Origin of the sequence: Peptoniphilus equinus (assembly GCF_027921445.1) — a bacterium.
GTDB lineage: Bacteria > Bacillota > Clostridia > Tissierellales > Peptoniphilaceae > Peptoniphilus > Peptoniphilus equinus.
In genome coordinates this window covers 1,326,446-1,557,131 of the sequence record NZ_CP115667.1, presented here as the reverse complement: position 1 = coordinate 1,557,131, position 230,686 = coordinate 1,326,446, and the positions used below count along the sequence as shown (strand labels likewise).

General features: G+C 48.6%; 212 protein-coding genes, 3 tRNA genes, 1 other RNA gene, 2 riboswitches and 1 other annotated feature (2 of these 219 cut by a window edge). Of the genes, 188 read left to right on the top strand and 28 right to left on the bottom strand.

Annotation, left to right across the window (positions count from 1 at the left end; genetic code table 11):
- Nucleotides 1-753, top strand: partial view of a magnesium transporter CorA family protein gene (locus O6R05_RS07585; RefSeq protein ID WP_271191385.1) — the 3' portion only. 204 nt of this gene lie to the left of the window's left edge; 753 of the gene's 957 nt are visible here — the last part of the coding sequence; the start codon falls outside the window, past its left edge; its stop codon occupies nt 751-753.
- 87 nt (nt 754-840) lie between these two features.
- Nucleotides 841-1,473 (top strand): cytidylate kinase-like family protein, encoded by a 633-nt coding sequence (locus tag O6R05_RS07580; RefSeq protein WP_271191384.1) that lies wholly within the window; start codon nt 841-843, stop codon nt 1,471-1,473.
- On the opposite strand, the gene O6R05_RS07575 is transcribed toward O6R05_RS07580, so the two are convergent.
- Entirely contained in the window at nt 1,441-1,887 is a 447-nt protein-coding gene (locus tag O6R05_RS07575; protein ID WP_271191383.1) for a YaiI/YqxD family protein, read from the bottom strand. The genes O6R05_RS07580 and O6R05_RS07575 overlap by 33 nt on opposite strands.
- Before the next feature lie 56 nt (nt 1,888-1,943).
- On the opposite strand from O6R05_RS07575, the gene O6R05_RS07570 reads away from it, so the two are divergent.
- The 12 genes from O6R05_RS07570 to lepB all read left to right on the top strand — a co-directional run bounded on the left by O6R05_RS07570 (nt 1,944) and on the right by lepB (nt 12,835).
- A complete protein-coding gene (locus tag O6R05_RS07570) occupies nt 1,944-2,186 on the top strand; it encodes a pro-sigmaK processing inhibitor BofA family protein (protein WP_271191382.1) in 243 nt (80 codons plus the stop codon).
- A 9-nt stretch (nt 2,187-2,195) separates the two neighbouring features.
- On the top strand, nt 2,196-3,377 hold the full coding sequence (locus O6R05_RS07565) for an LCP family protein (protein WP_271191381.1): 1,182 nt from the start codon (nt 2,196-2,198) through the stop codon (nt 3,375-3,377).
- 278 nt (nt 3,378-3,655) lie between these two features.
- Nucleotides 3,656-3,970 (top strand): V-type ATPase subunit subunit G family protein, encoded by a 315-nt coding sequence (locus O6R05_RS07560; RefSeq protein ID WP_271191380.1) that lies wholly within the window; start codon nt 3,656-3,658, stop codon nt 3,968-3,970.
- Entirely contained in the window at nt 3,957-5,909 is a 1,953-nt protein-coding gene (locus tag O6R05_RS07555; protein WP_271191379.1) for a V-type ATP synthase subunit I, read from the top strand. Before O6R05_RS07560 ends, O6R05_RS07555 begins: the two co-directional genes overlap by 14 nt.
- A gap of 1 nt (nt 5,910) precedes the next feature.
- The gene (locus O6R05_RS07550) at nt 5,911-6,378 is read left to right on the top strand and encodes a V-type ATP synthase subunit K (RefSeq protein ID WP_271192310.1); all 468 of its coding nucleotides are present in this window, start codon (nt 5,911-5,913) and stop codon (nt 6,376-6,378) included.
- A 10-nt stretch (nt 6,379-6,388) separates the two neighbouring features.
- Nucleotides 6,389-6,940 carry a V-type ATP synthase subunit E gene (locus O6R05_RS07545; RefSeq protein ID WP_271191378.1) on the top strand — a complete coding sequence of 184 codons (552 nt, stop codon included), beginning with the start codon at nt 6,389-6,391 and terminating at the stop codon, nt 6,938-6,940.
- Between the two features lie 12 nt (nt 6,941-6,952).
- Nucleotides 6,953-7,930, top strand: coding sequence for a V-type ATP synthase subunit C (locus tag O6R05_RS07540; RefSeq protein ID WP_271191377.1), 978 nt, complete (start codon nt 6,953-6,955; stop codon nt 7,928-7,930).
- Nucleotides 7,923-8,231, top strand: coding sequence for a V-type ATP synthase subunit F (locus O6R05_RS07535; protein WP_271191376.1), 309 nt, complete (start codon nt 7,923-7,925; stop codon nt 8,229-8,231). The genes O6R05_RS07540 and O6R05_RS07535 overlap by 8 nt, the downstream gene beginning before the upstream one ends.
- Before the next feature lie 10 nt (nt 8,232-8,241).
- The gene (locus O6R05_RS07530) at nt 8,242-10,053 is read left to right on the top strand and encodes a V-type ATP synthase subunit A (RefSeq protein WP_271191375.1); all 1,812 of its coding nucleotides are present in this window, start codon (nt 8,242-8,244) and stop codon (nt 10,051-10,053) included.
- Complete coding sequence (locus O6R05_RS07525) at nt 10,046-11,575, top strand: V-type ATP synthase subunit B (protein WP_271191374.1); 1,530 nt, start codon at nt 10,046-10,048, stop codon at nt 11,573-11,575. Before O6R05_RS07530 ends, O6R05_RS07525 begins: the two co-directional genes overlap by 8 nt.
- Nucleotides 11,576-12,283 carry a V-type ATP synthase subunit D gene (locus O6R05_RS07520; RefSeq protein WP_271191373.1) on the top strand — a complete coding sequence of 236 codons (708 nt, stop codon included), beginning with the start codon at nt 11,576-11,578 and terminating at the stop codon, nt 12,281-12,283.
- A 96-nt stretch (nt 12,284-12,379) separates the two neighbouring features.
- Nucleotides 12,380-12,835 carry a signal peptidase I gene (gene lepB, locus O6R05_RS07515; protein ID WP_271191372.1) on the top strand — a complete coding sequence of 152 codons (456 nt, stop codon included), beginning with the start codon at nt 12,380-12,382 and terminating at the stop codon, nt 12,833-12,835.
- Nucleotides 12,836-13,308: 473 nt separating this feature from the next.
- Here lepB and O6R05_RS07510 read toward each other — a convergent pair whose 3' ends face one another.
- The 5 genes from O6R05_RS07510 to O6R05_RS07490 all read right to left on the bottom strand — a co-directional run bounded on the left by O6R05_RS07510 (nt 13,309) and on the right by O6R05_RS07490 (nt 18,689).
- Nucleotides 13,309-13,932 (bottom strand): alpha/beta fold hydrolase, encoded by a 624-nt coding sequence (locus O6R05_RS07510; protein ID WP_271191371.1) that lies wholly within the window; start codon nt 13,930-13,932, stop codon nt 13,309-13,311.
- A complete protein-coding gene (locus O6R05_RS07505; protein WP_271191370.1) occupies nt 13,929-14,498 on the bottom strand; it encodes a hypothetical protein in 570 nt (189 codons plus the stop codon). Before O6R05_RS07505 ends, O6R05_RS07510 begins: the two co-directional genes overlap by 4 nt.
- A gap of 75 nt (nt 14,499-14,573) precedes the next feature.
- Nucleotides 14,574-15,218, bottom strand: coding sequence for a TetR/AcrR family transcriptional regulator (locus tag O6R05_RS07500; RefSeq protein ID WP_271191369.1), 645 nt, complete (start codon nt 15,216-15,218; stop codon nt 14,574-14,576).
- A 448-nt stretch (nt 15,219-15,666) separates the two neighbouring features.
- Entirely contained in the window at nt 15,667-17,781 is a 2,115-nt protein-coding gene (ppk1, locus tag O6R05_RS07495) for a polyphosphate kinase 1 (protein WP_271191368.1), read from the bottom strand.
- A complete protein-coding gene (locus O6R05_RS07490) occupies nt 17,781-18,689 on the bottom strand; it encodes a Ppx/GppA phosphatase family protein (RefSeq protein WP_271191367.1) in 909 nt (302 codons plus the stop codon). Before O6R05_RS07490 ends, ppk1 begins: the two co-directional genes overlap by 1 nt.
- Before the next feature lie 158 nt (nt 18,690-18,847).
- Between O6R05_RS07490 and hutG the strand changes: the two genes are divergently transcribed.
- Both hutG and hisS read left to right on the top strand, forming a co-directional pair.
- Complete coding sequence (gene hutG, locus O6R05_RS07485; protein WP_271191366.1) at nt 18,848-19,849, top strand: formimidoylglutamase; 1,002 nt, start codon at nt 18,848-18,850, stop codon at nt 19,847-19,849.
- A 10-nt stretch (nt 19,850-19,859) separates the two neighbouring features.
- Nucleotides 19,860-21,167, top strand: a complete 1,308-nt coding sequence (gene hisS, locus O6R05_RS07480) for a histidine--tRNA ligase (RefSeq protein ID WP_271191365.1) — start codon at nt 19,860-19,862, stop codon at nt 21,165-21,167.
- 21 nt (nt 21,168-21,188) lie between these two features.
- Here the strand turns inward: hisS and O6R05_RS07475 are convergent, their stop codons facing one another.
- Complete coding sequence (locus tag O6R05_RS07475) at nt 21,189-21,656, bottom strand: MaoC/PaaZ C-terminal domain-containing protein (RefSeq protein ID WP_271191364.1); 468 nt, start codon at nt 21,654-21,656, stop codon at nt 21,189-21,191.
- A gap of 147 nt (nt 21,657-21,803) precedes the next feature.
- On the opposite strand from O6R05_RS07475, the gene thiD reads away from it, so the two are divergent.
- Both thiD and O6R05_RS07465 read left to right on the top strand, forming a co-directional pair.
- Nucleotides 21,804-22,592, top strand: a complete 789-nt coding sequence (gene thiD, locus O6R05_RS07470) for a bifunctional hydroxymethylpyrimidine kinase/phosphomethylpyrimidine kinase (protein ID WP_271191363.1) — start codon at nt 21,804-21,806, stop codon at nt 22,590-22,592.
- Nucleotide 22,593: 1 nt separating this feature from the next.
- On the top strand, nt 22,594-23,988 hold the full coding sequence (locus O6R05_RS07465; RefSeq protein ID WP_271191362.1) for an LTA synthase family protein: 1,395 nt from the start codon (nt 22,594-22,596) through the stop codon (nt 23,986-23,988).
- Between the two features lie 26 nt (nt 23,989-24,014).
- On the opposite strand, the gene O6R05_RS07460 is transcribed toward O6R05_RS07465, so the two are convergent.
- Nucleotides 24,015-25,256 carry an L-cysteine desulfidase family protein gene (locus O6R05_RS07460; RefSeq protein ID WP_271191361.1) on the bottom strand — a complete coding sequence of 414 codons (1,242 nt, stop codon included), beginning with the start codon at nt 25,254-25,256 and terminating at the stop codon, nt 24,015-24,017.
- 128 nt (nt 25,257-25,384) lie between these two features.
- Between O6R05_RS07460 and O6R05_RS07455 the strand changes: the two genes are divergently transcribed.
- A complete protein-coding gene (locus O6R05_RS07455) occupies nt 25,385-26,497 on the top strand; it encodes a cation diffusion facilitator family transporter (RefSeq protein WP_271191360.1) in 1,113 nt (370 codons plus the stop codon).
- 36 nt (nt 26,498-26,533) lie between these two features.
- Here the strand turns inward: O6R05_RS07455 and O6R05_RS07450 are convergent, their stop codons facing one another.
- Nucleotides 26,534-27,499, bottom strand: coding sequence for a biotin--[acetyl-CoA-carboxylase] ligase (locus tag O6R05_RS07450; RefSeq protein ID WP_271191359.1), 966 nt, complete (start codon nt 27,497-27,499; stop codon nt 26,534-26,536).
- 124 nt (nt 27,500-27,623) lie between these two features.
- Between O6R05_RS07450 and O6R05_RS07445 the strand changes: the two genes are divergently transcribed.
- The 16 genes from O6R05_RS07445 (at nt 27,624) to O6R05_RS07370 (ending at nt 41,804) form a co-directional block, all read left to right on the top strand.
- Nucleotides 27,624-27,711, top strand: a tRNA-Ser gene (locus tag O6R05_RS07445).
- A 188-nt stretch (nt 27,712-27,899) separates the two neighbouring features.
- Nucleotides 27,900-28,265 (top strand): fluoride efflux transporter CrcB, encoded by a 366-nt coding sequence (gene crcB, locus O6R05_RS07440; protein ID WP_271191358.1) that lies wholly within the window; start codon nt 27,900-27,902, stop codon nt 28,263-28,265.
- A 652-nt stretch (nt 28,266-28,917) separates the two neighbouring features.
- Nucleotides 28,918-29,180, top strand: an RNA gene (gene ffs / locus O6R05_RS07435) — signal recognition particle sRNA large type.
- 394 nt (nt 29,181-29,574) lie between these two features.
- On the top strand, nt 29,575-29,805 hold the full coding sequence (locus O6R05_RS07430; RefSeq protein WP_271191357.1) for a FeoA family protein: 231 nt from the start codon (nt 29,575-29,577) through the stop codon (nt 29,803-29,805).
- Between the two features lies 1 nt (nt 29,806).
- Nucleotides 29,807-30,037 (top strand): FeoA family protein, encoded by a 231-nt coding sequence (locus O6R05_RS07425; RefSeq protein ID WP_271191356.1) that lies wholly within the window; start codon nt 29,807-29,809, stop codon nt 30,035-30,037.
- A gap of 8 nt (nt 30,038-30,045) precedes the next feature.
- Nucleotides 30,046-32,184, top strand: a complete 2,139-nt coding sequence (gene feoB / locus O6R05_RS07420) for a ferrous iron transport protein B (protein ID WP_271191355.1) — start codon at nt 30,046-30,048, stop codon at nt 32,182-32,184.
- Nucleotides 32,185-32,187: 3 nt separating this feature from the next.
- A complete protein-coding gene (locus O6R05_RS07415) occupies nt 32,188-32,319 on the top strand; it encodes a FeoB-associated Cys-rich membrane protein (protein WP_271191354.1) in 132 nt (43 codons plus the stop codon).
- 114 nt (nt 32,320-32,433) lie between these two features.
- Nucleotides 32,434-33,912 (top strand): glutamate--tRNA ligase, encoded by a 1,479-nt coding sequence (gene gltX / locus O6R05_RS07410; RefSeq protein ID WP_271191353.1) that lies wholly within the window; start codon nt 32,434-32,436, stop codon nt 33,910-33,912.
- A 260-nt stretch (nt 33,913-34,172) separates the two neighbouring features.
- Complete coding sequence (locus tag O6R05_RS07405; protein ID WP_271191352.1) at nt 34,173-35,048, top strand: S-layer homology domain-containing protein; 876 nt, start codon at nt 34,173-34,175, stop codon at nt 35,046-35,048.
- Between the two features lie 178 nt (nt 35,049-35,226).
- On the top strand, nt 35,227-36,246 hold the full coding sequence (gene gap / locus O6R05_RS07400) for a type I glyceraldehyde-3-phosphate dehydrogenase (protein ID WP_271191351.1): 1,020 nt from the start codon (nt 35,227-35,229) through the stop codon (nt 36,244-36,246).
- 52 nt (nt 36,247-36,298) lie between these two features.
- Nucleotides 36,299-37,486 carry a phosphoglycerate kinase gene (locus O6R05_RS07395; RefSeq protein WP_271191350.1) on the top strand — a complete coding sequence of 396 codons (1,188 nt, stop codon included), beginning with the start codon at nt 36,299-36,301 and terminating at the stop codon, nt 37,484-37,486.
- Entirely contained in the window at nt 37,486-38,223 is a 738-nt protein-coding gene (tpiA, locus tag O6R05_RS07390) for a triose-phosphate isomerase (protein ID WP_313791017.1), read from the top strand. The genes O6R05_RS07395 and tpiA overlap by 1 nt, the downstream gene beginning before the upstream one ends.
- Entirely contained in the window at nt 38,220-39,710 is a 1,491-nt protein-coding gene (gene gpmI / locus O6R05_RS07385) for a 2,3-bisphosphoglycerate-independent phosphoglycerate mutase (protein ID WP_271191349.1), read from the top strand. Before tpiA ends, gpmI begins: the two co-directional genes overlap by 4 nt.
- The gene (gene eno, locus O6R05_RS07380; RefSeq protein ID WP_271191348.1) at nt 39,711-40,997 is read left to right on the top strand and encodes a phosphopyruvate hydratase; all 1,287 of its coding nucleotides are present in this window, start codon (nt 39,711-39,713) and stop codon (nt 40,995-40,997) included.
- Nucleotides 40,998-41,003: 6 nt separating this feature from the next.
- Nucleotides 41,004-41,387, top strand: a complete 384-nt coding sequence (locus tag O6R05_RS07375) for a SixA phosphatase family protein (protein WP_271191347.1) — start codon at nt 41,004-41,006, stop codon at nt 41,385-41,387.
- Nucleotides 41,388-41,804, top strand: a complete 417-nt coding sequence (locus tag O6R05_RS07370; RefSeq protein WP_271191346.1) for a PaaI family thioesterase — start codon at nt 41,388-41,390, stop codon at nt 41,802-41,804.
- 91 nt (nt 41,805-41,895) lie between these two features.
- On the opposite strand, the gene O6R05_RS07365 is transcribed toward O6R05_RS07370, so the two are convergent.
- Nucleotides 41,896-43,185, bottom strand: a complete 1,290-nt coding sequence (locus tag O6R05_RS07365) for a DUF6688 domain-containing protein (protein WP_271191345.1) — start codon at nt 43,183-43,185, stop codon at nt 41,896-41,898.
- 225 nt (nt 43,186-43,410) lie between these two features.
- On the opposite strand from O6R05_RS07365, the gene O6R05_RS07360 reads away from it, so the two are divergent.
- The 7 genes from O6R05_RS07360 (at nt 43,411) to O6R05_RS07330 (ending at nt 52,779) form a co-directional block, all read left to right on the top strand.
- A complete protein-coding gene (locus O6R05_RS07360) occupies nt 43,411-44,547 on the top strand; it encodes a sodium ion-translocating decarboxylase subunit beta (protein WP_271191344.1) in 1,137 nt (378 codons plus the stop codon).
- A 218-nt stretch (nt 44,548-44,765) separates the two neighbouring features.
- A complete protein-coding gene (murJ, locus tag O6R05_RS07355; protein WP_271191343.1) occupies nt 44,766-46,277 on the top strand; it encodes a murein biosynthesis integral membrane protein MurJ in 1,512 nt (503 codons plus the stop codon).
- Between the two features lie 181 nt (nt 46,278-46,458).
- Entirely contained in the window at nt 46,459-47,538 is a 1,080-nt protein-coding gene (locus O6R05_RS07350; RefSeq protein ID WP_271191342.1) for an ABC transporter ATP-binding protein, read from the top strand.
- Complete coding sequence (locus O6R05_RS07345) at nt 47,528-48,409, top strand: carbohydrate ABC transporter permease (RefSeq protein ID WP_271191341.1); 882 nt, start codon at nt 47,528-47,530, stop codon at nt 48,407-48,409. Before O6R05_RS07350 ends, O6R05_RS07345 begins: the two co-directional genes overlap by 11 nt.
- Complete coding sequence (locus tag O6R05_RS07340) at nt 48,409-49,290, top strand: carbohydrate ABC transporter permease (RefSeq protein WP_271191340.1); 882 nt, start codon at nt 48,409-48,411, stop codon at nt 49,288-49,290. Before O6R05_RS07345 ends, O6R05_RS07340 begins: the two co-directional genes overlap by 1 nt.
- Nucleotides 49,291-49,299: 9 nt before the next feature.
- Complete coding sequence (locus O6R05_RS07335) at nt 49,300-50,634, top strand: ABC transporter substrate-binding protein (protein WP_271191339.1); 1,335 nt, start codon at nt 49,300-49,302, stop codon at nt 50,632-50,634.
- 45 nt (nt 50,635-50,679) lie between these two features.
- Complete coding sequence (locus O6R05_RS07330) at nt 50,680-52,779, top strand: CehA/McbA family metallohydrolase (RefSeq protein ID WP_271191338.1); 2,100 nt, start codon at nt 50,680-50,682, stop codon at nt 52,777-52,779.
- Between the two features lie 81 nt (nt 52,780-52,860).
- Here O6R05_RS07330 and O6R05_RS07325 read toward each other — a convergent pair whose 3' ends face one another.
- Nucleotides 52,861-53,901, bottom strand: coding sequence for a hypothetical protein (locus tag O6R05_RS07325; RefSeq protein ID WP_271191337.1), 1,041 nt, complete (start codon nt 53,899-53,901; stop codon nt 52,861-52,863).
- A gap of 176 nt (nt 53,902-54,077) precedes the next feature.
- On the opposite strand from O6R05_RS07325, the gene glsA reads away from it, so the two are divergent.
- The 25 genes from glsA (at nt 54,078) to O6R05_RS07200 (ending at nt 87,162) form a co-directional block, all read left to right on the top strand.
- Nucleotides 54,078-55,013, top strand: coding sequence for a glutaminase A (gene glsA / locus O6R05_RS07320; RefSeq protein ID WP_271191336.1), 936 nt, complete (start codon nt 54,078-54,080; stop codon nt 55,011-55,013).
- A gap of 12 nt (nt 55,014-55,025) precedes the next feature.
- The gene (locus O6R05_RS07315; protein ID WP_271191335.1) at nt 55,026-56,435 is read left to right on the top strand and encodes an alanine/glycine:cation symporter family protein; all 1,410 of its coding nucleotides are present in this window, start codon (nt 55,026-55,028) and stop codon (nt 56,433-56,435) included.
- Nucleotides 56,436-56,589: 154 nt separating this feature from the next.
- Nucleotides 56,590-58,302: a gamma-glutamyltransferase gene (gene ggt / locus O6R05_RS07310; RefSeq protein WP_271191334.1), complete on the top strand. Its 1,713-nt coding sequence runs from the start codon at nt 56,590-56,592 to the stop codon at nt 58,300-58,302.
- Nucleotides 58,303-58,516: 214 nt separating this feature from the next.
- A complete protein-coding gene (gene rpoB, locus O6R05_RS07305; RefSeq protein ID WP_271191333.1) occupies nt 58,517-62,272 on the top strand; it encodes a DNA-directed RNA polymerase subunit beta in 3,756 nt (1,251 codons plus the stop codon).
- Nucleotides 62,273-62,296: 24 nt separating this feature from the next.
- Nucleotides 62,297-65,902 (top strand): DNA-directed RNA polymerase subunit beta', encoded by a 3,606-nt coding sequence (gene rpoC / locus O6R05_RS07300; RefSeq protein ID WP_271191332.1) that lies wholly within the window; start codon nt 62,297-62,299, stop codon nt 65,900-65,902.
- 115 nt (nt 65,903-66,017) lie between these two features.
- Nucleotides 66,018-66,317, top strand: a complete 300-nt coding sequence (locus tag O6R05_RS07295; protein WP_271191331.1) for an MTH1187 family thiamine-binding protein — start codon at nt 66,018-66,020, stop codon at nt 66,315-66,317.
- 164 nt (nt 66,318-66,481) lie between these two features.
- Complete coding sequence (gene rpsL, locus O6R05_RS07290) at nt 66,482-66,895, top strand: 30S ribosomal protein S12 (RefSeq protein WP_271191330.1); 414 nt, start codon at nt 66,482-66,484, stop codon at nt 66,893-66,895.
- Between the two features lie 90 nt (nt 66,896-66,985).
- A complete protein-coding gene (gene rpsG / locus O6R05_RS07285) occupies nt 66,986-67,456 on the top strand; it encodes a 30S ribosomal protein S7 (RefSeq protein ID WP_271191329.1) in 471 nt (156 codons plus the stop codon).
- Between the two features lie 16 nt (nt 67,457-67,472).
- The gene (gene fusA, locus O6R05_RS07280) at nt 67,473-69,542 is read left to right on the top strand and encodes an elongation factor G (RefSeq protein ID WP_271191328.1); all 2,070 of its coding nucleotides are present in this window, start codon (nt 67,473-67,475) and stop codon (nt 69,540-69,542) included.
- A gap of 36 nt (nt 69,543-69,578) precedes the next feature.
- Nucleotides 69,579-70,772 (top strand): elongation factor Tu, encoded by a 1,194-nt coding sequence (gene tuf / locus O6R05_RS07275; RefSeq protein ID WP_271191327.1) that lies wholly within the window; start codon nt 69,579-69,581, stop codon nt 70,770-70,772.
- Nucleotides 70,773-70,923: 151 nt separating this feature from the next.
- Nucleotides 70,924-72,399 carry an aldehyde dehydrogenase family protein gene (locus O6R05_RS07270; protein ID WP_271191326.1) on the top strand — a complete coding sequence of 492 codons (1,476 nt, stop codon included), beginning with the start codon at nt 70,924-70,926 and terminating at the stop codon, nt 72,397-72,399.
- Between the two features lie 87 nt (nt 72,400-72,486).
- Nucleotides 72,487-72,915, top strand: a complete 429-nt coding sequence (locus tag O6R05_RS07265) for a PPC domain-containing DNA-binding protein (RefSeq protein ID WP_271191325.1) — start codon at nt 72,487-72,489, stop codon at nt 72,913-72,915.
- A 465-nt stretch (nt 72,916-73,380) separates the two neighbouring features.
- On the top strand, nt 73,381-73,653 hold the full coding sequence (locus tag O6R05_RS07260; protein WP_271191324.1) for an autorepressor SdpR family transcription factor: 273 nt from the start codon (nt 73,381-73,383) through the stop codon (nt 73,651-73,653).
- Nucleotides 73,646-74,287, top strand: coding sequence for an SdpI family protein (locus tag O6R05_RS07255; protein WP_271191323.1), 642 nt, complete (start codon nt 73,646-73,648; stop codon nt 74,285-74,287). The genes O6R05_RS07260 and O6R05_RS07255 overlap by 8 nt, the downstream gene beginning before the upstream one ends.
- Before the next feature lie 211 nt (nt 74,288-74,498).
- Nucleotides 74,499-75,422, top strand: a complete 924-nt coding sequence (pyrB, locus tag O6R05_RS07250; RefSeq protein ID WP_271191322.1) for an aspartate carbamoyltransferase — start codon at nt 74,499-74,501, stop codon at nt 75,420-75,422.
- Nucleotides 75,415-75,840: an aspartate carbamoyltransferase regulatory subunit gene (locus O6R05_RS07245; RefSeq protein ID WP_271191321.1), complete on the top strand. Its 426-nt coding sequence runs from the start codon at nt 75,415-75,417 to the stop codon at nt 75,838-75,840. Before pyrB ends, O6R05_RS07245 begins: the two co-directional genes overlap by 8 nt.
- Entirely contained in the window at nt 75,840-76,544 is a 705-nt protein-coding gene (locus O6R05_RS07240; protein WP_271191320.1) for a dihydroorotate dehydrogenase electron transfer subunit, read from the top strand. Before O6R05_RS07245 ends, O6R05_RS07240 begins: the two co-directional genes overlap by 1 nt.
- A complete protein-coding gene (locus O6R05_RS07235; RefSeq protein WP_271191319.1) occupies nt 76,534-77,433 on the top strand; it encodes a dihydroorotate dehydrogenase in 900 nt (299 codons plus the stop codon). Before O6R05_RS07240 ends, O6R05_RS07235 begins: the two co-directional genes overlap by 11 nt.
- Before the next feature lie 142 nt (nt 77,434-77,575).
- The gene (whiA, locus tag O6R05_RS07230) at nt 77,576-78,547 is read left to right on the top strand and encodes a DNA-binding protein WhiA (protein ID WP_271191318.1); all 972 of its coding nucleotides are present in this window, start codon (nt 77,576-77,578) and stop codon (nt 78,545-78,547) included.
- Nucleotides 78,516-78,782, top strand: a complete 267-nt coding sequence (locus O6R05_RS07225) for an HPr family phosphocarrier protein (RefSeq protein ID WP_271191317.1) — start codon at nt 78,516-78,518, stop codon at nt 78,780-78,782. The genes whiA and O6R05_RS07225 overlap by 32 nt, the downstream gene beginning before the upstream one ends.
- A gap of 56 nt (nt 78,783-78,838) precedes the next feature.
- Nucleotides 78,839-82,276, top strand: a complete 3,438-nt coding sequence (locus tag O6R05_RS07220; RefSeq protein ID WP_271192308.1) for a DNA polymerase III subunit alpha — start codon at nt 78,839-78,841, stop codon at nt 82,274-82,276.
- 8 nt (nt 82,277-82,284) lie between these two features.
- Nucleotides 82,285-83,244 (top strand): 6-phosphofructokinase, encoded by a 960-nt coding sequence (gene pfkA / locus O6R05_RS07215; RefSeq protein ID WP_271191316.1) that lies wholly within the window; start codon nt 82,285-82,287, stop codon nt 83,242-83,244.
- Between the two features lie 12 nt (nt 83,245-83,256).
- On the top strand, nt 83,257-85,005 hold the full coding sequence (gene pyk / locus O6R05_RS07210; RefSeq protein ID WP_271191315.1) for a pyruvate kinase: 1,749 nt from the start codon (nt 83,257-83,259) through the stop codon (nt 85,003-85,005).
- Nucleotides 85,006-85,124: 119 nt separating this feature from the next.
- Nucleotides 85,125-86,228, top strand: coding sequence for a hypothetical protein (locus O6R05_RS07205; RefSeq protein WP_271191314.1), 1,104 nt, complete (start codon nt 85,125-85,127; stop codon nt 86,226-86,228).
- A gap of 163 nt (nt 86,229-86,391) precedes the next feature.
- On the top strand, nt 86,392-87,162 hold the full coding sequence (locus O6R05_RS07200) for a DUF6612 family protein (RefSeq protein WP_271191313.1): 771 nt from the start codon (nt 86,392-86,394) through the stop codon (nt 87,160-87,162).
- A 254-nt stretch (nt 87,163-87,416) separates the two neighbouring features.
- Here O6R05_RS07200 and thiW read toward each other — a convergent pair whose 3' ends face one another.
- Together thiW and thiM are read right to left on the bottom strand one after the other, a co-directional pair.
- Nucleotides 87,417-87,923: an energy coupling factor transporter S component ThiW gene (gene thiW, locus O6R05_RS07195; RefSeq protein ID WP_271191312.1), complete on the bottom strand. Its 507-nt coding sequence runs from the start codon at nt 87,921-87,923 to the stop codon at nt 87,417-87,419.
- The gene (thiM, locus tag O6R05_RS07190) at nt 87,916-89,307 is read right to left on the bottom strand and encodes a hydroxyethylthiazole kinase (RefSeq protein WP_271191311.1); all 1,392 of its coding nucleotides are present in this window, start codon (nt 89,305-89,307) and stop codon (nt 87,916-87,918) included. The genes thiW and thiM overlap by 8 nt, the downstream gene beginning before the upstream one ends.
- 46 nt (nt 89,308-89,353) lie before the next feature.
- A riboswitch (TPP riboswitch) is annotated at nt 89,354-89,451 on the bottom strand.
- A 62-nt stretch (nt 89,452-89,513) separates the two neighbouring features.
- Here thiM and O6R05_RS07185 point away from each other — a divergent pair.
- The 7 genes from O6R05_RS07185 (at nt 89,514) to O6R05_RS07155 (ending at nt 93,708) form a co-directional block, all read left to right on the top strand.
- Nucleotides 89,514-90,527 carry a hypothetical protein gene (locus tag O6R05_RS07185; protein WP_271191310.1) on the top strand — a complete coding sequence of 338 codons (1,014 nt, stop codon included), beginning with the start codon at nt 89,514-89,516 and terminating at the stop codon, nt 90,525-90,527.
- Nucleotides 90,528-90,652: 125 nt separating this feature from the next.
- Nucleotides 90,653-90,802: a 50S ribosomal protein L33 gene (rpmG, locus tag O6R05_RS07180; RefSeq protein WP_271191309.1), complete on the top strand. Its 150-nt coding sequence runs from the start codon at nt 90,653-90,655 to the stop codon at nt 90,800-90,802.
- Nucleotides 90,803-90,819: 17 nt separating this feature from the next.
- On the top strand, nt 90,820-91,056 hold the full coding sequence (secE, locus tag O6R05_RS07175; RefSeq protein ID WP_271191308.1) for a preprotein translocase subunit SecE: 237 nt from the start codon (nt 90,820-90,822) through the stop codon (nt 91,054-91,056).
- A gap of 40 nt (nt 91,057-91,096) precedes the next feature.
- Nucleotides 91,097-91,657 (top strand): transcription termination/antitermination protein NusG, encoded by a 561-nt coding sequence (nusG, locus tag O6R05_RS07170; protein WP_271192307.1) that lies wholly within the window; start codon nt 91,097-91,099, stop codon nt 91,655-91,657.
- 47 nt (nt 91,658-91,704) lie between these two features.
- Entirely contained in the window at nt 91,705-92,130 is a 426-nt protein-coding gene (rplK, locus tag O6R05_RS07165; RefSeq protein ID WP_271191307.1) for a 50S ribosomal protein L11, read from the top strand.
- A gap of 37 nt (nt 92,131-92,167) precedes the next feature.
- Complete coding sequence (rplA, locus tag O6R05_RS07160; protein ID WP_271191306.1) at nt 92,168-92,866, top strand: 50S ribosomal protein L1; 699 nt, start codon at nt 92,168-92,170, stop codon at nt 92,864-92,866.
- Between the two features lie 185 nt (nt 92,867-93,051).
- Complete coding sequence (locus O6R05_RS07155; RefSeq protein ID WP_271191305.1) at nt 93,052-93,708, top strand: hypothetical protein; 657 nt, start codon at nt 93,052-93,054, stop codon at nt 93,706-93,708.
- Between the two features lie 189 nt (nt 93,709-93,897).
- Here the strand turns inward: O6R05_RS07155 and O6R05_RS07150 are convergent, their stop codons facing one another.
- Nucleotides 93,898-94,407: a hypothetical protein gene (locus tag O6R05_RS07150; protein WP_271191304.1), complete on the bottom strand. Its 510-nt coding sequence runs from the start codon at nt 94,405-94,407 to the stop codon at nt 93,898-93,900.
- 401 nt (nt 94,408-94,808) lie between these two features.
- Nucleotides 94,809-94,924 (top strand) — a sequence feature (ribosomal protein L10 leader region).
- Between the two features lie 7 nt (nt 94,925-94,931).
- Between O6R05_RS07150 and rplJ the strand changes: the two genes are divergently transcribed.
- From rplJ to O6R05_RS07020, 26 genes are all read left to right on the top strand, one after another.
- On the top strand, nt 94,932-95,474 hold the full coding sequence (gene rplJ / locus O6R05_RS07145; RefSeq protein WP_271191303.1) for a 50S ribosomal protein L10: 543 nt from the start codon (nt 94,932-94,934) through the stop codon (nt 95,472-95,474).
- Nucleotides 95,475-95,506: 32 nt separating this feature from the next.
- On the top strand, nt 95,507-95,890 hold the full coding sequence (gene rplL, locus O6R05_RS07140; protein ID WP_271191302.1) for a 50S ribosomal protein L7/L12: 384 nt from the start codon (nt 95,507-95,509) through the stop codon (nt 95,888-95,890).
- Nucleotides 95,891-96,059: 169 nt separating this feature from the next.
- Complete coding sequence (locus tag O6R05_RS07135; protein WP_271191301.1) at nt 96,060-96,371, top strand: hypothetical protein; 312 nt, start codon at nt 96,060-96,062, stop codon at nt 96,369-96,371.
- Nucleotides 96,368-97,378, top strand: a complete 1,011-nt coding sequence (locus O6R05_RS07130) for a V-type ATPase subunit (RefSeq protein WP_271191300.1) — start codon at nt 96,368-96,370, stop codon at nt 97,376-97,378. The genes O6R05_RS07135 and O6R05_RS07130 overlap by 4 nt, the downstream gene beginning before the upstream one ends.
- Nucleotides 97,369-99,309 (top strand): V-type ATP synthase subunit I, encoded by a 1,941-nt coding sequence (locus O6R05_RS07125; protein ID WP_271191299.1) that lies wholly within the window; start codon nt 97,369-97,371, stop codon nt 99,307-99,309. The genes O6R05_RS07130 and O6R05_RS07125 overlap by 10 nt, the downstream gene beginning before the upstream one ends.
- Before the next feature lie 9 nt (nt 99,310-99,318).
- Nucleotides 99,319-99,738: an ATP synthase subunit C gene (locus O6R05_RS07120; RefSeq protein ID WP_271191298.1), complete on the top strand. Its 420-nt coding sequence runs from the start codon at nt 99,319-99,321 to the stop codon at nt 99,736-99,738.
- Entirely contained in the window at nt 99,738-100,049 is a 312-nt protein-coding gene (locus O6R05_RS07115; protein WP_271191297.1) for a V-type ATP synthase subunit F, read from the top strand. The genes O6R05_RS07120 and O6R05_RS07115 overlap by 1 nt, the downstream gene beginning before the upstream one ends.
- 4 nt (nt 100,050-100,053) lie before the next feature.
- Nucleotides 100,054-100,680, top strand: a complete 627-nt coding sequence (locus O6R05_RS07110) for a hypothetical protein (RefSeq protein WP_271191296.1) — start codon at nt 100,054-100,056, stop codon at nt 100,678-100,680.
- Nucleotides 100,673-102,448 (top strand): V-type ATP synthase subunit A, encoded by a 1,776-nt coding sequence (locus O6R05_RS07105; protein ID WP_271191295.1) that lies wholly within the window; start codon nt 100,673-100,675, stop codon nt 102,446-102,448. The genes O6R05_RS07110 and O6R05_RS07105 overlap by 8 nt, the downstream gene beginning before the upstream one ends.
- Nucleotides 102,445-103,809, top strand: a complete 1,365-nt coding sequence (locus tag O6R05_RS07100) for a V-type ATP synthase subunit B (protein ID WP_271191294.1) — start codon at nt 102,445-102,447, stop codon at nt 103,807-103,809. The genes O6R05_RS07105 and O6R05_RS07100 overlap by 4 nt, the downstream gene beginning before the upstream one ends.
- Nucleotides 103,809-104,426, top strand: a complete 618-nt coding sequence (locus tag O6R05_RS07095) for a V-type ATP synthase subunit D (protein ID WP_271191293.1) — start codon at nt 103,809-103,811, stop codon at nt 104,424-104,426. The genes O6R05_RS07100 and O6R05_RS07095 overlap by 1 nt, the downstream gene beginning before the upstream one ends.
- An 89-nt stretch (nt 104,427-104,515) precedes the next feature.
- Nucleotides 104,516-105,868 carry an aminotransferase class I/II-fold pyridoxal phosphate-dependent enzyme gene (locus O6R05_RS07090; RefSeq protein ID WP_271191292.1) on the top strand — a complete coding sequence of 451 codons (1,353 nt, stop codon included), beginning with the start codon at nt 104,516-104,518 and terminating at the stop codon, nt 105,866-105,868.
- Nucleotides 105,853-106,458: a dTMP kinase gene (gene tmk, locus O6R05_RS07085; protein WP_271191291.1), complete on the top strand. Its 606-nt coding sequence runs from the start codon at nt 105,853-105,855 to the stop codon at nt 106,456-106,458. The genes O6R05_RS07090 and tmk overlap by 16 nt, the downstream gene beginning before the upstream one ends.
- Nucleotides 106,455-106,781, top strand: coding sequence for a cyclic-di-AMP receptor (locus tag O6R05_RS07080; protein WP_271191290.1), 327 nt, complete (start codon nt 106,455-106,457; stop codon nt 106,779-106,781). Before tmk ends, O6R05_RS07080 begins: the two co-directional genes overlap by 4 nt.
- A 9-nt stretch (nt 106,782-106,790) precedes the next feature.
- Entirely contained in the window at nt 106,791-107,075 is a 285-nt protein-coding gene (locus tag O6R05_RS07075) for a cyclic-di-AMP receptor (RefSeq protein WP_271191289.1), read from the top strand.
- Nucleotides 107,075-107,959 carry a DNA polymerase III subunit gene (locus O6R05_RS07070; protein WP_271191288.1) on the top strand — a complete coding sequence of 295 codons (885 nt, stop codon included), beginning with the start codon at nt 107,075-107,077 and terminating at the stop codon, nt 107,957-107,959. The genes O6R05_RS07075 and O6R05_RS07070 overlap by 1 nt, the downstream gene beginning before the upstream one ends.
- Complete coding sequence (locus tag O6R05_RS07065) at nt 107,949-108,851, top strand: PSP1 domain-containing protein (RefSeq protein WP_271191287.1); 903 nt, start codon at nt 107,949-107,951, stop codon at nt 108,849-108,851. The genes O6R05_RS07070 and O6R05_RS07065 overlap by 11 nt, the downstream gene beginning before the upstream one ends.
- Nucleotides 108,848-110,854 (top strand): alpha/beta hydrolase family protein, encoded by a 2,007-nt coding sequence (locus tag O6R05_RS07060; RefSeq protein ID WP_271191286.1) that lies wholly within the window; start codon nt 108,848-108,850, stop codon nt 110,852-110,854. Before O6R05_RS07065 ends, O6R05_RS07060 begins: the two co-directional genes overlap by 4 nt.
- 56 nt (nt 110,855-110,910) lie before the next feature.
- On the top strand, nt 110,911-111,183 hold the full coding sequence (locus O6R05_RS07055; protein ID WP_271191285.1) for a hypothetical protein: 273 nt from the start codon (nt 110,911-110,913) through the stop codon (nt 111,181-111,183).
- A 22-nt stretch (nt 111,184-111,205) separates the two neighbouring features.
- The gene (locus O6R05_RS07050; protein WP_271191284.1) at nt 111,206-111,685 is read left to right on the top strand and encodes a ferritin; all 480 of its coding nucleotides are present in this window, start codon (nt 111,206-111,208) and stop codon (nt 111,683-111,685) included.
- A 276-nt stretch (nt 111,686-111,961) separates the two neighbouring features.
- Nucleotides 111,962-112,177, top strand: coding sequence for a DUF1659 domain-containing protein (locus O6R05_RS07045; protein WP_271191283.1), 216 nt, complete (start codon nt 111,962-111,964; stop codon nt 112,175-112,177).
- A gap of 64 nt (nt 112,178-112,241) precedes the next feature.
- Nucleotides 112,242-112,478 (top strand): DUF2922 domain-containing protein, encoded by a 237-nt coding sequence (locus O6R05_RS07040; protein ID WP_271191282.1) that lies wholly within the window; start codon nt 112,242-112,244, stop codon nt 112,476-112,478.
- A gap of 48 nt (nt 112,479-112,526) precedes the next feature.
- On the top strand, nt 112,527-112,670 hold the full coding sequence (locus O6R05_RS07035) for a YvrJ family protein (protein ID WP_271191281.1): 144 nt from the start codon (nt 112,527-112,529) through the stop codon (nt 112,668-112,670).
- Nucleotides 112,671-112,994: 324 nt separating this feature from the next.
- Nucleotides 112,995-115,514, top strand: coding sequence for an S-layer homology domain-containing protein (locus tag O6R05_RS07030; RefSeq protein ID WP_271191280.1), 2,520 nt, complete (start codon nt 112,995-112,997; stop codon nt 115,512-115,514).
- Nucleotides 115,515-115,857: 343 nt separating this feature from the next.
- On the top strand, nt 115,858-119,466 hold the full coding sequence (locus O6R05_RS07025) for an InlB B-repeat-containing protein (RefSeq protein WP_271191279.1): 3,609 nt from the start codon (nt 115,858-115,860) through the stop codon (nt 119,464-119,466).
- A 152-nt stretch (nt 119,467-119,618) separates the two neighbouring features.
- Nucleotides 119,619-120,167, top strand: coding sequence for a sigma-70 family RNA polymerase sigma factor (locus O6R05_RS07020; protein WP_271191278.1), 549 nt, complete (start codon nt 119,619-119,621; stop codon nt 120,165-120,167).
- Nucleotides 120,168-120,279: 112 nt separating this feature from the next.
- On the opposite strand, the gene murJ (O6R05_RS07015) is transcribed toward O6R05_RS07020, so the two are convergent.
- Entirely contained in the window at nt 120,280-121,863 is a 1,584-nt protein-coding gene (gene murJ / locus O6R05_RS07015; protein ID WP_271191277.1) for a murein biosynthesis integral membrane protein MurJ, read from the bottom strand.
- Nucleotides 121,864-122,031: 168 nt separating this feature from the next.
- On the opposite strand from murJ (O6R05_RS07015), the gene O6R05_RS07010 reads away from it, so the two are divergent.
- From O6R05_RS07010 to O6R05_RS06985, 7 genes are all read left to right on the top strand, one after another.
- Nucleotides 122,032-123,780 (top strand): ABC transporter ATP-binding protein, encoded by a 1,749-nt coding sequence (locus O6R05_RS07010; RefSeq protein WP_271191276.1) that lies wholly within the window; start codon nt 122,032-122,034, stop codon nt 123,778-123,780.
- Nucleotides 123,781-124,299: 519 nt separating this feature from the next.
- Nucleotides 124,300-124,470 (top strand): DUF6061 family protein, encoded by a 171-nt coding sequence (locus O6R05_RS07005; RefSeq protein ID WP_271191275.1) that lies wholly within the window; start codon nt 124,300-124,302, stop codon nt 124,468-124,470.
- The gene (locus O6R05_RS08320; protein WP_449301152.1) at nt 124,446-124,526 is read left to right on the top strand and encodes a DUF6061 family protein; all 81 of its coding nucleotides are present in this window, start codon (nt 124,446-124,448) and stop codon (nt 124,524-124,526) included. Before O6R05_RS07005 ends, O6R05_RS08320 begins: the two co-directional genes overlap by 25 nt.
- A gap of 152 nt (nt 124,527-124,678) precedes the next feature.
- Complete coding sequence (locus tag O6R05_RS07000; protein ID WP_271191274.1) at nt 124,679-125,059, top strand: nuclear transport factor 2 family protein; 381 nt, start codon at nt 124,679-124,681, stop codon at nt 125,057-125,059.
- An 11-nt stretch (nt 125,060-125,070) separates the two neighbouring features.
- Nucleotides 125,071-125,418: a plasmid mobilization protein gene (locus O6R05_RS06995; RefSeq protein WP_271191273.1), complete on the top strand. Its 348-nt coding sequence runs from the start codon at nt 125,071-125,073 to the stop codon at nt 125,416-125,418.
- A 457-nt stretch (nt 125,419-125,875) separates the two neighbouring features.
- The gene (locus O6R05_RS06990; protein WP_271191272.1) at nt 125,876-126,262 is read left to right on the top strand and encodes an NUDIX domain-containing protein; all 387 of its coding nucleotides are present in this window, start codon (nt 125,876-125,878) and stop codon (nt 126,260-126,262) included.
- Between the two features lie 13 nt (nt 126,263-126,275).
- The gene (locus tag O6R05_RS06985; RefSeq protein ID WP_271191271.1) at nt 126,276-126,575 is read left to right on the top strand and encodes a DUF4368 domain-containing protein; all 300 of its coding nucleotides are present in this window, start codon (nt 126,276-126,278) and stop codon (nt 126,573-126,575) included.
- A 205-nt stretch (nt 126,576-126,780) separates the two neighbouring features.
- Here O6R05_RS06985 and O6R05_RS06980 read toward each other — a convergent pair whose 3' ends face one another.
- Both O6R05_RS06980 and O6R05_RS06975 read right to left on the bottom strand, forming a co-directional pair.
- On the bottom strand, nt 126,781-128,256 hold the full coding sequence (locus tag O6R05_RS06980) for a carbon starvation CstA family protein (protein WP_271191270.1): 1,476 nt from the start codon (nt 128,254-128,256) through the stop codon (nt 126,781-126,783).
- A gap of 436 nt (nt 128,257-128,692) precedes the next feature.
- A tRNA-Leu gene (locus O6R05_RS06975) sits at nt 128,693-128,776 on the bottom strand.
- Between the two features lie 127 nt (nt 128,777-128,903).
- On the opposite strand from O6R05_RS06975, the gene O6R05_RS06970 reads away from it, so the two are divergent.
- The 28 genes from O6R05_RS06970 to dprA all read left to right on the top strand — a co-directional run bounded on the left by O6R05_RS06970 (nt 128,904) and on the right by dprA (nt 159,270).
- Nucleotides 128,904-129,305 carry a zinc ribbon domain-containing protein gene (locus O6R05_RS06970; protein WP_271191269.1) on the top strand — a complete coding sequence of 134 codons (402 nt, stop codon included), beginning with the start codon at nt 128,904-128,906 and terminating at the stop codon, nt 129,303-129,305.
- Between the two features lie 83 nt (nt 129,306-129,388).
- Nucleotides 129,389-130,345, top strand: coding sequence for a biotin synthase BioB (bioB, locus tag O6R05_RS06965; RefSeq protein WP_271191268.1), 957 nt, complete (start codon nt 129,389-129,391; stop codon nt 130,343-130,345).
- Between the two features lie 50 nt (nt 130,346-130,395).
- The gene (locus O6R05_RS06960; RefSeq protein ID WP_271191267.1) at nt 130,396-130,905 is read left to right on the top strand and encodes an adenine phosphoribosyltransferase; all 510 of its coding nucleotides are present in this window, start codon (nt 130,396-130,398) and stop codon (nt 130,903-130,905) included.
- An 88-nt stretch (nt 130,906-130,993) separates the two neighbouring features.
- Nucleotides 130,994-132,139: a cysteine desulfurase family protein gene (locus tag O6R05_RS06955; protein ID WP_271191266.1), complete on the top strand. Its 1,146-nt coding sequence runs from the start codon at nt 130,994-130,996 to the stop codon at nt 132,137-132,139.
- Between the two features lie 35 nt (nt 132,140-132,174).
- Nucleotides 132,175-133,314 carry a tRNA uracil 4-sulfurtransferase ThiI gene (gene thiI, locus O6R05_RS06950; RefSeq protein WP_313791016.1) on the top strand — a complete coding sequence of 380 codons (1,140 nt, stop codon included), beginning with the start codon at nt 132,175-132,177 and terminating at the stop codon, nt 133,312-133,314.
- Nucleotides 133,311-133,865 (top strand): LemA family protein, encoded by a 555-nt coding sequence (locus O6R05_RS06945; protein ID WP_271191264.1) that lies wholly within the window; start codon nt 133,311-133,313, stop codon nt 133,863-133,865. The genes thiI and O6R05_RS06945 overlap by 4 nt, the downstream gene beginning before the upstream one ends.
- 11 nt (nt 133,866-133,876) lie before the next feature.
- Nucleotides 133,877-134,710 (top strand): TPM domain-containing protein, encoded by an 834-nt coding sequence (locus O6R05_RS06940; RefSeq protein ID WP_271191263.1) that lies wholly within the window; start codon nt 133,877-133,879, stop codon nt 134,708-134,710.
- 193 nt (nt 134,711-134,903) lie between these two features.
- A complete protein-coding gene (locus O6R05_RS06935) occupies nt 134,904-135,956 on the top strand; it encodes a hypothetical protein (protein ID WP_271191262.1) in 1,053 nt (350 codons plus the stop codon).
- A gap of 8 nt (nt 135,957-135,964) precedes the next feature.
- Nucleotides 135,965-136,909, top strand: a complete 945-nt coding sequence (locus tag O6R05_RS06930; RefSeq protein ID WP_271191261.1) for a hypothetical protein — start codon at nt 135,965-135,967, stop codon at nt 136,907-136,909.
- Nucleotides 136,910-137,070: 161 nt separating this feature from the next.
- Nucleotides 137,071-137,601 carry a helix-turn-helix domain-containing protein gene (locus O6R05_RS06925; RefSeq protein ID WP_271191260.1) on the top strand — a complete coding sequence of 177 codons (531 nt, stop codon included), beginning with the start codon at nt 137,071-137,073 and terminating at the stop codon, nt 137,599-137,601.
- Nucleotides 137,602-137,609: 8 nt separating this feature from the next.
- Nucleotides 137,610-138,641, top strand: a complete 1,032-nt coding sequence (locus O6R05_RS06920) for an ABC transporter ATP-binding protein (protein WP_271191259.1) — start codon at nt 137,610-137,612, stop codon at nt 138,639-138,641.
- Nucleotides 138,638-139,459, top strand: a complete 822-nt coding sequence (locus tag O6R05_RS06915) for an ABC transporter permease (RefSeq protein ID WP_271191258.1) — start codon at nt 138,638-138,640, stop codon at nt 139,457-139,459. The genes O6R05_RS06920 and O6R05_RS06915 overlap by 4 nt, the downstream gene beginning before the upstream one ends.
- Nucleotides 139,456-140,229 carry an ABC transporter permease gene (locus O6R05_RS06910; protein ID WP_271191257.1) on the top strand — a complete coding sequence of 258 codons (774 nt, stop codon included), beginning with the start codon at nt 139,456-139,458 and terminating at the stop codon, nt 140,227-140,229. The genes O6R05_RS06915 and O6R05_RS06910 overlap by 4 nt, the downstream gene beginning before the upstream one ends.
- A 1-nt stretch (nt 140,230) precedes the next feature.
- Nucleotides 140,231-141,274: an ABC transporter substrate-binding protein gene (locus tag O6R05_RS06905; RefSeq protein WP_271191256.1), complete on the top strand. Its 1,044-nt coding sequence runs from the start codon at nt 140,231-140,233 to the stop codon at nt 141,272-141,274.
- A 228-nt stretch (nt 141,275-141,502) separates the two neighbouring features.
- Complete coding sequence (gene purC, locus O6R05_RS06900) at nt 141,503-142,201, top strand: phosphoribosylaminoimidazolesuccinocarboxamide synthase (RefSeq protein WP_271191255.1); 699 nt, start codon at nt 141,503-141,505, stop codon at nt 142,199-142,201.
- Entirely contained in the window at nt 142,201-143,550 is a 1,350-nt protein-coding gene (gene purF, locus O6R05_RS06895) for an amidophosphoribosyltransferase (RefSeq protein ID WP_271191254.1), read from the top strand. Before purC ends, purF begins: the two co-directional genes overlap by 1 nt.
- A 9-nt stretch (nt 143,551-143,559) precedes the next feature.
- Nucleotides 143,560-147,213, top strand: a complete 3,654-nt coding sequence (locus O6R05_RS06890; protein ID WP_271191253.1) for a phosphoribosylformylglycinamidine synthase — start codon at nt 143,560-143,562, stop codon at nt 147,211-147,213.
- A gap of 2 nt (nt 147,214-147,215) precedes the next feature.
- The gene (gene purB, locus O6R05_RS06885; protein ID WP_271191252.1) at nt 147,216-148,640 is read left to right on the top strand and encodes an adenylosuccinate lyase; all 1,425 of its coding nucleotides are present in this window, start codon (nt 147,216-147,218) and stop codon (nt 148,638-148,640) included.
- Nucleotides 148,641-148,780: 140 nt separating this feature from the next.
- Nucleotides 148,781-149,782, top strand: a complete 1,002-nt coding sequence (locus O6R05_RS06880; protein WP_271191251.1) for a hypothetical protein — start codon at nt 148,781-148,783, stop codon at nt 149,780-149,782.
- Between the two features lie 138 nt (nt 149,783-149,920).
- Nucleotides 149,921-151,009, top strand: coding sequence for a BMP family lipoprotein (locus O6R05_RS06875; RefSeq protein ID WP_271191250.1), 1,089 nt, complete (start codon nt 149,921-149,923; stop codon nt 151,007-151,009).
- Between the two features lie 267 nt (nt 151,010-151,276).
- Nucleotides 151,277-152,797 carry an ABC transporter ATP-binding protein gene (locus O6R05_RS06870; RefSeq protein ID WP_271191249.1) on the top strand — a complete coding sequence of 507 codons (1,521 nt, stop codon included), beginning with the start codon at nt 151,277-151,279 and terminating at the stop codon, nt 152,795-152,797.
- Nucleotides 152,794-153,909, top strand: coding sequence for an ABC transporter permease (locus O6R05_RS06865; RefSeq protein WP_271191248.1), 1,116 nt, complete (start codon nt 152,794-152,796; stop codon nt 153,907-153,909). The genes O6R05_RS06870 and O6R05_RS06865 overlap by 4 nt, the downstream gene beginning before the upstream one ends.
- Nucleotides 153,906-154,856 (top strand): ABC transporter permease, encoded by a 951-nt coding sequence (locus O6R05_RS06860; RefSeq protein ID WP_271191247.1) that lies wholly within the window; start codon nt 153,906-153,908, stop codon nt 154,854-154,856. Before O6R05_RS06865 ends, O6R05_RS06860 begins: the two co-directional genes overlap by 4 nt.
- Nucleotides 154,857-154,903: 47 nt before the next feature.
- The gene (ylqF, locus tag O6R05_RS06855; protein WP_271191246.1) at nt 154,904-155,752 is read left to right on the top strand and encodes a ribosome biogenesis GTPase YlqF; all 849 of its coding nucleotides are present in this window, start codon (nt 154,904-154,906) and stop codon (nt 155,750-155,752) included.
- Entirely contained in the window at nt 155,739-156,353 is a 615-nt protein-coding gene (locus tag O6R05_RS06850; protein WP_271191245.1) for a ribonuclease HII, read from the top strand. Before ylqF ends, O6R05_RS06850 begins: the two co-directional genes overlap by 14 nt.
- Complete coding sequence (locus tag O6R05_RS06845; RefSeq protein WP_271191244.1) at nt 156,350-156,697, top strand: YraN family protein; 348 nt, start codon at nt 156,350-156,352, stop codon at nt 156,695-156,697. Before O6R05_RS06850 ends, O6R05_RS06845 begins: the two co-directional genes overlap by 4 nt.
- Before the next feature lie 9 nt (nt 156,698-156,706).
- Complete coding sequence (locus O6R05_RS06840; RefSeq protein WP_271191243.1) at nt 156,707-158,218, top strand: YifB family Mg chelatase-like AAA ATPase; 1,512 nt, start codon at nt 156,707-156,709, stop codon at nt 158,216-158,218.
- Between the two features lie 2 nt (nt 158,219-158,220).
- A complete protein-coding gene (gene dprA / locus O6R05_RS06835) occupies nt 158,221-159,270 on the top strand; it encodes a DNA-processing protein DprA (RefSeq protein ID WP_271191242.1) in 1,050 nt (349 codons plus the stop codon).
- A gap of 36 nt (nt 159,271-159,306) precedes the next feature.
- Here the strand turns inward: dprA and O6R05_RS06830 are convergent, their stop codons facing one another.
- Nucleotides 159,307-160,608: a sodium-dependent transporter gene (locus tag O6R05_RS06830; protein ID WP_271191241.1), complete on the bottom strand. Its 1,302-nt coding sequence runs from the start codon at nt 160,606-160,608 to the stop codon at nt 159,307-159,309.
- Nucleotides 160,609-160,760: 152 nt separating this feature from the next.
- Here O6R05_RS06830 and O6R05_RS06825 point away from each other — a divergent pair.
- The 7 genes from O6R05_RS06825 (at nt 160,761) to O6R05_RS06795 (ending at nt 167,620) form a co-directional block, all read left to right on the top strand.
- Nucleotides 160,761-160,836, top strand: a tRNA-Thr gene (locus O6R05_RS06825).
- Nucleotides 160,837-161,116: 280 nt separating this feature from the next.
- Nucleotides 161,117-161,773: an HAD hydrolase-like protein gene (locus O6R05_RS06820; protein ID WP_271191240.1), complete on the top strand. Its 657-nt coding sequence runs from the start codon at nt 161,117-161,119 to the stop codon at nt 161,771-161,773.
- A gap of 10 nt (nt 161,774-161,783) precedes the next feature.
- A complete protein-coding gene (locus tag O6R05_RS06815) occupies nt 161,784-162,440 on the top strand; it encodes a trimeric intracellular cation channel family protein (RefSeq protein WP_271191239.1) in 657 nt (218 codons plus the stop codon).
- 9 nt (nt 162,441-162,449) lie between these two features.
- Nucleotides 162,450-163,316 carry a DegV family protein gene (locus O6R05_RS06810; RefSeq protein WP_271191238.1) on the top strand — a complete coding sequence of 289 codons (867 nt, stop codon included), beginning with the start codon at nt 162,450-162,452 and terminating at the stop codon, nt 163,314-163,316.
- Entirely contained in the window at nt 163,309-164,073 is a 765-nt protein-coding gene (locus O6R05_RS06805) for a formate/nitrite transporter family protein (protein WP_271191237.1), read from the top strand. Before O6R05_RS06810 ends, O6R05_RS06805 begins: the two co-directional genes overlap by 8 nt.
- Nucleotides 164,074-164,244: 171 nt before the next feature.
- On the top strand, nt 164,245-165,510 hold the full coding sequence (locus tag O6R05_RS06800; protein WP_271191236.1) for a Glu/Leu/Phe/Val family dehydrogenase: 1,266 nt from the start codon (nt 164,245-164,247) through the stop codon (nt 165,508-165,510).
- Between the two features lie 223 nt (nt 165,511-165,733).
- On the top strand, nt 165,734-167,620 hold the full coding sequence (locus O6R05_RS06795) for a stalk domain-containing protein (RefSeq protein WP_271191235.1): 1,887 nt from the start codon (nt 165,734-165,736) through the stop codon (nt 167,618-167,620).
- 578 nt (nt 167,621-168,198) lie between these two features.
- Here O6R05_RS06795 and O6R05_RS06790 read toward each other — a convergent pair.
- The 3 genes from O6R05_RS06790 to O6R05_RS06780 form a co-directional block, all read right to left on the bottom strand.
- On the bottom strand, nt 168,199-168,675 hold the full coding sequence (locus O6R05_RS06790) for a COG2426 family protein (protein WP_271191234.1): 477 nt from the start codon (nt 168,673-168,675) through the stop codon (nt 168,199-168,201).
- 253 nt (nt 168,676-168,928) lie between these two features.
- A complete protein-coding gene (locus O6R05_RS06785; protein WP_271191233.1) occupies nt 168,929-170,248 on the bottom strand; it encodes a glutathionylspermidine synthase in 1,320 nt (439 codons plus the stop codon).
- The gene (locus O6R05_RS06780; protein ID WP_271191232.1) at nt 170,241-171,554 is read right to left on the bottom strand and encodes a glutamate-cysteine ligase family protein; all 1,314 of its coding nucleotides are present in this window, start codon (nt 171,552-171,554) and stop codon (nt 170,241-170,243) included. The genes O6R05_RS06785 and O6R05_RS06780 overlap by 8 nt, the downstream gene beginning before the upstream one ends.
- 132 nt (nt 171,555-171,686) lie before the next feature.
- On the opposite strand from O6R05_RS06780, the gene O6R05_RS06775 reads away from it, so the two are divergent.
- From O6R05_RS06775 to O6R05_RS06765, 3 genes are read left to right on the top strand one after another with little or no spacing between them, the layout of a single operon-like run.
- Complete coding sequence (locus tag O6R05_RS06775; protein WP_271191231.1) at nt 171,687-172,862, top strand: poly(R)-hydroxyalkanoic acid synthase subunit PhaE; 1,176 nt, start codon at nt 171,687-171,689, stop codon at nt 172,860-172,862.
- Nucleotides 172,852-173,919, top strand: coding sequence for a class III poly(R)-hydroxyalkanoic acid synthase subunit PhaC (gene phaC, locus O6R05_RS06770; protein WP_271191230.1), 1,068 nt, complete (start codon nt 172,852-172,854; stop codon nt 173,917-173,919). Before O6R05_RS06775 ends, phaC begins: the two co-directional genes overlap by 11 nt.
- Before the next feature lie 54 nt (nt 173,920-173,973).
- Entirely contained in the window at nt 173,974-174,528 is a 555-nt protein-coding gene (locus tag O6R05_RS06765) for a DUF4825 domain-containing protein (protein WP_271191229.1), read from the top strand.
- A 64-nt stretch (nt 174,529-174,592) separates the two neighbouring features.
- Here the strand turns inward: O6R05_RS06765 and O6R05_RS06760 are convergent, their stop codons facing one another.
- The gene (locus tag O6R05_RS06760; RefSeq protein ID WP_271191228.1) at nt 174,593-175,150 is read right to left on the bottom strand and encodes a manganese efflux pump MntP; all 558 of its coding nucleotides are present in this window, start codon (nt 175,148-175,150) and stop codon (nt 174,593-174,595) included.
- Between the two features lie 73 nt (nt 175,151-175,223).
- On the opposite strand from O6R05_RS06760, the gene O6R05_RS06755 reads away from it, so the two are divergent.
- Nucleotides 175,224-175,733 carry a HutD family protein gene (locus tag O6R05_RS06755; protein ID WP_271191227.1) on the top strand — a complete coding sequence of 170 codons (510 nt, stop codon included), beginning with the start codon at nt 175,224-175,226 and terminating at the stop codon, nt 175,731-175,733.
- Between the two features lie 227 nt (nt 175,734-175,960).
- Nucleotides 175,961-180,214, top strand: coding sequence for an acyl-CoA dehydratase activase-related protein (locus tag O6R05_RS06750; RefSeq protein WP_271191226.1), 4,254 nt, complete (start codon nt 175,961-175,963; stop codon nt 180,212-180,214).
- A 54-nt stretch (nt 180,215-180,268) separates the two neighbouring features.
- On the opposite strand, the gene O6R05_RS06745 is transcribed toward O6R05_RS06750, so the two are convergent.
- Together O6R05_RS06745 and O6R05_RS06740 are read right to left on the bottom strand one after the other, a co-directional pair.
- Entirely contained in the window at nt 180,269-180,538 is a 270-nt protein-coding gene (locus O6R05_RS06745) for a GNAT family N-acetyltransferase (protein ID WP_271191225.1), read from the bottom strand.
- Nucleotides 180,539-180,569: 31 nt separating this feature from the next.
- Nucleotides 180,570-181,514: a LysR family transcriptional regulator gene (locus O6R05_RS06740; protein WP_271191224.1), complete on the bottom strand. Its 945-nt coding sequence runs from the start codon at nt 181,512-181,514 to the stop codon at nt 180,570-180,572.
- 417 nt (nt 181,515-181,931) lie between these two features.
- Here O6R05_RS06740 and O6R05_RS06735 point away from each other — a divergent pair, with 417 nt between their 5' ends.
- The 7 genes from O6R05_RS06735 to O6R05_RS06705 are packed head-to-tail and all read left to right on the top strand — an operon-like array spanning nt 181,932 to nt 188,369.
- Nucleotides 181,932-182,885, top strand: a complete 954-nt coding sequence (locus O6R05_RS06735; RefSeq protein ID WP_271191223.1) for a substrate-binding domain-containing protein — start codon at nt 181,932-181,934, stop codon at nt 182,883-182,885.
- On the top strand, nt 182,875-183,771 hold the full coding sequence (gene pstC, locus O6R05_RS06730; protein WP_271191222.1) for a phosphate ABC transporter permease subunit PstC: 897 nt from the start codon (nt 182,875-182,877) through the stop codon (nt 183,769-183,771). The genes O6R05_RS06735 and pstC overlap by 11 nt, the downstream gene beginning before the upstream one ends.
- Nucleotides 183,768-184,658 (top strand): phosphate ABC transporter permease PstA, encoded by an 891-nt coding sequence (gene pstA, locus O6R05_RS06725; RefSeq protein ID WP_271191221.1) that lies wholly within the window; start codon nt 183,768-183,770, stop codon nt 184,656-184,658. The genes pstC and pstA overlap by 4 nt, the downstream gene beginning before the upstream one ends.
- On the top strand, nt 184,655-185,410 hold the full coding sequence (gene pstB / locus O6R05_RS06720; RefSeq protein ID WP_271191220.1) for a phosphate ABC transporter ATP-binding protein PstB: 756 nt from the start codon (nt 184,655-184,657) through the stop codon (nt 185,408-185,410). The genes pstA and pstB overlap by 4 nt, the downstream gene beginning before the upstream one ends.
- Before the next feature lies 1 nt (nt 185,411).
- Nucleotides 185,412-186,056: a phosphate signaling complex protein PhoU gene (phoU, locus tag O6R05_RS06715; RefSeq protein ID WP_271191219.1), complete on the top strand. Its 645-nt coding sequence runs from the start codon at nt 185,412-185,414 to the stop codon at nt 186,054-186,056.
- Nucleotide 186,057: 1 nt separating this feature from the next.
- Nucleotides 186,058-186,741, top strand: coding sequence for a response regulator transcription factor (locus tag O6R05_RS06710; protein WP_271191218.1), 684 nt, complete (start codon nt 186,058-186,060; stop codon nt 186,739-186,741).
- Nucleotides 186,738-188,369, top strand: coding sequence for a sensor histidine kinase (locus O6R05_RS06705; protein WP_271191217.1), 1,632 nt, complete (start codon nt 186,738-186,740; stop codon nt 188,367-188,369). The genes O6R05_RS06710 and O6R05_RS06705 overlap by 4 nt, the downstream gene beginning before the upstream one ends.
- Nucleotides 188,370-188,411: 42 nt before the next feature.
- On the opposite strand, the gene O6R05_RS06700 is transcribed toward O6R05_RS06705, so the two are convergent.
- On the bottom strand, nt 188,412-188,843 hold the full coding sequence (locus tag O6R05_RS06700) for a Fur family transcriptional regulator (RefSeq protein WP_271191216.1): 432 nt from the start codon (nt 188,841-188,843) through the stop codon (nt 188,412-188,414).
- Nucleotides 188,844-188,943: 100 nt separating this feature from the next.
- On the opposite strand from O6R05_RS06700, the gene O6R05_RS06695 reads away from it, so the two are divergent.
- From O6R05_RS06695 to O6R05_RS06625, 15 genes are all read left to right on the top strand, one after another.
- Nucleotides 188,944-190,068: a metal ABC transporter solute-binding protein, Zn/Mn family gene (locus O6R05_RS06695; RefSeq protein ID WP_271191215.1), complete on the top strand. Its 1,125-nt coding sequence runs from the start codon at nt 188,944-188,946 to the stop codon at nt 190,066-190,068.
- Nucleotides 190,065-190,700 carry a metal ABC transporter ATP-binding protein gene (locus O6R05_RS06690; protein WP_271191214.1) on the top strand — a complete coding sequence of 212 codons (636 nt, stop codon included), beginning with the start codon at nt 190,065-190,067 and terminating at the stop codon, nt 190,698-190,700. The genes O6R05_RS06695 and O6R05_RS06690 overlap by 4 nt, the downstream gene beginning before the upstream one ends.
- On the top strand, nt 190,687-191,478 hold the full coding sequence (locus tag O6R05_RS06685; RefSeq protein ID WP_271191213.1) for a metal ABC transporter permease: 792 nt from the start codon (nt 190,687-190,689) through the stop codon (nt 191,476-191,478). Before O6R05_RS06690 ends, O6R05_RS06685 begins: the two co-directional genes overlap by 14 nt.
- Before the next feature lie 81 nt (nt 191,479-191,559).
- The gene (gene ybaK, locus O6R05_RS06680; protein ID WP_271191212.1) at nt 191,560-192,039 is read left to right on the top strand and encodes a Cys-tRNA(Pro) deacylase; all 480 of its coding nucleotides are present in this window, start codon (nt 191,560-191,562) and stop codon (nt 192,037-192,039) included.
- A gap of 23 nt (nt 192,040-192,062) precedes the next feature.
- Nucleotides 192,063-193,742: a phospho-sugar mutase gene (locus O6R05_RS06675; protein WP_271191211.1), complete on the top strand. Its 1,680-nt coding sequence runs from the start codon at nt 192,063-192,065 to the stop codon at nt 193,740-193,742.
- 18 nt (nt 193,743-193,760) lie between these two features.
- Entirely contained in the window at nt 193,761-194,666 is a 906-nt protein-coding gene (locus O6R05_RS06670) for a PfkB family carbohydrate kinase (protein WP_271191210.1), read from the top strand.
- Nucleotides 194,663-195,214 carry an isochorismatase family protein gene (locus tag O6R05_RS06665; RefSeq protein WP_271191209.1) on the top strand — a complete coding sequence of 184 codons (552 nt, stop codon included), beginning with the start codon at nt 194,663-194,665 and terminating at the stop codon, nt 195,212-195,214. The genes O6R05_RS06670 and O6R05_RS06665 overlap by 4 nt, the downstream gene beginning before the upstream one ends.
- 193 nt (nt 195,215-195,407) lie before the next feature.
- Entirely contained in the window at nt 195,408-196,391 is a 984-nt protein-coding gene (locus O6R05_RS06660; protein ID WP_271191208.1) for a metallophosphoesterase family protein, read from the top strand.
- Nucleotides 196,381-198,582: an ATP-binding protein gene (locus tag O6R05_RS06655; RefSeq protein ID WP_271191207.1), complete on the top strand. Its 2,202-nt coding sequence runs from the start codon at nt 196,381-196,383 to the stop codon at nt 198,580-198,582. The genes O6R05_RS06660 and O6R05_RS06655 overlap by 11 nt, the downstream gene beginning before the upstream one ends.
- Nucleotides 198,579-199,274, top strand: coding sequence for a metallophosphoesterase (locus O6R05_RS06650; RefSeq protein WP_271191206.1), 696 nt, complete (start codon nt 198,579-198,581; stop codon nt 199,272-199,274). The genes O6R05_RS06655 and O6R05_RS06650 overlap by 4 nt, the downstream gene beginning before the upstream one ends.
- Nucleotides 199,253-199,786: a class IV adenylate cyclase gene (locus O6R05_RS06645; protein ID WP_271191205.1), complete on the top strand. Its 534-nt coding sequence runs from the start codon at nt 199,253-199,255 to the stop codon at nt 199,784-199,786. The genes O6R05_RS06650 and O6R05_RS06645 overlap by 22 nt, the downstream gene beginning before the upstream one ends.
- Nucleotides 199,787-199,833: 47 nt before the next feature.
- Nucleotides 199,834-202,176, top strand: a complete 2,343-nt coding sequence (ppsA, locus tag O6R05_RS06640) for a phosphoenolpyruvate synthase (protein WP_271191204.1) — start codon at nt 199,834-199,836, stop codon at nt 202,174-202,176.
- 80 nt (nt 202,177-202,256) lie between these two features.
- A complete protein-coding gene (gene gloA / locus O6R05_RS06635) occupies nt 202,257-202,631 on the top strand; it encodes a lactoylglutathione lyase (protein ID WP_271191203.1) in 375 nt (124 codons plus the stop codon).
- A 313-nt stretch (nt 202,632-202,944) separates the two neighbouring features.
- Entirely contained in the window at nt 202,945-203,184 is a 240-nt protein-coding gene (locus tag O6R05_RS06630) for a hypothetical protein (RefSeq protein WP_271191202.1), read from the top strand.
- The gene (locus tag O6R05_RS06625; RefSeq protein WP_271191201.1) at nt 203,181-203,480 is read left to right on the top strand and encodes a hypothetical protein; all 300 of its coding nucleotides are present in this window, start codon (nt 203,181-203,183) and stop codon (nt 203,478-203,480) included. The genes O6R05_RS06630 and O6R05_RS06625 overlap by 4 nt, the downstream gene beginning before the upstream one ends.
- Before the next feature lie 33 nt (nt 203,481-203,513).
- Here O6R05_RS06625 and O6R05_RS06620 read toward each other — a convergent pair whose 3' ends face one another.
- On the bottom strand, nt 203,514-206,510 hold the full coding sequence (locus O6R05_RS06620; RefSeq protein WP_271191200.1) for a BTAD domain-containing putative transcriptional regulator: 2,997 nt from the start codon (nt 206,508-206,510) through the stop codon (nt 203,514-203,516).
- Between the two features lie 494 nt (nt 206,511-207,004).
- Between O6R05_RS06620 and hutH the strand changes: the two genes are divergently transcribed.
- The 3 genes from hutH to O6R05_RS06605 all read left to right on the top strand — a co-directional run bounded on the left by hutH (nt 207,005) and on the right by O6R05_RS06605 (nt 212,426).
- Nucleotides 207,005-208,543 (top strand): histidine ammonia-lyase, encoded by a 1,539-nt coding sequence (gene hutH / locus O6R05_RS06615; RefSeq protein ID WP_271191199.1) that lies wholly within the window; start codon nt 207,005-207,007, stop codon nt 208,541-208,543.
- A 152-nt stretch (nt 208,544-208,695) separates the two neighbouring features.
- Entirely contained in the window at nt 208,696-209,814 is a 1,119-nt protein-coding gene (locus O6R05_RS06610) for a YibE/F family protein (protein ID WP_271191198.1), read from the top strand.
- A gap of 110 nt (nt 209,815-209,924) precedes the next feature.
- Nucleotides 209,925-212,426 carry an S-layer homology domain-containing protein gene (locus O6R05_RS06605; protein ID WP_271191197.1) on the top strand — a complete coding sequence of 834 codons (2,502 nt, stop codon included), beginning with the start codon at nt 209,925-209,927 and terminating at the stop codon, nt 212,424-212,426.
- 61 nt (nt 212,427-212,487) lie between these two features.
- Here O6R05_RS06605 and citC read toward each other — a convergent pair whose 3' ends face one another.
- Together citC and O6R05_RS06595 are read right to left on the bottom strand one after the other, a co-directional pair.
- On the bottom strand, nt 212,488-213,510 hold the full coding sequence (citC, locus tag O6R05_RS06600) for a [citrate (pro-3S)-lyase] ligase (RefSeq protein ID WP_271191196.1): 1,023 nt from the start codon (nt 213,508-213,510) through the stop codon (nt 212,488-212,490).
- Nucleotides 213,507-214,241 (bottom strand): triphosphoribosyl-dephospho-CoA synthase, encoded by a 735-nt coding sequence (locus O6R05_RS06595; RefSeq protein ID WP_271191195.1) that lies wholly within the window; start codon nt 214,239-214,241, stop codon nt 213,507-213,509. Before O6R05_RS06595 ends, citC begins: the two co-directional genes overlap by 4 nt.
- Nucleotides 214,242-214,381: 140 nt before the next feature.
- Here O6R05_RS06595 and citX point away from each other — a divergent pair, with 140 nt between their 5' ends.
- The 16 genes from citX to O6R05_RS06515 all read left to right on the top strand — a co-directional run.
- A complete protein-coding gene (citX, locus tag O6R05_RS06590) occupies nt 214,382-214,906 on the top strand; it encodes a citrate lyase holo-[acyl-carrier protein] synthase (protein WP_271191194.1) in 525 nt (174 codons plus the stop codon).
- 68 nt (nt 214,907-214,974) lie between these two features.
- The gene (gene citD / locus O6R05_RS06585; protein ID WP_271191193.1) at nt 214,975-215,265 is read left to right on the top strand and encodes a citrate lyase acyl carrier protein; all 291 of its coding nucleotides are present in this window, start codon (nt 214,975-214,977) and stop codon (nt 215,263-215,265) included.
- Entirely contained in the window at nt 215,265-216,158 is an 894-nt protein-coding gene (locus tag O6R05_RS06580) for an aldolase/citrate lyase family protein (RefSeq protein ID WP_271191192.1), read from the top strand. Before citD ends, O6R05_RS06580 begins: the two co-directional genes overlap by 1 nt.
- Nucleotides 216,155-217,702, top strand: a complete 1,548-nt coding sequence (gene citF / locus O6R05_RS06575) for a citrate lyase subunit alpha (protein ID WP_271191191.1) — start codon at nt 216,155-216,157, stop codon at nt 217,700-217,702. Before O6R05_RS06580 ends, citF begins: the two co-directional genes overlap by 4 nt.
- Before the next feature lie 16 nt (nt 217,703-217,718).
- Nucleotides 217,719-219,071, top strand: a complete 1,353-nt coding sequence (locus tag O6R05_RS06570) for a CitMHS family transporter (RefSeq protein WP_271191190.1) — start codon at nt 217,719-217,721, stop codon at nt 219,069-219,071.
- A gap of 84 nt (nt 219,072-219,155) precedes the next feature.
- Nucleotides 219,156-219,839, top strand: a complete 684-nt coding sequence (locus O6R05_RS06565; RefSeq protein WP_271191189.1) for a GntR family transcriptional regulator — start codon at nt 219,156-219,158, stop codon at nt 219,837-219,839.
- A gap of 100 nt (nt 219,840-219,939) precedes the next feature.
- Nucleotides 219,940-221,439, top strand: coding sequence for a glycoside hydrolase family 26 protein (locus O6R05_RS06560; protein WP_271191188.1), 1,500 nt, complete (start codon nt 219,940-219,942; stop codon nt 221,437-221,439).
- Nucleotides 221,440-221,745: 306 nt separating this feature from the next.
- A complete protein-coding gene (locus O6R05_RS06555; RefSeq protein ID WP_271191187.1) occupies nt 221,746-222,000 on the top strand; it encodes a chorismate mutase in 255 nt (84 codons plus the stop codon).
- A 76-nt stretch (nt 222,001-222,076) separates the two neighbouring features.
- A complete protein-coding gene (locus tag O6R05_RS06550; protein ID WP_271191186.1) occupies nt 222,077-223,450 on the top strand; it encodes a L,D-transpeptidase family protein in 1,374 nt (457 codons plus the stop codon).
- 8 nt (nt 223,451-223,458) lie between these two features.
- Nucleotides 223,459-224,142: a TraX family protein gene (locus tag O6R05_RS06545; protein ID WP_271191185.1), complete on the top strand. Its 684-nt coding sequence runs from the start codon at nt 223,459-223,461 to the stop codon at nt 224,140-224,142.
- 59 nt (nt 224,143-224,201) lie between these two features.
- Nucleotides 224,202-224,318: riboswitch (FMN riboswitch) on the top strand.
- A gap of 62 nt (nt 224,319-224,380) precedes the next feature.
- Nucleotides 224,381-224,983 carry an ECF transporter S component gene (locus tag O6R05_RS06540; RefSeq protein WP_271191184.1) on the top strand — a complete coding sequence of 201 codons (603 nt, stop codon included), beginning with the start codon at nt 224,381-224,383 and terminating at the stop codon, nt 224,981-224,983.
- A gap of 227 nt (nt 224,984-225,210) precedes the next feature.
- Nucleotides 225,211-226,353: an acyl-CoA dehydrogenase gene (locus tag O6R05_RS06535; RefSeq protein WP_271191183.1), complete on the top strand. Its 1,143-nt coding sequence runs from the start codon at nt 225,211-225,213 to the stop codon at nt 226,351-226,353.
- An 11-nt stretch (nt 226,354-226,364) separates the two neighbouring features.
- Nucleotides 226,365-227,159, top strand: coding sequence for an electron transfer flavoprotein subunit beta/FixA family protein (locus tag O6R05_RS06530; RefSeq protein ID WP_271191182.1), 795 nt, complete (start codon nt 226,365-226,367; stop codon nt 227,157-227,159).
- A gap of 12 nt (nt 227,160-227,171) precedes the next feature.
- Nucleotides 227,172-228,179 (top strand): electron transfer flavoprotein subunit alpha/FixB family protein, encoded by a 1,008-nt coding sequence (locus O6R05_RS06525; RefSeq protein ID WP_271191181.1) that lies wholly within the window; start codon nt 227,172-227,174, stop codon nt 228,177-228,179.
- Nucleotides 228,180-228,454: 275 nt separating this feature from the next.
- The gene (locus tag O6R05_RS06520) at nt 228,455-229,660 is read left to right on the top strand and encodes a hypothetical protein (protein ID WP_271191180.1); all 1,206 of its coding nucleotides are present in this window, start codon (nt 228,455-228,457) and stop codon (nt 229,658-229,660) included.
- A gap of 63 nt (nt 229,661-229,723) precedes the next feature.
- Nucleotides 229,724-230,686: the 5' portion of a M20 metallopeptidase family protein gene (locus O6R05_RS06515; RefSeq protein WP_271191179.1), read on the top strand. Its footprint extends 219 nt past the window's final position; only the first 963 of its 1,182 coding nucleotides appear in the window; it begins with the start codon at nt 229,724-229,726; the stop codon falls past the right edge of the window.

Genomic DNA, 230,686 nt, shown 5'->3' with positions numbered 1-230,686 from the left:
CGCACGGAACAGATTGATGACAGTCCGGCCCTCTTTTTGTTCAGCTATCCGATAAAACATGATCGGGGCAAGTTTGCCACGCGTCCGCTGTCGGTGATTGTACTGCCTGGAGAAGTTATTACCGTCTCGTCCGATGCGCCTGCCTTTATGGATCGTGTGGAGGCGACGTATCGCGGCATTGGTGGTGATGAAGAGCTTCAAAACTTTGTGGCCAATGTGGCTTGGGCCATTTGTTCGCACTTTGTAGAGGATGTCAGGGAACTGAATCGTATGATTGATGGGATTGAGAAAGAGGTTCGCATCGCCGATAAGCCTAAGATTTTCATGCAAATGATTGATATTCAGAAGTCACTGATTCGTTTTGACATGGCGACTCAGGAAAATGATCCGGTGATTGAGGCATTGTTTCAATCTGAGAGCTTTACCACATCGACAAGAGCGCTGGATTTGCTGAGGGATTTACAAATTGAAAACTATCAGGCTCGGTGCATGATTGAAGAAGCGTCCACCATTATGGAAAGCTTGTCGGATCTGTATTCCAACCTTATTGCATTTAATCTCAATGTGGCGATGAAAGTGTTGACGTCTATTACCATCGTCCTTACCGTACCGACCATTATCGGCGGTCTGTGGGGGATGAATGTGGATTTGCCTATCGATCACACGCCCTATGCCTTTTGGATCTTGATTCTCTTGTGTGCGGCAGTGTCCTATGGACTGATCAAATATTTTAACAGGAAGGGATATTTATAGCCTCTTAGAGGAATCTTAGGAAAGTTTAAAGAGTTTTTAACAACGTCACAGGGATTTTCTGGGATAATAAGGACGGGAAGTGATGTTATGTTAAATTTAAATAAATGGTTAGGCGCTCACCGTCCTGTGATCTTCACCATCGATCGGGAACATGGCACGGATGCGATGAAAGTCGCAAAACGTATTGCCGACAAACTCGATATCCCCGTCTATGATGAGCAGATTATCGATCTGAAGCTATTAGAGAGCAGCGTGGATCCGAATTGTATAAAAAAAGATGACACCTTTTTACAAGGTACCATCTATGATCTCTATCGTGAAAACTACTCCTATTCTCAGGAGGATTTTGTGGCGACGGATGCCCGGTTTCTTGCCAACGCCAAAATTCTCCGAGATCTGGCCAAAGATGGCGCGGCAGTTATTCTCGGCAAGTGTGCCAATTATGTGCTGAAGGGCTACGACACTTTTAATGTGTTTTTAAGCTGTGATGAGACGTTGCGCATTGAGCGGCTTATGGCTCGGGATCACATCTCGCAACAGAAGGCCCGAGGGGAACTGCTCAAGATCGATACGCGAAGAAAAAATCATTATCAAAAGTACACCGGCGGTCAGTGGGGCGGTCCGACGGATTATGATCTTATTATCAATACGGCATACTTTGACAGTGACGATGTGGCAAATGTCATTTTAAAGTGTTCTGCCTTGAAGCATCGACAGTAGCTCGTCCAGAGCTTGTTCAAATTTGTACGCATCATCTGCGCTGCGCGCCGGGTTATGAGCATAGATACCTTGGCGGCGGCGCTTTTTATTAGCGTGACGCACGGCAAGGCCGCTCATAATGTTGGCATCTGTGATGGCATCGCCTCTGAAATTTAAAACGTACGCACCTCGTGCGAGGAGTAGTGCCGAGAGGCCCAAGTCTGCCGTCAAAGCCACGTCACCGGGACGGATGCGGTTGGCAATTTCAAGATCCGCCGCCTCTTTTGACGGATCTACGTGAATGATGGTGGCATAGTCGCTGTGAAGTTCAGTGAGGTAACTGGCCACCATGTAAAGTTTGATGCCATGGGCTTGTGCCAAGCGGGTGACGGTCTCTTTTACCGGCGCGGCGTCACTGTCCAGATAGATATCCATAAAACCTCCTCATGTCTCTAAACTCATGATATAATAAAGCTTTAGAAAGGAAAAGAATGGAACTGTTTTTTATCGGAGCGGCGATCGCTGTTGTGGCGAGTTTGGTCTTAGGCTCCATGGTACTTATGTTTAAAGTCCTGATGAATATTATTGGCGGCGCGGTGCTGCTCTTTGTAGTGAATTTGGTATTGGAGCCCATGGGTCTCGGGATTGCCATCGGCCCTTTAACTGCGCTGTTAACCGGCATTTTCGGTATCCCGTATGTGGTTGTACTCACATTAATCAAATTGTTTCTGTAGAGGTGTGTTGTGAAGAAGTTTTTTATAGTAATCAGTATAGTGCTTATTGTGGCGGTGGGAGGCTTCGTGTCATTTCTCTACAGTGTCTGCCCGAAGTTTGACAATAAGGGCGTGGAACGTTTGGAAGAGAAAGATCCTTTAGCAGGAGGGACCGATGTCTTTCAGGGGGATCAGATCCTCCGTGTGTTGGTTCTGGGAGTGGATAAGACGGCTACCCTGGATAAAACCGAAGAAGAGAACGGTATGCGTTCGGACACGATCATGCTCTTTTCTTTAGATCCCAAGACTCACAGAGCTCAGTTGCTCTCCGTGCCGCGGGACTCCTACATACGCATTCACGGCTATGGCAAAAATAAGATTAATGCGGCCTTTAGTGAGATTGTCTATCCCGGCGGCGGGGTCAATTTGGTGGCGCAGACGTTGGAAGACTTGCTGAATGTGAAAATTGACAACTACGCCATTATGGATTACAAGGCGGTATCGAGCATTGTGGATGCCGTGGGCGGCGTGGATGTGGAATGGAAGTACGACGATTATACGTATACCGATGACTGGGTGGTGCCGCCATTAAAAATTGAAATGAAACGCGGGATCAATCATCTGGACGGAGAAAAAGCCGTGAACTACTTGAGGGCGCGCAAAGCCTATCCGGGGATGCAGGATATTATGCGTATTGGCGCGCAACAGGATTTTCTTATGCTCCTCTTTGACAAGGTGAAAAATCCTGCCATTTTGCTTAAAATCCCTGAACTTATCGATATTGTCGATCGCTATGTGGAAACGGATCTCACTTACGGACAGATGCTCACCCTGGCGAAGTTTGGACTGGGTTTGACACGGGAGACTATTGATACGGCCACGCTAGAGGGCACCGGCCAATCAGGTGTGCTTATCGGTCGGGATAAAGTCGATGTCTATGTGGTGGATCCTGCTGTGGCCCAAAGTGTCATCCTGCGTGATGATACGCAGGCAACCGACAGCGATAATGGTACGCAAGACGGTGTCGGCACTGATGGGACGTCCGAAAACTCTACCGCTGACGATATCGGCAACGGCAATGGCACCGCTGCGACGCACACCAACGACGCAGACCATGCATCTACGGTGAGTGGCAATTCAACTAACGATACGAAAAATGCGTCGGGTTCAAAACAGCGAGGCACCGGTAAAGTGATCATTCAATCCAATTAAGCAGGTAAGCAGGCAAAAGCCTGCTTTTTTTATGTCGAGAAACGATGAAAGCGACATCTTTAATCCGCTGCCGTGATTTCTCATTTTAGGAAAGTTGTAGTAAAATAGTAATAAGAATATGTGATTACCGTCATCAAAGAGGGTAACCTTATATTGTGATCTTTTAGTATTAAATCGTTTACCACAAAGGAGGTTTTCGGTATAATAGAGAGGTACAGCTATGATGAGTATATATAAAAAACTATACTGATAGCGATAACCGTTGAGGGAGGTGGAGTATGAGCGCACTGGATCAAATTGTTACCACAGAAAAAAAAGCGGATGCAGAACTTCTGCGTGCCAAAGATGAAGCGACGCGTATTATTGAAGCGGCAAAAGAAACGGCCCGTCAATTAAAAGAGGAACGTCTCAACAGTTTACATGCCCGGTTGGAGCAGATGAATGCAGATATGACAACAAGGGCGCACACGGAAGAAACACAGATTTTAGATAGAGCACAGTCGAAAGTTGCAGCCGAAAGCACTATAGGGACGAATGACCTGGATGCTTTGGCAGAATTTGTAGTAGAAGAGGTAATACATGGCAATCGTTAAGATGACCAAGTTCAATCTTTACACGTTTAAAGAGGATCTTCCGGCGGTCTTACGGCGCCTGCAATCATTTAAAGATGTGCATTTAGACGAGGCAACCACAGACGCGCAGGACTACATACAAGGTGCAGCCATGCCGCCGGAAGTGCAGAAGCTGGATGAACGCATTCAAAGCGTTCATTGGGTTATCAATCGTTTGGAAAGTTATCAGGACAAACCCGGCACATTGGAAGATTTAAAGACACGAAGGGAGGTCTTGAGCTTAAGCGAGCTCAATGCTAAGGCCAAGACGGTGGACTTCGACCCTGTTTATGCGGCGCTGAAGCGGCTGGATACTGCGGCTGCGTCTTATGAGAATCGCATCGAAAAACTCCGAGCTGAGAACAATGAATGGCTGCCTTATAAAACCTTGAGTGTGGCGCCTGAGGAGCTGAAGGCCTTGAAGCGCACGGCAGTATATCTCGGCGCAGTCTCGGCGCGTGGTATCGACGGGTTTAAAGCTAGCCTTCGACAGCTGGATTATCCTTATGAGACGGAGTTTATTTCTGAACACGGCGGCTATGAGTATATGCTGGCCATGACGGACAAAGACAGAGCTGAGACTTTTGCGGACACCTTACGAAGTAACGGCTTTCAATTCCAAAGTCTGGAATTAAGCGAGACGGTAAAGGCGAAACTTGAATCCAATGAAGCACAGATAGCACAGCTCAACGACGCTAAACGCGGTTTGGATCGAGAGTATCAACAACTGGCACCCCATCTCGACGGGCTGAAATACTATTATGAGGCGCTTCGCAATGAACGACTTCGTCTCGCTTCGGCTGAGAAGGGCTTGGAAACCAAGCGGATGAGTGTGTTGCAAGGGTACGTCGAAACTGCGAACGTAGCGGCGCTGGACAAAGCTTTGGCAAATCTCGGACCCCATTACATTGAATGGGAGGAGGCCAAGGCTGAGGACAATGTACCGATTAAATTGAAGAACACAAAAATCATTCGACCTTTCGAGTCCATTACGGAGATGTACGCCATTCCAAAATATGGTGAAATTGATCCGACGCCGTTTTTGGCACCGTTTTACTTTGTGTTTTCCGGTATTATGATCGGGGACATGGGGTACGGCATCCTGACGGTGCTCTTGTGTCTTATCCTTTTGAAAGGCTTTAAACCGGATATCAAAAAGGCAAAATTGATCACCTTTGTACTCTACATGGGAATTTCCTCCATTTTCTGGGGGTTTATATTCGGATCATTCTTCGGCGATTTGATTCCGATGAAAGCTTATATCAGTCCGTCGGAGGACTATATGACGATGATTGCCATGTGTATGCTCTTTGGGGTCATTCACATCTTCTTTGCCATGAGCATTAAGGCGTACATGGCCTTTAGAGACGGCAAACCTCTGGATGCGCTTTTTGATGTAGGTCTGTGGTATATGGCACTGATAGGGGCCATACTTACGGCAGGATCAGGGGCGCTTGGTCTTGAACCGATTGTAGGTCAAGTGGCTAAAGTCGTGATGATCATCGGCATGGTAGGCATTTTACTTACCGGCGGGCGTACAGAAAAATCCGTTGCCGGCAAAATCGGCTGGGGGATCTATTCCCTCTACGGAATCTCGTCCTATCTTGGTGACTTTGTCAGTTACTTCCGGCTTATGGCGCTGGCACTTTCCGGGTCATTTATCGCCATCGCCGTCAATATTATTGTAAGAATGCTTTTTAGTAGCGGGATTCTCGGCATCATCGCCGGTATTTTGATCTTCGTTGCATTTCAGCTTTTCAATATTTTCTTATCATTTCTGTCCAGCTACGTGCATACAGCTCGACTGACCTTTGTGGAAATGTTCAATAAATTTTATGAAGGTGGCGGCACGGCATTTAAGGAAATGATGGAACAATCAGATTACTTTATCTATAAGGAGGATACGTATGAACGAGTTTAACATGGCACAATTTTGGATTGAAAACGGAGGTATGATTTTAGGCGGCCTTGGGGTTGCACTTGCGGTAGCCCTCTCAGGTATCGGCTCTGCCAAGGGGGTCGGCATCGCAGGGGAAGCCGCATCCGGCGTCATTATTGAAGAACCTGAAAAATTCGGGAAAGCCCTCGTGCTCCAACTGTTGCCGGGGACGCAAGGTCTTTACGGCTTTATTATCGGGATGCTGACGATGCTTCGTCTCAGCCCTGAAATCACTTTGGCGCAAGGTTTCGGCTACTTAATGGCAGCTGTGCCTATCGGACTGGTAGGTCTTTTTTCCGCCATTGCACAAGGTAAAGTTGTCGTTAGCGGGATCAACATCCTCGCCAAGAAAGAAGAAGATATGACCAAGGCCATTGTCCTTGCGGTCATGGTTGAAATGTATGCCATTTTAGCTCTTGCTATCTCATTCCTTCTTATGAACCGTGTCTAAGGAGGTCCAAGTGTCAAATATAGAAACTTTACTAGCAGAAATTGAAGCCAAAGCGAAACAGGAAGAGTTGAGTATAATTGACGCTGCCAAGAAGGAAGCTGAAGCTATTGTACAACGGGCCGAACTTGACGTGGCACGGGAAGAGGAGCTGCTGCAACGACGGGGTGAAAGCGAACGACAAAGTCTGTATGAGCGGACTATTTCCAGTGCACAGCTCAAAGGTCGGGACAGTGTGTTAAAGGCTAGGGAGGCCACTATCGATGAAGTCTTTCGTCTCGCGCTGGAGAAGCTGAATGCCCTCTCCGATGAGGCATACCTTGAGGTGATTGAAAGTACCGTGGCCAAACTCGAGCTTAAGGATCCTTTGCTCTACGTCAGAGCCGATAAAAGGGATTTTGTCAGCGCCCACATGACGATGAAGCTTGCCGAGGAGACGGTAAAGTCCGGGTTTAGCATTGCCGACGGTGCTGTGGTGTACAATAACGATTTTGGCACACTTCTGGAAAGTTTGCGTCCGGACATTGAGCCCAAGCTCTATAAAAAACTTCGTGGCGGTGAGTGAATAGGAGGGTAAATGAAACGAGAAGCTTTTGTGCAGGCGTCGGTTCAGACGCGCATATATGAAAAGAATTTACTCTCTGATGTAGATTTTAAAAACTTTATTGAAGCTAAGACGGTCGAAGGACTTATCAATTCCCTGGGAGATACGGTCTACAAGGAAGAGGCGATGAAGCTTAGGAGCGTGGACGATTACGACAAAGCTTTGGAGAATGTCCTCATCGGTTTCTACAATACCATGTATGACATTGCCCACGACGATGATGTCATCGATTTGTTGGCTTTAAAATACGTTTACCACAACCTCAAAGTAGCTGCGAAGGAGCAACTGCTTCACGAGGATTTATCTCACTTATACTATCCTATCAAAGGTGATGTGCAGGCTATTAAGGCGTCACTCAACGAGTTTTCGGACAATGCCTATGCCACTGTATTGCAAGGGGCGCTGGAAACTTTTGAGCTCACCAAAGACCCTCAGGATGTGGATATCTATCTGGATAACGCCTACTTCGATGCCATAAAAGCGTTGGCGAAAGAGAGTCAGGTGGAGCTCTTTGAGACGTATGTCCGGGATTTAGTGGATTTCACCAACATTGCTACGACGCTCAGACTGCGACGTCGCGGTGACGCACAGGACCTTTTAGCCAAAGCGCTGATTGACGGCGGCATGTTGGATCTCGGCACGTTAAATCACTTTTATGAGTCAGAAGACACGGCGCTGTTAACTCGGGTGAACTTTCGCAAGTACTTAGATGAGGGGCTGAAGGCCTATAAAGAGACCGGATCCATGGCAGAGTTTGAAAAAGCCAAGGACAACTACTTTATGGCACTGATCAAAAATTATAAACATACGACCTATGGCCCTGAGATACTCTTCAACTATCTCTATGCGAGAGAAACGGAAATAAAAAATATTCGACTGATCTTTATCGGCCTGTTAAACGGTACGGATGAAGACGTCTTACGACAAAGGTTACGTGATACTTATGTATAAAATTGCAGTCGTTGGCGACAAAAATTCCGTCCTTGCCTTTAAAGCTCTGGGCGTTGAAGTCAAGGCGTGTTATACCAAAGACGATGCAAGGCTTATCGTGGATGAACTGGCCCGGGAAAAATATGGCCTCATCTTTATCACGGAAGACCTTGCACAAGAGATCGAAACAACTATTAACAGATATAACAATGTTACCATTCCAGCCATTGTACCCATTCCATCGAATAAGGGATCCCTTGGCATCGGCATGAAGAAAATCGACAGCAATGTAGAAAAAGCCGTTGGCAGTAACATTTTGTAAGGAGGAAATTTTGAATACAGGACACGTTATAAAAGTTTCCGGACCCCTCGTTGTCGCCGGTGGTATGACCGATGCGTCAGTGTATGATGTGGTGGAAGTGTCAAAGGATAAGCTCATTGGCGAAATCATCGAAATGCGCGGCGATGAGGCTTCAATTCAAGTCTATGAAGAGACTACTGGGATTGCTCCGGGGGATGATGTTTATACGACAGGCTCACCACTTTCGGTAGAACTGGGACCCGGACTCATTGAGCAGATGTTTGACGGAATTCAGCGTCCGCTGGAAAAGCTCCAGGAAGTGGCAGGCGATTTTCTTGTCAAAGGCGCGGAAGTACACAATTTGAACAGAGAGAAGCTCTGGGACTTTGTCCCTGTTGTCAACGTGGGGGACGACCTCCAAGGTGGCGACGTGGTGGGGACGGTTCAGGAGACGGAAGTCATTGAACACAAGATTATGGTGCCGCCGGATGTGAAAGGTAAAGTTAAATCAGTGCAATCCGGATCGTTTCATGTCGATGATGTGGTTTACGTCCTCGAGACTGAAATGGGAGATAAAGAGTTCACGATGATTCAAAAGTGGCCGGTGCGTCGTGCGCGTCCTATTGGCGAAAAGATTGACCCGAATACGCCGCTCATTACTGGTCAGCGGGTTATCGATACGTTTTTTCCGATCACCAAAGGCGGTACGGCGGCGATTCCGGGTCCGTTCGGATCCGGAAAAACTGTCGTACAACACCAGCTGGCTAAGTGGGCCGATGCTCAGGTGGTCGTTTATGTCGGCTGCGGTGAACGGGGCAATGAAATGACCGACGTACTGATGGAGTTTCCGGAACTTATCGATGAGCGCACCGGCGAGTCCATTATGAAGCGTACAGTGCTTATTGCCAATACATCGAATATGCCGGTGGCGGCGCGTGAAGCATCCATTTATACCGGGATCACCATTTGTGAATACTATCGGGATATGGGATATTCTGTAGCCATGATGGCGGATTCCACGTCCCGTTGGGCGGAGGCGCTCCGTGAAATGTCGGGACGTCTGGAAGAGATGCCCGGTGATGAAGGCTACCCCGCATATCTTGCCAGCCGTGTGGCGGAGTTTTATGAACGTGCCGGCCGTGTGAGATGCCTCGGGGCAGACGCAAGGGAAGGGGCACTGTCCGTCATCGGTGCAGTATCGCCTCCGGGCGGAGATATTTCTGAGCCGGTCACCCAGTCCACCCTGCGAATTGTCAAAATTTTCTGGAAGTTGGATTATAACTTATCCTATGCCCGTCACTTCCCAGCCATTAACTGGATCGAGTCATATTCCCTTTATCAAGCTAAGATGGATAAGTTCTTTGATCAGAGCGTGGATCCGGAGTTCTCTCTGCGACGAAAAGCGGCGATGGCGCTGCTCCAGGAAGAATCCTCGCTTCAAGAAATTGTCCGTCTGGTCGGACGGGACAGTTTGTCTGAAAAAGATCAGTTGAAGCTTGAGGTGGCTAAGTCCCTTAGAGAAGATTATCTCCAACAAAATGCCTTCCATGAGGTGGATACGTTCTGCTCCCTTGAGAAACAAAATCTGATGATGAAGACGATTATGGGTTTCTATGATGAAGGCCTTCGAGGTCTGGAACACGGCGCTTACCTTTCTGAGATTGAGAAGCTGCCGGTACGTGAAGCTATTACGCGGATGAAGTATGTGCCGGAAGAAGAACTGTCCAAGTTGGAGCAAATCTTAGACGATGTGCATAGTGCCATTGACGGCATCATTCCACATGCACGCAAATCCGAGGCACCGCAAACAACCACCGAAGATAAGGAGGCAACCCATGCTTAAAGAATATCGTTCCGTCACCGAAGTTGTCGGCCCCCTTATGGTTGTGGAAGGGGTTGAAGGTGTCGAATATGAAGAATTAGTTGATATTGAGCTCCAAACCGGCGAGCGTCGCCGCGGCCGTGTCATTGAAATCAACAAAGACAAAGCTATGGTGCAAATTTTTGAAGGATCTTCCGGCATCAATCTGGCCGGGACCAAAGTGCGCTTTTTAGGGCACCCGTTGGAGCTGGGCGTGAGTCCGGATATGATCGGGCGTGTATTCGACGGCCTCGGGGTACCTATTGACGGCGGTCCGAAGATTATCGCCGATGAGAAAATTGATATCAACGGGACTGCAATTAACCCGGTATCTCGAGACTATCCGTCCGAGTTTATCCAAACGGGGATTTCCACCATTGACGGTCTGAACACTCTTGTTCGTGGGCAAAAACTTCCTATCTTTTCAGGAGCCGGCTTACCACACAACAATGTAGCGGCTCAAATTGCCCGACAAGCCAAAGTATTGGGCACCGATGATAAATTTGCCGTCGTCTTTACCGCGATGGGCATCACTTTTGAAGAAGCTCAGTTCTTTATCGACTCTTTTAAAGAAACTGGTGCGATCGACCGTGCCGTATTGTTTATGAACTTGGCGGACGACCCCGCCATTGAACGACTTGCCACGCCGAAAATGGCCCTTACCTGTGCGGAATACTTAGCATTTGAACAGGATATGCACGTGCTGGTTATCATGACTGATATGACCAACTATGCCGAAGCCCTTCGCGAGGTGTCGGCAGCACGTAAGGAAGTACCGGGGCGTCGTGGTTATCCGGGCTACCTCTACACCGACCTTGCCGGTATCTATGAGCGGGCAGGGCGGATTAAAGGGCGCAAAGGGTCCATCACTCAAATTCCGATTCTCACCATGCCGGAAGATGACATTACGCACCCAATTCCGGATCTTACCGGCTACATTACGGAAGGACAGATTATTCTTTCCAAAGAGCTGTATAAACAGGGCATTCAGCCGCCGATCAATGTTATCCCGTCCCTTTCCCGTCTCAAGGATAAGGGGATTGGTGCAGATAAAACTCGTGAAGACCATGCTGATACCATGAACCAGATCTATGCGGCCTACACTTCCGGCAAGGAAGCGAAGGAACTCTCGGTCATTTTAGGGGAGTCAGCCCTATCGGAAGCGGACAAGGCGTTTGCCAAGTTTGCTGATGCCTTTGAGCGGGATTATGTGGATCAGGGTTATGAGACCAATCGGGATATTGAAGAGACGCTGGACACCGGATGGAAGCTTCTTAGCATCATCCCTAAGACAGAGCTCAAGCGTATTGATGACAAGCTCATTGCTAAGTATCTTTCTGAGGAGACTGTGACCGAGACAAAGAAAGCGCCTCACGAAGTACTGTCCAAAAAAGTGGATAAGACCATCGATCAAATAGACAAGGAGCGGCAGGATAGTTCGTTGGCTGCGGCCAAGGCAGTTCTTGAGACGATGCATACCGACACCCAGAAAGGTCGCGATTAGATGACAAGACTTAATGTCAGTCCAACGCGAATGAACTTGAGTACGCTGAAGACGCGTCTGAGCACATCTTCTCGTGGTCATAAGCTACTGAAAGATAAGCAGGACGAACTTATGCGTCGCTTTATAGAATTGGTTCGGGAGAATAAGACCCTGCGCAGGGAAGTGGAAGCCGAGCTCATTGAAGCTTCAAAAAAGTTTATGTTGGCATCGTCTTCTACAGATCCGAAAATGTTGGAGGCGGCTGTGTCGTTTCCCACCCAGGTCACGGAGCTTGAGATAGAAATTGAAAATGTCATGAGCGTTTTTGTGCCCAATATGCAATTTCACACCAAAGCGTTGACTGAGTCCGGATCGATTTATCCCTACGGCTTTGCTCAAACCACCTCGGATTTGGACGAGGCCATAGAAGGGTTGAAATCTGTTATGGCACGACTGCTTGAGCTGGCTCAGATGGAAAAATCTACCCAGCTCATGGCGGATGAAATTGAAAAGACGCGCCGCCGTGTCAATGCACTGGAGTACAAGACCATTCCGGACTTGGAAGAAACCATTCACTACATTCGCGCAAAATTGGATGAAAACGAACGGGCGAGCATTACTCGTCTGATGAAGGTCAAAGATATTATTTCCAAAGAGGAAGATAAACCGCCGGTCACACAGCCGCCATCGTCACCGGGGCACAACAAAGCGGTCAATCTCAAATTTTAAAGCTTGGGCAACCCAAGCTTTTTTATTGCTCTCGGAGCGTGTCAGTGCTCTCTTTGCGTGCTACAATGAATGTACTATACAGTGAAGGAGCAAGTTATGAATGGATTCGGTTGGGTGGTGGCGGCTTTTGTCCTCGCCGGACTTATTTGGGCCAAAGGACATCTCTTTCGAGTCGTTGGCAACAGCATGAGCCCCACGTTAAATCATGGCGACCTGTTAAAAGTGAGGACGGCGGTGCCGAGTCAGCTGTCGCGAGGGACGTTGGTAATCTTTGTCCTCCTGGGGCAGACACAGTCGTATTTAAAACGTATTGTGGCCGTTGCAGGTGATGAGGTCCTTGTTGTGGGGGATCATGTCTTTGTCACTGAAGGACCTCACAACAGACCGATCACACCGGTGGACGGTGGTTGTGTCTTTCGTCTTAAGTCGGGAGAACTGTATGTCCTCGGCGACAACAGAGATGCGTCGAAAGATTCTCGTCACTTCGGACCGATCCGTGTCGGAGATGTGACGCATATGGTTGACCGACGTCTTGTCGGGCCAAAGACATAAAAAAAGAATGACTACAAAGCAGCCACCAACAATAAGGACGATTTGAAAACAAACTAACGTAAGAGCCGGAAGATCGGTTTCAACGACAAGCGAGAAGGAGCCATGCAGCATAAAATAGCTTGGGCGTTGGAAGTAAGAATTATAAGAGATAATGATATGACTTGTGAGTTCATACTCATAAGCGAAAAATCCCGTATAGGTACCATGGCTTTTTGGCCATAGGCTATGAGAGAACTATAAACATAGAGCTCCAAACCAAATAACAGAGCCGGTAAGTGCATTTTTATCTGCGCGTTTATCGGCTCTGCGTCTTTGCGTCCAACTGTTGCGTACCGGATATTTCTCAGGGTCTTTACGCTACGTAGTATTTTCGGTTTGCAATTTGGACAGTAGAATGGAAGGTTTTGAGTTCGGTATCTTCATGTACTAGTATGTCCTCCTTACCGCTTACAAGGAAGACATGGCCAATATTGCTACGCATAGAACCAGGCATCTTTTATCAAGTATGCCAATGCTATAGGAGCCTCTATATTTACTTCATGTCCTGCACCTTCAACAAAACATAATGTCGCATTTGGCATAGTATTTGCTAAATTTCTTGCGGCGTTTTGGTTTGCTCTATCCTTTTGACCGCAGACAATGAAAGCCGGACAAGTTATCTTTTTTAGCAAAGCTGTAAAGTCTATCTCCTTCATGGAAGTTGTCAAGGCAATGGTATCTCTTTTAGAAAAGGCAGTTGATCTAAATGCCCTTTGAGGCAACGCATGAAACATAATATTTTGAAGCCTTAACAACAATCTTGGCATTTTATATTGCGGTGCGATCAATATGACAGATGCTACCTTTTGAGGATTGTATAGTGTGTACTGTAATGCAAGGATAGCGCCAAGTGAAATGCCACACAAGTGTAAAGGCATTTTCATATAGGTACATTCGCTTTCAAATGTGTTATAGAGATTTTGGTATGTCATCTGCTTGCCTTTTACCATATCAGATAGAGAAGGGCGGTAGATTGGGATATCAGTGGGGAGATGGGTTATCACCTTGTCCCAACTTGATGAAGTCTGCCCAAGTCCATGTATAAACACATAGGTCATAAGCCTGTTTGCGCCTTTCTGACAGTATCCCGGTGCAGTTTAATCGCGTCTATCATCAAGCAAGTGCCGCTTAATACCAATGTGGTTATGATGTGAAAAAGGTCCGAAACGATATCCATGGGAAAACTTTTAATAAAATATGCCGTAATATGCGTAATTCCACATACTAAAGGGATTGCGATAAGCAGAGAAAGGGCCAAAGCTAGGAATATTCTCTTTTGATATTTTACAAGCACTCCGTATATTCCCCATGCTGCCGCAATTGACAAACCGGCAATACAGCTTCCCATAGATAAAATAAGCGGTAATTTTAAAAGCGCACTTAATCCTGCTAGAAAAGGAATTAAGATTATACTACTAACAATCAATGATTTTTTTATTGCTTTGCTTTTTGCTATGAAACAAGGTGCCATGACCAGCCACCCGGCAATCAAAGAAAGTATAACAATCAAAGACCATGTTAAAGTTTTTGTCATCGCATAGTCACAGATCACGCATACTATAATCGCTATTAAACACAGTGAAGTTAGAGTATATAGCCCCCATTTTTTAACTTTCAGCATCATATCCTCCTTTAATACCTACTGAACGAATGTATTTTGGTAAACTAAAACGCCTAGTAAAAGACGATTTAGTTTACCTTATAGAGTTGAAATTTGATTGAGTCTTACCTTGACCATGTCGACCAACTCATCATCAATAATAGGAACGCCCATTTTTTCAAGCATTTCCTTGAAAAATAAAAACTTATGGACAATGTCTTCTTCCGTCGCAGGAAAGATGTTCGGATAGAGCCATACATCGCCAAGCAAAGGTATTAACTCTGCAATTTCTTTTGGATAGTTGGTTTGAATAGAGCCCTCGGCAATCCCTTCTTCAATCAAATCCAGCCATAAGGGCGTGAGATGTTGGTGGTTGGATTTGATCATCTCTGCAAAAATACGTGGATTTTTTAATAAGGGAAGCATTTCGAGATTAAGCTGATCGTTTTGTGTGGTTTGTTGGTTTAGTTTAACCGCTTCTCTCATTTTCTGTAATGCGTTCAAATCTTGTCTCTGCTTTACAATAGCAAAAGGATTATTTTCAGCAAAGAGTTTATCACTTAAGGCACAGATGATGTCCTCTTTGGATTTGAAATGATGATATATTGCCCCTTTTGTTAATCCACCCAGTTCATCGACAATGTCTTGAATGGTTGTGTTGTCATATCCCTTTTCTAAAAAAAGTCGTTGTGCCACTTCTAATATTTTTTCAACGGTGATCTCTGGATATTTATTTCGTGCCACAATGTGCCTCCTTATTCGGATACATTCTTTTGGTAGGTATCATTGTAACGATGTCGTTGCCTCTTGTCAAGATACATCCTGCCGGTGTTAATTTGGGGGATGCTTTCCTTTGCTTCGCAGTAAAAGTTATTTTAATAATCGTTCTCGTTGTTTTAGACGTAACGAAAGTGCAGCGTTGTATACATCGAAGGCAAAGCTCAACGGAAGTCGTCTTTCAGGCAGGATATAGGATGAAGCACACTAGATTTAGGAATGTCCCCAATAAACTAAAAAGTCAAGTAAGTATTCATTTGCTGTGCTTGTTCATTAAAACTAAGGAAAGGATGGAAAAGACATGGAAAGGCAACGCAACGAGAAGGCCGTTTGACGGCATAGAAAAAGCAGGAGCGCATAGTAGTTTGCCATGCGTCCTGCAAGATAACAATGCTTACTTATAGATGTGTCCAAGCTAAGCGTTCTTTGTTTTAAAAAGATTTTTTAAAAAGGCGAAGGGGCCGCCGGACGTTTTAGCCGCTACTTTGGCGTAGGACACCGGAGCTTCCTGCATGAAGTAAGCCTGGGCATTAAAGGCAGGTTGGCCGTCGTTAACAAATTTATAGTTGCCTTGAGCGTCGATGGTGCGAGCTTTGACGTTATCTTTAAATTGAGCCGCCATATAGTTACGAAGACGCACTTGGATATCAGGTGAAAGGACCGGAGTCAAAAGCTCCACACGGTGTTCGGTGTTGCGTGTCATGAGATCTGCCGAACCCAAATAGATGTCGGGATAGCCTTCTCCAAACATATAGACTCGCGGATGTTCCAAGTAGCGGCCGACAATGGATCGAATTTCCACATTTTCCGTCTTGCCGGCGATGTGGGGCACAAGACAGCAGATCCCGCGCACAATCATGCGGACCTGCACACCGGCTTGAGACGCTTCCTGAATCTTGTCGATGAAGTCTCGGTCGGTGAAGGCATTCATCTTGAGGAAGATTCTGCCGGCATCGCCCTTTTTAATTTCTCTGTCCATGAGTGCCAAGAGGGTTGGCTTTAGAGTGGTTGGTGATTGTATAAGGTGGGTGTAGTTGCCGCTGAGATTGCCGGTGGCGAGGTTTTGAAAGAAGGCCATGGCGTCTTTTCCGATATGTTGATCGGCGGTGATCAGACAGAAGTCGGTGTAGAGGTTGGCAGTGATTTCGTTGTAGTTGCCGGTGCCGATTTGGGTGATATGTGTCCAGCCGGAGTGATCGGACATGGTAATCAGACAAATTTTCGAATGGACTTTGTAACCGGCCATACCGTAGATGATTTTACAGCCGGCGTCGTAGAGCTTTTTGGCATTGTCCATGTTGTGCTGTTCATCAAAGCGCGCTCTGAGTTCCATGAGCACCACCACTTCTTTACCGTTTTCTGCGGCGCGGCACAGAAGATCCACCAGACGTGAATTTTTGGCGAGGCGATAGATGGTGATTTTGATGCTCGCCACCCGACTGTCGTAGGCCGCTTCCCAAAGGAGATGGAAGAAGGGCTCGATAGAATCATAGGGATAGCTTAAGAGGATATCCTGTTTTTGGACTTTTTCTATGACGCTGTCTGTCAGATTCATCGTGGATGCACTGTTGGGGGCGTAGAAGCTGTAGGTGTGCGCTTTTAAAAAGCCGTCGTCGAGGAAGTGTTTGAGCTCGGAGACATATTCCATGGACAGTGGTGCATCAGAGACGAAGATTTGTTGCGGCGTGATGGCAAGGCGCTGACACAACAGATCACTCAGCGGTTTGTCAATTGGCTGGTTGCACTCCACGCGGACGGCTTGCAGACGCGTGCGCTTTTTTAAGATTTTTTTCATGTGGGCACGGTAGTCCACATCGTCATAGGCAATTTCGTCGTCGGCGGAGAGGTCGGCGTTGCGTGTGACCCGAATGATGGTCTTGTTTTTCACCTTGAATTTCGGGAAGCATTCGTCGGAAAACTCATGGATAACTTTGGTCGCCCGAATGAAAGGATAGCCGGTGTCGGTGGGGAGCTTGACAATCTTCGGAAGGATGGCGGGCAGATGCATGATGCCGTACTTCGTCTTCCCGTCCCGTTCCAACTCCAGGAGAAGGTATTCGTTTAAGTTTTCCAGGAAGGGAAAAGGGTGTTCGAAGTCGATGACCTGTGGGGAGAGGATGGGTTTGATGAAGTCTTTAAAGTATTTATAGGTGGCTTTGTGTTGCGATTTGGTGAGCTCGGCAATGTCTAGGTTAAAAATACCGTGGGTGCGAAACTCGTTTTCTACAATGCCGTAAACCCGGTCTTTTTCCCTGTAGAGGTCGGTGAGACGTTCAAAGACGCTGTCCAACTGCTCTTTGCTGGTGAGACCGCTTTTGTTGTCGACTTCACCCAGATTCAAGAGGGCAAGGTCGGTCAGGCCGCCCACGCGAACCATGTTGAATTCGTCCAAATTGGAACAAAAGATTTTTAAAAAGGTAAGCTTTTCCAACAGCGGCACAGTATCATCCAGCGCCTCATGTAAACACCGCTCGTCAAATTTTAGCCAGGAGAGCTCGCGGTTTTGGGTAAAGCTTAAGTCAACGGTCATTACTTGCCTCCTTTTTGAAGATAGAGATAACCTTCACGTACTCCATTCTTACTGATTTCAATGGTGTCCATGCCGAGGTAGTTCATGCATTCGCTGAGCAGCACCATGCCGGGGACCTGAGTGTGAATCCGTTCCGGGGTGACCTTTAATGTGCAGCGAATGAGGTCTTTGTCCTGGTTGACCAGGCCTGTGATGAGTTCCTCTACCGTGGCGCGATCCGTACAGCGATCGGTGTGTGCGGTATATTCTTCGCCGATGTTGCCTGTGGCGCGAATGGTGCCGCCAATACCGTAGAGTTTGGCATCGGTGATTTTGGCGATGCGACGGTCCTCGATTAAAAGCGCACCGCGAATGTAGGCTCGGATTTGCTGAACTTCCTCCTTTGTCGGGACAATACCTGTGACAAAGGTCTTATAGGAGGACAGGGATCCGATCGGCAGTGAAATGGAGCTGGAATAGGCGCCGTCTTTAAAGCTGATAATTTCTGTAGAGCCGCCACCAATGTCTAAAATATAGCCGCGGTCCAGTTCGGTGGAAAGTTTGACGCCGTAGAATCCAGCCTCTCCTTCCGCTTCGCCGGAGAGAAGATCAATGGTCACGCCGGTTTCCGCTTTGATCGTCTTTAGGATTTGTGCGGCATTGTTCACGTTGCGCACTGAGGCGGTGGCGAATATGTACATTTCATCCACACCGAACTCCTCGGCGATGTCCTGAAATTTGTTGATGTTCTTTTTGATCTTTTTGATGCCCTGAGGGTCCAGGTTACCCTCATCATCCACATAGGAGCTCAGACCTGCAAAGGTCTTTTTGCTGGAGATGACTTTATAGGATTTGGAATTGTCTCTATAGATATTGAATCGAATGGTGTTGGACCCGATGTCCACGACGCCGTATTTTTTGTTGTCCATGTTGTCCTCCTCAGATGTATATAGGTATTATATCGAATACCCAAAATTGTTTGGTAAAATCTATGTAAATTAGCGCGTTAGTAGAAAACCAATTACATCATGCTCAAAGCTGACAATTTTTTAGTTAAGTGATAAAATCAAAGCACTAGAGGTGAAAAATGATTAAAAATTACAGTTTAGAATTACCGACATCATGGACAGGACGGGTGGATTCTGAAAGTGATTATGATGCGTTTCGCTGGCATCAGTGGGTGGAGCGCATAGATTTGGACGATGCGTCGCTGAAGCCTTTTGAGGGCAAGTTGGCCTTTGGCATTTTAGGTTTTGAATGCGACTGGGGCATTGCTCAAAACAAAGGCCGCGTCGGCGCCGCCAACGGTCCGAAGAGCATTCGCCGTGCGCTGTCGTCACTTCCGTGCGACTTTCCTAAAGACGTAAAAATTTTTGACTGCGGCAACATTTATCCAGAAGGCTTGACGCTGAGTGAGGCGCAACATTCCCTCGCCCAAGCGGTGGAAAAGATTATCGATTTAAATATGTTTCCCATACTCCTCGGAGGCGGCCATGAAATCGCCTTTGGACACTTCAGTGGCATCTTTGAAAAATATGTCAATGACGGGAAGCTCGGGATTATTAACTTCGATGCCCATTTTGACAACAGACCCTATAAAGATAACGGGCCGTCGTCGGGGACGATGTTTCGTCAGGCTCGAGACAAAATGGTAGAGGCGGGCAAGGCCTTTCACTATCTGCCTATCGGGATTCAACGCCACTCCAACACGGTGAGTCTGTTTAAGTTTATGGAGGAGAACGATCAGGACTATATTTTGGCCAAGGATATCGTCAATGGACAGCTCTATAAAAACTTTGAGATCATTGATAAGTTCCTTTTGGAGATGGATCATGTGTATGTGACCATCTGTTCCGATGTATTTTCCTCCTCCTATGCACCGGGAGTCAGTGCGCCGCAGCCTCTGGGTCTGGATCCGGAAGTGGTGTTGGTCTTCTTAAAGCACATCGTGCTCTCAGGGAAAGTTGTGAGTTTTGATGTGGCGGAGGTATCACCGCGCTACGATCAGGATAGTGCGACATCCAGCCTTGCGGCTGTGCTTATTTATGCGACAGTACATGCTGTCATCAGTCAGTATTTCGATATGTAAGGAGGTCGACATGACTATTGTAAAACCATCAACACTGCCCGGCTTCTTGGAGCTTTTGCCGGGTGATCAAATTCTCTTTAATGAGATGATTGACACCATTCGCAAGAACTATGAGGCTCACGGCTTCCTCCCTATCGATACGCCGGTCATCGAAAAGAGTGAAGTCCTCTTAGCTAAAGGCGGCGGTGAGACGGAAAAACAAATCTATCGTTTTCAAAAAGGGGACACGGATATGTCCCTTCGCTTTGACCTCACGGTGCCCCTGGCACGTTATACCGCGGAGCATTTTAATGAGTTGGCTTTTCCGTTTAAACGCTATCAAATCGGCAAAGTCTATCGGGGTGAAAAGGCTCAAAAGGGACGTTTCAGAGAGTTCTATCAATGCGATATCGACACCATCGGCAATGGAAGCCTGAGCATTTTAAACGATGCGGAGATCCCTGTGATCATCTATCACACCTTTAAAGACTTGGGCTTTGACAAATTTATCGTAAAGATCAACAATCGAAAAATTCTCAACGGTTTCTATCGTTCTTTGGAGATTACCGATACGGTATCCGTCCTTCGCACCGTGGATAAGTTGGATAAAATCGGTCGGGACAATGTGATTAAAGAGCTTATCGAGATCGGTGTCGCTGAGGACAAAGCCGAAAAAATCATGGCATTTACCGCCATCGGGGGAACTAACGAGGAGATTTTGGCGGCCCTTAAGGCGTTTGGCATCACGGATTCGACCTTTGAGGAAGGTTTGGATGAGCTGAAAACTGTGGTCGATGCCATTGCGGCGTATGGAGTTCCAGACACCCACTACACGATTGATCTTAAAATCGCACGGGGTTTGGATTACTACACCGGCACGGTTTATGAGACGGAACTGGTAGGCTATGAGTCCATCGGCTCGGTATGTTCCGGCGGACGCTATGAAGATTTGGCGAGCTTTTACACGGACAAAAAGCTTCCCGGCGTCGGCATTTCCATCGGTTTGTCGCGCCTCTATTATCAGCTCTCTCAAGCGAAACTTATCGAAGCGAAAAAGAAGAGCTTGGTGGATGTGTTAGTCATTCCTATGGACGGGTTGGAGCTGGAAGGTATTAAGATTATTCAGCAGCTTACTCAAGCGGGTGTTGCGGCTACTCTCTATGCGGAGCAGGCTAAGATGAACAAGAAATTTAAATTTGCGGACAAGCTGGAAGTGCCGTATACACTTGTGGTCGGTGAGACGGAAGTGGCACAAGGCATCTTCGGCTTGAAGCATATGCAAGACGGCACGCAAGAAGACATGACCATTGAGGCGATTATTGCGAAGCTTAAGAAATAACGGATAACAAAAAGGCGCACGTCACGGTGCGTCTTTTTTAATGGGATTTTGATCGTAGTGTCGTTTTTTAATCAGAGCTGTGGTCTTGCAGGAAAGAACCGGCGTGTTGTCCTGGTTGTTAGCTCGCAAGGTAAATTCTACACTGCCCACAAGTTTCGTAGCGGAAGGGGAGACGGCGGTGATTTCAACTTCCGGGAAGAGCCGGTCGTCGGCGTAAACCGGGGCGAGCCATCGGAGTTCGTCAAGACCGATGCCGCAGATCATACCCGCTTCGTCGAGGCCGGTGTTGATCCACTGGAGCCAACAGAGATTCAGGGTCATGAACCCGGAGGCAAACAGTCGGCCAAATTGCGTCGCTTCCGCCGCGGTAGGGCTTAGGTGAAAAGGACGGGGATCGAAAGCCTTGGCATAGTCGATGATCATGTCTTTTGTGATGTAGACGCTTTTTAAAGGGTAGATGCGCCCTATGATGTAGTCTTCTAAATACATAGTGTCCTCCTGATAAGACTATACCCACTTGCGCGCCGTTCTGCGGTATAATAGAGCACAGAAAAACGAGGTGCAACTTTTCGGGCATTGACAGCAAGATATCTCGGAAGGTAGCTTGTAAAAGGGATCAAAGAAAGAAGTGACATTATGCGAAAGCGAGTACTTACTATAGCCGGCAGCGATTCCAGCGGCGGGGCCGGTATTCAGGCAGATTTAAAGACCATGTTGACCAACGGTGTATATGGCATGAGCGCCATCACGGCACTGACGGCCCAAAACACTACGGGCGTCACCGATGTGCTCAACAGCACGCCGACATTTCTCGAGGCACAGCTTCGTGCCGTGTATGACGACATTGTTCCCGATGCAGTTAAGATCGGCATGGTGTCTCAGCCGGAGTTGGTTCGAACCATTGCCGAGGTATTGACGGCATACGGCGCTGACAATGTGGTGGTGGATCCTGTGATGGTGGCAACCAGCGGCGCTGCACTTATTGAGGACGAGACCCTAAGCGTTCTCACCGAGTTACTCTTTCCTCTGGCGACCGTCATCACGCCGAACCTGAAAGAAGGCGAACTGCTCGCGGACATGGCGATCACCTCCAAAGGGGCAATGGTTGATGGAGCAAAAAAGATTTTTGACAGGTATCATGTAGCGGTGCTTTTAAAGGGCGGCCATTTAAGTGAGGACAGCGACGATCTGCTCTATGACGGTCAGATACACTGGTTTTACGGCAAGCGTCTGGACAACCCCAACACTCATGGCACCGGCTGCACATTGTCTTCGGCCATCGCCTGCAATCTCGCTAAAGGGGACGACTTGAAGACGGCAATTTTTAAGGCAAAACTCTACCTCACCCAGCTCCTCGCACGGGACTTTGATCTGGGCCGTGGCAGCGGACCTCTGGATCACGGCTACTTTATCAGCGAGGTGTAAGATGCTCTTTATCTTCGGAGTGTGTGTGGCGGTGTGGACCATGGCTATTGCGGCGCCCCATCGCCTGGGACTCTTGTTTAAAAATTGGAAGGCCTTGGTCATCAACAGTATTCTCGCCTGGATTTTGGTGCAGACGGGAGGCGGTGTTGCGAAGGGCGTCGCCATTGCCTTCGGGGTTTTTGCGCTGGCTCACCGCTACAAGGTGATGTATCGGGAGGAGCCCCTTCGTGTTGAGGATGCAGGCATTTTAAAAGAAGCGGCGGATATGGGAGAAAAGTACGCCTTGGAGCTCAAGACGGCGAGCACGGGACTCTTTGTCTTGGGGACGCTGGTGATACTTGCCCTGCCTTTGCCACGCTATGCGCTAAGCGTGTGGACGCTGGTGAGTGGTATTGTCGGCGTGGTGCTGTGTCTTCCTTTGGTCTATGATCGGGTGGGAATGCAGGGTTATAACTTAAGAGACCTGGAGCGATTCGAGTCCCGAGGGTTTCTCTATTCGCTGATCCACTCTGCGGGACGGCTGTGGATGAGATCTGAACCTGACCCTGACGGGGAGCTTATGGACGTGAACTATCTGGTCATTATGTTGGAGTCCTTTAAAGATTTTACGGGACTTGTGCCTCTTCATCGCGATCCCTATGTCTATTTTCATCAGCTCGCAGGTGAAGGCAGTACCGGCGCACTGAAGACTCAGGTCTATGGCGGCGGCACGTTTCTCACGGAGACTCAGGTGCTTACTGGCAAGCCTCACCCCGATAGCACCTCCGGCTATTTGAAGCGCCTGAAGCGACGAGGCTATCGTCTGATTGCACAGCATCCCTACAAAGGGCGCTTTTATCATCGGGATCGGGTGTATCGCAGCTTCGGATTTGAGTCGTTTAAGCACTATGACAACACGTATCACGACGAGCGGGAAGCTATTTTAGATGACGCGACTTTTTTTCAGTGCGTGGTGGACGACTTTAAAGCGTCGGTGGCACAAGAGAAGACGTTCAGTTTTTCTGTCACCTATCAAAACCATGGACCTTATCCTGCCGGCGCGGCGGATGTGGTGTATGTGCCGGGTCACAGCGAGGCCATCAACGGCTTCAATCATTACTTAGAAGGCATTGAGCGGACATCGGATAGCCTTCACATTGTAGTCGAGGGACTTCGGTCCATGAACGCGCCTTGCGTGCTGGTGCTCTTCGGCGACCATTCGCCGTCCATGGGCAAGGATCGTAGCTTGTATCGTGAGCTGGGACGCACCATGGATCCGACTGACCCTTGTGATGTCACGGCACTGCACACCACGCCGTATGTGATTTGGAATAACTTCGGACACGATTTCGGACCAGAGGCGGAGCTGTCGCCATGGCAACTCTTATCTCGTCTTACTCAAAAACCCCTCTCGTAAGAGAAGGGTTTTTCTTATTATGGGATTTAGTTTTCCAGCATTTCTTCCAAAATGACTTCGTCGGTGACCTTCATACCGTCTTTGGCGATGGTCGCTACGGTTTGAATGGTGGTGTCGATATCATCTTTAACGATGCCGTCGCCGGGGAGGTAGGAGTTGTGGCTGAGGGCCTGATCGTGAGCTAAAAATGCGTTGCGCAGACTGGAGGCGATTTTTCCAGCACAGGAGGCCTTGGCGCCGTCACAGATAACTCCGGAGTTGACTGCGAGGGCATTGGTTAACGTATCAGCGAGAATCGTTTTGTCGTCCCCACGCATAAAACCGATGGCACAGACGCTTGCCGCCGATGCGGATACCACGCCGCAGTAGGCGGAGAGTTTACCGATCAGGTCTTTCATATAGAGGGCAATGAGGTTGGAGAAGATAAGTCCGCGGTACAAAGTGTCCTCGTCAATATCGTGATCCTTGGCATAAAGGAGGACCGGTAAGGTGACGGTAATGCCTTGGTTGCCGCTGCCGGAGTTGATGACGACAGGTTTTTCACAGCCGCTCATTCGGGCGTCGGACCCGGCGGCAGCATAGGCGACGTAACGATCGACGCTACCAGTAGGGCTGTGGTCTAAAATGGTGCTTCCGATGTTGGAACCCCAGTGGTTGTTGAGTCCTTCTTCGGCGATATCCAAATTGTAGTCCATCTGGCGGGTTAAAATATCTTTAATGTCGGAGTAGTCACAGGTCTTTGCAAAGTCATAGATGGCATCGAAGGAAAGATCCACGGTGTCATCATGAGATACTGCGGCGCCTTTATCCAAGAGGACGTCGTCATTTTTTTTCATGTAGATAATGCCCGTGTGGTCGTTTTCGATAATGACCTCTGCACTGTCGTCGCCTGCAAAGACATTCATGTCGATGTAAAGGTTCTCGACACCTTTTTTGTGGGTGACGGTGAGTATACCGTCTTCAATTTTTTTATCGCATTCGGCGAGGTCCGCCTTGTCCACATCCATCAGCACTTCCAAATCCCGTGACGGATCGCCGAGAAATGCACCGGCCACAATGGAGATGGGAATGCCTTTGCGCCCGTCGGTCCCTGGGACGAAGACACTGTTGGCGTTTTTAATCATATTGCCCGATAGTTTTGCCTCAATGCGCTCCGGATCCCGTCCCAGAAGTTCCTTTGCTTTTGCAGCGGCAAAGGCCAAAGCGATGGGCTCCGTACAGCCGAAGGCAGGTTGAAGTTCCTGTCTTAAAAATGCTTTATAATCCATAGTTCATCCTCCTAAAAAATCCATACGTGCTTATTATAACACGGAAGACAACGGGGGAAAAGGTTTGTAAAAAAAGGCGGTGGCAAGGTTGAACAAACTTGATATAATACCACAATAAGGAGGTTGTTATGGAATCACAACAAGTGCGATCCCGTGAGCGGGAGATGAACCGCGCATCCTATATCGGCATAGGAGCAAACATCGGTCTTGTGGCGCTGAAGGTCTTTATTTATTCTCTCACCGGTGCAGTGTCGGTGCTTGCTGACGGGATGAACAATCTCACCGACTCCGTCTCGGCGGTCGTGACCTTGGTGGGTTCCAAGGTGTCCCATCGGCCGGCGGATGCGGCGCACCCTTTTGGGCATGGTCGGTTGGAATATATTGCAGGCTTAGCTGTAGCGGTACTGATTCTTATGACAGGCCTGGAGTTTATTCGAAGTTCCGTCGAGAAGATACTTCATCCGTCGCAGCTTGCAACCGGCAGTTTGACATTGGGTCTGATGGTGCTGTCCTGTGTGGTGAAGCTCATCATGAGCGGCTACTTCAAAAAAGTCGGCACTGCTATCGAGTCACTGCCGATTCTTGCACAGTCGAAAGACTGTCTTAGCGATGTCTTTGTCACCGGCGGCGTATTGTTGTCCCTGTTGATCTTTCACTTCACCGGCATGGCGCTGGACGGCTGGGCGGGACTGGTTGTGAGTGGTGTCATTCTCTATCAGGGCTATGAGCTCATTCGGGATACGTTAAGCCGCATTATCGGCACGGCGAATCCTGAAGAGATCAAACAGATCGTGGATTTTGTTAAAAACTATCCCGGGGTACTGGATGTACACGATGTGATGGTGGTGGATTTCGGTCCGGAGAAGCGCTATACGTGGATGGATATCGAAGCATCCTCTGCACTCACCTTTAAAGAGGCTCACGACTTAGCGGACGGCATTGAGCGCGGCATCAAGCACAAGCTGGGTTATCACGCCGGCATTCATCTGGATCCGGTGGGGTCTTTTTCCGAAGAAAAGGATCGGGTTGCCCGGACATTTAAAGCGCTCATTGCAACAGAACCGGCACTCATCTCCTTTCATGACCTCATGCTCTATGAAGACGGGATGAGCGTCGATGTCATCCTCGACGCAAAGGCGACCTACAGCAGCGACGACAGAAGAGCATTTGAAGCCAAGGTGCGGGCGGCTTTGAGCTATGACAATCCCATTCACATTCACTATGATCGACATTTTGAATAAATAAAAAAGCCTCCTTAAAGGGGGCTTTAGTTATAGTTAAAATTGACCTTTGACGGAGACTTCACCCGAGGAGAGGGTCATTGTTGTACCCTCTGCATCTACAATGAGATTGCCGGCGGCATTGATATCTTTGGCGACGGCTTCGTATTTTTTGCCGTTCAGCTCAAAACTCACATCTCGGCCGAGGAGCATGGAGTGAGCTTTGTAACGCTCGAGAACCTCTGCGTCGGTCATGTGATAGAGGGCGTGATAAAAGGCATTGACCACGGCCGCTACCAACTCGCTTCGCAGGAGATTGTCAGGCTTCAGAGAGCCTGCGGCCGGGAGCGATCCGTCGAACTCGGTGGTGATATTGATCCCGATACCGGTGATGATGGAGCGGACTTTTCGGGATTCAAAATCCGTGTCGGCTTCAGTTAAGATGCCGCAGATTTTTTTGTGACCGAGGAAGATGTCGTTGACCCATTTGATATCCGTGGTGGTGCCGGTGGTCTTTTCGATGGCGTCCACCACGGCCACAGCGGCCTTTATGGTGACCAGGTCAAACGAACTGTAAGAGAATGTATCTCGAGGAAAGAACACAATGGAGAAATAGACGCCGGTGGACTTAGGGGAGGCGAAGGTTTTGCCTTGGCGACCGCGTCCTTTTGTTTGTTCGTTGGCGACGAGCAGTGTGAAGTTGGACAGGTCTTCTGTGGCGAGCAGTCGTTTCGCCTCGGTGTTGGTAGAATCAATGGTGTCATAAATGCGAATGTCGACAGCTTGCAGATCGGAATCCAGGTTTTTGGCAATGGCCCACTTATCCAATACGTCGGATGCGGCGTCCAGTTTGTAGCCTGAGTTGGTTTTGGAGAGAATTGTGTGGCCTTCTTCTTTTAAGGTTTTCACCGCTTTCCACACTGCCGTACGGGACACGCCCAGACGCTCTGCCATCTCCTCCCCGGAGATCGGGGTCGCACGATTGGATTCTAAAATTTTAAGTACCTTATCTTTCGTTGACATGATTTCACTCCTCACGATTATTATAATCGACATTAAAACTGAGGTAAACCGCGGATTGGAAGGGTTGGAATTTTATCGTTGACAGCATTGTATATTTCTTGTAAAATAAAACCCTAAGACTTAAGGAGAGATGGCCGAGTGGTCGAAGGCGCACGCCTGGAAAGTGTGTATACGGCAACGTATCGAGGGTTCGAATCCCTCTCTCTCCGCCATATTAAATAAGCAGCTTTGATATAAAGCTGCTTATTTTTTTGTACAAAGAATAGATTATTCTTACCAATTATGATATCATCGCCTTTATTAAATTTAGAACATGTCGAGGGGGTGAGGTCTCCCATGACCATATGCCAGAATTGCACTAAGCTGATGACTTCTGCATCATACTCTTGAGGAGGTAATTATGAGAGCGTGTCTTTTTGTTGGCTTAGGAGGGGCCGTCGGATCCATTTTCCGGTATTTTATCAGCTTGTTCCTTGTTAATAACGCAAACGGTTTTCCATTTAAAACATTGCTGATAAACATTCTTGGGTCCTTTGTCATTGGATTGGTCGCAGCGATTGCCGGAAAGCATACAGAAATTTCACCTGATATGATCCTGTTTTTGAAAACCGGCATATGCGGTGGGTTTACCACTTTCTCGACATTCGCATTGGAATCTTCAACGCTGATTCAAAGCGGCAAAATAGCATCGGCTGTTATCTACATTATGGCAAGTATTGTGATATCCATAGCTGCGGTTATTCTGGCTCAGCTTATTGTTCGATAAAGCATCGTGCACTTACCTATCCCGACAAGCAGCAGTCTGTCGGGATAATGATTTTTTGGGGCAATTTGACAGAGAGGGTACGAAAAATTAACGATTCCACAACTTATGTCGAAATCATTTTTCCTTTTCATATGTTTCATCAACAGGGCACGAGTAGCTCCATGAGAAACAAAGACGATCAAGGCAGTGGATTTTGCCCGTTGCTTTTTTTATCCGTTTTTCTTTAAGGCTATCTTATGCGGCTACGGCACTACTGAAGTCGGAATGATTTTAGCGGTACGTCAGTTTTGCTTACTGGCGTCCTTCAAATTCCGTGCATAGATAGGTGCTTTAAGAAAAGATTTAAGAAAAAAGTTATTGAGTTTGTACAAATGTCGGTAGGAGTAGCGGCAGCAGTGTTCATTCGGCAGTGTTCTTTTTTACCACGGAAGAAAAGCCGTGTCGGGGCGCCTTGTGTAGGATCATTGCTACGTCACTGTTAGGATAAGTGAAAGAACGGCTGGGGATATGGTCAGATGTCTTTTTCATCAACGAGGAGCTAGCATCAAAGGGTGTCAGGTAATCCAAGACTGCACCTTATTTTGAAAAGTTTGGCGAAGAAATAAGGCAGAATGTTTGACAAGGCGTCGCTTACACGGTAAAATAGCTTTTACCATGATAGACGGGGAATTAGCGATGCCTTGTAACCTGCGATCGCTATAGCAGGGTTGATGCCCACCCGAGGGATGTGGCTATGTGGTCTGCCTCAAAAAAGTGGCGTTGAGGATAGGGTCCTATGCAACGTAACCTTGTGAACCGTGTCAGATCTTGACGGAAGCAGCACTAAGCAAGTCCTTGCGTGTGTTGTAGGGAAGCCTTATCTGAGTTAACTCTTTGGGTAACGCATGGAGTCATTTTTCGAAGGTGGGTTCATGGTACATAGTATGTTTGACGACGTGAGTCGTCTTTTTTATTGTCCTTTTTTAACGTGCGTCGTATGAAGCGAGCTTTCGGGGAAGTCTTTTGTAAAAGTATTGAAAATTTTTATCAATGACTTGCTTTTTTAAAGTGCGCATGCTATAGTTACTTTGTAATCAATAATGATTATCAATTAATAACTACAGTTGCCGTCATACACCATGTCTTTTGTTCTTTGTTCTTTTGTTTATGATGATGGCACTACATACACCTTGGTAGGATCGACGACGGTCGGCCGACTGAGATTAAGAATGAGCAGTTTTGCAATATGCCTGCGGACACCCGTCTCAATTGAGTGCGGGTGTCTTCAACGCATTAATGTCACCTTTAGCGCGCGAAAGAGAGTGATAGCATGTTAAGTTTACTCATGGCTCCCATGAATCGGGAGCTCAAGATTGTGAAGATCAAAACGAAAAAATTGCCGGGAGATTTTCAGACGAAGCATTTAAATAACTTGGGCTTTATTGAAGGTTCAACGTTAAAAGTCGTCAGTGAAAATGCGGGCAATTTGATTGTAAATATCAAGGGGTCACGTGTTGCCATCGGCAAAGACGTGGCTGCAGCATTTATGGTAGGAGAATAGCATGACTTTACGAGAAGCTATAGTAGGCAAATACTACAGCGTCAGAAGAATTAACGGTCAAGGGCCGTTGAAACGCAGAATTATGGATATGGGAATCACCAAAGGTTCCGAGATTTACATACGAAAGGTCGCACCGCTCGGCGATCCGGTTCAAATTAATATCAGAAACTATGAGTTGAGCATTCGTCGCGACGATGCTGAGCTTATTGAAATTGAAGAGATTGTCAAATAGGAGGACCGATGAGCTATACTATTGCCTTAGCAGGTAACCCGAACAGCGGGAAAACCACACTGTTTAATGCTCTCACCGGATCTCATCAATATGTGGGTAATTGGCCCGGTGTGACTGTCGAAAAAAAGACCGGCGAATATAAAAAAGACACCAGTATCTTTTTCACTGACTTGCCGGGGATCTATTCTCTGTCACCCTATACCTTGGAAGAAGTGGTGTCGAGAGATTATCTGTTAAATGAGAAGCCTGATGCGATTATCAATGTGGTGGATGCATCCAACATTGAGCGGAATTTATATCTCACCACACAGTTGTTGGAGCTGGGTATTCCAACAGTCCTTGCACTGAATATGATGGATGTGGTGCGAAAAAATAAAGACCGCATTGATGTAGCGAAACTGGAGCGGGATTTAGGCTGCAAAATTGTCGAGATATCCGCCCTTAAGAATGAAAACATCGATACTTTGGTGAATGAGGCTGTACGTTTGTCTCAAAAGCCCGCACAACTGTCCTTTTCAGAAGGCGTGGAGAACTTCCTATCCGAGATTGAGACGATGGTGCCTGGTCTAAAGTCGAATCCGGCAAACCGATTTTTAGTGGTGAAACTTTTTGAGCTGGATAGTAAGATTATGGATCACTATCAGCTGGACAAAGGGGAACGGGAGAAACTTCAAGCCATTGCGGATCGTGCCGACGCCATGTATGACGATGATACGGAAGGTATTATTACTGATGAGCGCTATACCAACATCACGGCTATCGTAGGTGGCGCGGTTAAGAAAGGTCAAACTGGACTCAGCACGTCGGATAAAATTGATAAGATCGTGACGAACCGTTTTTTGGCGCTGCCTATTTTTATCGCCATTATGACCTGCATTTACTACATTGCCATCGGGGTTGTCGGCGGCCCGGTCACAGATTGGGTGAACGACTCCCTATTTGGCGGTGTCATCTCTGAATCGGCAACGGCATTTCTTGAAGGAATGGCTGTGGCGCCGTGGCTGGTATCTCTCATTGTGGACGGTATCATCGGCGGGGTCGGCGGGGTCCTAGGTTTTCTGCCTATTATTGCCACCCTCTTTTTACTCATTTCCATTCTGGAAGATGTGGGATATATGGCGCGGATTGCGTTTATTCTGGATAAAATTTTCCGTCGTTTCGGTCTGTCCGGGAAGAGTTTTATTCCTATTCTTATCGGTACAGGGTGTTCTGTACCCGGGATTATCGGGACGCGTACGATTGAAAATGACAACGACCGTCGTATGACCATTGCTGTTGCGGCATTTATGCCATGTGGGGCAAAGACGGAAATCATCGCCATGTTTGCAGCTGTTCTCGGCGGCGCCTTTTGGTACGGGCCGCTGTGGTACTTCGGCGGCATTGTTGCGGTCATTATCACCGGCATTATGCTGAAAAAGACGAAGCGATTCCACGGCGATCCGGCACCTTTTGTCATGGAGCTGCCGCAGTACCACTTCCCGTCCATTGTGAACTGTTTAAAGGCGACGTGGACACGTTGTAAAGCTTTTATCGTCAAAGCTGGGACGGTGATTCTTCTGTGTACCGTAGCCATTTGGGTCCTTCAAAATATTTCTGTGCACGGTGAGTTTGTCAGCTGGGAATCGGATTCTGTCGATTCACTGCTCTCCTTTATCGGCAAGAAGATCGCGTGGATCTTTGCGCCCCTTGGCTTTGGCGAATGGAAAGCGGCTGTGGCCACGGTCCTTGGCCTGGTAGCTAAAGAGGTCGTAGTGGGAACCTATGGCGTGGTAGCCGGTCTCGGTGAAGTGGGGGCGGACGACCCGGGTCTTGTACCGCTCATCCAACAAAACTTCAACACGGTGTCCATTTTAGCTTTTATGTTCTTCAACCAGCTCACCATTCCCTGCTTTGCAGCGATGGGAGCCATTCGCTCCGAAATGAACGACAATAAGTGGTTCCTCTTTACTGTCGGTTATCAAATTGCGTTTTCTTACACGATAGCGCTGATGATTTATCAGTTCGGACGCGTTTTGGTCTTGAACCAGCCGGCTACGGTGTGGACGGGGATTGCCTTTGTCATTCTCATCGGCTATATCTACTTTTTGTTCAGACCGAACAAGTACAAAGATTTACGCACGGTTCAAGTGCGTTCAGTAAAGGAGTAAATTATGGGAACGCTTATTGTCGGCGCTGTTGTGGTCATTGCCCTCGGCCTTGCGCTTCGACATCTCATGAAACACAAATCCACCTGCAACTGCGGTGAATGCAGCGGCCATTGTCACATGCATGAACAGCATTAAACTCAAACCTCGAGAGTCTCAGAGCCTCGAGGTTTTTTGCAGTTAGGGGAGAAATGAGTCAGGTTTACAAGTTATGGCTTTTTTAATATAATCAAAGAACTAAGGGGGATTTTTATGGATAAAGTTAGAGTACGTTTTGCGCCAAGTCCAACAGGCTGGCTGCACATTGGCGGCTTGAGAACAGCCCTATACAATTACCTATACGCTAAAAAAAATGGCGGCGCGTTTATTTTGCGCATTGAGGACACGGACCAGACACGGTTTGTGGACGGGGCTATTGAAAATCTGATTGACGCCTTGGAGTGGGCCGGGATCGGTCACGATGAGGGTGTTATTCTGGAAGATGGCAAGGTGTCGGAACGCGGTGAGTGCGGTCCGTACATTCAGTCGAAGCGTCTGGACATCTATAAAAAATATGTGGATGAACTTATCGAAAAAGGCCATGCCTACTACTGCTTCTGTTCCAAAGAGCGCTTAGATCAAGTGCGTGAAGAACAACGCATCAAGGGCAAAGTGCCGAAGTATGACGGGTTCTGTCGGGATATACCTCTTGAAGAAGCAAAAGCTCGTGTCGCCGCAGGCGAAGAGTATGTTGTGCGCTTGAAGCTCCCTAGAAATACCGACATTTCTTTCGATGATGCCGTGCGAGGCCGGGTGACGATTAACTCGGATGAAATTGATGATCAGGTGTTGATGAAGTCCGACGGTTTCCCAACGTATCACATGGCGGTGGTAGTGGACGATCACCTTATGGGCATTACACACGTCGTCCGTGGCGAAGAGTGGCTGCCGTCGACGCCGAAGCATGTGTACCTGTATGAATCGCTCGGTTGGGAAGCACCGAAGTTTGTTCATCTCCCAACGGTGCTTAATAAAGACCATAAAAAATTATCCAAACGTCAAGGCGACGTGGCGGTGGGCGATTTCAGAAAGAAAGGCTACCTGCCTGAGGGCCTCATCAATTATCTCGCTCTGGTTGGATGGAGCCCTGAAGATGGTGAAGAAATCCTGAGTCTTGAAGACATGGCTGACAAATTCTCCTTTGAGCGTGTCGGTAAGAGCGGCGGGGTTTTTGATGTGGAAAAACTGAACTGGGTCAATGCTCAGTGGATCAAGACCTACAGCACTGAAGCCATTGCCGAGATGTGCGTACCGTATATGGAAGAGGCCGGTCTTATGACTGAAGCTCAAATGCGGGACAACTGGGACTGGTACGTACTTCTCATTGACACAGTCAAAGACTCCCTCAGTTACCTCAGCGAAGTGACAAGTAAAGTGGACTTCCTTTTTGGTGACTTGGACATTACCGAAGACGATGCCAAGGCTGAGCTTGCCGGTGAACAGGTACCTGAGCTTATCGAAGCTTTTGAAGCGCAGCTGCACAGTGTCGATGCTGTGGATCGGGATTTTGCCAACAGTGTGATGAAAACCGTTCAAAAAGCCACAGGCATTAAAGGCAAACAACTTTTCATGCCGGTACGAGCGGCCATCTCAGGCAACGTCCACGGCCCGGAACTGAAAAATATTATCTATCTCTTGGGAAAAGATCAGCTTTTGAAGCGCTTGGATGAAGCGAAAGCTTTTCGCAAGTGAGCTAATCCATAGAAGAATAAGAGGTCCGAGAGGCCTCTTTTTTATATGCAAAGCGACAGCGAGACGACATGGGAAGATATATAAATAACTGTTCATATAATCCGGTTTTTGAATAAAGCACTCCATGTCCTTGTTTTGTAACTCTTGTTGATAAAGTGGCAAAAAAACTTGGGAGAAATCCTACCTTTCTTTACTGGTTTGTTATCGAATTCTTCGAGGGAGGATAGTATACTGGTCACATCACCATAAAGGAGGTCATTATGAAAAAACACTCAATAACTATGACAGGTTTGCTGTCTCTTGTGCTTATTCCGGCACTGGCAGTACCAACTTTTGCGGCGCAGATGAAGGCGCCTGAGATGAACAATACAGTTGTGGATACGGCGGCGGATCCGGCGGCAACAGCCTCGGATAAAAAGGCTATGGATAAGGTTACTGCCAACGAGGATAAAGGGGCACTTACAGCTGAAGCACCCTTTGTGCTTGACGGCATGGCATATCTTAAAGACAAAGATTTGCTAAAAGGAGTGACTACAGAAGCGAATCAACCGATGACGCGTCTGGATGTGGTCAAGATTATTGCCAACTATGAAAAGGCAGCTTATGATAAAGACAACAAGTTCAGCGATGTGAACGAAGATGCTATGGTGGCGGTTAACTGGGCTGCGATGAACAATATCGTCAAAGGTTATGAAGACGGCACATTTAAAGGCAGTGACACACTCACCCGTGAGCAATTCGCCGTACTGATGCACCGGTATCTCTTCGGCTACAAGGCATTTAAGCCGGCATCCCTCGGGGGACTGAAGGACAAAGAGGTCAAAGATATAAAGGCTGTGTCCCCATGGGCGCAAGAAAGTGCTACCTTGATGTTGGAAGCTGGATTTATGCACGTGGACGATCAAGGTATGTTTATGCCTCAGGCAGCCCTTACCTTGTCTGAAGCAGCCGATGTCCTTGCTGAGAGCTTTCACCTTTTTGATCCAGTAGATGCCAAAGCGCCTCAAAAGGCAGTTGCGCCAAAAGTGGAAGCAAAGAGCGACGTGAAAGAGACGGATAAAGGGGACGTAAAAAAGGACATGCCAGTTGACGCTCCGGCAGATAAGAAAGTTGAAACTCCTACAGAAGCCAAGTGAGCTGAACGGATTTAAGATAAAAGAGCCGAAAGGCTCTTTTTTGATTGGATGTGCAAACTCTCAAGAAAAGAGAGGGCAGGCGGAAGTGTACTTTTTTATTGACGTAAAGTATGGTAAACTACTAGGTGAAATCAACTATAAGAAAAGTATTGAACTTAAAAAATCATTGGAGGTAAACATGGCAAACGTAGCAATTATGGGATTTGGACGTATTGGACGTGACGTACTCAGAGGATGGGCGCTTCGTGATGACAAGAGCTTCACCATCACTCACATCGCAGACCTTAAAGCGACTGAGCACATTGTAGATCACGCGCACCTTTTCCAATACGACTCAATCTATCGCAAGTTTCCCGGCGAGGTAACTGTCGAAGCAGACGGCTTCACCGTGAACGGTCATAAAATCACCGTCCTTGACGGCAAGATGCCAAATGAGATGAATTGGGGCGAGTTGGGTGTTGACATTGTCATTGAATCCACCGGAGCTTTCACCGCTTACGATAAGGCCAAAGGTCATATTGAAGCCGGCGCAAAAAAAGTTATTATTTCCGCACCGGCTAAAGGGGACGAAGTTAAAACCATCGTAATGGGTGTGAATGACAGCGAATACGACGCGGCACAACACGATGTCATCTCCAATGCATCCTGTACCACCAACTGCCTTGCGCCGGTAACCAAAGTTATTTTGGAAAACTTCGGTATCGAACGAGGTATTATGACCACGGTCCATGCGTATACCAACGACCAGAAGATTCATGACGCGCTCCACAAGGATATGCGCCGCGCACGCGCCGGAGCTGAAAATATTATTCCGACCACAACCGGTGCAGCTCAAGCTGTAGGTAAAGTTATTCCTGAAGTCAACGGCATCTTAACAGGTATGGCTATGCGTGTGCCCGTTCCGACAGGTTCCGTCGTGGATGTTACTTTTGAAGTATCGCAAGATGTCACGGTTGAAGCGATCAACGCGGCAATGAAAAAAGCATCTGAAAATGAACTTAAAGGTATTCTGGCTTATTCCGAAGATGATATTGTCTCCTCTGACATTATCGGAGATACCCACTCTTCCATCTTTGATGCGCAGCTGACCATCGTCAAAGATCGTTTGGTGAAACTCATCTCTTGGTACGACAATGAGTGGGGTTACTCACAACGTGTAGTTGACCTTACTGACAAAGTGAGCAGTTCATTAAAGTAAAAGAGAACTTATGGCGGGAGCTTTTGCTTTCGCCTCTTTTTTTGGAGGGAAAATGAAACGAACGATTAACGATCTCGATCTCAAAGGTAAACGGGCGCTGATTCGTGTAGACTATAACGTCCCGATGAACGACGGCCATATTGAAAGCGATGCTCGGATTGTGGCGAGTCTGCCTACGATTCAAAAGGCTTTGGACGGCGGCGCCGCTGTGGTACTTATGTCCCACTTGGGAAGACCCAAAGGCAAAGCCAACCCGCAGTTCAGTTTAGAGCCGGTTGCCGAGCACTTGGCCACCCTTTTGAATAGACCCGTGCAGTTTATTGCGAGTGATACCGTGGTCTCAGACGATGTGGTTGCAGCTGTAGCAACTATGAAGCCGGGGGATGTGGCACTGTTGGAGAACACTCGGTTTAATCCCGGGGAAGAAGCGTGTGATGAAGCTTTTTCTAAAGACCTTGCCCAATTGGGTGACGTGTTTATTAACGACGCCTTCGGTACCTCGCACCGCGCCCATGCTTCCAATGTGGGTGTGTCACGTTATCTCCCTTCAGCCCTCGGGCTTTTGGTAGACAAAGAAGTCGCGTATATCGGCGACGCCACGGAACATCCGAAACGGCCGTTTGTTGCCATCCTCGGCGGCGCGAAAGTCTCGGATAAAATCGGCGTCATCGACCATCTTCTGGATAAAGTGGACAGTATTGTCATCGTGGGAGCTATGGCGAACACCTTTATTAAGGCAGAAGGCTATGAAGTGGGTAAAAGTCTGGTAGAAGATGATAAATTAGACCTTGCCCGGAGCTTGATGACAAAGGCGAAGGACAAAGGGGTCGGTATGCTTTTGCCGGAAGACTTTGTGGTGGCTGCTGATATGAAAGCCGACGCACCGACAGAGACGGTGGATCGCGACAGTATTCCACAGGATAAGGCGGCTTTTGATATTGGAGAAAAGTCTATTGAGGCCATTAAAGCGCTTCTTACTACGGCGAAAACCGTAGTGTGGAACGGACCTGCCGGCGTATTTGAAATGGACAACTTTTCTAAGGGAACCATGGCTATTGCCCATGCCCTTGCAGAATTGGAAGATGCCATTACTATTGTAGGAGGCGGCGACTCCCTTGCAGCTATTGAAAAGAGCGGCTTGGAGTCACACATCACCCACGTTTCCACCGGAGGCGGCACAAGCTTGGAAATGTTGGAAGGAAAAAGCTTACCGGGCATAGATGCTATCGAGGAGGCATAATGAAACTACTCATTGCAGGAAACTGGAAAATGAATCTCTCTGTGACGGACACAGAGGCAATGTTAAGCGAACTGAAAAACAAAACACGCTCTGACGATGTGGACAGCCTGATTATTCCGCCGTTCACCTCACTGGATGCCGCGAGAAAACTGCTGGACGGGACAGGTATTGCCCTGGGCGCGCAAAATTTAAGCCATGAAGACGACGGCGCCTTCACCGGGGAAATCTCCGCCGATATGCTGCTTGATCTCGGTGTTAGCCATGTCCTTGTGGGTCATTCGGAGCGTCGTGAATACCAAAAGGAAACGGACGCGCTTTTGAATCTGAAAGTCAAAAAAGCTGTTGCCAAAGGCTTGATTCCTATCCTTTGTGTGGGAGAGAAGAAGGCCGATAGAGACAGCGGTGAACACGAGAGCGTGGTGGGCAATCAACTTAAGAAGGGTCTTGAGGGGGTGCACACTACGGACATTATCGTGGCCTATGAACCGACGTGGGCCATCGGAACCGGTGATGTGTGCAAGCCTGATGATGCGCAAGCGATGGCGGCGTTTATTAAAGGCGAACTCAAGGATCTGTTAGGCACGGATGCCGTGCGTGTGCTCTATGGCGGCTCGGTGAAACCGTCCAACGTGAAAGAACTCATGGCCCAACCTTCTATTGATGGTGCCCTTGTTGGAGGTGCCAGCTTAAAAGCTGATGACTTTGCAGCACTGATCAATTTAGGAGAAGTACAATGAAACCGGTCATGCTTATTGTCCTGGACGGATTCGGTATGGCCAAGGCGGGAGAGGGCAATGCCGTATCTCTTGCCAATATGCCGGTCTTAGACAGTTTGGGAGCGCCGAAAGCTCAGCTTCTTGCCTCAGGCGAGGCGGTGGGATTGCCGGCGGGTCAAATGGGCAACAGTGAAGTCGGCCATTTGAACATTGGGGCCGGCCGCGTGATGTTCCAGGATCTGTCGCGAATCAATCAGGAGATTCAAAGCGGTGCTTTCTTTGAAAATCCCATGCTGAATAGCGCTGTGGCGCACGCTATAGATAATGACAAAGCACTTCATCTTGTGGGATTGGTTTCGCACGGCGGTGTCCACTCCCATATGGATCACCTGAAAGCCATGTTGCAATTGGCCCATGATAAAGGGGTATCGAAGGTCTACGTCCATGCGATTTTAGACGGCAGAGACGTAGCCATTGACAGCGGGATCAAAGATCTGGCAGAACTGGAAAACTATATGCATGAGTTGGGCACCGGCGTCATTGCCACCGTAGGCGGTCGGTATTATGCCATGGATCGGGATAAGCGCTGGGAACGTACACTGCGTTATTACAAACTGCTCACCCGTGGCGAGGGTTTGAGCTATCCATCGGTTCGTGATTTGGTTCAGCAAAGCTACGATAAAGACATTTATGACGAGTTTGTCCTTCCTGCCAAGGTGGAAGATGTCGCCATTGAAGACGGAGACAGCGTGGTATTCTTCAACTTCCGTCCGGATCGGATGCGTCAAATTGTGCGTCTGCTTACCGAGCCGGAAGTGGATGTGGAGCGAGGCGTCTTTCCGCTGATCTACGCGTACACGATGACCGGCTATGACGATACCTTCACACAAACCAATATTATTTATGATAAATTTCAACCGACTAATACTATTGGAGAAGTGTTGGCGGCTCACGGCAAACATCAACTGCGCATTGCCGAGACCGAAAAGTATGCTCATGTGACCTTTTTCTTAAACGGCGGACGAGAAGAACCGTATCCCGGTGAGGACCGTATTCTCGTGCCGTCGCCGAAGGTGGCCACATACGATTTGAAGCCGGAAATGAGCGCTGAAGAACTGACGGAGAAGCTTGTGCCCGTCCTGGGGGACTATGACTTCATCATGCTCAACTTTGCCAATCCGGATATGGTAGGGCACACCGGTGTAATTCCGGCGGCAGTCAAAGCACTGGAGACCGTGGACACCTGCCTTGGAGAAATTCTTAAAGAACTGAAAATGCTTGGCGGCGTCGCCTTGATCACGGCAGATCACGGCAACTGTGAGCGGATGATGGACGAGAACGGCGAACCCGTCACCAGCCACACCACCAATCCTGTGCCATTGTATATGGTCGGGGATTCACGGGGGTTAAAAGATGGTGCGCTCTGCGATTTAGCACCTACCGTATTGGATTTAATGGACGTTGAACAGCCGTATGAAATGACAGGCCAAAGCCTATTGGAGGATTAAATGAGTTTTATTGCTAATGTATATGCTCGTGAAGTATTGGACTCTCGAGGTAATCCCACTGTAGAAGTGGAAATTCAAACTGAAGCCGGAGGTTTCGGAAGGGCCATCGTGCCGAGCGGTGCATCCACCGGTGCCTATGAAGCGGTGGAACTTCGCGATGGGGGTAGCCGCTATCAGGGAAAAGGCGTCGAAAAAGCCGTGGATAATGTCAACGACTTAAACGATGATTTGATGTACTTTGACGCCTTAGATCAGCTGGCCTTGGACGAGTTTCTCATCCGCAAAGACGGTACGGATAACAAGAAAAAACTGGGTGCCAATGCGATTCTCGGCATTTCTCTTGCGGCTGCTCGAGCCGCCGCTGACGAGCTGGGATTACCTCTCTATCAATACCTGGGCGGGGTAAATGCCAAAACGCTCCCGGTACCGATGATGAATATCTTAAACGGCGGCGAGCACGCCGATAACAATGTGGACATTCAGGAATTTATGATTATGCCTGTAGGCGCCGCATCGTTTAAAGACGCGCTTGAAATGGGGGCGAACGTCTATCACACTTTGAAATCTGTTCTAAAAGAGCGGGGATTGTCCACCGGCGTCGGTGACGAAGGTGGTTTTGCGCCGAACCTAACTTCGAATGCTGAAGCTTTGGATGTCATTGTGACGGCTATTGAAAAGGCAGGCTATAAACCGGGTTCCGACATCGTCCTTGCCCTGGATGTGGCAGCATCTGAGCTCTATGAGAACGGCGTCTATAACCTCAAAGGCGAAGGTAAGACGATGACCAGTGATGAGATGATTGCTTACTACGAAGTCCTTACCAACACCTATCCTATTCTGTCCATTGAAGACGGTTTGGATGAAGATGATTGGGAAGGCTGGAAAAAACTTACCGAAACGTTGGGCGACAGGGTTCAATTAGTGGGAGACGACCTCTTTGTCACCAATACGAAACGACTGCGCCGTGGGATTGACGAGGGCGTAGGCAATGCCATTCTCATCAAATTCAATCAAATTGGATCGCTGTCTGAAACATTGGATGCCATTGAACTGGCAAAACGTCACAATATGACAGCGCTCATTTCTCACCGCTCCGGTGAAACGGAAGATGCCACCATCGGCGACCTTGCTGTGGCTACCAATGCGGGCTTTATCAAAACCGGAGCGCCGGCTCGCTCGGAACGTGTGGCAAAGTACAACCAACTGCTTAGAATTGAAGATCAGTTGGGCAGCACTGCCCGCTATGCCGGTTGGGCCGGGTTCTACAACTTGAAGTTGAATCGATAGTTACCGATGAAAATTATACTCATACGACACGGCATCGCCGACGTTTTTGCTGACACGGACATGGAGCGGCACCTCACCACTGAAGGGCGCATTCGCCTGAATGCCGCATTCACGGATTTTGTGGCGACGACGGAGCTTAAAGACTTTACCCTCTATGCGTCGCCGGCGGCTCGCACGATGGAAACGGCTGAACTGCTCTCGGAAAAAACCGGCCTTGCCGTTCATGTGGTGGAGAGTCTCTATGATACGTCGTATACGGATTTTATTGCGAGTTTGACAAAAAACAGCATCATTGTAGGGCATGAGCCTTACCTCTCCGATGCACTCTATAAGCTCGGAGGAATCCGCACCACAGTATCACGAGGGACGATTCACGTCATGGAGGTATAGATGGATTTTAAAAGAATGATCGATGAACGGAACCGTAGCGGGTTTATTGACCTTTGCGACATTCGTGTGACGGAGGCAAGGGAAGGCTATGCCAAGACGCAGGTGACCATCGCGCCCATGCATATCAATCCTTTCGGCATCGGCCACGGCGGACTCACCTTCACCCTTGCCGATATCACCGCAGGGACTGCGGCGAATTCTTATGGCAACAAGGCGGCCACCTTGGACAGTACCATCAATTTCTTTAAACCGGCGAAGCTTGGGGATGTGCTCACCGGCGAAGCGACGATGCTAAATAGCGGCCGCACGGTTAAAGTGGTGGATGTCACCATTACCAATCAGGACGGCGTCCTCGTTGCCAAAGGTACCTTCACCTATTATGATTTGGGATTGCCGCTGTTTGATGACGAGAAATAAAAAAGAGCTTGCCGTGAGGTGAGCTCTTTTTTGCGTGGTGTGAATATAAGATCTTATCTTTTCTCGGGAGGCAGTGTGTCGGTGCATTAGACTATCGTACAAGACGAGAGAACGTCTGAGCCCGCGCGCCGGTGTATTGAAGGGCAATGCGGTCTTCGGGATGACGATCCACCAGATAGAGGACGATGACAAAGCACCACTCCAACGGCTTCATCAAAAGCCAAATGAGATCTGCCATCCATGGGGAGCGGATCCATCGTGCCAGGGGAAAGCCATAGGTGTCATAGACGTTTCGAATGAGATGATGGAGCTTTGGTGTCTTCTCTTCAAGAATCTGTTCAAAGGCATTGGCGATGAGCAGTTGTCGGTTCACTGTGACGGGATGGCCGTGGCGCACACCGCGGCGAAGCGGTTTTACTACGTTGCGATGGCCGCCGGCCGCCACGGTACAGAGGTAGTGCTCGTCGTAATAGATGTTTTGAGGGGACACTTTTTGTGACAGGTTCCACTCGCTTGTCTCGGTGAAGGCTTTAATGAGGATATCCGGGGCCTGGCCAAAGAGTATTAAAACGCCAACAAAGACGGCGAGGAGGGGGAGAGTAAAGAGGAGCGCCCACACCGGCCATGTCTTGGCGTTATTCAGCGTGCAGTTGAGTGTGTTTAAAAGCGGCAGACGGTCAATTTTACTTCTGCGATGAGGATCGGGATGATAAGTTTTGACACGGAGCAGGATCGTTCGAGTACCCATGGCAAGGATCACCGCACCGGGCAGGACCAACATGATATTGAGGGGATTGCTGAGTTCGGTGATGTGAACCGTCCAGATTGCCGTCCAACCCATGCCGATATAGATGCAAGCGATAGACAGGACGGCGACAAGAGGCGGCAGGTGGTTGACGTCCTTGAAATACAAGAGAGCAAAGCCTCCCAAACACAGCAGTATAAGCAGATACGTGGGAAACTGTGCGGCGGTGAAGAGAGGGGTATGTATGGCGTTGTTGGTCAGGACTTCCTGCCAATCGGCTTGGAAGTTGACGTCGCGAACGATGAAGAAAAGTCCTTCATAGCACAAAGCGAGACCGAGCGTCCAGACGTCGAAATATTTTTTGTGAGAAGCCGGTGCTTCAGGGGACTTGTCCTTGGCGACTGTGAGCAGAAGGTAGAACTGATACACCGTCAGGACGACAGGATAGATGACAAAAGCGGCCCAAAAGGGGGTCAAAATGATGACAGAGCCCACATCATCCCAAAGATCGGGAGGTTTGCCGATGCGTTTTAACAGCGTGTAGCCGCTTAGCATCAGGAAGGCGATACCTAGAGAGAGAAGTATTTGAAAGAGGTAGGGATGTGCGGTGTGAAATTTTTCTTTTGCTTTAGTCAAAGTATCACGTCCTTTACCGGGAATATTTTAACATCGGGTATTTTGTTCATTATACTATATCCTTTGGCGGCAAAGAGCGGGTAAGACGAAAGATGGATGAATCTTAACTCAAACTAAAACATTTTTTATACAACTGAAGCGGTGTAAATTTTACCCAAACGCCACAAACTGTGATACTATATCCCAAGAAATTATAAACTTAGACGAAAGGAAGAAAACGCACATATGGATTTTTTGACACAAGGTATTTCTCTGATCACATGGCGTGAGCTGGTTATGTACGGGGTCGGGGTGCTTTTAATTTACCTCGCTATAGAAAAGGAATTTGAACCGGCACTGCTTTTACCTATGGGATTTGGGGCGATTTTGGTAAACTTGCCGCTCTCTGGAGCTATCAACCAAACCATGGCAGGGATCGGTGAAGTTACAGGGATTGTAGAGTGGATGTTTGACTTGGGCATTGAAGCCGCTGAAGCGCTGCCGCTGCTTCTCTTTATCGGTATCGGTGCCATGATCGACTTCGGACCGCTCCTTTCCATGCCGAAGATGTTTCTCTTCGGAGCTGCGGCACAGTTCGGTATTTTCTTTGCCCTCTCTTTGGCGACACTCTTAGGCTTTGATCTTAGAGATGCGGCATCCATCGGCATTATCGGTGCGGCAGACGGTCCGACTTCCATTTTGGTCTCTCAAGTTTTAGGATCGAAGTACGTCGGTGCCATTGCTGTGGCGGCGTACTCCTATATGGCCCTCGTGCCTATTGTGCAGCCTATGGCGATCAAGCTGGTCACCACAAAGAAAGAGCGAAGCATTCGGATGCACTACAATCCGACAGGTGTCTCCAAGAAAGCACGGATTGCCTTTCCGATTGTGGTCACTGTCATTGCAGGGTTGGTGGCGCCGATGTCCGTCTCCCTGGTCGGCTTTTTGATGTTCGGCAACCTCATTCGTGAATGCGGCGTCTTGGACAACTTGACCAAGACCGCAAGCAATGAACTGGCTAATCTGATTACCCTTCTCTTAGGGATCACCATTTCCTTCAGTATGCGGGCGGATGAGTTTGTCAGCGTCAACACATTGCTCATCATGGCTATCGGTCTGATTGCATTTGTCTTTGACACCATTGGCGGGGTGGTCTTTGCCAAGATTTTGAATCTCTTTTCTAAGAACAAGATCAATCCGATGATCGGTGCGGCAGGTATTTCCGCATTCCCTATGTCCGCCCGTGTGGTTCAAAAGATGGGACTTAAAGAAGATCCGAAAAACCATCTGCTCATGTTTGCCGTTGGGGCCAACGTCTCCGGTCAAATTGGTTCAGTGGTTGCCGGCGGCGTCATCTTAAGTCTTGTGCAACAGTTCTTATAAGGAGGGGCTATGAATCCGAATTTTATTATCTCACTTGAAATTATGGGCCAAGGTATGCTTGCCATCTTCGTGGTCCTGGGTCTGCTTTCCATTATCGTCACCGTGTTTGGAAAAATGTTTAAATAATGTCATCGAACGCTCACTGAGGTGGGCGTTTTTTCATGGGCGAAATAGTAAAACGTGTTTAAGTTAGCGGAGCTTTTTGATACAATCAACATATGAAAACATCTTATATTTTAATGGTGGTAACCATTCTCTCGAAGCTCTTCGGGCTCTTAAGGGAAAAAGCTTTGGCCTATTTCTTCGGGACCGGCGCTGTGGCCTCAGCCTTTCTCGTGGCCTTTCAAGTGCCTATGACCTTCACCAACATCATCTCAGGGGCGACAGCCAATGGTTACATTCCCGTTTACAACGACATTGAACAGCGGTCTTCCACGGCATCTGCCAACGACTTTACCGCCAACCTGTCCAATTTAATATGCCTCATTGCCTTTGTCATCTCCGTCCTCGGCATTGTCTTTGCGACGCCGATTGTCAAGCTGATGGCTTTCGGCTTTGACAAGGCGACCCTTGAACTTGCTGTCTTTATGACTCGGGTGGCATTTTTGAGCGTGGCGGCGACGACGGTGTTCTCCGTGTTTAAAGCGTACCTACAGATTAAAGAGCACTTTGTCATCTCCATTGCCCATGCGATTGTGATGAACCTTATTATCATTGCAGCGATGGCATTGTCGAAAGCCATGGGCACAACCACGTTGGCCGTCGGTATTTTAGCGGCCTTCATCTTTCAGTATGTCATTTTTCTGCCCTATATACATAAGACGGGGTATCGCCATCGCTTTACCCTCTCGGCTTCAGATCCTCATGTGAAACAGATGCTTAAAATCATCGTGCCGGTATTAATTTCCACATCGGTGATTGAGCTGAATTTCATCATCTCCAAATCTTTGGCGAGTGTGCTCTTTGAAGGGGCGATGGCATCGTTGAACTACGCCTACAAACTTCAAGGTTTTGTCACCGGGATTGTCGTCACCTCCATTGTCACAGCCACCTATCCCGCCATGGCAAAGCTCGGCGCGGCGGGGGATCGACGCGGCCTTAAGGCGGCGTTGAGTTCCGCCCTCGGGACGATGGCACTTTTAGTTATACCGGCAAGCGTCGGACTGTTTATCTTTTCCGATGCCATTGTGAATCTGCTCTTTGTCGGCGGTGCATTTACCACTGACGACGCCGCAGTGACCTCTCTGGTACTGAAGTTCTATGCCATCGGCATTATCGGCATCGGCATTCGGGAGATTCTCTCTCGTGCCTACTATGCCATTATGGATACGCGTGTCCCTATGGTGAACTCGGCAGTGATTGTGGGGGTTAATGTGGTGCTCAGTCTTCTTCTTATGCGTTTTGCCGGCATTCGCGGCATCGCATTTGCCACGTCACTCTCGTTTATCTTCGGCGCGCTCATCATGTGGGTGAGCCTGGTAAAACGCATCGGCGGGTTTTTAACGCCGGCGCTGTTTAAGGACGGCTTAAAAATTATCGTCAGCACGGTACTCATGGCTGTGCTCTCGCGTTTGGTCTATACAGGCCTTTCAGGCGTGATCGACTACCGTGTGGCGCTCTTGTTGAGTATCGGCGTGGCCGGCGTGGTCTATGCCTTGAGCTGTCTTGTCCTTAGAGTCAGTGAGCTTCACGGCGTGATGATGAAGGTGCGCCAAAAACTGAAAAGATAATTCTTGAAATCGGATGCTTCGAAAGAAGCATCTTTTTTTATGCCGCAAAACAATGAGAAAACACTGTATAGCGCGCTATAAAAAATGTGTGGGAATTTTACCGCAATTTTATTCGAATTAAATCAAGATTTTTAAGAACGCCGCTATACTGAGTCGAGTAATAACAACGCGTGAGGTATATATGTCAACCATTGAATTTCAACATATTAAAAAGAAGTATGAGGGCAATGACACGTACTCGGTCTCCGATTTCAATCTGACCATCAACGATGGCGAATTTATTGTCTTTGTAGGACCGTCCGGCTGCGGCAAGTCTACCACCCTTCGCATGGTGGCGGGGCTCGAGGACATCTCCAAGGGGCAACTGATCATTGATGATGTGGTGATGAATGACGTCCATCCGAAAGATCGGGGCATTGCCATGGTCTTTCAAAACTATGCTCTCTTTCCCTTTTTAAATGTCTACGACAACATTGGATTCGGCTTAAAGATTCGCCATATGGATAAAGGCGAGCGGGATCGCCGTATCAAAGAGGCGGCGGAGCTCTTAGGTTTAAGTCCGTACCTGGACAAGAAACCGGGCGAGCTCTCAGGCGGTCAGTCACAGCGGGTAGCCCTCGGGCGAGCCATTGTCAATCAGGCCGGGATTTTTCTTATGGATGAACCGCTCTCGAACTTGGATGCCAAGCTTCGTGGCGCCATGAGAGAAGAGCTTGTGCGCTTGCACAATCAGGTGGGGGCGACCACCATCTATGTCACTCACGATCAAATTGAAGCCATGACTATGGCGGATCGCATTGTGATTTTGCGGGACGGTCATATTCAACAAATCGGCACACCGGAGGATGTCTATCAAAATCCGGCGAACCTCTTTGTGGCAAGCTTTATCGGCACACCGCCGATGAATTTATTGCCTGGCTCAGTCCGAGACGGCAAGCTGTATGTCACAGATGACGTGATGGTGAGTGACGCGCCGGGGCTTGAGGGCTACAACGGTCAAGCCGTCATGGTAGGATTTCGTCCGGAAGCGGCAAAACTTACGGGTGAGGGCATTGAGTTTGTCGTGGAGATGGTCGAGCTTCTTGGCGCGGAGTATAACATTCACGGTACCCTTGGCGGAGCTCATGTGATTGTACGCGCCGATGCGGGAACCTGTCGGTATCGGGCGGGAGATCATCTCAAGCTGGATTTGAAGGCAAAGGATCTGTTCTTCTTTGACCCGGACACGGGGCTGAGGTTGGAGGTGAACCGTGGGGTCTAATTTACGCAGTAGGCTGAGCTTGCCGCAATGGGCACTTTATATTGTCGTGCCGATGTTGCCGCTTATTATCTTTTGGTTTATTCCTTTGGTGGTGTCGGTCCTGATCAGCTTCACTAATTGGGATTATATTTCGCCTACCTATGACATTGTGGGTCTGAAAAACTACGGCGACATTCTCACCTCCGACACCTTTTTAAAATCTCTCGGGATCACAGTTCAGTTCGGATTGGGGACGGTACTGCCCACTCTTGTGATCGGATTTTTCCTGGCATATCTTTTAAATGACAAACTGGAGGGGAAGGCATGGTATCAGACGTTTATCTTCTCTCCGTGGATTACGCCGATGGTGGCCATGTCCATTGTGTGGTCGTGGATGTATCGTCCGGAAGGGTTTATCAACGTACTTCTTGGCGCAGTGGGCATTGATGTGGTGCCGTGGCTTACAGATTCGCGATGGGCATTACTTGCGGTGATGATTGTTACGGTTTGGAAGAATGCAGGTTATGCGATGATTTTTTATGCCGACGCTCTCTCGAAAATTCCCAAGTCACTCTATGAAGTCGGATTTTTGGAAGGCGCGAGTACGTGGCAAAAGATTCGATGCATTCTGCTGCCGATGGTAAAATCCACTACATTTTTTCTCATTATCGTCAATTTGATCAGCTCACTCCAGGCCTACGATCAGATTTCCGTCTTGACGCAAGGGGGACCGTCAGGCTCGACGCGAACCCTGCTCTATCTCTACTACCAAATGGCTTTTGAAGAGTTTAACATGGGAAGAGCCACGGCTCTCGCCGTGATTATGGTATTTATCACGGGACTCTTTGCCTTTGTGCTCTTTGCGATGAAGCGAAAAGGCGGTGTCAGATAATGGATACTACGCAATTACAAAATCACGCCGCAACAAAGCGGCTCAAGCAGAAGGATTCGGCAGTGGGCAAGTGGGCGCGACGAGTCGTGCTGGTTCTTGTGAGTATTCTCACCGTCTATCCTTTGGTGTGGATGCTGTCCAATTCGTTTAAGACGGCGAGCACCATCATTCACAGTCCGCTGAATCTCGTGCCGGAGATTTATAATTTCTCTAACTTTGGCAAGGCTCTGTCCATGGCACCTTTTGATCTGTACCTCTTCAACTCGGTGTTCACCGCCGTGGTGATTGTGGCGATACAGCTGGTATTCTCGGCGCTGTTGGCCTATGGACTCACTTTTTATACGTTTCCCAGCAAGAAGCTCCTCTTCGGGGCGATTATTGTCACCTATATGCTGCCGCCGGCGGCGACCTATGTGCCGGCTTATGTCATCTTGGCCAAGATGCAGCTTCTGGACACTTTGTCCGGGATTATCATTTCCAATTTGGCCAGCGTCTTCACTATTTTTCTTATGGTGCAGACTTTCTCAGGTATACCGAAAGAGCTTTTGGAGGCGGCAAAGCTGGAAGGTGCCACAGACACTCAAGTGCTCTTTAAAGTGGTCATACCTTTTGCCAAGTCCACCATGCTCACTGCAGGTCTTATTAACTTTGTGGGGATGTACAACAACTATATGTGGCCTTCCCTCATCACTACCAGTCAAAGCAAGATGCTCTTAAGCGTGGGGTTAAACACCTTCTTCACGTCTCGAGGCAACTTTGCCGAGAATTTACCGGGGCTTATGGCGGCCAATTCCATGGCGGTCATTCCTTTACTCGTATTGTTCGTCGTATTGCAAAAATGGTTTATTAAAGGGATTTCCAACAGTGGAATCAAAGGATAGGAGATTACAATGAAAAAATTTATGCACACACTGGCTTTCATGAGTCTTGTTGTGGTGATGATCTTTACCACCGCCTGCTCTGAGAGCGCCAAACAGGCTCTGAACACCGACACGGCCAATGCAGGCGAGGCTTCTGCCGAGCTTAAGGACGGCGAGACTGTTGAGATTGAATTCTGGTACGGCTTAGGCTCCGTGGCCTGTGAGACGATGGAAAGTCTGATTAAAGAGTTTAACGAATCTCAGGACAAAGTCCATGTCACCGGCGTCCAACAGGCGGACTATGATGAAACGCTTCAAAAGGTACAGGCTGCCATTGCAGCAAAACAACCACCGGCAGTCTTTATCGGCAGTGACATTCAAAAGCTTGCTGAAAAGCACATTGCAGCCAACATGAAAGACTACATTGACGATGCACGCACACCGGTAAGTGACTATATGGATGTGCTGATTGAATCGGCTCTTGTGGACGACGGCGTCTATGCTTTCCCGGCTTACGGCACCACACAAGTCATCTACTATCGCAAAGATCTTCTCGAACAAGCCGGTATTGATCCGAAAGAGATGTACAGCTCTTGGGAGAATGTCTTTAAGTATTCTAAAGAACTTCAAGATAAGGGAATCACACAACTGGGACACTTGCCGATGTGGGGCGCTGATAACCTGATGGATGTCGCCTTTTCCAACGGTGGTACGGTGATTTCCGAGGACGGCAAGACGGTCACCATCAACAGTAAAGAATGGGTTGACGCATGGAACTTCATTCGTGAGCAAATTCAAAACGGTACTGCCAAGATCAACTCAGGCGGACAAGGTTGGGAGTATTGGTATCGCACCATTGACAACGTGATGAACGGCGAGGCGATTTCCTACACCGGTTCATCAGGGGACAAAGGGGATCTGGATTTCTCCATCATTGATTCAGCGATGCAACCGGGTTTAAACGGCAATCCTGCTAAGCCGATAGCAGGTGCCCATTATATGGTCGTACCTGAGATTGCTGATGACGCACAAAAAGCTGCGGCTTATGAATGGATCGCATTCTTCACCTCACCGGAAGTCTCTGCCCGCTGGTCGGAAACTGTAGGTTACATTCCGTCCCGCAAGAGTGCTACCGAGATGGAAAGCTACAAGAAGTTCGTTGAAGAAAATCCTTATGCCGGTGTGCCGACCGAACAGGTAATGTCCGGTGCGACGAACTTCATTGATCCGACCGGTGGCAAGATCACCGATGCACTGAAAATTGCCGCAGACAAAGTGGAGCTGGAAAATGTCGATGCACAAGTTGCTTTAGACGAAGCGCAAAAAACAGCTCAAGCTGCATGGGACGAGTATCTCAGCAAGTAAATGCATAAAGGCTCTTCGTGAGCCTTTTTTTCATAGGAGAAAAAGATGACCTTATATCATACTATCCCTCTGCACATTCCCCAAAGCGTCTTCGGCGTGATCATTACGCTACAGACGCCGCAGCCGGCCCCCTTTAACTTAATTATGCAGGAACGCACCTTTCGCCAAGTAGGCAGTCACTTTGCCGTGGGGTGTGAGGTACGTCTATTTGTAGCTCGGGATGTGCGCTACAGTATGGCGAACTTCGGCGTCTTGACAAAATACGAAGATTACACCTTATATAATTTTAAAATCGCAGACTATGGACACGACGATATGCTGGTGCAGGTGAAGGTACAAAGCTTAGATCGAAAAGCCTATACTGAAGCCTTTATGGAAGCTGACCTCCGGCGGGATACAGTGGATTTCTTAGGAGCGTCGCCTTATATCGAGCTGCAAGCTTATGACGAGGGCGTCTCGGAGGGAATTGCACGGTGGTATCGAGGGGATTTTCACTCCCACACCACCGTCTCTGACGGCCACGCTACCAAGGCAGAGAATGATACCATGGCAAAGGACGCCGGTTTGGATTTCTTTCATGCCACGGATCACACCGTGTTTCCCACCGGTTGGGCGGCGACCGAAGGTGTGAGCGTCTTACCTGCCACGGAAATCACCACGCCCTATGGCCACTTCAACTACCACTTCAGTACGCGTTCGCCCTTTGACGGTCTGCCGCCGGTGACCCCGATGTCCGAGACGACGCTGCTGGCATTTTTTCACGCCTTAAGCGCATCAAATCGCCGAGGGCTTCTTGCTATCAACCACTCGCTGATGCCGCCGTGGGATATGACGCTTCAGGATTTTCCTATGACCTTGTGTCACACAATGGAAGTTATCACCGATCCGGGCTACCGGACGGCGACTTTGGCCTCGGCTAAAGCATTGAAGGTCTGGAGTCGATTGTGGAATTGGGGCAACGATATCGTCGGGATCGGTGCGTCGGACAATCACTTTAAAAAGGGGGAAGCCTACGACGGCGCCTTGACACCGTCGTGTATCGGGATCCCCTCGACTTATGTGCTGAGCCGAGGAAATGGTCTTGCAGCTTTACGGCAGGGTTTTGTAGAGAAGGCTGTCAGCTTTTGCGAAAGAGGGCTGCCGTCCATGGTCTTTACCGACAGCGCCATTAACGGTGAGCACGCGGGACAAAATGCCGTAGGTCGTGCAGTGGATTTGAAAGAAGGCGAGCTCTGTTTTGAATGGATCGGCGGTGCAGGGTACCATCAATGGGTGGTGGACGGCCGGGTAGTACAATCCGTTCCGGGGACGCTCAGCACGTTCACGTTCAATCAGAACGACGGTGCCTGGGTGCGAGTGGATGTGCGGGATCACACCGGCAGATATATCGGTTCGACCAATCCGCTTCGATTTAAAAGTGTGACGCCGCGAAGGACAACTTGGGGCGAAGCGACACAGCAGAGAAAGCTCCGTGGTGTCCTCTTTGATAAAGACGGCACGCTGATTCAGTTTTCTGATCTTTGGGCGGACGCCACAACGACCTTTATCGCAACGTTGTGTGACGATCCCGATGCGCGGCAAAGAGCTTTGTCAGCGGTGGGTATTGACGACGATGGTGTGCGTCCGGGGTCGCCTCTTGCCGCCGGGACCTTGGACGAGATTGCGGCAGTTCTTTGTGCTGTCACGGGCAAGGACGTGGACGGGCATGCGATGGAAACGGTCTACGGCGACTATATGACTCAACACCCGGAAGTGATCCGGCCGGCCGGGGACATTGCGGCATTATTCACCGCCTTAAAGGCACAGGGACTTGCTATCGGTGTGGTGAGTTCAGACAATCACACGCTCATCGAATACACTTTAGATCGCTTAGGCGTGCGGGACATGGTGGATGGCATCTACAGCGGTGACCGCTATCCGGCCAAGCCGGATCCGACGGTAGTCTATAAAGCTGCGGAAGACTTCGGCCTTGACACAGAAGAGCTTGCCGTGGTGGGGGACAGTCCTTGCGATATGTTTTTAGGTTATTATGCCGGCTGTGCCATTGGCGTAAAGAGTGATGTGTCCGATGAGTTTCTGATGCGAAACAACTGTGATAGGTATGTGGAGACTGTCGATGAGGTGGCACGGTATTTTAGCGCGTAGCAAATAAGATCCTTGGAGTCCTTTTTTATTTGGTCTTTAGTCTAAACATGAAAAAAATGACGCTGTGACAGCGTCATTTTTTTAGGCGTATAATTCTTCGTTAATCAGTCGTACCAAAGTCTGAGGGTCGACGGCTTTGGAATAGACAATAGGAATCTGTGCGGATTTTGAAATGTTTCGAATGTTAAACATACCTTCGTGGCCGACGCTGTCGATAAAGATGACAATGACATGGGCTGTGGACAGCTCGGCTTTCATATCATCCAGGGAGCCGCTGCCGTCCGCTTCCAAAAGGGTGGCTCCCACACTCTTTAAATAGGTGGTGAGCTCGTCATGATTGTCGCGGCAGCCGACCAGACCGACGCGAATGTTGTCCAGGCGTGTTACGGGGAAGGTCCTTTCCTGCAACACGTCTTCGGATGCGGTGCGGTCCTCACCGGTATGTTTTAAAAAGTGTACCGGTTCACTGTCCACCGGGTGAATCCAGATGATTTTACCGTTTAAGATGTCGTCGTTCCAGTAGGCATAGTCCACGATGTCGCCGGCTTGCAAAGCAAAATTACCTATTTTAAAATTGTCCAGTAAAATTTTGTGAGCACCGTCACTGTCTGTGGCTTCGATGTAGAACTGATCCTCGGTCATATCCATGTGGACGACGGCGTAGGAGAGAAGATGTTTGTTGCTCGGTGCGGCGACTTTTTCGACCAGCTCGTAGTCATAGACAGGTTTGTGGTCGTAGGTTCTGCGAAGGATGGAGGCTCGCACCCAGTCCCCTTCGTCAACACCCAGTTTTCTCAGCAGCTTTTCAGGCATAAAGATTTTAAAGGAACCGATGGTGGCGCCGGAGAGGTTCAAATGGGTTTGACCGAGAAAGAGGTTGTTGTCCGGATCGTAAATTTCCTGAAGGCGACCGGGGCTTTGAGGTGAAGATGCCGTTTCAGACGACGAGTCGTCCCAGCTGTCGGCATTCTCATCCGGGTTCGGAAGGCTTTTTAAGTGTTTTAAAAATTCAAAGTAGTGGTAGAACATGGCCTCAGTGACTTCGACATTGTCAAAGGAGAGTGCCTGTAGGTGTGCCGTGAGTTCGGCGATGGATTCGTTAAGCAGTTTTGTTTTGTTCATCGATTATCCTTTCATTACTATTAAGTCATTGATTATGTTATAAATCTATAGAGTATTATATCTTATTTCAGCAGTGTTGACAGCCGTTTCATGGGATTTTCTCTCGGGGCAGAAAGAACGCTTCGTGCAATTATACATAGGCAGAGAACTATAACTATGATACAATAAGCTCGGAGGTGAAACGTTTGCTCACATTTAGCCAAGAGCTTCTGGATCGTGCTGTGGAATTGGGAAGGAAGTACACCCGTTATGGCGAAGTCGCCGACTACATACCGGAGCTCAAAAAACAAAATTTTCAAAATGTGGCACTGGCTGTCATTCAAAACGGCGAGGCGCTCTATGCCGGAGAAGTAGACACGCCTTTTTCCATTCAGTCCATCGTCAAGGTGATTTTATATGCGCTTGCTCTTGAAAATTACACGGTGGACGAACTCAAACGCAACGTCGGGCTCAAGCCGTCGGCGAAACCGTTTAACAGTGTCATTGAGCTGGAGCTTTCCAAAAAAAATGTGCCGGTCAATCCTTTCATCAATGCCGGCGCGATTGTCACGGTGGCCTTGCTTCATGAAATCTACCAAGAGAAGACCATGGGTGTGATTCTGAACTATGTGTCCAAATTTCTTGGGAGGGACGTGACGTACTCGCAGGATATCTTTATGTCGGAGCGCGTGAGCTCCTTTGCCAATCGGACGTTGACCTATCTCATGCTGACCAAGGGCATTCTGCCGAAGGATTTGGAAGTCGAAGAGGTGCTGGATGTCTATTTTAAATCCTGCAGCATTATGGTGACGTGTAAAGACTTGGCACATATGAGTTATGTCCTGTCCAACAAAGGCGTGAACCCCGACGGAACACGGGTCATTGACGAGGACATTGCTCGAGTTTTACGGACGTTGATGGCCACCTGCGGCACGTATGATTATGCAGGGGACTTTGCTGTGCGAGTGGGGATTCCTGCGAAGAGCGGCGTGGGCGGCGGCATTGTCACGGCATCGTTAGACGGGTACGGTCTTGCGGTCTACAGTCCGGGGCTCGACAGTCACGGCAACAGTTACTCCGGAGTGCGGATGTTGGAATTCCTCTCCCGAGAGCTGGGTTTAAATATCTATTAACAGGAGGCAATTATGCAGTTTATTTCGGATCTCATCCTAGCGATTAACGATGTGCTCTACTATCCTATTCTCATCATTATGCTCTTGGCCTGCGGACTTTATTTTACCTTCCGCACCAAGTTCATGCAGTTTTCTTTTTTTAAAGAATCGATCAATGTGGTTGCTGAAAAACCGAATCAAGGCGGCGTCTCATCCTTTCAAGCTCTCATGGTCTCTACGGCGTCTCGCGTCGGGACAGGTAACATTGTAGGTATCTCCAATGCCATTTGCCTTGGCGGATACGGCGCAGTCTTTTGGATGTGGCTGATTGCACTGATCGGCGGCGCATCGGCATTTATTGAATCCACTCTGGCGCAAATTTACAAACGTCGCGGTGACGACGGTACCAGCTATGGCGGACCTTCCTACTACATAGAAACCGCACTCGGCTCTCGCACCCTCGGCATCATTTTTGCCGTGGCGCTGATTCTGACCTATGCTGTCGGATTTAATATGCTGGCATCGTTCAACTTACAGGACTCTTTTAAAGTCTACGGCTTTTATCAACCCGGCGTCACACCGTGGATCATCGGTGCTGTCCTTGCCTTGATTGCAGGGTACTGTATCATCGGTGGCGGGAAGCGGATTATTCAGTTTACTTCCGCCCTCGTTCCGATTATGGGTGTGCTCTTCGTCGTTGTCGCTCTCATCATGATTGTGGTAAATATCAAAAACATGCCGCAAGTGTTCAGCAATATCTTTTCCGATGCTTTTAACTTCCGTGCTATTTTCGGCGGCGTGGCCGGCTCCAGTATGGTTCAAGGTATCAAACGCGGTCTTTATTCTAATGAAGCCGGTATGGGATCCGCACCGAATGCTGCAGCGTCCGCAGACGTGTCTCACCCTGTCAAACAAGGTCTTGTACAAATGCTCTCCGTATTCATCGATACACTGGTCATCTGTTCCGCCACAGCCTTTATGGCTATGGCATCCGGCGTTGTACCGACAGAGGAACTGGCCGGAGCGCCTTATGTGCAGGAAGCGTTGAGTACTGTCTTCGGTGCTTACGGTAACTACTTCATCACCATTTCCCTTTCTCTCTTTGCATTTACTACACTGCTGGGCAACCTCTACTATGTAGACTCCTGCATTGCCTATCTGAACAAGAAGGTGCCTTCTAAAGGCTTCCAATTGACCTACCGCATTGTCGCCGCTGTGATTATCTTTGTCGGTGCAGGTATGGAAATGGATTTTGTGTGGAACTTAGCGGACCTGCTTATGGGATTGATGTGTATCATCAATATTCCTGCCATTTTGATTCTGGGTTCGCAGGCGTTAAAAGCCTTTGAAGATTATCGCTCCCAAAAACGTCAAAACAAGAATCCGGTCTTTTTGGGCCGCAATATCGGACTGGACGAGTCCAAATTGCAATACTGGAAATAATCGTAAGAAAGCTCGCTTAGGCGGGCTTTTTTGCGGAATAAATAAAACGTTTTTTCAGGAATGGGACTCTCAAGGTATCCGTCAGTGCATTGCCGCTATTTCTATTGACGACACCTTTATACCGCGATACAATAACAAAAAAAGGAGGTCTATTATGAAAAAAGGCAGCAAACGATTACTCAGCAGTTTCCTGGTGCTTTTGTTAATGCTTCAAGTATTGGTTCCGACCAAATTATGGGCAGCTATACCGGCGCCTGTGAAAGATACAGGGACCGGACTTGTCATGAGCACCAATCCGTTGGCGAACCAAGTCGGTAAAGACGTTTTAGATCAAGGCGGCAACGCTATAGATGCAGCCGTTGCGGTAGGTTATATGCTTTCTGTTGTGCACCCTTCAGCAGGTAATATCGGCGGAGGCGGATTTGCCTTGATTCATACGGCCGACGGCAAAACCAAAGCTTTGGACTTCAGAGAAATGGCGCCGAAGAAAGCGACTAAAGATATGTATCTGGACAAAGACGGCAATGTCGTTGAAGGCAAAAGTGTCACCGGCTATCAGGCTGCCGGCGTTCCCGGTACCGTTAAAGGTATGAGTGATATGCTCAATGAATATGGCACGATGCAGTTGAGCGATTTATTGCAGCCTGCCATTAAGACGGCACGAGAAGGTTTTGCCCTCACTGAACGCCAAGCTGAAACTTTTGTAGAAGAAAAAGAACGCATGCAACAATTCGAAACGACGAGTCGCTATTTCTTCAAAGCAAACGGTGAGGCATATAAAGAGAATGAAGTATTAAAACAGGAAGATCTGGCCAAAACCCTTGAGCGTATTGCGAAGTACGGGCCGTCAGATTTTTATCGCGGCGAGACGGCAAAACTGATCGTCAAAGACATGGAAAAACATGGCGGGCTGATCACAGCTGAAGATCTGGCCGATTATAAGACGGTCTGGAGAGAACCGGTCAAAGGTACGTACCGTGGCTATGATATCATCTCAATGAGTCCGCCGTCCTCCGGAGGCACGCACATCATTGAAATTTTAAACATCATGGAAAATGCCGATGTGAAAAATATGGGTGCACTTTCTTCCGAGACCATTCATCTCATGGCGGAAGCGGAACGTCAAGCGTATGCAGATCGTGCCGAGTACATGGGCGATCCTGCCTTTGTCAAAGTACCGGTCAATGAATTGATCGATAAAGCGTATGCGAAAAAAATCTATCAACGCATCGTGGACAACAAGGACAAAGCGATCCCAAGCTCTGAAGTCAAAGCGGGATTGGAACTTCCTTACGAATCCGATCAAACGACACACTACTCCGTCATTGACTCCAAAGGCAATGCCGTATCGGTGACTTACACGATCAACTGGACCTTCGGTTCAGGTGCTGCGGTCGACGGCGCGGGGTTCCTGTTAAATGATGAGATGGACGACTTCTCCGTAAAACCCGGCGTAGCCAATATTTACGGGGCAGTGGGCGGCGACGCCAATGCCATCGAAGGCGGCAAGCGTCCGCTCTCGTCCATGTCGCCGACGATAATCTTAAAAGACGGTGAACTGTACATGGTAGTGGGAAGTCCCGGCGGAACACGTATTATCACCACGGTACTCCAAGTCATATCCAATGTCATTGACCACGAGATGACTTTATCGGAAGCCGTTGCAGCACCGAGATTCCATATGCAGTGGCAACCGGATGTGATTCGTGTCGAAAAAGACACCTTGGTCAAAGATGTTGAGAAAAATTTGGAAGCCATGGGTTATAAGATTTCCAAAGAACCGGTAATGGGCGATGTCAACGCTATTCTCCGTGACCTGGATACAGGTGCGTTCTATGGGGCTAAAGATCCGAGAACGGAATTCTAACCTATACTACCTATACTATAGAAAGAAGCGGCCTTTAGGGTCGCTCTTTTTATAGAGGCATTGAAGGGTTATCCCTACAAGCCGGCACAAAGTTTATGCTGTAAGCTTGCAATTGTTGACGGGAAATGATAATATAATTAATTGCAAAAATATAAAGAATGGATAAGTGTTCTCTAAATTAGGACGCCGAATAAATCTAAGAGGTGATTAGTCATTGGCACATCCTGTTAAGTATGGGAAAAGAGAAAGAATGAGTTTTTCTCGAATTGCCGAGGTACAAAGCTTGCCAAATCTTCTCGAAGTGCAGACGAGCTCATTTGATTGGTTAATCAAAGAGGGCTTACGAGAAGTGTTTGATGAAGTATCTCCAATCGAGGACTACTCAGGGAACTTAATTTTGGAATTCGTGGACTACTACGTTTCCGACGACAAGAAATACTCCATTGATGAATCTAAAGAGCGAGACACCAACTATGCCGCACCGCTCAAGGTGAAGGTTCGACTCATCAACACCGAAACCGGTGAAGTGAAAGAACAGGAAGTGTTTATGGGCGATCTTCCGCTCATGACACCGACAGGCACATTTATCATCAACGGTTCCGAGCGGGTTGTCGTCTCTCAGCTCGTGCGCAGTCCCGGCAGCTATTATAAGGAAGAAACGGACAAGACCGGCAAAAAACTTTACTCCGCAACGGTGATTCCAAACCGTGGGGCATGGCTGGAGTATGAAACCGACGCACAAGGTGTTATCAACGTACGCATTGATCGGACGCGGAAAATTCCGGTGACGATTTTACTTCGGGCTATCGGCGTGGAATCCAACTTGGAAATCACCGACGTGTTAGGCGAAAGTGAGGCCCTGATCAAAACTTTTGAAAAGGATCCGACTTCCAGTAAAACGGAAGCCCTCATTGAAATCTACAAAAAGCTCCGTCCGGGCGAGCCGCCTACCATTGAATCGGCTCAGTCGCTGTTTGAAAATATGTTTTTCGACAACCGACGTTACGATTTAGCTCACGTTGGACGCTATAAGTTCAATAAAAAACTGGGCATCTCCAAGCGTATCGTGGGGCACTATGCCAGCGATGATGTCATTCATCCGGAAACTGGCGAGCTCATTGCAAGTAAGGGCGATCGTTTCACGAAAACCATGGCAGGAGCGGTGGAACGGGCAGGGATTAACAAGCTCATCATCACTGTTAAGAGCATTCGCGAAGATGAACCGGATCGAGATGTCATTGTCATCGGCAACAACTTTGCCTATGCCGATGATTTTGAACTCGATTTTGATCTGCGTGAGCTTGGCTTTAGAGAAAAGATTTACTATCCGCTGTTTAAAGAAATCGTCGATGCCTTTGAGGGCGACGAAGACGCTTTAAAAGCGGAACTCAAGAAAAATTACCGACGACTCAGTCCGAAACATATAACTATTGATGACATTGTAGCTTCAGTGAACTATGAATTCGGTCTGATGAAAGGCGTTGGCGTGGTGGATGATATTGACCACCTTGGCAACCGCCGCATTCGCAGTGTCGGAGAACTGTTACAAAATCAATTCCGCATCGGGGTCTCCCGCATGGAACGTGTGATTCGGGAACGGATGACTGTCCAAGATGTAGATGCCACGACACCGCAGTCGCTGATCAACATTCGTCCTGTGACTGCAGCCATTAAGGAATTTTTCGGTTCTTCACAACTTTCTCAATTTATGGACCAAAACAACCCTCTATCAGAATTAACCCACAAAAGAAGGCTTTCTGCACTAGGACCTGGTGGGTTGAGTAGAGATAGAGCCGGTTTCGAAGTGCGTGACGTCCATAATTCCCATTACGGCAGAATGTGTCCGATTGAGACACCGGAAGGTCCGAACATTGGACTGATCACCTCGCTAACGACCTATGCTCGTATTAACGAGTACGGTTTTTTGGAAACGCCATACCGCAAAGTGGTGGATGGTGTCGTTACCGACACCATTGAATACATCACTGCTGATGTGGAGTACGAACAAATCATTGCGCAATCTAATGAAATTCTTGATGAAAACGGTGCGTTTGTCAACGAACGTGTGGTGGCCCGTGGTTATGAAGGGGTCGTGGATATCTTCGATTCCAAGGCAGTCACTTACATGGACGTCTCACCGCAACAAATCGTTGCTGTAGGGACATCGATGATTCCGTTTTTGGAAAATGACGATGCCAACCGTGCTCTCATGGGGGCGAACATGCAGCGTCAAGCTGTGCCGCTATTGACTACGGAAGCACCAATTATTGGTACGGGCATTGAGTACCGCGCTGCGAAAGACTCCGGCGTTGCTATTGTGTGCGGCGTGGACGGCACCATTGCCAAAGTCGATGCAAGACACATTACTGTCAAGGCGGACAGCGACGGGTCAAAGACGACTTATCATCTCCATAAATTTGTCGGTGCGAACCAAGGTACCACGATCAACCAGCGTCCTATTGTGAAGGTAGGTCAAAAAGTCCAAGCCGGTGAAATTATAGCCGACGGACCGTCTACTGATATGGGAGAAATGGCCCTTGGCAAAAATATTCTCATTGCCTTCATGAACTGGGAAGGCTACAACTATGAAGACGCCATGCTGGTCAATAAAGATCTGATTATTGACGATACGTTAACGTCTCTGCACATTGAAGAGTATGAATCTGAAGCGCGTGATACTAAGCTCGGGCCTGAAGAAATCACCCGAGATATTCCAAATGTTGGCGATGATATGCTCAAGGATTTGGACGAACGCGGTGTCATTCGAATCGGTGCCGAAGTTAAGCCGGGCACGATTCTCGTAGGGAAAGTCACACCGAAAGGTGAGACGGAACTGTCTGCGGAAGAACGCCTCTTGCGTGCCATCTTCGGTGAAAAGGCTCGGGAAGTACGTGACACCTCGCTGCGTTTGCCTCACGGTGAACAAGGCATCGTCGTTGATGTTAAGACGTTTACACGAGCCGGCGGTGATGAACTGCAACCGGGTGTCAATGAAATGGTGCGTGTCTTTATCGCTACCAAACGCAAGATTCAAGTTGGGGACAAAATGTGCGGTCGCCATGGTAATAAGGGGGTCATCTCCCGAGTTATGCCGGCAGAAGATATGCCATATATGCCGGACGGCACGCCAATCCAAATTGTTTTGAATCCTCTCGGGGTTCCGTCACGTATGAACTTGGGACAGGTTCTGGAAGTTCACCTTGGACTTGCTGCCAAGAAACTGGGATGGCACGTAGCCACACCGGTCTTTGACGGTGCCAATGAAGCGGATATTCAGGAAGCGCTTGAGATGGCCGGCTACCCGACTGACGGTAAGATTCAGCTTCGTGACGGTCGAACCGGTGAAGAATTTGACCATCCCGTCACAGTGGGCTATATGTATATGCTCAAACTTCACCATTTGGTTGATGAAAAGATTCACGCGCGTTCTACCGGACCGTACTCTTTGGTCACGCAACAACCGCTCGGCGGAAAAGCTCAGTTTGGTGGACAACGCTTTGGAGAGATGGAAGTGTGGGCTCTTGAAGCTTACGGGGCGTCCTATACGCTTCAGGAAATGCTCACCGTTAAGAGTGATGACATTGTCGGTCGTGTCAAGACCTATGAAGCCATTGTCAAAGGTGAAAACATTCCGGAACCGGGTGTGCCGGAATCCTTTAAGGTGCTGATTAAGGAACTTCAAGCGCTCGCCCTTGAGATCACCGTGCTGGATGAAAACGGCAGTGAAGTGGATCTGAAAGTAGACGATGAAGACTTGGATAAAATCGACAATGTGTCCAAAGACAAGGAAGACATGAAAGACCTCATTGAAAGTGCACCGGGCACTCAAAGCGGGATCAAGAAAATTTCGGGAGCGTCCATTGAAGAGGGCGATTTTGAAGATGATAGCGACTTTGACGAGGATGAGGACGACATGGACGGGCACCATGAAGTAGATTTAGACGACCCTGATTTCGATACGGAAGATTAGGATCTCTACAGAAAGGAGACTTTCTTGAGCGAACACGAATTATTTCACTCAATTAAAATAGGTTTAGCTTCTCCGGAAAAGATCAGATCCTGGTCTTATGGGGAGGTCAAAAAACCGGAAACCATTAACTATAGAACACTGAAGCCGGAAAAAGAAGGGCTGTTCTGTGAGAAAATCTTCGGACCTACCAAGGACTGGGAGTGTAGTTGCGGTAAGTACAAACGGGTGCGCTATAAGGGCGTAGTCTGTGAAAAGTGCGGTGTGGAAGTCACCAAGGCCAAGGTCAGAAGAGAGCGCATGGGTCACATCGAGCTGGCGGCGCCGGTCTCTCACATCTGGTATTTCAAAGGCATTCCGTCTCGAATGGGTCTTGTTTTAGATATGAGCCCGAGAGAACTGGAAAAAGTTCTCTACTTTGCCGCCTACATTGTCATCAAAGTGGACGATAAAGACTGCGGTCTCTATGAAAAGCAACTGCTTACTGAAATTGAATACCGGGAGTACAAAGCTCAGTACGGTGACGGCTTTACGGCAAAGATGGGCGCCGAAGCCATTCGTGAGCTCCTTGAGGCCATTGATCTGAAGCGAGAGAGCGAACTGCTCAGTGCAGAACTCGAAACGGCCAAGGGACAAAAGAAGGTTCGCGTATCCCGTCGTCTGGAAGTCATCGAAGCCTTCCTGCAATCGGAAAACCGTCCGGAATGGATGATTCTTGAAGCCATTCCTGTTATTCCGCCGGACATTCGTCCTATGGTGCAGCTGGACGGCGGACGGTTTGCTACTTCGGACTTAAATGACCTCTATCGACGTATTATCAACAGAAATAACCGTCTGAAAAAGCTTCTGGACATCAATGCGCCGGACATCATCGTGCGCAATGAAAAGCGGATGCTCCAAGAGGCGGTGGATGCACTTATTGACAACGGACGTCGTGGGCGTCCTGTCACAGGACCGGGGAATCGTGCCCTAAAATCTCTCTCTGAAATGCTTAAGGGTAAGCAAGGACGTTTCCGTCAAAACCTTCTTGGCAAGCGTGTCGATTACTCCGGGCGTTCCGTTATCGTTGTCGGACCGGATCTGAAATTCTATCAGTGCGGGTTGCCGAAGATGATGGCGTTGGAACTTTTCAAACCGTTTGTCATGAGAGAGTTGGTCGCAGGGGGCTATGCTCATAATATTAAGAGCGCTAAGCGCATGGTGGAACGCACTACCTCCGAAGTGTGGGATGTCTTGGAAGAAGTTATCAAAGACCATCCTGTTCTCTTGAACCGTGCACCGACCCTGCACCGTTTGGGGATTCAAGCTTTCGAACCTGTCCTTGTAGAGGGTAAGGCGATTAAACTTCATCCACTCTCTTGTACGGCGTATAACGCAGACTTTGACGGGGACCAAATGGCGGTTCACTTACCGCTTTCCACAGAAGCACAAACAGAAGCGCGTCTGCTCATGCTCTCGACCAACAACATCTTAGGTCTTAAAGATGGTAAGCCGATTGCCACGCCGACTCAGGATATGATTCTCGGTTCCTACTATTTGACATTGAATCAGGAAAATCCGCAAAAAGGCGACGGCATGATTTTCCAAGATGAAGATGAAATGATGCAGGCCTACTACACTGGCTTCCTTCACTTGCAAGCTCATGTCGGAGTGCGTCGTTACGCCGGTGAGAATGACCGTTGGGGTAAGATTGTACATTCTACGGTGGGACGGTTCATCATGAATAGCTTCATCCCGCAAGACCTCGGTTTTGTCAATCGGGATATTGATAAATACTCTCTTGAAGTGGATCGGGTTATCGACAAGAAAACCTTGGGCAAGATTATTGAAAAAACATATAAAAAGCACGGTAACATTCGTACTGCCCAGCTTCTGGACGATATCAAAGCCAACGGCTATCACTACTCCACCATTGGTGCGATTTCCATCTCCATGGGTGACGTTGAAGTGCCAGAAGTGAAACCGGAAATTTTGGATCGTGCACAGGCTCAAGTGAACAAATACGAAAAAGCTTTCCGTCGCGGTCTCATTTCGGATGAAGAACGCTATGAAAAAGTTATTGAAATCTGGAACAATGCCACGGACGAACTGACCGATGAAGTTATGGCCGGCTTTGACCGACTCAACAACATCTACATCATGGCCGACTCCGGAGCTCGTGGTTCCAAAAACCAAATTCGTCAGCTGGCCGGGATGCGTGGTCTGATGGCTTCGCCATCAGGGCGGACCATCGAAGTTCCTATCACATCGAACTTCCGTGAAGGTCTGAGCGTACTGGAATTTTATATGTCGGCTCACGGTTCTCGTAAGGGACTTGCAGATACTGCACTGCGTACAGCCGACTCCGGATATCTAACTCGACGTTTGGTGGATGTGGCGCAACAAGTTATCATCAAAGAAGAAGACTGCGGGACGGATGAATATCTGGTAGCCCGTGCCTTTAAAGATGGCAAGGAACTTATTGAAAGCTTAAAAGACCGTATCGAAGGACGTTATGCTTTTGAGGATATTGTACATCCGCAAACCGGCGAGGTTATCGTCAAAGGTAATACTCAAATTTCCGATGATGAAGCCGAAGTCATTGAAGCGGCGGGTATTGAAGAAGTTAAAGTTCGTACCGTGCTCGGCTGTAAAGCCAAGACCGGCGTCTGTGCACACTGCTACGGCAGAAATCTGGCTACCGGCAATAATGTCGATATCGGCGAAGCGGTGGGTGTCATCGCCGCTCAGTCCATCGGTGAACCGGGGACACAGCTTACCATGCGTACTTTCCACACCGGCGGGGTTGCCTCGGCGGCGGACATTACCCAAGGTTTGCCGCGGGTTGAAGAACTCTTCGAAGCGCGTAAACCAAAGGGACTTGCTGTCATTGCGGAAATTGCAGGGACTGTTGAAATTAAAGAAAACAACAGAAAACGCGAAGTTGTTGTCACTGGTGATAACGGAGAAAAGGAAACGTACACCATTGTCTATGGCGCGCGTCTGAAGGTTAAGAATGGTGACCGGGTAGAAAAAGGCCAAGAGCTCACCCAAGGGTCCGTCTATCCCCAAGACCTTCTTCGTGTCATGGGACCGAAGGGCGTTGAAGAATACATCGTCAAGGAAGTTCAACGAGTTTATCGTCTCCAAGGTGTAGACATTAATGATAAACACATTGAAATTATTGTGCGTCAGATGCTGTCCAAAGTTAAAATTGAAGATGCCGGCGACAGTGATTTCTTGCCGGGATCTCTGGTGGATATCGTCGAATTTAAGACGAGAAACAAGGAACTTGAAGAAGAAGGCGCAGTACCGGCAACGGGTAATGTCAACTTGCTCGGGATTACCAAGGCGTCGCTTGCTACGGATTCCTTCTTGTCTGCCGCGTCTTTCCAAGAAACAACCCGTGTACTCACCGACGCCGCAATCAAAGGCAAAGAGGACAAGCTTCACGGCTTGAAAGAAAATATTATTATCGGTCAGTTGATTCCAGCCGGTACCGGTGTGCGACAAAATAAACGCGTGCAGTTGGCTGTGAGCGACAAGCTTAAAGAAAACAAGAAGCTTCTGGAAAATTCAGAGTTTATCTCTGAGAAGGATATTGAGAATGCCACATATTCCGAACCGGAAGATGTAGAACTGATCACAGAATAACTATTGCCGCCTTAAGTGTATCTTGAGGCGGTTTTTTGTTACATCTGACGACTTTTGACGTACAATATAGATACGATGTAAAACAAAAGCTGTATGATTTATGAGGAGGAATATTATGGCAGTTTTAGAAGTCACACTCGTACCTATCGGAACACAGACCACATCTTGCAGCAGCTTTGTAGCGAAGGCGTTTGATGTGGTGAAAGACCGTGAGGATATCAAGGTTCAGCTCAATCCCATGGGCACGGTTTTAGAAGGCGATATCGATGTGCTTTTTGATGCGGTGCGGTGTATGCAGGAAGCGGTTTTTAAAGAAGGTGCCGGACGTGTCTACTCGATTATCAAAGTGGACGACAGACGGGACAAAGTGGCAAGCCTTGAGCAAAAAATACAGTCTGTGCAAGCCAAACTTTAATGGTCACGGCAGAAAGCGTTCAAGATAAGAGGAATTTTCTGTAGATAGTTGACCTTTGGGCATAGTGATGGTATACTGTCTAAGTATTTTAATAACTATTTAAGACTACCTCGGTGGGTAGTCTTATTGTGTGTTAAAATTCAAATATTTCATGGAGGTGAAACATGCCAACTATTAACCAACTTATTCGCAAAGGTAGAAAGCAAATGGAAACTAAGTCGAAGTCACCGGCTCTTGATGTGAACTACGATTCTCTCAGAAAAGTGGAATCTGTGGTAAACTCCCCACAAAAACGTGGTGTCTGTGTCGCAGTTAGAACTGTAACACCTAAGAAGCCAAACTCTGCACTTCGTAAGGTAGCCCGTGTACGTTTAACCAACGGCTACGAAGTTATGGCTTACATTCCGGGAATCGGGCACAACCTGCAAGAACACAGTGTCGTCCTGATCCGCGGAGGAAGAGTTAAAGACCTTCCGGGTGTAAGATATCACATCGTTCGCGGTACTTTGGATACAGCAGGGGTTGATGCACGTCGTCAAGCTCGCTCCAAATATGGTACTAAGCGACCTAAGAACTAAGTTTTAGATTTTTATTGCTTTATATAGATTTTTTGGCTTACGTTAATTCGAGTACCAATGAATCGACTCAAATAGTTAAGGAGGGAAGTTATGCCAAGAAAAGGACACATCCAAAAGAGACAAGTTATGGCTGATCCTATGTATGATGATGTCATTATCACCAAGCTGATCAACAATGTCATGCTTGACGGCAAAAAGGGAACAGCACAGCGTATTGTATACAATGCGTTAGAAAACATTAAAGAATCAACAGGCGAAGATGCTCTTGAAGTATTCTACAAGGCCTTGAACAACGTCATGCCTGTACTTGAAGTTAAGGCTCGCCGCGTCGGTGGTGCGACGTATCAAGTGCCTATGGAAGTTAGACCGGAACGCCGTCAAACCCTAGGTCTTCGTTGGTTGGTTAAATTTGCCCGCGCTCGTGGTGAAAAGACCATGGCGGAACGTCTGGCAAAAGAAATTCTCGACGCTTCAAACAGCCTCGGTGCAAGTGTGAAGAGAAAAGAAGAAATGCATAGAACTGCAGAAGCCAACAAGGCATTTGCACACTATAGATGGTAAGTGAGAGGGAGGAAAAATGGCTCGCGATATACCTTTAAAAGAAGTCCGAAACATAGGTATCATGGCGCATATTGACGCCGGAAAGACGACCACAACAGAACGTATCCTTTACTACACCGGAAAAATCCATAAAATTGGCGAAACCCATGAGGGTGGCGCACAAATGGACTGGATGGAACAAGAACAGGAACGTGGTATTACCATTACATCGGCAGCTACCACAGCTCACTGGAAGGGACACCGACTGAACATTATCGATACTCCGGGACACGTTGACTTTACTGTAGAAGTTGAACGTTCCCTTCGTGTACTTGACGGTGCCGTAGCACTGTTTGATGCGAAGAGCGGTGTAGAACCTCAATCTGAAACTGTATGGCGTCAAGCGGATAAATATGGCGTACCTAGAATTGCTCATATTAACAAAATGGACGTCACTGGCGCTGATTTCTATCGTTCAGTAGACACCATTGATAAAAAACTTAAGGGCAACCCAGTGCCGATTCAAATCCCTATGGGTGCTGAAGATCAATTTATCGGCATGATCGATCTTGTAGAAATGCAAGCCGAAATCTACAAGAATGAAGACGGTACTGAAATCGAGATCACAGATATCCCTGCTGAATACGTCGATAAAGCCAACGAATATCGGGAAAATCTGATCGATAAAGTGGCGGACTTTGATGAAGAACTGATGATGGCTTACCTTGAGGGTGAAGACATTTCCAAGGAACAAATTAAATCAGCGATTCGAAAAGGTACCCTTGCCGTAAAGATCACTCCGGTTACTTGTGGTTCATCCTACAAGAACAAGGGCGTGCAGTTGCTTCTGGACGCTATCGTTGACTACTTGCCTTCACCACTGGACATTCCATCAATCAAAGGTGTGGATGATGACGGTAATGAAATGGAACGCCATGCAGCTGATGAAGAACCGCTTTCTGCTCTGGCATTTAAGATTGTATCTGACCCGTTTGTCGGTAAACTTGCTTACTTCAGAGTTTACTCCGGGGTATTGAAGTCCGGATCTTATGTCTACAACTCTACCAAAGGTAAGAGAGAACGTATTGGCCGTATTCTTTTGATGCACGCCAACAAACGTGAAGAAGTGGATGAAGTTTATGCAGGGGAAATCGCAGCGGCAGTCGGTCTGAAAGATACAACCACTGGTGATACCCTTTGTGATGAAAAGAATCACGTCATTCTTGAACAAATGGAATTCCCGGATCCGGTCATTTCCGTTGCTATCGAACCGAAGTCCAAAGCTTCTCAAGAAAAGATGGGGATCGCCCTTCAAAAACTCGCAGAAGAAGACCCTACCTTCAGAACGTATACCGATGAAGAAACCGGTCAAACTATTATTGCCGGTATGGGTGAGCTTCACTTGGACATCATTGTTGACCGTCTCCTTCGTGAATTTAAAGTAGAAGCCAACATTGGTAATCCGCAAGTATCTTATCGCGAATCCATTCAATCCGCATCCGAAGGCGAAGGTAAGTATGTACGTCAATCCGGTGGTCGTGGACAATACGGTCACTGTAAGATTCGCATCGAACCGCTTGAACCGGGTGACGGCTTTGTCTTTGAAAATAACATTGTCGGTGGGGCCATTCCTAAGGAATTTATCGGACCTACCCAACAAGGCATTGAAGAAGCTATGCAGTCCGGTGTACTCGGCGGCTACGAAGTTCTCGACGTGAAGGTTGAACTTTATGACGGATCTTTCCACGATGTCGACTCTTCAGAAATGGCATTTAAGATTGCAGGATCCATGGCACTTCGGGATGCACTCTCCAAAGCGAACCCTGTCCTTCTCGAACCAACCATGAAAGTTGAAATCACTACCCCTGAAGAATATATGGGTGATGTTATTGGTGATATCAACTCCCGTCGTGGTCGGATGGAAGGTATGGAATTGGTAAACGGTGCACAAATCATCACCAGCTATGTACCGTTGGCTGAAATGTTCGGCTATGCAACATCATTGCGTTCCAACACCCAAGGTCGTGCCAACTACTCCATGCAGTTTGATCACTATGAACCGGTACCAAAGAACATTGCAGATGAAGTTCTTGGAGCTAAGAAGTAACCTTTACTTGATAAATACTAATCAGGAGGAAATATAATGGCTAAAGCTAAATTTGAAAGAACCAAACCCCACGTAAATATCGGAACCATCGGTCACGTTGACCACGGAAAAACCACCCTCACCGCAGCAATCACCTTTGTACTAAACAAACGCTTCGGATCCGGTGAATTCGTTGACTACGCACACATCGACAAAGCACCTGAAGAAAGAGAACGTGGTATCACCATCTCCACCTCACACGTCGAATACGAAACCGCCAACCGTCACTACGCCCACGTAGACTGCCCAGGCCACGCCGACTATGTCAAGAACATGATCACCGGTGCAGCCCAAATGGACGGCGCCATCCTCGTATGCTCCGCAGCAGACGGTCCAATGCCACAAACCCGTGAGCACATCCTCTTAGCACGTCAAGTCGGTGTACCATCCATCGTTGTCTTCTTAAACAAAGAAGACCAAGTCGATGATCCAGAACTCATCGAACTCGTAGAAATGGAAATCAGAGACCTGTTAAACGAATACGACTTCGACGGCGACAACACACCAATCGTAGTCGGATCCGCATTAAAAGCACTCGACGATCCAGACGGCGAATGGGGCGACAAAATCATCAAACTCATGGAAGAAGTTGACGCATACATTCCAGAACCAGTACGTGACATCGATCACCCATTCCTCATGCCAGTAGAAGACGTCTTCTCCATCACCGGTCGTGGTACCGTAGCCACCGGTAGAGTCGAACAAGGGACCGTCAAAGTCGGCGACAACGTCGAACTCGTCGGCCTCACCGAAGAAAAGCGCACCGTCGTCGTCACCGGTGTCGAAATGTTCAAGAAACAACTCGACCAAGCCCAAGCAGGGGACAACATCGGGGCACTCCTACGCGGTGTACAACGTAACGAAATCGAAAGAGGCCAAGTCTTAGCCGCACCGGGAACCATTCACCCACACAAAAAATTTGAAGCCGAAGTCTACGTACTGAGCAAAGAAGAAGGCGGACGACACACCCCATTCTTCAACGGCTACCGTCCACAATTCTACTTCAGAACCACCGACGTAACCGGGGACATCTCCCTACAAGAAGGCGTAGAAATGGTCATGCCAGGAGACAACTCCACCTTCACCGTAGAACTCATCACCCCAATTGCCATGGACGAAGGACTACGCTTCGCCATTCGTGAAGGCGGCCGTACCGTAGCATCCGGCGTGGTATCCAAGCTGCTCGACTAATTTCACAGTGATAAGTCAAAGAGAACTCATGATGAGTTCTCTTTTTTTTATGGAGTTATTTAGTAGTGTAAATAAAAATAATTTGGGTATTATACTAACTATAAGAAATAGATTATAACTTAGTGTAACAACGACGTATTAAGGAGGACCCATGACAGTAACCTTTAAAGACAACTATCAACTCTATATCAATGGCGAGTGGCGTGATGCCTCTGACGGAGCCACATTAGAAACCCACAATCCGGCTAACGGCGAACTTCTTGCTCACATTGCACAGGCCACTGAATCCGATGTGGATGATGCGGTTAAAGCTGCACAAAACGCATTTGAAACTTGGGCTCGCACCTCTGTTCAAGAACGTTCCAATATTCTTTTAAAAATTGCAGATATCATTGAAGCCCATGCTGAAGAACTTGCGACCATTGAAACCATGGATAACGGTAAGTCTATTCGTGAAACCACAGGGGCAGATATTCCTTTGTCCATCGATCATTTCCGTTATTTTGCAGGTGCCCTTCGTGCTGAAGAAGGTTCTGCAACCATGATTGATGAGAATACTTTAAATATTATTTTGCATGAACCCATTGGGGTTGTAGGACAGATTGTGCCTTGGAACTTCCCATTCCTCATGGCCGCATGGAAAATTGCACCGGCCCTTGCAGCCGGGAACACCATAGTTTTCAAACCATCTTCCAGTACCTCGTTAAGTGTGCTCCGGCTGACAGAACTGATTGAGGGATTACTTCCAAAGGGTGTCTTTAATTTGATTACCGGTTCTGGCTCAAAATCCGGTGAATACCTTCAAAACCACAAAGGACTGGATAAACTTGCTTTCACCGGTTCCACTTCTGTAGGACGTGAAATTGCTCATGCTGCAGCTGAAAAATTGATTCCTGCCACCTTGGAACTTGGAGGTAAGAGCGCTAATATTTTCTTTGACGACTGCAACATTGAGCAGGCACTTGAAGGGGTACAGATGGGCATTCTTTTCAACCAAGGGCAAGTGTGCTCGGCAGGCTCTCGGATCTTTGTGCAGGAAGGTATCTATGATGAATTTGTCGGTCGCTTAAAAGAAGCTTTCGAAAAAGTTAAAGTAGGCGATCCGTTGAATCCTGACACTCAAATGGGTGCACAAATCAACAAGCAACAACAGGAAAAAATTCTCAAGTATATTGAAATCGGTAAAGAGGAAGGCGCCGAAGTGCTCACAGGCGGGGAAGCTTATACTGAAAACGGATGTGATAAAGGGGTCTTTATGCGACCAACGCTCCTTACTAATGTGAAGAACGACGCACGTGTGTCTTGTGAAGAAATTTTCGGACCTGTTGGGGTAGTTATTAAGTTTAAAGACGAAGCCGACGTCATTAAAATGGCCAATGATTCCAACTACGGTCTTGGCGGTGGTGTCTGGACACAAGATATCAATCGTGCCATCCAAGTCTCTCGCGGTATTCGCACCGGACGTGTCTGGATCAACAATTACAATTCCTTCCCGGCAAGTGCTCCGTTTGGCGGTTATAAAGAATCCGGTATCGGTCGTGAAACCCATAAAGTTATTTTGAGTCACTATACGCAAATGAAGAATCTTCTCATTAACCTTAGCGGTGAAAAGATTGGTATGTTCTAAAATATGAAACAAAGAAGCCGTGGCGTTTGCGCTACGGTTTCTTTGTCAGTGCACATCGTTGTGGGTATGAAGAGAGTAAGAGGTGATATGATGAATTATCAAAAAATACAGGACACGTATGTGGTTCGTCTCGACCGTGGTGAAGAGATTATGACAAAGCTCACCGAGCTGGCAGAGGAGGAAGGCATACGACTTGCTACGGTGTATGGTCTGGGGGCGGTCACTGATGTGGAAATGGGTTTTTATGATGTGACAAAGAAGCAGTACTATGCCAATACCTTTAGTGAAGATTACGAAGTGTTGCATTTAAATGGCAATGTGACGACGAAGGACGGCGCACCGTATTTGCATGTGCACCTTACCATTGCCGACAGTGCCGGACGTACCTTTGGCGGCCATTTAAACAAGGCGACGATTGCCGTCACCGGAGAAATTTTTGTTCGTGTGCTCGAAGGGACGGTGGCGCGAAAGATGGATGAGACCATCGGCATCAATCTCATGGAATTTGTAGAGTGATGAAGTCAGTATGAATCCTACGCAAGTCGTAGGATTTTTTATTGCTTATACTTATAACGGAGGATACTTTATAAAGGTAGGTCACGTGTCACGGAAGACGCCGCGGTCAACGAGACGTCGTACCGAAGGTGACGTGGTGGCTGCGGCGAGGTTCAGCTGCAGCGAGACTGTAGAGGTGAAGTGCCGTTATAACGGGAGTGTCTCTCAGGTTGTTGAGGTATAACTTTCATTGAGACACACGTTGTGGACAACCGCCGTGGACGACTGCAGGATACAACCAGCGTGGTTAGGAGAGGCGCATAGTGTTTGAGGCAGTGTTTCAGCGTTCTTAAAGCGTCATTAGCAGTAGAGATGTCATTAGTTAGAAAAATATCTAAATAGTATTGACACAGGGCTCTGAGGCGATTATACTCTATTTAGAATTAATTCTAAATAGAAAGGCATGGGTGAGAGGTGTGATAGGATATGAGTTTGGAGAAGACGTTTAAGGCGTTAGCTGATCCCAAGCGTCGAGAAATTTTGGATCTGCTAAAAGCGGGGGATCGTACGGTGGGAGAACTGGGAGAAGCTTTTGACATGACCGGTGCGACACTGAGCTATCATCTCAATCTTTTAAAAGAGGCGGACTTGGTCATAGACAGTAAAGTGGGGAATTTTCGTGTGTATTCCCTGCGCACATCAGTGTTTGAAGAGATTTTGAGATATTTTATGACTTTTAAGGAGAGGAACGATGAGTAAAGAACAAGCATTTAAACGTAGTTTATTATTATTTGTGGTACCTTTGATTATTTCGCTCGCGGCTTATCCCTCCATGCCGGAGATGATGCCAAGTCATTTTAGTCTTCAAGGGGAAGTCAATGACTATGCTTCAAAGCTTGAGGTACTTTTCGGATTACCGGCAATCCTGCTATTTGGCCACATTGTGAGCGGTTTCATGTTGTTGAAGGATCCGAGGGCAGCGATGCAGTCGGATAAACTGTACAAACTTGTCTTTCTTATTTTGCCGATTCTCACGGTGGTGTGTCAAGTGATGAGCATTGTGACGGCTACGGGCAGTCCTATTAACAGCACGCGACTTGTCATGGGATGTGTGGCACTTCTCATGATCGCTATTGGCAATTATCTCACGAAAAGTAAGCGTAACTACACTATAGGATTGAAAACACCATGGGCTATGGCGGACGATGACAATTGGGACAAGACCCATCGATTGGGTAGCAAGGTCTTTATTGCGGCCGGGCTCGTTGGACTGTTAGGCGCGGTGTTCAATCAGACGGTGTTGTATATCGTATTTCTCCGGGGGCTGATAGGTGGGAATATCATCGTGTTTATCTATTCCTATTGGCTCTATAAAACGAATCATAAGGTGTGACAGTATCTTTCTATAACCGGTTGTCATATCAAGGGGCACATCAAGAACGGCAGTCTGTTAAATACTGTATTATTCGGTGATGCCACGGGTTGAATCTTAGCGGTAAAATTGGGAGATTGTTGTTGACAAGGCAGGTTCCTTCATGTATCATTATCCCAGTCTACTTTTAACTTAGTGCGAGACGCTAGAAAGGTATGAAACGGAGGGAACAATGTTAAGACATTTAATTCAACCTTTGGACTTTACAACTGAAGAGTTCGAACAACTTTTTAGACTTGCTGATCAAATTCTCGAGAATCCATCTGCTTATTCAGATGTGTGTAAGGGGAAATTGATGGCAAGTCTTTTTTTTGAACCGTCAACGCGGACACGCTTGTCGTTTGAGTCGGCGATGTACCGTTTGGGTGGCCAAGTGGTAGGTTTTGCCGATGCGAAGGTCTCCTCGACGGCAAAAGGGGAGTCGCTCAGTGATACGCTGCGGACCGTAGAAAACTACTGTGACATTGCCGCTATGCGCCATCCTAAGGAAGGTGCGGCGCTTTTGGCATCTAAGTACATGACCACCATGCCCATCATCAATGCCGGTGACGGCGGGCACCAACATCCGACGCAAACTCTGACTGATTTGACGACCATTCGTCATTACAAAGGCCATTTCGACCATCTTACGATCGGGGTGTGCGGCGACTTGAAATTCGGTCGGACGATTCACTCGCTGGTCCGTGCGATGAACCGCTATGACGGTGTGAAGTTTGTCTTTATTTCCCCGGACGAGTTAAAAATGCCCCAAGTCTTTTTAGATGAGCTGGATCCTCAGGACTATACCGAGACCAGCAATTTGAAAGAAGCCATCAAAGATTTGGATATTCTGTATATGTCCCGTGTGCAAAGAGAACGCTTTGTGTCGGAAGAAGAGTATCTTCGCTTAAAGGACTTCTTTATTCTGGACAAGGAAAAGATGGCCTTGGCACGGAAGGATATGCTGGTGCTTCACCCGCTCCCACGGGTCAATGAGATCCATCCGGAGGTGGATGCCGATCCGCGAGCCGTCTACTTCCAACAAGCCCGATTCGGAATGTACATTCGCATGGCGCTCATCATGTTTTTGTTAGGTCTGGGAGGTCAAAATGATTAACGTATCGAAAATTAAAAAAGGTTTGGTGTTGGATCATATTGAGCACGGCAAGGGCAAAATGCTCTACCAAGCATTACACCTGGACGAGGTTGAAGACCCGGTTGTGCTGATGCAGGGGATTTCTTCCACAACCATGGGCAAGAAGGACCTGATAAAAATTGAAACCGACCTGGAACTGGACTATACTGTGTTGGGCCTTATTGCGCCTCATGTCACGGTGAACTTTATCAAAGACGGCCAGCGGGCACGGAAGATGCGCCTGGAGCTGCCTGAAGTCGTCGAAGGAGTTTTGAAGTGTCACAATCCACGATGCATCACCGGCGTAGAACACGTTCACAAGCATAAGTTCTACCTGGTGGATCCGGAAACCGCCACGTATATTTGTGAATACTGTGATGCAAAGACAAGGTATGAATAATGGCAAAAGTTTTATGGAATACGCATATTGACAGCAACTACTACCTGATTAAAGTCGATCAAGTCGATGACGTCAAGCCGGGTCAATTCTATATGTTACGAGCATGGGACAAGTATCCAATCTTGTCCCGTCCTATTTCTATCTACGATGCCGACGAGGAAGGGCTCACTTTTTTTTATGAAGTGCGAGGCGAGGGGACACAACGCATCCGAGACTTGGAGCCGGGGGACGAGCTCACCTGCTACGGGCCTTATGGCAACAGTTTTAATGCCGAAGGGGTCGATGCTGTCACGTTGGTAGGCGGCTCTGTCGGTGCGGCGCCGTTTTACTATCTTGCCAAAGTGCTGCGACGGAACAATCCGAAGTGCAGGATTGAGTTCTATCTCGGCGAGCGTGAGACGCAGTCCCTTGAGACGGCTTTTTCGGATTTGGATGTGAATCTTCATGTCAAAAAGGGCGGTCTGATCACTGAGGATTTAACTTATGATACGAAGCTCCTCTACACTTGCGGGCCGGATCCCATGATGCGAGCTGTCACGTTGGCGGCTCTGGACGCCGGGTGTGACGTGATGATATCGTTGGATAATCGCATGGGATGCGGGGTAGGTGCGTGTCTGTCCTGTACATGTACGACGAAGAGCGGCAACAAGCGAGCCTGTGTGGAAGGGCCGGTCTTTGAAGGAGGTGACGTCTATGGGAAGTGAGATTCACGCATTCGGTACGACATTTAAAAATCCCATTCTCCCGGCGTCGGGGACATTCGGCTATGGGGATAATTACTCTCGCTACTATGATCCGGCGATTTTAGGCGCTCTGGTGTCTAAAGGCATCACCTGGAATCCGAAAAGCGGCAACAGCGGCATTCGTATCTATGAAACGCCCTCCGGCATTTTAAATTCTATCGGTCTTGAGAATCCGGGCACCAAGGGTTTTCTTGCCCACAGCTTCCATGCCATGAAAAAGCTGAACGATCAGCTCATCATTAATGTGGGCGGCAATACGGAAGAGGAATACCTCCAAAGTGTGGAGCTCTTAAACGACTACGACTTCACTGCCATTGAACTGAATATCTCCTGTCCCAACGTCAAGCACGGGGGTATGGCTTTCGGCATTGAAACCGAGACGGCGGCAGCGATTACCAAGACGGTGAAGGCTCATACACGACACCCTCTCATTGTCAAGCTCTCCCCTAACGCAAGGGATATTGTGGAATGCGCCAAGGCAGTTGAAGAGGCGGGAGCGGACGGCGTGTCCCTTATCAACACCATTTTGGGTATGGCCATCGACCCTTACAGTCAAGCGATCATTTTTGAGAACACCTACGCCGGGTTGTCGGGACCGGCTGTAAAGCCTATTGCACTGCGCATGGTACACCAGGTGGCGAAGGTCCTCACTATTCCTATCGTGGCGGAAGGCGGCATCACTACAGCCGGCGATGTGGTTGAATTTCTTCTTGCCGGCGCCAGTCTGGTGGAAGTGGGCACGGCGAATTTTATGAATCCTCGTGTGATTCAAGAAATCATTGAAGGGTTTAATACTTACCTCGAAGAAATGGATACCACAGCGGAAAATCTCATCGGTAAATTGGTTTAATTGTGTATTTTCCGTTTAAAAGTCATCCTGTTTGGCTATAATAGGTAAAAGTTATGAAAGCGTAAACAAATTGGATTACCGCCGGGAAAAAGCTTTCAAAAGTGGCGGTTATGAAGTATAATGATAGTGTTCTGAGGTCACCATGAGTTTTTCAGCCGACGTAAAAAATGAATGTGCGCGTATTAAGAATGTCAATGTGTCGGGCGTCATTGCCGAGCTTGCAGCCTACATTCCCATGTGCGGGGCGCTGAAGTTGACGCGCCATGGGTTAGTCTTGAGATTCAATACGGAAAATGCCGCGATAGGTCGGCGTATTTTCACGTTTCTTAAGAACTTTTATTCCGGCGATGTGGATGTCAAGGTGTCTCAGTCCAAACAGCTAAAAAAGAACAATATTTATACGATTGCCATGAACGATACCAATGCTGTTCGGGTGTTGCTCTATGACACGGCGTTTGTCACCGACGATAATGTCTTTACACCAAACTATATGCCCTACAGTGTATTGAGAACGGATGAGGAGGAGCGGGCCTATGTTCGGGCTTCGTTTTTAGGGGCAGGGTCCATTTCCAATCCGGAAAAATATTACCACTTGGAGTTTGTCTCCAGTACGTTGGATCACAGTCATTTTCTTCAGGAAATCTTAAGCGGTTACGGTCTCGGGGCAAAAGTCACCGGCAGAAAAGAGAGCTTTATCACCTACATAAAAGGTGCGGAACAGATTGCCGACACGTTGGCGCTCATGGGCGCGCAAATGTCGGTGCTGAAATTTGAAAACATTCGAGTCCTTAAAGATGTGAACAACAATGTCAATCGTCTGGTGAATATGGAGTCGGCCAATTTGAATAAAATTGTCAATTCATCGGTAGCTCAGGTTCAGGATATTGAACTGATTCAGCAGACTTGCGGGTTGGATACGCTGCCTGAAGGACTCAGGGATGTGGCGATACTTCGGCTGGCAGATGAATCTCTGAGCCTCAAAGAGCTGGGGGAACGTTTAAAGCCGCCGATTGGCAAGAGTGGCGTCAATCATAGATTTAAAAAATTACGAGCCATAGCAAATCAAATAAGGGGTGAACACGATGGTTACAAAGACAGTAAAATTGAACAATGAGGATGGATTACACGCACGTGCTGCAGCCCTGTTTGTGCGTACGGCGAACCGTTTCAAGTCCGAGATTACCTTGTCGCTAAACGGTGACAGCGTCAATGCGAAGAGTATAATCGGTATCATGTCCTTGGGAGCATTTAGCGGCGAAGACATCGCCATTGCCGCCCAAGGTGAAGACGAAGTCGAGGCGGTTGACAATTTAGTCCACTTAGTGGAAAATGAATTTAGTATTATGTAAAGTGTTTTAGAGTTTTAATAGTTACTATTAAAACTCTTTTTTTAATTGGCAGGGTGATTTTTTTGGATTTTGTACATCTGCATCTGCACAGCGAATATTCTCTCCTCGACGGCTCCACACGGATTTCGGAGCTTCCGAAACACGTCAAAGCCCTAGGCATGAATGCCGTGGCATTAACGGATCACGGCAATATGTACGGGGCCGTACAATTTTATAAAGCTTGTCGAGATGAAGGGATCAAACCGATCTTAGGCTGTGAGGTCTATGTGACGGAGAAAGATTTGGAGCTCTTCGATAAGACCAATCGTCGCTATCACTTGATTCTTTTGGCGGAGACGAACGAGGGTTTTGAAAACCTGATGCAGATTGTCTCCGAGGGCTATGTGAGAGGCTACTACTATAAGCCGAGAGTGGACAAGTCCGTGTTGCGCGAGCACGCGAGAGGATTGATCTGTACCAGTGCCTGCCTTGGCGGTGAGGTGCAAAAGCGGTTAATGGAAGGAGACTATGAGGCTGCCAAAGCATCGGCCTTAGAGTATCGAGACATCTTCGGTGAAGGGAATTTCTACCTGGAGCTGCAAGACCACGGCATATTGGAACAAAAAAAAGTGAATGCGGCGCTGCGTCGGCTTTCTAAAGAAACGGGTATCGAAATGATTGCAAGTAACGACTGCCACTATCTTAAAAAAGGTGATGACGTGGCCCACGACACCTTGCTTTGTATTCAGACCGGCTCGGTCCTTTCCGAGGAGAACCGGATGAAGTTTCCAAGTCCCGAGTTCTATGTGAAAAGTCCTGAAGAGATGGCGGCGCTATTTGCGGGGGATATGCAAGCGCTTCAGAACACGCAGAACATTGCAGACCGGTGCCATGTGGAGTTGGAGTTTCACCACCTTCATTTGCCGCACTTTCATGTGCCGGAAGGCTATGACAATGTGAGCTATCTGCGGCACTTGGCGGAAGAAGGTCTGGTCTCTCGCTACGGGACTGTCACCGATGCCATTCGGGAGCGCTTCGAGTTTGAGTTTAAAACGATTGTGGCCATGGGCTACACCGATTACTTTCTCATTGTCTGGGATTTCATTCGCTACGCCCGCCTCCATGATGTGGAAGTGGGCCCCGGTCGGGGCTCGGCGGCAGGCTCCATTGTCTCGTACGCCTTAAATATTATTGATATCGATCCGCTGCGCTTTGATCTGCTCTTTGAACGTTTTCTCAATCCGGAGCGGGTGAGTATGCCGGATATCGATATCGACTTTTGTTATGAGCGCCGTGAGCGCGTTATTGATTATGTGGTGCGGACTTACGGCAAGGAGAATGTGGCACAAATCGTCACCTTCGGGACGCTGGGAGCAAAGGCGGCTATTCGTGATGTGGGTCGTGCCATGGATCTGAGTTACGGCCGGTGTGACTATGTGGCAAAACTCGTGCCGGACGAGTTGAACATGACGCTGGAAAAGGCGCTGGATATGAGTCCGCAGCTGAAAAAAGAGTACGACAGTGAACCGGATGTCAAAAAACTTATCGATACGGCTATTGCCTTGGAGGGTTTGCCGCGGCACACATCCACCCACGCTGCCGGTGTGGTGATTTCAAAAGATGCCCTCACCCACTATGTGCCGCTGACACGCAACGGCGATGTCATCGCCACCCAGTTCAACATGATTGAGTTGGAAGAGCTTGGCCTTTTAAAAATGGATTTTCTCGGACTGCGCACACTCACCGTCATTCGCGATGCCATTGCCCTTATCAAAGAAAACTACGGCGTGGATATCGACTTCAGCACGGCGGATCTTGATGACCCTCAGATCCTTGCGCTGTTTAAAGACGCCGAAACTCTCGGCATCTTTCAGTTTGAATCTCAAGGTATGCGCAACTTTTTAAGAGAGCTGCGTCCCACGGCCTTTGAGGACTTGGTGGCGGCCAATGCACTCTTCCGTCCCGGTCCGATGAACCAAATTCCGAAATTTGTGGCCTCGAAGCACAATCCGTCCCTTATCAGTTATCCCCATCCTCTCGTGGAAGATATTTTAAAGACGACCTACGGCTGTATTGTCTATCAGGAGCAGGTTATGCAGATTGTCCAAAAGGTGGCGGGATACTCTCTCGGGCAAGCGGATTTGCTACGCCGAGCGATGAGTAAGAAGAAAATGGCAGTGATGGAAGAAGAACGGCAACACTTTATCTACGGTAAGACGGTGGACGGCGTGGTGGAAATCGACGGCGCGATCCGGCGAGGCGTGGACGAAGGCACGGCCAATGCCATTTATGATTTGATGATTGACTTTGCCAATTATGCGTTTAACAAGTCTCACTCCGTGGCCTATTCCGTGGTGGCATATCGCACGGCCTACCTCAAGCGATACTACCCGGTGGAATTTATGGCGGCGCAGATCTCAAGCTTTATGGGACGGATGAGTCAAGTTTCCCTCTACACTGAGGAGTGTCATCGTCTGGGCATCGCTATGCTCCCGCCGGATGTGAATGCGAGCTACAAAAAGTTCACGACGGAGGACGGCAAGATTCGTTTCGGCTTAAAAGCGGTGAAGAATCTGGGCGAAAACCTCATTGACGCCATTGTTGCGGTACGTGAGGACGGCGGGCCCTTTGAAAGTTTATACGACCTGATTAAACGCGTGGCGGACTATAGTTCGACAGCGCTGAACAAACGGGGTCTGGAGTACCTCATTAAAGCCGGAGCAACAGCGTCCCTTCCCGGTAATCGTGCACAGCATCTCACGGCCTATGAAGGCTATGTCGACACGATTCTCGGCATAAGTAGAAAGAATATCAAAGGTCAGTTTTCCCTCTTTGACAATGTGGACGTGGGTACGACGCTTCCAAACATCAAGGATTTCAATCAGCGGCAAAAGCTCGAAATGGAAAAAGAGATACTGGGTATTTATATATCGGGACACCCTCTGGACACCTATAAAGACCAGCTGGAAGCCGCCACCACTACCGACACGCTGAGCCTTCATACCGAGTACGGTCAAAATAATAGCTTCACTAAACGCAATCTCCGTCTTGCGGGTATGATCAAGTCTGTGCGCACACTCATTACTAAAAATAAAAAGATGATGGCTTTTGCCGAGCTGGAGGATTTGAAAGGTACCATTGAACTGGTGGTCTTCCCCAACGTCTATGAATCCGCTCGGCAGATACTTAAAGAGGGCAGTTTGGTGAGGCTGGAAGGTCACATCCAAGCCTCGGAAGTAGAGTCGCCGAAAATTTTGGTAGACGCCCTTATGCCGCTGGATGACGGCGAGCCAAAACCTCAAACCCTCTATCTCAGTCTTCGGGATCAGGGGATGACCGAGGTGGTCAAGTCCATGCTTCGCAAGTATCGCGGTGCGACGCCGGTGGTCTTTTTCTTTGAGGATACGAAAGAGGCTTACGGTCTTCGAGGCTACAGCATTGCCAAGAGCGATATGGCTGAGCTGAGAGCTGAGCTGCAAAGCGTCATGACAGCAGATAAAATAATTTTAAAATAGAGGTATATATGAAAAATATAGGAATACTCACAAGCGGCGGCGATGCGCCGGGGATGAATGCCGTTATTCGTGCCAGTGTCCGCGCAGCCCTGTACAAAGGCATCAAAGTATATGGCATTCGAAGAGGGTATGAGGGGCTCATCGACGGCGACGTCATCGAGATGAACGCATCCAGCGTCGGAGACATCATTCAGCGCGGCGGGACGATATTAGGGACCAGCCGCTCCGAACGCTTTATGACGGAGGAAGGCTTCCAAAAGGCGTTAAACGTCTTGGAGGTTTTCGACATTGATCAACTGGTTGTGTTAGGCGGGGACGGCACCATGAAAGGCGCGTTGAAGCTTTCAGAGCACGGCATTGCCGTGGCGTGTCTGCCGCTTACCATCGACAATGACATGGGTTATACCGACTACACCATCGGATTTTTTACCGCTGTGGATACCGTCACTGAAGCCATCTCTCGCATTCGGGACACTACCGAGTCCCACGGCCGGGCCAACATCGTGGAAGTGATGGGACGCAACTGCGGAGACATCGCCCTCTATGCCGGTCTTGCTGCAGGGGCCGAGAGTATTATCGTGCCGGAGCACCCTTTCGATATGGACAGCATTGCCAAAAAAGCCATTGAAGGGAAGAACCGCGGCAAGCGTCACCACATTATTATCCTGGCTGAAGGGGCGGGCGATGCAGAAGATATCAAAACGCACTTTGAGGAATTGACCGGCATCGTCACTCGTGTCACAGTGCTCGGCTACATTCAACGGGGCGGCAGTCCAAGTGTTGTGGACCGCATTTTAGGGTCCAATATGGGGGTAGCTGCCGTCGAGGCGCTTTCGGCCGGGAAGAAAGCGGTGGCCATCGGCTACAATGACGGTAAGTTTAATGAGATGCCTCTCGTTGAAGCGGTGAATGTGAAGAAAGTCTACAGAGACAACTTGGAAGATATTCTCACCATCACGTCCATTTAAAGGAGAAATACTATGAAAAAGACGAAAATTGTGGCAACGATCGGTCCGGCTTCCGAGTCTGAAGAGATGTTAAAAGCATTGATGCTCGAAGGCGTGGACGTGTGCCGATTGAACTTTTCACACGGCACCCACGACGAGCATTTGAGAAAGATTGAGCGTATTAAAAAAGTGCGTGCGGATATTGACAAGCCTGTCGCCATTATGTTGGATACCAAAGGACCGGAAATTCGCCTGGGTCTGTTTAAAGACAATAAAGAAGTTCGATTGGAAAGCGGCGACACATATATCCTGACCACGCGGGATGTCCTTGGCGATGAAACGATGGCCTCAGTCACGTATAAATCACTCCCGGACGATGTCAAAGTCGGCGGACGGATTCTCATCGATGACGGTCTGGTGGGCCTGAGAGTGGAGCAAGTCAAAGATACCGAAATTTTTACTACCGTGGAAAACGGCGGCCTGATATCCGGGCGAAAGGGCGTCAACGCGCCGGGGATTGATTTAAAACTGCCGCTCTTAAACGATAAGGATAAGGAAGACATTCTCTTCGGTGTGGCCAACGACATCGACTTCATTGCCGCATCGTTTGTCCGAAACGCCGCAGACGTCCTGGAAATTCGCAAGGTTCTTGAAGATGCCGGCAATTACGACATCAAAATCATTGCCAAAATTGAATCGGAGCAAGGCTTGGAGAATCTGGATCAAATCTTGAAAGTCTCCGACGGCATTATGGTAGCTCGCGGCGATTTAGGCGTGGAGATTCCGACAGAGCGGGTGCCTTTGGCACAAAAGGAGATGATTAAGAAGTGCAACTTGGCAGGCAAATCGGTTATCACCGCCACCCAGATGCTCGACTCTATGATTCGCAATCCTCGTCCGACTCGGGCCGAGGCCGGCGACGTGGCGAATGCCGTGCTTGACGGGACCAGTGCAGTCATGCTCTCCGGGGAGACGGCAAGCGGCAAGTATCCGTTAAATGCGGTGCGCACTATGCGTGAAATTGTAGAGGTCACGGAAGACTCTATTGATTATCACGCGCTTCTCGAGTCCCGCATTGCCGAACTCTCCACCAACATCACCAATGCCATCGGAAAATCCACGTGTACCGTGGCCCAGGATTTGAATGCGGCGGCGATTATCACTGCCACCACCTCCGGATCCACCACGCGTGCCATTGCCAAGTTTCGTCCTAAGTCACCGATTATTGCGGCGACGACTTCCGAACGTGTGCGCCGTCAGCTCATGCTCACCTGGGGTACGCAATCCATTCTCGTGCCGGCACTGACCACCACGGATGAGGTCTTTAGAAACTCCGTCGTGCGAGTGATGGAAGAGGGCTTGTGTCACGAGGGTGACGTGGTGGTTATCACCGCAGGAGTACCTGTTGGCTTAAGCGGCTCGACGAACTTGATCAAAGTTCAAACCATTGCCGAAGTCCTCTCAAGAGGCATCGGTCTTGGAGGTAAGCACATCACCGGGCGTGCCGTTGTGGCTCACACCCATGAAGATTTGGTGGAGCACTTCGCCGCCGGGGATATTATCGTCTGCAACAACACGGACAAAGATATTATGAAGTTTGTAGAAAAAGCCGGAGGGTTGGTGGCAGAGGTCGCAGGGTATACCTCTCACGCCGCCATTACCGCCATCGCCTTGGGACTTCCAAGCGTGGTGGGGGCAGAGCTTGCAATGAGTAAGATCCGCACCGGGGATATCGTCACCATCGACTGCGAAAGCGGCACGGTGGAGCGAGGCAGTTATTGAGATAAACGTTAAATTTACTAAATCTTAGAACTTGAAACGGAATAGTCTTTAAACTGTAACGGCTCTGTTCTTGAAAGCAAACGTCTCATGAACGACAATAAGAACAAGGAGATGATACTATGAAAAAATTTATGACAATGGCACTTTTGGCGGTCAGCCTGTTTACTGTATCGACAAAAGTTGAAGCCCGTACAGAAATGGCAACCCTGCCTAAATTTGATGTCACACTCAATGGTGTCAAGGCGGACAATACCACCTCTGAGTATCCACTCATCGTCTATAAGGACATCACCTATTTCCCAATGACCTATTACACCTCCCGTTTTTTAGGTTTGGAGACAGCGTGGGATTTAAATGCCGGCCTCAGCGTCAACAAGACCGGTGTCAGCGGCAAGTATGAATTTTACAACACCGGCGTGAAAAATCAGAACAGCTTTATGGTCAATGTTCCAAGTTTTCCAATCCGTGTCAACGGCAACGCCATCAACAACCAAGCAGAACAATATCCGCTGCTCATTTTTAGAGATGTGACCTACTTCCCGATGACATGGCGCTTCAGTGTGGACAACTTCGGATGGGATTATGAATTCACTCCGCAAAAGGGCCTTGTGATCAATTCCAACAACACCAAGACACCGACACCTGCGACGCCGACATGGACCGATGTATCGAAAAATGAATACTACAACGGTTACTACTACGTGATTAAGACCAACGGCACCGACTACCGTCTCTTTAAAGAAGCGACTGTTGGCAAGGATTCCAAAATGGTCTCCAATATGGACATCCGTACCTTTAATCGCAACGGCGACAAGCTTATCTTCGTATCCGGTTCAGGCTTCTACAGCTATGACCTGAAGACCGGTAAGATTGTCAAAGAAGCTTCTGTGGACGGCAACGTACAGCAAGGCGCCTCCGATATGTTTGTGATGGGCGGCAAAGTCTATTATTTAGACACTGATAAACGCGTTGCTGCGGCGGGCGCTACCATGTTAAATCGCGGCGGCTCACTGGAAAAGCACTTTACTTCCGGAGATCTCACTGTTCTGGTCTATGTACCGAACACCGGAGCCAATCGTTCCGAAGTCTATGACAAGAGCGGTAAACTCATCTATGTGACAAGCTATGAAGTGACTGAAGTCAAAAAGACAGACACACTACTTGATATTGTCATGAAAGATCAATACGGGATGCAAATGCGCGCCACACAAGTGGTACGATAAAACCGAGAAAGACAAAAGCTATGCTGAGTATTCGGCATAGCTTTTTTAGTGGAGGAGAGAAGAGGTAGGGCTGACGGATTGAGAGCTATTGATTTTCTTTGAAAACGAATGCTTGAACTATCGGGGGGGGTAAATAATATAATGACAACAAAGGAGGGTTCTTATGAAAAAATATTTAGTAGTACCGCTGCTTCTCGTTCTATTTTTGGCGGGATGTTCGCAAAGTGAGCAAAACAATGCAAGCACAGATGCTGAAACTGCAAGTCGAGACGAGGTCTTTTCAAAACTTCTGACAGAACAGGATTTAATGAGTTATGACGTTACTATGCATAATGAAGCCGTACTTCATGAGCAGTCGGACACGGATAAAGAAGTCACCGCTACCGACGGCAGTATTCAACATATCAAAGAACCTAAGGCGTATCACGCAACGTGGGAACATGTCACGGGGGATATAAAAAGGGACATTGAAACTTATGTGACCGGTGAGACAATGTTCTATAGGGAAAACGGCGGCGCGTGGCGTCAACAGACTCTTGAAGAAGAAGTCACAGGCGGTGACGACGTACCTACTTTTAAGCCTGAAACAACTATCGATTCCAATTCTATTTTGAAAGACCTGGAGCGTTACTATGAGCTGGCAGAGACGGAAGCTTCTTATATAGCAACCTTGGCATCGAGTGCAGACAATATAGCTGACATTCAAAGCATTCTTTTTGGAGATTCGACTAGCTCGTTCGTAGGTGAGCTAACTTCAATAACAGCTCAATTTTCTTTTGAAAAAGAGACGTATCTGCCTACGTCTTTTGAATGGGAAGCAAGCTTTTTAAATAAGGCGAGCGATGACGTTACTCGGATAAAACAGAGCGGCACGTATGACGCTGTCAATCAACTTGAGACCATCGACATTCCGGAAGCGATTAAAAGTCTATAGTTCAGGCGATGCAAAACTTTAGACACTTTTTGATACGACAGCTTATGACGTGTAGTCGTTGCATAAATTGTAAATAGATCATGGACAAATTTAGGCCTAAGACGATCTTTGATGGGATCGTTTAGGCCTTTTTCTTTTTAGATATGTGTCAACGGTGGGACAAGGCGACGGATGGTATACAGATTAGCGCACTTGTGATGGCGAGGACCTTTTGATTCTCCTGTCTGTAGATGACGGTGGGGAGCAATATCGGGTTAGCGGCGTGGGTCGTCAAAGGGTTTGAGGCCGCTGTGAAGGAGTGCCTTGGCGAGGAGGACGCCGACTATGCCTCCGGTGATGGTGGCGGGGACCCAAAGGGGGACAAAGAACCAAAACGGTTCGCGAGCGAGGTTCATGCCGGGGAAAATAAAGAGATACTTCATGGGCAGGTAGCTTAGCAGTGCCCCGATAATCCCAGTGCCGACGACTTCGCCGGCGGCTGCGGCGAGGAGGGCGCGGCTTTTTTTATAGCACACCGCGGCGAGGACGGCCCCGATTACCGCGCCGGTATAGGCGGTAAAGGGACGGCCGAGGAACAGACACCGCACTGTGGCGGAGATCATGGCTTGGGCGAAGTTGTACGTCGGTCCCAGGAAGACGGCGCCCACCACGTTGGTGGCGTGTTGAAAGGGGACAAAGTTGGTGATAAAAGCCACGCTTGAGACGGCGATGTTGATGGCGGCAAAGAGGGCGGCAAGGATCATGGAACGGTGTTTATTCATGGTGAGCTCCTTTTAAAAACAGTGATTTCAAACGGGTGCTGGTGGCCTCGGGATCATCGGACAGCAGAATGCCTGTCGCCACGGCGTAACCCTCCATAGGCAGACCTTTCAACTGTGGCGCCGTCGTTTCGTTGATACCGCCGATGCCGACCAGGGGAATGGTGACGGCATCGTGGATGGCGCGCAGGGTATCAAAGGTGGTGTGGATCGGTGCACTGTGGGTGATCGTTGTAAAGAGCGCTCCCACGCCGAGGTAATCCGCCCCTTGACGTTGTGCGTCGAGAGCTGCATCGACGGTCTTTGCCGTGGCGCCGATAATGGCGTCGGGGCCTAATAGCTTACGGGCGGCCGCAACAGGCAGATCCTTTTGACCCAGGTGGACGCCGTCCGCACCGACAGCCATGGCTACATCCACACGGTCATCAATGAGAAGCGGTACGTCGTAGCGGCGGCAGAGGGTAAGAAGTGCCTTGGCCACGGCTGTGATGTCCCGTGTGTCCGAGGATTTGTCGCGAAGCTGCACCAAACTTACCCCGCCTTGAAGTGCAGCTTCCACGGCAGAGAGAAGATCGCCTTGAAAGAGACGGTTGTCGGTGATTAAGTACAACGTCGGGTCAAAGGAGGCTCGCGTTTTCGGAGCGTGAGGTTGCGTATAGCGGGACAGTCCGTTAAACAGTTCACGGTGAAAATCTCCCATGCCGCAAGAGCGGCTTTCGGCGTAGGCACCGGCGGCGTTCATCAGATCCACTATCTCCACAGCCGACGACGTCGAGACACTTGCACTCATCGCCGCACACAAGAGACCGCTTAAGATGCATCCGGTGCCGGTGAGATCAGGCATCATGGCAGAACCGCCTGTCCGTGAGAGCGTGTCTTTCCCGTCGGCAATGTAGTCGGTGGGGCCGGAGAGAACGACAATGGTGTGAAAGGTTGTGGACGCACGGTGTGCCAAGGTTTTTAAATCACAGGAGAGCTTGTCGCTGTCCACACCTTTTGTGTTCGTCGTGCCCAGAACCAGAGCGGCAAGTTCCGAGGCGTTGCCGTGAAGCAGCGTCACGCCCATGGCGAGTAGCTCTTTGGCACAGGTGGTGCGAAAGACGGTGCTCCCGGCGCCGACAGCGTCTAATGTGACCGGCACGCCGTGTTCGTGGGCGAGAGTCACGGCACGGCGCATCAGCCGGTAGCGCTTACGGGTAATGCCGGCAAGATTGATATACAGACCTTTTGCCACAGCGAGAATCTCCGAGAGATCCTCCTCGGCTTCCCCCATAAAAGGCGACGCGCCGATGGCGAGAAGGGCGTTGGCCACATCGTTGGATGTGACCGTCCCGGTGAAACAGTGTATGAGCGGACGAGTGTTTCGAATACAGTCCAGGGTTGTCATAGCTTATGAAAAACCTCCAAAAAAAACTCCCTATAAGGGAGTCCAGACATCAAGATATAGTGGCTTCCTTCTACGGTATTAACCGCCAGGTTCTAAGGGTCAGGTTTTAACCTTCTCAACTTTACAGTCCCCCTGCACCTTTAGTGTACCACAAGACTTTTTACATAACAATGCACATCCGTCGTCGCTTTGATATAATAAAGACTATGTTTAAGATTTTTTATGACAACGACTATTACACGTTCATAGAAGCTTTGGAGATAGGACATGACGAGTATCTCATCCTCGCACAAAACGGCGGCAAGTACCTCTTTATTAAAAGTTCCGATATTGTAGAATTTGCCGATTTTAAAGCCCTCTTCAAAAAGTGCGGTTTCGGCTTGGAGGATACGCCGGTACAGCCTGAGCTTTTGCGCTACGGCAATGCTGAGGAAATGTGGCATTATCGTCTGGACGAGTTGGACTTTATGGAACTCTTCGAGTTGTATGTCGAGATGTTTGCCATTGATGACAGTTCGACGGCCGCCATTCTCGAGCGCCTTGGGAGTGTCATGGGTCAAAAGCTTCGCCGAATGAAAGACGAGGGACTGGATGAGATACCGTTCAGTCTGGCGCATTTGGAGGATGTACTCCCTCGCCTGACACCCCTGTATTCCGATGCGGTCAACTACATTCTGGACGAGTTTAAAATCGTGGCCGCCGTGCGTGCCTATCTCAAATTGGATCTCTACGACCTGTACATGGAACATGCCAAGCTAAAACCGGTGGCAAGAGGTTACAGCAGATCCCACCCTCTGCTTCAGATGGGTGTGAGTCTTAAAGCTGTGCGGGAGCGCATTGAGCCGGCGGTGGGTTACATCAAGGCACTCAAGCTGCAAGTGCTCCTTGCGGAAGTCTTTGGCGTGGCGACGACGTATCGTTACCTGAATCCCTTTACCCTTGAGAAGGACGTTGAAGCGTTTGTCTATCGCTACGACCCTGATGCGGCCATGAGCTTTGACCACAGCTTTTTTGAGAAGCTCGGCATCGACACCATGAACACACTGGGCGAGCTGGTGGGGTTGGACAGCTGTCGCTATGATATGCTGAGCGACATTATTTTTGATGTGGTGGATCCTATTTTGTGCCAAACACCGGTGGATGAGGACACCTTTGCCACAGCACAGATGCTCTACGGGGATATTGATTTTATTCGCCATCTCTTGGAGCTGCTTCGCTAGTGGTTGGCGAGGGCGCCGTATAAAAATATATTTACAAAAACCGTAAGATATGGTAGACTTACTAAGTAATTTGGACAGCTAGACTTAAGGGCTCAATAGGGGCTCTTTTTTATAGGAGGTGTTTTATGGCTGACAGAGTGGTTTTAGAGTGCACCGTTTGTAAACAACGCAATTACGTCACTTACAAAAACAAAAAGAATACCACAGAACGACTGGAACTGAAGAAGTATTGTAAGTTCTGCAAAGAACATACACCGCATAAGGAAACGAAATAACTTTTTAAGGAGGCAACATGGCTAAGCAAGAGGCGACCGCCAAACCGAAAAGTCCGGCTAAAGTCGACGACAACAAAAGCCTTGGTCGCTATTTCCGAGGCGTAAAATCCGAATTCAAAAAAGTTATTTGGCCAACAAAAAAAGAGATTATCAACTACTCGTTGATCGTTATCGTAGCCATCATTGCGTTTGCGTTACTGTTGACAGTATTTGATAAAATCGTCATCTTCATTTTGAACCTGATCATAGGTTAAGGGTGAGATTGTGGATTTAGGACATAAGGATCAAGACAATCTGAAAGAGGACGTCAAAGAAACCGGAGAAGCTTATCATCGTGAAGATGAGGCTAAGTGGTATGTCATTCACACCTATTCCGGACACGAAAACAAAGTTAAGGTTAACATGGAAGCTATGGTCCAAAATAGAAATATGCAGGACTATATCTTCGACATCCAGGTACCTCTGGAAGAGTACGTGGAAGACAAGGACGGCAAGCGTAAGATCAAAGAGCGCAAGATGTTTCCATCTTACGTGCTGGTGAAAATGATCATGAACGACGAGTCCTGGTACTTGGTGCGCAATACCCAAGGCGTCACCGGGTTCGTTGGGCCGGGATCGAAACCCGTACCCCTTCTGGATGAAGAAGTTCGCCTCTTAGGCGTCACTGACGACAAAGAGCTTTTCGGCAGCTTTGAACTGGGCGAAGAAGTCCGCGTCATTAACGGACCGTTTAACGATTTTGTTGGCAAGATCGACTCCTTTAATTATGACAAAGGCAAAGTGAAAGTTTCTATCTCCATGTTTGGTCGAGATACTCTGGTCGAATTGGATTTCAATCAAATTATTAAGAAGTAACAAGGTAGTGGGAGGGGCTAACCCGATGACCACAAGGAGGAATACACATGGCAAAAAAAGTAATCGCACTTGTAAAATTACAAATTCCTGCCGGTAAGGCAACGCCGGCTCCACCGGTAGGTACCGCACTCGGACCTCACGGTGTTAACATTATGCAGTTCACGAAGGAATTCAATGCTAAGACCCAAGATCAAGCCGGTCTTATCATTCCTGTCGTACTGACTGTATACCAAGATCGCTCTTTCACCTTCATCACCAAAACACCACCGGCAGCCGTACTCATTAAAAAAGCTATTAATCTTAAGTCCGGCAGTGGTGAACCGAACAAAAACAAAGTGGGCAAGATTACTCAAGCGCAAGTTCGTGAAATCGCAGAACTCAAGCTTCCTGATCTCAACGCAGCCAACGTAGAATCGGCAATGCGTATGATCGCAGGAACTGCTCGCAGTATGGGTGTTGAAGTTATAGACTAGTGGGAGGAATTATCCGCTGGAACCACAAGGAGGAATTATGCCAAAACGAGGAAAAAAATATTTAGAAAGTGCTAAACTGGTAGATAAAAGCACACTTTATGATGTAAAAGAAGCCATGGAGCTTGTTACCAAGACATCTGTCACCAAATTTGATTCGACGGTTGAGCTCGCAGTACGCCTTGGCGTTGACCCACGTCATGCCGATCAACAAGTTCGCGGAACCACCGTACTTCCACACGGAACCGGTAAATCCGTTCGCGTGCTCGTCCTTGCTAAAGGGGACAAGATCAAAGAAGCTGAAGCAGCCGGTGCAGACTATGCCGGTGGCGAAGAATACGTTGAAAAGATCCAAAACGAAAACTGGTTTGACTTTGACGTACTCATCGCAACACCTGACATGATGGGTGTGGTCGGTAAAATCGGTCGTGTGCTCGGACCTAAAGGCCTCATGCCAAACCCTAAATCCGGTACCGTTACTTTTGAAGTCGGCAAAGCTGTTGAAGAAACCAAAGCCGGTAAAGTCGAATACCGCGTTGATAAAGCAGCCATTATCAACGTACCGATCGGCAAAGTCTCCTTCGGGCCAGAAAAGCTTGAAGAAAACTTCAGAAGTCTGATGAACGCCATTATCAAAGCAAAACCGGCAGCTGCAAAAGGTCGTTACCTGAAATCAGTTACCGTGGCCACCACCATGGGTCCCGGAGTACGTGTGAACGGCTCTAAAATTGTAGATTAACACCAACTATAAAAAAAGAAGCGGATGTCCGCTTCTTTTTTTTAGGTTCTATATAATCTGTTGTGAGAATAACTATTTTTTAGTTAATTTTTAGGTAAATTACTCAGTTTACTTTATCCTCATAAAGGGTAGTACATACACGAATAGCAGTATCTGGACGATGGCAATAAGAAAAGGGGAATACCGTGAGGGAAAAATTACTAATTTTTACAGCGCTACTATTATTGAAGACCAATTCAATGTATGCTGTAAGCAGTCATCAGGGAAGTAGTCATCAGGAAACAACCAATACACCTATGACCTATGAGGCTATCTGCAGGGTATCTCAAGGACCGGTTGGAAAAATTGTATTTGAAGGACCGGTAGAGGTTACAGAACCGGTGGAACCACAACTTGAAGCCCTTTATCAAAAAGCTAAAGCTGAGGGCACCATAACGAGGACCGGTGGCCCCGAAGCTATCTTTTATACGGACAAAAAAGATGAAGACGTCGATCATTCTTTACGCTCCCTGCAAAGTATGGGTTTTGTAAGTGTTAAGGATGTAGAGTGGTATGGAGATTATGTAAGGTTGACTATAGTAGCAGGCGGTAGTAATACATTATCTGCCCCTAAGAGTATGTCAGGAACGATAGGAATTTTTAAAACCGACGGAGTCACGTCATTGAGTTCTACAAACTTTTATGGAAGCTCCGGTACCTTTGACGTAGGACCCCGCCTTCAAAAAGATATGTGGGTTGGCAACGCCGATGCTGTAACCATTAAGCTCATAAATGTTCAAGGGTATACATGGGGTGGCGAAGGTTTTTCGGTGCCAGTGAGTGCCAAGACGGTCTACCGATAAGACACATGGAGATAGTCAGACGTCGGTGAGTCGGATGAATCTCGCATAAGGCGCAGTGGTTACACCACAATATGAGTTACAGCGATCGATTAAAAATAGATAAGCACAACGGAATAACTATACTGTGACGCGGTCTTGAGCTGCGTCGTTTTTATGCCCATGAAAAAAGAGAGGTCATGCCTCTCTTTTTTATACGCCGGTATTGGTGAACGCAGCCATACCGCGTAAAGGATACGTGCCGGTATCATCGGTGAGGGTGCCCTCAAGTCCCACGAATGCGACATTCTCAGCCACGTCTAAGGAAGTCTCCATGGATTGTACGGCTTCGCCGGATGCATCTGATTCCGTTTGCAGTGCTACGGTATTCAGCACTTGATTTTCGCTGTCATAAAAAGTGAGAGTTGCTTGGGTTGTCATAGCACGAGGTGTGCCGGCTACTACGCGGTAGGTTATCACCGCGGTGTTATCATGCATCACGGTGACCTTGGCCTCTGCTGCATCCCCGTCGACAGGTACCGACGAGGCATCGTCCTCACCGCCGATTACCCCAATACTCGCCGCTTCCTCCGGTGAGGTGGTTATGCGTCCGGCAACGATCGTCGCTTCAGCCAGGGCTTTTGGGCGTGTGGCAAACCATACTCCGCCGATGAAAACGAGGGCGACAACCAGGATGAGAAATTTTTTTAGCGTTGAATTCATAGAGCCTCCTTAGTAGCGCTGTGCGGATGTGGTATAGCAAACGTCATCACAGCACGCCATAGATCGCATAAATGCTTTTATATCAGTTATATCAAAGGTTATCGCACTTAGTATAACAGATCGGGGGGCAATATCAAGAAATCATACAAATATTTTACATTTATTTTGCGAGATGAGCCTTCTACACCACGACTATGACAGTGAATTATAATAGTTACTGCCTGTGAGATGTAATGACGATGACGACGAGCCTGCTGATCCGGTGCCGGAAGAAAGATATCGATAGCGGTCATAGTGGGAGGAGCTTTATCGTGAGCACACCCATCGATGGAGCGGTGGCCGCCGAATCGCGGGCAGAAAAAATAAAAATATACTTGACAAGGGCATTCACTTTAGGTAGAATACTTAATGTTAATTGACCGCAGACAGTAGGGGGCCAAGCCATAAGATTCCTACCGAGGTAAGATACGAACTCTTAATCTCATCCTGTCTGCGATGGGATTTTTTATATTGGAGGTGAAATAGTGAAAGAAGAAAAGCTCAATGCCAAAGTCCAACTCATTGACGAGATCAAAGAGAAGATTCAAGGTGCACAGTCTATCGTACTGATGAACTACAGAGGTTTGAACGTGGAAGAAGTGACTGAACTTCGTAAAAATTTCCGTGAAGCTAATGTAGATTACAAAGTCTATAAGAACACCATGATGCGCCGTGCTTTCGAAGAACTTGGACACGATGATATGTCTGAATTCCTTAAAGGACCGTCATCCATCGCATTTTCACTAGAAGATCCGGTTTCAGCAGCTAAGGTTGCCGCTGAATTCGCAAAAAGCCATGAATTGCTTGAAATCAAATCCGGCGTTGTCGACGGCAAATTGATTTCCACAGAAGAAGTTATTGGACTCTCTAAACTGCCTTCCAAAGAAGTGCTTATCGCTCAACTCCTTGGCGGCTTGAACAGCCCTATCCAAGGTCTTGCCAACGTACTCACAGGCAACATGCGCGGCCTCGCCGTGGTTCTCGATGCTATTCGTGAAAAGAGAGAAAAAGAAGAAGCAACTGCTTAATTACATTTAAAAACGAGACATAGGAGGATATCATGTCAGAAAAAGTAACCGCTCTTATTGAAGAAATTAAAGGTTTAACCGTACTTGAACTTTCAGAAGTTGTTAAGGCTCTTGAAGAAGAATTTGGTGTATCCGCAGCAGCTCCTGCAGCTGTTGTAGCAGCTCCTGTAGCAGGCGGCGCAGCTCCTGCAGCAGAAGAAGAAAAAACTGAATTTGACGTTGTGCTTAAAGACGCAGGTCAAGAAAAAGTTAAGGTTATCAAAGTTGTTAAAGATGCAACCGGTCTTGGTCTTAAAGATGCAAAAGCTATCGTTGACGAAGCTCCTAAAGCTGTCAAAGAAGGCGTTGCTAAAGAAGAAGCTGAAGCACTTAAAGCTAAACTTGAAGAAGTCGGCGCAACTGTTGAACTTGCATAAGCTGATGATGGAAAGCGGCCCTCAGGGGTCGCTTTTTTATGTGCCGCCAAATACAACATATAGATTATTTTACATAAGGCATTAGTTGCATTTTAGATGGAAAAGGAGTAGACTCACCATGGATAGCAAAGTGCATGACAATTGATGTCTTCTGAGGAGGATATTTAATATGGAAGATTTAATTGAACGAGTGCTGAGTCTGGATAAGAAGACGACGGAGCTGGTTCAAAAGAGTGAGGCGGAGCTGGAGTCCGCCAAAGGCGACATTCAAGAGATACTCAACAATTTTGAGTTCACCAGCCATGAAAAGGCGAAGCAGGCGGCCATGGAGGCGTACAACACCATCTTGGAAAACGCCCGCGATGAAGTTCGCCGCATCGTCCGCGACAATGAAGCGCGGCTCAACCACGTAGAATCCATTTACATGAGCCATAAAGATGAACTGTTGGATCAGGCGATTGATCTGTTGGAGCTCAAATGAATTATGCAGCTCTAAATACGAAGATCAGCGCTATCTATGCGAAAACTATAAAGACAGATATTGCTCTGGAGATGTTGGAAAAATCAAAGCGTACTGAAGCTATTGACGTACTCAACACCCGTTTGGGGCTAACCTTGGACAAAAACGCCGAACTCTACGACGTCAACCTCGTCTTGGAATCGGCTTTTTTTAATAAGTTGAAAAGTCTTTTGCACTATATGTCCGGGGCGGATCGCAAGTTCTACGAACTGATTCTGGAACGTTACACCATTCGGGATATCAAACGTGTGCTTCGTACCATCGTCCACGCTCACGATCCGGAGGGGCTGAAGGAAACGCTCTTGGGGCTGGATCCGGACAAGGTGCCGACTAAGGATGAATTTACCGTGGAGGCTTTTATCAAAAAGCTGCAAGGTACGGTGTATGCAAGGCCACTTATTGTCTATAAGGACATGGGACAGGACGAAATGCTCTTCTACATGGAAATGACCTTGGACAAGATCTATTATGACAGTCTCCACCGTGCGTTTGACGATTTGAGTACGAAGAGTGTGCGCTACGCCAAAGATTTGATTGAACAGCATATCGATCTTTTAAATCTCAAGTACATGATTCGTGCAAAGCGCACCTACCATGTGATTCCTGAGGCGCTGATCAACTTTCTGTTGGAGGGAGGGACGCTCTCCTATAAGAAATTGAAAGCTATGGCACTCTTGGATCAGGAAACTTTTGAAGAGAAACTGAAACAATCCCGGCACGCACATCTATTGGAGGGGCGTGTTGAAAATATTGATATTAAACTCGCAAGAGAACTGTATGCCAACTGTCAGACGGTCTATGGCAAGAGCGGGTTCGACATGGGTAAACTGATAAGTTTGACCCTGCTTTTTGAACTCACGGCCCGAGACATTTCCACAGTGCTGCAAGGTCAATCCTTGGGGTTCTTTAGCGGTAGAATTAGGGAACTGATTGCAATTCCTATAAAGGAAGGTGAAGTATGGCAGTAGAAAAAATGGTCATGCTTAGTATTGTAGGACGTCTGGAGCATCTCGACGAGATTGTGCTGGACGTTTTGAAGAGCGAATCCATCGATCTGGTGGATGCCATGACAGAGCTCTCGATAAATAATGCCATTTATCAGCTGGATCCGAACAATGTGGACATGGTTGTCGATTTAAATAATCTTGGTCCCTTTCCTCAAGACCTGGATATGAAAAAGCGAGCCGACCGGGCACAGAAGTTGGTGGCGTATTTCAATATTGAAGATTTGGATCTGGAGGGCAGAGACAACGGCTACACTATGGCGGACTTTGACAAGCTCTACAACGAGACCAAAGCCCTTCGTGATGAAGTAGAAGCCATTGCCGAAGCGCACAAGCGCAATGAAAGCATTGCTGAAAATTTGAAGTTGTTTAATAACGTAGATGTGGACCTCACGGAACTGCGGGAAATGAACTATTTTACCGCACGGTTCGGACGGTTGGAAAAGTCTGCACGCCTGCGGTTAAAAGAAAACTACGACCACATTCTGGCTCTGATTTTTCACACAGGGACGTATAAAGACGAAGAAGTATATCTCGCCGTATATCCCAACGAAGTGCATGAGGAAATCGATCGGATTTTAAATTCGCTCCACTGGATTGACGTGCCGGTGTTGGATCATGCAGAGGGGACGGCAAAGAGCACCTTTGAGCGTCTGCAAGTGGAGGATAAGGCCCTCACAGAGCGACTGATGGCTATTGACAGAGAAAAACAGGATATCTACAACAATCGACGGGAGGAAATTCGTGGGATTCTTGCCAAGGTACTCACCTATGGACGCCTGGAAGAAGTCAAGGGCAAGATGGCGCGCGCCAAGAAGTATTTCCTTCTCTCGGGATGGGCGAGCGAATCGGACTATAAAGCGATGAAAGCTCGGGCGCAGCAGGATGACAAGGTGTTTATCACCGCCTCCGACGATGTGGATGACCAGCTGTTTACACCGCCGACAAAATTGAAAAACAACGCCTTCTTTCGGCCGTTTGAAATGTTGGTGCGGATGTACGGCGTGCCCCACTACACGGAAATTGACCCCACCGTTTTTCTCGGCATCACCTACATGGTACTCTTCGGTGCCATGTTCGGAGACTTGGGTCAAGGCGCCGTGTTCTTCCTGGTGGGCTTGCTTCTTGGAAAGAAGTACCATTCCGATTTCGGGCCGCTTTTGACCCGTCTCGGTGCAAGCTCTATGATTTTTGGTCTGCTCTACGGTTCGGTCTTTGGCAGTGAACAGCTTATCCCGGCACTGTGGATTCGTCCTTTCAACAACATCAACCAAGTCTTGATCTTCGCCATTGCCTTCGGGGTCTTCCTTTTGGTGATGGCTTATGCGCTGAATTTTATCAATGCGTATAGGAACAGGAATTTGGCGGAAGGTCTCTTTGGCGAACACGGACTCTTAGGATTTGTCGTGTTTGTGATGCTGATCTTAATACTTTTGGATGCTGTCGGATACTTGAGTGTGATACCTCGCGGCGTGGCTGTAGGCGTTATTGTGCTCGCCGTCGTGGTGATGATTTTCAAAAAGCCGCTCCTTGCACGGATAACGCATACGCCTCCGGTCTATCATGAAGGTAAAGCCGGCTACTTTATTGAAAGCTCTTTTTCCATTATTGAGCTTTTGATCTCAACACTTTCGGGGATTGTGTCGTTCATTCGGGTCGGTGCGTTTGCCATCAACCACGTGGGGCTCTTTATGGCCTTTCACACCATGGCGGAGATGGCGGATCATGATGTTGCCAATGTAGCCATTTTAGTTTTGGGCAATCTTTTAATCATTGGTCTGGAAGGGCTTATCGTATTTATTCAAGGCCTGCGTCTGGAATACTACGAACTCTTCAGCCGCTACTACAAAGGCAGCGGTGTGGAATTTGAATCGGATAAATTGTCATATAAATAGGAGGAAATCATGGAAATTATCTTAGTTTTAGCATCACTTGTGGTCTTTGCCACCATCTATACCGGTTTTGTCTATATCGAGCGCGGCACGACAAGCGACAAAGCCGGCTTGAAGAAAGTTCTGCGTACCAACCTGTCCGTCTTTATCCCTGTCATCGTGGCAGCCTTTGTCATCTTGGCGCCAAAAGCTGCTGAAGCGGCAACGGCACCGACGCCGGTAAATGGGCTGGGTCTTATTGCGGCGGCACTTTCCACCGGCATGGCAACCATTGGCACGGGTTATGCTGTAGGCATCGTCGGCTCCGCAGCTCTTGGCGCCGTCTCTGAGGACGACTCCATCTTAGGTAAGACCCTGATCTTTGTCGGCCTTGCAGAAGGGATTGCCATTTACGGACTCATTATCTCCATTATGATTCTAGGTAAACTTTAATGAAGTCTTTAGCCATTATGACCAACTTCGAAATGGTGGTGGCGCTTCGCATGAGCGGCTTTGAAGGCCATTACTGCAAAGGGGAAGAGGAGTTGCGAGACGTGTTTAACAGCGCGCTTTCGAACCCTGAGGTGGGGATGATTCTCATCTCTGAAGCGGACTTCAACATCATTTCCGAAGAGGTTTTAGCGGCCAAGTCGAAGAAGCGGGGGCCGCTTATTGTCACCATTCCCGGACGGGAAGGCTTTAAAGACAAAAATTTCATTATGAAGTACGTCAAAGAAGCCGTAGGAATAAAACTGGACAGGTGAGTTTATGATTTATATTGAAAACAAACTTGAGATGTTTGAAAATGTGGTCTATAAGAATCGGGTCACGGAATATGAGCGCAAAAAAGCTCAGTGGGACGAGGAAAAAGAACGCATTCAAAAGGATAAAGCGGCGGCGCTCGCCAGGGAGACGGAGGACATGGTGGCACGCCGGTCCAAGCTTGCCAGGGAGTTGGGCAATGAAGACATTGCCAAAGCCAAGGAACGTCGCCGAGTGTTGGAGCTACAAGTTATGGATGAGCTTCAGGAAGACCTCATTGAAGCCGTGCGGGAGCGGGTCAGCAAGTGGACTGCGACGGAAAACTACCACGCCAAACTCATAGACGGCATCAAGGTCACCATTGATCATTTGAAACCCGGCACCTATTATATGGGACTGACGGGTCGGGATATGGAAGCTTATTTTGATGAGATTCAAACACTGGGCAGAGCGAAGCAGCTGCACTTTATCCCGGTTGTGGAAGAGGACAGCATCATTGGCGGACACATCGTCACGGATGAAGCCAAGACTTATAATCTCAACAACGACCTTTATACGTTGATTGAAGAGACGCGCTACGACATCGGTATGCTGCTGCATAAATTGTTTAAGAAGGAGCGGGGCAATGACTGAAGCTAAAATTATTGAAATCAACGGCCCGGTTGTGGTCGGCGAACCCATGGGCTCCTTCAGTATGCGTGAAATGGTCCAAGTGGGTAAGAAAAAGCTCATCGGCGAAGTCATCGCCGTTGAAGGCGAGCGGGGCATTGTTCAGGTTTACGAAGATACGGAAGGTCTGAAGCGGGATGAGCCCATCTATGCCACCGGCGCACCGCTGTCGGTGCGCTTGGGACCGGGCATGATTGGAGCTATGTTTGACGGGATTGAGCGGCCGCTGAACCGTATCGAATCCGCTCACGGCGCGTTCATTCCCGAAGGCATCGGACTGATGAATTTGGATCTGGAAAAGACCTGGCACTTTGTTCCGACGGTGCATAAAGGCGACAAGCTTTCAGCCGGTGCGATTATTGGCACGGTCGCGGAAACTTCCATGATCACCCACAAGATCTTACTGCCGCCCCATGTGGCAGGTACGGTAAAAAAACTGAGCCGTGAAGGCGACTACAACATCATCGAGGACATTGCCGTCATTGAGACGGAGCATGGGGAGGTACCGGTGCAAATGAGTCACGAGTGGCCGGTGCGTGTGCCGCGTCCTGTAAAAAACTTTGAGGACACCAACACCCTTCTTGTCACCGGCCAGCGCGTTCTCGATGTGTTCTTTCCCATCGCCAAAGGCGGTACGGTAGCCATTCCGGGTTCTTTCGGTACAGGCAAGACCATGACCCAACATCAAATTGCCAAGTACTGTGATGCGGACATCATCGTCTACATCGGTTGCGGTGAACGGGGCAACGAAATGACCGAGGTGTTGGAAGACTTTCCGAAACTGGTGGATCCTTACTCCGGCAACCCGCTGATGGATCGAACCATTCTTATCGCGAACACGTCCAATATGCCGGTAGCCGCTCGTGAAGCGTCGATCTACACCGGGATCACCATGGCCGAATACTTTAGAGATCAAGGGTATGATGTGGCGATGATGGCGGACTCTACGTCCCGTTGGGCGGAAGCGCTGCGTGAAATTTCCGGACGTCTGGAAGAGATGCCGGCAGAAGAAGGCTATCCGGCCTACCTACCAAGCCGCATTGCGGGGTTTTATGAACGGTGCGGCCTGGCGGAGACCTTAAGCGGTGAGACGGGTTCGGTGACGACCATCGGCGCCGTCTCACCGGCAGGCGGGGACTTCTCCGAACCGGTCACTGAAAACACACGGCGTTTTGTCAATACCTTCCTCGCTTTGGATAAGGATCTTGCCTACTCCAGACATTATCCGGCCATTCACTGGCTCAATTCGTATTCCGGCTATGTCCCTCAGCTGTCCAATTACTATGACAACCGACTGGAGGGGGATTTGCCTGAACTGCGGCGCAAGTTCTTAAAAATTTTGCATGAGGAGTCCAAACTTCAAGAGATCGTCATGTTGGTCGGCGAAGATGTCCTGCCGGACAATGAGCGTTTTACGTTGGAGATCGCGAGGATTGTCAAGGTGGGCTTCCTGCAGCAAAACGCCTTTCATAAAGTCGATACCTTTGTGCCGTTGGAAAAGCAGTACGAGATGCTTCACACCATTGACGTCCTCTATGAAGAAGGCATGAGCGTTTTGAACATGGGGGTCAGCATCAACGAAGTCAAGGACGAGAAGCTGATTGCCGACATTGTGAATATGAAGTATGACATCACGAACGACGACTTTGCACAGTTTACGGTGCTGAACAACCGCATTCGCGAATACTATCGCAACTTGCGTATGCAATATGGACAGGAGGATGAGGCATGAGAAAAGAATACTTGCTTTTAGATAAAGTGCAAGGTTCGATGATTGAACTCTCCGGACTGCACCATGTGGCCTTCGGCGAGATTGTGGAAATTAAATCCGAGGGCAAGGACCCGGTGGTGGGACGGATTATCGGTATCGTTCGAGACAAAGCTGTGGTTCAAGTCTTTGGGGAGTCCATGGGCATCTCCACGACCAATACTAAGGTCATCTTTGAGGGCAAGCCTTTTGAAATCCCTCTCTCGGGAGACATTCTCGGCCGTGTCTTTAACGGCATCGGACGGGCCAGCGACAAGGGCGGCCCCATCTATGCGGACAAGAGCTATAATGTCAACGGTCGTCCTATGAACCCGGTGGCTCGTGAGTATCCGCGCAACTATGTGGAAACCGGGATTCGCGGTATTGATGCCCTGATGACCCTCATTCGAGGGCAAAAGCTGCCGATCTTTTCCGGTTCCGGTCTGCCTCACAATGAGCTGGCGGCGCAGATTGTCCGTCAGGCGCACACCGCTGACGGCGACAGCGATTTTGCCGTTGTCTTTTGCGGCATGGGACTTAAGCGGGAAGTGGCGAGCTATTTTATCGACAACTTCTTGGAAGCCGGGGTTATGGACAAGGTGGTCATGTATTTGAACTATGCCGATGACCCGATTATGGAGCGGATCATTGCACCGAAGTGTGCACTGACGGCGGCGGAATACCTCGCCTTTGAAGAGCACCGTCATGTGCTGGTTATTATGACTGACATGACCAGCTACGGCGAAGCGCTTCGGGAAGTGAGTTCACAGCGCTCGGAAGTGCCGTCGCGCAAAGGCTATCCGGGGTATCTCTACTCCGATCTTGCCGCCATCTATGAACGGGCGGGGATGATTAAAGGCGTGGAGGGGTCTGTGACCTTGATTCCGATTCTGACCATGCCGTCTGACGACATCACCCATCCGATTCCGGACCTTACCGGCTATATCACCGAAGGTCAAATCGTACTCAGTCGGGACTTGAACAGTCAGGGGATTTATCCGCCGATTGATGTACTGCCGTCCTTGTCGCGTCTGATGAAGGACGGCATCGGTGACGACTACACCCGTGACGACCATCCGGACGTGTCCTCACAGCTCTTCGCATCGTATTCCCGCGTCATCGAAGTTCGAGCTTTGGCTCAAATCATTGGCGAAGAGGAATTGCCTGAGGGCGACAAGAAACTGTTGGAATTTGGTCGGCGGTTTGAAGAGGAATTTATAGGACAGGACTTTCACGACAACTCGTCCATGGCTGCGACGTTGGACAAGGCATGGGAACTGCTCCACGTGCTTCCTGAAGAGGCCTTGGAACGGATCGACCCTAAGATCAAGGCGAAGTACTACTGATGGCAAAAAAAGTTACTGCAACGAAAGCAAATTTAATCAAAGTCAAAGAGTCCCTTGCCTTTGCGAAGAAGGGTTACAGTCTGCTCGATAAAAAGCGAACCGTGCTCATTCGTGAGATGATGCGCTTAAATGAGCGGGCGGAAACCATTCAGGCGGAGATTGAAGCGGCCTTTAAAAAGAGCTACGAGGCACTGACTATGGCAAGCGTCACCATGGGCTGGGAAGCAGTGGTGGATTTGTCGCTCTCCATGCCCAAAGAAGAACCCTACAGCTTAGGGTATCGGTCGGTTATGGGTGTGGAGATCCCTGAGGTGCACTACCGTAAGCTCAATCCCAAGAGCACCTTCTCCATTTATGAGACGACCTTTGCCTTTGACCAGGTGTATCTCGAGATGAACGCCCTGAGAGAAAAAGTCTATGAGCTGGCGGAAGTGGAGACCAGTTTGTACAAGCTGGCCAAGGAGATAAAAAAGAGTGTGAAGCGTGCCAACGCATTGGAAAAAATTCAAATTCCACGCAGTGAGAAGACCCTTCATGACATTGAAGACGTCCTTGCGGAAAAGGAGCGGGAGGATTTCTTCCGGCTTAAGCGCGTGAAACACAATACACAAAAATAGTTATGGAGGAGGGTAACCTCCTCTTTTTTTGTATGGAGTGGAAAGCCGTCGGCCTTCACGATACAATAGAGAGTATAGGAGGGACAGCCATGAAGCGAGACATTTTTCAGATGATACAGGACAAGCGGGAGACGGTGTCGTTTGCCATGCCCGGGCACAAACATCGAGGTGCCTTTGACTTCACCTTGTATGATGACACCACGGAGGTGATCGGTGCAGACAATCTGCTGAATCCCGAGGGGTGCATACTGGAGAGTGAACGCCGTTTGGCCGCGCTCTACGGCGCCGAAGAGAGCTACTATATCACCGAAGGATCGACACAGGCCATGCGTGTGGCGCTTTCGATGTTGACCCGACGGGGAGATAGGATTCTCATGCAGCGCAACTCACACAAATCCGTCTACAACGCTGTCATTCAAATGGGGTTGGAGCCGGATTATCTCTTTTGCAAGTATGATGCTGAGCACGGCGTGCTTCTCGGAGTGATGCTTGATGATCTGGAGGCGAAGCTGAAGTCGGACTTGGGGATACGAGCTGTGGTCATTACCAGTCCGGACTACTTTGGCCTTATTCAGAACATCAAGGCCATTGCCGAACTGGTGCACCGTTACGGAGTCCGACTGATCGTCGATGAAGCTCACGGCGCGCATCTGGCCTTTACGTCGCTAAAAGGGTTGAGTGCTGTACCCTATGCGGACTGTACGGTGCAGTCCACCCACAAGACTATGCCGGCTCTCACCGGCTCCGCGCTCCTTCATACCAACGGCATACCGAGAGATAGGTGTATTAAACATATGGCTTTTGTGATGAGCACGTCGCCGTCATACCTGTCCATGCTTTCCTCTGAGTATGCTGTGGCCTATTGTGATGCCAACAGGGAGGGCTTTAGCCGGGCGGCGGAATTGATTCACACCACGGCAGAGCATTTGAACGGGGCCATCGAGGTCTTGAGGGTACGGGATGAGAGTATTGTGGCGGTGGATCCGATGAAACTTGTCTTTCGCACGCGGGGATGCACCGGGCTTGAGATTGAGAATGAGCTCTCAATAGGATATAATATAGATTTAGAGATGGGGGATTTAAATTATGCCCTTGCCATGGTCAGTCCACTGAATACCCCGGGGGATTTCAGGGCTCTCGAGGCGGCCATCAGGGAGGTGAGTCGCGGCGACTTTTTGCCCATAGCGACAAGCTATCGCACTGTGGCGCCGTGGGAAGCCATGCCGATGGATCAGGGATTTTTTGCCCCAAGTGAATACATTGATATCGATGAGGCTGAAGGGCGCATTGCCGCAAACATGATCATGCTTTATCCGCCGGGGACGCCTATTGTGGCGCCGGGGGAGGTCTTTACTAAAGACGTGCTGACGGTGATGGGAGCGCACAGACGGCTCATCGGAGTCAAAGAAGGAAAGTGCGAGGTAGTATGCAACTCTTTATAGCCTTTGAAGGACCGGACGGTTGTGGGAAGACCACCATCGCAAGTCGCATCACAGAGACCCTACAGGCCGACTATGACGTCGTCAGGACGAGGGAGCCGGGAGGCACGGCGATATCTGAAACGATTCGCAACTTGATATTGGACAATCACAACGTGGCCATGACAGCACGCACCGAGGCGCTTCTCTATGCGGCGGCTCGGGCTCAGCACACTGAAGAACTCATTCGTCCGGCACTTGATGCGGGCAAGATCGTCATCACCGAGCGCTATGTGATTTCCTCGTATGTCTATCAGGGGTTTGCAAGGGGACTTGGTGTGGAGGCTGTCAAGGCGATCAATGCTTTTGCCACGGCACAGCTTAGACCCGACATCACATTTATCTTCGACACGAAAGCACAACGCAGTGTTGAACGCAAACTCATGCTCGGCGCCGACCGCATGGAAAATGCCGGAGCGTCCTTTCATGACTCTGTGGCTCAGGCCTATCGCCATTTTTATGACGACGACGGCGTGGTGGTCATCGATGCCACCCAATCCATTGACGAGGTCTATGCAGCGTGTATGCGCGAAATTGAAACGAGGTTATCATGAAACTGATTTTATCCATTGTCCAGGATGTGGACGCAGACAATGTAGTGGAACGCCTGACTGAAGCGGGCTTTCGCGTCACACGAATGAGCACCACCGGCGGCTTTTTAAAGAGCGGCAACTCAACCCTTCTCTCCGGCGTTGAGGATGAGCAGGTGAGCGCGTATCTGAGCTTACTGCAAAACAATGCGAAAACTCGTGAAGTCACCCGAACAGTACAGACTATCAGCATTCCGGGCACGGCTCTGATGCCTACGCCTGTACGGGTCACGGTGGGCGGGGCGACCGCCTTCGTACTGAACATTGTTGATTTCAAGAAATTTTGAGGTGACACTATGAAAATGATGATTGCCATTGTGCAGGATAAATTTATCGATAAACTGATGAGCACGTTCTATGATGCTGAAATCTATGTGACCAAGATCGCATCGTCCGGCGGCTTTTTCAAAAACGGCAACACGACGCTGCTTCTCGGTGCGGAAGAAGAGAATCTGGAAAAAGTCTACAAGATTTTCAGAGAGATCACCGAAGCTGAAGAAGTGGATACGGCACGCGGCCGAGTGCAAGTCTCCGGGGCCACGATCTTTGTGGTGGATGTGGAAGACAGTTTGAGAATCTGATGTTTCGATTTGTAGGCAATGACGGCGTGGTGAGCGCATTGGAGCGTGACTTGAAATCCGGGAACATCGCTCACGCCTACCTCTTTGTAGGCACACCGGGAATCGGCAAGTTCACCTTGGCGAAGGAATTCGCCGGGCGCATTGCCTCCGATGCGGCGGACATCACAGTGGTGCGCGGTGACACCATAAAAAAAGAGACCATCGAAGGGATTGTGGCAGACAGCTACATAAAGCCTTACAGCGGACGCTATAAAGTCTATCTTATCGACGGGTTTGAACACGTGAGTGTGAGCGGGCAAAATGCGTTGTTAAAGACCTTGGAAGAGCCTCAGGCGCACGTCAAAATCATCCTCACTGCAGGGTCAACGGAAGGCGTTTTGCCGGTGATTGTCTCACGCTCCCGAGTCATCCGCTTTAAAGACGTGGGGGATGCACAGATAGAAACCTTTTTAAGGGAGAATTTGGCACTGGGAGAGGCCAACGCCAAGCTGTTTTCAAGAATCAGCGCAGGCTCGGTGAGGCGGGCACTGGAGTATGGTGAAAACCCCGGCGCGCTGGAATTTCGCGCGCGGTGTCTTCGGGTGATTGACCGACTGCTCAATTTGAGTAACCCCTTTGATGAGATGGCATTTTTTAATGAGCACAAAGATCAGTTGGAAGAATTTTTCAGCATCTACAGTCTTTTTTTGAGGGACATCATCTTCAACAACCTGAACGTCCCCGATGCCATTATCAACATCGACGCCATGGCCTTTATAGAAAAACAGCATCTGAGCACGGAAGAATGTCTCAGTCGCTATCAAGCCATTCGCAAGACCCGACGCTACTTACGGGACAATACAAACTTTGAGCTCGCAATAGGAGGGCTTTTAATTGGAAAATAAAGTACGAGTACTGGGGATTCGTTTCAAGAAAAACGGAAAGATCTATTATTTTAATCCGGCGGATTCCGGCGCCGAACTGAATGATCATGTCATTGTGGAGACGGCTCGGGGTTTGGAATACGGCACAGTTGTCACGGAAAAGACCATCGATCCGACCTCGATGAAGTCGGAGCTGAAAAAGGTGGAGCGCATTGCCACGGACGAGGACACGGCTCAGCATATCAACAATCGCAACGGGGCTAAGGAAGCTCACCTGGTCTTTGAAGATCGTGTAGCGCACCATCACCTTCGCATGAATCTTATCAATGTGGAATACACCTTCGACCGCTCCAAACTTCTCTTCTATTTCACCGCCGAAGGACGTGTCGATTTCAGAAATCTGGTGCGCGACTTGGCACAGATTTTTAGAACGCGCATTGAACTGCGTCAAATCGGTGTGAGGGACGAAGCGAAAACCGTGGGCGCGTTGGGGTGCTGCGGTCGAGAGACGTGCTGTTCTTCCTTTTTGAGTGAATTCAGTCCCGTCTCCATTAAAATGGCTAAAGATCAGGGGCTCTCCTTAAATCCCACCAAGATTTCCGGCGTGTGCGGCCGACTGATGTGCTGTCTGCGCTACGAACAGGAAGGCTACGAGTGTATCATCAAGCGGATGCCGCGCCAAGGCGAGTTTGTGGAAACCCCTCAAGGCAAAGGCACCGTGGTAGGCACCTATACCATTCAGGAGTTGGTGAAAGTCGCCTTTAATCATGGGGACGAAGTGGATTACGGCATCTTTGATCTGGACGACATTAAGCGCACCCGAAAAGTCAACCGCGCCTTTAAAGTGAACAAGTCCGAGTTGAAAGATGATGTGGCGACGGATCAGGATTTGAAGGCTTTGGAGCAAGAATGATGCGCATCAAAGAGCTGTGTCACACACTGTACTTAAAACTTCATACAGCGCTCTCATTGCGCTACACGAAAAAAAACACAGCATACCACATCTGTGTTTTTTTCCTTGCCATGGTAGCGGCGAGCAGTTTTTATTACTACTTGGAATTTCTGCCTCTACCGACTCCTGTTCAGTATGGAGTGATGAGCCTGGGATTTTTTCTGATCTTTGAACTCGGGACGGCGCTGCTTCGGCTTGTGACAGGGTGCCTGCGCCAACTGACATCGCAAAGCCTGGCGCTCATGGTACTGAGCCTTGCCGTGTGGGGTGTCACCTTACACACCATGGCGGACACGTTGGATCTGGACGATCTTCACGTTATTTTTGCAGCCGTGTGCCTCAGTGCGCTCACCACACTCTTTACCCGAAGTCTTGCCGCCGTGAAAAACGGATACGGCTTGCCGAAGCTCACCTTATTTGTCACAGCTCTTGGCCTAGGTCTTATCGCTGCTGCGAGTTTCTACCCCGGTCGCGCCACCCTCACCAAACACTTCAAAGGCACGAAAACCCTGGATGCACCCATTCTGTTTGCCGCATCCCACACGGACTATGAGGGACCCGGCGTGAACCTCAACAGTCTGGTTCACGTGGAGAGCTTTGACAACAAAGTCCGCCGGGCATACTTCGGCCGAGGCTTTGACAATGTGAAGATGGCAGGCAGGTTGTGGTTACCCGAGACAGATCAGCCTGTGCCTCTTGTGGTACTCGCTCACGGCAATCATCGCTTCACCACGGCAAGTCACCTGGGCTATGATTATCTCGGCAGCTACTTGGCGCGTCGCGGTTATGCCTTTGCCAGCGTGGACATGACCATGTTAAACAGTGCCTTTAAGTTGGGCATCGGCAATGAAAACGACGCCCGGGCAAAGCTGCTGACGGATAACGCTACCTATCTTATACACGACAGTGACTATGCCAAGGCTTTAAGCGGCGAGGTGGTCTTTATGGGACACTCTCGAGGCGGCGAAGCGGCGGCAATTGCCGCAAGTTTTGCCGAACTGCAATACAATCCCGACACCGGCGACAAGCTGGAACGCACCTTGAAACCTCGGGGCGTCATCACCCTTGCCGCCACCATGGGTCAGTACGAGCCGTCGGGCAAACCCCTCACCCTGCACAACAACCTTCTCGCCATTCACGGCGCAGGAGACACCGATGTGGACAACTTTGAGGCGCTTGGGCTGTATAATCGCACCGTGCCACCGCAGGGAGGGCTCAAGTCCGCCGTGTACCTTGCCTACGCCGACCATTCCAACTTCAACACCACATGGGACTACGACACCGATCCGCCCGATGCGTTCTTTTTAAATCACGCTCAGCGTCTGGAACAGGCGGCGCAGCAAACCGTGACTGAAGAGCTGGTACTGGCCTTTTTAAATCAAATCTTTTACCGTGAGACGCCGCAGGATTTTTTTCAGGTGCCTGAAACCTACGAAGGTTTTGAGTACGGTGTGTGGAGTCGAGTGGCCTACCCGGGTGCCCGACTGCTTGCCGACTTTGAGGAAGACTACGACCTGATCACATTTCCCTACGGCAGTGTGCGCTTCTCGGGAAGTGTCACTGAAGAAGGGGATGACGCCTTTGACGGTACGGCGCTTCGTCTCAGCAAAGGAGCCAGCTATACTCTGGACTTTAGCGAGCCCGTACAGGCCGCAGCCTATCTCAGTCTGGACATTAAACCCGAAACCGACTCGGAACGGGACTTTGAAGGCGTGGATATCACAGTGGAAGATAAATCGGGGCACACCCGAACCGTCAACACCGACACCTATCGCCGTCCTCTCGGCGAGGTGACCCATGTGCTGTACAAGTCCGACCTCATCACCCACGCCGCCAATCACAGAAACGGTTTTGACACCGTGCGAGTTCCCCTTGCCGATGCTACACGTGACGGGACGGTGGCGCGGATCACATTAAAGGCCAAAGACAGTGCATTCATCGACACAATTTCTCTGACCGACTGAAGATTTTTGATTGATATCATCCATTAAGGGTATGTAGGTATAAAGGAGTAGGTGAGATGAACAATACGCTGCTGATCAATGAGATCAATCCCGACAAACGACAGGAAGCACATGACGTCTTCTTTTTAATTGGTGATATGGATCAACATACCGGCGTCTTACTGGATACATTTAATGCGGTGGATTCCAAGTATTACGGGAAGGGAAAATTGAAGCACAACGGCCTCAGCCTGCGCATTGAAACATGGTGTATTCCGGAAGTCATCGAAACTATAGTCAACTTAAACATTGAACTCTTTGGGGTCTACGAACTTTATGGACTCGACTGAGAGTTAACGGAGGGAGAAAATTATGGAAAATCTGGTACAAGGACTCAACACACAGTTTAACTTTGAAATCGAAAGCGCATATATCTACTTAGCTATGTCGTCATACTGCAAAGCTCAAGGTATGGACGGCTTCGCACACTTTATGTATCATCAAGCTAAAGAAGAAATGGAACACGCTCATAAATTCTATGAGTTCCTTCACGACACTGATAACGAACCGACACTGGAAGCTATTGCAAAACCGGAAGTGAACGGAGGCGCGTTCATCAACATCTTCCAACAAGCTTACGAACACGAACAAGAAGTTACCCGTCGCATTCGTGAACTGTACAAGAAAGCTCAAGACGACGACAACTTTGAAACCCTTGAATTCCTCGGTTGGTTCATCAAAGAACAAGTTGAAGAAGAAGACAACTTCAGAGGCATTTTGGAACGTCTCGAACGCATCGGCGAAAGCTGGAGCGGTCTTTATATCTACGACCGTGAACTCGGCCAACGCTAAAGAAGCCATCAAACTCCCTTTGGGGAGTTTTTTTGTACATAAAAACACTCGGTTCGTGGATTGTCCATAAGCGTAAGACGGATCCATGAACTGTGGATAACGGTTGGCGAAAACAACATGACATACCGAGTACGAGGTGAAGCGTCCAAAGTACTCGGTATTTTCTTGCAAAAAATGGACAGGACCTGTCATAGCATTCACCGCACGGTAAGGATGTTGTCAGCGACAGGTAACTTTTACCGCTCCGGCCGATATATAAGTAAAGGAGGTGAGAACATGGACAACGCCAAAGTCAGACTCGTATATGCCGACGGCACCACCACAACAGGTGCCACACGCACCGCATCCCGGACCTACTCCGGACTCAATCCTCAGGCCGCAGAAGCACATATCCAGGATATGGTCGTCGCATTAAACGCCATCACACAAAGTCCGGCGCTGAAAACCTACAAAATTGTAGAGACAGAAATCCCGGAAAAGATTGAAGCTTAAGAGCACAGTCAGCACAAGGACAAACCACCGTAACTTAAAAATTATCTAATTGAAAGGAGATACCATGGCAACGACCAACACACTGGAAGTCATCTTCCTCGATGAAGCAGGCGATACCAAACGTTTCAGCTTCAACGATCCGAAATCCGATATCACCGCAGAACACGTCCAAGCATTCGGTCAATCCGTTATCACCACCGAGCTCTTTCAAAGCCCGGAAGGCGATGCCATGACCCAAGTGAAGCGTGCCTACGTGAGATCCGTCACCGAACGTGATCTCATTGAAGACGTCACCGCCTGACAAAAGGCTGGGACACAGTAAACAGTATGGAAGAAAGGTGAGAACGCTATGGACGAACTGATCAGCCTGGTAGGCAATGTCGGCTTTCCCATCGCCGTCAGCTGCTACCTGCTTATACGCGTGGAAAAGCGCATCATCGAACTCACACACTGCATCCAAACCTTAAGTGCCAACATCAGTCACTTGAGCTAGGATGCTTTTTGTATGCCCGGAAAGGTTACCACAGGGCACACATCATCGGGCATAGTTTGTCAATCGAGTCAGTGTCACACATAATACGGTCTACAACGTTAGCGAGGTAACAGCTCTGTAACACAACTGTAATTTTACTTTGCTTTGGATGGTGTATAATGAAGATAATGAGGAACAATGACAATTAAATATTATCCATAAGACACTTATGTGACGATGCGAATAATGTTTACTTGTCACCTCAGAGACTGTGCGTTCACACAGTCGGCAAAAGTTTAAGACTTTTGTAGGTCTACAAAATTTTTAAGGAGGTCGAAAGACAAGATGAACAAGAAACTTCTTTCCCTAGTACTGACACTAGTTATGGTACTGGGCACATTCACATCTGTCTTCGCAGCCGAAACAACAACTGAAGAAAAAGTTGAGAAAGTAGTTGGAAAAGACAACAAAATCCAATACGTTATCGACAAAAAATTAGTTGAAGGTTACGAAGATGGTTCTTATCAATTAGATAAGACAATCACCAGAGCAGAAATCACCAAACTGTTAGCATTAGCCAACGGTCACGAAGACCTGTCCAAAAAACTTCAAGGTTCTATCAACATCTACTCCGACGTTGATGCAACCCACTGGGCAAACGGCGTGATCACTGTAGGTACCACCGTACCATCAGCAGCCAACGGACTGGCAATGCTCCAAGGTTATCCAGATGGATCCTTCAAACCAGAAAACAACGTCACCTATGCAGAACTTGCAAAAATGCTCGTCGTACTGGTTAAAGAAGACCTCACCGCAGACATGGCCAAAACAGCCAACGCAAACTGGGCCGGTCAATGGTTAACATGGGCAACCCAACTTGGTATTCTTGACGACGTAACTGTAACTGATGCTAACGCAGCAGCAACACGTGGCGATGCATTCACCATGGTATACAACGCACTGTACAAACTCGTCAACTTCAGAAGAGTTCCAGTAGATGCTAAGCTCGGCGTACTTTCCGCACTTAGAAACAACAAACTCACCCTGAACCAAGATGACAAACAAACTTACACCGTAACTACCGACACCGTATTCGTACAAGCTAACGGCGCAAGCAAGACCAACATGATCAAAGTTAAAGACATCACCAACCCAGATTACTACCTTGGATCTTTAGTTCGCGTACTTGTTAACGACAAAAACGAAGTAACACACATCCTTGAACTGGGTAACCCAGAGTTCATGGCTCTTGGCGCAGATGTCAACACCGTACAAGACGGCAACAGCCGTTGGGAAGGTGTAGCTGATGCAACCGTATCAACTGAAGCGCTTGAAGTAGGAACTTTAGACAAATACAACGCAGATGCACTTACTAGCTATGCAACCATCAAATTCAACGACAACAACACTAAAGCCAATGCTATTACATTTGTAAGCCCTAACTATGGTACCGTTGAATTAAAAGTTAACGATGACACTCGTGTATTCGTAGCTAACCCTTACAACAACCAAATGAGAGAAGTTGAAGACTTAGCAGCAGCAGTAGCCCTGATCGGTTTCCAAAACTATGACGAATACAAGATTCCAAACGTCTATGCAGGATATGACACCAATGGCTACGAAGGCGTTATCCAAGGCTTCAACACCAACGGACAAACTGCAAAAGTTATCGTGTTCAACACAGTAACCAAAGCAAAAGGAAGCGAATTATACCGCGTTATTAACGAAACCAACTACAACTACGGCGTAACCCTTGAAAAAGCAAACGGCGAACTCGTAGATGCTAACGTTATGACCAACCTGTCCGTATTCCCATACAACTACAACAATAAATTTGATATCGTTGAAGTCACTTATTCCGCAGCAAACGGCACTGATGAATACGGTATGGTTCTTGATCACAGCGACGTTAACAAGCACCCAATCGTAAGAGTAGTTGATCTTAAAGATGACGGCCGCACCCTTCAAGTCGTTGACGAACACGGTTTCCAAACCATCGTAAACCTTGACGATGCCGACATCTTCTCAGCCATCAGATTCGACAAACTCGAAGCAGGCACCGTAATCCAACTTGGTGCAAACGAAGGCAACAACGTACCGAAAGTCGTATCCATCCTTCCAAGAGATACTCACCTTGACGGTGCACTCCAAAACAACTGGACCGCATTCCAAGGCAACACTTATGTAGGTAAAGTGCTTAGCGTCAAAGATGAAGATGCGAATACAGCGCTGGTAACCATTGATGTGTACAACAACGCATTCGACGTTGATGATTCTCACCACATTGAAAATTACTATGTAGCAAAAGACGATGCAAAACTTCTCGTTAACTTCGTAGATGTACAAGTTATCTTCTCCGTAGACAATATGTCCGGCCTTTATGGCAAAGTATTGGCTACCAACTTCCGAGTTAACGATGGCACTCACGATGGTGAAGGAACTCCTATCGAAGTAGCAGCAGTTGCAGAAGCTAAAGCAGCTTTCAACGAAGCAGCAGCCAACGAAGTTACAGCACTTAACGCAGATCCAGCTGTTGCTGGTAAAGTAGCTTTCGCGTTCGATGCTAATTCACCGGAAGTAGCAACCATGACCATCACTGGCGGCACTGCTGCTGATGCTGAGGCATTAGTAACCGCAGGTATTGCACATTTACAAAAGCTTTACGAAGCAGGTATTCAATCTTTCACTGTTGGTGGAAAGACTATCGTAGCTCCAAACACTGACGTAAATGAAATTTCTGCCGCCATTCTTTCTGTAGTTGCAAATGGTGCTACCGTTCCGGTAGAGTACACTTATGATAAAGACGGCGTATCCTTTACAGCAACCGTTAACGTTAACGTGGTTGTAGCTAATTCTGGCAACTAAAGCTTGATAAGTTAAACAAAAAAGAAAGAGAGCAATCTCTTTCTTTTTTTATGTCTGAAAATTATAGAGTCTGATGGTCGAGAGCTATGGTAAGGTTTTGTCCCGGAGTGGGATCATCAGTGTTACTTTTTAACGCATCATTGAGAAGTGACGTTACAGACATGTCATACCGCGGGAATCTTTGGGATAGCTTGTTCAGGTTCTTTTCAAGATGTCAAGCAGCTTTTCCCTTTGGGGTTAGTTGAGAAAGGCTGTATCACAGTGTATAATATAGGCGTATATTGTGTCATTTTTGAGATGAATTAGCTGGCGATAAATAACGCAAAATTACAGGAGGTATATCATGGACAAACGGGTAGGCAAAGTAGCTCTGGCCCTTGTATTATTAGGCGGCACCGTCACGCCTGCCTTAGCACAGGAGATGACCGTGCCAAGGGACAATGTAAAAATCCAATGGCTGGTGGATAAGGGATGGGTCATTGGACGCGGGGATGTCGGCTATGAGCTGGATAAAACCATCACCCGTGCCGAGTTCACCAAGATGATTGTCGTCGGGGAAAACTTGGAAGCGTCCGCCGAGACTAAAAAGGTGTCTGCATCCAAGTTTACTGACGTCGACACAACCTACTGGGCCAATGGTTATATCAACGCCGCTGTGGAAAAAGGTTTTATAAAAGGCTATGAAGACGGCACTTTTAGACCGGACGACAAGATTAAGTACAGCGAAATTCTCGCCATGTTGTCTCGTCTGCACCCGGCTTTTAAAGAAGTCACTACTGTAGAACCGTGGTATGCACCCTATGTCACTTTCAGTAAAGCAAACGGCATTCTGGAAGGCGTGGACATTCCAAACCAAGACTACACCCTGGATGGACTCCGTGAAGAAACCTTTGAGCTTATCTATAATCTGTACCACAACCGTAAAGTGGAGGTAGCGAAGAAGACCACTGTCACCACACCGGCACCGGTCTACCGTTGGGTGTCTGCGCCGGGAAGATGGGAAGTGGGGAACATCGTGCCGCCGCACGCTGACTATCACCGAGTGAATTTCTATGTGGACGGCAGTCTCTACAGCACCCAAACGACACGAGAGTATGTCACTGCACCGAAAAGCCCTGTTAAATCTGGCAAGACATTTATCGGCTGGGTGGACAGCTTGGGAAGTAGGTTCAATTTTACCGCGCCTGTCTATAGGGACATCAACCTCTATGCCCGTTTTGAAGAGACGGTTCAACCGGTTGAGAGCTACTATGTCAATTTCAACACTGCCGGCGGCTCTGCGGTAAATGGCTTGTGGGTCACAAAAGGACAGACTGTGGCACGACCTGCCGATCCGACTCGACCAGGCTATACTTTCTTAGGTTGGACATTAAACGGTGACATGTATCGTTTTAATACACCGGTCTACAGCAACATGACTTTGACGGCCAGTTGGACGAAAGATCCGGTAGTTGATCCTGTGGTCAACCACACCGTGACCTATGACTATAATGGCGGGACAGGAACGATGACGACAGAAACCGTCGAAGACGGGAAGTTTGCTACACTGCCGACGCCGACTACGGCACCGACGGGTCCTGACGGTAACGCCCTCACCTTTGAGGGATGGTATGACGGAGAGACGCGCTACACGAAAGACATGCCGGTAGCTCGGGATATGACCTTAAAGGCAACGTGGAGCATGGCGGCGGCACCACTGGAACCGGCTGATCCCATTGTGGTCAACCACACCGTGACCTATGACTATAATGGCGGGACAGGGACGATGACAAAAGAAACCGTAGAGGACGGGAAGTTTGCTACACTGCCGACGCCGATCACGACACCGACGGATCCTAACGGCAACGCCCTCACCTTTGAGGGATGGTATGACGGAGAGACGCGCTACACGAAAGACATGCCGGTAGCTCGGGATATGACCTTGAAGGCAACGTGGAGCATGGCGGCGGCATTAATAGAACCGGCTGATCCTATTGTGGTCAACCACACTGTGACCTATGACTATAATGGCGGAACAGGAACGATGACGACAGAAACCGTCGAAGATGGCAAGTTTGCCACACTGCCGACGCCGACCACGGCACCGACGGATCCTGACGGCAACGCCCTCACCTTTGAGGGATGGTATGACGGAGAGACGCGCTATACGAAAGACATGCCGGTAGATCGGGATATGACCTTGAAGGCAACGTGGAGCATGGCGGCGGCATCACTGGAACCGGCTGATCCTATTGTGGTCAACCACACTGTGACCTATGACTATAATGGCGGGACAGGGACGATGACGACAGAAACCGTCGAAGACGGCAAGTTTGCCACACTGCCGACGCCGACTACGGCACCGACGGGTCCTGACGGTAACGCCCTCACCTTTGAGGGATGGTATGACGGAGAGACGCGCTACACGAAAGACATGCCGGTAGCTCGGGATATGACCTTGAAGGCAACGTGGAGCATGGCGGCGGCATTAATAGAACCGGCTATGGAAAAACGTACGGTGACCTTTGATACCGATGGCGGGACAGCCGTTGAGCCTGTGACAGTGACGCAGGGTGAGGTTGCCGAGGCACCGACGGCGCCGACCAAAACAGGTTTTACGTTCGCTGGATGGACATTACAGGGTGAAGCCTATGATTTTACCGCACCGATCAATGACAATATCACTTTGACAGCTCAATGGGTGAAAGACCCTGAGCAGTGGGCAACGGTCACCTTTAAGACCTTTGACTTTGCAGAGCCTGTTGCGGCGGTGGAAGTGCTTAAAGGACAGGCCTTAGGCACCAATCCGTCCGTCACGTTAAAGTATGATGAGATGGATACGTTTAAAGGGTGGACGACAGGCGGCGATGCACCGCTCAAGACCGATGTATCTCAAGACGTCGTCAACGGGAACACGGAATATGTGGGTATCTTCAGTCGCGATGTGTTGTTGACCTTAGCTGATGGCGAGACACTAAACCCTATTGCAGATCAGCAAGATCTGTATTCCGGGATTGAATTGTTATCCGGCATGGACGGCACGCTCACCTCTCGGCCGCTAACGGACGATGAAAAAACGGAACTTATCAGCCATATTCCGTATGGCTATAAGTTGTCAACTGCAGCCTGGGCAAGTAATTTAAATACTTTCGAAATTACCCGCCGAGATGGAACGGAGACTATGCCGACGGTGCCTGTGGTACTGGTTTATGTAGATAAGTTTTTAGAATTCACCGCGACATTTAACACAGATGGTGGCACGCCGCAACCGAAGGACCAAACGATTCGCGAAGGAGGCAGCTTTACACGTCCTCAAGATCCTCAAAAAGAGGGCTTTACCTTCTTAGAGTGGCGGGTATCAGGGGAAACTAAAGCCTTTGATTTCGCTACGCCACCGAAGACCGGCGTCAATTTGGTTGCCATCTACAAAGAAAATCCTGTCGATCCGACACTCATGAGCGATGCGGACAAGACAGCGATTGATCAGGCCTTTGAAACACTTATGGCGGCAACGGTTAAAGCTGTCAACGGCAATGCGAAAAATGTGTATTATCACGTCGATTACACGGCAGGCAAGCCGGGACACTATGACGTGGCGATTAATCCTGAACACGGTGATGTATATATTACCAAGACCGTTTCTGAGCGCGCAGGATTGCCTACAGCGATGGTGAATTTTATCACGGCGGGACACTGGAAACGGGGCGACGTGCCGGAAACTTTGTCCAAGGTGAAAGTGACAAATGTGAACGACGTGTCGAAGTCGCGGTTTATTGAGCGGGAGGATCTTGTCCGACTGAGTAAAGGCGAGCTGTCTGCGGCCGCGGGGATTTTGAAATACTTCTTACCGGAGACTCCGCAATTTTTAAAAGAGCTTCCGGGCAATGAGGTTCAAATTGATTACTACTATGTCAAAGACGGCAAGACCTATATCAAAACGGACATTGTTACCTTCACTGACGACTATAAGTAAAAGATCATGTATCAAGAGACCTGAAAGGGTCTCTTTTTTTATATGTGACCGTGTATAACGGAGCGAGTGCAGGGTGCTTGACAAAACGAACGTATATTCGTAAAATAAGAATAGAACAAACGTTTTATCTATATTATTTGAAAGGAGTGCTTATGACCTACGAATCGTTTGAACGTATTTTAGAGACTGTGATGGCGTGTCCCACCCATGAGGCGCAGATGGCGCTGATTCTTGCGGTGAAGCCGCTGATCCTCGCCCAGATGCAGCGGTACTGTCCGGTGAGCTCGGAGTATGAGGATTTGTTTCACGACGGATGTGTGGTGGTACTGGAGTGCTTGCGGCGCTACGACCCCAAGAAGGGGAGGTTTTTAAATTTGATTAAGAACTATCTTCGCTATTACTATTTGGAAACTTTTCGCTACCTGAGTGTGAAGACCGCCCGGGAGACCTCAAAGGACGGTGCGTTGGAGCGCATTGCCGACGAGGCGGATGTGACAGAGGGACTCTTTAGCGAGGAGACAGGAAAGGCGCTTCGAGAGGCACTTCAAAGACTGACAGTGCGGGAGCGGGAGGTGGTGCTCTACTACTATCGAGACGGCTTGTCTCACAAGGCTATCGGTGAGCGACTGGGTCTTGCGCCGCGCACGGTGATTAACGCCAAAGCGAGAGCTCTTAAAAAACTGAAAACTGAACTTATGTGATGGGACGTGAACGTCCTTCGGCGATCCTCGGTAGACCGAGGTTTTTTTATGCCTTAAATCTAAACACGCAAAAAAACGACGGCCGAGCCGTCGCTGTGTCGATTGTCCCGTGTCAGTGGGAGTGTGCTGTGCGCTTTTTCAATTTACCTTTGATGATGGCGACGATGTCGCGGATCTCACGTACGCCGAGGACGTAGAGCAACACGCCGTAAAGGATGGCGGCAAGCCCGACCACGACGACGAGTATCACCAGTTGGATGAGAGTACGGGCGGCACCGCCGTCCATCATCGGTCGGAGCATGGCTTCGATGGGATAGTAGGAGAGGGCAAAGAGACCCATGGCGCCGGCGGCGAGCAGAGATTTGACCAGTGCTCGCACGTAGGACGTGGCGCCGAGGTTTCCGATTTTCCTTCGAAGGAGGACAAAAGAGATGAGGACGGCCACGGTGGTGGCAATGCTCACACTGGCGGCGAGACCCCGTGTGCCGAAGCGGTGGGCCACGGCGAGGTTTAAGGCGATGTTGAGTACCACGTTAATCAGTCCGACAAGAAACGGCGTGCGGGTATCCGAAATGGAATAGTAGACCCGGTTCAGGACGTTGGAGACGGAGATGGAGATGAGCGCCAGGGTATAAAACTGCAAGGTGGCAGTGGTGTCGATGGCGTTTTGCTCGGTAAAGGCGCCGTGGAGAAAGGCGATCTCCACAATCGGGCGCGCCAGCACAATCATCCCCACTGTGGCGGGCACGGTGAGAAAGAGGACGGCTTTGACGGCGGCATTCATTACCCGTTTGCCTTGGAGGGCGTTGCCGGAGCTGAATGCGCGGGACATGGTGGGGAAGATGATGGCGGTGATGGCGGTGATGAAGATACCGAGGATCATCAAATTCATCTTGTTGGCGTAGTTGAGGACGGAGACGGAGCCTTCCACCATGGTGGCGGCGAGCTTGCGGTTGACAATGACGTTTATGTCGTTGACTGCGGTGCTCATGAGGACGGGAATGGCGAGCCACAGAGCTTCCAGAACGAATTTGTCCTTGATGTCAAAGACAGCTTTAGGGCGATAGCCGCTTTTGACGGCATCGGGCATGAGAAAGAGAATCTGAGCGACGACACCGAGGACGGAGGCGACGGTCAGACCTTTGACGCCAAACTGTGACATGAAGAGCAAATAGACGATGTAGCAGATGTTTAACGGTATGGCGATGCCGCCGGCGGCTGCAAATTTGTCGTTATATTGTAGGTAGCCTGTAAAGACACCGACAATGGCGGAAAAGACCACCACCGGCATACCGAGACGAATCAGTTCGATAACCATGGTGTAGACGTCCATCTTTTCTCGGGTGGAGACGAGGATGGCAAGCTGGGGTGCAAACAGTATGCCGAGTCCCACGACGATAAGAGAGATCACGGATGCCAAAAGGAGCATGTTGTTGGTGAAGATGTTTTGCTGGGCGGAGCCTTTTTCCTTTTCCGCCTTGGTGAGGGCGGGGATAAAGGTGGTGGCGATGGCGGCGGTGATCAGCGCAGAGATGATACTCGTTGCGGACTGAGCGGCCACGAAGGCATCGGTGGCGTGGGTCGCGCCGTAGACGCCGGCCTGCAGCGTTTCACGGGCGAACCCCATGAGTTTTCCTATCAGTGAAAAGACCACAATGGCCAGTGTGGACTTGGCAAGTCGTTTTGTATTTTCCATGGTTAACCTCCAGAGGACAGTTTACTTCTTAGATAAGGTAAAGTCAATAACGACGGTGCGTCCGAGGACTATCCTAGCCAAAACTTAACTATTTCAGCGTCAAGCACTTTAGTGTACAATAGATTCATAGCAAGGGAAGAAAGGAGTACATTAAAAGGAGTACATTAGATGAAGTATTCGCATTTAATAAAAAAGGTGTGGCCGTATTTTTATACCTACCGGCATATTTTGGTGATTGATTTGATTGCGGCGGCCTTTACCACGGCAAGTGAGATGGCGTTGCCGCTGATTCTTCGCCGCATGACGGATGTGGCGCTGGATCCGGCGCAAGTGCTCACCTACAGCGTGGTGATTCGCCTGGGCTTACTCTTTGCGGGACTTAAGCTCATTGAAATGGTGGCGTCTTTTTACATGGCAAGCATTGGGCACATTATGGGGGCGCGGATTGAGACGGATATGCGCTCGGATGTCTATCTGCACCTTCAAACCATGAGTGACGCCTACTACAACGAGACGAAGGTCGGCGTGCTCATGAGCCGTATCACCAACGACCTCTTTGATATTACGGAGTTTGCCCATCACTGTCCGGAGGAGTATTTTATCGGACTGATTAAGATTCTCTTTTCCTTCGCGGTGCTGATTCGGGTCAATGTACCGTTGACGCTGATTATTTTTGTGATGATTCCCTTTATGATCGTTGCCGCGTCCAAGTATCGCGGCGGCATGAAACGGGCGCAAAAGGAACAGAAGGTCCAGGTGGGGGATTTAAACTCCAGCATCGAGGAGTCGCTCCTCGGGGTGAAAGTGGTGAAGAGCTTTGCCAATGAAGAGGTGGAGTCGGCGAAGTTTAATCGAGAGAACTATAAGCTTCTCGGCGTGAAGCGCAAGTATTACCGTTTTATGGCAGGATTCAATGTCATTAACCGCGGTTTTGACGGCCTGATGTTTATCGTGGTGATTTTCCTTGGCGGTCATTTTCTGGTGACGGATCAAATCTCCACCGGCGACATGATGGCTTACACGTTGTATGTGAGCTCGCTTCTTGCCACCGTGCGGCGCATTGTCGAGTTTACCGAGCAGTTCCAACGTGGCATGACGGGGATTGAACGGTTCAGCGAAATTATGGCGACGGAGTCGGACATTGTCGATGCCGAGGATGCCGTGTCGTTGTCCGATGTGCTCGGGCGGATTGTCTTTGACCATGTGGACTTTAAGTACGAGCGGGACACGGACTATGTGCTCAAAGACTTCAATCTCACTGTAGAACCCGGAGCGAATCTTGCCATTGTGGGGCCGAGCGGCTCGGGCAAGACGACCATCTGCAATCTCATTCCCCGGTTCTACGACGTCAATGGGGGGACGGTGTCGGTGGACGGCGTGGATGTGCGTCAGGTACAGCTCAAGTCCCTTCGGGAAAATATCGGGATTATGCAGCAGGACGTGTATCTCTTCTCCGGCAGTGTCCTTGAAAACATTCGCTACGGTCGGCCTGAGGCGCCGGATGAGGATGTCTACGCCGCGGCGCGCATGGCAGGGGCGTTTGACTTTATTATGGACTTGCCGAACGGCTTTGACACCTATGTCGGCGAGCGGGGTGTGAAGCTGAGCGGCGGACAGAAACAGCGTATCAGCATTGCCCGGGTGTTTTTAAAGAATCCGCCGATTTTGATTTTAGACGAAGCGACGTCGGCTTTGGACAACAAGAGTGAGGCCATTGTCCAGGCGTCCCTTGAAGAGCTCACCAAGGGCCGCACCACCATCACCATTGCCCACCGTCTGAGCACGGTACAACATGCCGATGAGATTTTGGTCATGAAGGATCGGGCGATTATTGAGCGAGGGACCCATAGAGACCTGATGGCACGACGGGGTTATTACTTCGATCTCTATACAAAGGGCGGCAGTTTATTGGAATAAAAAAGCTCACAGTCGGCTGTGTGCTCGTAAGACAGTAATTCAAAAAATTACTAATTTTGCGGCATCTGTCGAACAGGATTGGGAAACAAACGAACATACGGCATTCAGCTTCGGCTGAGTGCCGTTGTTTGTTTTTGGGGCGAAATACCCTGTTTTTGCGCTATGTATGGCAGGGATAGTGAAACGAGTGAAATAATTGCCGTTTGCGTGGTAAAGTCCCTACAAAACAGCGAATCACACCATAATGAACCCCGTTCGTCAGAAAGTGTGAATGCTTGCAGTTTCGTGAGCAAACCCACCAAGCCGTTAAGTTGATAGTGGTTTGTTTCGATGCAGAGTACACCACCCCTCGAAAAACCGCCCAATCGTCCTTGGTTCATAGAAAAGTTATACTTTAATGCGATAAATTTTGATGAGCCTATTGAAAAATGACACACCTTCGTGCTACAATGTGTGTACACACAACGAATGTAGATGGAGGTTAGGCAGATGAAAAAATTATTGTCTTGTGCGTTCAATATGGATAGCGGTTGCGTGGAGTTGAAGTTCAATGATGGCAGTATGATTGCCATTAACTGCACCGCCGTGGAAAACGAAATCGCTGACAATATGTATCAGCGGTCAGAGCTTGATTATCTTATCTACAATGACCCGTTAATGACCCGTTGGCGTATGCCGACCTCGTTTTGAACGGAGACCCAGAGGCATATCTCAAATCAGTCACCGAGTACAATTCTTTGGATTAAGACTATACGATACCCAAAGAGGAGAAAGAATTTAGAGGTTAACAATGAATTACATCATCAAACCAATGCAGACTGTTGATGAGATTGACGGAAAAGGCTATGTTCACTATAAATCTTGGCAAGAAACCTAATTATTGGGATAAGGTGAATCAATGAACATACAACAGTTTTGGTCTGACATTCTCGCACAGAGAGCAGACGAGATAAGAGAATATTTCCACGCCGATGCCTATGTGAATTGGCATTGCTCCAATGAGAATTTCACGGTAGATGAATTTATAAGAGCCAACTGCGAGTATCCCGGCGATTGGGATGGCGAGGTTGAAAAGATCGTCACGACGGACGATATGATTATCACTGCAACACAGGTATATCCGAAAGATCGCTCCCCTTCTTTCCACGTTACCTCCTTCATCAAGCTCAAAGACGATAAGATCGTTGCTATGGACGAGTATTGGGCAGACGATGGCGAAGCTCCGAAGTGGCGGCAAGATATGAAGATTGGAAGAAAAATAACCGCATCATATAAGTGAGGGTAACACTTATGCCAGATAACAGAAATCGCAAACGACCGATACAGGTAAAGTTCTTTGTAGATGAAAAAGAGCAAGCTCTGATAAAAAAGAAAATGGAACAGGCGGGCATTGAGAATATGAGTGCCTATATCCGCAAAATGGTAATTGACGGATACGTTGTAAAATTGGATATGCCCGAACTTCGTGAGCTGACACTTAGAATGAAAAGCATCTCCAACAGCGAAAACCAAATTGCCAAGCGTGTCAATTCCACCGGCAATATTTACGAAGAAGATATTGAAGAAATCAAAAAGAACCAGGAAGAAATTTATGAGGGAATCCGAAAAATCCTTATATCACTCTCCAAAATAAAGTGATGTTCAGCTCCGCAAGAGCGTAGCCGATTTTGAAAAAATCGTTAAAGGGTTTGGGATGTTGCCCAACAAGATTTTGCAAAAGGCAGCACCGCTGAAATTTGCAAAATGCACGATGTGTGTCCACACGTGCCCTGCTTGCTAAGGATGTTCGCATCTTAGCAAGCAAATCGGAGATTTTCAATTTTTCGCAAAATCGGCAAAGCTGGATTTTGCAAAAAATCGCAGAGTGTACATACACCTGCTGTGCTTGCTATTCTCCGTTTCCCCATAATGGCAAGTGCCATTTCCTTAAATGGAAATCGGCGGCAACCGCCGCCTTGTCTGCCCAAAAGCGAAACGGATGGACGCTGTCAATGGCGGCGAAGCCGTTCATCTTGACCATTGACGGCGGTCGGCGGTTTTGCTATCCCAACGTTATTTTGAATGAAACGAATCGAAGCGAAGGAGGAAGAAAGTCATGCACAAAATATTTGGAGTTAAATGCGAGGACGCCTATGTTGACAGGAAGGGTGCGTATATTATTCCGTTTAATAATGGCAAACTCGGTGTTGTGCAAACATCAAAGGGTTTCTTTTTCCTTGGCGGCGGCATTGATGAAAATGAAACTGACAATGAGTGTATTCAAAGAGAGTGTTTAGAGGAAGCAGGCTGTTCTGTCGTTGTCAAAGAGTTTGTATGTTCCGCTGAAGCATATATTGAGCATCCTGTAATTGAACACTTCCACCCGATTCAGAATTATTACGCTGGCGAGATAATACAGAAAGACCAAGAACCGATGGAAACCGACCACAAATTAGTTTGGTTGTCCTACGAGGAACTAAAAGGTAGCCGGTACGCTCGATGACGAGAAGTTCGCTATGATGAGCAAGAACTACACACAGGAACAAAAAGACCTCAAGGCTGAGGTCAGAAGTCTGCAACAGGTTATTGAAGAACAGGAACGACAGGCAGATAATTTAGAGCAGTTTATCCAAAGGGTAAAACGAAACAGCGACCTCACGGAGCTGAACCCCTACGCCCTCAGAGAGCTTGTTAAGGCTGTTTATGTTGAAGCACCCGACAAGTCCACCGGCAAGAGGAAACAGAAGATTCATATCTCCTATGACCTCATAGGCTTCATCCCCGTGGATGTACTGCTAAAAGCGGAACAGGTATGACCGAAATCATACCTGTTCCAAGAAATTCACATATTACTGTTTTACGACCAACGAGCCTCATGTGCGTTTTTTTATGTTTTGAAGATTAAATCAAAGGCACGTCGCCGAGTGATGAGCTCATGGCAGCGGCAAGCTCTCATGATTTCGCACCACGTGTCAGGTAGTTAAGGTGAAAAAAACTGCCGGGACTTCCGGCAGTGAGGGTTTAGTGAGCGTTATCGAGACGCAGGATCTCGTCTTTGTTGTGCGATGAGGCTTTGTTGACAAAGAGGACCATCAGGACTGCGGCCACGACACCGACGATGTAGCTTACGGTGTAGCCGTCCATGCCGAGACGGGCGTCGAGAGAGAAGCCGATTTCAGCGTGACAGATGTAGCTGATGACGACGAAGGTGTAGAAGAATGCCGGCGCCAATGCGATGATGTAGTTCTTACCGTGAATCTTTAGATATACAGCGGTAAGAACTAAGGCAAAGACGGCAACCAGCTGGTTGGTGAAACCGAAGTAACGCCAGAGCAGGTTGAAGCCTTCAGCATTGCTCTTTGCAAAGAACAGAATGGCAAGGGCCGGAATGAAGATGATGATAGAGAGCATAATTCGTTTTGCAGGTGCCTTTTGGTCGATGTTGAACTGCTCAGCAATCATCAGACGAAGAGAGCGGAAAGCCGTGTCACCGGAGGTGATTGGAAGGACGATAACGCCGACGATGGCAATCAGACCACCGATGTTGCCCATGAAGCGGCGGGATACTTCGCCGACGACAAGGGTTGCAGGAGTGTCGAGGGCGGCGGTGGTGTTAAAGAGCACCATAGCGCCTGCGGCCCAGCACATAGCGATGAAGCCTTCAATAAGCATCATGTTGTAGAAGGTGTGGCGGCCTTCACGTTCGCTCTTGACGGTACGGGAGATCAGCGTAGCTTGGGAGCCGTGGAACCCGGACATAATACCGCAGGCGACGGTGATGAAGAACACCGGAATAAAAGATTGCCCCGTAGGGTGTGCGGAGATCAGTGCGCCCTCGGTAATAGGGTGAAGATCGGCACTGCCAGTGAAGAGTACGCCGACAAAAACGCCGATGGCGCTGACGATCAGAAATGCGCCGAAGATAGGATAGACCCGTCCGATGATGGCATCAATAGGGAAGAGTGTCGCCAGGATGTAATAGAGTAAGATGATAGCATAGACAACCCAAATGACGCCGGAGTTCACATCCAGCCCTAAAATATCGTTGACAATCAAATCGCCGGGCGTGTAGATAAAGACGACTCCGGTGAGGAGCATGAGGATCCAGATGATGATGTTGTATACTTTGTTGGTTCCGGAGCCTATGTATTTTTGCATGAGTCGAGGAATTTGTGCCCCTTCATTGCGCATGGAGATCATGCCGACAAAGTAGTCGTGAAGTGAACCGGCGAGTACACAGCCGATAGGGATGGTTAAGAATGCGATGGGTCCGAAGAGAATCCCCTGGATGGGTCCGAGGATCGGCCCGGTCCCGGCAATGTTTAACAGTTCGATAAGTTGGTTTTTCCACTTTTTCATTCCCACGTAGTCCACGCCGTCAGCGAGTGCAACCGCAGGGGTCACACGATCGTCAGGGCCGAAAACTTTTTCACAGTAACGACCGTAGCCGATACCGCCGACGAGGAGAATGACAAGTCCGATAAGAAATAATGTCATAAAGACCTCCTAAAAAATATAGTTTGACAGTAATTAGCTTACTACCACGATGTGGAATTTTCAAGGCGAGGGGTAAAATTTTACAAAACTCATACCGGGACGAGCGTGCGGCAAAGGTGTGTTCGATGGCAATCGTGAGGGCGGCGGTTTTGAAATTGCACCGCTTACAACCGACGAGGCCAAAGGGTGAGCGAGAGAATAAATCGTCACTTCATGGAAAAATTCCGCTAAAAAGTACAGATCGGTGCGATAGATCGTAGCGAGATGAGGCTGTATCGAACGGATACCCGGTGTTTGCGATCCTGTTGTCATGGCTACTGAGCGTCTGTCCATTGAGGGGCATAGTTAAATCAAAAAGGACTGCACTGTCTGTTGATAGTGCAGTCCTACTTTGTAGACAAAAACCCCCTGCGTCAAGCGCAAGGGGTTTCAATTTTGGTGCGGGAAAGAGGACTTGAACCCCCACTCCATTGGAACTAGATCCTAAGTCTAGCGCGTCTGCCAATTCCGCCATTCCCGCATGGTCTGTCAACATTTCGCGTCGACAACAAAAACAATTATACAGAGATTTTACATTGCAGTCAAGAAAAAATTAAAAAATTTTTACGGCGGTTCTCTGTTATAATACACTTAGAAATGAGGTTAGTATGAAAGAAAAGTTTTATCGTTTTATGCAAGGGCGCTATGGCGCCATGTATGGCAGTGACACGTTAAGTCGCGTGCTGATGGTCCTTGTCATCGCAAGCTTTGCCGTCGGGCGGGCGCTTCATGTTCAGACGGCGTACGTCACCCTGCTTCTTATCGTCTATATGTACTTTCGCCTGTTCAGTAAAAATATCACCGGGCGCTACAATGAGAACCGAAAGGTTCAGCAGGCTCTCAATGCAGTGACGGCACCGTTTAGCAAGCTTAAGCGACGGTTGGGCGACCGGGAGAACAAATACGTGAGCTGTCCGTCCTGTCATCAGGAGCTGCGTATACCTAAGGGCAAGGGACGGATAAAAGTGACCTGCCCCAAGTGCGGTCATAAGTTTGATGGGAGAAGTTAATGGCGACAATTATTAACTGAAAAACAAATAAGGTTGACAATATATCCGTAAGCCCTTATTCTAGTGTAGAAGAGAGGTGTTTTATGGATATTTTTAATTTGAAAGATAGCGTGATTGCCGGCTATGACATCACCAAAGATGAGGCGCTGGTGCTGTATGACAGTGATTATGAGGACTTAAAGGCCTGCGCCGATGCCGTGCGCCGCCACTATATGGGCGATCGGTTTGAGTTTTGTACCGTTATTAATGCGAAAAGCGGCAAGTGTTCCGAGGACTGTAAATTCTGTGCCCAGTCGGCGCACTGGTCGGGACATGCTGAGGTCTATGATCTTCTGGATGGCGATGTGATTGTGGCGGATGCCCGGCGACAAAAAGAGCTTGGCATGGGGCGCTATTCTCTGGTCACGAGCGGCAAGCGCCTCAGTGACGCTGAGGTGGACCTTGCTGTGAGGGTGATCCGGCGTATTATTGAAGAAGTGGGGATGGACGTCTGCGTCTCCTTCGGCCTTTTAGATGAAGCCAATTATCAGAAGCTCTATGATGCGGGAGTGCGTCGTGTCCACAACAATGTGGAGAGTTCCCGCAACTTCTTTGAGAGGGTCTGCAGTACCCACTCGTTTGATGAGAAACTTGCGGCCATCGAGGCGGCGCACCGTGTGGGGATGGAGATCTGCAGCGGCGGCATCATCGGTCTCGGGGAAAGTCGATCCGATCGTGTGGACATGGCCTTTGAGATCAAAAACCTGCCGGTGGTGAGCGTGCCGGTGAATGTGTTAAATCCTATTTCGGGCACGCCCTTTGGAGGCAATACGCCCTTGACGACGGAGGAAATTAATCGCACCATGGCCGTCTACCGTTTTATTTTAAAAGATGTGTACTTGCGTCTCGCCGGCGGACGCAGTGTGATGGCGGATTACGGCCGGGAGAGTTTGACCTCCGGCGCCAACGCCGCCATTTCGGGGACGCTTCTTACGACACAGGGGATGCATCCCACCACCGATATCGCCATGGTGACGGCCTTGGGTTTTCAGATTCACTGATGAGCGGCGGTCCCCTTTGTGGTATAATTGCTATGAATTGGAGGGACCTTATGCAGTTAAATGAAAAAATTCGTGCTTTAAACGACTATCCTGTCGAGGGTGTTGTCTTTCGTGATATCACCACGCTCTTAAAAGAACCTGAGGGGTTTAAAGAAGCTGTCGATGCCTTGGCGAAGCTGTCCGACGTCGAGGTGGACGTGGTCATCGGGATTGAAGCTCGCGGCTTTATCGTCGGTGCCCCCCTTGCGTATCTGAAAGGGGCCGGGTTCGTGCCGGTACGTAAACCGGGCAAACTTCCGGCCGAGACTTTGAGTCGGGAGTATGCACTGGAATATGGCACAGACTGTTTGGAAATTCATAAAGACGCCATTCTGCCGGGGCAAAAGGTGTTGATTGTGGACGACTTGCTTGCCACCGGCGGCACGGCCAAAGCGGTATGCGCCATGGTCGAAGAGCTCGGCGGCGATGTAGCGGGTCTGCATTTTCTTATCGAGCTGGATGCGTTAAAGGGGCGAGACGTGCTGAAGGACTATGACGTCCAAGCCGTGCTTCACTATTAAAAGAGGCCGAGTCGCGGACTCGGCTTTTTATATGGAGAATTTTTACGTGAAGAGGAATGTGGTACAATAGTGCTGAGGATGTGTGTAAATGATTTATTTAGATAATTGTGCAACAACCAAACCGAGACCGGAAGTGGTGGCGGCCATGACCGACTGTCTCACCGACTACTTTGCCAATCCGTCCAGCCTTCACAGCTTCGGACTGGATGTGGAAAAGAAAATCAATCTGGCGCGGGAGCAGGTGGCCAAAGCCTTTCATGCTAAGACCGGGGAAGTCTTCTTCACGTCCGGCGGCACGGAGAGCTCCAACATCGCTATTCAAGGCGCCATAGCGAAGTATAAGAAGCGTAAAAAACGGATGGTGACCACCGTCTTGGAACACTCGTCCATTTTGAATCAGTACAAACACGCAGGTCAAATGGGTCTGGACGTGGTGGAAGTGGGCGTGGACAGCGCCGGACGTGTGGACCGCGAGGCACTTCTCGAGGCTGTTGATGACGACACGTTTCTTGTGAGTCTCTTTCACGTCAATAACGAGCTGGGTTCCGTCAATCCGGTGGCCGATTTGGTGGCGGCGATTCGCAAGGCGCATCCGTCGGTGTTTATTCACATTGACGGCGTTCAGGCGCCCGGGAAAGTTCCGGTGGACTTTAAGGCTATCGGGTGTGACAGCTACGCCATCTCCGGACACAAATTTCACGGACCGAAGGGCGTCGGCGTGCTCCTTCTGCGCGAAGGCATCACCATCGAGCCGCTGCAATGGGGCGGCGGTCAGGAAAAGGGTATGCGATCCGGAACGGAAAACGTGCCGGGCATTGTAGGTCTGGGGGTTGCGGCGGAGCTGATGGCGGCCAATTTCACCGCGGATCAGGCGCATATTCAAGCCGTGCGGGACGCCTTTCTGGAGGGCATTCAGTCCATCGAAGACTGTCGGATCAACTCCACGGCTGAAGGCGTCGCCAACATTGTGAACGTCAGCTTTTTACACACCAGAGGAGAAGTCCTTCTTCACAGTCTGGAGCGAGACGGCATCTACATCTCCACCGCCTCGGCCTGCACCAGCAACGGGACGGGGAAAAGCCACGTTCTGGAAGGGATTCATATGGATCGCAAGTACGCCGAGGGCACCATTCGCATCTGTTTTTGCAAGGACACCACCCTTGAGGACGTCCGTATATTTGTGGAGAAACTCACCACCTATGTCAACGAAATTAGAGAGGTCATGGCCCGATAATGGACAAATTAATCAGCTTATCTTTGGGAGAAGTCATGCTCAAAGGCGCAAACCGCAACCAGTTTATTGATAAAATCATCGGACAGGTCAAGCGGCGAACCCGAGACTTCAGCGGCATCTCCATCTATAAAGACTTTGGAAAAATCTATATCAACTGTAACGACGACGACATCGACGCCGTCGTGGAGGCGGTAAAACCCATCTTCGGCATCGTCTACATCACGCCCACCCTTCGCATCGACAAGTCCATGGCGTCCTTTGACGACGCAGTTTTGGAACTCTTAGAGAGTGTGAAAGGAAATGGGTATAAAACCTTTAAAGCTAAGGCAAAGCGTTCAGACAAACACTTTGAGATTCACTCCGACGAACTGAACCGCCGCATCGGCGCTTTGGTGCTAAGGAACACTGACCTGAAAGTGGACGTCCACCATCCGGACTTTCACATCTTCTGCGACGTCAAGGACTCCATCTACCTCTATGCCACACGGTATAAAGGCACTGGCGGTCTTCCTATCGGCACCAACGGCAGAGGACTGCTACTGCTGTCCGGGGGGATTGACTCCCCGGTGGCGGGGTATATGATGGCAAAGCGGGGCGTAGCCATGGACTGTGTGCATTTCCACTCCTATCCGTTCACCTCGGAGCGTGCGGAAGAAAAAGTGAAACATCTGGCCGCCATTTTGGCAGGCTACACCGGCACCATTCGGATGTATTCCTGCAATCTTTTGGACATCCAAAAGGCCATCAACAAACAGTGTCCCGAGGACGAGATGACCATTCTCTCCCGACGCTTTATGATGCGCATTGCCGAAGCGATTGCCGAGAAGTATGACTATCAATCCATCACGACCGGAGAAAACCTGGGGCAAGTGGCATCCCAGACCATCGGCGGCCTCAACGTTACCGATGCCGTGCCGAATCGGGTGGTCTTTCGTCCGCTCATCGGCATGGATAAGATAGACATTATTGCCTATGCTGAAAAAATCGGCACTTATGAAACTTCCATTCAGCCTTTTGAAGACTGTTGCAGCGTCTTTTTACCGAAGCATCCCAAACTTCGCCCGACGGTGAAGGGGATTGAACGATCGGAGTCCAAACTCGACGTTGAAGGACTTGTCCGAGAGGCCATGGAAGCATTGCAAATCCATACCATCAAACAGGGGGAAATTGAATGAAAAAACTGATAGGACTGTTGCTCATCATCGTGGTGGGGCTGGCACTGTTGGCCGTACCGAAATACAATCGTCTGGTCGAACTGGACAACGAAGTGGACAACCAATTTGCGCAAGTACAAGTGGTTGTTAAACGCCGTGCGGATCTCATTCCCAACTTAGTGGAAACCGTCAAAGGCTACGCCGCTCACGAACAGGAAACCTTTGAAAAAGTCATCCAGGCTCGCAACCAGGTACAAGCGGCTCAAACACCGGGAGAACTCGCCGAAGCGGAACAGGCTATGACCAGTGCCATCGGCGATATCAACGTCGTGGTGGAAGCCTATCCGGAACTTAAAGCCAACGATAACTTCCGGGATCTTCAGGCACAACTTGAAGGCACGGAAAACCGTATCGCCACCGAACGGGAACGCTATAACGACACAGTGAAAACCTACAATGGGGAAGTCCGCAAATTCCCTATGAATCTCTTTGCCGGTGTGCTCGGATTCGGACAACGGGAATACTTTGAAGCGGCACCGGACGAACAAAATGCACCTGACGTTCAATTTTAAGAGGTGACACTATGAAACAAAGAGCATGGATACTCGTTGTCCTATTGCTTTTTATGGTCATCACACCGGTTCACGCTCAGTCCGCTCGTGACGCGGATATGCCGACGCTCTCCGAGTTTAAAGGCTATGTCTATGACGATGTGGGCATTTTGAGCGAGGACGATATTCGCTATATCAACGCCACGAACAACGACCTCTACAACAAGACAGGGGGGCAGGTGTTTGTGGTTCTGCTTCACACCACAGGCGGCGTGGATCATCGCAGCTATGTCACGGAACTCTTCAATCGGATTCACGCCGGCGATGCGGACAAAGACAACGGTACCGTGTTTTTAGCCGCCATTGACGACCGGCGCATGGAACTGGAAAGCGGCTACGGCACCGACGACTTTATCCCCGACATTTACGCCTTGGAAATCTTGGATGTGGCGGCGGAGTACTTTCCGTCGGACACCACGATGGATGTGGAGGGCTATCGTCAAGGTATTCTCGAAGCCTTTAACCACACCTTGAGCTTTTATGCCGAGGAATATGATATTACCATTGAACAGGCTCGTGATCCCGAGCGGGAACTGCAACGAACTCGGGACGACAGCTTTGACTTTGCCTTCATCTTCCGTCTCATTTTGATCATCCTCTTATTAAGCACCGTCTTCGGCGGCCGTGGCGGCTCCGGACGGCGACGTCGCACCATCTTCTTCCCACCGTTCGGACCGTTCGGCGGCGGGTTTGGCGGCGGCTTCGGCGGCTTCGGAGGATTTGGCGGCTCGTCAGGCGGCGGGTTTGGCGGAGGATTTGGCGGTGGCGGATCCTCAGGCGGCGGCGGTGCAGGTCGCGGCTGGTAAAAGTAGGTAAAAGGACTTCAGAGATGGAGTCCTTTTTTAGTGGGGAAGGGAGAAGAAAAAGACAGACAGTGCATAAAATTAAATCGTGAGGGTATAGAGATGGTGTACGACATGTTGTGTGACCGAGTTAATCTATTAATGAAAGGAGATTCTCAGGAAAAAGCAAGCAGTTAGCATGGTGTTAAGTGGACTTGTGTTAGTAACCGGTATTTTTACAACAACGATCGACGCAAAAAATTTTGACGTACCGTCCCCTGTTATCATGCAGGCGCAGTCGTCCAATCTTGAACTCAGCCAAGACTCAGTGGATTTTCTCAAAAATTCCGGACTTGATATGGATGCGTTCGAGGGCGCTTTATCCAAGTTCCAAACAGATCAGCCGATAGCAGAACGTTCTAAAAACGATGCTTTCAATGTCGGTGAGCAGAAAGAAGTATACGTCGGCAATTTGGAATCCGACATCCAAGCTTTAAAAAATGCAGCACAGGCCAACGGTTTTAGTGATGAGCAAATTCAACTCTATATCGAAGGATTGCTGAAAAATCTCAACGAAAGGATTGTGCCATCGACAGTGATGTTAAGATCCGCGCCGGACAGAGCTGAGAAGGATAGTTATGGGGTAGGCTTTGAAGCATTGTCTGAGAAAAAATTCAGTCAGATCACCACGCGAGTCAAGTTACCTTCTGCACAGGTGAACGATGTAAATGAAATTCCGTATGTATTTATTACACCAGTAAGTGCCACGGAAAATTTTGACTTTGGACTTAAACGAGGGGCTTCAATTTGGGATGCTTTTGTCTTATTGGGAGATCCGGCTATTAATCCAGATAAAAGGATGTTGGAATATCCTTTAAAATCCAGTGTTGCTGATGGGGATATGCTGTATTATCAGATCTATAGAGATTCAGACGGCTATATGGTTTGTAAAATCTTAAATAACGCTGATTTTAGCGATGTAAAAATTAGTCAAAGTGTGTGGTTAAATAATAGTCTGCCAGATCAAATTTCTTTTAATAAACAAATCACGATGACCTTCCCACCATCCGGGACGGTAGGCAGTTCTATTATGGATGCTAGATTTTCCGATTCGTATCTTTATGACAATTCCGGGAACTATGTATTTGAAACGCGTGTCGACAATTCTCATTATGGGATTTTTGGAGATCTACGCATACCGGGGTCTCGAAATTACACCACTCATCAGCACAGTGAAGCTACAGATTATGTAAATATACAATTAAGATAGGAGATATTATGCTAAAACACATTGGAGCCGTAATTGCCCTTGCCTTGGCATTGGCCACACCGGTGAGTGCAACGACGCTGCAGGTCACCCTTCCTGACTATCCCATAGAGATTAATGGTTATACTATAGATCCGAAAATCAACAAGTATCCGCCCCTTGCCTATCGAGGCGTCACCTATATTCCCATGACGTATCGCAATGCCGAGTTTCTTGGAATACACACGGAGTGGGATAATGCCAACCGTATTCTGAAAATTGAACGCGGTGTAGCATCTAGTGGTTGGCAACTTTATCCGTTCCCGACAGAGTCGCCCAACAATCGACGGGAACAGGTTCAGACCGCACCCTTTCAAGTGCTGATCAACGGCAAGGCGATCGATGACAAAGATCTGAATGCCTATCCCTTCTTTGTCTTTCGGGATGTCACGTATCTGCCGATGACCTGGCGCATCTTTCACGATGAGCTGGACTATAATTGGACCTTCAGCAGTGAAAATGGGCTGGTTATGAGAGCGGAAAATTATACCTTATCCAAAGTGGGTGGCGTCGATTCCATCGGGTATGATGGCGGATTTATAGACTTCGCACCATTTCCACCCTCCTCTTATTTTTTTGACAATGTCACCGAGGATAGCCGACAACATTTTGATTTAGATTTACGGGAACGCTACTTCAAAGGCTTCCAGGGCTTTCGAGCTCCGGGAACGATGGGCTACTACTATATCACACCGGACCAGCACGTCGAAGCTAAGCCTTATGTCCAAGGCGATGTGCTCTATATGCCTTTCGGTTATGCGACAGACTACACACTCAGCGAAAAGAATTCAAAACTGACTTTCAACTCCACGGCTGTTCGCAACGTCATCCTCAAGTACAACATTCACACCGGAGAGCTTCTCGGCGAGGAGGAAGTGCCGATGACGAAGGTGCAAGAGCTTTCAAAAGAACAATAAAGATTAAAAAAAGTCTGCTTCGGCAGGCTTTTTTATTGGCAAGGCGGTTTAATTTATAAAACTTTTAAATTAATTTCTTAAATGTTATTGACATTGAAGCGGACGTTGTTATAATGGATTTTGGACTTAATAAAGTAAATAAAAAGTTTAGTGGTGATTAGATGGAACTAGGCAGTAAAATTAAAAATTTGCGTGTGGCACAGGATCTCACTCAAGAGGAATTGGCGGATCGCTCGGATCTGACCAAGGGGTTTATTTCTCAGCTGGAACGAGATCTCACTTCGCCTTCCGTGGCAACCCTGGTAGATATTTTAGCGGCTCTCGGGACCACGCCGGCGGCGTTTTTCCAGGAGGAGAAGGACGAGGCTATCGTCTTTACCTCCGGCGACCAGGTGGAGAGTGTGAAGGAGGACTATACGATCTCGTGGCCGGTGCCTAATGCGCAAAAAAATCAGATGGAGCCGGTGGTGCTCCAGTTACAGAAAGGTGCTCAGACGAAGACGGAGCCGCCCTTTGCAGGGGAGGTCTTCGGCTATGTGGAAAAGGGCAAGGTCCATCTCCACTACGGCGAGCAGACTCAAGCGTTGAAGTCCGGGGACAGTTTTTATTTCCGGGCGAAGGAAGCTTTTTATCTCAGCACTAAAAAAAGTGAAGCGCGTGTGCTCATGGTGAGCTCACCACCCCATTTTTAGGAGGAATTATGGCCGATTATGTCATTCAATTAGAAAATATTACCAAGTCTTACGACGACAATACTATTTTGGAAAACTTCTACCTGAATGTAGAGCGAGGCGAATTTCTCACCCTACTGGGGCCGAGCGGATGCGGCAAGACGACGACGCTGCGCCTTATCGGGGGGTTTGAAGCGGCGGACTCGGGAAAGGTGCTCTTTAACGGCGAGGACATTGGATCCAAGGAGCCTTACGAGCGAAATATTAACACCGTGTTTCAAAATTATGCGCTCTTTCCTCACATGAATGTCTTTGACAATGTGGCTTTCGGGTTGAAGATTAAAAAGAAATCTAAAGAGGAGATTGAAAAGAAGGTGAACGAGACCCTGCGCATTGTGGGACTTCAGGACTACGGCAAGCGCAAGATTGACGCGCTCTCCGGCGGTCAGCAACAGCGGGTTGCCATTGCACGGGCTCTGGTGAATGAGCCGGAGGTCATTCTTCTGGACGAGCCGCTGGGTGCTTTGGATTTGAAACTGCGCCAGGAGATGCAGGTGGAGCTGAAGAAGATTCAAAAGAAGGTCAACATCACGTTTATCTACGTCACTCACGACCAGGAAGAAGCGCTCTCCATGAGCGATAAGATCGTGGTGATGAACCATGGCAAAATCGAGCAGCTTGGCACGCCGATTGATATTTACAACGAGCCAAAGAACGCCTTTGTAGCGGATTTTATCGGGGAGAGCAATATTATTGACGGGGTGATGAAGGCGGACTACCAAGTGGCCTTTTTGAATCACACGTTCCCTTGTGTGGACAAAGGGTTTTCTTTGAATCAAAAAGTACAGGTGGTGGTGCGGCCGGAGGATATTGACATGGCTGAGACCGGTCAAATCTACGGCGTGGTGAAATCGGAAATCTTTAAAGGCGTTCACTACGACATTGAAGTGGAGGTGGAGGGGATGATACTCCTTGCTCAGTCGACCAAGAGCTATCGCATCGGTTCCACTGTGGGCATCTCCGTCGATCCGGATTTGATTCATGTTATGGGTGAGCTATGAAAAAATATGCGGCAATGTACGGGGCGTGGGCACTGGTTTTTATCGTCTTCCCCCTGATTCTCATCTTTCTCTACTCGTTTAACGGCAGTGCGTCCATGGCCTTTGACAACTTTGAGTTCTCCCTAGCCAATTACGAGGCTTTTTTCAATCCGCTGTATTTAAAAATATTTGTGAACTCGGTGGCTGTGGCGTTGATTTCCACGGTGGTGTGTCTCGCTATCGGCTATCCGGTGGCCTACACCATCGCCAACATGGCGCCGTCGCTGCGGCAAAATGTCATCCTGCTCTTTATCATTCCCATGTGGATGAACTTTCTCTTGAGAACCTATGCATGGATGGCGATCCTCGGCAACAACGGCGTGCTCAATCGGGCGCTGGGACTGCTCGGCATTGGGCCTTTGGACTTAATGTACAACATGAATGCGGTTATGATCGGTATGATTTACAACTTCCTGCCTTTCATGGTCCTTCCGATTTATACGGTGCTCTTAAAAATTGATCCGAAGCTGATTGAAGCGGCTAAAGATTTGGGCGCGAACGGCCGGGAAACTTTTTGGCGTGTCATTGTGCCACTGTCACTGCCTGGCGTGTATACCGGCATCACCATGGTCTTTATTCCCGCTATCTCCACCTTTGTCATCTCCAACCTCTTAGGCGGCAAAAATATCTACCTCATCGGCAATCTCATCGATCAGCAGTTTTCCTTTGCCGGCAACTGGGGTTTCGGGTCCGCCGTGGCGATGATTCTGATCTTTATTCTCCTTGTGGCGCTGTTCTTCGGCAACACCGATAAGGAAAACGGAGGGGGCGTGCTGTGAAAAAATTTGCCAACCGGGCACTTTTGGCTCTGGTCTTTATCTTTTTATATGCGCCGATTGTCACCTTGATGGTATATTCGTTCAACAACTCCCGTCTGCGAGGGCGGTGGGCCGGCTTTACCCTCAAGTGGTACCAAAACCTTTTTGAAAACCCGACGATTTTGGAGGCTCTTAAAAACACGTTGGTGGTCGCCGTGATCGCAACTCTTGTGGCAACGATCCTCGGGACGGTGGCGGCCATCGGCATCTATGAGATGCGGGGCAGGTCCAAACAGGCGCTTTTGAATATGAATTATATTCCGGTGCTCAACCCGGATATTGTCACTGCGGTGGCGCTGATGGGGCTCTTCGGTCTGTTTCAGCTGAAGTTCGGACTTCTTACGCTGACCATGTCGCATATTGTGTTTTGTACGCCTTATGTGGTGCTGTCGGTACTGCCGAAGCTCACTCAAATGAACGACAACACGGTGGAGGCGGCCCTTGACTTGGGGGCGACGCCGAGAGAAGCCATGACCCATGTCATCATCCCTCAGATTAAACCGGGCATTGTCACCGGTGCACTGATGGCCTTTACCCTGTCTCTGGATGACTTTGTGGTGAGCTATTTCACCACGGGACACGGGGTCTCCAACCTTTCCATCACGATTTATACCATGGCGCGCAAAGGTATTAATCCGTCAATCAATGCCATCTCCACCATTATGTTTGTGGTGCTGTTGGTGTTGCTTGTTATCATCAATAAAAAAACTATGAAAGAAGAGGAAGTGTAAAATGAAAAAAATTCTGGCAACAGTTATGGTCCTGATGCTTGCGTTCGGACTGGTAGGATGTGGCGGCGACAGCGCCAAGGAGAGTATCAATGTGTACAACGCCGGCGAGTACATCGATCCGCAAACCCTTGAGATGTTCGAAGAAGAGACGGGCATCAAAGTGGTCTATGACACGTTCAGCTCCAATGAAGACCTCTACGTTAAGCTCTCTCAGGGGACGGATCAATTTGATGTGGTGGTGCCGTCGGACTACATGATTGAACGGTTAAAAAATGAAGACCGTCTGGAAAAAATTGACACCTCCAAGCTCACGAACTACGGTTTAATTGAATCGACCTATAAAAATATGTCCTATGATCCGGAGAACGCCTACTCCGTGCCATACTTTGCAGGGACGCTGGGCATTGTCTACAATCCGAGCATCGTCGGGGAAGTGGACTCATGGAACGCCCTTTGGGATCCGAAAAATGAGGGACAAATTATTATGTACGATTCACAGCGAGATTCCATTGCCGTTACTTTGGCGAAGCTGGGTTACTCGCTAAATGAAACGGATCCTGAGATTTTGGCTCAGGTGGAGCAGGAGCTCATCAAACAAAAACCTCTTGTGCAGGCTTACCTCACTGACTCCGCACGGGATGCCGTCATCGGCGGTGAAGCGGGGATGGCGGTGATGTACTCCGGCGATGCGGCGCTGATGATTGCCGAGAATCCGGACTTGAAGTATGTCATTCCGAAAGAGGGCTCCAATGTGTTTGTAGATGCCATGGTCATTCCTAAGGGCACGGAAAAGATGGAGGCGGCGCTGAAGTTTATCGACTTTATGTCCCGTCCTGAAATTTCCGCCATCAACGCCGAGTACCTCGTGGGTTATACCTCACCGGTACAAGGTGTGCAGGAACTCCTTCCCGACGAGCTGGCATCAAATCCTGTGGCCTATCCGGACTACAGCAAGCTGCCGAAGCTTGAAGCCTACAAAGACCTCGGCGATGCTGTGACGCTTTACGATAAGGTGTGGACGGAAGTTTCTGCAACCCAAAATTAAGTCACTGTTCACGGCGTGGAATTTATGGTATACTATATGGGATTTAGGAGGCGCTATGAAAGGCATTTTTATAATGATTCCAACATTCACATTCCCTACGTACCATACTCTGCGCCGGCGCAGTGTAGTTAACGGGGAAAGAGTGTACACTTTCATAGGGGAAACTGTCACCATGTAACTAAGAGAACCTTGTTTAAGGTTCTCTATTTTTATTTTATGGAGGGTAAAATGGAAAAAATCTACGAGGGTAAAGCAAAAGAAGTCTACACCACAGACCAAGCGGATGAATTTATCATTCGATACAAGGACACCGCCACCGCAGGAAACGGAGAAAAGAAAGCGGATATCGCCGGCAAAGGTGAATTGAACTTGGCCATCACTACCGCCATCTTCAAGATGCTCGAAGCCCACGGCATCCCAACCCACTACATTGAAACCCTCAATGAACGGGATATGCGGGTGAAGAAAGTGACTATCTTGCCGCTGGAAGTGATTGTGAGAAACATCTCCGCCGGATCCTTTGCCAAACGCTTCGGCGTGGACGAAGGGATTGTCTTTGAGCATCCATCCTTTGAGCTCTCATATAAAAATGATGAGCTGGGCGATCCGCTCATGGCTGAAGACCATGCCATTGCACTGGGTCTGGTCACCAAAGCCGAGTACGACGCCATTCGTGAGCAAACGCTTAAAATCAACGAGCTGTTGAAGGCCTTTTTCCTCAAGATCAATCTGAAGCTGGTGGACTTTAAGATTGAATACGGTAAGGACAGTGACGGCAACATTCTGCTTGCCGATGAAATCAGTCCGGACACCTGCCGTCTCTGGGACAAGGACACCAACCAAAAATTTGACAAAGATATTTTCCGCCGCGATCTTGGCGACTTAATTGAAGGCTATCAAGAAGTGTTGAAAAGGATTAACAACTAATGTGCGGCGTTATCGGTATCTACTCAAAAACGGACGTCAATAAAAAGCTCTTCTACGGCCTCAATTCGCTGCAACATCGCGGTCAGGAATCCGCCGGGATGGTGGTCTATGACGGCGCGAAGAACAAAGTGGAAAAGCGTATGGGTCTGGTGAATGATATCTTCGGGTCCGAGGAGTTAAATCGTCTGGACGGGACTGTGGGCATTGGTCACGTGCGCTACTCCACAGCGGGAGGCTCTTTCAAGTACAATGTACAGCCCCTTACGGCGATTTCACGAGGACGGGAAGTGGCCTTGGCGCACAACGGCAACCTCATCAACCATCAAATTTTGCGCACGCGTCTGGAAGAGGACGGCATGATGTTTCAAACGGCTATCGACACAGAAGTCCTCATGTTTCTCCTCTGCCGCTATCTCCACGACGACATTGTGGAAGCGGTGAAAAAAACCATGTCCATGGTGCAGGGAGCCTATTCCATTGTGGCGATGATTGACGGCAAGTTGGTGGCGTTCCGTGATCCCAACGGCTTTCGGCCGCTGGTCATCGGAGAGACCGACGACGGGGATGTGGTCGTTGCTTCGGAAAATGCACCTCTTGAAATTATCGGCGTGAGCCATATGCGGGACATGGCTCCGGGAGAGATCATCGTCATTGACGATAACGGCATCACCACCCACCGCTATGAATCCGATGAACCCCGACGCCACTGTATCTTTGAGTACGTGTACTTTGCGCGGGACGATGCCACGGTAGATGACATCAACGCCTATATGTTTCGACGTAGATGTGGGGAAATTCTCTCCCACGAAGCGGCGGTAGAGGCGGATCTGGTGGTGCCGGTGCCGGATAGCGGCACGCCGGCGGCCATCGGCTATGCACAGGAGAGTGGTATTCCTTTTGCCATCGGACTTGCAAAGAATCGTTATATGGGGCGCACTTTTATCAAACCGACGGACGAAGAGCGGCGATTGGCGGTCAAGATGAAGCTCAATCCCCTCGGGACGGTGTTAAAAGACAAGCGTATTATCATTGTGGACGACTCCATCGTTCGAGGCACCACCTCGGCGAATCTCATCGCCCGGATGAAAGAAGCCGGCGCCAAAGAGGTGCATATGCGCGTGGTGTCACCGCCGGTAGAGTATCCTTGTTACTACGGCATCAACACGCCGAACCGTCGCAATCTTATCGCGGCCAACTACACCATCGAAGAGATGCGTGAGAAAATTGGCGCCGATTCCTTGGCCTTTATCTCCATGGAAGGGATGATTGAAGCCAGTCAAAAACCGGGGGATATCTTCTGCAAAGCCTGCTTTAACGGCGATTATCCTGTGGATCCGATTCTTCTATAAGGAGGAAGCATGAAGCGAATTTATGTCACCAAAAAAGATGCTTTCGATCCGGCATCGAAGGCGCTGAAACAAACTATAGAACGGAGTTTAAACACCACTCTGGACACGTTTAAAATCTACCGTCGCTACGACATGCAGATCAGTGACCGGAGTCTGGAGCAACTTCTGTATACCGTCCTCTCTGAAAAAGTGGTGGACGAGCTCTACTACGGCGAGGCGGTCGAGACACTGGAAGCGGGGTTTGAGAACTATGTGCGAGTGGCGTATCTGCCGGGACAGTTCGACCAACGCCGCCAAGGGCTCTTGGACACCGCATCGCTTTTAACTGACGAAGCTATTGATGTGAAAGTGTCCTTAGTCTATGTGTTCAACCACGTGGATGAAGCTACGCTCAAGGGCATTGAAACGCTGCTGGTCAATCCGGTTGACTCGGAGATGTTGGATCTTGAAAGCGGACTGGACACCACGGACAACGCGGCCAATCTGGAGAACTTGGTTTACGACGGATTTATTAACTACACCGAGGCGGAACTGCAAGATTTTCTTGACGGTGAAAATTTGGCGATGAATCTGGATGATTTGAAGCTGATTCAGACCTATTTTAAGAAAGAAGGCCGAGACATCAACGAGACGGAGCTGGCCATTTTAGATACGTACTGGTCGGATCACTGCCGTCACACGACTTTCAACACGGCGCTGTCAGGCATTCAGTTTCCTCGACAAACGGCACTGGATGCCAAAATTGAAGCGGCATTTAACACCTACTTAGACATGAGAGAGGCGGCCGAGGTCACCAAACCGGTCACGCTGATGGGTCTGGGGACGATTTTAGCGAAGCTCATGAGCAAGGAAGGGAAGCTCTCGGACTTGGAAGTGAGCTCGGAGATCAACGCCTGCTCCGTTCGGATTCCTCTTGAGTTTGACGAAGACGGTGTGCATAAGACGGAAGACTACCTGCTGATGTTTAAAAACGAAACTCACAACCACCCTACGGAAATTGAACCTGTGGGCGGGGCCAGCACCTGTCTTGGCGGGGCCATTCGCGATCCTCTGAGCGGTCGCAGTTATGTCTATCAGGCGATGCGCATTTCCGGGGCGGCGGATCCTCGCACCCCGTTAACTGACACCCTTAAAGGGAAACTTCCTCAAAAGAAGATCACGCAGGAAGCGGCTCTCGGCTACTCGTCTTACGGCAACCAAATCGGTCTTGCCACAGGCTTTGTCAATGAAATGTACCATCCGGGTTATGTGGCGAAACGTCTGGAAGCGGGTGCGGTGATTGCGGCGGCACCGGAAGCTGATGTGAAGCGTCTGGAACCGGTGAAGGGTGATGTGATTGTCCTTCTTGGCGGCAAGACCGGACGGGACGGTATCGGCGGTGCGACAGGCTCGTCCAAGTCCCATGTGGTCTCGTCCATTAAAACGGAGTCCGCTCAAGTCCAAAAGGGCAACGCACCGGAAGAACGCAAGATTCAGCGACTCTTTAGAAATCCTGAAGCGACTCGCCTCATTAAAAAGTGCAACGACTTCGGGGCCGGCGGCGTCAGTGTGGCCATCGGGGAACTGAGCGAATCCGTGGTCATTCATCTGGATCGTGTGCCGTTAAAGTATCTGGGTCTGAAGCCGAAGGAGATTGCCATCTCCGAAAGTCAGGAGCGCATGGCTGTCGTCCTCGCGCCAGAAGACTTGGAGGCGTTTATCGCCCTTGCGGCGGATGAAAATCTGGAGGCTACTCATGTGGCCACCGTCACGGACAACGGACGGATGGTGATGCGCTATGGCGAAGCGACCATTGCGGATCTCAGCTACGACTTTATCGACACCAACGGCGCACCTCGGGAAACGGAGGTGGACGTGACTTCGGAAGCCACACCGACACTTTTGATATCTCGGGATATGGATCCGACGCATCTCAAAGACCGCTTGAAGGATCTGAATGTCACTTCGCAAAAGAATTTGATTGAACGCTTTGACCAGTCCGTCGGTCGGGGCACCGTACTTGCACCTCTGGGAGGCAAGGATCAAACTGTGCCGGCTCAAGCTATGGTATCTCGCATTCCTCGGCACCACGCCGATGTGCACACCGTCAGCGCCATGGCCTACGGCTGTAACCCGGATCTGTTGAGTGCGTCTCAATTCCTCGGCGGCTACTATGCGGTGGTGGAATCCGTGGCACGTCTTGTGGCAGTGGGTGCGGGCAGAGATACGGTGCGCCTGAGCTTCCAGGAATTTTTTGAACGGATGGACGGCAGTAAAGCTTGGGGCAAACCCCTTAAAGCACTTCTCGGAGCGCTGATGAGTTCCAGAGCGCTGGACGCACCGCCGATTGGCGGCAAGGATTCCATGAGCGGCACCTTTGAAGCTATCAGTGTGCCCCCAACGCTCATCTCGTTTGCCGTCACTACGGCTCATGACGAGGCGATTATCGGTCAAAACTTTAAAGGCAAAGGCAGGCTCGGCGTCATTGAAACACCGATGGACGACGACGGACTTTTAGATATGGACGTCTTTAAAGACAACGCCGATGCCTTACATCAAGCCATTATAGATAAGAACGTCCTCACAGCTGTGGCAGTGACCCACAAGGGCACACTGGCCCACCTCTATGAAAGTGCAAGAGACACATCCGGCTTCAGTGTGGAACTCGACGACCTGTACTCACCGAGATACGGAACCTTTATTGTGGAGTACACAGAGGATGCCGACTTTATTAAGCCGATCGGCCATTTTGCAGGCGGTATCACGGTGAACGGCGTGACGCTGGATAAAGACGATTTGGATGCGGCGTATCTGAACACCTTGGACGGAGTCTTTACACCGATGGAAGAACGTGTGGACGAACCCCTTGCACCGCAGTCCTCATCGCCGCGGCGAATGAAGTCTCACAAGCCGGTGGATGTGGTGAAGGTAGTTATCCCGGCCTTCCCGGGTACCAACAGTGAGTGGGACACGAAAGAAGCTTTTGAACGGGCGGGAGCTCACGTGGACATTCTCGTCTTTAAAAATCGTACGGAGTCGGAGCTTAAAGCGTCCCTTGATGCCTTTGCAGAGCTCATTGAAAGCGCTCAAATTCTTGCCATCCCCGGCGGCTTTTCCATGGGCGACGAGCCGGACGGCTCGGGCAAGTTTATTGCCAACGTCCTGCGTGCACCACGTGTGAAGGCGGCGGTTGAGACGTTGTTACACGACAATGACGGCCTGATTCTAGGAATCTGCAACGGATTTCAGGCTCTGGTCAAAACCGGACTTCTGCCATACGGCGAGATTCGTGAACTGGAGGCCGAGGACCTGACCTTAACTTATAACACCAGTCATCGCCATCTGGCCCGCCTGGTGCCAACGCGTATGGTCTCCACCAACTCACCGTGGCTTCAAAGTCTGAGCGACGACATCTACCGTGTGGCCCTCTCCCACGGAGAAGGTCGCTTTGTGGTCAGCTCGTCTCAGTTCAAAACACTGCTTGAGAATGACCAGGTGGTGGCGCAGTATGTGGAAAATCCCAACGGATCGGACTACGGCATTGAATCTGTGATGTCCGCCGACGGCAAGATTCTCGGCAAGATGGGTCACAGTGAACGCTATACCGACGGTCTGTACAAAAATATAGACGACATGACCTATCAGGACATTTTCACCGCCGGCGTGAACTATTTTAAGGAGTGAGCATGAATCGTACTCAATACAACAGTCCTTTGAACACGCGCTACAGCTCTAAGGAGATGAGCGCCATCTTCTCTGAAACGGAAAAGTTTAAGACCTATCGCAGACTTTGGACAGAGCTTGCCCGGGCGGAGATGGAACTCGGACTCAACATTACCGACGCCCAGGTGCAGGACTTGGCGGATCACATTGAGGACATCGACTTTGAACGGGCGGCGGCCTATGAAAAGGAACTTCGCCATGATGTCATGGCCCATGTGAAGACCTACGGCGAGGCGGCACCTTCGGCGAAAGGCATTATTCACCTGGGCGCTACCAGCTGTTTTGTCACGGATAACACGGACATTATCATCATGGGTCGGGCACTGCAACTTGTGCGCAAAAAACTGGCGGTTCTCATCGACAATTTATGCCGCTTTGCCAACACCTATAAAGCGATGCCCACCCTCGGCTTTACGCACTACCAACCGGCACAGCTGGTCACCGTGGGGAAGCGGGCCACGCTGTGGATGCAGGACTTCCTCTTTGATCTGGAAGATTTGAATTACCGCCTGGAGCACCTCAAACTCAGAGGCGTCAAAGGCACCACCGGCACCCAGGCGTCCTATCTGGATCTGTTTAACGGCGACGACGACAAAGTGCGCCGTCTTGAAGACAAAGTCGTCCGAGCTATGGGCTTTACCGACGCCGTCAAAGTGAGCGGTCAGACCTATACTCGAAAGATCGATGCGCAGGTGATGAGTGTGCTGCAAGGCATCGCCGTTTCCGCTCACAAGATGACCAATGACATTCGTCTTCTGCAAAACTTAAAAGAACTGGAAGAGCCTTTTGAAAAGAATCAAATCGGCTCCTCCGCCATGGCGTACAAACGCAACCCGATGCGTTCCGAGCGGATTGCATCCCTCTCGAAGTACATCATCGCGCTGAGTGAGAGTCCGTCGCTTGTGGCGATGACACAGTGGCTGGAACGTACTTTGGACGACTCGGCGAACAAGCGCCTGAGCATTGCGGAGTGTTTTCTCGGTGTGGACGCGGTGCTTGAGATCGCCATTAACGTCACCGACGGGATGGTGGTCAATGAGAAGGTCGTGGCTAAGCATGTGGCGGAAGAATTGCCGTTTATGGCGACGGAAAATATTTTGATGGAAGCGGTCAAACGCGGCGGCAACCGTCAGGAACTTCACGAAGTCATCAGGGAAAATGCCATGAAGGCTGCGGCCAGGGTGAAGCAGGAAGGTCTTGACAACAATTTGCTGGAACTCTTGGTGGCGGATCCGAGAATCGACTTCACCGAAGATATGGTCACTACGGTTCTTAACCCTCAGGCCTTTATCGGTCGGTGTCCGGCTCAGGTGGATGAGGTCATCGCCTTTGCAAAAGAGCTGATTGCGCCGTATCTTTCCGATTATCACGTGGAACTCAACGTCTGATGGATGAAACTTTTTTCACAATTGGTCCCCTTTGGGGACCTTTTTTCATATAAAGTCAAAAAGAGACGCGTAAAACATTGTATTTACGGGGTCGTGTGATAAAATAAAACCTATAAAATGTTTTCATAATGGAGGTTAACATGAATAGAAAACTGAAAGATCTCATTCTACTTGGAATTTTCATCGTCATACTTTTCATTTCTACAATCAGCAATCAGTTTTCAACGGACATTCTATGGAAACAAGATAACTCTGTACGGGAATACCAAGGTCTTCTCTTCAATGCACCGGCAGATATCACGGGACTCAAGGTGAGTCGGGGCAACACACAGGAGGGTCTGGTCACCTACAACGTAGAGTTCTCTTACATAGGATCGGGTTCCGGTCTGAGAATCTTAGGCACCCCCGTCAGACAGGTTTTCTTTGATGAGGGCCTGACACCGAAACACAGTGAAGTGAAACTCAGAGGTGACTACAGCAAGATCAACGATCTGCTCGTCAACGAAAAGCTGACCGTCAAGCCTCACGGCGACAATGTGCCGCCGTTTGAAGCACGATCGACCATGCGTGTGGATTTGGATCCGGAGGTGGAACACTACGCCTTCACACTGCACTATGCACCCCTTGAAACCAACTATCGCATGACGGACAAAGTGGCGGATACCAGTGTGTTTATCACTAACGCCAAAGTGGATAAGTTCACCAACTCTCAAACCAACACCGATGCCAAGACGACGACATTCTCCGAGTCAGGCTTTACGGTGAACGTAGAAGAAAATCAAAATTCAAGCACTATGAGCCACGTCACTTTCCTTGACACCGTCTCCAAAGTGGTCTTTATCGGCGCCGCCCTTGGCGTTGTGGCGCTGATTTATCTCACCCGTCGGGAACACCACGCTCTTGTTATCGTGTTGATGATGCTCATGGTCCTCAGCTTCTACCGTATGTTGGATATGGGTGCGACCACGATAGGAACCCTGGTGGTGATGCCGATTGTCTTCTACATCGGAACCGTCCTCGCCCGCTTTATGGGGAAGGAGCGTCTCCATGTGAACGGCAAAGAGCTCAAGCAAAATTTGGCTTTCACCGTGGTCTTTTTTGTGGCGGCGCTGGTGCTCATCGTGTTGCCGCAAGCCTTTTAATGGCGTACAATGAAAGTTTTGTGAAAAGAGTCTGTAAGGACTCTTTTTTTTGTAGGGCAGGACGTTTGAGAAAACATTTTCAAATTGAATCATTCAGCCACATCGGTTATAATGAACATATAACAATAGGAGGTATGTATGAAAAAGAAATCTTTATTACTCATTATGTTGCTGTCCCTGGCAATGTTCTTAGTTGCATGTGGCGGCAACACTGCCAATGACAGCGCTGCTGCCAACGAAGCTGCCGCCAACGGCAATGCAGCTGCTGAAGAAGGCGCAGCACCTGCCAGTGATCTGGTCATCGGTTTTGTTACTGATGAAGGCGGCATCAATGACGCTTCGTTCAACCAAGGTATCTATGAAGGTCTCGGATTAGCGGAACAAGACCTCGGGATCACCCGTGTCTACAAAGAATCTGCAGACTCTAAGGACTATGCACCGAATTTTGAGGCGATTCTTGACGAAAATGCTGATTTGATTATAGGTGCCGGTTTTAAAATGGGCGCTGACATCGAAAAAGTTGCAAAACAAAACCCTGATGTAAAATATGCGATTGTTGACCATGCACCTGAAGAAGCCATTCCGAACTTATTGGGAATTACTTTCAGAGACCAAGAACCTTCTTTCTTAGTCGGTTACATTGCAGGTCTTACCACTGAAACCGGAAAAGTCGGTTTTGTCGGCGGACAAGAAGGTCCGTTGATTGGTTCTTTCGAATGGGGTTACAAAGCCGGTGTTCGTTATGCAGCTCAAGAACTTGGTACTGACATTGAAGTGCTGACACAATATGTTGGCGGTTTTACCGATGCGCAAAAAGGTAAAGCTATTGCAGCTCAAATGTATCAACAAGGCGCTGATGTCGTATTCCACGCAGCCGGTGGTGCCGGAGACGGTGTTATCGAAGCGGCTAAGGAAGCTGACAAATGGGTTATCGGTGTTGACCGCGATCAAAATGAAGCCGCTCCTGACAATGTATTAACTTCAGCTATGAAGAATGCCAACGTTGCTGTATACCAAGTTGTTCAAAAACTGGTTGAAGAAGATGCTTTTGACGGTGGTCAAAACATTGAACTTGGCCTTTCTGATGAAGGGGCTGTAGGTATTGCACCAACATCCGATAAAAATGTCAAACCAGAAGTACTTGAAAAAGTTAAAGCTGTTGAAGAAAAAATTATTTCAGGTGAAATTGTTGTACCTGAATCTGAAGAAACATTCAACGCTCAGTAAACTTGATTCAAATAAGCCGGGGTTTCCCGGCTTTTTTTGTATCCCGACGTCGCACCTCCCGAAGGCGGGATAAGGATGTTGACACTGTAAAGACTTGATGAAGGTTATGGGGCACAGTATTTCCATGCCGCTTGAAGCGGTCTTGTTCACGGGACTTGTCATCGGAGTGACAGCAGGAAAGGGTTCGCCAAAACTGTGAAAATGGTTAAGATAAAAGGTTTCAACAACTGTATTTTTTAGTATAATAAACTAAAAGGAAGTGAGAACATGGAAAATGCGCAACCTCTTGCTGTGGAGATGCGACAGGTGACTAAAAAATTCGGCAGCTTTACGGCAAATGATAAGATAGATTTAGATATTCGCCAAGGTGAGATTCATGCTCTGCTCGGGGAAAACGGCGCAGGGAAGAGTACGCTGATGAATATTCTCTACGGTCTCTACACCCCGACCGGTGGGGAGGTCCTCATCAACGGCAAGACCGTGAATTTTTCAGACCCCAATGACGCCATTGCCGCAGGACTTGGCATGGTGCACCAACATTTTATGCTCATTCAACCGTTTACGGTGGTGCAGAATATTATTTTGGGCAAAGAGCCGTTAAAGGGCATGGCTGTGGACATGGCCAAAGCGAAAGCTGACGTCGAAGCACTCTCGGCAAAGTACGGTTTGAGTGTCGATTTGGATGCAAAAATCGAAGATATTTCCGTGGGGATGCAGCAACGTGTAGAGATTTTAAAAGCACTTTACCGCGGTGCGGACATTCTTATTCTCGATGAGCCGACGGCGGTCCTCACGCCGCAGGAAATTGACGATTTCATCAACATTATCAATCAACTTTCTGAACAAGGTAAGACCATTATTATCATTACACATAAACTGCGTGAAATTAAAGCGATGGCCGATCGCTGTACCATTATTCGCCGCGGTCAAAAAATTCAAACGGTGCAGGTGTCCGAAGTCAATGAAGATGAACTGGCGGACATGATGGTCGGGCGCAGTGTGGATCTGCATGTGGATAAAGCCGATCAGGAACCGGGGGAGGTCATTCTGGAAGTCCGTGAGCTCAAGGCCAAGGATTTTCGCGGCGTGGATAAGCTTAAAAGTTTGAACCTCACCTTGCATCGAGGGGAAATCCTCGGCATTGCGGGGGTGGACGGCAACGGTCAGTCGGAACTGCTCGCAGCGCTGACCGGCCTTCACAACATCGAGTCCGGGCACATTCTCTTAGGCGGCAAAGACATCACCGGCGCCACGCCACGAGCTATTCACGAAGCGGGAATGTACAACATTCCGGAAGATCGTCAGGCACGGGGTTTGGTTTTGGATTTTACCATTGCGGAAAATTTGATTTTGGAAAAATTCTATCAAAATCCGTATTCCAATAAGGGTGTCTTGGAACACACTTACATTGATGAGCACGCGGCGGAGCTTGCGGAGACGTTCGACATTCGTCCTCGGGAGATTCATCAAAAGGTCGGGGCGCTCTCCGGAGGGAATCAACAAAAAGTGATTATTGCACGAGAAATTATGAACAACCCGGATGTGCTCATTGCGGCGCAGCCGACTCGAGGTCTTGATGTCGGGGCGATTGAATATGTCCACCGTTTTCTGGTGGAGCAGCGCAACAACAATAAAGCTGTCCTTTTAATTTCTTTTGAGCTGGATGAAATTCTTTCGCTGTCCGATCGCATCGGCGTTATCTATGACGGACAGATCGTCAAAGTTCTGGACGCGGGAGCGACCAATGAACGGGAAATCGGCCTACTGATGTCCGGAGGTGTGAAATGAAAAAAAATCGCATGGTCTATACACTCATTTCCGTCCTTTTAGGCTTTTTGGTCGGATCGGTAATCTTCCTCATCAACGATATTAATCCCCTTGAAGCGTATAAGGTCATTGTCCTCGGGGCAGTGAGCAAACCGTCGTATCTGTCCTGGGTCGTCGTGAAAGCCATTCCGATTATTCTCACCGGGATTTCCGTGGCCTTTGCGTTTCGCACGGGACTTTTTAACATCGGCTCCGAGGGGCAATATATTGTCGGATCCATCGGTGCTTTTGTCATCGGCTATCTGCTTCATTTGCCGCCGGTCATCCACGCTGTATTTGCCCTTCTTGTGGGCGGACTGTTCGGCGGTCTTTGGGGCGGCATTGTGGGACTTTTAAAGAGTCGCTTCGGCATTAATGAAGTTATCTCATCCATTATGTTTAATTGGATTGCTTTTTACTTCAGCAATTATATGCTGAGCTTTGATCTCTTCAGAAAACCTGGAACGGACACGTCCTTTGAGATTCAAAACACGGCGAATATTCAGATTCTCGGCAATTGGAAGCAATCTGATGCCGGCATTGCCTTTATGCAGGACAATCCGGTGATCAGGCAAATTCTTCGCCCACCTTTGAACTGGGGACTTGTCCTTGCTGTGGTGACAGCGATTGTGATCTATTATCTCATCAAGAATACCACGTTGGGCTATCAACTCAAAGCCGTAGGTTATAACCCCCTTGCCGCAGAATATGGCGGCATTGACATTCGTAGAAATCAAGTGGTGTCCATGGGTATTTCCGGCTTTATCTCAGGCCTTGCGGGGGCGGTGACAGTGCTTGGCGTATCCTTGAACATCGGTGTGATGGCATCTCAGGAAGGTTACGGCTTTAACGGAATGGCAGTGGCGCTCATTGCAGGGAACAATCCGCTTTTGTGTATCCCTGCAGGATTGTTGTTTGCCGGGTTAAACTACGGCGGCGGCAAGCTGAATTCGGCGCTCAACACGTATTCTGAAGTGGTCAATATCGTCATCGGTATTATTATCTTCTTCATCGCCATGCCGAAACTGTTGGACATTATCGGTGGCTTTTTTACCGGTGCAAAAATGAAAAAAGATAAGGAGGCTACTAAGTGAACACACTATTCGGGATTATAAGTATTACCTTGCTCTACTCTGCGCCTCTTATCTTTACCGCGTTAGGCGGCGTTATCAGTGAAAATGGCGGCGTGGTCAACATCGGTTTGGAAGGAATGATGGCTCTTGGCGCCGTGGTCGGTGCGACGGTGGGCTTTTATCTCGGCAATCCGTGGCTCGCTTTTCTCTGCGGCGGTCTGGCGGGTATGGCGCTGTCGCTCTTACACGCCGTTGCAACCATTCATTTCCATGCCGACCATGTAGTTAGCGGGATTGCCATCAACCTCATCGGACCGGGACTTGCCCTGTTCCTTTGCCGGGTGTTCTTTGACGGGGCGGCCATGAGTAAGTCCATTCCTTTTGAAAACAAATTGCCTCAGCTTTTCCGCGATGTCTTCACACCGGAGCTTCTTGAAAAGATGCCCTTTATGCGCTATGTACAGATTGTCTTTCAGCAATATATCATTGTCTATCTAGCCTTTTTCCTGGTCTTGCTGATGTGGTATCTGCTCTATCGGACGAAGCTGGGACTTCGGATTCGCGCTGTGGGAGAACATCCTCAAGCGGCAGAAACACTGGGGATCAATGCCTATAAAATCAAATACATTTGTGTGCTTGCCTCCGGCTTTTTAGCAGGTCTTGGAGGTGCCAGCATGAGTCTTGCCATCGTCTCCAACTTCCGTGAGACACTGATTTCCGGTCAAGGTTTTATCGCTCTTGCGGCAGTTATTTTCGGGAATTGGACACCACAAGGTGCCTTTATCGCCTGTCTGCTCTTCGGGGCATCTCAAGGGTTGTCGGTTATCCTGGGTACGCTGGGAATTCAAATCGACACGAACTTACTTGCCATGCTGCCGTACATCATCACGCTGCTTGCGCTCATCTTCTTTGTGAAGAGTTCGAAAGCACCGGCGGCGGACGGCGTACCTTACGAACGCAGTCACTAATCCAAACGCCAGCTTAGGTTGGCGTTTTTTAACACGAGAGAGGTTCTATGAATATCAATTGGTATCCCGGTCATATGAAAAAGACTGTGGAAGAGATACAGAAAAAACTGAAACTGGTGGATTTCTACATTGAAATACTCGACGCACGCATCCCTTATTCCAGTCAAAATCCTTTACTGAGAGAGATGTTAAAACACAAAAAGGGTTTGATTTTGCTGAATAAAAAAGATTTGGCCGACGAGGCCATGAACGCACGCTGGGCGGAACACTTTTCTCAAAATGGCAACCGAGCCATGCTCTATACGGCCACCAAACCGGCGCCTGAGAAAATTGTGAGCGAAGCAAAGCTGCTTATGGCGGAGGAGTTGGAGCGTCAACGGGATAAAGATGTGAACTTCGGGCCGCTGCGTGCGATGATTGTAGGGATTCCCAACTCCGGAAAGTCCACCTTTATCAACGGTATCGTGGGGAGCAAGTCGGCCAAGGTGGGCAACCGTCCCGGCATTACCACCACACATCAGTGGATTAAACTGGGCGGCGACTTGCACCTGCTCGACACGCCGGGGGTGCTGTGGCCGAAATTTGAAGATCAGGATGTGGGTTTGAGTCTGGCGTTTACCGGTGCGATCCGCGATGAAATTTTGGATACCGAGACTCTGGCGCTGCGTCTTATTGAAAGGCTCCAAGAGGTGGCGCCGACTGCTTTGACGACGCGTTACGGCGTGGACACCGAGGGCGAAGGATTAGCGGTGATGGAGGCGATCGGACGGCGTCGAGGTGCGTTGTTAAAAGGAGCGGAGATTGACTATACCAAGACGGCCGGGATTATTCTCGACGAGTTTCGAAAAGGCGTCCTGGGTCGTATCACATTGGAGAGGCCGGATGGAAAACTTTGAAAGTCAATATAAAGCGCTGGGGTATTCCCACATTGTGGGGATTGATGAAGTGGGGCGAGGCTGCCTTTTCGGCGATGTGGTGGCCTGTGCGGTCATTATGCCGGAGAGCCGTATTGAAGGCGTGAAAGATTCCAAGAAGCTCAGTCAGAAGAAACGTGAAGAACTGTACACGCTGATTTTAAAACATGCCGTGGCGGTGGGGATCGGCCGGGCCGACGCTCAGGAAATCGACAGCGTGAACATTAAGAATGCCACACACCTGGCGATGGAGCGCGCGGTGAACAATCTCAGAGATCAAAAGAATCGCAAGGTCTATACGGATCTTCTGCTCATCGATGCGGAGACGATTAACCTGAAAGTTGCTCAAGTGCCGTTGATTCACGGGGACGATCGCTGTTACAGTATCGCCTGTGCATCCATTGTCGCCAAGGTCTATCGGGACAGTCTGTGTCAGCAGTGGGATGAACGCTACCCGGGTTACAGTATCGCCGCGAATAAAGGTTACGGCACTGCGATTCACCGTCGGGCGCTTCAGTCTAAGGGGCCGTCTGCCATGCATCGTCGCAGCTTTCTTGGCAAAATTTTGGAGCCGAAGGGATGAACCGCAAAGCTTTCGGCGACCTGGGGGAAACCGTTGCGGCGAATTATCTTGCGGGACTCGGCTATACGATTTTAGATCGCAATTACCGCGCCATGGGCACGGAACTGGACATCATCGCCAGAGACGGCGCCATTCTCGTCTTTGTAGAAGTGAAAAGCAGAAGTTCCGTAGCTTACGGTCACGGTTTTGAAGCGGTGGATGAGCGAAAGGTGGCGCACATCGTTCAGACCAGCCTCGACTACATACAGCGCCATGGACTCAGTCACATGCAGGTGAGATACGATATTGTCGAATATTATAAAAATGGCGAGCTCAATCACATCCGAAATGCCATTGAACTTTGAGAGGTGTCTATGTATTCAGAAGCTTTAACCTGTTCGCTTCAAGGTCTTGAAGGGGACGTGATCACGGTGGAGTCGGACCTGACTAACGGTCTGCCTAAATTTGTCATTGTGGGATTGCCGGATGCGGCGATTAAAGAGTCCATTGAGCGCGTGCGCTCCGCCATTAAAAATTCCGGCTATGAGTTCCCCTTAAAGCGTATTACCATCAATCTGCAGCCGGCGAACCTTCGAAAAGACGGGTCGCAAATGGATCTTGCCATCGCGATGAGCATCCTCTCTGCCGGGGAAGATTTTTCCACCGAACCCTATGTCATCATCGGCGAACTTTCTTTAGACGGGACCGTCAATGGGGTGAACGGCTGTCTTGCCATGGTGATTTCCATGCGGGCAAAAGGGTATAGGCAGTTCATTGTGCCGTTTGAAAATCGCAAGGAGTGCAGTGTGGTGGACGATGTGGCGATCTTTCCGGTCACAAGCCTGAAACAGGCGGTCAGCTTTGTTCGCGGCGACGATGATGTGGCGCGGTTCATTGGGGACTACGACGCCAAGCCTGCCGACTTCGACGTGGACTTTTCCGATATGAAAGGACAGCCGTTTCTCAAGCGAGCTTTAGAAATTGCCGCCGCCGGACGGCACAATCTTTTGATGATCGGTGAGCCGGGAAGCGGCAAAAGCATGGCGGCAAAGCGACTGCCCACGATTTTACCGCCTCTGAGCTTTGAGGAAGCGGTTGAAGTGACCAAGATTTACTCCGTGGCGGGGCTGTTAAAGGACGCGTCCCTCATCACGCAGCCGCCGTTTCGTGCGCCGCACCATACCGCGTCGGCTGTGTCGCTCATCGGCGGCGGACGCGTTCCCAAACCCGGCGAAATTTCTCTTGCCCATAACGGTGTACTTTTTTTAGATGAGTTGCCGGAGTTTTCCAAACAGGTTATTGAAGTGCTGCGTCAGCCGTTGGAGGATAAGATCATCACCATTTCCCGGGCCAATGCGAGTCTGACTTATCCGTCAGATATGCAGCTGATTGCCGCCATGAATCCGTGCCCTTGTGGATATCATCACTCCAAGCACCACACGTGTAGCTGCAGTCAAGGCGATATCAATCGCTATCTGGCCAAGGTGTCCCATCCGCTGTTGGACCGTATCGACATCCATGTTGAAGTCGAAGCGGTGAAGTATGAACACCTCAGCAGTGATGATGTGGCAGAGAGCTCCGGGACTGTTCGGGAGCGTGTCAAAGCGGCACGAGCTGTCCAAAGTGAGCGCTATCGGCGCGAGCCTTTCTCCTGCAATGCGGATATTCGGGAGAAACGCATTGCCGCGTACTGCAAGTTACAGCCGTCCTCTCAAGCCATTATGGATATGGCGTTTAAAAAATATGCCTTCTCGGCCCGAACCTACAACAAGATTTTAAAAGTAGCTCGGACCATTGCGGATCTTGCCGGGCGGGAAGCGATTGCAGATGGTGATGTACTGGAGTCCATACGCTATCGCAGTATGGACAGCAAGTATTGGAGCTAAGTATGGATTTACGGGATTTTTATCTCTACACGAACAGCTTGCAGATTGAAGCGGAGCAGGTTCAGAGTATTTTGGCACACATTCCGTCTGTGGACGTGCTGTTTGAGGCGGACTTATCACCTCTTGCGCCGAGTGTGAGGGCGAAGCTTAAGACGTATCAGCCTGAGGTGTTGGAACGACTGAAAGCCACCTTGGAGCGAGAGCGCATTACGGCACTGACCTTAGCGGACGCGGCGTACCCTATGGCGCTTCGTACTATTGAAAATCCGCCGGCGGCACTCTATGTCAGAGGAGATTTGTCTTTGGAATTTACTTGTGGCGTGGGGATTGTCGGATCACGCAAAGCCACAGCCTATGGACACAGTGTGGTCAACTACATTGTGGACGGCCTGCAGGCGGCAGACGTCACGGTCATTTCCGGTATGGCTTACGGCATTGATGCTTTGGCCCATACTCGAGCGCTTGAGAACGACCTGCCTACCATCGCCGTACTCGGTTCAGGAGTTGATGTGATCTATCCCAAGGCCAACCGTCAGCTCTATGAGAATTTGGTAGTGCGTGGCGCTGTGATATCGGAGTATGCACCGGGCACACCGCCGAACAGCTTTCGCTTTCCTAGGCGCAACCGTATCATCTCAGGGCTCAGTCGGGCGATTGTGGTCGTGGAAGCTATGGAAAAAAGCGGGAGCCTCATCACGGCACGTCTCGGTGCGGAACAGGGGCGAGAGGTGTTTGCCGTACCGGGAGCCATCAACAATCCGGCTTCCTTTGGCACCAATCGCCTTATTCGTGACGGCGCACTTATCCTCTCCGATGTGGAGGATCTGTTAAGTGTGCTGCCGAAGCGCCGCAAGGTGGAGGCGGCTTCCGTGGAGCTGTCAGAGGATGAACAGACGGTTGTCGATGCAATTGCCGGCGGCGCCGCATCCATTGAGGGACTGCAGCGGACACTTCGCATGGATATCCGGGCGCTGTCCGGTATTCTCACCGTATTGGAACTCAAAGACATCCTCACCGTGAGCGGGACAGAACTGACATTACATCGCCATTAAAAAGGACCTCGGATGATTGCGAGGTCCTTTTGTGTACTATGCAATAAATTGGGTGAGAAAGATCAGCACAATGGCGAGGGGCGTGATATATTTGATGCTTACGCGCATCCAGGCCTTGACCCCGGGCGACTTGATGTTGGAGGCGTCAATGACGTTGTCAATGCCCCAGACGTAACCGGAGAAGATGCATATGGCAAGACAGCTCACCACGAGGACGTAGTTGCTTTCGAGGACATCTAAAAAGCTGAAGAGGGCGTCGTTGTGAATGGAAAAGTAAGCGATAGCGACAATGGGCACGGCACTGATGAGAATAGCAGGCATACGGTTTAGATTGAACTTTTCCATGAGCAGACCCACGATGGCCTCGTAGACACCTACCGACGAGGTGAAGGCTGCAATGTAGAAACCCAGATAGAAGAGGATGGCGAGAAAGCCGCCGCCAGGCACAACGTTAAAGGCGTTCGGCAACGTGAGAAAGCTCAGCGTCACACCTTCGGCCACTTCCAAATCCGTGGCAAAGACCATAGGCAGCACCATTAAACCGGCGAGGACGCCGGCAACAATCAGAGAGATACAAATCATGGACGAACTTTTAAAAATATTTTCATCTGGGTCTTTAATATAGGAGCCGAAGACCATGGAACCCAGCATACCAAGACCCAGGGCGAAGAACGCCTGACCCAGGCAGGTGAGCAGACCGTTAAAAGAAAACTTGGCAGGATCAGGAAGAAAGAGAAATTTCACACCTTCCATAGCGCCGTCCAAACGGAGCACGGAGATAATGACCGCCGCCATAATGATAAAGAGCAGTGGTAACAGCACTTTTGAAATACGCTCCACACCTTTTTGGACGCCGAAGATCAACACGCCGATATTAAGCGCCAGATTGAACATGAAGAAGAGAAAGACTTGGGACTTGTTGCCGTTAAAGGCATCAAAGAACGCCACGACGCCGGCGTTATCCAATCCCATAAGACTGCCTTCAAAGCCCACGACCAAGTATTTAAAAATCCACGAATAGATGGGCGCGGTGTACCCTAAGATCAGTATCGCGGCAAACAGGTGGACATACCCTGCCAGGTAGAACTTGGACTTGGGTGCAATCGTCTTGTAGGCATCGATAGCGGTGTGCTGTGCATGAAAGCCGATGGCGACTTCACAGGTCATAAGCGGAATACCGATTATAATGATGATAGCGACGTAGAGCAAAATAAAAATCGCGCCGCCGTTTGCGCCGACGACATAGGGAAAGCGCCACAGTGAGCCAATGCCCAGGGCGAGGCCGATAGCCACGAGAATAAATCCCCAGATGGAGCTGAAACCTTCATTTTTTTTCAAAAAATCACCTCTTGCGTGTAGTATAGATGAAAAACAAAGTTGTGGCAATAGTTTAAATGGGAACAGTGACGACGTGAAAAGTTTTTTAAAAAATTTGTAAAGGGTTCTTGACAAATATCTTCGGACAAGGTAATATCTTACATAGCGTTTGTGCTATCGTAGCTCAGCAGGTAGAGCACTACATTGGTAATGTAGAGGTCACGGGTTCGAATCCCGTCGTTAGCTCCATTTATACTTTGTTGTGGATCCTCATTATGTATGGGGATCTATTTTTATGCTCAAATCTTTGGACGGGGCGACGCCGTGGCGTAGGGGCGATATAGAGCGGTGACACGGAATAGGGCTGAGTTTTTGTTTATCCCAACACAGGTACGGAGATGGGATCATGACACGCATTTTGAGTTTATCGGGCAATAGAATTGACATTGTTATGATTTTTTAGTTTTAAAGTGAGTCAAGATTCGATATACTGATTGTGTATGTAGCAGGGAAAGGGAAGGGAGGACATATGGTTATTGTATTTGATATGGACGGCACCTTGGTGGAGTCCGGAGAAGGGATTGTCAACAGTTTCATCTATGCCTTTCAAAAAATGGGGCTCGCGGTACCGCCGAAGCGGGAATTGGAACGCTACATCGGTCCGCCGCTCAAAGAGACGTTTAAGCTTCGATTCGGTTTTACACCGGATGAGGCTGCCACGGCATTAAGTTACTATAGAGAGTACTACAGACAAAAGGGGAAGTTTGAAATCCGTCCTTATGACGGGATCACTGAGCTGGTCAAGCAGCTTGCAAAAACCCACACCATCGCGCTGGGAACTTCCAAACTGCAGGAGAGTGCCGAGGATATTTTAGCGCATCTGAAGCTCAAAGACTACTTTTCCGTGTTCAGCGGTGCGACACAGGACGATACCCGAGACACGAAAGTCAAAGTATTGGAGTACGTGTTGGAACAGTTGGGGCCGACGGAAGCACCTATCGTCATGGTCGGAGACCGCTTCTATGATATGGAAGGGGCAACCGCGCTCGGTCTGATTCCTATCGGAGTGAGCTGGGGGTATGGCGATGAAGAGGAGCTGACAGCTTCCGGCGCGAAAGCCGTTGCAGCTGATGTCCATGAACTGGAGGCCATTTTAACGACATTGGATTTTGTGGCGTCATGTTAGGAGTGAAAGGATGCCAGTTAACTTACCGGTAATTGACACTATGAATATTGTCCTGGAAACCGTCGGCACGATTGCCTTTGCGTTTTCGGGAGCCATGCTTGGCATTCGAGGGAATATGGATTTGATGGGGACCTTGGTTTTAGGACTCACCACAGCCCTTGGGGGCGGCGCAACGCGAGATATCTTTCTCGGTTATAATCCGCCAAGTATGTTTCGGGACACCGGCTATGTCAAGCAGGCTGTTGTGGCGTCGCTCATCGTGTTCATCATCTGTTATCTGCGTCAGGAGATCATCAGCTCCCGGGCGATGGCACGATTTGAACGGGCTATGGTATTTTTCGATGCTTTAGGTCTTGGCGCATTTACCGTCACCGGGATGAATCAGGCCATTGCGCTGGGCTTTCGAGAGCACTGGTTTCTGGTGGTGTTTTGCGGCCTGCTCACCGCAGTAGGTGGCGGCGTCATTCGGGATATCTTTGCCGATCGGACGCCGACGATTTTTCAAGAACAGATTTACGCCTCGGCGGCCCTGATCGGCGCTGTGGTCTATATGCAGTTTTTCGGAGTTTTGCCCCAAAACGTCCTCATGCTCATTACCGCAATGATTGTGGTGGTAGTGCGTATGGTGTCTGTCTATAAGGACGTGGGGCTACCTAAGATAAAGTAAGAGGTTATTATGAGTATAAAAATTGTGATTGACAGCGGGACGGATCTGAACCCGCACATTATTGAAACCTGTGAGATAGACGTGCTGCCTATTGATATCTCCACCGATGAGGCGGTGTACAGTGCGGACGAGATCAGCATCGATGAGATGTTTGCGCGGCAACGGGCGGGGGAAACCTTCCGTACGGCTCAGGTCTCTCAATACATCTATGAAACCGCTTTTGAGAACTATGCCAAAGCCGGGGACGAGGTTATCTATTTGGCCTTATCCAGCGGTCTGAGTGCCACGTGCGCCTCGGCCATGAAAGTGGCGGAGACCGTCAATGCCAAGTACAACGGGAAGATTCACGTCTATGATACGTTGCTTGCGACTTTCGCAACAGGTTATATGGCTTGGCGTGCGTGCGCTCTCGCCAAAGAAGGCAAGTCCTATGAAGACATTAAAAAGACGCTGGACTTTATTCGAGATCATGCCACCGCCTATTTTTCTGTGCGCAGCTTAGAGTTTCTCCAGCGAGGCGGGCGAGTCTCCAAGACTGAAGCCATTGTTGGAGGACTGTTAAATATTCGTCCCATGCTTCAAATCACCAAAGACGACGGCTCCTTACGGGTCATTGACAAAGCTCGCGGCGACAAAGCCATGATGAAAAAATTTGTGGAGCTCTTTGATCCGAAAGCCTTGCCTTGCCCTGTGATTATCAGCTACGGCGACGATGATACCTATGCGAAAAAACTCAAAGCCCACATGATGGAAGCTTACCACATCCCTGAAGAGGACATCCATTTTATTCAAGTGGGACGGATCGTCGGCGCTCATGTGGGTCCGGAATTTTTAGGCTTGCTTTCCTTTGATGGGAAAGAGGAAGACTATGTATAAAAAAGTGACTGAAACCTTAACGGCTGCGGCGCTGAAAAAGCGAGCCATGTTTCAGCGTTCGCTGATAGCTTATCTCGTGGCTGCAGCGATAGCCGGAGCCTTTATTGGTTTCGGCGTCCTCACCATGGGCATGAGCGGCGCCATCCTAGGTGAGCTCACTGTGCCTGTGCACAAGATTTTTAGCGGTCTGATCTTTTCTATGGCCCTCTCTCTGGTTATCTTTGCAGGCGGTGACCTCTTTACCGGCAACATTTTAACCCTAGGCACCGGCGCGATGAATCACGGTCTGTCGTGGCGGGATGCCCTCACCATTGTCGCCACCTCCTATATTGGCAACTTTCTCGGCGCTGTACTGCTCAGCTGTCTTTTTTTAGGCACCGGTTTCGGCGACAGCGCCATGGGCGAGATTGTCGTCGGCCTTGGGATTGCCAAAGGGACGCAAACCTTCGTTCCTCTTCTGTTTAAGGGGATTTTGTGCAATGTCCTCGTGTGTCTTGCTGTGTACTGCTGCAATAAGATGAGCAGTGAGTCCGGCAAGCTCATCATGATTGTCTGGTGCATTCTGCCTTTTGTTGGGATCGGCTTTGAACACAGCGTGGCCAACATGACGGTCTTTACCTTGAGTATGCTGCTCTCACCGGACGTGACACCCCTCATGGCACTGCACAACTTAGTCCCTGTGACCATCGGCAATATCATCGGCGGATTTTTAGTTGCCGGAGGCTACTTTTACCTTGGGGAAAACGAAGGCCTCTAACATCAACTTAAGGTTAAAGCTATACTCTTTAGAATACAATAGTTAAAAAGGTATTGTAGCTTGGTTGTTTTTAATCGTGCTATTTGCTATAATCAAGGTGTTGAAAACATTTCCACTTTAGGAAAATCTACATAACTATTAGGTTATAGGAGACGAAAGAAGGAGAGAAAAATGACAGATACACTAAATCCACTAGTAGCGGCACAACAAAAAGTTAAAGCTGCATGTGACAAACTCGGTTGCGATCCTGCAGTCTACGAACTGTTAAAAGAACCAAAACGCGTAATTGAAATTTCCATTCCGGTAAAGATGGATGACGGCAGCCTCAAAGTATTCAAAGGCTGGAGATCCGCACACAATGACGCAGTAGGTCCGGCAAAAGGTGGCGTACGTTTCCATCCAAACGTCAACATGGACGAAGTTAAAGCACTATCCCTTTGGATGACCTTTAAAGGCGGAGCACTCGGCCTTCCATACGGCGGCGGCAAAGGCGGTATCTGTGTCGATCCATCCGAACTCTCCGACAGAGAACTTGAGCAACTCTCCCGTGGTTGGGTACGCGGCGTCCACAGATACATCGGCGAACGCATTGACATTCCGGCACCAGACGTTAACACCAACGGCCAAATCATGAGCTGGTTCATGGACGAATACATCAAACTCAACGGCGAAAAAGCCGACCTTGGCACCTTCACCGGTAAGCCAATCGCATTTGGCGGCTCACAAGGACGTAACGAAGCCACCGGATTCGGTGTAGCTGTCGTAGCAAGAGAAGCGGCAAAACGCTTCGGCATCGACTTCGCCACAGCAAAAATCGGTCTTCAAGGTTTCGGTAACGTTGGATCCTTCACCGCAAAGAACATCGAACGCCAAGGTGGCAAAATCTGCGCACTCCTCGAATGGGACAAAGCAGAAGGCAACTACGCACTCTACAATGAAAACGGCTTAGACTTCAAAGCCCTTCTCGACTACAAGAATGAACACAAAACCCTCGTAGGCTTCCCAGATGCAGAAAAAATCAGCGATACCGACTTCTGGAGCAAAGAATACGACATTCTTATTCCAGCAGCCCTTGAAAACGCCATCACCGGCGAATCTGCAAAACACATCAACGCAAAAATGGTTGCCGAAGCAGCAAACGGCCCTATCACTCCAGAAGGAGACAAAGTCCTTCTCGAACGCGGCATTCCGGTAATTCCAGACATCTTAACCAATTCCGGCGGCGTACTCGTATCCTACTATGAATGGGTACAAAACCAATACGGATACTACTGGACCGAAGCAGAAGTTGAAGAAAAACAAGAAGCCGACATGATGAAAGCAATCAAAGGCGTCTTCGGTGTATGCGACGAATACAACGTTGAACCAAGAGAAGCCGTTTATATGTATGCTATCAGATCCATCGACGAAGCAATGAAGCTCAGAGGATGGTATTAATCTGAATTTACTGAACAAGTCACTAAAGAGTCTCTTCGGAGGCTCTTTTTTTATAGGTGAGTCGACAGACCTAGGACAAGATGTCTATAGGAGTCTTTAGAGATTACATTTATATTACAAATTTTAAAAAATAGCGCAAACTATAGATATAAATCGCCCCAGAGGGTATACTGGGAGTAAGTAAATACTACGCTCATTACGCTAAGGTAAATAAGGAGGAATTATGAAACTCAATAGAAGACGGATTACATCCGTGGCACTTGCATTCACATTGGCTGTTGGTGTCGCACCTATGCACACCTTTGCAGCGGAACCTGCAGATGAACCGACTGTACCGGCAGTGACAGCGCCTGCCAATGATACTGAAGAGGCTAAACCAGAAGCTGAAGAAGTTGAAGAAACTGAAGAAACTGAAGAAACTGAAGAAGCTGAAGAAGCAGCGGAAGAAGCTAAACAAGCAGCGAAAGAAAGTTTGGAAGCGGCTATTAAATCGGCAAAGGAAAAGATTGCCGGAGATAAGTACACTGCTGAGTCTGTTAAAGTTGTCCAAGGTGCTATTGAAGTAGGTGAAGCATCCCTTAAAAAGGCCGACGCAACGACTGAAGAGTACACCGCAGCTAAAGCTGTCCTTGACACAGCAGTTAAAGGTCTAAAAGAAAAGAAAGAAAAGACGGAAGCGGAAACTTTTACCGGCACGCTTCATTTGACTGAGGATTATGGTTCTAAAGTTTATGCGAAAGATCTTTTAGGTCTTCCTGAAGGCGCAAAATTTGAGACACCAAATCTTGTCTTAACTACCAATTTAACGAAGGATGTAAAAGATCAAGTTAAGGTCATCTTTAAAGACAAATCAACTAAAATGGTAGACTATACGATTACTGTGCGCGACGTGGAAGTTCGACTCGGCACACCTACCGTACACTATAACAGAGTCACAGGGACTGCCACTCCGGGCGCTAAAGTACGTCTGTACAGAAACAACTCACTAGTTGGAAGCGACACTGCGGATACCTATGGAGATTATTCCATTTCCTATAACTTCGGCAGCTATAACAACAACTACTATGGCGGCAACTACAACATCAGCAAGAATGCACAGCCTACTTACGTAGATGGCTATACATCACCAAACGCCTATGTGGAAGCGTATAACGGCACTATGTATTTGGGATCTGGCTATGCTAATGCCAACGGGTACTACCGCATCAACCACACTTATGTAAGCAACACCTACAACACACGTGTGACTTCCGGCGGTTCTTACGGCGGTAACTATGGCTATTACTATGATCTGAGCGACTTTACGATTCAAGCTGAAAAAGACGGCAAGACGACTGCCAAGTACAACTTGAGAAATGCCAATAAAGACTATAACGAAGGCGGTTGGCACTGGAACGATCCTCGCGATCCATTCTATGGCAACTACACGTATTCCGCACACGTCACTTCTGCAGTACCGGGCAGTTACACTGTCAGCGGTAACAGTGTCAACGGATTTGCCAGTGTATCTGTCTATGACAGCCTTGGCAAGTACCTCGGCAGCGCCACGGCAAACTCCAGCGGTGTGTTCACCGTGACGACCAACCGCGCTCTAAAAGAGGGCGAAACGCTGACCATTAAGACGTCACACCAAAATTATCGGGGCACTTCCGTCACATATAAAGTGGCAGGTAAAGCAAGCAACCAAGTTTACAACTACACTGTGGATATGAAGATCGGCAACGGTACTATGACTATCGTGAAAGACGGCAAGACTACCACATCCACTATGGACGTTGCGCCTTATATCAAAGACGGTCGCACCATGCTTCCAATTCGCTTCGTAGCTCAAGCATTGGGATACAACGTAACTTGGAACGATGCTACCCGTACAGCTACGTTCTCCGACGGAAAACACGTGGTGATCATCAACATTGATGAACAAGATTTCACTGTTGACGGTGCGAAAATGCGCTTTAGCGTAATGCCTGAAATCAAAGATGGCCGCACTATGCTTCCGATCTCTGAAATCGGCAAGGCTCTCGGCATGACTGCCGGCGATAAGGGCCAAGGCAAGAACATTGAATGGGATGCTACCAACCGTGCCGTTCGCATTCAATTGACCAAATAACAAGTTCTGAACTTAAGAGAGACTTCGGTCTCTCTTTTTTGTTTTAACGGCGCAGCATGTCTAAGGGTTCCTTGTCTTAGATAGATGAGGGCAGTTGGACCGAGGAAAGAGACAATGATGGGGTACAGACGTCGCTACCGGTTGTAAGGGGGCTAGCCTTTGGCTGAAGCTGCAATAAAAAAGCCTCTCAAGAAGAGGCGGATGGTGCTAAAGGGATTGGGGGGTGAGAGTGGCAGCTTCGGGGTCAGGTCCTCGCAGTCTGGTGGTATAGATTGGTTGTGAAGACATGAGAGAGACTGTTTAAAGCGTCACACTGTCATCAGCTCACAAAACAATGCTATGGGTGGCTTCCCTGATGGACGACGTCGATGTCGCATTTTGTCGCTTCAAGGGGGTTGGCAAAGAGTTAGGTGGATCACGGACAGATCCGTGGTATACGCGGCGTAAACAGTGGAGGTGAGTCCGTCCATCGAGGCATAAGACGTGAGGTCTATAGTAGATGTGAGGCGTTGTCGGGACTGTTCGCTGTCGTTATTATCGACTAAGATGCGAGGACAGAGCAGATCGGCAGGAGGTTATCACACGAAGATGACGTGGCTGATGCCGGAGATGAGCAAGGTCGCAATGAGGTTACCCAAGGCGATAGTCGGTATGGCTTGGATAAGGCGCAGGTTCATCAGCGCAGCCACAAGGCTTGCGCCGTACACGCCGGTGCCGGGAATCGGCAGTGCGGTAAAGACAAAAAGAGCTAAGCGCTCATACTTTTTAATTTTATCCCAATCTCGTTTTGATTTGCGTTCCGTTTTTGCCACGAGAGTCTGAGTCAGAGGTCGGTGTCGAAGCAGATCAAAGACGGGTCGAATCAGTTTGATTAGAAAAGGCATGGGCACCAAAGAGCCGAAGTAGGAGAGGGCAGCGGCTTCCATGGTAGGCATACCGAAGGCGACTCCCACGGGGATAGCGCCTCGTACTTCAATAAAAGGCAGCATGGACAGCAGCATCACGGCTACCTCATGGCCTACGTGTTCTGTAATAAATTGTTGGATGAGTTCCATAGTTTCACCGTCCTTAGCATAGCATAAAGCCTGAACGGTGTAAAATTAAGTCGTCGATGCACTGTCGGCAGTGACAATCCTTTTGGAGTTATGAGGAAGAGAGCCAGTGTGTGCATGTGTCTTAAGAGAAATCCGTATAAAGAAAGCCTGCTTCGGGAAAGTGACCGCGAGCAGGCTTTCATATTTTAATGGGTTCGATACATCCGAATGGATTTTGCGACAGTGGACCATGTCAAGAGATGTACGGTGAGCATTAAGCTTTCGGCTGAATGAGAATATTCGGCGCGACATAGTGTTTATCGGCACCGCCCACTGTGGCATCATAGCCGATTCGGGTGTAAGGTGCAATGAAGGTGCCGTTGTAGATAAAGAGTCCCATGACGGCGCTAAAACCGTGGACTTCAAGCTCGCCGTCATCGTTAAATTCGACGAAGGGAAGGGGATCCATGGCATAATACTCTTGATAGATGGACGGACGTGTCGCTGCATCCCGCACCAAGTCTTCCCATTCCTTTTGGGTGAAGCTTTTACCGGCATAGACACCGTGGCCCGCGTAGTCGTCGATGGGTTTGATAATCCACCGATCCTTGTCTTCGAGCACGTTGCCTAATGTGGCCTCGTTGAGATGGTCGGTGAACGGGATGTGAGCTTTGACAAAGTGTTGTTCCTCGTCGCTCAGCAGTGCCATGGTCATTGGATGGTGGAGAATGTGAAAGATCAGCTTGGTGTGCATGATTTGTGAGCGGAACGAGCCGATCATCATAAAGGCGTTGTCCAGGTAAGCTTGAGTGAAGTCGGCGAGGGTGTCGTAGACTTTCATATATTCCGCGGTGACGACACGACGATAGACCATGTCGATGACGTAATCGCCGCCCATCAGTTTGCCGTCTTTATAGGTGAGATCTCTGATATCGAAGATGTCACAGGTGTAGCCCGCCGCTTCAAAGAGCCATTTGAATTTTTTAAACTCGTAGGTGGCGCCGATGTCGAGAAAGTCTACAATGGCGATGTTCGGTTTTCTGTGATAGCGGGACTCATAGATGGAGGTGGAGGCTTGAATCCACGGCGTGAAAAGATCCACATTCTCCAACGTGTAGCGCTCGCCGAAAGCCTTCATACCTTTGGTTTCCAGGAGCAGGTCACCTACGGTGTTGTCCTTATTCATGGCGCTGGAGCCGTCGGTGTTGAATTCGATAAACTTATAGTTTTCACCGCCGTTATAAAAGATGTCGTAGCGTGCCATGGGGACGTCAATGTCGTAACCCGGGTCGTGGAGAATGAGCGCTTCGAGCTGGGGACTGAAACCGAAAAGCTTGCGGTACTCGCTGTCCTCCAAGTAAGCATTCACCACTTTTTTAGTGAGATCCATCAGTCGTTTTGAGATATCATCCAGCGCCTTACGGTCTGCCGCATCGTAGAAGAGACCCTGATAGGTGACGGGTACGGGTTTATCTTTATAGATGGCGTTGGAGTGGGCCACGTCGTCTTTGAGTTTGAGATAGTCGTCGTAGTACAGCTTCGGGTCACGACGGATCAGTTCGATATACTCTGTCGCGTAGTGCTTATTAAACATTGCGATCCACCCGGTTGTAATCAATGGCAGCGCGTAAGCCCTGTGCTTCATAGATTGCTTTAAAGACGTCCTTTGGTGAGTTGCCGCTTTCAATAATGTTTTGGAGCGGCTCGAGGAAGTGCGCTTCGTCACCGAGGGCGTCGTGTGCCAAGTCATAGAGTTTTTTCAGGTGTTCTTGAAGCGAAAGGCCGTTATAGACACCTTGCAAGCCGCGGTGGGCAGCCTCGTCTTTGGCCTTCATGACATCGGCGTAGGTCGTGCCGTCATAGATAGCGTGGAGGGCTTTTAAGTTGTCTTTGGAATAGAACAGGCCTTTAACGAGAGCCAGGGCGGCAAAGTTCAGAGGATAGTTCACGCCGTCCATCATGCGAAACTCCAGATACGTTTTTAGACGCAGATCCGGGAACACAATGGAGATGGCATGGAAGATGGCGTCGTCGCCGTCTTTGTCAGGATCGAACAGCTCTTTGAACGGCTTTTTATCCACAGAGCGAATCTCGCCGTCTACGTCTTCAAAAATCGGTGTGGTGTTTAAAATAAATTCGGCATAGGACTTATAGCTGAGGTCATCAAAGGCGAGAGGCAGAAGTCCGGAGCGCGATGTATCGGTTTTTTCCCACACGGTTTGGCGAATGTTATAGTCTTCATACGGTGCCTTTTCAAAGATGTAGGCGTTGTCGAAGGCGGCATAGAGGATAGGTGCAATGGCACTGCCGAGGAAGTATTTGGATTTAAAATCCTCTTCATCGCAGTAGTCAATCGTGGCCTGAACCGATGCCGTACCTTTCATCATATTCCACCCCATGGTATCGTCGCCGCCGAGGGAGTGGAAATGGTTGAACATGTGGTCATAGCGGATTTTCGGAATGAGTTTGATATCGTCAATGGACGCGACGGGATTGTAACCGAGAGGCACCAGGATTTGGTTGTGCTTCTCAAAGATAGGTAAGATGGCGCCCAAAATTCGCCGATAGGCCTCACTCATCTGCTCCAGGGACTTGCCGGCTGTAATGCTGATTTCAAACTGGCTGCCCGGTTCTAAGGAAACGGAGAATTCATCGGTATCACAGCCGAGAATTTTGCCGTTGTTTTCGTAAGGCACGGCATCGAAGAGCTCGGCAATCTCATGAAGCGTCTGTTCAATCGTATGCTTGCCCTCGCTGTCACCGTAGTAAGTAATGTGTTCCAATGTGTCTTTATCTAGAACGAAGTGCTCGAATTCACATCCGATAGCATAGTCCGATTCCGGCACTTCGCCACTTTTAAAATACTGAATAACGCGGTCAAGTTGTTTATTGTAATCCATAGATACCTCCTTAAACACTATAATATATACCCATGTGACCAAGCGGTCTGACATTTTTTTAGCTGGGTAGCGTGTAACCTTTAAAATAGGGTATATGGTTCAATAGAAGAGGCAGGACAAAGGAGGATATCAATGGAAAAAGATTACAATTTTTTTGATGCCATGATGAATCAGCAGCAAAACTATATGAATTTTATCAAACAGCAATCTGACGCCTATGTCGAATCGGCAACTAAATTCGCGAAAAGTTTTACCACGCCGGATTATAAAGAGATCACCGACAAATTCTTCGGCGCGATGACCTCAGGCTACACAGGTACACCTTTGGATGTGTATGAGAATATGGAAAAAGCCAAGGGCGTGGTGGGACAGCTCTACAAACTTTGGCAAGAGGTCTTTGAACAAGGTGAGCCGGACTATGACAGGGCGAAACGCTACGTCGAGTGGTTTAAGACGCAGCAGGATCACTATTATACGCAGTATATCGGACCATATCTGCCGGCAGAGTTTCGAGAGCTTGCTGAGAAGTCCGCAGATGTGCTGAAAAATTACACCGGCTCTTTAGAGGCACTCTATGGACCGTGGGCGGATGCGCAAAAAGATTTGACCGACGCATACTTAACGGGGATGTATGAAGATCCGGAAGGTTTCGTCGCTTTCTTTAATACATGGAAAGACAACTATGCTAAGACGTTCGGCAAACTATTCAATATGCCGACTATGGGAATTGATCGTATCTCCCAGCAGGATCGTCTTCAAACCTTCGACCGGTTCATTCGATTCTGCGTCTATTCGGCAGAAATGAACATCAAGCTGTCCGCTATCATTCAGGAATCCACTCGCAACGTGGTCAATGAAGTGATAGCTATGTATCAAAACGGTAATCAGCCGGAAGACTTCAATGCTTTCTATAATTTCTGGAAGCGCACCCTTTCCGATGACTTCGAGCGCTTTTTCTACACCGATGAATTCACCAAGTTCCTGGGCAACTATGTGGAATCTGTGCTCTCACTGAAGATTGCGGTGGATAAAGTCTCTGAAGAATTCTTAAAAAATTGGCCGGTGGCAACGAAAACCGACATGGATTCTCTCTACAAGACGGTTTACGACCTGAAAAAGGAAGTCCGCAGACTTCGTCGCGAGATGAAGGTGCTTCAAACCGGGCAAAAGACGACGGACGTCCAAGAAGCCGAAGCGCAAACGCAGACTCCTATCGAGGAAAAGTCCGAAGCTAAGCGTGGTGGAGCTAAGCCCCGCAAGACTGCACCGAAGACCACGGGAAAGGAGGTAAGAGGCGATGACAAATAACTTTACATTCGATATCGAGTCGTTGCGAGACTTTTTAGACGGCGGCGCAAAAATGGGCAAAGGTCTGAAAACGATGATGGACATGAAAGTGGAAGGGGCCGATGCCACGCCGAAAGATCTCATCTTTGAAATGGACAAGATGAAACTCTATCATTACCATGCGCTCACAGAACAGGTGAATACGACGCCGGTGCTCATCGTCTATGCACTGGTCAACCGCCAATACATGATGGATTTGGATCCGGACAAGTCGTTGATTCGAAAAATGCTTCAAGGCGGACAGGACGTCTACATCATCGACTGGGGTTATCCGACAGCGGAGGATCGCTATATCGGTCTGGACGATTACATTAACGAATATATTGACAGCTGTGTGGACACGATTCGCGAGCGTCACGGCATCGATAAAATTAATATGATGGGCATTTGCCAAGGTGGGACGTTCACCTTTATCTATACGGCGCTGAATCCTGACAAAGTCAAAAATATTGTGAGCCTTGTGACGCCAATTGACTTTGATGTGGATGACGGCCTGCTTTTCAAATGGGGACCGTATCTTCAACCGAAACTGATGGTGGAAGCTTTCGGCAACGTCCCCGGAGAATTTATGAACGCCGGATTTCTCATGTTAAAGCCTTATGATCTCGCCATTGATAAATATGTAGGTGTGGTGGATCTCATGGATGACCCGGAAAAAATGGCGGGATTTCTCCGCATGGAACAGTGGATCTTCGATTCACCGGATCAAGTCGGCCGAGCCTATATGGAATTCCAAGAGCATATGTACCATAACAATGAACTGATTAAGGGTGAGTTCGAGCTGGACGGCGAAAAAGTGGATTTGAAAGCCGTCACCTGTCCGGTCTTGGTCATTATGGGCACAAAGGACAACCAGGTGCCAAACTCTGCGACAGAACCGATTCCACAAGTTATCGGATCCACCGATGTGGAAGTCCTGCGTGTTGAGACCGGTCACATCGGAATCTTTGTCAGCGGCCGCAGTCAGCGGGAAGTGGGACCGAAGATTAATGAATTCTTAGATGCAAGAGATAACTGAACAAGGCGTCTTCGGACGCCTTTTTATAGGTATGATTCAACTAAAGGAGTAGTTATGAAGTTACAACCTATCCTTCTCTGTGCGGGCCTCTTGTTGTTAAGCGGCTGCGGGCAAGGTAACGAGGCGAATAACGCCGCAGGGCAAAGCGATCCGTCCGGGACAAACAACACCGCTGAGACGACAGTAGCCACGCAACAACCTGAGGCGTCTGAGCGTGACGAAGCTCAGCGTAAACCTGTGGACACGGCGGTGCTCATTGCCAATAAAACGTCGTACATGGGCGATAATTCCAAAGTGGGAGCGATTTTAAATGCACTGAAACTTCCGGGATACGCTGTGAACGGTTTTATGTTAGACGGAGACACGGGGATCATCACCATCCATGTTGTGCCGAGTGAGAACACTTCTGCTGTGGACTTTTTCAAAAACAGTGTCGTGATCTTTGCCTTGGTAGAGAATGCCCAAGTTCTCCGATTTGTAGAAAGCGACGGCAATGAAGTGGCCAATGTGGACAGAAAGAGCGCTGACGCACTCCTTGCCGCAGCGGGTACGTCTTTTGAAGATGTTGGTGAGAGTGAAGCAAGTTTGGATGCCTATTTGGGTCAATAAGGATCACGCCGTGAGGTCACGGCGTTTTTTTCTGAGCATAAAAGAACCCGCCGCAAGGACGGGACTAGGCAAACAGAGTGTGCTCTAATAAAATTTTAATGCCCATGGCAATCAAGATGAGACCGCCGACACGTTCTGCAGCGCTCTTATACTTGATGCCGAAGATGTTGCCGATGCTCATGCCGATCATGGCGATGACAAATGTGGTGAGTCCGATGATGATCGAGGAGGACACTATATTCACCTTGAGAAAGGCGAAGCTGATGCCGATGGCCATCGCGTCGATGGATGTGGCCAAACCGATGAGAAGCAGACTCTTGATATCAAAACCGGTGGTAAAGTCACAGGTTTTGTCAAACGACTCGCGAATCATATGCGCACCGATGATCCCCAGAAGAAAAAAGGCTACCCAATGGTCAATGGCACGAATGTCCTCGGCGAAGGCGCTGGCGAGAAGATAGCCAAACACCGGCATCAAACCTTGAAACAGGCCGAAGCACAACCCCACACTGAACGTTTTTGAAAACTCCGGCTCTCGAAGCTGCAGCCCCTTGCAGATGGCGGCGGCAAAAGCGTCCATAGCAAGTCCGACTGCTATGGCGAAAATACTAAGTAACTCCATAAAACACCTCGCTAAATATTTTAGCATACCTCGGGGTAAAATGGTAAAAGCAGACTAAGAAAGAAGGTTAACTATGAAAATCACACAACAGGACTTTAGAACGACGGATTGGTCCGGAGGGACCACATCGGAACTTTACATTACGCCAAGGGGCGCTACGGTCGGTGAAAAAAATTTCACGGGGCGGATTTCTTCTGCAACGTGCGAGCTGGACAGCTCCACCTTCACCCCTTATGACGGATTCACTCGCTTTATCACGCCCCTGGACGGCAACTTAAAACTGTTGGTCAATGGCGAAGCTATGGAGCTGAAGCCGTTTGAAGTATTGAAATTTAGCGGCGCCGATGATGTCACGTCCTATTCCCAAGTTCGAGATTTCAATTACATCGTTAAAGACGGTGAACCTTTTGAGATGGTTGCCAAAGATGTGGACGGTGAACTGATGGTGGAAGAGAAGGCACTGATCTTTTTCTACACGCCTTTTACCGTCAATGGCGAAGCCTTTGAAGGGATGAGCGCCTTTATTGGGGATCACGTGAAAGTGGAAGGGCAGGGCAAGATTTTAATCTGCACGCTCGCCTAAGTGAGGCGACAGTGGAGTGATGCGAGAGTTTTATAGGTGATAACGAGAGCCGAAAGGCTCTTTTTATATGGGCATGTAAAATCTCATTTACACGTAAGTAAGTATAGTTTTTTTCTTGGATTTCGGATCTTTTATTGTGCACTTATATATAAGAAGAAAAGCGTACAATTTCTTATAAAATATGTTATAGTACTTTATAGTTACTGGGAAAGATAAGGAGAATTAAGATGAAAATACACATGGGTTTGGATATCGGATCGACAACGGTCAAACTTGTCGTTTTAGATGACCATTTAAATATCATATATGACACCTATCGTCGCCACTTCTCCGATGTGAAGCTGACGGTGAAAAATGTCATTTCCGATGCCTACGGGCGCTTCAAGCACGACACGGCGACCATTGCCGTCACAGGGTCCGGGGCATTGTCTATTCATAAGGCTTTGCGCATTGACTACATTCAAGAGGTGGTTGCGGCCACGGAAGCTATTCAACGGTTTATTCCGAAGACAGATGTGGCCATCGAGCTTGGCGGCGAAGACTCAAAAATTACCTACTTAGACGGCGCGGTGGAACAGCGGATGAACTCCATTTGCGCCGGCGGAACCGGAGCTTTTATCGATCAGATGGCATCGCTTCTTCAAACGGATGCCGCCGGTCTGAACGCCCTTAGCTACGACTATACGAAAATCTATCCTATTGCATCGCGTTGTGGCGTCTTTGCCAAAACTGACGTTCAGGCACTGATCAATCAGGGTGCGGAAAAAGCCGACATTGCCGTGTCCGTCTTTCAGTCCGTGGTTAACCAAACTATTTCCAATTTGGCTTGCGGCCGTCCTATCCGAGGCACCGTGGCCTTTTTAGGTGGACCCCTTCACTTTTTGCCGATGCTTCGCACACGGTTTATCGAGACGTTGGGACTGACTGAGGATGAGGTTATTGCGCCGGAGAACTCGCAAATTTTTGTTGCCCTCGGCGCTGCCCTCTCCTCTGTTGAAGGCTCGCTAATCTCATTTATGGAACTCTATGAACGGGCCAACGATACGCAGACTGCAGTGGAAAAAGAATCCACCACCATGCCGCCGCTCTTTACCGGCGAGGAGGACCTTGCAGCCTTTCGCCGCAAGCACACCACGCGGGACTTAACACAGCGTGAGCTTGAGACCTATGAGGGCCCGATGTATCTTGGGATTGATTCCGGTTCCACTACCTCTAAAGTTGTGCTTATAAGTGAGGACAGCGAACTGCTCTATACCTATTACGGCTCCAATGAAGGGGATCCGCTGAGTATTGTGGTGGATAAGCTTAGGGAGATCTATCGCAGAAAGTCGGACAAAGCCTACATCAAAGGTGCGGGATGCACCGGTTACGGCGAAGATTTTCTCAAGCAGGCCCTCAGTTTGGACTTCGGCGAAGTGGAAACCATCGCTCATTTCAAAGCGGCGTCCTTCTTTGAACCGAAGGTGGATTTTATTCTGGACATCGGCGGTCAGGATATGAAGTCTATGCAGATTAAAGACGGCGTCATTGAATCCATTCTTTTAAATGAGGCGTGTTCCTCCGGATGCGGCTCCTTCCTTGAAACTTTTGCCAAGACGGTCAACATGGATGCCAAGGCCTTTGCCGATATTGCTCTCACCTCCGAGGCACCGGTGGATTTAGGATCCCGCTGTACGGTGTTTATGAACTCCAATGTGAAACAAGCTCAAAAGGAAGGGGCGGAGGTAGCGGATATTTCTGCCGGACTCGCTTATTCTGTGATCAAAAATGCCATTCAAAAAGTCATCAAGATTCGTGATCCGAAACTTTTGGGCGAGCATATCGTTGTGCAGGGGGGGACGTTCCTTTCCGATGCGGTATTACGGGCGTTCGAGCTGCTCACCGGTCGCGATGTCATTCGCCCGGCCATAGCAGGTCTCATGGGTGCTCTTGGTATGTGCCTTATTGTTAAAGAGAAGGCAGGTGAAGAGTCCTCCATTCTCTCGCCGGAGGATCTGGAGCACTTCACCTACACCACAAAGGCCACCCATTGCCGTCAGTGTACCAACAACTGTGCGCTCACGGTCAACATCTTTTCCAATGGCAAGCGTTACATCACCGGCAACCGCTGTGAACGGGGTGCAGGGATTGTGAGAAAAGATACCGATCTGCCGAACTTGTATCAATATAAATATCAGCGTGTCTTCGATTATACGTCACTGACTGACGACGAGGCGACTCACGGCACGGTGGGACTGCCTCGGGTCCTCAATATGTATGAAAACTACCCATTTTGGCACACATTCTTCACCACGTTAGGCTATCGCGTGGTGCTCTCCGAGCCGTCGACACGCAGCACCTATGAAAAGGGCATGGAGTCCATCACGTCGGAAACCGCCTGTTATCCGGCGAAGATTACTCATGGGCACATTGAAAACCTCATCGACCAAGGGGTGGATACGATCTTCTATCCGGCGGTATTCTATGAAGAGCATGAGTACGACACTCAGGACAACACGTTAAATTGTCCTGTCGTCTGCGGATACAGCGAAGTCATTAAAAACAATCTGGATCGTCTCCATGAAAACAACGTACGGTTTATGAATCCGTTCCTCTCGTTTGACCACCGAAAGAAGTTGGAGAAACGTCTTGGAGAGGTCTTCACGGCACACACCAAGTCTGAAATTGCCAAAGCTGTGCGTGCTGCTTATGAAGAAGCGGATCGCTACCAGGACGACGTACGCGCGGCAGGGGAAGCGGCGCTCAAAGAACTGGATGAGCGGGGTTTAAAAGGCATTGTCCTGGCCGGCCGACCATACCATATCGATCCGGAAATCAATCACGGTATACCTGAGCTCATTAACCAACTGGGTCTTGCCGTCATCTCCGAAGACAGTGTGGCACACTTGGTGGACGTGGACGGTCGTCTTCGCGTCCTCGACCAATGGACCTACCATGCACGGCTTTACCGGGCCGCAACCTTGGTGGGACAGCGTGACAATCTGGAGATGATTCAGCTGAACTCTTTCGGATGTGGGATCGATGCGGTCACGACGGATCAGGTCAATGAGATTCTCAATGCGTACCACAAGATTTACACAGTGCTTAAAATTGATGAGGTGAACAATCTCGGCGCCATTAAAATTCGCGTGCGCTCGTTACTTGAAGCGGCGGACAAACGGGAACGGCCGGAGGACATTCAAATCATTGACGAAAAGCCTGTGGAATTTACCAAGGCCATGCGTGCCAACCACACCATACTCATGCCGCAAATGGCACCGACTCACTTCGATATTCTCGTACCGATTATGCGTACCATGGGTTACAACTTTGAAGTCTTGGAAGATGTGAGTCCGAAAGTCGTCAACGAAGGGCTGAAATACGTCAATAACGATGCCTGCTATCCGTCCATTTTTGTCGTCGGACAGTTTATGGATGCGTTGAAAAGCGGTAAGTACGACACCGACCATATCACGCTGTTGATGAGCCAGACGGGAGGTGCGTGCCGCGCATCCAACTACGTCGGATTTATTCGAAAAGCTCTCGCCGATGCAGGCTTTGGTCATGTGCCGGTGCTTGCTACGTCCTTCCAGGGGATTGAAACACACGAAGGCTTCAACCTCACCGCGACCCAACTGATACCTCTTGTGAAAAAGGTGGTCATGGGCATGCTCTATGGCGATCTGATCGTGCGTCTCACGCAAACCACGCGGCCGTATGAAGTGATCAAAGGCTCCACCGCGATGCTCTATGATCGCTGGGTCAGTCTGGTCAAGGACGAGTCGGCGTACACTAATGCTAAGTATGAGGCGAACGTCAAGGCTATGGTCCGAGAGTTTGCCAATTTGGAGACACATCGTGACAAAAAACCGAAGGTGGGTATTGTCGGAGAAATTTTGGTGAAGTACCTTCCGGCTGCCAACAATTATCTGGCGGACAAATTGGAAGCTGAAGGGGCGGAAGTTATTATTCCGGATCTGACGGACTTTATGATGTATTCCTTTAAGAATGCTCAGGTGAAGTATCGGTCGCTCTCGAAAAATTTGATGCCGGCATTGTTGTGCAACATTGGGATCAAGTATATTGAGCGTTACCGCAAGATCATACGTCAGACCTTGCGGGAGTACGGCTACATCGCGCCGGAAAAAATTGAAGACATTATGGCCTACGCTGAAGAGTTTGTCGACTTGGGAAATCAGTACGGCGAAGGATGGCTTCTCACAGGTGAGATGGTGGAACTCATCCGAGAAGGTTGCAAAAATATCGTCTGTGTCCAGCCTTTTGGCTGTCTGCCGAACCACATCACCGGCAAAGGCGTCATCAAAGCCATTCGAAACAGCTATCCCGGCGCCAATATTGTACCGATTGACTGCGACGCCTCTGCGTCTGAAGTCAACCAGTTTAACCGGATCAAGCTCATGCTTGCTCAGGCTAAGAAAAATTTGGACGATGAACCGGAAGTCGAATCCGTGGGTGGACAGGCTAAAACAGCAGGCAAATAAAAAAGACCCTCGTTACATAGTGTAGCGAGGGTCTTTGTCGTTTAAGCCTTCACATCAGTCGGCTTTGACATCGGCGTAAGCGCTGTCCTGGAATTTTTTAGCTACGTAAGAGCAAGTGGGAATAATCTTCTTGCCTTCTTTGCGTGCTTCGGCAACCAGAGCGTCCACCAATTCACCGGCCATACCTTGTCCGCCGAATTCCGGTTTGACAAGGGTATGCTGAGCGTCAATCTTATCACCGAGGTCTTCATACATAATGATACCTTGGTAGTTCTCTTGGCTTTCGCCGATATACAATGCGTTATGACCTTGTTTAACTTCCATTATGACCTCCTTAGGTAACCATTCAACGTACTTATTTATTATTACCCAATGTGTTATCGAAAGGTGCAGGCTGGTAGTTTTTTACGGAACTTGTCAGGATGTCCACATAAGTTTTGGCAATATCCGAGAGAGGGTTGTCGGCGCGGTAAATGTAGACCATGTCCATCTTCTCATTGCTCTTTAACGGCACGGCGGTGATGTTGTCGTCGTTCAGTTCCTTCGAGATAATGCCGGAGGAGATGGTATAGCCGTTTAGGCCGACCAAAAGATTGAAAAGCGTCGCCCGGTCAGTCACGACGATGGACTTTTTGGCATACTCTATCGCGTGAAGTTCCTCAGCGTAGTAGAAGGAGTTGTTGAGTCCCTGGTCATAGGTGAAGCGCGGATAGTTTTTCAGATCCTGTAAGGTGAGGGAACTGCGAAGGGCGAGAGGGTGGTGCGTGGATAAGAAAACGTGAGGTTTGGCGGAGAACAGATACTCCCACCTCAGACCGTTGGATTCAAAGGTTCGCTTTAAAATGTCCTCATTGAAATGCGACAGATAGAGGATGCCGATTTCACTGCGACGGGTACGAATATCTTCAATAATTTCGTAGGTGCGAAGCTCTCGTAAAGAAAACTCATACTCATCTTTATCGATGAGCTTGACCAGATCCACAAAAGCATTCACCACAAAGGCGTAGTGTTGGGATGCGACAGAAAAGATTCGCTTCACCGACCGATCATTTTTGTACTGGTTTTCCAAGAGATCCGCCTGTTCAATGACCTGTTTGGCGTAGGAGAGAAATTTTGTGCCTTCATCGGTTAAAGCGACGCCGCGGTTGGAACGATAAAAAATGGTGATGCCCATCTCCTTTTCCAAATCCATGATGGATTTAGATAGCGTGGGCTGCGTAATAAAAAGTTGTTGGGCACCGGTATGAATAGAACCGGTGTGGGCCACGGCAATAATATAGCGCAGTTGTTGTAGTGTCATAGTTACCTCTTTTTCTTCCCGATAATTTCAGTTATTTTATCACCTTTATAGCAAAAAATCAAAGCTATGAACAGTTGATCATAAATTTTATTTCAAAATTTGGAAATAAAGCTAAGAGCCCCGGGCGGTCAGGTCGTTCGCTCTTTATGGCGGCATGGGAATAGAAAGATGAAAGCAGCGTCAGCTTTTCTATAGGGTTCACACCCTTGTCTTTTGACTCGTGAAGGGCTACACCTTAAAACAGTTCCATCCAATATGGCTTACGATACGGACGTTTATATCGGTTTAGATGAGGTGAAATTCTGGTGTCGACTTTGTAAATTATTTTACATAAACTTTACAAAGCCTCTGTTTTTAATTTACATAAGCTCGTTATAATGCAGTTGAAATTAAGAACATCAAGAAAGGATGAATGGAATGACAATCAACTTTAAACACATCACCAAAAAACTGACTACAGGTGCGTTAGTCGCAACAATGGCCTTTGCGCTTACCGCTTGTGGTGGCAACCAAGCTGCAGAAGGAAACGCCCAAGAAGGTAACGCAGCTAACACCGGCAACGCTGCTACTGAAACGGCCGCAACAGCTGAAGGTCCTATTAACGTAATCTCTCGTGAAGAAGGATCCGGAACACGTAGTGCGTTTACTGAAATCGTCGGATTGATCGAAAAGGACGATGCAGGTAATGAAAAAGACATGACCTCTGAAGAAGCAGCTGTTCAAAATTCTACAGATGCCGTACTCACCGCAGTATCTAACGACGTAGCAGGTATCGGTTATATTTCCCTCGGTTCTTTAAACGACACCGTTAAAGCACTTAAAGTTGAAGGCACTGAAGCAACTGCTGAAAATATCGTAGCAGGGACCTACCCAATTGCACGTCCTTTCAATATCGCTTACAAAGGGGAACCGACTCCGGAAGTAAAAGACTTCCTCGCTTTCATTGCATCTGAAGAAGCAGGCAAGATTGCTGAAGAAGAAGGTTATGTACCAAACCCTGAAGCACAACCTTATGAACCGGCTGACGTGTCTGGAAGCATTACTATTGCAGGCTCTACCTCAGTGACACCGCTGATGGAAAAATTGGTTGAAGCTTACAAAGTACACAATCCTAACTTCAATGCCGATATCCAAGCAACCGGTTCTTCTGCAGGTATGAAATCCGCTATGGACGGCACTGCACAAATCGGTATGGCTTCCCGTGAGCTCAAAGAAGACGAAGCTGCAGCTCTTAACCAAGAAGTTATCTGCCGCGACGGGATCGCTGTTGTTATCAACAACGACAATGCCACTGAAGATATGACGATCGATCAAATCAAGAACATTTTTAACGGAACAACTACTGATTGGGCTGAGGTCAATGCAAAGTAACAAAATCAATGCAGAATTGAAGAAGTCTCAAGAGTTTAAAGAGCGTATCGCAAGATACCTCTTTTTACTCTGTGCACTCTTTTCTGTTTTTTTCATTATACTCATTTCCTATTTTATATTCAGTGGCGGCATTGATGTCTTTCGTACCGTAGGCCTCAAGGACTTTCTTTTCGGTACGGATTGGTCTCCGATGGATACCCCGCCGTCTTTCGGCATTTTTTCCATGATTATGGGATCCATTATGGTGACACTCCTGGCATCGGCCATGGCTGTGCCGGTAGCGCTGTTCACTTCGGCATTCCTTGCCTGTGACTGTCCGGCCTGGCTCTATCGCATTTTAAAACCGGGGCTTAATCTCATGGCCGGGATTCCGTCCATTGTCTACGGTTTTTTCGCCTTGACTTTTATCGTACCGAAGATGCGAGAACTTTTTAAGGGCAACGGGATGAGTATTTTAACGGCAGCTATTTTGCTTCTCATTATGATTCTACCGACGATTATTGCCATTTCAGAGAATGCCATCCGTTCAGTACCCAACCCCTACTACCAAGGGTCTATCGCTCTGGGGGCGACACACGAACGCACAGTGATGCACGTGGTTTTGCCTGCTGCGCGCAGCGGTATTTTTGCGGGGATCATTCTCGGAATCGGTCGCGCGATTGGTGAGACGATGGCGGTGATTCTTGTCGCCGGGAACCAAACCCGTCTTACTTTTAATATCTTCAAAGGTATACGCACCATGACAACCAACATTGTCCTGGAGATGGGTTATGCGGCAGGGATTCACCGCGAAGCCTTAATTGCCACGGCCTGCGTACTGTTTATTTTCATTCTTATCATCAACATTACATTTTGGATTTTTAAGAAAAGGAGCGAAAAACTATGAGTACAAAACTGCTTATTCTATTGGTTTTATTCGCTATCCTTGTGGGGTCGGCCATCTTTTGTAAAGTGCGTGGTCAGCTGAATTTTTATCGTTATGCCACCACATTGTCGGTGGTCATCACCTTTGGAAGTCTGCTTCTTATTATCTGCTATGTCATTCTCCAAGGGATACCTCACTTTAAACCGGATCTCTTTGCATGGGAATACACCACGGATAATGTGTCCATGCTGCCGTCGATTATCACGACCTTTATTGTTGTGGTGCTGTCCATTCTTATTTCCGCCCCTATTGGTATTTTCACCGCCATCTTTTTGGTAGAATATGCGAAGAGCGGCTCAAAAATTGTAGAAGTCATTCGATTGGCGGCAGAAACACTCCAAGGGATTCCCTCCATCGTCTATGGTCTGTTCGGGATGATGTTTTTCAGTGATCTCTTAGGACTGGGTTACTCGATCATGTCCGGGGTGCTCACGATCTCGATCATGATTTTGCCGCTTATTATTCGCGCGACGGAAGAGGCGCTTAAGGCCGTCAACGACAATATTCGTCATGCGTCGTTTGCCCTGGGGGCAGGACGTCTTCGCACGATTTTTAAAATTGTACTGCCTGTGGCCATGCCGGGGATCATCGCGGGAATTGTCCTTGCAACTGGGCGTGTGGTTGGCGAGACGGCATGTCTTATCTTTACCCTCGGTACGGCAACGAAGATGCCGACCGGTCTTGGCTCATCCGCAAGGACGCTGGCTTTACACGTCTATATGCTCTCTTCCGAAGGACTCTACGTGGGACAAGCCTATGCCACAGCTTGTGTGCTTCTAGTGCTTGTGCTTGTCATTAATTTCATTTCCAACAAGATTGCAACCAAATATATGGAGGTTCAAAGTTGAATTCTAAATTTAGTATTAAAGACTTAGACCTTTATTACGGTGACTTCAAAGCGTTAAAAGGTATCAACATGGAAATTCTTCCTAATGAAATCACAGCGTTTATCGGACCTTCCGGGTGTGGTAAGTCGACGACAATAAAGTGTCTTAATCGGATGAACGACCTGGTGGAAGGGTGTCGTATTGAGGGCTCGATCCATCTGGACGGGCACGATATTTATGACCCGGCTTATAATGTCAATGAGCTGAGAAAACGGGTGGGGATGGTATTCCAATCGCCGAATCCGTTTCCCATGTCGATCTACAACAATATTGTCTACGGTCCGAAAACCCACGGCATCACCGATAAGGCGGTGCTGGATGACATTGTGGAACGGTCGTTAAAACAGGCGGCTATTTGGGACGAGGTGAAGGCTGATCTTCATAAAAATGCGCTGGCTCTCTCCGGTGGACAACAACAACGCCTTTGCATTGCTCGGTGTCTGAGTGTGGAACCGGATGTCATTCTTATGGACGAACCCACATCAGCACTGGATCCTATCTCCACAGGGAAGATTGAGGATCTTGTTCTCGAGTTGAAAAAAGACTATACTATTGTTATGGTAACGCACAATATGCAGCAGGCATCACGTGTGTCGGATAAAACGGCGTTTTTCCTCACCGGAGAAGTCATTGAGTACGGTGACACCTACACCATTTTCTCCAAGCCTCATGACAAGCGCACAGAAGACTATATTACAGGAAGGTTCGGTTGATATGAGAAAGCATTTTGATGAAGATTTGGAACTTCTCAATGAAGAGATGCTTCAGATGAGCATGGTGGCGGAGCAGGCGATTCAAAAGGCTGTACAATTGGTATTCCAATCCGGCAATATCACCTATGAGGAAATTCGTCGGTTGGAAAAAACTTCGGATCAGTTGGAGACTAAAATTCAAGACCACTGCTTACGCCTTTTGTTGGAACAACAGCCGGTGGCTTCAGATTTGCGCTGGATTTCCGCAACGCTGAAGATGATTACCGACTTGGAACGCATTGGCGATCAGGCCAATGACATTGCGGAGATTTCAAAGAACTTCGTACCGGAAGACATTGCACCGGTCGTTGACATTAAAGATATGGCGGAAGCGACAGTGGCCATGGTCCACAAAGCCATTAACGCTTACGTTAAAAGGGATTTTGAACTCGCAAAATCCGTGGCATTGGATGATGATACCATTGACAACTTTTTTGTTGCCATTCGTGATGAGCTGGTTCACGCGATTAAAAGCGAGGAGCTCAAAGCCGAACGCATTATTGATCTGATTATGATCACCAAATATTTGGAACGTATTGCAGATCACGCTGTCAATATATCACGTTGGGTCGTCTTTGCCATTGAAGGGTTCCCAACTGAGGACTAATATGCTCATTTATATTGTTGAAGATGACAGTTCCATACAAAAGCTGATTGAATACGCGCTGAAAAGCAAAAATTATCAGACCAAGGGATTCGAAAAGGGCAAGGAATTTTTTAAAGAGCTTGCCAAAGACGTTCCGGACATGATCTTATTGGATATCATGCTTCCGGATATGGACGGCGTGGAAATTTTAAAAATGCTCAAGTCCGCACCGCACACCGCTTCGATTCCTGTGATGATGCTCACAGCCCGCACCTCGGAGTATGACATTGTCAGCAGTTTAGACCTTGGCGCCGACGACTATATGACCAAGCCTTTCTCCGTATTGGAACTTTTAAGCCGTATCAATGCGTTGCTGCGACGCAACCAACGACAGCTTGAAGAATTTTTGGAGTTTGAAGGCATTCACATGGATCTTTTGCGCCGTCAGGTGACCATGGACGGCCAGCCGGTCAACCTCACCTATAAAGAGTTTGAGTTGCTTAAGTACATGATGTCCAACGTGGACATCGTACTGAGCAGAGAAATGCTGTTAAACTCTGTGTGGGGTTATGACTATGAAGGCGAAACCCGAACGGTGGATATGCACATTAAACTCCTCCGAGAAAAATTGGCGGAGAAGCGGACCTTTATCCATACCGTTCGCGGCGTGGGTTATAAAATCAGTGCCGGAGACAAGAATGAATGAATCGACTGATCTATAGATATTTGAGACTGGTGGCGCTCTTTGTATTTACCGCCACGATTTTCATCACAGGTATCGTTCAGTATAACAACGACAAAGCACGCACCGAAAGGGAACTATCCACCTTAATCTCAATGGTCGCCCAGACTTTTGATCATGGGGTGGATAGACTTGTATATTTGGATAATTTGGCGAACTCCCGGGACAATCTCCACATTCGCTATCTGGGGGCAGTGAGCTACGACTCCAAAGACCAAAGCGGGTTCACGTTAAAACCGGGGACGCTTGTGACCGCCTCAGGAAGTTGGCTCAGCGAAGAGATCAATGTCACTAAGGAACTGAGAGACTCGTCGATGCTTTCCATCGGACTGGTACAGGACAATTTCCCGGGGTATCTGTTTCATTATATCCCGGCCTATGTACTCATCATTGCAGCTGTCTATCTCTTCACCGCCTTTGTGTCGAAAAAATCCACCGAAGCGATTATGGAGCCGATCTATAAGTATGAGCGCAGCGGCAATTATGACGACTTGTTATCCGTGCCGGAGCTCACGGGGTTTGTGAATATTCTCTCAAAAGCAACAGAAATGAAGCGCCGGGAGCTCTTTAACATTAAGCGGGAACTGGACACCATCATCAGCGTCTTGGAAAATATGGAAGAAGGCCTGCTCATTTTGGATTCCAAACGACGGATCATTATGATGAACGGCAAGGCCATGGCTATGCTTGAGACCAACAGAGACACCATGAATAAAAGTATTCTCTATGTCACCCGACGCGAGGATCTGGTCTTTGCTTTGGAAGATTGCTATAACGGCAACTATTCTGAAGGTCTTTTTGAAATTGGAGACAGTTATATTAAATACTATGCCAACCCGGTAGCCTATGACGGGGACATCACCGGCGCCATTTTACTGCTTATCGACGAAACGGAGCGAATACGGGCTGAGAAAATTCGCGAGGAATTTTCCGCCAATGTCTCCCATGAGCTGAAGACCCCGCTCACCAGCATCTACGGCTTTGCTGAACTCATGAGTTCAGGCCTTGTGCCGGAGTCGGATCGCCAAGAAATGGATAGGCGTATCTTACATGAGTCCAAGCGGTTGTTGACACTCATCGACGAAATCATCATGATTTCACGTTTAGAGTCCGGCACACAAGTGAGCACCGAAGATATTAACCTTACCGACTTTGCCAAGCGTCTTGAAATGAACTTCACCACTTATGCCATGGAGCGTCAGGTGAGTCTACACGTGGCAGGGTCCGGACATTTTAAATCCAACACCACCATGCTGTGGGAACTGGTGGCCAATCTCATTGAAAACGCCATTAAATACAATCGAGAAGGCGGGACGGTGGACGTGTCCATGACCATGGATCGCCAAGCTGTCCTCGTGGTTCGAGATACCGGTATCGGCATCGCGGAAAAAGATTTGGATCGTATTTTTGAGCGGTTTTACCGTGTGGAAAAATCACGTTCGAAGAAACGGGGCGGCACGGGCTTGGGTCTTTCCATTGTCAAACATATTGTGAAGACCTTAAACGGTAAAGTGGCCATTCAATCCAAGCTTGGAGAGGGGACTACGATTACCGTCACCTTGCCGATAAAAGAAAATCGCGGTGTGAAATAAAAAAAAGGAAGAGTCGGTCGGCTCTTCCTCTTTTAGTTGCAATCATGTACACAGGTGAGATCGGGATTGATCCGCCAGTGCCTGTTGGCAGTTCGGACAGATCCCCACGAGTTCCACCATGTGACCGGTAACTTTAAACCCTGTCTTACGGGCCACCTCTTTCTCAAAGGATTCTATCGGGCAGTGATCGGTAGGGATCATCTTCCCGCAGTGGGAACAGAGAATAAAGTGTTGGTGGTTGTGGGTTAAGTCATAGGTGGCGATGGCGTTTTGGCGCACGGTTTTATTCACGACCCCGGCGTGTTCCAGCTCGGAGAGAATACGGTAGACGCTTGAGGCGGAAACCACCTTGCTGTCAATATGTTCAATGAGATCTTCTGCGCTTTGGGGGACTGTCGCCGTTTGAAGGGCGCGGAGCACTTCCATCCGTCCTTTGGTGGCTTTAAGTCCGTGTTCAATGAGTAAATTTTCCATAGTTATCGCCTCACCTTAAGTATAACACAGTTGCACCCGGTTTGAGTTTGGAGTATCATTAAATAAGAATAAGAATTATTATTATTTACTAGGAGGTAGTATGAAAAAGAAATTAGCACTATTAGTTATCTTGGCGCTTGTCCTTGTGGCATGCGGTCAAAAGAATCAGGCAGGGGCGGACGCAGAACCGAACGATGCAGATAAACCGGTCGTCTACGCATCCGTCTATCCGGTGTACGATTTGGCAAAACAAATTGGCGGTGAACGCATTGAGGTGAGATCAATTATTCCTAACGGTCAGGAACCTCACGGTTGGGAACCGGACTCCGGTTTGATTAAAGACTTATCTGAGGCTGATGTGCTCCTCTATGCAGGTGCCGGTTTGGAATCCTGGATTGACAAAGTGATGGAGAGCGTAGAAAATGATGCTTTGGTCACTCAAGAATTGGCCGAGGGTATGAATCTTCTTCCCAACACCCATCACCACGATCACGACGGCGAAGCCGCAGAAGCCGATCACAACCACGACGCTGAAGCAACAGAAGCTAATCACAACCACAACGCTGAAGCAACAGAAGCTGATCACAACCATAACGCTGAAGTAGCAGAGGCTGATCACAACCACAATGCTGAAGTAGCAGAAGCTAATCACAACCATAACGCTGAAGCGACTGAAGCTCATGAGCATGACCACGATCACGGTGAATTCGATCCGCACTTCTGGCTGTCACCGGTGCGCATGAAGACGGCAGCGAACAATGTTGCCAAGGCGCTCATCGCGGCTGACCCTGACGGGAAAGCGGACTATGAAGCTAACTTGAGTGCGACACTTGAAAAATTGGATACCCTGAACGAGAAGTATCAAACCGAGTTGGACGGCGTGACCAATAAAACAATTGTCGTCAGTCACGAGGCCTATGGGTATCTATCCGATGAGTATGGTTTGCAACAAATCGGCATCACCGGTATTGAAGCAGAGACCGAACCGGATGCCAAGACGATAAAAGACCTGATTAACGGTATTAAAGCTGAAAATATTAAAACAATATTCACGGAAGATCTCATCGACACCAAAGTCGCCGAAACCATTTCGAGCGAAACCGGTGCTGAACTTGTGGTCCTCAATCCGTTGGAAAGTCTCTCGGATGAGGAAGTTCAAAACGGTGCGGATTACTTCTCAGTGATGGAGGATAATTTGAAAAAACTGGTTGAGGCTCTTGCTTGAACATCATTGAATTAAATCATGTACAATTTGGCTATAATGACAATGCTATTTTTGACGATGTGACCTTTCAGATTCACAAAGGTGAGTTTGCGGCCCTCGTGGGAGAAAACGGGGCGGGCAAAACCACCCTTATTAAACTGATTCTTGGCGAGTTGAAGCCGAAGGGTGGCTCTATTCATTTGAACATTCCCCTCAGTGACATTGGTTATGTCCCTCAGCTCGCCGCGGCAAATATGGACTTTCCCATCACAGTGGAAGAGCTGGTGGGGCTTCAGTGCAAAAGTCGTCTTTTTCTCTCAAAGAAAGAGAAGTCTCGTATTGAAAGTACGTTGATGTCAGTCGGTGCCGAGCATTTGAAGAAAAAACGCTACGGGGAACTCTCCGGCGGCGAACGCCAACGGGTGCTTATCGCCAAGGCCATGTTTCAGGCGCCGCAGCTGCTGGTTCTTGACGAGCCGACGACGGGGATAGACGCTAAGGCTAAGGAGGCACTGTATAAGCTTCTTGACCATTTGCACAGTGCTCACGGCATTACTCTTTTAATGATCACCCATGAGCTCGCCAGTGTTCGGTCGCTCTTGGATACCGTGTATGTCGTCGACGAAGGGAAGGTGAGACATGGAACTCTTTAGTTACGGTTACATGGTTCGCGCCCTTATCGTCGGCGTGGTGGTGGCCCTTATCGTACCTCTGATGGGGATGGTGGTTGTCAATAAAAATCTTTCCATGGTGGGCGATGCCTTGTCCCACGTGAGTCTTGCAGGTATTATCCTCGGATTTCTGTTGGGTCTTAACATGACCGTCGGAGCACTGTTGACCTGTGTGGTGGCGGCGCTTTTTATGGAGTTTGTCCGCAGAAAGTTTCCCGGCTATGGGGAGCTGTCCACGGCGATTGTCATGTCGACAGGCATTGGACTTGCCTCAGTGCTCTCCGGCTTTGTCACCCGAAATGTGAATTTTGAAAGCTTGCTTTTCGGATCCATCATTGCTATTCCCGACGATGAGTTTTATCTCATTCTTGTTGTCGGCGTGGTGGTCGGTGCGCTGTTTCTTCTCTTTTATCGGAGTTTGTGCCACGTGGCTTTCGATGAGACCTCGGCTCGCTTGGCAGGGATCAACATCGGATTTTTCAACGTGCTCTTTATGGTGCTTGTGGCGGTGACCATTGCGGTCTCGGCACGAACGGTGGGGGTCTTGATCATCTCATCGCTCATGGTCATTCCTGTGGCTTGTGCCATGCGCTTTAAACTGGGTTACGGAAAGACCGTTGCCCTGGCGGCGCTTTTCGGGATCATCTTTACACTCACAGGCCTAGTCCTCAGCTTTTACTTCAGTTTAAAACCGGGAGGTACCATCGTCCTCTTGGGAGTAAGTACACTCGTTGTGCTGTTGTTTATTAAAGGCAAATAACATTGTCCATGATACAGTCCGGCTTCGGCCGGATTTTTTGTTGCAGTTGAGTAAACTCAGGCAAAGGGGTACAATGATACTATGAAAAATGTAAAGAAAACCAATGCACTGCGCATTTTGGACGCGCACCATATTGAGTATACGGCTCACACTTATGAGGGGACAGGCGGCCTGTCCGGGGTGGCAGTGGCCAATGAGCTTGGGGAGGACATCGCGTGTGTCTACAAGACTTTGGTGACTGTGTCCAAGGAAGGACACTTCGTCTTTGATGTGCCTGTGGCTAAAGAACTGGATTTAAAGAAAGCGGCGGTCGCTGTCGGCGTGAAGAAACTGGAGATGCTAAAGCAAAAGGATCTCTTTGCTCTGACAGGCTATGTGCACGGCGGCTGCAGTCCTCTTGGGATGAAGAGTCAGTTGCCTACGGTATTGGATAGCTCGGCACAGTCCCATGAGCGGATTTTTGTCTCCGGGGGGCGTATCGGCTTACAGATTCACATTGCACCGGAGGACTTGGTACGACTTATCGGGGCGACGTATGCCGATATTACCAAACAGGACTAACGCGTTGTTATGAAGGAGTAACTATGGAATACAGAGAAAAAATGCAAGCATGGCTGAACGATCCATGTATTGACGAGGCATCAAAAGCGGAAATTCGCGCCATTGACGATGAACAGGAACTGGAAGATCGCTTTTATAAGGAGTTGGAGTTCGGCACGGCAGGTCTGCGGGGGATCCTCGGGGCGGGGACCAACCGCATGAACCGATACGTCATTGCGCGGGCCTCTCAAGGTTTGGCCGATACGATTTTAGCTGAAGGGCCTGCTGCTGCAAAGAAAGGCATTGTCATTGCCCACGACGTGCGCCACGGCTCCGAGCTGTTTACGAAAATTGCCGCCGAAGTCTTTGCGGCGAATGGCATCAAGACGTATGTGTTTAAAGACATTTGTCCAACGCCGATGCTGTCCTATGGGGTACGCTATCTGGGGACTCAGTCCGGTATTGTCATCACGGCAAGCCACAATCCGAAAAATTACAACGGCTATAAAGTGTATTGGGACAAGGGGTCTCAAATTTTATCCGATGTGGCCGATCGCATTCAAGAGGCGATAGCTGCTTTAGCTTTTAAAGACGTCAAGTCGTTGGATTTTGAGAAGGGTCTTGATGCGGGCATTATTGAATACTGTCCCGAGGCTCTGGATCAGGCTTATTATCACGCCACTCTAATTCGCGCCCTAAGAGAAGATGTGGACAAGTCGATCAAGGTGGTCTATACGCCGTTGAATGGGACGGGGAACAAACCGGTGCGGCACGTGTTGGCAGAGCGAGGCTTCGAGTCTATTCATGTCGTAGCGGAACAGGAAAATCCCGATCCGGATTTTACCACGGTAGGCTATCCCAACCCTGAAGATGTCAAGGCTTTTAAGTATGCTGAAGCCTTAGGAGATGAGCTGGGGGCGGAGCTTTTGCTTGCGACAGACCCGGACTGTGATCGTGTGTCGATGGAAGTGCGCCACGACGGCAAGTACGTAAGTTTTACCGGCAACCAGATCGGTTCGCTTTTGGCTCACTATATTCTCTCGTCGCTGTATGAGAAGAAGGGGCTCTTTGAAGGCGGTGCGATAGTCAAGAGCATTGTCACCGGGGACTTGCCGAAACGCATTGCCAAGAGCTATGGTGTCGCCACGTTTGAAACGCTGACCGGATTTAAAAATATCTGCGCTTTGGCGAATCGCTGGGATGAAACCAAGGAGTACACCTTCCTCTATGGCTTTGAAGAGAGCATCGGTTACGTCTATGGGGACCACGTCCGGGATAAGGATGGGGTCATTGCTGCTATGCTTATTGTAGAAATGGCGGCTTATTATAAAAAACAGGGCAAAACTTTGGTGGACGTGCTCAACGAGCTTTTTATACAATACGGCTATCACAAAGAGTTCTTAAAGAGTCTGGTCCTTGAAGGGATGGACGGGGCTGAGCGCATCGCTCGGATGATGGCACACTTCCGAGCTGCCGACTACCAAGCTTTTGGAGAGCTTGGTGTGACAGAATGTGTGGACTTTAATGAAGAGAACCCTGTCGGGCGCAGTAACGTTTTGAAATATTATTTGGATGACGGCTCCTGGTTTGCTGTTCGTCCATCGGGTACCGAGCCGAAAATCAAACTCTACATTTACGTGGTGGATCGGGATGAAGCCGTGGCGGCGAAGAAAGTCAAGGCTTTGGAAGACGCTGTGGTAGCGGAACTGGAGTCTGTAAAATAGAGGCATCGGAGGGACATTATGATTCTGTTTTGTGAGTTCAATCCGGAAGTTCAGCGGGTGTACCATGTGGACGAGTTTCATAAGCACCGGGTGAATTATTTTTCTGAGACGACATTGCGTGCCGGCGGTGACACGGTGGATGTGGCCAAACTTTTAAGCGGCTTGGATGACGTGCTCGTATTAAGTTTTGTCGGAGGCACTTTAGGACGTGAGTTTACTGTCGATTTAGAGGCAAGTCATGTGCTGTATGAGACGGTCACCGTTCAGGCTGCCACGCCGGAACGCGTGGTTATTCGCAGCAATGTCCTTAAGACGGAGCTCACAAAGCCGATGCAGTCGCTTACCACTGAAGAACAGGAAAGCATTCTGGTCGCTTTCGGCGAGATGCTGGACCGCGTTGACGGCGTGATCCTTGGACGAGAAAATCCGGTTTTGGATGCCGTCCTCTATCGCAACATGCTGAATCTTTGCTACAGAAAAACTAAGCCTGTACTTGTGGCGCCGGAGCGGATTGAGACGGTCATCACATCGAAGCCGTATCTTCTGCTCGTGGAAAAGGAAGATTTGGAAAGTTATACCGGTTTTTCCATCAAACGGGAGCAGGATGTGGTGAAACTTGCGAACATAATCTTTGACCAAGGGGTCGGGGTGCTGGTGGTCAACAGCGACACCGGTGTGATCATCGCCACCAAATCGGAGAGTTACAGGGTGGATTTTGACAACATTGCCCACCGCGGCCGTTTCCGACCTTTCGGCCTGTTAAGCGGTATGGCTCTTGGCATGGATCGAGGCTATGACATTATTATGACGCTGAAATTTGCTGTGGCGTTTGCGCTGTTTGACGCCCGACATGACGACGATCTCAGTGATCTCAAGGCAACGATGAATCGCATTGAGGTCCGACAACTTGGAGGTATAGTGTGACATCTTTTAAATTAAACAAAGACACTACGTTATTTTTATTCATCGATATACAGGACAAACTGTTAAAAGCTATTGACCATCACGACGACGTACTCAAAAAAGCTCAAATCCTTGCGGATATGGCAAACATCATGCACACCGAAGCGCTTTTTACCGCTCAGTATCCCAAAGGATTGGGGTACAATCACAGCACGTTAAAAGCCGCACTGCCTGAGGCTAAAGAGATTGAAAAGACGGCTTTTAGCTGTATGTTGGAGCCGGAGTTTGTGGCTACGTTAAAGGAGACGGGCAAAAAACAGATTGTAGTGAGCGGTATTGAAGCTCACATCTGTGTGCTTCTCACAGTGCGTGACCTGATTGAGGCAGGGTATGAGGTGTTTGTTGCGGCAGATGCCGTAGGATCTCGTGATCCGCACAACAAAGACAATGCCTTGAGCCAGATGGCACAGATGGGTGCCTGCGTCACCAATGTGGAGACGGTGATGTTTGACTTGAATTCCATCTCCGGGACAGCGGAGTTTAAGGCGGTACAAAAATTAATTTTGTAAAATGAGGGCGAGCGCCCTCTTTTTTTTATGGCATAAGTTACCGGAGCACAAGGCCTTGTCGTCGGTGTGGTGAGAGTCTTATCACGTGAAGGCGTATCGGTTCATTTGCTTACGTTGTCGGATGTAAAAAGATTTACAGTGACGGTTAAGGCAGATGCGGCGCCATAGTGTATAATAGAGACGGTGATTATTGATGAAATTTTTGCACACGGCAGACCTGCATTTAGGTCGTCTATATAAAGAAAAGCATTTTAAATATGCCGCACAGCGACGTGAGGAGTTGTGGACGGCGCTCTCCAATCTCATCGGCTATGCCGGAGCCAATGACGTGGCGTTCATCCTCATCGCAGGGGATCTCTATGAGGCAGACGTCTTTTCGGCTCAGGACATGGAGCGGCTTTTGATGTTGTTCAGTAAATTTAAAGGCGAGATTGTGCTCATCGGCGGCAATCACGATCCGGTGGACAGTGCGTCGTTGTATCGCAAGTTCAAATTGCCGGACAATGTCCATCTTCTTGAGGACAACGTCTTCGAAATAGATGACGTCCGCATCTACGGCATCAGCTGGAACGTTGCTTACGACTTCGCTCATGACTTGGACTTTGACTTGGACAAGAACTATAAGAACATTGCCCTACTTCACGGCGACGTTCGCGACGAGCACCATTTCAAACTGGATGTGGCGGCCTTGACAGACTTTGATTATGTGGCTTTGGGGCACATTCACAAGCCTCACCAGGTGGCGCCGACAATGTACTATGCCGGCGCGTTGGCACCGCTCAAGTTTAAGGATGAAGGCGCCCACGGCTTTTATGTGGTGGATACCGACGCGATGGTGCCGGAGTTTATTGAAAGTGCCAAGCGGCGTTATGTGGAGCTGAGTGTGGATGTGACCGGTCTGAGTCTCGACACACTGCGCCAAAAAGTGGAGACGATAGTCGAAGCTCACAATGAGGATTTTCTTCGCATTGTCTTTGAAGGGTCCAGTCCGTATACGGATTTGGAACATCTCTTTGACTACCCGGCCTATTATTTGGAATTTAAAAATCATACCCGTCCGGAATTGGATGACGACATCTTATCTGATCCCCTTTTTGTGAAACTTCACACCTTGGTCAAAGGGGAAAGTTTTCTTGTGGCAGCACGCGCCCTTTTGGAGACCGCCCATGATTATTAAAGAACTGAACATTCTCGGCTTTGGAAAATTTCATGATCGACACATCATGTTGCAACCGGGCATCAACATTATCCGCGGGGACAATGAAAGCGGCAAGAGCACGTTATACCACGTGATTGAGGGGATGTTTTACGGATTCGGGAAAGATCAGAAGCGTCGTGCATACACGGAAGATCGAGCTCGTTTCAGTCCTTGGGACGGCGGTGCCTATCAAGGAAGCATGGTGGTGGAGGACGGAGATCTGTTTCATCTGTGGCGAGATTTTGACAGCGGAGCGATACGCTTTACCAATCGGGATACCGGCGAAGATCTCAGTGATGAGCCGGAGCTTTTCACCTTTTCGAAAGTCCCTCAGCCGGGGAGCTATTTTTTCGGGGTGAGTCGACGGGTGTTTTCCGCAAGTGCCGCTATCGGTCAGCGTCAGGCCACGGTGGGTGACGACGGCACCGAAGCCATTCATAAAGCGCTTTTGGATTTTGAAAATCAGTACGACACCTATTCGCCCAAAGATGCAGCCTTGTCGGTCAAAGGGCAACTGGACGCTTTAGGTTCCGCTAAGCGCAAAGCGACGCCGCTGGGTAAGCTTTACAGCGAACTGGATGTCGTTACGGCGAAAAAGCAGGAGCTGCTGCTTCGCCAAGGTGAAGACGAGACCATCGTGGCGAACTATTTGGAGCTCAAGAAATCTGTGGAGCTTCAAGAGGACTTTGTGCGGACCCTAAAGGCTTCGAACGAGCAGCGAGACTATGATGAGATTATCCATCTTCAGGGACAGGACAACCTAGGCGGCGGTAACTTTGAAGACTATCTTGCCATTCAAAAACTCCAGGATCAGCTCCAAAGCATTGAGAGTAAGCTTGCCGCTGAAGCGGCGGAGCATACCGGTGAGGTTTACTTCGATAGAGAAGCTTACCAAACGGTAGAACGCATTACCTCCCGTCTGGAAGAATTGAATGCGGTGAACAATTCCAGGGAGATTAAAATTCTTCAGGAAGATCTAAAGGGTATGAGCCGGGAGCTCTTGATACTGAAGTTGAAAATGGCTCTGGGTATTCTGATCAGTGCAGCAGGTATCGGGCTTTTCCTTTACCGGGACAATCCCTTTACACTCTTGTTGATGGCGGCGGGACTTCTTTATTTCCGTCAGCGGTGGGTGGCCTACCGCATCAAAGCCAAAGTACCGGCTCGTCTGGAAAGTCGGATCAAAGGGTATGAACTCACGTCGTTAAAAAAGACCAAAGAAAAGAAGGCCATGGATCACGAACTGGAAGCGCTGTTTGAGAAATATGAGGTCACCGAGCTGCGAGAACTCAGAGACATTCTCGGCAGACAAAAGCTGGCGTATCGGGACTATATGTCCAAGGAAAATTATAAAACCAGCTATCGGGACAGTTTAACGGAAGAGGGCCACAGGATCCGGGAACGGCTCAATGCACTGCTTGAGACACATCACCTTACCGGGGCTGTGGATGTTGAAGCACTTCAAGTTGCCGCCAGTGCCGAGGCGCAGTATAAGCATCGTCAAGCGATGATCGCCACCATGCTTCGAGGTCGGAAGTTAGAAGATTTAAATCATCATATCCATATCGTGGAGGGGGACTACGAAAGCGAAAACCGCACGTTAACCGAGTTGAAGCTGCGTTTAAAAGGCGAGCAGCAAGGTTATCTTTTAGCAGAAAAGCGGCAAGCTATGCTTAAGACACTAAGGGAAGAAGAAGGTCGGATTCAAGAGGCGTTGAATGAACTGCAGGACAGACACACACACCTCAACGAAGCGTATCAGGCCCTTGTGACCTTGAGTCAAGGGGATGCGAACTACATTGCAAGCCTCAAGGAGAAAGCGGGCGCTTATTTTAAGGCGATTACTGAAGGAAAGTACAGTGCCATTGCGATGGACAACCACTTGAAAGTCAAAGTGTTGGACGAGACATCTCAACGCATGGTGGATGTGTCGGATCTCAGTGAAGGAACGGCGGATCAGCTCTTCCTGGCTCTTCGACTCGGTGCGGCAGACTGTTTGATTCAAGGGGCGCCCCTTATATTAGATGACCACTTCATCACCTACGACGACAGACGATTAAAAGCAACGTTGAACTTTTTGGGCACGTTGAACCGTCAAATTCTTATTTTTACGGCGTTGGATCGGGAAGAACAACTCCTGAATACGCCATACTATAAGGTGAGCTTATGATTTATGCCATTGGAGACTTACACTTCGATCCTTACGGGGACAAACCCATGGACGTTTTCGGGCCGACATGGGCGAATCACAAAGCACGTATTATTGAAGACTGGAAGGCTAAAGTGACCGATGACGACGTGGTGCTTGTCGCAGGGGACATTTCATGGGCGCTGAAACTGGATGAAGCTTTGGCGGATCTTAAAACATTGGATACTTTGCCGGGCACGAAGGCGCTCATTCGCGGCAATCACGATTATTGGTGGTCGAGTCTTGCCAAGATGAACGACCTGAAGTGTCGTTCTCTGGTCTTTATTCAAAACAACGCCTACACCTTTGGTGACGTGTCCATTGTGGGCACTCGCGGCTGGATCAGTCGAGACATGAGTGAATTTACTGCCGATGATGAGAAAATCTATAAACGCGAGCTTATTCGTTTGGAGAACTCCCTAAAGGCGGCGAGGGCGGAGCGTATCATCGCCATGATTCACTATCCGCCGTACAATATGGATTTTTCCAACAACGACTTCTCTGAACTGCTTGCAGCCTATCATGTGGACACCGTAGTCTATGGCCATCTCCACGCTGAAGGGCATCGTCAGATCAGCGAAGTCCCGCGGCTGGGCGTGAACTATCAGTGCGTGTCCGCAGACTATGTGGACTTTAAACTTCAGGAGGTAACATGGAACGGGAAATTGAAGTAAAATTACTGGGGATTGACTTGGCAGCGTTGGAAACTAAAATCAAAGATTTGGGTGGGACAAAAATAGCCGAGGAAAAACAGCTGAACATTACCGTCAATTCCACGACGCACCCCATTCCTGAGGAAAAAGGCTACCTTAGGATCCGAACCACCAAAGATGACAGCGGGATCGTGAACTACCTCACCTTTAAAGAACAGATCACCGATCAAGGTGTTCGGGAGAATGTGGAACACACGGTGGAATTTGTCGGTGTGAGCGCCATGGAGGACATTCTGCGTCTTATGGGTTACGACATGCAGCAACAGGGCTATAAGGAGCGGACATCCTATCGCTTTAAAACCTGTCGCATTGATTTGGATCGTTGGGATGAGGCCACGTATCCGCTGCCCTATGCGGAAGTGGAAGCCAATTCTGAGACGGAGCTGTATCTGGCCTTGGAGGAGCTGGGCGTACCGCGCGATGTGGTAAGTACCAAATCTATTGCACAACTTATCGAAGAATTAAAAAAATAGTACGGTATAATTGAATAATATGCTATAATATTTTTCGAGGAGGGCTTATGGCTTACAATTATATTTTATGGTTTGAAGAAATTGGAAAAAATGACATACCGCGTGTGGGTGGCAAAGGTGCGAACCTTGGCGAGCTTACCGCATTTGGGCTTCCGGTTCCGCCGGGATTTTGCGTCACCGCAGGCGCGTATGATGAATTTATTGATTACTCCGAGTTGGATGAGATAGTTAAAATGTTGGTGAACGGTCTGGACGTGGACAACGCTGACGAACTCCAAAGCGTGTCCCAAGATATCCGGGATAAGATCAACAGCAGTCCTATTAAACCTGAAATCGAAGCGGAGATCATCCGAGCTTACCGTGAATTTGCCGACAGTATCGGAGTCGACAATCCGGAAGTTGCCGTACGCTCGTCAGCCACAGCAGAGGATTTGCCGGATGCATCCTTTGCCGGCCAACAGGATACGTACCTGCACATCCGCGGGGAAGAAGAACTCATCAAACACATTCGCAGCTGCTGGGCATCACTATGGACATCCCGTGCCATCTACTATCGGGAAAAGCAGGACTTTGACCATTTTGACGTCTCCCTGTCCGTCGTTGTACAAAAGATGGTCAACTCGGAAAAGTCCGGCGTCATGTTTACCGCCAATCCAATCAACAACTCCGAAGATGAAATGATGATAAACGCCAGCTGGGGTCTTGGCGAAGCGGTCGTTTCCGGCATGGTAACGCCGGATGAATACGTCATCGACAAAAAGACTAAAGCTGTCATCGAAAAGAACCTTGCCTCGAAAAAGACCATGGTCGTAAAAGTGGAAGGCGGCGTCGGCACGGAAGAAAAATCTGTGGCTGAGGTGCTGGGTCCTGATGCTGTCGATGGCGAATGTCTGAGTGCCGACGAACTGAACACACTGATTGAACGGGGGCTCAAAGTGGAATCCCTCTATGGCAGTGTGCAGGATACGGAATGGGGATTCGATCGTGACACCAAAGAATTTTACTTCCTCCAATCCCGTCCGATTACGACCCTTGAAAAGAAAGACGTGTTAAAACCGCTCTGTAAGGGTCTGCCTGCTTCGCCGGGCATCGGCCGCGGTACGGTAAAACTGATCAAAGACGTCTCTGAAATCAATCTGATCCAAGAGGGTGATATTCTCGTTACAGAGATGACCAATCCGGATATGGTCCCTGCTATGCGAAAGGCTGCAGGGGTTGTCACTGACGAAGGAGGACGCACCTGTCATGCGGCCATCGTTTCACGGGAGCTTCAAATTCCTTGTATTGTAGGCGGCAAGAACGCCACGAAAGTGTTGAAAGACGGCATGGAAGTGACGGTCGATGCGACCCGTGGCGTGGTCTATGAAGGGTTTGTCTTAAAAGAAGAGGACAAGCCGAAGGACACGTCACCGGCACAGGGTGGCGCCGTGATGTCCGGGGCATGGGTGGAAAGTTTTAAATCCAACCTTGCGCCGATTACTGCGACCAAAATCTACATGAATCTTGGCGAACCGGGACTGATTGAAAAATATAAGAACTTGCCGTTTGATGGTATCGGGTTAATGCGTACCGAGTTTATCTTCACCAACATGATCGGCGCACATCCGATGTATTTATTGAAGACCCATCAGGAAGATTTGATGATTGATAAATTGGCCGAAGGAATTTCCAAAGTGGCCAGTGCCATCTATCCGAGAAATCTTGTGGTTCGGATGAGCGACTTCAGAACCAATGAGTTCCGCGGCCTTAAAGGCGGGGACGAGGTTGAACCGATTGAAGCAAATCCGATGATCGGATGGCGTGGGGTCTCACGCTATATCTCCCCTGAGTACGAGGCAGGATTCAGGCTGGAGTGTAAAGCAATGCGCCGGGTTCGGGAAGAGTTCGGTCTGACCAATGTCATCGCCATGCTGCCGTTTGTGCGAACTACCGACGAGCTTGTCACCGTAAAAGGTATTATGGCTGAAGAAGGCCTGAAACAATCGAAAAATTTTAAGATTTGGATTATGGCGGAAGTGCCTGCTGTGGTATTCCAGGCAGAAGAGTTTGCAGAACTGGTGGACGGGTTCTCCATCGGCTCCAACGACTTGACGCAATTGGTTATGGGCGCCGATCGGGACAGCGGTGTGCTGAACAACATGGGTTACTTTGATGAACGGAATGAAGCGGTAAAGCGAGCGCTTAAGATTATTATTGATGCCGCCAATAAGAAAGGCATCACCTGCTCCATTTGCGGTCAGGGGCCAAGCCAATATCCCGAACTGGCGGAATTCTTGGTGGAATGCGGCGTCACTTCCATGAGTGTCAATCCGGACACGGTGGAATACACCCGCCGCCTCGTCGCAAGTGTGGAACAAAAGATGATTTTGAAAAAACTGAGAAACCTATAGTCAAAAAGCTGAGTCTTCGGACTCGGCTTTTAGCTTTTTAAATCGGCGGGATTGTGGTATCAATACTGTGAGGTGATATTATGAAATATTTGCACACATGCATTCGTGTCGGCAATTTGGATGCCTCCATTGCATTCTATGAGAAGGCATTGGGTTTTGAAGTCACACGCACGAAAGACTTTCCTGACAAAAAGTTTACACTGGTGTATCTGGCACAGCCGACAGACTACGCGGAGCTGGAACTCACGTACAACTATGATACCGAGCGCTATGAACTGGGGGACGGTTATGGTCACATCGCTCTTGAATGTGAGGATTTCGACGCCACCTATGAGCGTCTGAAGTCGGAAGGGTATGACGTCACGGACAAGTCCGGTCTCAGTGACGGCTCCGACTCGTTCTTTTTTATCAAAGATCCAGACGGCTATAAGATTGAAATTATTCGCGCAAAATAAAATTAACCCGAGCTTACAGTAAAAGCTCGGGTATTTTTATGCCGTTTTACCTCAAGTCTGTGGCGATTGTAGATGCAAAGCAGGACTCGATAGGCTGCGAGTGCTAAGCTCTGCACAGGGAAGCGTCCGATCGGTTAATCGGTATAGCTAAGCTCCATATAAGATAAAGAGTTATCATAAGAACGCGTCATTGTAATCGTGGGGGGGGGTGTTAAACTGAAGTGGAAAGAAACGTTTTTAACCATTAAAACGGGATAACTTAAAGATCAACTAAATGAATGAGGTCAGGTCGGTATTCGATCTGTTAAACGATATGAAGCAAAACTATCAACGAACTGTAACCACGGTCGCCGTCTCTATTCTCACGGCCAAGCTGCTGCGGTCGGATTTGTCTACTTGGATTCAAGTGTTGCCGACTTTGGTGGGGATTGTGTATATGATACTGCTTTATCGACGCAGCGGGAGTCGCCGGGACAAAACTTATAACGCGATCACACTGGGCGTGTTGTGTTTTCTTTTGGCGGTTGTAGTGATAATCAGGGAGGTCTTATGACAACTAAGACAAAAGTGAGATTGATTTTTTGGGCGTCGGTTCTCGCCAATGCGGTGTGTTTTTATTTTGTTGTCACAAGACAGCTGAATTTTTTAAAACCTTGGGGCGCGTCGATACCTTTAATGGCGTTACGATATTATGTCTTTCTATGCCCGGCTTGGATTTACTCGGAGTCAAGATTGGATGCGGATATCTATCTGCACCGCTATAAATACATTGCACCACTGGCGGCGAGTATGCTGCTGCAGTGTTTACTCAGTTACTATCTGCCCTTGGTACAAGATTCATTGCAATAGCTATAGGAAAAGACCTCCACAGGGAGGTCTTTTTTAGAGCCGTCGAATTTCAAATCCGTCGCGGTATTTATCCAGTTTTTCCAAAGCCAGAGTACGATAGGCAGTCTTGTCTTTATCAAAGACGTGCTCAAAGTGTGTCCGGAGTATATCTTCCGGTACGGTGTCGAGAATCTGATAGCTGGCAAAGTACACTGTCCCGAGGGAGCGAGGATCTTGCATACTTTTGGAGAAGGTGTAAGCCGATTGTAGATGATGGGCGGCACTGTCATAGTCTTGGGACTTGACTTCCAACAGCGCCATGTAGGCGTCTAACACCGGGAGTTTCCAGAAGGAATCGAACTGGCCGTAGAGACTGTAGGCACAGTTGAAAGCTTTCTTGGCCTCTTCGTAGTCACCCTTGGCATAGAGGGCTTTGCCGTGATTGATATAGAACACGGAAAGGGAGGAGAGGGCATTTTTGCCGATAGAAAGCTTGATGGCACCTTCGTACTGAGCGATGGCACCGTCGTAGTCTTCATCCTGGAATCGAATTTCACCGATGTAATTCATGGCGGCGGCGATATTGATGGCGTAGCGGTTCGCCACTTCATCTGTGACGTTAAAGGTGTTGATGGACTCGGTGAGGAGTTTTTCCGCCAAGATGGAGTTGCCGATCATAATGTTGTAGAGCCCCTTCAGACGGAGGAGTATGCCGATTTCTTTGTGGTAGTTGCAGATGACCGCAAGGTCCAGAGCGGATTCAATGTATTCAATCATATCCTTGGCGTTGTTGGTCTGGATATTATAGAAAATCATCTGCTTGTAGCCGTCGAGAATGTAGTCTTTATCGTCCAGCTCTTTGGCCTTTTGAATGACGTAGTGAATGTCCCGCAGTCCCTCTTCATAGATGCCGTCTCGAATGAGGTAGCGGCCTTTCATGTAATAAAACTCGATTTCCAGATGTTTTACTTCATCGTCGTCGGAGCCGATGAGACCGTGGAAGCTTTCTTCCAATCGTTGGAACATTTCGCTGATTTTGTCTCTGGAAATGTAAATTTTTTCGTCGTCCTCCAAGTCGGAGAGATTGAGAATCGGGAAGAGCTCGTGAGAGAAGTTCAAGTAGTAGTTGAGCGTCTCCAATTTGTATTTGATGCTCTTTAGGGTATCACCGGCACTGGCATAGTGATAGACCAGCTTGGAATACGTGTAAAGACTCTTCTTGACATTGAGCGTATCTTCTAAAATTTGGGCGATGCGTTTGTGAATGACACGCTTTTTCGAATTGGGCTGCATCATGTAGATATATTCCCGTAGCTTGGAATGGGTGAACATGATGCCGGTATCGTGCTGGTGTTCACGCTCGAGAAGGATGTTGGCGTTTTCCAAGTTCTCAATAAGACCGATAATGTCGATTTCGCCGACACCGGTCAATTCCGTGACTATGGACAGGGGCGCTTCGTCATAGAAGTAGCTGATAATGTCCAGGAGATCTTTCTCCGGTTTGGAGAGATAGGCGAAGCGGGACTTCATGGCGTCCATCATTTCATCGTTGATGAGGGAGGCGGTGTTGTGAGTTTTTAAAATGCTTACCGTTTCCGACAGGAAGAAGGGACTGCCCTCCGTTTCACTGTAAATGCGTGCCATCAGCTCGTCGGGAATGGTTTCTTCCGGAAGGGCGCGATGGATAAAATCAGCAGTCTCCTCAGCGTTGAAGCGATCCAGATCCACTTTCGTTAGCTTGTCGTACTTGGTGAGGGAGGTGATCATGTCGTCCACATCGGGGTTAAACTGTTTGCGCGAGGTACAGAGGAAGAATACATCCTGTTCCGTACGCAAAATGACAGAGGTTAACAGATGGATACTGGTTTGATCCATCCATTGAATGTCTTCACAGACCAGAACGAGTTTTTTGTGCTCGCTGATTTTTTTGATCGCCTCCACAATGACTTGACTCAGCAAGTCAAAGTTCAGAGGCTGTTTGTTTTCGAGAAGCAAAATTTCCTTAGAGGAATCTTCAAAGGACGGAAAGAGCTTTTTGATCGTGGTATCCCAGAAAGTCGGCAGCGGGATTTTAAGCTCCTTAAGGACTTTGCCGATTCGAGCAATCAGTACGCCGATGGGACGCAGGGCGTAGTTCTCTTCGGCTTGATACGAATAGGTTTGAATCACCACCGTGTCATTGTCCGCCGTCTCTAAAAGTTTTCGTTTCAATGCGCTTTTACCTACACCGGCTTCGCCGTAAATGAGGGCCGCAGAGCCTTGGGACGAGGTCATGGCCGAGGTGAGTTGCGCCAGCTCTTCGAAGCGTCCGAAGAAAAACTCGTCTCGCACTTTCGGCTTTTTTGTATTCAAGTTGATTTGAGCGATGGAAGCTTCATAGATGGCTTTGGTTTCACTGTCCGGGCTCACCCCCAGTTCGTCCTGAAGAAAACGAGTGAGGTTGTAGTAGGTTTCAATGACTTTACCGTTGCGCCCGGTTTTTTGATAATACTTCATCAGAAGACGGAAGTTGCGTTCATCGTACTCGTCAATACTGGTCAGCGTGTTGATACGCTTCTCAACATCGTCGTAGTTGCCGGCTTCAATGTCCGCTTCCAGTACGTCGTAGGAGGTCGAGATGAACTTTTCTTCGTAGTAACCGCGCATCTTAGTGATCCAGTACTCATAGGACTCGGCGTCTTTAATGAAGAATCCCTGGAGAAATTCACCGGTGTAAAGATCCAGATTGGCTTTCGGATCGGCGTTAAAAAGGTTTGCATCACAGGTGATATCCAAAGACTTGTCAATTTCCAACACACTCTTCTTCGGCGACTTGATGAAGTCTACCCCGACACATTTTTTGGCTTGATAGATAGCATTTCTCAAGTTTTTTTTCGCAGTCTTTTCATTTTCGTCCGGCCACAAAAGACTGGCAATTTCATCCCGCGTGATAAAACTGTTGATGAGCAGGTAGTAAATCAGCGCATTGATCTTGTTGTAAGGGAAAAGAATCTGTTCACCGTTGAGAAAGAACTGAGGAACACCAAAGAGTCGTACAGAGATTTTATCCATAGTTTCCATCCTTACTGGGTATGGTCGGTGCTATAATAAGCCCGATCGACAACAAAACGTCTAATATAAGCTTATTGTATCCTTCACTACAGAAAGTGTCAAATAATTTGATGATATAAAAAAGATTGTTGACGCACGGCGGATTTGATTATCGGAATGCCATAGTATTAGGATAAAGGCACATCATCGAGGTGTGTCGGGGAAAAAATTTTACGGACACACACATGCCAAGGTTACCTTTTAAGAAAACATTTTATAGACGAATCTTAGACGTAAAATGGGTAATAAAAGGCTCTAAATCAGTGAAAAATGAAGACTTTGATAGTGTTATAGCACGATAAAATAACGGCTTTGGGCTCGAAAAGTATAGAAAACTCTTTAGTCTTTGACTGATTTTTGATGACGAATATCTATACTTGGAGTCAGAAAACCAAGTGGGCTCGTCTCAGTGGGGAAAGTGTTATCATTCGAGCCTACGACCATAAGGAGGAAATATGGAAAAAGTAATTTTAAACGGTGAATCCCTTACGCTTGAAGATGTTGTTAACGTAGCACGTCACGGCGCTCAAGTTGAAATTGCAGAAGACAGAAAAGAACTGGTCAAAGCTAACCGTGCCATTGTTGATGGGATTGTTGAAGAAGAACGTGTTGTATACGGTGTAACTACCGGCTTCGGCTCTCTTGCTAAAGTATCGATTTCCAAAGAACAATCTGCACAACTTCAAGAAAATCTTATTCGTACACACTCCAGCGGTTACGGCAATCCGCTCAAAGAAGACGAAGTTAAAGCTGTTATGCTGATTCGTATCAACTCCCTTGTCAAAGGTGTCAGCGGTATTCGTTATGAAACGATTGAAACGATTCTTGCCATGTTAAATAAAGGGGTTGTACCTTACATTCCTGAAAAAGGATCCTTGGGTGCATCCGGAGACTTGGCACCACTGGCTCACATGGTACTTCCTATGCTCGGTCTTGGCCGTGCTTACTACAACGGCGAACTCATGAGCGGTAAAGAAGCTATGGACAAAGCTGGCATCGAGATCATTGAGCTTTCCGCTAAAGAAGGTTTGGCTCTGATCAACGGCACAACCGTCCTCACCGCTATCGGCGCACTTGCAACACATGACGCTATTGAACTGTTGAAACTTTCCGATATTGCCGGTGCGCTGTCTCTTGAAGCTCACAGAGGTATTATCGACGCTTTCTATGAAAAACTTCACACCATTCGTCCTCATAAAGGGTGTCTGGCAACGGCAAAGAACATTCGTGAACTCACTGAAGGTTCCACATACCTCACTCACACTGCTGACATTCGCGTGCAAGATGCTTATACACTTCGTTGCATTCCACAAATTCACGGTGCCAACAAAGATTCTATTGCTTACGTCAAAGAAAAAGTGGAAATTGAAATTAACGCCGCAACGGATAACCCGATTATTATTTCCGACACTGAAGTTATCTCCGGCGGGAACTTCCACGGTGAACCGATGGCACAACCGTTTGATTTCCTCGGCATCGGCGCATCTGAAATCGGCAACGTATCCGAACGCCGCATCGAACGTCTTGTCAATGCACAGCTTTCCGATTTCCCATCTTTCCTTGTTGCCAATCCGGGCGTCAACTCCGGCTTTATGATTACGCAATATGCTGCAGCAGCTTTGGCATCGGAAAACAAAATTCTTGCACATCCTGCCAGTGTTGATTCCATTCCTTCTTGCGAAAACCAAGAAGACTTTGTCTCCATGGGAACCATCGCAGCACGTAAAGCTCGTGATATCGTGGCTAACAGCCGCCGTATCGTCGCTACTGAAATTATGGCAGCCGTTCAAGCTATCGACTTCAGAAAAGACGAAGGCCTTAAACTTGGCGTAGGTACTCAAGCTGCATATGATCTCGTTCGCAGCACGGTAGATTTCATTTCTGAAGACAAAGATATTGAAATTTATGACGAACTTGAAAAAATGACCAAAATTCTTGTAGACGAAAGCCTTGTTGAAGCCGTTGAAGCCAAAGTCGGCTTGGACATTCAATAAGCGTCAACACCATGACAGTAAAGAGTCTGAGGTATCTCAGGCTCTTTTTTTTATGGCAATGTAAGGGAGAGACGAAGGATCAATGCTGCTTTTTACAAAATCTTGACTCGGGTTTTACGAAGTTTTGCCATAATGGTTCGCGAGGTGATTGAATGAAACACACATGGCAAACGGCCTGTAATATACTTTTAGTTTTAGGATTGGTCTTTATCTTTTTCTATTGGAAGCAGGTGGACTTCGGTTCTACTCTCTACGCCCATGACTCCGTGTCCTATCCCAAAGGAGTGGTTCAAGACGTTCTGGAAGAGAAGGTGGAGGAAAAATATCCGGGGCTTATGGTGGGCAGCCAAAAGCTTGTTGTCAAGATTTCCGATGCTATGCACGATAAACCCCTTGTGGTGGACAACTATCTGACGACGGAGCACTCCATTTACGTCCATGAGGGAAGTCGGGTGGTGGTCTATGCCGACGAGCCTCAAGGGATGGATCCGTTCTATTCCCTCTACAATTATGATCGGTCGCTGCCGATGGCGGCTTACTGTGTGCTGTTTTTAGGCCTTCTCTATGGCGTCGGGCGAGTCAAGGGACTGAAGAGTGTCCTTGCCCTGTGTATCAGTCTGTATTTAATTTTCTTTTTTATGCTTCCTATGATGTACACCGGCAAACCGCCTGTGGTCGTGTCGATTGCAACGGTGGTCCTCGGCAGCATTTATTCCATTGTAATCTTGCAGGGCTATACACGGATGGGGCTTGTGAATCTCATCAGTGTGGCGATCGGCTTTCTCATCGCGGCGATCGGGTTTTATGCTGTAGCTTACACGGCCAATTTAAACGGATTTAAACTCAATGATGTGGAAGGGTTGCTGCTTATCACTGCCCGGACCGGTCTGCAGGTGCACGGGTTGATGTTTGCCGGCGTGGCCATTGCAGCTTACGGCGCCTGTAAAGACGTATCGGTCTCCATTGCCTCCGCGCTGTTGGAATTAAAGACCAACAAGCCGACGCTGACGGATAAGGATCTCTTTCGCTCCGGTATGGTGATCGGTCAGGACATTATCGGGACGATGGTGGACACGTTGATCTTTGCGTTCCTCGGAAGTTCCATTGCCACGGTCTTGCTGTTTATCTCCTATGGCATTGACTTTAACCAACTGATCAGTTCTGACTTTTTTGCCGTGGAGATGACCAGCGCCCTTATCGGCACGGCGGTGGTGGTGATTATGGTGCCGGTGGCGTCGTGGATCAGCGGCTTGTTGTACACAAAGTTTTAAATTTCACACGTGCTATACGTTGCTTTTACATCCCTCATATGTTCTATTTACAAACGTCTGTCATAATAAGTCCGTATGAGTGTAATCGAATAATAACTAGGGGGTAAAAAGTGAAACCATTAAAACAAGGGCTGAGCTTATCGATCGCTGCGCTAATGCTTGCTTCTACATTCTCCACATATGGAGTCAGTCTTGAAGCGCACAGTGTGCGCATTGCACCTCAAGCAACCTATGCACAAGCATTGGATGAGGAAAAGCCTGTCGAAAGTAAACAGTATGACTATGATATTCTGACCATCGGTGCCACACCGAACGAACGCAATCTCACATGGTACAGCGTCGCAAAAGACGGCGGCTATGCACAAATTGCAGAAGTCAATGACGCCCATGACTTCGGTAGCGCACCGAAACTTCCGGCCACAGCCCTTACGGCCCTCAACAAGGAAGGCTATACTGCCAACAAAGTGACTTTCACCGGACTCAAGGCTGACACTACCTACATGTATCGATTCGGGAACGGAGATGGGCCGGTCTCTGAAGTTAAAACTTTCGCCACAGGATCTGACGGCGCGTTTAGCTTTTTTCTCGCAGGGGACCCTCAAATTGGCGCAGGACAACTGGAATCCGATAGAGAAGGATGGGGTCATACGCTGGACATTCTGAACGACTTGGACCCACAGGCGTCGTTTCTTCTCTCAGCAGGCGATCAGGTCAACAGCAATAGCAACGAGGCACAGTACGACGCTTATATCAACCGTGACGGCTTCGACGGTATGACCTTGGCACCTGTCATCGGGAATCACGACTCCGGCAACTTTGCCTACTCGGAACACTTTGCCGTGCCAAACGGCCAAGCCGAAGGCCAAACCGAAGCCGGCAGCAACTACTATTATGTTTATAACAACACGCTCTTCATCGCTCTGAATACCAACAGCCATGAGTTTGCAGAACATGAAAATACCATCAAGACTGCCATTGCGGCAACGCAAGACCAAGACATCAAGTGGCGTGTGGTCACCTTCCACCAGCCGCCATACACCGTGGCAAGTCACGCTTTTGATGACTATGTTGAATCCTTCAGAGCCACGCTCGTACCGATGCTTGAAAAGTATGATGTGGATCTGGTCCTCAACGGACATGACCACGTCTATACCAGAACCCATGTCATGAAAAATGATGAGCCTCAAGTGGCATGGGAAAATAACGAAGTCGGCAAGGCGCCGACCGAGTTTGTCAATCCCGACGGCATTATCTACGTCACGACCAACTCTGCATCCGGATCGAAACACTATAACATTCAAAACAGAGACTTTGAATATGCAGCTGTAAAGAATCAGGAGCACGTTCCGAACATCACCGACGTGTCAGTGACAGACCAAGCCATTACCGTCACTACCTACCGCACCACGGATCAATCCGTTGTCGACAGTTTTACCATCTATAAGGATGCAGCGGTGACCGACAACGTGACGGTCAACTTTGACGCCAACGGCGGACAAGGTACGATGAACAGCCTCAGTGTCAACAAAGGTGAAGACTACACCATTCCTGAGAATACCTTTATCGCACCGGAAGGGATGGTATTTGCAGGCTTTACAGTCGGCGATACCCTCTATCAACCGGGGGATATTGTCCGCCCGTCGGAAGACATGAACTTTATTGCCCAATGGGTAGAAGAGGACGCACAAGCCGTCACGCTCACGTTTGACGCTAACGGCGGTGCGGGAGAACCGACTCCGGTAGAGGTTGCCAAAGGCAGTGACTACACTTTACCTGACAATGGACTTATCTCACCGGTAGGTCAAGTTTTTTCAGGTTATGAAATCAACTCGAGAGTCTATCAGCCGGGTGATGTTATCACTGTGACGACCTCAATGACCATCAAAGCGCTCTGGAAAGATGCCGAAACGGATCCGGTGACACCGCTTCCTGAAGTCCATGACAATGAACACCATGACCATGAACACCATGGCGGCGGACTGCTCTTCTGGAACTTACAGCCGCCTGCTGAAGATACTACGGTAGACGATACGGCTAAAGCCATTTTGGCTAAAAAAGACGAGCTGGAAAGCCGAGTGAAAAAAGCTGCCGATATTGACGGACACTGGGCAAAAGATGCTATCGACTATGTGCTCACCCACGGTATTATGGAGCTTGTAGGAGACAACTTCTTACCGGACACCAAGACCACCCGTGAAACTGTCGTTGTGGCACTGGGCCATCTTCAAAAGATTGACACGGCAGCCTATACCGGCACGGACTTCACTGATGTTGTCGAAGGATCCGGCGCCGCACCGTATATCAAATGGGCAGTGGACAATGGCATTATCGACGGCTATGAAGACCACACGTTCTGTGGCGATCAAGCCATCACTCGTGAAGAGATCGCAAAGATTTTAAATGCCTATGTTGAGAAATTTGCAGTCAAAACCGACACTGTACCGGCCGTCACTTTTGATGACCAAGATACTATCAGCGATTGGGCACGTGACGATGTGAAGGCCGCTACGGAAAAAGGTCTTCTAAAAGGTCGTGATAACGGCACTTTCGATCCCCGCGCAAACCTCACCCGCGCCGAAGTGGCACAAAGTATAGTCAACATTGAAAACTAAGTTGTCACATTGCATTTAGATTAACAAACCCCACAGGATATCCTGTGGGGTATCGTTGTGCTTATAAACTTTTTTTCGAGCCTTTATTCGGGTCTTGTTGAAGTCGTGCTACGCTCTGTAAGGCGTGGTGTTTTAGATAGTCCGACGTGGTTGGAGGAATCAGTTTGGAAGCTTCCTCCCACTGACCTTCCGCGACAAGTCGGCGGACGGTGCTGGCGGAAATGGCTTTGCCGTCTGATGCCAAACGGGGTATGACGACAAGCTGCAGGGGCGGTGTAAAGACCCGCGTCATCGCATCGTTGTAGAGGGCGGTAGTCTGACTGTAAGGTTCATCGCCGACAAAACGATAGGTGATGTTCAGCGCTGTAGCGATGTGGTTTTGAAAAATCGCCGCATCCAATTCACCTTGAACGGCGAGAGCGTCCACATCGTCTTTTAAAAAATAGCCGGGAAACGTCGCCGAGGAGACCATGTAACTGTCGGTGGGATGTACCGTGACAGGTAAATCTCCGGTGCCTGCTCGCACCATATCCATTCGCTCCGCCGCAGAGAACTGAGAGGTGTCTTCCGAGAGCACAAAGATGTGGAGGTGATCGACCGTCTCAAGAGCCTGTTCCACCAGGTAGCGATGACCCAGAGTAAACGGATTGGCGTTCATGACAATGGCGCCGCTGACGACGTTTTTACGATGTGCCTTTAAGCCCTCGACGTAGTGCTTAAAGCCGGTGGCCGGGCGCTCCATAAAACTGACGTGGGTGTTGCCTTCAATCTTTCCAAATCCTAAGTGGCGAAAGCTGGCTTCCGATTCCGGCTTGGTATAGACGAAAACGGCGCTGTAGTTTTCAAGGCGGTCCAATAGGAACGAGATCATTTCATTAAAGACGGCGCCGCCTTTAAAAGCTTCTTTGATGGCAAAACATTTGATGATATTTTTATAAAAAGAACCGGTGGCAATGAGGGTCTCTCCTTCAAATATGCCGTAGGTTTCGTCCAAGAGGACTTCCGGCTTCAAACCGGATTCAGCGAGCAGAGCCGCCCACTGATCATAGTCCCAGGTCACTTTATCAATCCAAAGTCGATTCATAATAACCTCTCAATCATAGTGGTTAAGGTAAAGATGTCGGCCACGCCTCCGGAAGAGATTCTGCGGCAGTTGTACAAGGCGTTGAGGGCGTCGGCATCGTTTTCGTTGTAGTTGTCGTAGATGGCTCCGGCTCTTCGCTGAAGGTAGCGAAGTGTGGTGACATCCGATCGGGCTACGGTGGTGGTATCGTCGGTGGTACTCAAAAGGTAGAGTGTAAAGCGGTCGTCGTCAAGCTGACGACGAAGGGGCAGACTGTCAAGGACAGCGGCAAAACCGCTCAAAGGGAGACGTCGCACGTCGCAAAGCTCACCGTGGGCATAGTCCTTTGTTGTGTAATCCGCGTTTAAGGGGGCTGCAAACTCACGGATAAAGGCCGTCCAGTCATCAGGAGCTACACCTTTGAGATAGGTGTAGTAGATAAAAAGGGTTAGAAAGATGAGGCCTTTGTGGGTATTGACCCCGCCGGTCGCGCGAAACATGTCCGCTTCCACCACACGTCCGAAAGCGCGAAGATCATCGAAGGTGGTGATGGCATCGGGGTTCAGTTTGCCGTAGGCGCGTAGGATGGCATCGGTGGAGGCGAGAAACGTGTCGTGAGTCATATCCCTATGGGCCCCGGAGGTGGTATAGGTGACGCAGCCATAGCCTCTGGGACGGCTGAGCTCTCTGTGGACACCGTGGCGAAAGGCCTTTTGAAATTGTATGTAGCGCAGATGGTTAGGTGTTCTCATAGATTCATTATAGAGTATGGGCATAGCATATGGCAAAATGTAGAGAAAAACTTTTTTAAAACACTTTAAACTGTTTTAAAAAAGTTTTTCTTGTGAAAACGTCATTCAAATCGTGTAAAGTAGATTTTAAGGAGGATAAGATGAGCGATTTTACACAAGGTGGTGTTCCGGTAGGACTTCCCGCTGTGTTGAACCGAAGAGAAGCCCGCAGTTTTGAGATTGAGGCAGCTTTATCCCGCGTGCCGGTGGTCGTGAGTTTTAAGCTGAACATTCCGGGGCCGATCAAGGCCAGTCCGACATTGAATCAGGTCTTTGAGAAGGGTCTTAAGGATCTTTTCGATGCACTTGACGGTGTAGCCGCTGTGGTGGCTCAAGAGGTACGCTATGAGGCTACAGGTGCAGAAGCGCTCCTTGAGATAGAGGGTGATGGGATCCGTGTGAAACGGGCTACGGCAGATGTGGAGCACGATGGACTCGGTCGGCTTTATGATATGGATGTCGTGACGCGAGCCGGGGCAGTGAGTCGGAAAGATTTGGGGCTTATGCCGCGAAAGTGCTTTATCTGTGATAAGGATGCAAAGATCTGCGGCGCATCCCGAGCTCACAGTGTGGTCGACATGCAGGACGCCATCGATGAATTGATTCGGTGCTTTTTGGATCGTTAAACCGGTGTTGTTTTGACTGTCTGAAGCAATGCTCATACTTGCTTACTTAATTCGTTGAAGGAGGAACTATGGAACTGAAGAAGAAAGCTGTTGCAGGCACGTTGGAATCCAGTGATGCCAAAGTCACAGTAGAACCTGCCGACACGTTAACCGTTGATATTGAAAGTTCGGTTATGGCACAATTCGGAGTCCAAATCCGTGAAGCTGTGGAAGATGTGCTTGCGCGTCTCGAGGTCACCGGGGCAAACGTTAAGGTGGAAGATAAGGGAGCCTTGGACTGTACGCTGCGGGCACGTGTGGAGACTGCCGTGTTTCGGAGTGTGGACAAGACGACAGATATCCCTTGGGAGGTGATGTAATGAAACGAGACATTCGACGGACCATGATGTTTCTCAATGCGCAGAAGGCGTCATTGGTCAAAGATCCTTATGTCTATGGCGCCGACTGCGTCATTTTGGACTTGGAGGATGCCGTCTCAGCGAGCGAAAAGGACTCGGCTCGCATTCATCTCTATCACACCTTAAAGTCTCGTGATTACGGTGACACCGAGGTGTGGGTTAGAGTCAACGACGTGTATTCCGATCTCTTTGTGGAGGATGTGCGGGCTGCCGTAGCCGGCGGTGCCGACGGTATTCGTATTCCAATGACAGAGACCAGAGACCACGTCATCAAGACCGAAGCGGAAATTGAAAAGGCGGAAAAGGATTTCGGGCGTGAAGTGGGTTCGACGATGATCATGGCAGCGCTGGAAAGTCCGCTCGGCGTATTGAACGCCTATGAAATTGCCAGTGCATCGAAGCGGATGATGGGCATCGCCCTCAGTGCTGGCGACTTCAGACGGACCATGCATGCACAAACCACAGCGACCGGTGAAGAACTCTTTACCGCTCGGGGAATGATTGCCATGGCTGCCCGTGCTGCCGGCATCATGTGTTTTGATACCGTCTACACCGACTTGGACAACATTGAAGGCCTGCGTCGGGAGACTGAGCTTATTAAAAACTTAGGCTATGACGGCAAGAGTGTGGTCAATCCGCGGCAAATCGAAATTATTCACGACGTCTTCACACCAAGTGAGAAGGACATTCGTGAAGCGGAGCACATTGTTCTGGCTGTGGAAGAAAGTAAGAAGAAGGGCATTGGCGTTATGGTTGTAGACGGCAAGATGGTGGATATCGCTCACGTAGAAGGCGCGCGCCGCAACTTGAAGCTCGCTAAAGTCGCAGGGAAATATAAGGGGGATCTCGCATGAAAAACAGTTTGAATAGAGAGATACCGGACGAACTGCTCAAGGACGGCATCGAAGTATTCCAAGGCGCCTATGCGCGTGAGAACTATGAGTACAAAAAAGATGCGCCGACAGTGAAAGCGAATGTGGCTAGTGGCGATTCTAAACTGGTGGATTCCATTAAGGCTGCCATTGAACAAGCCGGCTTAAAAGACGGGATGACCATTTCCTTCCACCACCATCTTCGAAACGGCGATTATGTGTGTGCCAAAGTTATGGATGTTATCCATGAGATGGGCATCAAAGACCTGTTTGTATGTGCATCCTCCCTGGGCAAAGCCCACGCCAATATGGTGCCTATGATTGAAGATGGTACTGTGACCGGCATTTCCACTTCCGGCGTACGGGATGAAATCGGCGAGGCGCTCTCCATGGGCAAGCTGAAACATCCGGCGTGGATTCGTACTCACGGCGGACGGGTGCGTGCCATTGAAACAGGACAGGTTCACATTGACGTGGCCTTTATCGCAGCCTCCAGCTCCGACGTGCTGGGCAACGCCTCCGGAAAGAACGGTCGTCACGACTGCGGTGTCCTCTCATATGCCGATGTCGATGCCAAGTATGCCGACAAAGTGGTCGTCATCACCGACACCATCAATCCGGTACCGAACTTCCCGGCACCGATTCAGGCTGTGGATGTGGACTATGTGGTCAAAATTGATCAAATCGGTGACCCTGCTAAAATTGCCAGCGGTGCCCTTCGTCTGACCAAAGACGTGCGGGAGCTGAAGATGGCTGAGAACTGTGCCAAAGTCGTGGCGAACACCCCATGGTTTAAAGAAGGTTTCAGTTTTCAAACCGGCGCAGGCGGTGCATCCCTTGCTGTGACCCAATTCTTGAAGCCATATATGGATGAACGGGACATTCGTATGGGATGGGGCATGGGCGGTATCACCGAGCCGATGGTGCAAATGTTTAGAGAAGGCTACATCGACAAGCTGATCAACGACCAGGCTTTCGACATTCCATCGGTTGAAAGTGTCTACAACGACAGCAATCACTTTGAAATCTCCTGCTCACAATACGCCAACCCAATGAACAAAGGTGCTTTTGTCAACTATTTGGACTACGTCATCTTAGGGGCGTTGGAAGTGGATACGGACTTTAACGTGAACGTGGTGCAAGGCTCTGACGGGATGATTCAAGGTGCGCCGGGCGGACACCCTGACACTGCAGCAGGCGCAAAGTGTACCATCATTGTTGCACCGTTGATTCGTTCGCGCTTAAGCACCGTCCGTCGTCAAGTGACATCCGTCACCACGCCGGGTGAAACGGTGGATGTGGTGGTCACTGACTATGGTGTTGCCGTCAATCCTGCCCGCAAGGATATCCTTGAAGCTTTGGAGCAAACGGACTTGCCGCTTATCTCCATCGAAGAACTTGCAGATATTGCTGAATCCATCACCGGTACGCCGGCGCCGTTGGAATTTGAAGACAAAGTTGTCGCCCTCATCGAGTACCGCGACGGTACCATTATCGATGTCATCAAAAAACCTATTTTAAAATAATTTTACGAGGTGAATTATGAATTTATCCATTCTTAGCGTTATTATGCTTGTGGTTTTTATGTTCCTGGTTATGACCAAACGTGTAACACCACTCACTGCGCTCATTCTTATTCCGACTGTCTTCGGTATCATTGCGGCAGTATTGGGTCTGTTCCCTGTAGAAGACATTCCTAACCCGACATTATTAGAACGTCTCTATGCTATTGGGGAGTTCGCTAAATCTGGCGTCAGTGAAACAGCCGGCACCGGCGTGTTGCTTCTCTTTGCCATTCTTTACTTCGCCACGATGCTGGCTACCGGGGTGTTTGACCCTATCACCAAAGCCCTCATTCGTTTTGCAGGCGGCGATCCGCTGAAGATTCTTTTCGTTACCGCATTTGTATCCATGTGTGTCTCCTTAAACGGTGACGGTACGACCACCACACTGATTGTATGTACGGCATTTTTACCTATTTATAAAAAATTGGGTCTTAAGATTATGAACTTGGGCGTACTGCTCATCCTCATGAACACTATCATGAACCTGCTTCCATGGGGCGGTCCGACAGCACGCGCGATCTCTGTGTTGGCCCTTAACGACAAAGAAGTTATCCAAGCTATTATTCCGGGTATGGTTGTATCAGCCATTTACGTCCTTGGCGTATCCTTGTATCTGGGCATGAAAGAACGTAAACGCGTGGGTATTATCAGCCTTAGTGCAGCAGACCTTGAGGCACTTGAAGAACGGTCTGAAGAAGAGGAAGCTAAGAAACGTCCGCAATACTTCTGGTTCAACCTCATTATGACGATCGCTATTATCGTGGGTCTTATCGTTTCCGATTTCCCATCGCTGTTCCTCTTCGCTGTAGGTACTATCGTTGCACTTGTTGTGAACTATCACTCGCTTAAGGAACAAAAAGCTCGTATTGCTGAAAATGCTGCCGATGCTGTATCCGTTGTCATTCTTGTTTTCGGCGCTGGTATCTTTATGGGTATCTTTAACGGCACCGGAATGGCTGAAGCGCTGGCAACTCTGGTTGTTACCGCTATTCCTGCTTCACTTGGTAACGCTTGGGGTCTTATCGTGGCCATCGTTTCCGCACCGGGAACCTACTTCCTCTCCAACGACGCTTTCTATTATGGTGTGTTGCCGGTTGTTGCGGAAGCCGGTGTAGGGTATGGATTTACCAACTTACAGCTCGGGATTGCTTCCCTCCTGGGACAAGCTTTCCACCTTTTGAGCCCACTCGTTGCGTTCATCTATCTTCTTCTTGAACTTACAGGATTGGAAATGGTTGAATGGCAAAAAGAAACGGCTAAATGGGCTGTCGGTATCTTCATCATCTTTATTGTCATGGCACAGCTTACCGGCATTGTCCTGATCAAATAATTGAATTTATAGTTTAAAACAAGCTCCCACCTTGCGTCTGCTAACGATTTATCGTACAATAGACCAAGGGAAGGGGGCTTTTTTATGTCGGAATCCTTAGTCAGTCGCGTGTATCACGAACTCAGAGATAGGGTCATCAGCGGCGATTGGATGGTCGATGAACGGATTAATGAAAAACTGTTGGCGGAGACAATGCACGTGTCCCGTACACCGATTCGCAAGGCGCTTCAGGCTATTTACGATGAAGGTCTGTTGGACTATACACCGAACTTCGGCTACCATGTGCGGGTGATTTCCGTCAAAGACGTGGATGAGATCTACAGCATTCGTACTGCTTTGGAAATACTGGCCTTTAAAGAAGCGTCGAAGCACTTGAACGAGGCGCGGATTCAAACCGTTCGGGAGATCATTGCTCAATCCAAGGATGCAGTGGCACGAGGGGATGCGAAGACTACGATTGAACAGTCCGGCCTCTTTAACCGAACGATCTATGACATAGCTGATATGCCTCGGCTTAAGGTGATCCAAGTTCAATTGCAAAACTATCTGTCCCGTTTTCGATCCATCAGTTTCAGCGGCGAAGCAAACGACAGGACGAAGTTGGCCGTGACACAGCACGAAGGTATTTTTGATGCGATGGTGGACGGCGACATGAGTCTCTTGGCGGAGCGGATTCACAAGCACTTGGAGCAGTCGCAAAACTATATTCGTGAAGTGGTGGAACGGGAAAATGAAACCCGTGAACGAAATACAACCTTGAAATTTTGATGACCTCACACGCTGTGAGGTTTTTTTATAGCTCTCAAAGGCGTGGACAGGTCTTGATAAAGCAGGGTAAAACCTGTATATTACTTTACGAGGAGGGATCATGAAATACATAAAAATTTGGATTATGACACTTATCTTATTCTCGGCCCACAACGTTTATGCCGGGAATTTCCATTCTAAGGCCTTAAACGAGTACACTATGGAAGTTCAAAATCTCCAAGACGGCTATACCGTCCAGCTTCCAGGCGGGAGCACCATCACCCATGAAGGGGAGATGAACGCCTTGGAGGCCGACTTCTTTGATGTCCATTTGAAAATTTATGTGGACACATTGGATAAAGGGTTTTCTTATCAAGACTATGAAGTGTATTCTGTAGCCGGGATAAAAAAAGGCAAGGAACACTACGTGAGCTTTGATGGCAACGTGGCTACAAAAAACGGCACTATGCACAAGATCCTGTTCAATCGGCCGAATCTCTCTAAAGTGGCCGAGGATAAACCTTACTATATGGTGTTGATGAAAAATCTGGGAGGCAAAGTCCTCACTGTGATGGCAAAAAGCAGTACGCCGATCAATGAAGCGCTGTTGGTGCCCATCGCCGAGTCCGTGCGCTTTAATATAACAGCTGTGCCAAAAGCACCGGACAAAGTGCCTCAAAACTATTTCAATACGACACGAACTCTGTCCGATGTGACCTATAATGTCTACAATGATGACTTTTTAAAAGAGAAGCCTACGGAGTGGGGGGTATTTATTGTAGACTTTTGGAGGAATGTAAAACTAGGCACCATTGAAAATGCCCTTCACCACACGTTTAAATATATGCTGGTGTATCAGGATTTCAACTATCCGAATTCCAATGTGCAAGACGCACTTCATGCGGCCAAACTACAAAATCGGGTGGTGGAACTCACTTTTCAAACACAAATTAAAGACAATCTCAATGAGACCTACCGCGTCTTAAACGGCGACTATGATACGTACCTGCGTGAGATGGCGCAAATGGTAGCCAAGGCTCAGACGCCGGTGCTCTTTCGTATCGGCAATGAAATGAATGGCGATTGGTGTGCGTACAGCGCCTACAACACCGGACTTGACAGCGACATTTACAAAGCCTTCTATAATTATCTCTATACTATTTTCAGTGAGGAAGGGGCTTTGCCGTATACGCTCTTTGTGTTCAATCCCAACGGACGGAATTTCCCGAACTTTAAGTACAACTATGGCAGTGAATACCGTCCTGACAGTACCAAGTACGATATTGTGGGGATGACACTTTATAACACAGGCACCTACTATGAGGATGAAAAGTGGGAGAGTTTTGAAACCCTTTATGGTCCGCTGTACAATCAAATGGTGAACAGTTACGACAAGCCGCTGATGATTACAGAATTCTCTTCGTCCACTGTAGGCGGGGATAAAGTACTGTGGGCGGAGGATATGTTTAAAGCTCTGGCAAAGTACCCCAAGATAAAGGTGGCCATCTGGTGGGACGGTGTCGACAAGGATGCCAACGGCAATGAAGCGCGGATTTACAACATTGATCGTCCGTATGAGCTGGTCTATCTGTTCGATAAGTACTTGCCGAACAATCGATAAAAGACAAAGTTGAGAGCTGAGGTTCTCAACTTTTTTAGCGCCTGTGCATCCCGTCACAAGGTTGCGGTACGTGCTGTCACGGGGTGATACTGTCAGTCGGGACAAGGTCCGTAGCTTAGCGTAGTACTGAAGGGGCATGACTTCTCGCTTTGTTTTCGGCGGATTTCAAATTCGGTGTTAGGCTCCGTAACACGGCGTACTATCTTTCGGTTGTCTATATTTGCTATAATTTAAGTAGGTAAATTGGTATTGTCGCCATGCGCAGAAACATCTTCTTGTCATGGTACGATGGAATGAGGAGGCACTGTGGAACTTAAAGATTATCGCGATGCTATCGATGAGATTGACAAAGAGATGACCGCTCTTTTTGAACGGCGGATGAATGTGGTGAAAGCCGTCGGTGATTACAAAAGAGAACATGATATAAAAATTTTAGATAAAAGTCGGGAAGAGAAGGTACTTGATACGGTTTGTGGGTATCTACACAATACCGATTATACTGATGCGCTTCGCAAGTTTTATCAGTATCTTATGGATATCAGCAAGATGATTCAGGAATAAACTGTCGTCACGGCTGCACGTACGGTATTGTGTAGTATGTAGTATCATGCAGGATTAAATAGAAAGTTTGGGAAGTATGAAACGATTTTTTCAACTGTCTTTGGCCCTTATCCTTTTGGCCATTGTCGGGGTCTATGTGTTGGGCGCGCTATTCTTTAACGACATCTATATGCCTCGCACCTATATTAACGGCAAAGATTTCAGTCTTACGGCAAAATCTGAACTTGAGGAAAATTACAATGCCATTTACGATAATTATACGCTCACTCTCAAGGAGCGGGATGGGGAAGAGGTGATCCCGACAGCGGCGTTTGATTATACTGACCGTTTAAAAGAGGGTGCTGAGGTGGCTCAAAACCCAATGTACTGGCCGCTATATCTTTTGGTAGATAAACAGTATAAAGCACCGAGTGTCAGTACGATGGATCGTGCCGAGTTTCAGACGGTACTCTCCGGCTTGACGCTTTTAAGCACCCCGAGAGTTGCGCCGCAAGATGCGAAGGTTATCTATGACGGCACCGCCTTTACCATTCAGGAAGAGGTTTTGGGCAACACTATTGACACGGCGAAGTTCACCGCTGCGGTGGAAAAAGCGATTCAAAATCGTGATGACGTGTTGGATTTAGATGCGGCTGAGATTTACATCGCACCGCAAAAGACCAAAGATGACCCTCAGCTTCTTGCACTTCGGGATGGGAAGAACAGCGTGCTCGGCTTTTCTATCACGTATGATTTCGCCGATAGACAGGAAGTGTTGCAGGCGGATCGCTTGGCGAATCTCTATGGGATCGATGATAAGGGCAACTTTACTGTTGACAAGAGCTTAGTTGAAAATTATGTGGCCACCACATTAAAGGCCTACGACACGTTTAAAGGAACACGAGACTTCAGCACGACAGGTCTTGGTGTGGCGAGAGTTCCCGGAGGTATCTACGGATGGCTCACCGATATTGGAAAAACCACGGATGCCTTAGTGCAGGCATTGAATGACGGCAAGACGGTCACCATGAAGCCGGTGTATAAGCTGGAAGGTCACAGTCGTGCTCAAAATGATGTCGGCAACAGCTATATTGAAATTGACTTGGGGCGTCAACATATGTGGCTCTATCGGGAAGGACAACTGGTGTTGGACACACCTGTTGTCACCGGCAATCCGAATGAGGGGAACAGTACGCCTACCGGTACCCAAAAAATCTGGTCCAGAGAGACGGATCGCATCTTAAAAGGTAAGACGTGGGAGTCTCACGTAAACTACTGGCTTCCATTTGACTGGACAGGCTGTGGGGTGCATGATTCCGAATGGCGAGACCAATATGGCAATACTATTTACCGCACGAACGGTTCTCACGGCTGTGTCAACACACCGCCGGCAGTCATGGCTCAGCTCTATGACAACACCTTTTACAATATGCCTGTTGTGATCTATGATTCCACCACACAAATGATTTGAGGCCCTGTATGAGTTCTTCCACCCTAAAACTTATTGGCATACTATCCATGATGATAGACCATAGCGCTGTCACGCTCTTCAGACTGGGATTTTTAAATGCCTGGTTCGGCGCTGACAGTTTCAAAGCGTATGAAGTGATGCGCATGATGGGGCGCTGGGCATTCCCCATCTTTCTCTTTTTATTGGTGGAGGGATTTTACCATACTCGGAGTGTCCCGAGGTTTGCTTCGCGTCTGGTTATCTTTGCCGTCATTTCCGAAGTCTTTTTTGACTATGCCCTCTTCGGCGCCCTGAGTCCCCTCAGTAATGTCTATTTTGAGTTGGCTCTTGCTGTGGGAATGTTTGCGGCCTTTAAGTGGCTCGGTGCCGCAGTCCCACACAAGGTAGTGCGGGGCCTGCTTATGGCGGCAGTCGCGGTTGCCATTGGTCTTGGTGCGGAGTTTATCCATGCGGATTACGGCATTAACGGTATCGTAGCCGCAGCAATTTTTTATGTTCTGCGCTGTCATCGCAAAGCTCAAGCCGTGGCGGTCATTCCTGCATTCTATTTTGAAGGGATGCCCTTTACTTTTCTAGTAGCACCGCTTCTCTATGCCTACAATGGGAAGCGAGGCCTACCTTTAAAGTACGTATTTTACGCATTTTATCCTGTTCATTTGGCGCTGCTCAGTCTTTTAGAGTTTATCTATTAAAAGCTTGTATGAAAGGTTGCAGTTTGTGTATTAGGATGGTATAATATAGGCAAGTTAATAAAAGTCTTCAGGGCAGGGTGAAAGTCCCTACCGGCGGTAAAGTCCGCGAGTCTCGTTGAGATTGAACTTGTGCAATTCAAGTACCGACAGTATAGTCTGGATGGAAGAAGATTGCGTATGCAGTTTTAAGCCCCGAAGTTGTCGGGCTTTTTTTGAGCCCAAATTTACGGGAGGACCTATGAACAAAGTATCAAGAACTCGAGTTAATGTACGTGTTATCAGTCGTATTGGCATGTTAAGTGCCATTGCCGTAGTGCTTATGATGTTTCAGGTGCCGGTGACCTTTGTGGTACCGTCCTTTATTAAGCTGGACGTCTCCGAACTGCCTGCGCTTATCGGCGCATTTACCATGGGTCCGGTGGCGGCGATTATCATCAGCGCTTTAAAAAATATCCTGAATATTCTCCTTCAAGGCACATCCACGGGCTTTGTCGGTGAACTATCCAACTTTTTGTTGGCCTCTATATTCACTGCTACGGCCGGTTTCATTTATCAAAGAAAGCACACCTTTGTAGGTGCTATGATGGGGATGTTGGTAGGTGCTGTAGTGATGACTTTCGGGGCGGTGATTTCCAATTTCTATTTTATCTTCCCGCTCTATTCGAACTTTATGCCGATGGAAGCCATCGTCAATGCAAGTCATGCTGTGAACAGCAATGTCCATGACTTGTGGGACATTATGATCTATTGTATCGTGCCGTTCAATCTGTTAAAAGCCTTTTTAACATCACTGGTGACGTTGTTGATCTATAAGAAAATCAGTCCGCTTTTTAGAGCGTAAATAGAGAGCCGATGTCGGCTCTTTTTTTATGGCTGTCAGTACGATGTGCTTTGTTGCAGTACACAGCAGACAAAAGGGGAGGAAAAACTTTTCCTCCTTTTATTTTCGTGTGGCTATGGTACAATGAAGGCGGAAACATCCAGGTGATTGTTGATTTTTTAACAAAGCATGGTATAATTAGAATCAAGTGTGTTATTTTATTAACAACTAAATTAAGGGGGATTTACATGGATTTTACTATGGATAAAGAGCACTTACTCATTCAAGAAATGTACCGCTCTTTCGCTCAAAATGAAATTGAACCGGTTGCTGCTGATGTGGATGCAACGGAAGAATTTCCAAAGGAAAACCTTAAGAAATTAGCACGTTACGGTTTCTTCGGTATTCCTTTTCCAAAGGAATACGGCGGACAAGGCGGTGACTACTTAGCGTATGCCATGGCTGTCGAAGAGCTTTCTAAGGTCTGCGCGACCACAGGGGTTGTTGTGTCTGCACACACCTCACTCTGCTGTGCACCTATTTTTGAAAACGGTACTGAAGAACAAAAACAAAAATACTTACCTGATCTGTTAAGCGGAAAGAAGATCGGTGCATTCGGTTTGACCGAGCCAAACGCCGGTACTGATGCATCCGGACAACAAACTACAGCTGTTCTCGATGGGGACGAATGGGTTATCAACGGCTCCAAAATTTTCATTACCAATGCAGGTTTTGCAGATACTTTCGTTATCTTTGCGATGACGGACAAGACTAAAGGTAATCACGGTATTTCCGCATTTATTATTGAACGCGGCATGAAGGGATTCAGCGTATCTGAACCTGAAATCAAAATGGGTATTCGTGGTTCATCCACTTGCGAGTTGGTATTTGAAAACTTGCGCATCCCTAAAGAAAATCTTCTTGGAAAAGAAGGCAAAGGCTTCAAGATTGCCATGAAGACTTTGGACGGCGGACGTATCGGTATTGCATCTCAAGCCCTGGGAATCGCTGAAGGCGCTATTGATGTGACTTTAGACTATGTCAAAGAAAGAAAACAATTTGGCCGTCGCATTTCCCAATTCCAAAATACCCAATTTGAACTTGCTGATATGAAGACAACTGCTGATGCGGCACAACTTCTCGTATACCGTGCAGCTTCTACCAAGGGTGCCGGTCTTCCTTACGGACATATGGCTGCAATGTGCAAGCTCTTTGCTTCTGAAGCGGCTTCTGATATCACACGTCGCTGTTTACAACTCTTCGGTGGTTATGGCTATACTCGTGACTATCCAATTGAACGTATGATGAGAGATGCGAAGATCACTGAAATCTATGAAGGGACTTCCGAAGTTATGCGCATGGTTGTTTCTTCCTGGATGGGTGTCAAATAAGGAGGAAAAAGATGAAAATTGTTGTTTGTATGAAACAAGTTCCGGACACCAATGAAGTTAAACTTGATCCGGTAACCAATACTCTGATCCGTGAGGGCGTGCCTTCCATTATTAATCCTGATGATAAAGCAGGTCTTGAAGTTGCCCTTCAAATTAAAGATAAAGATCCTGAAAATGTACATGTCACCGCACTGTCCATGGGACCTGGTCAAGCAGATGTGGCACTCAGAGAAGCCCTTGCAATGGGCGCAGATGAAGCTATCCTGGTTTCTGACCGTGTTTTCGGCGGCGCTGACACCTGGGCAACTTCTTGTACCATTGCAGGTGCATTAGAAGCACTGGAATATGACCTTATTATTGCAGGACGTCAAGCTATCGACGGCGATACGGCGCAAGTTGGTCCGCAAATTGCAGAACACCTTCACATTCCACAAGTTTCTTATGCTGAAGAAGTGGAAGTTAACGGCGATACCGTCACTGTACACCGTCAATTTGAAGACAGATACCACGTTATTGATGTGAAGATGCCTTGTCTGATTACCACCCTTTCTGAAGTGGCTGATGCACGTTATATGACTATTGGCAAAATTTATGAGGCTTACCAAAAAGAAGTTAAGGTTTGGGGTTATGAAGACATTAAAGAACATCTCGATCCATCCAACCTTGGCCTTAAAGGTTCTCCAACTAAAGTTAAAAAATCCTTCCCTAAACAAGGCAAGGGTCAAGGTGAGCTTGTCAAAGATCTAAGTGCCGATGAAGCAGCTCAAGCTATTGTGGCTAAGCTTCAAGAAAAGTACATTATCTAAAGGAGAGGGATTATGTCAAAAAATGTATTTGTATTTATTGAACAACGTGACAATAAAATCCAAAAAGTAGGTATTGAACTTCTTGGAATTGCACGTCAACTTGCTGATAAACTGGGACAAGACGTGGTAGGGATGCTCGTTGGTGAAAATGTTAAAGGCGAAACCGGCGTGCTCTTTAAACACGGCGCTGACAAAGTCATCGTCGTTGAAGACCCTATGCTTAAAGAATATGTGACCGAACCTTATGCGAAGGCCATTTATGAAGTAATTAAAGCTAATGATCCTGAAATTGTCCTTTACGGTGCAACATCCATCGGTCGTGACTTGGCACCAAGATTGGCAGCACGTATTCATACCGGTCTTACTGCCGACTGTACCAAGTTGGAAATTGATGAAGAGACCAATAATCTGCTCATGACTCGTCCTGCTTTCGGCGGTAACCTTATGGCTACTATCGTTTGTGAAGATTTCCGTCCTCAAATGGCAACGGTTCGTCCCGGCGTTATGCAATCAGTCAATGTCGATAAAACGGACGGCGAAGTTATTGAACAACAAGTGGCATTTACCGATGCTGACATGAATGTTACCATTCGTGAAATTGCAAAACATGACAATAAGAAGAAAGATATTACTGAGGCTAAGATTTTGGTTTCCGGCGGTCGCGGACTGGGTGGTCCTGAAGGCTTTGACGAACTTCAAAAACTGGCTGACGTCCTTGGCGCCGAAGTATCCTCTTCAAGAGCTGCTGTTGACTCCGGATGGATTGAAAAAGATCGTCAAGTCGGTCAAACCGGTAAAACTGTTCGTCCTGAACTGTACTTTGCCTTCGGTATTTCCGGCGCAATCCAACACCTTGCAGGGATGGAAGATTCCGATCTTATCATCGCTGTAAACAAAGTGGAAGATGCACCAATTTATGATGTGGCTGACCTTGGTGTTGTCGGCGACTTGAATGCAGTTGTACCAAAACTGACTGAACTGATTAAGAAGGAAAAAGCATTAAAAGAAGAATTGAGCTGAGTTGGGCAGAACCGCTTGAAGGTTTGAGCACTGCGCAGTCTAACTAAAAGAAAAAGAGGGGCAACCCTCTTTTTTTGTTGTTATTTAAAAAGTTTCTCCGCACTGAACGATGCGGCCAAAGTATATCAGTATAACGATACATAATTCATTTAAACTATGACGGAATATTGTTATTAAGAATCGGAAAGTGTTGAAAACTCAATTGACTTTGGTACTTAAAAGGAATAAAATACCTTCTAATCATTCTTAATGACTTGAAAAAGGAGGTAAATTCAATGGATGGTTTATTGGCAATCTTATTTATTTTTGTAGTGTATACCATTGGCGATATTGTCGCTTCGGCAACCAAGAGTATTGTGCCTTCTATGTTTGTATGTTCGGCATTATTCTTGGTAGGGTTTTGGACCGGGGTGCCTGGCACGCTGTTCCAGGATTCACAAATGTATACTCTGGGCAGCATCCTCATTACATGTATTCTGGTCCACATGGGTTCCATGCTGAACCTCAATCAGTTAAAGCAACAATGGCGCACGGTACTCATTGCCGTCGGTGCTATTGCAGGGATCGTGGCACTGCTTCTTACTGTCGGTCGTGCCGTCGTTGGGTTTGAAGCGGCAGTCGTTGCTGCACCGCCAATTTCCGGTGGCGTTATCGCAGGTCTCCAAATGAGTGAAGCAGCTAAGGCTATCGGCCGTACTGATTTGCAGCTTATGGCTACGTTACTTGTAGTGCTTCAAGGATTTATCGGATTTCCATTGGCTTCCTTCTGTCTGCGAAAAGAGGCGAAATCCATTCTTGCCCTGAAGGCTCAAGGTCATGTATTTGAAGTGCTGGAAGATGCGAAGCAGACCGAGGCTCGGTCCATCTTTACACTTCCGCAAAAGTATACATCCGCCAATTATTTTATGGCAAAGACGCTGATTATTGCCTATATTGCAACGCTCATTAGCGGTGCTCTTGCAGGGATAGATACCGGTTTATTTTTTGTCAATGCCATTGTGCGTGTCGATAAAAATGTCCTGGCTTTGATTCTTGGGATTGTATTTGCTGAAGTCGGTGTTATTGAACGTCGTCCGTTGGAAAAAGCCAACGCCTTTGGGTTTGTTATGGCTGCCTTGATGACGGTTATATATGGCGGTCTCGCAGGCACCACGCCGACAGACGTGGTAGCCATAGTCGGCACGATTGTTATCACTCTGATCATTGGGACTGTGGGTATCGGCATTGTATCGATCCTTGTGGGCAAAGTTGTTGGTGTAGGGCCATGGATGGCATTCGGCATCGGTGCTTCAGCACTCTTCGGTTTTCCGGGTACATTTATCGTCTCCAATGAAGTTGCTTCAGCGGTAGCTCAAAACCCTGAGGAAGAAGCATTGATTCTGTCTCAAATTTTACCTAAAATGTTGGTATCAGGTTTTGTCACAGTATCTATCGGGTCGGTTATCATAGCCGGTTTCTTGGCGCCGTTGGTACTGGGATAATAGTGAGATTTATTGCGCCATAAAGGTACGCGGACACAACTGTAACGAAAGAGAGGGAAAATTATGGATTTACACAAAGCATTAGCAGATGTAGAAGACTATATCATTGCGCATCGTCGGTATCTGCATCAACATCCGGAAACTTCGTTTAAAGAAGTGGAAACGACAAAGTACATTGCTGCCGAGTTGGATAAGCTGGGTGTTGCTTATGACATTCCTACGGAAGAGCCGAAGACAGGTGTCATTGCCTATATTGATGGTACCAAGGAGGGCCCGAAGAAGGCCGTTGCCCTTCGAGCGGACATTGATGCATTGAACGTCACTGAAGCGACAGATTTGGACTTTAAGTCTCAAAATGTAGGCGCTATGCATGCTTGTGGGCACGATGCTCACGCAGCTATGCTTCTTGGGGCGGCGAAAGTTCTCTCTGAACACAAAGAGGCGTTCCCCGGCAGAGTGTATCTCATCTTCCAACCTGCGGAAGAAGTGGGTACCGGCGCCGAATACATGATGCGACAAGGAACTTGGTTTGATGAAATCGAGTCCATCTACGGCTCTCATGTATGGAACAATCTGGAAGTCGGAAAAATCAATGTGGAGGCGGGACCTCGGATGGCTGCTGCCGACTGGTTTACCATCAAAATCCACGGTAAGTCCGGACACGGGTCTCAGCCGCATGAAACTATTGATGCTGTGCTTGTCGGCGCTGAAGTGGTGAATGCATTGCAACAACTCACTGCGCGCAATTACAACGCTTTTGATCCGTGCACTGTGGTTGTGGGACGTTTTGAATCAGGGAACCGCTTTAACATCATTGCCGGCGAGGCGGAGCTCGAAGGGACAAACCGCTATTTCAGCAGAGAAATCAGTGATCGTATTGAAGGTGACTTCCACCGAGTGGTAAAAGGCATCTGTGATGCCTACGGTGCGACGTATGATATGGACTACAACCATATCATCATCCCGACAATTAACTGGGAGCATGAAACTGACATAGCTCGTGGTGCATTGACCAAAGTGGCAGGC

What these genes read in the sequence shown, in the direction of transcription:
- O6R05_RS06815 (WP_271191239.1), top strand. Translation starts at nt 161,784, where the DNA reads ATGCCAGTTAACTTACCGGTAATTGACACTATGAATATTGTCCTGGAA.
- O6R05_RS06875 (WP_271191250.1), top strand. Translation starts at nt 149,921, where the DNA reads ATGAAAAAGAAATCTTTATTACTCATTATGTTGCTGTCCCTGGCAATG.
- O6R05_RS07555 (WP_271191379.1), top strand. Translation starts at nt 3,957, where the DNA reads ATGGCAATCGTTAAGATGACCAAGTTCAATCTTTACACGTTTAAAGAG.
- O6R05_RS07375 (WP_271191347.1), top strand. Translation starts at nt 41,004, where the DNA reads ATGAAAATTATACTCATACGACACGGCATCGCCGACGTTTTTGCTGAC.
- O6R05_RS06990 (WP_271191272.1), top strand. Translation starts at nt 125,876, where the DNA reads ATGCACAAAATATTTGGAGTTAAATGCGAGGACGCCTATGTTGACAGG.
- O6R05_RS07490 (WP_271191367.1), bottom strand. Translation starts at nt 18,689, where the DNA reads ATGGACAACAAAAAATACGGCGTCGTGGACATCGGGTCCAACACCATT.
- O6R05_RS07045 (WP_271191283.1), top strand. Translation starts at nt 111,962, where the DNA reads ATGGACAACGCCAAAGTCAGACTCGTATATGCCGACGGCACCACCACA.
- O6R05_RS07240 (WP_271191320.1), top strand. Translation starts at nt 75,840, where the DNA reads ATGGCAAAAGTTTTATGGAATACGCATATTGACAGCAACTACTACCTG.
- tpiA (WP_313791017.1), top strand. Translation starts at nt 37,486, where the DNA reads ATGAAACTACTCATTGCAGGAAACTGGAAAATGAATCTCTCTGTGACG.
- O6R05_RS06865 (WP_271191248.1), top strand. Translation starts at nt 152,794, where the DNA reads ATGAAAAAAAATCGCATGGTCTATACACTCATTTCCGTCCTTTTAGGC.
- thiM (WP_271191311.1), bottom strand. Translation starts at nt 89,307, where the DNA reads ATGACAACCCTGGACTGTATTCGAAACACTCGTCCGCTCATACACTGT.
- O6R05_RS06985 (WP_271191271.1), top strand. Translation starts at nt 126,276, where the DNA reads ATGATGAGCAAGAACTACACACAGGAACAAAAAGACCTCAAGGCTGAG.
- purC (WP_271191255.1), top strand. Translation starts at nt 141,503, where the DNA reads ATGGAAAAAATCTACGAGGGTAAAGCAAAAGAAGTCTACACCACAGAC.
- O6R05_RS07020 (WP_271191278.1), top strand. Translation starts at nt 119,619, where the DNA reads ATGACCTACGAATCGTTTGAACGTATTTTAGAGACTGTGATGGCGTGT.
- pfkA (WP_271191316.1), top strand. Translation starts at nt 82,285, where the DNA reads ATGAAAAATATAGGAATACTCACAAGCGGCGGCGATGCGCCGGGGATG.
- rplL (WP_271191302.1), top strand. Translation starts at nt 95,507, where the DNA reads ATGTCAGAAAAAGTAACCGCTCTTATTGAAGAAATTAAAGGTTTAACC.
- O6R05_RS07265 (WP_271191325.1), top strand. Translation starts at nt 72,487, where the DNA reads ATGATGAATTATCAAAAAATACAGGACACGTATGTGGTTCGTCTCGAC.
- O6R05_RS07055 (WP_271191285.1), top strand. Translation starts at nt 110,911, where the DNA reads ATGAACAATACGCTGCTGATCAATGAGATCAATCCCGACAAACGACAG.
- O6R05_RS07005 (WP_271191275.1), top strand. Translation starts at nt 124,300, where the DNA reads ATGGATAGCGGTTGCGTGGAGTTGAAGTTCAATGATGGCAGTATGATT.
- rplA (WP_271191306.1), top strand. Translation starts at nt 92,168, where the DNA reads ATGCCAAAACGAGGAAAAAAATATTTAGAAAGTGCTAAACTGGTAGAT.
- citD (WP_271191193.1), top strand. Translation starts at nt 214,975, where the DNA reads ATGGAACTGAAGAAGAAAGCTGTTGCAGGCACGTTGGAATCCAGTGAT.
- feoB (WP_271191355.1), top strand. Translation starts at nt 30,046, where the DNA reads ATGAGCTATACTATTGCCTTAGCAGGTAACCCGAACAGCGGGAAAACC.
- O6R05_RS06810 (WP_271191238.1), top strand. Translation starts at nt 162,450, where the DNA reads ATGAGTATAAAAATTGTGATTGACAGCGGGACGGATCTGAACCCGCAC.
- O6R05_RS06565 (WP_271191189.1), top strand. Translation starts at nt 219,156, where the DNA reads ATGTCGGAATCCTTAGTCAGTCGCGTGTATCACGAACTCAGAGATAGG.
- rpsG (WP_271191329.1), top strand. Translation starts at nt 66,986, where the DNA reads ATGCCAAGAAAAGGACACATCCAAAAGAGACAAGTTATGGCTGATCCT.
- hisS (WP_271191365.1), top strand. Translation starts at nt 19,860, where the DNA reads ATGACTATTGTAAAACCATCAACACTGCCCGGCTTCTTGGAGCTTTTG.
- O6R05_RS06735 (WP_271191223.1), top strand. Translation starts at nt 181,932, where the DNA reads ATGACAATCAACTTTAAACACATCACCAAAAAACTGACTACAGGTGCG.
- hutG (WP_271191366.1), top strand. Translation starts at nt 18,848, where the DNA reads ATGATTAAAAATTACAGTTTAGAATTACCGACATCATGGACAGGACGG.
- O6R05_RS07340 (WP_271191340.1), top strand. Translation starts at nt 48,409, where the DNA reads ATGGATACTACGCAATTACAAAATCACGCCGCAACAAAGCGGCTCAAG.
- O6R05_RS07540 (WP_271191377.1), top strand. Translation starts at nt 6,953, where the DNA reads ATGAAACGAGAAGCTTTTGTGCAGGCGTCGGTTCAGACGCGCATATAT.
- citF (WP_271191191.1), top strand. Translation starts at nt 216,155, where the DNA reads ATGAAAAACAGTTTGAATAGAGAGATACCGGACGAACTGCTCAAGGAC.
- O6R05_RS06620 (WP_271191200.1), bottom strand. Translation starts at nt 206,510, where the DNA reads ATGGATAAAATCTCTGTACGACTCTTTGGTGTTCCTCAGTTCTTTCTC.
- gap (WP_271191351.1), top strand. Translation starts at nt 35,227, where the DNA reads ATGGCAAACGTAGCAATTATGGGATTTGGACGTATTGGACGTGACGTA.
- whiA (WP_271191318.1), top strand. Translation starts at nt 77,576, where the DNA reads ATGAGTTTTTCAGCCGACGTAAAAAATGAATGTGCGCGTATTAAGAAT.
- pyrB (WP_271191322.1), top strand. Translation starts at nt 74,499, where the DNA reads ATGTTAAGACATTTAATTCAACCTTTGGACTTTACAACTGAAGAGTTC.
- O6R05_RS06675 (WP_271191211.1), top strand. Translation starts at nt 192,063, where the DNA reads ATGGAATACAGAGAAAAAATGCAAGCATGGCTGAACGATCCATGTATT.
- O6R05_RS06580 (WP_271191192.1), top strand. Translation starts at nt 215,265, where the DNA reads ATGAAACGAGACATTCGACGGACCATGATGTTTCTCAATGCGCAGAAG.
- O6R05_RS06520 (WP_271191180.1), top strand. Translation starts at nt 228,455, where the DNA reads ATGGATGGTTTATTGGCAATCTTATTTATTTTTGTAGTGTATACCATT.
- rpsL (WP_271191330.1), top strand. Translation starts at nt 66,482, where the DNA reads ATGCCAACTATTAACCAACTTATTCGCAAAGGTAGAAAGCAAATGGAA.
- O6R05_RS06550 (WP_271191186.1), top strand. Translation starts at nt 222,077, where the DNA reads ATGAAACGATTTTTTCAACTGTCTTTGGCCCTTATCCTTTTGGCCATT.
- O6R05_RS06930 (WP_271191261.1), top strand. Translation starts at nt 135,965, where the DNA reads ATGCTAAAACACATTGGAGCCGTAATTGCCCTTGCCTTGGCATTGGCC.
- O6R05_RS06650 (WP_271191206.1), top strand. Translation starts at nt 198,579, where the DNA reads ATGATTTATGCCATTGGAGACTTACACTTCGATCCTTACGGGGACAAA.
- thiW (WP_271191312.1), bottom strand. Translation starts at nt 87,923, where the DNA reads ATGAATAAACACCGTTCCATGATCCTTGCCGCCCTCTTTGCCGCCATC.
- O6R05_RS07095 (WP_271191293.1), top strand. Translation starts at nt 103,809, where the DNA reads ATGGCAAAAAAAGTTACTGCAACGAAAGCAAATTTAATCAAAGTCAAA.
- O6R05_RS07030 (WP_271191280.1), top strand. Translation starts at nt 112,995, where the DNA reads ATGAACAAGAAACTTCTTTCCCTAGTACTGACACTAGTTATGGTACTG.
- O6R05_RS06655 (WP_271191207.1), top strand. Translation starts at nt 196,381, where the DNA reads ATGATTATTAAAGAACTGAACATTCTCGGCTTTGGAAAATTTCATGAT.
- O6R05_RS06955 (WP_271191266.1), top strand. Translation starts at nt 130,994, where the DNA reads ATGATTTATTTAGATAATTGTGCAACAACCAAACCGAGACCGGAAGTG.
- O6R05_RS06755 (WP_271191227.1), top strand. Translation starts at nt 175,224, where the DNA reads ATGAAAATCACACAACAGGACTTTAGAACGACGGATTGGTCCGGAGGG.
- O6R05_RS07105 (WP_271191295.1), top strand. Translation starts at nt 100,673, where the DNA reads ATGACTGAAGCTAAAATTATTGAAATCAACGGCCCGGTTGTGGTCGGC.
- O6R05_RS06775 (WP_271191231.1), top strand. Translation starts at nt 171,687, where the DNA reads ATGGAAAAAGATTACAATTTTTTTGATGCCATGATGAATCAGCAGCAA.
- O6R05_RS07460 (WP_271191361.1), bottom strand. Translation starts at nt 25,256, where the DNA reads ATGGATTATAAAGCATTTTTAAGACAGGAACTTCAACCTGCCTTCGGC.
- murJ (WP_271191277.1), bottom strand. Translation starts at nt 121,863, where the DNA reads ATGGAAAATACAAAACGACTTGCCAAGTCCACACTGGCCATTGTGGTC.
- tuf (WP_271191327.1), top strand. Translation starts at nt 69,579, where the DNA reads ATGGCTAAAGCTAAATTTGAAAGAACCAAACCCCACGTAAATATCGGA.
- O6R05_RS07510 (WP_271191371.1), bottom strand. Translation starts at nt 13,932, where the DNA reads ATGACCTATGTGTTTATACATGGACTTGGGCAGACTTCATCAAGTTGG.
- O6R05_RS07100 (WP_271191294.1), top strand. Translation starts at nt 102,445, where the DNA reads ATGAGAAAAGAATACTTGCTTTTAGATAAAGTGCAAGGTTCGATGATT.
- O6R05_RS07525 (WP_271191374.1), top strand. Translation starts at nt 10,046, where the DNA reads ATGCTTAAAGAATATCGTTCCGTCACCGAAGTTGTCGGCCCCCTTATG.
- pstA (WP_271191221.1), top strand. Translation starts at nt 183,768, where the DNA reads ATGAGTACAAAACTGCTTATTCTATTGGTTTTATTCGCTATCCTTGTG.
- O6R05_RS06795 (WP_271191235.1), top strand. Translation starts at nt 165,734, where the DNA reads ATGAAACTCAATAGAAGACGGATTACATCCGTGGCACTTGCATTCACA.
- fusA (WP_271191328.1), top strand. Translation starts at nt 67,473, where the DNA reads ATGGCTCGCGATATACCTTTAAAAGAAGTCCGAAACATAGGTATCATG.
- O6R05_RS07425 (WP_271191356.1), top strand. Translation starts at nt 29,807, where the DNA reads ATGACTTTACGAGAAGCTATAGTAGGCAAATACTACAGCGTCAGAAGA.
- O6R05_RS07315 (WP_271191335.1), top strand. Translation starts at nt 55,026, where the DNA reads ATGCAGTTTATTTCGGATCTCATCCTAGCGATTAACGATGTGCTCTAC.
- O6R05_RS07070 (WP_271191288.1), top strand. Translation starts at nt 107,075, where the DNA reads ATGTTTCGATTTGTAGGCAATGACGGCGTGGTGAGCGCATTGGAGCGT.
- O6R05_RS07125 (WP_271191299.1), top strand. Translation starts at nt 97,369, where the DNA reads ATGGCAGTAGAAAAAATGGTCATGCTTAGTATTGTAGGACGTCTGGAG.
- O6R05_RS07075 (WP_271191289.1), top strand. Translation starts at nt 106,791, where the DNA reads ATGAAAATGATGATTGCCATTGTGCAGGATAAATTTATCGATAAACTG.
- ppsA (WP_271191204.1), top strand. Translation starts at nt 199,834, where the DNA reads ATGGCTTACAATTATATTTTATGGTTTGAAGAAATTGGAAAAAATGAC.
- O6R05_RS07405 (WP_271191352.1), top strand. Translation starts at nt 34,173, where the DNA reads ATGAAAAAACACTCAATAACTATGACAGGTTTGCTGTCTCTTGTGCTT.
- secE (WP_271191308.1), top strand. Translation starts at nt 90,820, where the DNA reads ATGGCTAAGCAAGAGGCGACCGCCAAACCGAAAAGTCCGGCTAAAGTC.
- O6R05_RS07550 (WP_271192310.1), top strand. Translation starts at nt 5,911, where the DNA reads ATGGCACAATTTTGGATTGAAAACGGAGGTATGATTTTAGGCGGCCTT.
- O6R05_RS06850 (WP_271191245.1), top strand. Translation starts at nt 155,739, where the DNA reads ATGGAAAACTTTGAAAGTCAATATAAAGCGCTGGGGTATTCCCACATT.
- O6R05_RS07580 (WP_271191384.1), top strand. Translation starts at nt 841, where the DNA reads ATGTTAAATTTAAATAAATGGTTAGGCGCTCACCGTCCTGTGATCTTC.
- O6R05_RS06595 (WP_271191195.1), bottom strand. Translation starts at nt 214,241, where the DNA reads ATGAGAACACCTAACCATCTGCGCTACATACAATTTCAAAAGGCCTTT.
- O6R05_RS07395 (WP_271191350.1), top strand. Translation starts at nt 36,299, where the DNA reads ATGAAACGAACGATTAACGATCTCGATCTCAAAGGTAAACGGGCGCTG.
- O6R05_RS06740 (WP_271191224.1), bottom strand. Translation starts at nt 181,514, where the DNA reads ATGACACTACAACAACTGCGCTATATTATTGCCGTGGCCCACACCGGT.
- O6R05_RS07035 (WP_271191281.1), top strand. Translation starts at nt 112,527, where the DNA reads ATGGACGAACTGATCAGCCTGGTAGGCAATGTCGGCTTTCCCATCGCC.
- O6R05_RS07080 (WP_271191290.1), top strand. Translation starts at nt 106,455, where the DNA reads ATGAAACTGATTTTATCCATTGTCCAGGATGTGGACGCAGACAATGTA.
- thiD (WP_271191363.1), top strand. Translation starts at nt 21,804, where the DNA reads ATGCGAAAGCGAGTACTTACTATAGCCGGCAGCGATTCCAGCGGCGGG.
- O6R05_RS07560 (WP_271191380.1), top strand. Translation starts at nt 3,656, where the DNA reads ATGAGCGCACTGGATCAAATTGTTACCACAGAAAAAAAAGCGGATGCA.
- O6R05_RS06915 (WP_271191258.1), top strand. Translation starts at nt 138,638, where the DNA reads ATGAAAAAATATGCGGCAATGTACGGGGCGTGGGCACTGGTTTTTATC.
- purB (WP_271191252.1), top strand. Translation starts at nt 147,216, where the DNA reads ATGAATCGTACTCAATACAACAGTCCTTTGAACACGCGCTACAGCTCT.
- O6R05_RS07575 (WP_271191383.1), bottom strand. Translation starts at nt 1,887, where the DNA reads ATGGATATCTATCTGGACAGTGACGCCGCGCCGGTAAAAGAGACCGTC.
- O6R05_RS06610 (WP_271191198.1), top strand. Translation starts at nt 208,696, where the DNA reads ATGAAACACACATGGCAAACGGCCTGTAATATACTTTTAGTTTTAGGA.
- gloA (WP_271191203.1), top strand. Translation starts at nt 202,257, where the DNA reads ATGAAATATTTGCACACATGCATTCGTGTCGGCAATTTGGATGCCTCC.
- O6R05_RS06785 (WP_271191233.1), bottom strand. Translation starts at nt 170,248, where the DNA reads ATGTTTAATAAGCACTACGCGACAGAGTATATCGAACTGATCCGTCGT.
- O6R05_RS06925 (WP_271191260.1), top strand. Translation starts at nt 137,071, where the DNA reads ATGGAACTAGGCAGTAAAATTAAAAATTTGCGTGTGGCACAGGATCTC.
- pstC (WP_271191222.1), top strand. Translation starts at nt 182,875, where the DNA reads ATGCAAAGTAACAAAATCAATGCAGAATTGAAGAAGTCTCAAGAGTTT.
- O6R05_RS07205 (WP_271191314.1), top strand. Translation starts at nt 85,125, where the DNA reads ATGAAAAAATTTATGACAATGGCACTTTTGGCGGTCAGCCTGTTTACT.
- pyk (WP_271191315.1), top strand. Translation starts at nt 83,257, where the DNA reads ATGAAAAAGACGAAAATTGTGGCAACGATCGGTCCGGCTTCCGAGTCT.
- O6R05_RS06540 (WP_271191184.1), top strand. Translation starts at nt 224,381, where the DNA reads ATGAACAAAGTATCAAGAACTCGAGTTAATGTACGTGTTATCAGTCGT.
- O6R05_RS06760 (WP_271191228.1), bottom strand. Translation starts at nt 175,150, where the DNA reads ATGGAGTTACTTAGTATTTTCGCCATAGCAGTCGGACTTGCTATGGAC.
- thiI (WP_313791016.1), top strand. Translation starts at nt 132,175, where the DNA reads ATGCTCAAAGGCGCAAACCGCAACCAGTTTATTGATAAAATCATCGGA.
- O6R05_RS06980 (WP_271191270.1), bottom strand. Translation starts at nt 128,256, where the DNA reads ATGACATTATTTCTTATCGGACTTGTCATTCTCCTCGTCGGCGGTATC.
- O6R05_RS07130 (WP_271191300.1), top strand. Translation starts at nt 96,368, where the DNA reads ATGAATTATGCAGCTCTAAATACGAAGATCAGCGCTATCTATGCGAAA.
- tmk (WP_271191291.1), top strand. Translation starts at nt 105,853, where the DNA reads ATGCAACTCTTTATAGCCTTTGAAGGACCGGACGGTTGTGGGAAGACC.
- O6R05_RS07235 (WP_271191319.1), top strand. Translation starts at nt 76,534, where the DNA reads ATGGGAAGTGAGATTCACGCATTCGGTACGACATTTAAAAATCCCATT.
- O6R05_RS06645 (WP_271191205.1), top strand. Translation starts at nt 199,253, where the DNA reads ATGGAACGGGAAATTGAAGTAAAATTACTGGGGATTGACTTGGCAGCG.
- O6R05_RS06945 (WP_271191264.1), top strand. Translation starts at nt 133,311, where the DNA reads ATGAAAAAACTGATAGGACTGTTGCTCATCATCGTGGTGGGGCTGGCA.
- O6R05_RS07225 (WP_271191317.1), top strand. Translation starts at nt 78,516, where the DNA reads ATGGTTACAAAGACAGTAAAATTGAACAATGAGGATGGATTACACGCA.
- O6R05_RS06705 (WP_271191217.1), top strand. Translation starts at nt 186,738, where the DNA reads ATGAATCGACTGATCTATAGATATTTGAGACTGGTGGCGCTCTTTGTA.
- O6R05_RS07360 (WP_271191344.1), top strand. Translation starts at nt 43,411, where the DNA reads ATGGATTTTTTGACACAAGGTATTTCTCTGATCACATGGCGTGAGCTG.
- O6R05_RS07505 (WP_271191370.1), bottom strand. Translation starts at nt 14,498, where the DNA reads ATGATGCTGAAAGTTAAAAAATGGGGGCTATATACTCTAACTTCACTG.
- O6R05_RS07135 (WP_271191301.1), top strand. Translation starts at nt 96,060, where the DNA reads ATGGAAGATTTAATTGAACGAGTGCTGAGTCTGGATAAGAAGACGACG.
- O6R05_RS07570 (WP_271191382.1), top strand. Translation starts at nt 1,944, where the DNA reads ATGGAACTGTTTTTTATCGGAGCGGCGATCGCTGTTGTGGCGAGTTTG.
- O6R05_RS07325 (WP_271191337.1), bottom strand. Translation starts at nt 53,901, where the DNA reads ATGAACAAAACAAAACTGCTTAACGAATCCATCGCCGAACTCACGGCA.
- O6R05_RS07090 (WP_271191292.1), top strand. Translation starts at nt 104,516, where the DNA reads ATGAAGCGAGACATTTTTCAGATGATACAGGACAAGCGGGAGACGGTG.
- gltX (WP_271191353.1), top strand. Translation starts at nt 32,434, where the DNA reads ATGGATAAAGTTAGAGTACGTTTTGCGCCAAGTCCAACAGGCTGGCTG.
- O6R05_RS07335 (WP_271191339.1), top strand. Translation starts at nt 49,300, where the DNA reads ATGAAAAAATTTATGCACACACTGGCTTTCATGAGTCTTGTTGTGGTG.
- hutH (WP_271191199.1), top strand. Translation starts at nt 207,005, where the DNA reads ATGGAAAAAGTAATTTTAAACGGTGAATCCCTTACGCTTGAAGATGTT.
- gpmI (WP_271191349.1), top strand. Translation starts at nt 38,220, where the DNA reads ATGAAACCGGTCATGCTTATTGTCCTGGACGGATTCGGTATGGCCAAG.
- O6R05_RS07060 (WP_271191286.1), top strand. Translation starts at nt 108,848, where the DNA reads ATGATGCGCATCAAAGAGCTGTGTCACACACTGTACTTAAAACTTCAT.
- O6R05_RS06765 (WP_271191229.1), top strand. Translation starts at nt 173,974, where the DNA reads ATGAAGTTACAACCTATCCTTCTCTGTGCGGGCCTCTTGTTGTTAAGC.
- O6R05_RS07245 (WP_271191321.1), top strand. Translation starts at nt 75,415, where the DNA reads ATGATTAACGTATCGAAAATTAAAAAAGGTTTGGTGTTGGATCATATT.
- O6R05_RS06750 (WP_271191226.1), top strand. Translation starts at nt 175,961, where the DNA reads ATGAAAATACACATGGGTTTGGATATCGGATCGACAACGGTCAAACTT.
- O6R05_RS06840 (WP_271191243.1), top strand. Translation starts at nt 156,707, where the DNA reads ATGTATTCAGAAGCTTTAACCTGTTCGCTTCAAGGTCTTGAAGGGGAC.
- O6R05_RS06570 (WP_271191190.1), top strand. Translation starts at nt 217,719, where the DNA reads ATGAATTTATCCATTCTTAGCGTTATTATGCTTGTGGTTTTTATGTTC.
- O6R05_RS06800 (WP_271191236.1), top strand. Translation starts at nt 164,245, where the DNA reads ATGACAGATACACTAAATCCACTAGTAGCGGCACAACAAAAAGTTAAA.
- O6R05_RS07255 (WP_271191323.1), top strand. Translation starts at nt 73,646, where the DNA reads ATGAGTAAAGAACAAGCATTTAAACGTAGTTTATTATTATTTGTGGTA.
- O6R05_RS07520 (WP_271191373.1), top strand. Translation starts at nt 11,576, where the DNA reads ATGACAAGACTTAATGTCAGTCCAACGCGAATGAACTTGAGTACGCTG.
- O6R05_RS06660 (WP_271191208.1), top strand. Translation starts at nt 195,408, where the DNA reads ATGAAATTTTTGCACACGGCAGACCTGCATTTAGGTCGTCTATATAAA.
- O6R05_RS06745 (WP_271191225.1), bottom strand. Translation starts at nt 180,538, where the DNA reads ATGGAAGTTAAACAAGGTCATAACGCATTGTATATCGGCGAAAGCCAA.
- O6R05_RS07270 (WP_271191326.1), top strand. Translation starts at nt 70,924, where the DNA reads ATGACAGTAACCTTTAAAGACAACTATCAACTCTATATCAATGGCGAG.
- O6R05_RS06560 (WP_271191188.1), top strand. Translation starts at nt 219,940, where the DNA reads ATGAAATACATAAAAATTTGGATTATGACACTTATCTTATTCTCGGCC.
- O6R05_RS06905 (WP_271191256.1), top strand. Translation starts at nt 140,231, where the DNA reads ATGAAAAAAATTCTGGCAACAGTTATGGTCCTGATGCTTGCGTTCGGA.
- phoU (WP_271191219.1), top strand. Translation starts at nt 185,412, where the DNA reads ATGAGAAAGCATTTTGATGAAGATTTGGAACTTCTCAATGAAGAGATG.
- O6R05_RS07010 (WP_271191276.1), top strand. Translation starts at nt 122,032, where the DNA reads ATGAAGTATTCGCATTTAATAAAAAAGGTGTGGCCGTATTTTTATACC.
- O6R05_RS06630 (WP_271191202.1), top strand. Translation starts at nt 202,945, where the DNA reads ATGAAGCAAAACTATCAACGAACTGTAACCACGGTCGCCGTCTCTATT.
- O6R05_RS06700 (WP_271191216.1), bottom strand. Translation starts at nt 188,843, where the DNA reads ATGGAAAATTTACTCATTGAACACGGACTTAAAGCCACCAAAGGACGG.
- O6R05_RS07330 (WP_271191338.1), top strand. Translation starts at nt 50,680, where the DNA reads ATGACCTTATATCATACTATCCCTCTGCACATTCCCCAAAGCGTCTTC.
- O6R05_RS06890 (WP_271191253.1), top strand. Translation starts at nt 143,560, where the DNA reads ATGAAGCGAATTTATGTCACCAAAAAAGATGCTTTCGATCCGGCATCG.
- O6R05_RS07370 (WP_271191346.1), top strand. Translation starts at nt 41,388, where the DNA reads ATGGATTTTAAAAGAATGATCGATGAACGGAACCGTAGCGGGTTTATT.
- purF (WP_271191254.1), top strand. Translation starts at nt 142,201, where the DNA reads ATGTGCGGCGTTATCGGTATCTACTCAAAAACGGACGTCAATAAAAAG.
- ylqF (WP_271191246.1), top strand. Translation starts at nt 154,904, where the DNA reads ATGAATATCAATTGGTATCCCGGTCATATGAAAAAGACTGTGGAAGAG.
- bioB (WP_271191268.1), top strand. Translation starts at nt 129,389, where the DNA reads ATGGATATTTTTAATTTGAAAGATAGCGTGATTGCCGGCTATGACATC.
- ggt (WP_271191334.1), top strand. Translation starts at nt 56,590, where the DNA reads ATGAAAAAAGGCAGCAAACGATTACTCAGCAGTTTCCTGGTGCTTTTG.
- O6R05_RS07430 (WP_271191357.1), top strand. Translation starts at nt 29,575, where the DNA reads ATGTTAAGTTTACTCATGGCTCCCATGAATCGGGAGCTCAAGATTGTG.
- O6R05_RS06805 (WP_271191237.1), top strand. Translation starts at nt 163,309, where the DNA reads ATGTATAAAAAAGTGACTGAAACCTTAACGGCTGCGGCGCTGAAAAAG.
- dprA (WP_271191242.1), top strand. Translation starts at nt 158,221, where the DNA reads ATGGATTTACGGGATTTTTATCTCTACACGAACAGCTTGCAGATTGAA.
- O6R05_RS07455 (WP_271191360.1), top strand. Translation starts at nt 25,385, where the DNA reads ATGGAATCACAACAAGTGCGATCCCGTGAGCGGGAGATGAACCGCGCA.
- O6R05_RS06780 (WP_271191232.1), bottom strand. Translation starts at nt 171,554, where the DNA reads ATGGATTACAATAAACAACTTGACCGCGTTATTCAGTATTTTAAAAGT.
- O6R05_RS06710 (WP_271191218.1), top strand. Translation starts at nt 186,058, where the DNA reads ATGCTCATTTATATTGTTGAAGATGACAGTTCCATACAAAAGCTGATT.
- O6R05_RS07535 (WP_271191376.1), top strand. Translation starts at nt 7,923, where the DNA reads ATGTATAAAATTGCAGTCGTTGGCGACAAAAATTCCGTCCTTGCCTTT.
- O6R05_RS07000 (WP_271191274.1), top strand. Translation starts at nt 124,679, where the DNA reads ATGAACATACAACAGTTTTGGTCTGACATTCTCGCACAGAGAGCAGAC.
- O6R05_RS07295 (WP_271191331.1), top strand. Translation starts at nt 66,018, where the DNA reads ATGGCAGTTTTAGAAGTCACACTCGTACCTATCGGAACACAGACCACA.
- O6R05_RS07025 (WP_271191279.1), top strand. Translation starts at nt 115,858, where the DNA reads ATGGACAAACGGGTAGGCAAAGTAGCTCTGGCCCTTGTATTATTAGGC.
- O6R05_RS06870 (WP_271191249.1), top strand. Translation starts at nt 151,277, where the DNA reads ATGGAAAATGCGCAACCTCTTGCTGTGGAGATGCGACAGGTGACTAAA.
- citC (WP_271191196.1), bottom strand. Translation starts at nt 213,510, where the DNA reads ATGAATCGACTTTGGATTGATAAAGTGACCTGGGACTATGATCAGTGG.
- O6R05_RS07115 (WP_271191297.1), top strand. Translation starts at nt 99,738, where the DNA reads ATGAAGTCTTTAGCCATTATGACCAACTTCGAAATGGTGGTGGCGCTT.
- O6R05_RS07415 (WP_271191354.1), top strand. Translation starts at nt 32,188, where the DNA reads ATGGGAACGCTTATTGTCGGCGCTGTTGTGGTCATTGCCCTCGGCCTT.
- O6R05_RS07450 (WP_271191359.1), bottom strand. Translation starts at nt 27,499, where the DNA reads ATGTCAACGAAAGATAAGGTACTTAAAATTTTAGAATCCAATCGTGCG.
- O6R05_RS06535 (WP_271191183.1), top strand. Translation starts at nt 225,211, where the DNA reads ATGGATTTTACTATGGATAAAGAGCACTTACTCATTCAAGAAATGTAC.
- crcB (WP_271191358.1), top strand. Translation starts at nt 27,900, where the DNA reads ATGAGAGCGTGTCTTTTTGTTGGCTTAGGAGGGGCCGTCGGATCCATT.
- O6R05_RS06545 (WP_271191185.1), top strand. Translation starts at nt 223,459, where the DNA reads ATGAGTTCTTCCACCCTAAAACTTATTGGCATACTATCCATGATGATA.
- O6R05_RS06970 (WP_271191269.1), top strand. Translation starts at nt 128,904, where the DNA reads ATGAAAGAAAAGTTTTATCGTTTTATGCAAGGGCGCTATGGCGCCATG.
- O6R05_RS06845 (WP_271191244.1), top strand. Translation starts at nt 156,350, where the DNA reads ATGAACCGCAAAGCTTTCGGCGACCTGGGGGAAACCGTTGCGGCGAAT.
- O6R05_RS07050 (WP_271191284.1), top strand. Translation starts at nt 111,206, where the DNA reads ATGGAAAATCTGGTACAAGGACTCAACACACAGTTTAACTTTGAAATC.
- citX (WP_271191194.1), top strand. Translation starts at nt 214,382, where the DNA reads ATGAGCGATTTTACACAAGGTGGTGTTCCGGTAGGACTTCCCGCTGTG.
- O6R05_RS06920 (WP_271191259.1), top strand. Translation starts at nt 137,610, where the DNA reads ATGGCCGATTATGTCATTCAATTAGAAAATATTACCAAGTCTTACGAC.
- O6R05_RS07350 (WP_271191342.1), top strand. Translation starts at nt 46,459, where the DNA reads ATGTCAACCATTGAATTTCAACATATTAAAAAGAAGTATGAGGGCAAT.
- O6R05_RS06880 (WP_271191251.1), top strand. Translation starts at nt 148,781, where the DNA reads ATGAATAGAAAACTGAAAGATCTCATTCTACTTGGAATTTTCATCGTC.
- O6R05_RS06695 (WP_271191215.1), top strand. Translation starts at nt 188,944, where the DNA reads ATGAAAAAGAAATTAGCACTATTAGTTATCTTGGCGCTTGTCCTTGTG.
- phaC (WP_271191230.1), top strand. Translation starts at nt 172,852, where the DNA reads ATGACAAATAACTTTACATTCGATATCGAGTCGTTGCGAGACTTTTTA.
- O6R05_RS07200 (WP_271191313.1), top strand. Translation starts at nt 86,392, where the DNA reads ATGAAAAAATATTTAGTAGTACCGCTGCTTCTCGTTCTATTTTTGGCG.
- O6R05_RS06685 (WP_271191213.1), top strand. Translation starts at nt 190,687, where the DNA reads ATGGAACTCTTTAGTTACGGTTACATGGTTCGCGCCCTTATCGTCGGC.
- O6R05_RS07475 (WP_271191364.1), bottom strand. Translation starts at nt 21,656, where the DNA reads ATGTATTTAGAAGACTACATCATAGGGCGCATCTACCCTTTAAAAAGC.
- O6R05_RS07110 (WP_271191296.1), top strand. Translation starts at nt 100,054, where the DNA reads ATGATTTATATTGAAAACAAACTTGAGATGTTTGAAAATGTGGTCTAT.
- O6R05_RS06670 (WP_271191210.1), top strand. Translation starts at nt 193,761, where the DNA reads ATGATTCTGTTTTGTGAGTTCAATCCGGAAGTTCAGCGGGTGTACCAT.
- ppk1 (WP_271191368.1), bottom strand. Translation starts at nt 17,781, where the DNA reads ATGACCGTTGACTTAAGCTTTACCCAAAACCGCGAGCTCTCCTGGCTA.
- murJ (WP_271191343.1), top strand. Translation starts at nt 44,766, where the DNA reads ATGAAAACATCTTATATTTTAATGGTGGTAACCATTCTCTCGAAGCTC.
- O6R05_RS07260 (WP_271191324.1), top strand. Translation starts at nt 73,381, where the DNA reads ATGAGTTTGGAGAAGACGTTTAAGGCGTTAGCTGATCCCAAGCGTCGA.
- O6R05_RS06625 (WP_271191201.1), top strand. Translation starts at nt 203,181, where the DNA reads ATGACAACTAAGACAAAAGTGAGATTGATTTTTTGGGCGTCGGTTCTC.
- O6R05_RS06525 (WP_271191181.1), top strand. Translation starts at nt 227,172, where the DNA reads ATGTCAAAAAATGTATTTGTATTTATTGAACAACGTGACAATAAAATC.
- rplK (WP_271191307.1), top strand. Translation starts at nt 91,705, where the DNA reads ATGGCAAAAAAAGTAATCGCACTTGTAAAATTACAAATTCCTGCCGGT.
- O6R05_RS06790 (WP_271191234.1), bottom strand. Translation starts at nt 168,675, where the DNA reads ATGGAACTCATCCAACAATTTATTACAGAACACGTAGGCCATGAGGTA.
- O6R05_RS06960 (WP_271191267.1), top strand. Translation starts at nt 130,396, where the DNA reads ATGCAGTTAAATGAAAAAATTCGTGCTTTAAACGACTATCCTGTCGAG.
- O6R05_RS07120 (WP_271191298.1), top strand. Translation starts at nt 99,319, where the DNA reads ATGGAAATTATCTTAGTTTTAGCATCACTTGTGGTCTTTGCCACCATC.
- O6R05_RS07150 (WP_271191304.1), bottom strand. Translation starts at nt 94,407, where the DNA reads ATGAATTCAACGCTAAAAAAATTTCTCATCCTGGTTGTCGCCCTCGTT.
- O6R05_RS07185 (WP_271191310.1), top strand. Translation starts at nt 89,514, where the DNA reads ATGTTTAAGATTTTTTATGACAACGACTATTACACGTTCATAGAAGCT.
- rpmG (WP_271191309.1), top strand. Translation starts at nt 90,653, where the DNA reads ATGGCTGACAGAGTGGTTTTAGAGTGCACCGTTTGTAAACAACGCAAT.
- O6R05_RS07040 (WP_271191282.1), top strand. Translation starts at nt 112,242, where the DNA reads ATGGCAACGACCAACACACTGGAAGTCATCTTCCTCGATGAAGCAGGC.
- O6R05_RS06995 (WP_271191273.1), top strand. Translation starts at nt 125,071, where the DNA reads ATGCCAGATAACAGAAATCGCAAACGACCGATACAGGTAAAGTTCTTT.
- O6R05_RS06530 (WP_271191182.1), top strand. Translation starts at nt 226,365, where the DNA reads ATGAAAATTGTTGTTTGTATGAAACAAGTTCCGGACACCAATGAAGTT.
- ybaK (WP_271191212.1), top strand. Translation starts at nt 191,560, where the DNA reads ATGAAAAATGTAAAGAAAACCAATGCACTGCGCATTTTGGACGCGCAC.
- O6R05_RS06820 (WP_271191240.1), top strand. Translation starts at nt 161,117, where the DNA reads ATGGTTATTGTATTTGATATGGACGGCACCTTGGTGGAGTCCGGAGAA.
- eno (WP_271191348.1), top strand. Translation starts at nt 39,711, where the DNA reads ATGAGTTTTATTGCTAATGTATATGCTCGTGAAGTATTGGACTCTCGA.
- O6R05_RS06940 (WP_271191263.1), top strand. Translation starts at nt 133,877, where the DNA reads ATGAAACAAAGAGCATGGATACTCGTTGTCCTATTGCTTTTTATGGTC.
- lepB (WP_271191372.1), top strand. Translation starts at nt 12,380, where the DNA reads ATGAATGGATTCGGTTGGGTGGTGGCGGCTTTTGTCCTCGCCGGACTT.
- O6R05_RS07465 (WP_271191362.1), top strand. Translation starts at nt 22,594, where the DNA reads ATGCTCTTTATCTTCGGAGTGTGTGTGGCGGTGTGGACCATGGCTATT.